Origin of the sequence: Psychrobacter sp. CLB018, assembly GCF_041222815.1 — a bacterium.
Lineage (GTDB): Bacteria > Pseudomonadota > Gammaproteobacteria > Pseudomonadales > Moraxellaceae > Psychrobacter > Psychrobacter faecalis.
In genome coordinates this window covers 2,076,173-2,306,858 of record NZ_CP166085.1, presented here as the reverse complement: position 1 = coordinate 2,306,858, position 230,686 = coordinate 2,076,173, and the positions used below count along the sequence as shown (strand labels likewise).

Genomic DNA, 230,686 nt, shown 5'->3' with positions numbered 1-230,686 from the left:
ATACGTCAAAATCCCATCAGCGCCCGCACGACGGAAACCAATCAAGGATTCCAAAATCACCGCATCGGTCAGCCAGCCGTTCTGAATAGCAGCCATATGCATGGCGTATTCACCAGACACTTGATACGCAAAGGTTGGTACGCCAAAGGTGTTTTTAACTTCACGAATCAGGTCTAAATATGGCTGACCCGGTTTAATCATCACCATATCAGCACCCTCATTGATATCCATGGCAACTTCGTGCAGCGCTTCGGCGCGGTTGCCAAAGTCCATTTGATACTGCTTTTTATGCCCACCTTTTAAGTTGCCGGCGCTACCAACGGCATCACGGAACGGACCGTAGTAAGCAGAAGCATATTTGGCAGAATAGGCCATGATAGCGGTGTTGACAAAGCCTTCAGCTTCAAAGGCATCACGCATAGCTTTGATACGGCCATCCATCATATCACTTGGCGAGATGATATCAGCGCCTGCGCGAGCGTGGACGAGTGCTTGCTTGACCAAGACTTCGACGGTTTCATCATTGACCACATAGCCGCTGTCATCGAGCAGACCGTCTTGACCGTGAGAGGTATAAGGGTCTAGCGCCACATCAGTCATTACCACCATTTCTGGCACGGCATCTTTGACCGCTTTGACGGCGCGCGCGCTTAAGCCATTTTCATCATAAGCCGATTTGCCATCAGGCGTTTTTAATGAATTATCAATGACAGGAAAGATATCGATAGTGGTGACGCCCTCTGCTAATAATTCTTTGGCATAATTAATCAACAGATCAATCGATAGGCGCTCAACGCCTGGCATGCTAGCGATTGCTTCACGCTTGTTTTCGCCCTCTAAGACAAAAACAGGGGCGATAAAATGCTTAGGATGCAGCTCAACTTCACGAATCATCGCGCGGACATTATCGTTATAACGCAAGCGACGCAAGCGGGTTTCAGGGAATTGACGGTTAAAAGTATAAGTCATGAGGTTTCCTTATTTGTTTTTAAGCATGGTTATTTATCAGCTTCATGGAAACAGCTGTTTTAAAGACTGGTTTTTATAAGATTGGTATCATTAAGAGAATAAAAAGGTTGTTAGTATAATTTTGCGCGATAACTGGCACTACTATAACCAATAGTGACTATCGAAAGCAAAAAGCCCTACCAAGTCGGTAGGGCTGATTGTAGATATCGACTATCAAGGTGAGGAAAATTTTCCCACAACCTTTAGAGCTACTTAACGCTCATTAATCTGCGTGACCGGTACTTGCTCAACATTGGCCTCTTTCGTAGTGGTCTTTTCAGTGACCACGCCGACAGCAGCGTCTGTCTTGCCATCATTATTGACATCGACAACAGCCGTTGGGTTAAAAGTTGCTTTCTCTATTGGCTGTGCCTGCTTAATCGCTTGCGCTTCTTGTGCAGAAGCCACGCGAGCTGAGCTGGCAGCTTCGATAGCATCGACCGCTTTGGCTTTATTGCTATTGGCCGGTAGATTGACCAATTGCACTAAGTTTTTATGCGGTACAGGAATGACAGTTGGTACATCAAGGTTGGCACCGCCACCTAGCACTTGATAAAGCTCGATTTGGCTGATGATTTTTTGTAGCTCTAAGTCCAAGATACCTTGTTGCGTTGAAAATAGCGAACGCTGCGCATCGAGTACATCTAGGTAGTTGGCAATACCCGCTTTAAAGCGCGCATCGGCAATCTGATACGTTTGTTCAAAGTTATCTTGCAGACGGTACTGCGCGGCCAACTGGTCGCCCAATGTCGCGCGTGTCGCTAGGACGTCCGATACTTCACGGAACGCGGTTTGAATAGAGCGCTCGTAGTTTGCTAGCGTCTGTTCGCGCTCAATTTTCGCCACATCATAATTGGCATCTAAGCGGCCGGCATCAAAAATAGGTACGCTAATGCTTGGACCAAATGACCAGCCAACCGAACCACTCTTAAATAAATCATCTAAACTGCCACTACTCAAGCCCACGCTACTGGCTAAGCTGATAGATGGGAAGTAAGAGGCGCGTGCTACTTCGATATTGGCACCCGCCGCTTTTAGATTGTACTCTGCTTCCAATACATCAGGGCGATAGCGCAGCAATTCACTTGGTAAGCCGGCGCTAAATATCTGCTGGCTTGTAATATTGCTAACTGCAGGCGCTGGAATAAGATTGGTTGGAATGGGGCCACCGACCAAAAACTGCAGCGCATTACGCGATCTTAAAATACTGCTTTGCGCCTGTAAAACGGCAAGTCTGGCATTCTCTAGTGATGCACTGGCTTGCAAAGACGGCAGTTTGGGATCTATACCCGCTTCAAAGCGTTTATCAGCGATAAATAGAGACTTCTCACGGCTTTCGACCGTCGCTTCAGCCAGTTTTAACTGCGCAAGGCTATAGCTCAAATTGGCATAGCTTTGAGCAATATTACTAATCAAGCTGATTTGGGTGGTGTCTTTCGCTGCCGTAGTCGCTAAGAAGTTCTGTAACGCCTGCTCTTTTAAGCTGGCGATTTTACCCCAAAAATCTAACTCATAGTTGGCCAAGCCAAGATTGACATTATATGAGCTGTTAGGGTTTTTATCCGTTCTGTTTTGCGCTTGACGCGTATAACCACCGCTACCATCAATTCTAGGCAGGTCATTGATATCGGTAATTTGATATTGCGCGCGTGCTTTCTCAATGGCTAGACGTGCACTTTCAAAGTCTTTGTTGTTCTCTAAGCCTAAGGCAATCAGACCTTTTAAGCGCTCGTCGCTATAAAACTCCTGCCAGCGCTGCGCGGCAATACTGGCTTGATTGGCGCTGCTGACGGTTTCTTTGTCGAACGCGCCATAGGTTTGTTCGATAGGCACGTTTGGTTCAGCAAGCACAGGACGCATATCTGCTTTTGGAATGGTGTTACAAGCAGCCATGCTCAGTGCTAAGGCGGTGAGGCCAATGAGGCGACCGCCATTTTTACGCAGTACTGCTAGCGCTGGTTGGGCAGTGGTAGCTATAGTAGCTACCGCTGCTGAGTTTAAGGTAAAGTTTTTTTGAGCACTCATTGTATATTATCTCCAAAGCTTGCAGGCTGATAACTATCAGAAGGCATTGGGTCAGAAGGCGTTGGGTTTTGCGGGCCAGGTGTGCCGTCGTCACCGTCATCTTTATTGTTGGGTTTATTATTCTCATATTTGTAAGGGAATAAACTACGTACCCAAATAAAGAACATTGGAATAAAGAAGATACCTAATAACGTCGCGGTGACAACACCACCTACCACGCTGGTACCAATGGCGTTTTGACTGCCTGAGCCCGGACCTGTGGCGATGAATAATGGCACAACACCAAGTCCAAACGCAAGTGAGGTCATGATAATTGGACGCAGACGTTGACGCGCCGCTATCATAACCGCTTCTTTTAGCGTATTACCTTCTTCTTGATGCTCTTTTGCAAACTCAATAATCAAGATAGCGTTTTTGGCTGATAGACCAACGACTGTTAGTAGACCAACTTGCAAGTAGATATCGTTATTAAAGCCGCGTAGCCAGGTAAATATCACCGCACCTAGCACCCCAAGCGGAATAACCAATAGTACAGAGAAGGGGATAGACCAGCTTTCATATAGAGCGGCGAGACATAAGAATACCACTAAGATCGACAGGGCATAAAGCATCGGCGCTTGGGCACCTGACTTTTGCTCTTCAAGTGACATACCCGTCCACTCATAGCCGATACCTTCAGGTAGCTTTTGCATCATCGCTTCCATCGAGCTCATCGCTTCACCCGTACTAAGACCAGGGGCGGCGCTACCTTGGATATTCATTGACGGTAAGCTGTTATAACGGGTTAGACGCGGCGAGCCTGACTGCCATTCGCTGCTTGAGAACGCATCAAAAGGAATCATTTCACCGGAATCATTACGTACATACCATTTGCCGATATCATCAGGATTGGTACGACTGCTTGGCTCGCCTTGGACAAACACGCGCTTAATACGACCACGGTCGACGAAGTCATTGATATAGCTTGAACCCCAAGCAGTAGAAATGACGCTATTAATATTAGCCAATGACAGCCCATAAGCAGCGGCTTGTTCTTGATTGATATTAATTTTTAACTGTGGCGCATCTTCTTGGCCGTTTGGACGCACGCCTGTTACTTGATCGTTTTGAGCAGCCATACCGAGCAGCATATTACGCGCTTCAAGTAAGCCTTCATGGCCGACGTTACCCGTATCTTGAATCATCAAGTCAAAACCACTGGCGTTACCTAGTTCGGTAATAGCTGGCGGTACAATCGCAAAGACTTGTGCTTCATTTAACTGGGTAAAGAAATAACCCATTGCTCGACCAGCGACCGCTTGTGCGGTATTTTCATCGCCGCTTCGCTCCGCCCAGTCTGTCAAACGTACGAAAGCCAGACCCATGTTTTGACCTTGACCGGCGAAACTAAAGCCTGCCACAGAAAACACAGACGCCACGTTGTCTTTTTCTTGGGTTTCGTAATAGTTAGTGACTTTTTCTAGTACTGCTTCCGTTTCATCAAGCGTCGCCCCAGCAGGAAGCTGTACTAAGGTAAACATAATACCTTGGTCTTCCTCGGGTAAAAACGAGCCCGGAATACGTAAGAATACCACGGCCATGACGCCGATAATGGCGGCATAACCGATTAAGTATAGCCATTTAAATTTAAAGCTTTTACCGACAGAGTTTTCATACTTACGGCTGACTTTATAAAAAGAGCGGTTAAACCAACCGAAGAAACCTTTTTGCTCTTCAGTAGTTCCTTTCTCGTGGCTCTTACTACGTTTCAGCAAGGTCACACATAGGGCAGGGGTAAAGATAAGCGCCACTAATGCTGACAGTACCATCGCGGTAATCAGGGTAATGGAGAACTGACGATAAATGACGCCGGTTGAGCCACCAAAGAAGGCCATCGGTACGAAAACAGCCGATAGAATCAAGGCGATACCGACAACGATTTTACTAATCTCGCCCATCGATTGTATCGTCGCGTCTTTAATGGAAATATGAGGGTCTTCTTCCAAGATACGCTCAACGTTTTCGACGACAACGATGGCGTCATCGACCAGTAGACCGATGGACAATACCAAGGCAAACATGGTCAATACGTTGATACTAAAGCCAGCGATATATAAGACGGCAAAAGTACCCAGTAATACCACGGGTACAGCAAGCGTTGGAATAATGGTCGCGCGCCAGTTCTGTAAGAAAATGAACATGACGATAAAGACTAAAACAATCGCTTCGATTAGTGTTTTGACCACTTGCTCAATAGACAAACGTACAAATGGCGTGGTGTCATAAGGAACAACGGTCGTCAGATTTTTTGGGAAGTTCTGTTCAAGCTCCGCCATACGAACGCCAACGGCTTCACGAGTTTCAAGCGCGTTTGCACCACCCGCCAAAGAAATACCGAGACCAGCGGAACTCTGCCCATTATAAAGCGCAGTCACACTGTAGTTTTCACTGCCGATTTCAACTTTTGCAACATCACCTAGGCGAACCTTTGCCCCAGAGGTATCGGTTTTTAATAAGATGTTTTTAAATTCTTCAGGGGTTTGTAAATAGCTTTGCACGGTAACCGTGGCGTTAATAACCTGTCGATCCGTATCCGCAGGTGCTTGTCCTAATTGGCCGGCAGACACCTGCGCGTTTTGTGCACGTACGGCATTGACCACATCAGCTGGCACCAAGTTATAACTACGTAGCAGCGAAGGGTCAAGCCAGATACGCATGGCATAGGCTGAACCAAACACCTGCACTTCACCAACACCTTCAACACGGCTGAGCTGGTCAACGACGTTAGAGTTGATATAGTCAGCAATATCGCTGTTATCCATACTGCCGTCTTCAGAGATAAACCCTTGTACCATTAAAAAGCTACTAGAGGATTTATTGACGTTGACACCTTGACGCTGTACGGACTCAGGGAGTGAACTCATCGCGGCTTGCAGTTTGTTCTGTACCTGTACCTGTGCGGTATCAGGATCGGTACCGTTTTCAAAGGTAAGCGTTACAGATGCGCCACCATTTGACGAGCTCGATGATGACATATACATCAAGCCATCAAGCCCTTTCATACGTTGTTCGATAATCTGAACCACTGAATCTTCAACGGTCTGCGCGTTCGCACCAGGATAGCTTGCGCTCACCGAGATGGTCGGCGGTGCGATGCGTGGATACTGCTCAATCGGTAGGTTAATAACCGATATTACCCCGATGAGCATGACCAAAATAGCCATCACCCAAGCAAAAATAGGGCGATCAATAAAAAAACGTGACATAGTATATTCCTAGTCTTCCTATCTTTGAATGGAATTAGTTAGCGGTAGATTCTGCTGGTTTTTTAGCAGAGGCATCTTTACTAGCTGGCTTATCCATCGCTTTTGCAGCTTGCTGCGGCGTTTGAGCAGTAGGCGCGCCTGGCTTAGCAGGAGCAGCATTTGGATTTTCTAAAGGTTTGGCGACGACTTCTTGCTCAGGTTTGACTTTTGAGCCACCGATCACCACCACTTTATCCCCTGCTTTTAAGCCATCAGTGACGACCCACTGATCTTTGTAGGTGCCATTAATAGTGACAGGACGTACTTGGATTTTGTTATTTTCATCAACGATATAAACTTGCGTTTCGCTTTTCGGTGTCCGCATAACGGCACTTTGTGGCACTAAAGCGGCGTTAGTGATGACGCTTTGAGTCAAGCGCGCACTGACATACATACCCGGCAACAAGATATTATTCTTATTAGGGAAGACTGCACGTAAGGTCACAGCACCCGTTGATTCATCAACTTTTGCTTCTGATAAGGCAAGCTCGCCACGTACCGGATACGTTGAGCCGTCCTCTAATACCAACTCAACCGAATTCATACCCGCTTGCGCTTTACCAGCAGAAATTTGCTGGCGTAGTTTAAGCAGCTCAGAGGATGACTGGCTGATATCGACATAGATAGGATCTAAGCGCGAGATGGTCACTAAAGGATCTGGTTGTCCGGCGCTAACCAAGGTACCAGCAGTAACGCTAGAGCGGTCAGTACGACCTGCGAGCGGCGCTCGTACGATAGTACGGTTAAGATCTAGTGTACTGGCTTGTAAGTTTGCTTTTGCCGTTTGGATACCGGCTCTAGCGCTCTCAATACCAGCTTCGGTTTGTCCAATCGCCGCACGCGCGCTTTCGACTGCTGCTTGTGCAGTGCGAACTTGGGTAACCGCTTGGTCGTATTGCTGCTTTGAGATGGCATCAATTTCGATCAAACCTTGCAAGCGATTTAAGTCATTTTGTGCTTGCGATAAAGACGCTTGGCGACTGACCAGCTCAGCTTTGGCATTGGCATTATTTGCCAACGCCGTCTGATAATTGGCTTCAGCTTGTTGAATGGCCGCCTGCCCACTGGTGATAGACGTCGCGTAGTTATCGGTATTGATACGGTATAAAGGTTGGTCTTTTTTAACGTTGCTGCCTTCGCGGAACAACACCTCGTCAATAATTCCGTTTACCTGTGGGCGAACGTCGGCGGTTTGGTAAGAGGCGGTACGTCCAGCAAAGGTTTGTACTTGCGGTACGGTATCTAGAGTGACAGTCTGAACGTTGACGACGGCAGGTGGCATCTGCTGCTGCGCCGCTGCCCCAGCTGCGTCCTCATTTTTATCACAGCCGACCAATACAGCGCCAGATAGTACAGATGCTATTACAAGCGCAAGAGTAGAGTGCTTCATCAATGTCCTCGGCAATATAAATATCATATAATAATTACAGTTTAAAAAGTTTATGGATAAATCTTAACGAAGTAAATATGAAACGTAATATGCCTTTACCGCTGTTAGAGTTCATTACTAAATAGATAATATAATAACTAAACACAGAACAATCGGCTAAGCAGATTTAAAGTAATGCATGATTATAAACTATAGGGTATACCCCACAGTCAAGATGCAAAAAAACCTTCATCTACCTTGTGATAAGCTCATTTTTCAATAAAGGTCTAACAACCATTGATAATACAAGCGTAACCTTCTAAATACTTTGTAAGATTGGTAATGAATACAGCGCCAAAATATTGTTAAATTTTGTTTTTTTAAATACGATTCAGAGATAGTAGCAAGAAAACCATATAAAAATACAGTAGAAAATGGCATGTACAGAAAAACGGTGTCTTAGCAATACTTAAGTGTGAACGCTAAAATTTCAGGGAAAAATAAGAACAATTGAACGAAGAAAGCGATGGGTAATGAAAAAGCTGCGTGTATAGCAACCTTATTCTCTCATCTTATTTATTTTATTATTATAAAGTAGAACTTAACTAAAAATTAAATAGTCACATACTTTTTGTTATTGATGCTTAAACATTTTAAGCATCAATAATATTTTTAAGCATAAATAATATATTGGCTAGTAATACTTACACTAACCGCGCGCTGGCAAGCTCAGTCAGCTGATATAGCCCTTGACGGTAGCGGTTATCAGGTAAGCTGCTTAGCGCTTGCTGAGCCAGTTTGGTTTCTTCTAAAGCACGCTGCTTACAATACTCAAGTGAGCCTGATTGACGGACGAGCTCGATAAGCTGCTCAGCGTTTGGCGTTTTACCCGTTTGCACCGCAAGACGTAATTGCTCATAGCCTGCTTTATCGCTGTCTTTTAATAGTTCAAGTGCCTTAATGGTTGGCAGCGTAGGTTTGCCTTCTGCCAAATCATCGCCCAAATTCTTGCCCATCACTTCACTATCGCCACTGTAGTCGAGTACATCATCGACGATTTGAAAAGCGTTACCGAAGTGTTGACCAAAATCAGCCAGTGCTTGCAGATGCTCCGTTCTATTTTGCAAGATAGCCGCGCCTTGGGTCGCCATCATAAATAAGCGCGAGGTTTTGCCATCAATGATATTTAGGTAGTCTTGTTCAGTGGCTGCAGGGTTATGCTGATGCTGTAGCTGTAAGACTTCGCCCTCGGCGATATCACAAGTACCATCGGAGAATACCTGCAATAACGGCAAGCTTTGAAAACCAACTAACAAGTTAAAAGCGCGGGCGATTAAATAGTCACCGACCAGCACGGCAGTGGCGTTGTCCCAAGTAGCATTAGCCGTTGGTTTGCCTCGGCGTTGACCTGACTCGTCAATCACATCATCATGTACCAAGGTTGCCGTATGCAGCATCTCAGTAATCGCCGCAAGATGCATCGCTTGCTGCGATGGCTCGTCGTTAAACATACGCGCGCACAATAAGGTAATCAGCGGGCGCATACGTTTGCCGCCAGCATTAATCACATGCTGCGAAACGCTCATCACCAGTTGGACTTTAGAATTCAAGCTGCCAAAGACTTGCTTATCCATAATTTCAAAATCATCAGCAACGATACTTTGGATATCAGCATAGCTTAGCGTATCGGCAGAGCTTGGCGTACTGGTTAGAACGTTTAATGGCGTGGTCGAGGTTGCGGCGGCGTTCGATAAAGAATTACTGGTCATAATGAGTCGTCATACCAATGAAAAAAATGAAAAATGGGTTTAGATAGCGGTCTATTTATAATAATGCTTGCAGCAAATAATAGTTAGGCTAGCGTTTGACGCATAATAGCATAGCTGTTTAGGTCAATGGTTGATTTAAGTATAGCAGAAAGTAAGTTAGGACTTTTAATTTAGCGACGTGTTGTCCTTTTGATTTCTATCATTTTTAAAAATTAACTGGTTATATTTTCTTAATAAGACACTTATGTTAGCAATATTTTATTAATAATAGTCGTTAATAAAGTTTATATTTACAAAAAACTGTAAGTCACTGATTATATAAGCTATAATAGCGGCTGTTGGATTTTAACCCATTCGCGTTTGATATAGTATATCTACATAGAGCGGTTTATCTTAACATCGGTAGTCACTACCTTTGTCAGTGAAATCTATCGCTTTTTTAGAGACTTATATCAATCGCTATGATTGTTATTACCACCTTGCAAAAACAAGAGGCGCGGCTTGCTTTTATGAGCAAAAAGCCGTAAAATCTTGCCTTTAATTTTTCCCTGTCGTGTTCGTTATTGAAGCGTTGATATAACATCAGCCACGGCACACGGGTTAAACGGAGTCAGACAATGTACGCAGTAATCAAAACTGGTGGTAAACAGCACCGTGTTGTGGTCGATGAGCTTTTAAAAGTTGAATTACTAAAAGCAGAAAAAGGCGAAACAATCAAATTTGAAGACGTATTGATGGTTGTTGACGGTGAAACTGTCAAAATCGGTCAGCCTGTCGTTGAAGGCGCTAGCGTAGAAGTTGAAGTGGTTGAGCATGGTCGCGGCGAAAAAATCCGTATCATTAAGCACAACCGTCGTAAGCATTATCACAAAGAGCAAGGTCACCGCCAATGGTATACCTTGTTAAAAATCAAAGCCATTAATGCCTAATTATTCACTTAGCAATTACTGCTAAATAGCGCACTAAATGCTTAAGAGTTGTCGCATTAGCGATAAGTCACATTAACAAGGAGATTTTCTCATGGCACATAAAAAAGCTGCCGGTTCGAGCCGTAACGGTCGTGATTCAAACCCAAAAATGCTAGGCGTTAAGATCTTTGGTGGCCAAGCTATCACAGCTGGTAACATCATCGTTCGTCAACGTGGTACAGAATTTCACGCAGGCGAAGGCGTTGGCATGGGTCGTGACCATACTTTATTTGCACTAAATGACGGTGTGGTAAAGTTTGCGACCAAAGGTAAATTCAACCGTCGTTATGTTATGGTTGAAAGCGCATAGTTGCCCATCTAGGTTATGTAGTTATTAACTAACATAATCCGATGACTAAAAAGCCCTTATTACCCTTTGGTAGTAAGGGCTTTTTTATGGCGCTCATTTATACGAAAAGTAAAGAATAAACAGCGCCATATGCCGTGTAACGCTATCGGTTACAAGCGTGTATGGCAGCGGTAGTAATGATTGCAAATCATGACTAGGCGTGCAATAAAAAAACTGGCACACTGTCTGCATTGTTTACTGACGTCGATTTTTTGGCGCGAGATAAGCACTTATTGAAAACAAAAATTTTAATTAACACGTATTATTTTTATGCAACTTTGCATTTAAAAGAGGATTTATAATGACTGTATTACCAAAAAAAACCACTTTAAAACAGAAAATAATGGGCGGCGCTTTAACGGGCGTATTGATGACTGCACTTGGGGTGGCAACGCCGATGGTAGCATTGACCCAAACAGCAAGCGCTGCTCCTGCGGATAATTTAACGGCCGCTAAACGCTTAAATAAGCTACTAAGCAACACCAAAAGCATGACTGCTAATTTTAGCCAAACCACCAAAGGTGCGAATAGCGGTACTTTTAGTGGCACCATGAGTGTTCAGCGTCCAAATAACTTCCGCTGGGAAACCAAATCACCGTCAGAGCAGCTTATTGTAGCGAATGGCAGCTCAATGTGGGTTTATGACAAAGACTTGGAACAAGCGACCAAGCAAAATGTCGATAGCCAAGTAGGTAACACGCCAGCGTTATTGTTATCAGGTGACCCAAGTAAGATTGATAAAAACTTTAAAATCACCCAGCCTTATGCCAATAAAAACTACTATGTGCTCTATCCAAAATCAGATAGCGCCAGCTTTAAGAGCTTATCGATGAGCTTTAGTGGTGGCAAACCTGTGATGATGGTGCTGAATGATACGCTAGGACAAACCACGACAATTAAGTTTAGCGGTATTAAAATGAACCCAAGTATCAATAGCAGTCAGTTTAAATTCACGCCGCCAAAGGGCGTTGATATTATTAATCAATAATTCTTTTACTGATTGAGCCTATAAAAAAAGGACACGCTTATAAAGCCTGTCCTTTTTTATTGCTATAAGTCCAAGATATACAGATTTTACTTTAATCGATAAGAAATAACGACTTGGTACTAAGACAAAGCTTTGATGGCTTCCATATCGGGCAGTGGCGGTAGCTCATCTAAATTGGTCAATCCAAACGCATCTAAAAATTGCGCTGTGGTATGTAGCAATGCAGGGCGCCCCAAGGTTTCTTTATAACCTTTCTCTTCAATCCAGCCTTTATCAAACAGTTGACGCAAGATATTACTTGATAGCGTCACACCGCGCACATGCTCGATATCACTACGGGTCACCGGCTGCTTATAGGCGATGACACTCAAGGTTTCAAGCAGGGCTTGGCTCAGGCGCTCTTGACGCTGAGGAAAGACACGCTGGATTAATGCGCTATAGTCGTCGGCAACTTGCAGTCGATAGCCGCTAGCCGTTTCATGTAAGGTCAGCACACCAGTATCTAAACGTTGTTGTACTAGCGCTAACGCTTGCGTAAGCTCTTTAGTGTTTAATGACAGATATTTTTTTAAAATACTGGCAGTCAGGGGCGCTTCTGAAGCGTGCAGGAGTACTTCGATATGCTTGCTGATTTCTTCTAAATCTTGATTTTGCTTATCTGTCATTGCACGTATTCTCTGTTAAAACCATTAAGCTAGCCACTGTAACGTTAATTGTCCTATATGGCGGTCTGCTGCGGTTTCATTATGGGCAGCTGATTGGCTTTCTGGCTTATTATTCACGACACCAACCAACTGCCGTTTCATTAGCTCAAGTACCGCGACAAAACTGACTACGACGCCTATCTTACCTTGGGATTTATCCAGTAGCTCATAAAACGAGCGCGCACCATCCGTGCTTAGTTGTCTGCTAATACTAGCGATGCGATCAGAAAGAGGCACGGCATCAACTTTGATATTATGCATTTGATAGTCGGGCTGTAGCTGCATTTTAAATAAGCTATCAATCAAAAGGTTTGGCGAATAATTGGGTAACTCGGCATTCATAACGTCTTGACTGGGCATACTGACCAGCGCTAAAAATACATCGCGCTCAAGACGCACAAGATTGTCCAAACGCTGACTGGCCACTTTGATTTGCGCATACTCTTCAAGGCGTTCAATCAGCTCAGCTTTTGGGTCGCGCTCATCGCTTGGCGTTTCAGGCTTTGGTAGCAGCAGCTCGGTTTTAATGGCAATCAAGGTCGACGCCATCAGCAGATAGTCACCGGCCAATTCAAAATGCTCGGTATCTAGCTCACTAATATAAGCCAAATACTGCTCAGTAATCGGCAATATCGGCATTTGGGTGAGATCGACATTGTTCTTTTTGACCAGATATAATAAAAAATCTAAGGGTCCAGCAAATTGCTCAAGCCAAATGGCAAAGGCTTGCGGCGGTACATAGAGATCTTCTGGTAGATGCTGCACCGGCGTCTGATAAATACGCAGCGCCATATCATTATTGATTGAAATACGATGTTTGCCATTGTTATTCATAGGCTTAGCGTTTTCATCCACGCTTACGGAAAATGCGGCCTTTGGTAAAGCCGCTGTTTTATTTTTCAATACCGTCTGCACCTTTAGCATCCGTCCTGATTACTGTGAGTAAAAGCAATCAAAGACTTACTTAAGCTTAGCAAGGGGGCGAATGCCAATAGCACGGCGAGTTTTATCGAGCTGTTTACGGCTATGGCGACGAGCTTTTTCTGCGCCCATTTGTAAGATTTCTTCTAGCTCTTTTGGATTAGCCATTAGCTCTTCGTAACGAGCACGGAATGGGGCAATCTCGCTATTGATTTTATCAAACAATGCTTGCTTGGCATCACCCCAGCCAATACCTGCGGCATACTGCGACCGCATATCGGCAATCTCTGTAGGCGTCGCAAAAGCTTTATAAATCTCAAAGAGGGCAGAATCATCAGGGTCTTTTGGTTCAGCAGGCAACTGCGAGTTGGTGACAATTTTCATGATGGCTTTATGCATCTGCTTTTCAGGGCTGACTTGCGGATTAGGCTCACCAAATAAAGGAATGGTATTGCTATAGCTCTTACTCATTTTACGACCATCAAGACCTGTTAATAGTGGGATGTCTTCATCAACAACCGCTGACGGTAACGTAAAGAGAGGTTTATAACGATGGTTAAATGTAACAGCGATATCACGGGCCATCTCAATATGCTGTACTTGGTCACGTCCGACAGGCACATGGGTAGCATTAAACATCAAGATATCGGCCGCCATCAGCACTGGATAGCCAAATAGACCCATATTGATACCTTGGTCAGGATCAACGTCGGCTTTTTCAGTATTGATATCAACTGCCGCCTTATAAGCGTGCGCGCGGTTCATCAGCCCTTTGGCGCATGAGCAATTTAAAATCCACGCCAGTTCTGGAATCTCTGGCACATCAGATTGACGATAAAAAGTCACACGTTCAGGGTCAAGACCGCAAGCAATCCATGTCGCGGCAATAATTTTGGTCGATTCATGAATGACAGCAGGGTCATAACAGCCGATAATGCCATGATAATCTGCCAAAAAGAAAAACGCTTCATCATTACTGTCTTGAATAGATTGAATGGCTGGGCGAATAGCACCAACGTAATTACCTAAATGAGGAATGCCCGTCGGTTTGATGCCGGTTAGGATACGTTTACTTTCTTGTTTAGAACTGTCTACAGCTGCGTCAGTTTGAGTGCTCATGAAAAATCCGTTATTTTATTTCTCACATCGTTATTTATGCAGGTGAGTTATTGATATGAGTAAGTTATTAAAATAGATAAGTTATCGAGGTAAATAATAGGGCTGATAAAATACCAGCTGCAAAGTATAGCAAATTTCGCAGCTGTTTTTTAGCGAATCAAAACCTACTTATAAATATCGGTACGACCGTTAGGGCCGTTTTTAAAGCGACGATGGAACCACATCCATTGGGTAGGATCGATACGAATCAAGCCTTCTAGCACCTCATTAACGCGGGTCGCGTCGGCAACCTCATCATCGCTTGGATAATTGTCTAGCTCTGGTGTGATGGTCAGATGATAATGCGGACGTTTGCCTTTGGGCAGGTTATCAGGTGTTTGCCGATAAGTATGCAGCGCCATGAGTACGGGTGGGTTTTGCTTGTCACCCAATTTTGCCATCCGCCGAGATGCGGTAATAGTAGCAGCGGGCACACCAAAGAACGGCGCCATGACACCTTGTTTTAAACCATAATCTTGGTCAGGTGAGTACCAAATCACGTGCTTAGCTTTAATAGAATTAACAAGGCTACGCATGTCACGGCTAGAAATCTGCTTGCCAAAAATCTTAGTACGTCCGTTATAAATAAACCAGTCAAGAAGCGGATTGTTTTGCGGGCGGTACATACAATCGGTGGCAAAAAACTGCGTACAGAGCATGCCGCCAAGATCGAGCATTGTATAATGCGCACCAAGTAAAATCACTGGACGACCTTGGTTTTGGGCATTCACTAGGTGCTGTAAGCCCGAGATAGAAACCGTACGGGTAAAAATATTAGGACGATACCATGCACATAAGGTTTCAAACACCCCAATACCTTGATTGACAAACACTTGCTTTGCCATCAACTCGCGCTCAGCTTCGGGCTTTTCTGGAAAAGCCAATCTTAAATTAATTAAGGTATCACGTCTGCGCGAGCCGGCCAGTTTATAGATTGAAATACCCAGTTTACGACCCAACCAAAACTGCCAACGCAGCGGCAGATATATCATCGGCATGATAATTGCTAATAACAGCCAGATGCCCCAATATTGCGGCAATAAAAACTGCCACTGAAAGGGTTTTTTTTCTGCTTGCGCTGTTTGCTTATGCGTTTGCGTAATTGTAGGCATGCCAGCAGGAATGGCGGGCGACTTAGCCATTTCACTCTGTTTATTATGCCTACCTGTAGGCGGCGGCATATCCGTTTTTGATGGGTTACTAGGATCGTATTGTTCGGGGGCTTTCATAATGAGCACAGGGTAATAAAAGTTATTATTATGATGGGGGAGCGCGTCCAAGTTTGCAAGCAAGTTTTAATAAACTAACGACAACGAGAGCTAAGGACTTTTAAACTATTAGGCATTTAAATAATATAGTCAAAATATCCTAAAAACACTACGGTACTGCTGATATCAATTTTTTGTAGCCTCTGTCTGCGCAGGCACAGCAAGCAAGAAAAATTGATATCAGCAGTGCGTGATGTATCGATATTACTTTTCACTCACTATAGAATTAAAACAGCAGCGCTAAAAAACAGCCATAAAAAAACCTTATAAACTGTGACCAGCTTATAAGGTTTTGCAAATCTACTCTTTTGCTTAATACGGCTGCAGCGACTCTGAGAAAAAGACGCCAGCAGTAAAAGCCAAAGAGATAGCTTTGATTAACGTTTTGAGAATTGTGGACGTTTACGTGCTTTACGTAGACCCAATTTCTTACGTTCAACTTGACGTGAGTCACGAGTAACAAAGCCAGCTGCTTTTAGAGCAGGTTTGTTGGCTTCGTCAAGCTCAATCAATGCACGCGTGATGCCGTGACGGATTGCGCCCGCTTGACCACTGATACCGCCACCTTTTACAGTGATGTATAGGTCATAAGCAGTAGGTGATTCAAGGAGTTCTAAAGGCTGACGAACAACCATGCGCGATGTTTCGCGGCTGAAGTACTCATCAAGTGGTTTGCCGTTAACAACGATAGCACCAGTACCTTTCGCTAAAAAGACACGAGCGGTAGAAGTTTTGCGACGACCAGTTCCGTAATTGCGTTCCATAAGTATATCCTTAGATGTCTAGTTCTTTAGGTTGCTGAGCTTCATGTGGATGTTCTGTACCCGCATATAGTTTCAGCTTTTTGATCATCGCGTAGCCAAGAGGACCTTTTGGAAGCATACCCTTAACCGCTTTATGTAGAACATCTTCAGGCTTATGTGCAATCAGCTTGGTGAAGTTGGTTTCTTTAATACCACCTGGGTAACCACTGTGACGATAGTACTTTTTGTCTTGCGCTTTTTTGCCCGTTACCGCGATTTTTTCTGCGTTGATAACAACGATAAAATCACCAGTATCTACGTGCGGCGTATAACAAGTCTTGTGCTTGCCACGTAAGCGACTAGCGATTTCAGTAGCTAAGCGACCAAGGGTTTTGCCGTCAGCATCTACGACATACCAGTCATGGGTCACTTCAGCTGGTTTTGCACTAAGTGTTTTCATGATAAAACCTTAAAATTAGAATTCGTTGAGAGTTTAGCTGGGAACGGGGCTCTCAAAAAACAGACTGCACATTATAAGCAGTAGCGCCTACGCTTGCAAGCTGCATTGGGGTTTATTTTCGCCTTATATACATTAAACTGCAGCGTCGGCCAGTTTTTTAGCGGTTTTAAACATTTTCAAAATTTGTTAATGGCTTTCGTTAACCCGACAATTATGACGCTGAAAGCTGATAAAGTCCAGCGACAACTTGCCCAACTTTGGTTTGTTTTAGGCACTCAAAACGTATCAAGCCTTGCGCTATCTCTATTTGCGGCTCAGCGCTTTCGTTGATACTTGCTACCAATTGATCCAGTTGCAGGGTCAAATCTTTATCCGCCTCTAAATAAATCAGCGTTTCTGTGCTGATTAGAGACTGATTAATGAGCGCTGTCAAAATCGGCTGCCACAAATCTTGCGCATAAGGCGGATCGATAAAAACAATATCGAAATGTCGCTGTATTGTTTGGTTTTGGGACAGAGCGTTCTCAGCTGTTCCTTGAATAATATGATAGTTACTGGCATCTAAGCGTAATTGCTCGGCGCTTTGGCGCAGCATAGTGACTTGCGCCGGATTTACTTCGATAAAGGTGGTATGAGCCGCGCCACGTGATAAGGCTTCAAAGCCTAAAACGCCGCTACCAGCGCAGCTATCAAGTACTTTAGCGTCATGAATATCGGCAATTAACCAATTAAACAAGGTCTCGCGCAGGCGGTCAGGAGTCGGGCGCAAGCCTTCGGCATCGATAAAACTCACAATACGGCGTTTATACTGCCCGCCGATGATACGTACGTCGCCCGCTACTGCGTTTTTTGCTTTATGATTTTTCTTTTGTTCGCGACCATTTGAGAGTTTCTTCATAGTGTCTCTTATCTTCAGCTTTTTATTCGGTGCATTTTGTTTTATATATTTTATTCAGATGTGGCTGCGTTCTCGGCAGCTTGCGCCTCGGCTTTTTCCGCTAGCGCTTGCTTTTTATCACGTAAGGCGTCGCGCATGGCCTTTTCAAAGGTCTTTTGGCGCTTGATAGCTCTTAACTCATCGGCGGTTGGCGGCAAAATAGGGTCGGTTTTACGCTGTAGCATCCAATAATCAAATAAGGCGCGACCAATAGGCGCGGCGACAGCACTACCGCCGCCACCATTTTCGACCAGTACCGACAGGGCGATTTCTGGCTCTTCTACAGGCGCAAAACCATTAAACCAAGCATGATCCCAATGACGTTTATCGAGTGCCGCTTTATTATAGCTTTTACCTTGGGCAATTGATTTGACCTGTGCGGTACCGGTTTTACCAGCGATGCGATAGCGCGGGGTATAAATGCCACGCCCTGTACCCGCCTTGATCGTTTGTTCCATCGCATCGTGCATACGCGTCCAGTCAGAAGGTTTGCCATTGTAGTCAATTTTGCCATCAGGCTTGCTAATCACGTTAATGGCCGCCGCGCCATCGCTGCTTTTTAATAAATGCGGGGTAATGTGATAGCCTTTATTGGCGGTCATGGCGGTGGCATTAGCAATCTGTAATGGCGTCGCTAAAAAATACCCTTGGCCGATACTGACAGAGATGGTTTCACCCGGTAACCAGCCTTTATCATAGGTGTCTTTTTTCCATTTCGGTGACGGCATAACGCCTGATTTTTCATTGGGTAAGTCAATACCGGTCTGCTCACCAAACCCAAAGCGCACCATCCAGTCATGAAGGCGCTGAATGCCCATCTCATACGCCAACTTATAATAATAGGTATCGACCGACATCATGATGGATTTCTTTAAATCTACCGTACCGTGGCCACCGCGTTTCCAATCGCGAAAACGGTGCGAATCGCCGGGTAGACTGAAATAACCCGGGTCATAAATGGTCGTTTCCCAATCTCGTAGGCCGTAATGAATACCGCCCAAACCCTCAAAAGGTTTAATGGTCGAGCCGGGCGGATACGTCCCTTGTAGCGCGCGGTTGTAAAGAGGCTGATCAAGGTCATCTCGCAGGGCGCCGTAGTCCTTAAAAGAGATACCTGAGATAAAAGGGTTTGGGTCATAGCTTGGGTTACTGACAAAAGCCAAAACATCACCGTTCTTTGGATCGATAGCGACGATCGCGCCGCGGCGACCATCAAGCTGCTGCTGCGCAATGGTTTGTAAGCCATAATCTAGACTAAGCGTGATGTCATTGCCCGCAATGGGCGCTTTGGTATCAAGTTGACGTAGGATATTGCCATGAGCATCGGTTTCTACCGACTGATAACCGGGCTGTCCGAGCAAGATATCTTCATAAAAATCTTCAATACCAATTTTACCAATAAGATCAGTACCTGCGTAGCGATCCTTATTAATTTGCTTGGATTCTTTATCGTTAATACGTCCGACATAGCCAATCACATGGGCAAAAAGCTCATCATAAGGGTACGAGCGCGTGAGTTTACTCTGAATACTGATACCACGAAAAAAAGGCTGACGTTCACTAAACTGCGCCAATTGCGCTTCGGTCAAATCAATTTTGATGGTCACCGGGTCATTTTTGGTTTTGCTAACGCGGGCCAAAATATCGGTAATGTCTTTTTCGGTAAGATCAAAAATGGGCGCGAGCAGTTTTAGCGTGCGCTCTGGGTCTTCGACTTCGTCCGGGCTGAGCATAGCAGTAAATACCGGCTGATTATCAGCGAGAATAATGCCGTTACGGTCGTAAATATAACCGCGACTGGGCGGCGCAGAGATGAGCTTGATGCGATTGTTATCGGCTTGGGTAGTGTACTTATCATGAGCAAACACTTGCAGATAACCGTACCGCGCGATCAATCCCAACAAGCCCACAAACATGAACAGCCCAAGGATAATAATGCGGCTGGTAAAAATACGATTGACCTGTTCAGTATCGGACGCGAGCGGTTTGTTCATATAAAGTCAGTACCCAGACGATCAGTAAAATGGTCGTTGATAAAGTGATGATTGATTAAGCACAGATAAATAAAGCAAAGAGAGATAAAGCCGTTTGCTCGTTTATCTAAAGCGGGGTGAGCATAAAGGATAAGACAAAGTATTTCAATAACATAGCGCGATGATTTATCAATAAAAAGTCAAAAAATTTACTTGCCGTCTTCAGCTAACCAGTAGCATTAAGCAACCGCAAATTATAACAGAACAAACACTTGCGCGCAGTAGGCAGTCGTCTATTTTGTGAGGATCGTTATTGCCATGATCGACATTGTTCTTTAGCCATTTTTAACATCATTAAATGATAGTAAAGGTTTAGGGTGGTGAGTAGGGCGCAAAACGTGTCATCGCTAGTCACAACTTGCCAAGGCTTGATATGTGCTAATAAATAGCAAGTATGCTAAAATCAGGCGATTTATTTTAGCCACTTATCGCATCTATAGCGTTATTTAATTTAGTGGTTATTGAGGATAGAGCGTTTTTATTGAGCGTTCTTAATCGACTAAGGATATTTGCTTAACAACGACCATCATCACCTCAAGGATAATTAGAGTCATGGATGCAAATTCATTGTGGCAAACGATAGCGGAACACCCCGAGTTTTTTGCTATGTTGACCATTCCACCAGTGACTGCATTTGTCACTTGGATACACGTGTGGATGGCACTCAAGATGCTATTTTATCCGATTAAATTTTGGGGTATTCGGATTCCAAACTTTCCATTCTTTGGTTTGCCGGGATTGGGTTGGCAAGGAATTGTGCCACGTAAGGCAGGCAAGATATCGGGCGTGATTGTTGATCAGACGCTCTCAAAGCTGGGTTCGCTCGATGAGTTTTTTCAGGCGATGGAGCCAGAACAGATGGCGGTATTTATCACCGATACGGTCGATGAAAACCTTGAGAGTTTGATTGATGAGATTATGCTTGACCATTCGCCAGCGCTGTGGGGCAATCTGCCTTATGCGTTAAAGCGCCGCGTCTATGCCCAAGCGCATCAAGAGTTACCAAATATCATGCAATCCTTGGTGACCGATTTGACCTATCACGTCGAAGATTTGGTCGATATGCGCAAAATGATTGTCAATAAAATGGAAAGTGACCGGCGTTTGATGGTCAATATGTTTTTAAAAGTTGGGCAAAAAGAGATTGATTTTATCTGGCATATCAGTGCTTTGATTGGCCTTGTATTCGGTATTATCCAAATGTTTATATTTTTGGTGGTACCGCAGCATTGGACGGTACCGTTTTTTGCCGCTATTTGGGGATTTTTGACCAACTGGATTGCGATTTGGATGGTGTTTAACCCAGTTGAGCCACGTTTTATTCCGTATGTGAAGTTTTTTGTGCTACAAAGCCGTTTCCCATTTATTAAGCCGCAACTGCCGCATATCGCGCAGTACCGTTTCCAAGGCGGTTTTATGAAGCGCCAAGAGGAAGTGTCTGAGGTTTTTGCTGAGATTGTGGTCAAAGATTTGGTCACTTTAGAAAACATCATGAATGAGATGATGTATGGTGACCGCGCCGCCGAAACGCGTGAGTTGATGAAATCGCATTTGTATAAAGTGTTAGAATCGCCGGTCATTAGTACCACATTGCGGGTTGGACTGGGTCGCCGCGAGTTTGGGCAATTGAAAAATACCATTATCGACAAATCCATCGTCGCGACTATGGTGCCACTGCGAGACCCTGAACTTAATGAAAGCCGTGCCAGTAAAATATTTGGGCTATTTCGCGATCGTATTCGCGCGCTATCCCCTGATGAGTTTCAAAACCTATTGCGTCCCGCTTTTCGCGAAGATGAGATGACGCTGATTATACTCGGCGGTTTGACAGGTTTCTTGGCAGGTTGGTTGCATCTGGTCTTGGTGTTTTTCCCTGCCATGCAGTGAGAAAGGGTTTTTATGTTCTTTACACATATCGCCTACAGAGTGGATACAGAAACGTGACAAGTTGACGCTAATGTACCATGCTGTAAGTCTTCTAAGCTACAATGGCTGATAGCTACAGATGCAGAAAAAAGCATGACAATGACGGCGTAATGTCTAAAAGTAACGACTATTGACTATTCTCAGACGCATTAAAAATACTGCTTTCTAAAATAAACAATGACCGTATTAAGGTAAACAAGGTTAGACCGTATGTTAATCACAGAATTGGGTTATTTTGCCTTGCTGGCCGCCTTTGTATTGGCGATTTTGCAGGTGGTATTACCAACCATGGGTGTCATGAACGACCACGTTGCCTGGCAGCGCCTTGCTCCGAGTTTAGCGTGGGCGCAGTTTGCGGCCATGATTGTCTCGTTTGGGTCATTGATGGCAGGCTTTTATTTTAATGATTTTAGCTTGGTTTATGTCACCCAGCACTCTAATACCTTGTTACCTTGGTATTATAAATTGTCGGCGACGTGGGGCGGACATGAAGGTTCGCTGCTACTATGGATGACCATTATGGCCACTTGGTGTGCGCTGGTCTCCTACTTTAGCCGTGGCTTACCATTGACCATGCGCGCCCGCGTACTGGTAATATTGGCTGGCGTGCAAGTGATGATGCTGGCGATGTTAATCTTTACCTCATCACCGTTTGATCGCACTTTACCAAATTTACCCGTCGATGGCGCCGATTTAAACCCTCTGCTACAGGATTTTGGTTTGGTTATCCACCCGCCGATGCTGTATATGGGCTATGTGGGTATGGCTGTGCCATTTGCATTTTGTATGGCAGCATTATGGGAAGGACGTTTGGACGCTGTCTGGACCCGCTGGTCGCGTCCATGGGCACTGGCTGCATGGGGCTTTTTGACCGTTGGTATCGCACTTGGTTCTTGGTGGGCTTATTATGAGCTTGGCTGGGGCGGTTGGTGGTTTTGGGATCCAGTAGAGAACGCCTCATTGATGCCTTGGTTAGCTGGCTTAGCTTTACTGCATTCATTAGCCGTGACCGAAAAGCGCGGGGTCTTTAAAGCGTGGACCATTATGCTGGCCATTTTTGCTTTTGCCTTGAGTCTTTTGGGCACCTTCCTTGTGCGCTCAGGCGTCATTACTTCGGTGCATTCGTTCGCTGCCGACCCAACGCGCGGTCTGGTTATTTTAGTCATTCTGGGTATTATCGTCGGTGGCGGGCTGTTGATGTTTGCCGTACGCGGTTGGCGTCTGACGGTTGAAAGTCAGTATCAGCTGATATCGCGTGAATCATTTTTAGTCATTAATAACGTGATTATTTTAATCTCAACCTTAGTCGTACTGCTTGGTACGCTATATCCTATCATCGCTGACTCCTTTAATTTAGGTCAGGTCTCTGTTGGTCCTCCGTACTTTAATGCGCTATTTGTACCTTTGGCTTGGCTGTTATTAGTAGCGATGGGCATGGGTTCTAATATTCGCTGGAAAAAAGACAGCCGTCCGCTCTTAGGCGCCGGTATGGTCATTGCGGTCAGCAGTTTATTATTAGCAGCGATTATTGCCTACTTTGTTAGCCCGTCTGATATGTTAAATATTGGCGTGACGCTGGCGGTTAGCTTTTGGGTTTTACTTTGGATGGCAGTCGATTTTAAAGACAAAACCAAAAACGCCCCAAGTTTCTTTAAAGGACTACGTCAGCTACGTTTGAGCTACTGGGGGCAGCAAACTGCTCATATTGGCGTAATCGTCGCCGTCATCGGGGTGGCGTTTACCAGCACCTTGAGTGTCGAGCGCGATGTGGCATTGGGTGAAAATGAAACTGTGCACGTACAAGGCTACGACTTTGAGGTCAAAGATTTTCATGAAGTCAGGGGCAGCAATTTTGATGGTATGCAAGCACAGGTTGAGGTGACCAAAGAAGGTCGCGCGGTGACAACTTTGTATCCGGAAAAACGTACTTATATTATTAGTGGTATGCCAATGACCGAGGCGGCAATTGATGCCAGTCTCATGCGTGATGTCTATGTAGCGCTGGGCGAGCCTATCGCAGAAGACAGTAATAAGTGGGCGGTACGTATTTATGTCAAGCCGCTGGTGCGCTGGATATGGCTTGGGGCGATTATCATGGCCTTAGGCGGTCTGCTAAGTATGCTCGATAGCCGTTATCGTTTTAAAAAGGCTAAGGCATCAACGCAAACGGCAGCCAACAAAGCAGGATTTATTACCGAAGCTCACGTAGGGGAGAAGTAACATGAGTCAGTCAAATAATTCTTCCCAAAAAGCGCCTGACAATAAAGGTGATGCAAACCACAAAACGACCAAGACCATGAAAAAAAGCCAAATAAAGATATGGTTTTTGATTCCGCTGATTGTGTTTGTTGGTTTTATTATTATGCTGTACCTGCGTTTGGGTCAGCCGACGGATATCGTCACCAATACTGCGCTTGAGCGGCCGGTACCGTCATTTGAGTTGCCATTATTGTCCGATACTAGCCGTATGATGACCAATGACAATTTGCCCGAACAACCATTTTTGATGAATATTTGGGGCTCGTGGTGTCCAACTTGTATCATTGAGCATCCTTTTTTAATGCAATTAGAGGAACGCGGGGTCAATTTGGTTGGCGTTAATTACAAAGATGACATCGGTGATGCGCTAGGATATTTAAATCGTGGCGGCGATCCATTCTCCATGTCTATTCAGGATTTATCTGGGCAATTTGCTTTAGATTTAGGCTTAACTGGCGCGCCTGAAACCTTTGTGGTTGATGGGCAAGGTATTATTCGTCAGCATATTGTTGGTGAGATTAATGAAAGCAACTGGCAAAGCCGCATCATGCCCTGTCTGATGGTGCTCAATGAAGCGGATAAGAAAAATGTCAGTCCCGATCCTAGTCAGGTTCAGGAGGTGTGTAAATGAACGCCATACCTTTAACAGTGATGTCATCAAAAAGCCTGTCAGCACAAAGCATAAAACCAGCAAATTTTATAATAAAGTTAGCCGGCTTAATGCTTGCGTGCTTGCTTAGTTTTATCCTCAGTTTCAGTGCGCATGCTGCCATTGACGTTTATGACTTCGATTCGCCGCAGCAAGAAGCGCAGTATCGCGGACTTATCGAGGAGCTGCGTTGCCCCAAATGCCAAAACCAAAATTTGGCAGGTTCTGATGCGCCCATCGCACAAGATTTAAAGCAAAAAACGTACGACATGATCAAAGAGGGTCGTAGTGATGCTGAGATACGCGCTTATATGCAAGAGCGTTATGGCGACTTTATTACTTACAAGCCGCCTGTGCGCCCATCGACTTGGATACTGTGGTTTTTTCCGCCATTATTATTGATTGTGCTAATCATTGGCTGGTTTTGGCAAAGTAAACGTAGCCAGCGCGTGGCGCGCGGTGAAAGTGCGATTAATATAGACAGCGCCGCAGCGTTATCGGCGGCAGAAAAAGCGGAGCTTGATCGTTTATTGTCGCGTAGCAATAGCAATAGCAATAGCAATAGCAATAGCAATAGCAATAGCAATGCTAAAAGCGAAGCTGTTATCACCAGTACAGAGGACAAAAAATGACCCTATCTTCTACTTTTGGCTTATTTATTGCCCTAAGCTTATTTATTGCGCTGCTACTGGCCGTTATCGCTATCATGCCATGGCTACGCGCCTCACGCTTGCGCGACAAGCCCGTTGACAACCAACTGCTAGACATCAACGTTGCCGTATTCCGTGAGCGTCTAACAGAGCTGCAAACCGATAAAGACAGCGGCACCATCGATGACGTCCATTACCGCAATCAAAAGCTCGAGCTTGAGCGCCAATTACTGGACGCGCAGCGCACAGTCACGCCCATGGTAGCGCCAAGTTACAAAAGTCGTTTGATTATCATGATATGGGTGCCGGTATTGGCAGGATTGGCTTATTTTTTAATCAGTGACCGTACGTCAGTATTTGACTTATGGGTGGCTGAAGATAAAGTCGGACAAGTGGCAGATGACTTATTGACTGGTAAAATCGATCAGCCGCCTGCTTGGGCGATTGAAGACGGTACGCAGCTTATCAGTGCCATGCAGACCAACGTCTATCGTCATGCTGATGATCCTGATCGCTGGATGCGTCTGTCTGAGCTGTTTTTATCATTAGAAGCAACCGACTCAGCGCTTGAAGCCTTATCGCGTGCTTATCGTTTGTCGCCAGGCAATGAAGAGATCGCCACCACTTATGCGCAAATCAGCTTTTTTGCCAATAAAGGCCAGCTCGATGCCAATAGCCGCCGCGTCTTACAAGACGTACTGGCAAAAAATCCACAGCATGAAGGCGCCCAAATGCTGATGGCAATGGGTGAGGCGCGTGGCAATAACTTTGAGCAAGCACAAGGATGGATTAAGCGTTTGCGCGCCAGTATTGCCGCCAAACCGGGCGACCATAGCCAAGCGCTGGCAAGCCTTGATGAATTGAGCGCCAATGTCAGCGCTCAGCAGCAGCAGGCATCTGAGGGCGTTGAGGTTACGGTCTCTATTAATGCAAGTTTGCTACCATTAGTAAAAGCAGACGATGTGTTATTTGTCGCTATTCGTGATGTCAAAGGTGGGCCACCGTTCGCTGCCAAGCGTTTACCGATTAGCGTCATTAAACAGGGAGAGGCGACTATTAGCCTAAGTGATTTAGACGCCATGATGCCTGAACGTACGCTTGCGTCTGCTCGAGGCGATAAAGTCCAGCTTGCTGTCATTGCGCGTATTAGCCATAGCGGCACCGCCGATGCTGAATCCGGTGATTTAACCGGTAATCCTGTTGTCATTAGCGCTGACCAAAATCAGGTCAATGTGGCGATTAATCAACAAGTTCCTTGATAGATATATTGTAAAAATTGAATACTTAGTAAATGTGCGCCGTCATACTTTTGGCGGCGCACAACCCGCACAATCCTATCTGATGAACAGATAAGTCATCGTAACTTGCCGCATCAAGACTAAAAATACTTGAGCTTTTGAAAGCCACAAGGTAAGGTAAGCTCTGCAACCCACCAATCCCTAAGTTTTATTAGTCCCAAAATCCTATCTATTAAGGAGAGTCGTATAATGATGCGTATTATTTTGCTAGGTCCACCAGGCGCCGGTAAAGGTACCCAAGCCCAGTTCATCTCTAAAGAGTATGATATCCCGCAAATCTCAACAGGTGATATGCTACGTGCCGCCATCAAAGAAGGTACTGAACTTGGCAAACAAGCAAAAGATGTGATGAACGCTGGTGGTTTGGTTTCTGATGATCTTATCATTAACCTCGTGCAAGAACGCATCGCCAAGCCTGATTGTGTCAACGGCTGTATTTTAGATGGTTTTCCGCGTACCATTCCACAAGCCCAAGCGCTTGCTGATGCCAACGTAGCGATTGACCATGTGATTGAAATCAGCGTGCCTGATGATGAAATCGTTAAGCGCCTATCAGGCCGTCGTCAGCATGCTGGTTCTGGTCGTGTTTATCATATCGACCACAATCCACCTAAGGTCGAAGGTATCGATGATGTGACGGGCGAGCCGTTGATTCAACGCGAGGACGATAAAGAAGCGACCATTCGTGATCGTTTAGCGACCTATCAACAGCAGACCTCTGCTTTGGTTGGTTACTATCAAGAAAAAGCAGCTGAGGGCGGCGATGCTCCTAAATATGACAAATTCGATGGCACCCAAGGCATTGATGATGTTAAGCAGCAAATATTATCGGCACTAAAAGGCTAAAGTTTTTTAAACGTCGCCGATAGACGTGTTGATTAACCGTTATATTCAAAACCCTGCCGCTTGTTATTAATAGCAGCAGGGTTTTTTAGTGCGTAAAAGCAAATACTAAAAAACGTCCATAAAAAAGCCGCTTACTTAAATTCAGTAAACGGCTTTTAGATACTATTGTTTAAATGCAGCTTAGCTCATACTTTAGCAGATTAAAACTTACGCGTTACCTTGGGCATCAACTTGCGCTTGCTGCTGGCTTTGCGCGTATGCTTGGTCAAAGTTGACTGGTGCAAGCAATAACTGCGGGAAGCTACCACGCGTAACGATGTCGCTAATCACTTCGCGTGCATATGGGAACAATACATTCGGGCAATAAGCACCCAAGATTTGACCGATTTGGTCTTCTGGAATGTCTTTTAATAAGAAAATGCCCGCTTGATGCACTTCGGCGATAAATGCCGCTTCTTCAGCGTTTTTGGCGTTGACACTGACCGTCAATACTACTTGATAATGATCGTCATCAAGCTTTTCAGCGTTGCTTGATAGATTGATATCAAGCTCAGGGTTCCATTCTTTAGTAAATACAGCGGCGCCTGGGACTTCAAGTGACATGTCTTTTACATAAATGCGTTCTAGTGCCAATTGTGGTTGTGCTTGTTCTTCAGCCATGGTCATTCCTCTAAAAGTTAATCAAATAATGGGGCAGATTGTCATTGTAACAACATATCATTGTAATATAAATGCAGACTAAGGTTTGAGATTTATCTCAAGGTCTTTTACGCAGTTTTTTTAAATGTTTTTTATCACAACGCTTTATTCTTAACGCTGTCTATTTTTACACAATAAAAATAGACAGAAAAGGACAATAGCAAATTAACCGGCTAATAGCTCGTCAAGCTTGCCTTGTTGGTTCATTTGGTTAAGCTCGTCAAAACCACCGACAAAGGTATCACCGATGAAAATTTGCGGCACAGTGCGATAGTTATTGGTCTTTTGCATCAAAGCTTGGCGCTCTTCGCGGCTGATGTCATGCATGCCGATTTCTTCGTAATCAACGCCTTTAGATTGTAATAATTGCTTAGCGTTTGAGCAGTATGGGCACATTGGAGTGGTATAAACTTGCACAGAAACAGTCATGGTCATTCCTTATTTATAAATTTATGGGGGAGCAATTTTGTTATAAGTAATAGGATAAATAGTAAGATAAAAAAATTATAGGGTAGTCATTAATATAATCCGTTATCAATACGTAAATAACCCCTATATTTGCTGCTGCTCCGTATAAAATGGGGATGGCTATGGCAAATTCAAGCAGTGTTAGTTAAAAAGTGCTGACGGTAGCATAGTTAGCGTATAAAAAAAGACACCTGATAAAGAGGTGTCTTTTTAATTGGTACTGCTGGTCAATAAGACCAGCTATTAATATTGTCTTACTTATGCAAACTTGGCTTGGCTTTGCCTTTGTTTTTAGACTTAGTATCTTTTAACCCAACCAATGGCATACCAGCGCCTTGCCAGCCGCCGATACCGCCCTCTAGGCGATAGACATTGTCTTTGCCAATCATTTGGACAGCAGCACCTGCTTGGATACCCATATCACAGACGATGATGACTGGCTGCTCAATCGCACGAATTTCCTCAATGCGGTCTTTGAGTTCAGTAAAAGGTATGTTGCGGCTGCCTTGGATATAACCAGTTTCAAATTTCTTTTTGGCGCGAATATCGATCAGCTGCGCATTTTGCGAGTTGACCATCATACCCAAGGTGTTGGGCGATATTTTTCTGCCACTACGTTTGTTTTCAATAGCAAAAAACAGCACGGCAAGCACGGCTAATATACCAAATAAAAACGGGTGGTTGCCCACAAATTCCAGCGCACGATCCAAACCATACCTCCAAAAATATAAGTGTTCGGTCAAACTGAGATAACAGCCCAACGATGGTGAACAAGGCGCTATTATACCGATAAGGTCATCTATAGTAAACGGGCGATGGCTTCGTCGTTACTTTATCTCGTCGTTCCTTTATCAGTAACCTTTAGACATATCTGCTAATAAGGCTTAGTATCCGCCTCTTCTGTTAGCGTGACAAGGTTTTCGACCCGGCGCTGCAACACTTCGCCGTACGCAACCGCTTGCCACAAGGCGCAGCCTTTACTGTTATGGGTATGGCGACAATCGCGGAACTGGCAATCACCTGCCAGTGGCGCAAGCTCGATAAAGCCTGAGATAATATCATCAGGCGTTAAATGCCAAATACCGTACTCACGAATACCAGGGGTGTCGACAATGCCGCCTTGGGTTAAGTCATCTGGATTAAATGGTAATAAGCGACTGGTGGTGGTGGTATGTTGACCGAGCTTTGAGTTTTCAGAGATAATATTGACGCTTTGTGCTGATTCAGGTAATAAGGCATTAATTAAGCTGCTTTTACCGACGCCTGACTGACCAGCAAAAATAACCAGTTTTTTATCGATATAGCGCTTTAGCTCATCAAGCCCTTTTTGCTCGTCACTATCAGCGATGTTTTCAGGGCATGCAACCGAGGTCAGTACGCTCTCGTAACCAAGCGCCGCGTATTGTGCCAATAATTCACTGGTATCGACGCCGTTTTCTTGCGCCAGTAGATCAGCTTTATTAAGTACCAATAGTGGCTTTACGCCCGCATGATGACAAACGACCAAATAGCGATCAATCAATGTCGGCGCAGCGGCAGGCAAGGGTGCAAATACAATGGCCAAAATATCAACATTGGCGGCGACAGGTTTGAGCTTATGATAACGGTCAGGACGCGAAACGAGCGAGGTGCGGGGCTTGACGGATTCGATACGTCCAAAGCCGGTATTAGGGTCTGCAGTCCAGCGTACTTGGTCGCCCGCTGCTAGCATGGGCAGATTGGTACGCACATGACAGCGCCAAATATCGCCTAACGTTAATTCCTGCCAAAACGGCTCAGGATCATCAGGCGCAATCTCCGGCTGCACAGGAATTACTGCCGGCAAGCTGGTCACTTGTACTTCTAGCTGCTTACCATAATGCGCCATGACCACGCCATCCATCAAACTGTCATCGATGCTGTCTTGGCTATCAAGCTGTTGTTTGTCGATGCGACGAATCTGTTGTTTAGTCAGTTTGCGTTGCCGGATTAATGCCATGGGTTGTGACCTATTAGAAAAATATTGCTAAGTGTAGCGTGAAAATTTGCTAACATACAGCCTAAAGCGCCGCTAGCAGATAGTGGTTTTGTAATGTTTTCGTTTTATTAGGCATTATAGCCAACCAAGTGCAAAGCATATGATTTTAGCCTGACCATTTAGAGTCAGTTTAATTGATTAACAAGGCTCACAAGTTGTGCCAAAGTTTATTGACCATAGGATATTTTATGAGTACCGACGACCATCCCAATAAAATTAAAATCAAAAACCAAGGTAAAAAAGGGTTGGTGTGGATTGACCTAGAAATGACCGGACTTGATACCTTAAATGATGAGATTATCGAGATTGCGACCGTAGTGACCGATGAGGATTTAAACGTCCTTGCCGAAGGACCTGTTTTCGCAATCAAGGTATCCGATCAAGTGTTAAATAAAATGGATGACTGGAATACCAAGCAGCATGGCCAGTCAGGCTTGGTCGACCGCGTGCGCCGTAGTACCGTGACCTTAGCAGAAGCAGAAGCGGAAACCATTAAGTTTTTGAATAAATGGGTCGATAGTGGCAAGTCGCCGATGTGTGGTAACTCAATCTGCCAAGATCGCCGCTTTTTAGCCCGCCAAATGCCCGAGCTTGAGCGCTTCTTCCATTATCGCAACCTTGATGTGTCGTCGATTAAAGAGCTGTGTTTCCGCTGGCGTCCAGATATTTTAAGGAACTTTGAAAAAGGCGGCAGCCATTTAGCCTTAGATGATATTCGCGATTCTATTCGCGAACTAAAACATTATCGTCAGCATTTCTTTAAGTTGATGCCTTAACGTCATGTTTAAAGATTGGTGCCTTAAAAATCAATCTTTAGAAATAACCATTTAAGAACAAGTAAAAAGCCCGTTAACGAAACGAAAGCCGAAATATGGCTCGTTTCTTTGCGGGCTTTTTGTTTCAATGATACTTTGAATGAAAGCTTATTGGGATAATCCTTTAAGAGTATATTAGCGACTCTCATCAGGTCGCTTAATGCTATCAGGGCTGGCTTCATAAACCGCATCTAATTCTGCTTCCGACAAATATTTTTCTACCGTCGGGTATAACTCGCGCTCTTCAAAGCGAATATGGTCGTATAATAGGGTGCCAAGCTCATGAACTTGTGCCACGCTGACCTCTTTATTGCCAGATTTTTGCGATTGTTCGACCATATTTATCAGTTGATGTAATTGCTTATGCTGTCCATCAAGGGTATTGAGTACTGACGCCACATCGGATTCAGTAGCGCGGTACGGCTCTAGCGCATTAGCAATTAAATTGTCTTCAATTTGGAAGTGATAAGCCATATCGTTAATATAAGAGGTGAGATTGTCCCAATGTTTGGCAATTTCTTTGGGTTCATCCAAGCTTTCTTTGGCATGGCGAGACAGATTAAGCCCAAGATGGTGTTGGCGTGACAGCGGCTGCAATTGATTGGCGCGTTTCATAATTAAATACCTTAATGCTTCGAGAAGTCATGATTGATTAATTATTTGGAGTAATACTCTATGTTCAACTATCTTTTAATTTTGCATTTACTCGGGGCTGCAATTTGGACAGGTGGTCATTTAATACTAGCATTAGTGGTGTTGCCAAAAGTGCTATCTTCACGTAATTTAGACGCATTGTTACAATTTGAGGGGCAGTTTGAAAAAATTGGTATGCCGGCATTAGCCATTCAAATCATCACTGGATTATGGATGGTATATAAGATATTACCTAACATAGAGATGTGGTTTGCCTTTGATAATGACATCAGTGTCTTGATTGGTATAAAGCTGAGTTTGTTATTACTGACGGCACTAGTCGCGATGCATGCGCGCTTTTGGGTCATACCACGCTTATCCGCTAATAATTTGAATGGGTTTGCCATCAATATTATTCTGGTGACGTTATTTTCAGTGGCGTTCGTCGTGGTTGGTACGCTGTTCCGTACGGGATTTTAAAGAGAAGTTTTTAGATAAAATGATATAGGCTAAGTAGCAATTAATAGCTAATACAAATCAACAAACGCAAAAAAACCTCAAGTAAATGAATACTTGAGGTTGAAACTTTGTACTTAATAATGCAATTAAAAACCAAGTTTTAAATATGGCGCAGCGGACGGGACTCGAACCCGCGACCCCCGGCGTGACAGGCCGGTATTCTAACCAACTGAACTACCGCTGCTTAGGTCGTCTTTAGCATTTCGTCTTCTAAAAGACCCACTCGCTAAATGAGTGGTGGGTGATGACGGATTCGAACCGCCGACATTCTGCGTGTAAGGCAGACGCTCTACCAACTGAGCTAATCACCCTTGCTGTGGGTGTGTATTATATACATTTACACATGGCTGTCAAATATTATTTTAAGTATTTTTAAAATTATGGCTAATAAACTTACTTACCGCTCAAACTAAGCCGTAAGTAGGGTGATGATAGACTATATAGCCGCTGTATTGCTGGCTATTGCGTGCTTGCTAAAAGTCACTATACTGATAAAGCTTTTTGCATCTAACGAACAAGACGTCTACTTATAGGGCGTCTACTTAATAAAACAGCGGGCTAATAACTAATAACTAATAAATAGATGAATGATTAGAGTGATATAGGGTCATGGAGGTGAGCATAAATAATTTTAATATAGAAGCTCTGTCTATTGAAGACTACTTTACGACATGGTCGGTAGGAGATTTTGCTGGATTGGGTCTGATATTGCACGTGATTTTGATGATCGTCATGACCCTGCGTATCGTCTCGGTACAGCGCAATATCGGGGTATCGATTGCTTGGGTTGCCGTGCTTTATACTTTGCCTTTGGTTGGCTTTATTGCTTATATCTTATTGGGTGAGCCGATGATTGGGCGGCGTTATCGTGCGCGTATGAATCAGGCGCGGCTACTAATGAATGATATGGCTAAGCGTGAGCAAATGGTGTTTGATGAAGGTCAAGAGCTGCTACCCGATAATTATCGTGGGGTCAGTAAAATCGGTACGCGCTGGACAGGTTTTGGGGTGTTTCCCGGCCATCAAATGCAATTATTGACCACACCGAGTGCGATCTTTGGGCGCTTGATTGAAGATATTAATGCCGCTCAGCGCATTATCCTGATGGAGTTTTATATTATTTATCCAAAAGGTCAGATACTCGACGTCATGGATGCGCTGATGGCAGCGGCGCGGCGCGGCATAGAGTGCCATATTTTGGCGGATAGTGTGGGCAGTTTTAGCTTTTTTAATAGTAAACAGCATCGCATGTTAGAAGAAGCCGGGGTTTTTGTGCATCAGTCGCTACCGGTTGGTTTGTTTAAAACCCTATTTAAACGCTCAGATTTGCGTAATCATCGCAAAATTATCGTCATTGACGAACATATAGGCTATATCGGTAGCTTTAACTTGGTAGATCCAAAGTTTTTTAAACAAAATAAAAATGTCGGTCAATGGATTGATGTGGCGATACGCAGCGTCAGTCAAGAGCCGATAAATATTGCCACAGCGATGGCAAAAGTAGTGGTCACCGATATTGGCGCAGAAAATAAAGACAATCTCGATGCGCTCAATCACCGCGTGAATAACTATACGCGTAAGCTTTATGTCATGAGTCCGACTATTAATGATATCAATAGCCGCGTTAAAGTATTAGACGAGATTAGCGATACAGATGAGCTACCCGAGATTGGGTCGACATCGATTGTGATACCGCGTATGCCAGTCGTTGAGAATGTGTTAGCGCAGCTGATACCTTCGGCGCCGCAAGTGACGGCGCACGTGATTTATAATACCTTGGTGACGGTGATTCATCGCGCCAATAAACGCATTCGCATTACCACGCCGTATTTTGTCCCCGATGAAGCCTTGTCAGGGGCGTTGACTACGGCGGCTAAACGTGGGGTTGAGGTGACGATTATTGTGCCCGAAAAGGTAGATTCATTTTTGGTGCAGCATGCCTCGCAAGCGTATTATCAAGAGCTACTCGAAGCCGGGGTAACCATTGCTTTATTTAAAGGTGGACTGCTGCATGCTAAAACCGTGGTTATTGACGATGATTATTGTCTGTTTGGTACGGTAAATATTGATATGCGCAGTTTTTATTTAAATATGGAGGTCAGCTTAGCGATTTATACGCCAGAAATGGTAGCGCAGGTTGCTGATTGCCAAGAAGTTTACTTGCAGAGTTGTCGGTTTTTAAGCTTAGAAGAATGGCAAGAGCGCCACGGGGCAGAGCGCTTATTTGATAATGTGGTGCGCTTATTTAGTCCTTTATTGTAGCGCTTTTGATTTTAGGTTAAGGTAAACTACTTATTTTTATTACCATCTTATTTTTATTATGATTTGAAATGTTGGTTTTCAAAACGCTCAACTTTAAAAGATAGGCTCGCCTTATGTCTGCATCGCCCTTAACACCGCTTGATTACATCGCAGCAGGCTATTGGCAAGATTTTTTAGCTGGCCGTTTTGTTGCCGGCGGCATGGCTTATGAAACGGAATTGCATCGATGCACACTCGATGAGTCGCTGGCAAGTTTACAGCGCGTAGATACTTTGCTGTCGCAGATACGCCGCGATATGGTTAGGTCGGGCAGCTGGGATGAAGCGGCGCTATTAATAGATGAGCGCTATCGTAATTTTATGGTATTTTTGGCATTTTATGCCGGGCGCGTATTGGCACAGCAATGGCAAAATACGCCGCATTGGTTCGGTGAGTTTGAGCTACGTAAGCGCTATCCGGCCTTACCGCTACTGACCGATGATTTTTATCAGCATATGGCCGTGGTTTATCGCGATGATGGTGAGGTTAATAATCAGTTTAATATGACTGACTCGCTATTTTTTGCTTTAGAGCCGATAGGACTGCGGCTGTTTGGTCATATTGATAGAGCGTTTCAAGCAGTGCAAGGTGGTCAAGTGGCAAGCGGGCTATATCAAGCAGTGAGTGCAAGACTACCAAACGCCATTGATAATACCCATATATTACCCGTAGACAGCGCACCACCTGCTGATAAAAACGTGACTGAAGTAGGAACGACTCAGCATAACAGACAAGACATTTATACAAATCGTGTTAATAGTAATGCTGATAACGGGCTGCAAACAATACCTGAAGTTGTCCAAACAGAGGCGGTATCAGCAAAGCCTAATTTATCGACCGCTTCATTAGAAAGCTCCACTGTACAAACTATAACGGCAGAAACTGCGTCAGTAGCATCTTCACAAGCAGCGTTAAAAGAAGTTGCAGTAAAACCAACAGTAAAACCCGCACCAACTCCAGAACTTTTTACTCAATTGCTGATAGAGCTTGATGAAATAGACGTCGCCCAAAGCGCTGGCAAGACAGAGTATGAGCAAGCCCGTAAAGTTTTAGATCAATTTGAGCAGCATATTGCTAAGCAAGAGAAACCGCGCGCGCAAGTTATGTTTTCAGCAAAGCATTTGGTAGCAAAGCAGCAAGCCCTAACAAGATTGCAAGACGCTGCCCATGCAGGTAATAGCGCGGCGATGCTACGTTTGGCGATGTATGAGCTGCTTAGTGAAGGAATAAATACGGATAAAGTGGCTGGTATGGAAGTAGGCGTAGAATGGGTTCAGAAAGCCGCGAGCAAAAACGACAGCCGTGCCCAGCGCCTATTAAGTAAGCTCTACTATCAAGGATTTGGCGTGCCGCAAGATATGACTAATGGGAAATACTGGCTTGAGCAAGTGGCCAAAAATGGTCATCCAGAAGCGGCCAGTTTGATGAGCCAATGGCGGCAAGCGCAAACGTTAATCAGCACACAAAAACAAGAGCAGCATAGCCTCAAACGTTATCAGCTATTGTTTGCGGTAATCATTGTTATTGCTATATTAATCTTCATTATTGTCTAAATACTTATTTTAAATTCTAGCTCTTAAATCCTCGTTTTTAAATCTTTGTTTCTGATAGCAAGTGCTTTAAAACTATTGTTTAGCATTAAATTCAGGTAGAATTGGCGCGTTTTTTATTGGCATTTTTTATTGTCATTTTATAACGTCACCTCCTATCGTCCGATCCATTACTAATCTGGGCTTCTTCATGCCATCTTCTGATAATTCCTTACCCTCTTTTGATAAGTCGACTCAGCCGATACAAAGCCGAGCTGTTTATAAGCCGCCTGTTTATTACCAAGTAACGATTGGGTTGCTAAAACCGCTCTATCGTCTGCAAGTATGGCGCCGCTCGCATAAGCGTGATAATTATCAGCAAGAAGTCGAGCAGCGTTTTGGTAAGCGCTATCCTGCGCCGCCTGTACCTAATGCCAAAGTTAAACCTAATGCGACTGCCAACGAAAATGGCAATCTTAAAGAGAGCAATGGCAAAAAAGTCATTTGGTGCCATGCGGTCTCTTTAGGCGAGACCAATACTGTCGCGCCTTTGCTGGATGCGCTATTGGCAAAAGGCTATCAGATATGGTTGACCAATACCACGCAGACTGGATATGCGCGCGGTGCCAGCCGCTTTGCCGATGATATTGCCCAAGGTCGCTTAAGCCATAGCTATGTTCCTGTCGATAGCCCTGCGGTGATTGAGACATTTTTAGGACATGTACAACCCGTCGCCGCCCTGTTTGTAGAAACCGAGCTTTGGGCCAATATCTTAACCAAACTGTCCGAGCATCATATTCCAAGTGTTTTGGTCAATGGACGGCTGTCGGCGTCTTCTTTTAAAAGCTATCAAAAAATTGGCGCTGTCAGTGCCAGTATGATGAAGAATTTGAGTTTGATTATTGCGCAGGATAATGAATCGGCAAAACGCTTTCGGCAATTGGGCGCTCATAGCGCGCAAATTCGGGTGGCAGGTTCGCTAAAATGGGTAATCAATACGCCAAAGCCAAAAAATGACAATAACAATGACGATAATATAAAAACAGCTGAAATAATAAACGATGGCGCAGACTTGGACTTAGATTTAGGCATAGCAGATCGTCCGATTTGGGTGGCAGCAAGCACCCATAGCGGTGAGGAAGAGATCGTATTATCATGGCAGCAGCAAATCCTATCTAACCCTTTATTAGCTAATAGTTTGCTGATTATCGTGCCAAGACATCCAGAGCGTTTTGATGAAGTGGCAGAGCTGATTGAAAAATCAGGATTGGCGATGGCGCGGCGTAGTGCTGAAGATGCCATTAGCGCAAATACTCAAGTCTATCTCGCTGATAGTATGGGTGAGTTGATGCGCTGGTATGCGCTTGCCGATGTGGCATTGGTAGGCGGCTCATTAGTCGATATTGGCGGACATAATCCCGTTGAGCCGGCAAGCGTAGCAACGCCAGTATTGATGGGTGCTTATACACAATCTTGTCAAAGTGTGGTTGATAAGCTTGCTAGCGTTGGAGCGTTATATCAACCAAATAATGTGTTTTATAGCGCGATTAGTGCGAATGGCCAAGTATCTCAGCCGCTATTACAGCCGCATCGCTCTGAGAGTAAACAATCTTCTTCAGATGATGATGTCAATCTTCTTTATCAGCAGCTAAAGTATTGGCTCAGTCATCTATCCTTAGCAAAACAGGCAGGGCGAGCGGGTGCAGCAATGACCGAGCAGCAGCAAGCAGTCTTGCATCGGCAGCTATCGATGATTGAAGGTGTTATTGAACAATACGCTCAACCATCTTTTGAGCAAGACCTGAGCCAAGACGTGAATTAACAGCGGATATAAGTGACGCTATGAACTGTATATTATTACCAGCGACCAACTTTCAACATGATAACGCGTCTGCGTATATCAATGATTTGGCGCAAATTGCTCATGTGAATAAAGTGCTAAATGCCCAAGTAGGCGATAGGTTGAAAATTGGTCAGCTTGGTGGTCAGCTTGGTAGCGCTATCATTAAAAATATTACGCCTGACAGTATTCAGCTAAGTGATATAAAGCTGATCATCAATCCGCCACCAAAGCTTAATCTTACGGTGGTGTTGGCATTGCCACGGCCAAAGGTGTTACGCCGCCTAATCATGGATATGACCGCGCTCGGCGTTAACGATATTATTCTTATCAATAGCTACCGTACGCAAAAAAGCTATTGGCAAAGTCCAATGCTAGCTCGCCTTGACGAGTTTGTGTTAGAAGGGTTGCAACAAGGCGTGGACACAATTGCGCCGCGCATTAGCCTGCAAAAACGCTTTAAACCCTTTGTCGAAGATAAGCTTGCAAGTTTAATCACCAATCGCGCTATCGTTGCTCATCCTTATAGCGCGCTGTCATTTGCGCAATATGTCCAGCAACCACTGGCAAAACCTAAGACAGCTCATGAATCGGTTTTACCAAGTATGGTATTTATCGGTGCTGAAGGTGGCTGGAATGATTATGAGATTGAGTTGCTTGCTGAGCAAGGATGTACGCTAGTTAATATCGGGCCACGCATCTTACGTACCGAAGCGGCGGTCAATGTCATTTTGGGACAATGGCTGCTACAAGGTCGAGATTAAGCTCAGGCAGATACATAAATCATTGATATCTTGTTAAAAATTAGACCAGTTTATCGGCACAGCAGGGCCAGATAAATGTATTGATAATTAATCTCATTTCTATTAGTATAATGTGTCTTAGATATTAAGGTCTTATTAATCCCGCTGTTTAATCATTTTCTAATGATTTTAATGTCGTCTTATCTCACTTATCCGTAGCACCATTATGGGGAATGCCATGTCATTAACTGCTATCAGTGCAAATCTATCTTCTAGTAAGCTTACTTTACCTATTGCTGTATTTAGCATGATGTTGGGTCTTGCGGGCTGTAGTAACTCATCGACGCCAGAAGAAAACGTAGATGCTGACACTACAACCACTGCTGAACAATCTGGCACTGAGCAAGAAGTGGCGAAAAATGATGACGCAACGGCCGCTGGTGGGCAAACCGTTACTATTTACTCATCACGTAATGAGCAGTTGATTAAACCGTTATTGGATAAATATACCGAAAAAACAGGCGTTAAAATTGAGCTGGTCACCGATAAAACCGGCCCATTGATGGCGCGTCTGCAAGCGGAAGGTAAAAACACGCCTGCGGATATGTTATTAACCGTTGACGCGGGTAATTTATGGCAAGCAGCGGAGCAGGGCTTATTGCAACCTGTGTCTTCTACTATTTTAGAAACCAATGTTCCTGCTAAATACCGTGATCCAAAAGGTCAGTGGACAGGTCTGTCTTTGCGCGCGCGTACAATTTTTTATGATCCAAGCAAAGTTAGCGCCGACCAACTATCTACTTATGCAGATTTGGCCGATCCAAAATGGAAAGGCAAACTTTGTCTGCGTTCATCAAAAGCTGTTTATAACCAATCATTGGTTGCAAGCATGATGGAAAATCTGGGCGAAGAAAAAACAGAAGAAATTATTCGTGGTTGGGTAGCTAACTTAGCAACAGACGTCTTTAGTGATGATACCAGTATGTTAGAGGCGATTGCCGCTGGTCAGTGTGAAGTGGGTATTGCTAACAGCTATTATTATGGTCGCCTGCTTGATGAAAAACCAAATTTCCCTGTAAAAATATTTTGGGCGAACCAAGGTACGACTGGTACTCATGTCAACATCTCTGGCGCTGGGGTTATCGCTAACTCAGACAATCCAAATGGTGCGCTTAAATTGATGGAGTGGTTATCTTCTGATGAGGCGCAAGGTCTTTATGCCAGTTCTGATAAAGAGTATCCTGTAAAAGTAGGTATCGATGAGTCAGAGCTACTCAGATCTTGGGGTCCGTTTAAACAAGACAGTATCAGCGTGCAGAAGTTTGGTGAGCTACAAACCCAAGCCATTCAAATGATGGATAAAGCGGGTTATAAATAACAGGCTACAAGTCGCTGAGCGGTTGGTTTTTAGCGATTAGATGTTTAGTCATCTAGCATCTAATCGCGTCATTATGCGTATGACTCGGTAACAATTTATGATAACAATGCCAGAAGCGTCTGCTAAACAAGACAATACTGTCAATGAAGCTAATAACGACAATAATAGCCCGTCTATCAGTCAAGACCATGTCGTCCGCAAACGTATTATCTCGAAATCAGTCTTAGGACTGATTTCGTTGTTTATGCTAGTACCGATTTTAATCGTACTATTATCGTGGACGCAGCCGGTCGCTGATATTTGGACCCACATGCGTCAATATGTGTTGCCGCAAGTGTTAAAAAATACCGTCATTTTATTGCTGATGGTGACACTGATTTCTGGCATTATCGGCACGGCACTTGCGTGGGTGACCAGTATGTACCGCTTCCCGGGACAGCGGTTTTTTGCGTGGGCGCTGATGCTGCCATTAGCGATGCCCGCTTATGTCTTAGCATTTGTCACTGTCGGTATCGTTGACTTTAGTGGACCGCTGCAAACGGCGTTAAGGGAGTTTGGTTTTACCACCGCTATTCCCTCGGTACGTAATGTTTGGGGCGCAGGTTTGGTATTGTCGTTGGCATTTTATCCTTATGTCTATTTGCTGGCACGCCAAGCGTTTTTATCGCAAGGCAGGCGCGCGATTGAAGCGGGGCAGATGCTTGGCTTAACTCGTAGTAAGGTGTTTTTTCGGCTGGCATTACCACAGGCGCTGCCTTGGGTCATTGGTGGTTTGCTGCTTGCTAGCATGGAAACGCTGGCAGATTTTGGTGCGGTATCGGTCTTTAATGTCGATACTTTTACCACGGCGATTTATAAAGCATGGTTTGGATTTTTTAGTCTAACCACTGCCGCGCAGTTGGCCGCATTATTAATCGGCGTGGTTTTTATCGTTGTCTTGTTTGAGCAGTATTGGCAAACCAAGCGTGGTAATACGGTGACGCAAGGTAGTAGCCAGCGTTTTGAAGCCAGTAAACCTGCGAAGTGGGGCATGGCGCTACTTTGTACGCTGGTATTTTTAATAGCGTTTTTGATTCCATTTTTGCAGCTGCTTTATTGGACCGCTTTAAACTTCCAGCAAGACTTTGACGCGCGTTATATTGATTTTGTTAGCAATAGTCTTATGGTTGCCAGTATGACGACGATATTTATCGCATTTTTGGCGATTATTATTGCGTGGGTCAAGCGTCAATATCCGGATAAATCGACCAAACTCATGACTACTTTAGCCAATTTGGGCTATGTGGTGCCGGGTACGGTCTTGGCGGTTGGGATATTTATTCCGATTGCGTGGCTTGATAATCAGCTGATAGCTTTTGGTATTACCTCAACGCAGTTTTTTTCTGGCAGCGTGATTGTGATGCTGCTCGCCTTGTCGACACGCTTTATGACAGTAAGCTTTCAGCCGGTCGACCGTCAGCTACAACGCTTGACCGTCAATCAAGAAGCGGCAGCGAAATTACTCAGTGATAGCCCATATCAGCGCTGGCGGCAAGTGATGCTACCCGTACTTAGCCCTGGGGTGTTAACTGGGTTATTAATGGGTTTTGTCGAAGTTATGAAAGAGATGCCGATTACTTTGATGACGCGGCGACAAGGCTGGGATACACTGGCAGTACGAGTGTTTGAGATGACCAGTGAAGGCATGTGGGGACGCGCCGCCTTGCCAAGTTTGTTGATTGTACTGGTTGGTCTTATTCCTGTTTGGATATTGCTGCGTCAAAGTGATAAACAAGGTTAAACGCCTTTATCATTAAGCAACCATAATCGAAGCGCTATAATCAAAGAGCCTTAATCAAAAAGCCCTAGTTAAAAAAGAAGTATTTTAAAAAAGCCATACCAAATACCGCGTCAATGATGGGTTTTATTCACTAATAGCTTACTGGTACCGTCTATGTATACTAACTTGATGAACGATTCAACCAATCCAGCAGCGCCTAAATCCGTCAAGGTGGGCGGCAAGCCAAGACCGGAGCATGTGAAAAAACCACCGACGACTTTATTAACCAAAGCTCAAGTAGCAAAGCTGCAAGCAGATAGAAGCTTGCCTAAAAATACAGCAAAACAAAATATATTAAAACAAAGCATATCAAAACAAGGTACTTTAAATCAAAGCGTTATAAATCAGACTGTCTCAAATCAAGAAGCAGCAGAACAGAGCCAATCGCAAGATAACCAAGCTATTAAAGCATCGACTAACAACACCAGCGCTGATGACGCTTACTTTAGCGTCCAAGATTTAATCGTTGGCTATAACGATACGATTATCGTTAATGGTTTGACGCTCGATTTACAGCAAGGTGAAATAGGCTGTTTTTTAGGTTATAGCGGCTGCGGTAAAACCACGGCGTTAAGGGCAATTGCTGGTTTAGAGCAAAGCCGCGGTGGCAAAATTCGCTTAAGTAATCAACGTCTGACCGAGCAGACAGCGCGCACCACCTTTGCGGTCGCGCCAGCCAAGCGCGGTATGGGCATGGTCTTTCAAGATTATGCGTTATTTGGCCATTTAAGCGTGGCAAAGAATATCGCTTTCGGTCTTAATAAATGGTCGGCTGCTGACAAAAAAGCGCGTGTTAAAGAAATGCTAGCACTTGTCGAATTGACGGAACATGCCGATAAACGTCCTAATGAGCTATCGGGTGGTCAGCAGCAGCGGGTGGCATTAGCACGTGCGTTGGCACCAAAGCCTAAACTCTTGCTACTTGATGAACCGTTTTCTAATTTAGATGTGGTACTACGTGAATCACTGGCGATGAGCGTGCGTGATATCCTTAAACGTACCAATACCACCGCTATTTTGGTCACCCATGATCAAAACGAAGCCTTTGCTTTAGCGGATAAAGTCGGGGTCATGGATAAAGGTAAATTGGTCCAGTGGGCCACGCCAAGTGAGCTATATCATGAGCCAATCAGCCCATTTGTCGCTGAGTTTGTCGGCGAAGGGGCAATGATAGACGGCATCATCAAAGAAGGTCATGTCGAAACCGCACTTGGTGATATTTATCGGCGCATGGAAGTCTATGACGAGTTAGGGCAGCCACTATATTGCGAGTACGACTATCCGAACGGCACACCGATTAAAGTATTGGTACGTCCTGATGATATCGTCCATGACGATGAAAGTGCGCAGACGGCTTTAGTCGTCGGACGCGTATTCCGCGGGGCAAACTATCTATATCGCTTACAGCTTGCTGACGGTCAAACCGTATTGTCCTTAGTTGCCAGTCATCATAACCATGAGATTGGCTCGCAAATTGGTATCTTGCCTATCTTAGAGCATGTAGTAGTGTTTGATGAAAAAGACATCAATGCCACCACCTGGTCAGAGTATGATAGATCCGAGCGCGTGGAAGAAATCAGATAGTTATCAGTTTTAAAGTTAACGCTGCTCTTTAAGCGTAGCGAGAGCCTTAAACTTGGCGCGTTGCCAATATATGCAGATAACGTCCCAGCCATTTATACGGCTCGAGTTGTGAGTAGCGTAGCTCCATACGTATTACCGCATCAGAGTCATTATGACCGCCACGTTTGAGCGGCGCATAATCGTGAAATACGCGCAAGCCACTGGCAAGTATGGTTTGATACTCATGCGTCTTTAGCCACGATTCTACTTCTTCTTTAGCGACCGGATGATTGGGTGTGAGGCTTTTTTTATTGTCCGCTTTATACTCTGTATTATCTAATAAGTTAAAATTACCCATAATAAGATTGCGATAATCAAAACTTGCCGGATTATAAAAGCACAGCGATAGCGCGCCATGTTCAGTTAAGTGCTTATCAAAAAAATCCATCACAGCGGCCGGTTCTGCCAACCATTCAAGCAGCGCATGACACATAATCAAATCAAACTTTTCCGTGTTACTCGCGAGCTTTTCTTCAAGCGCTTGATACGGACAAATATACCACCTAATATCTAAATCCTTTTCGACGCTTTCAGCGTTTGCTTGCGCTTTCTCCAGCATATTGGCTGAAATATCATTGATCACCAACTTATGTCCCTGAGCCGCAAGCTCAATGGCGATTTGCGCCAGACCTGCGCCGACATCTAGAATACGTAACGGTCGCCCAAGCATTTGGCTCATCTGCGTACAATAGATAAAAATATCACGGCGCAATACGGCCAAACGAATGTCGCCCTTTAAGCCGCCATAAACCTTTTTTTCAAAATGATCGGCAATCGCGTCAAAGCTGCGGTCTGTGCGCGTATCAGATTGTGCAATGGGCGGTATGATAGCTTGTTTGCTTGGCTGGCTAGTTGCGTGATGAATGGATGGACTGCTTGCTTGGCTCTCTTTTTGTTTCATAAAGTGCTCTGTTTTATCTAAAGTATTTGCAAGGGTTGTTTATAACTTTTATTGGATTTTAATAGGGTTTTAGCGTATAAATAGTACGGTTGAAGTATAGTTTTTTATTAAAGTATCTAAACTAAACTACACTTGTCCATTGCCTAGGATTTCAGGCAATTTTCTGTTTATCACTGCTAAGGATAGCAATCATGGTCTTACCCAATTCATCCATTATAAACAAACCCGCCATGACGCGTGGTCTATTATCGATCGCCATTGCCAGTAGCTTATTGCTCGTTGGTTGTAATGACGATAATGATAAGATTGGTTTTAATAATACGCCCCAACATATCGCCTCTTTTACTGCTGCTCAAATAGATCAAGAGTTGGAAGAAGCCTCAGAAATAGGTAAAGCAGTAACACCAGATGCTATTTGCGGTGTAACCGTAGAAAAAATTAGCTACCAAACTAAAGGGTCAGCAGGTGAGGCAACCAATGCAACGGCTGCTTTGATGCTACCCAGTGGTAGTGCTGATAAGTGTCAAGGTGACCGTCCTGTATTATTACATGCCCACGGTACAGCGACTGAAAAAAACTATGATTTCACGCAAGTGGGTAATACTGATAATCCAGCAGGTGTTAGAGCCACGCTGATGGCCGCGAACTTCGCAGCGCAAGGTTATATTGTAGTCGTACCAAACTATGCAGGGTACGATACCTCTACTTTAGATTATCATCCCTACTTAAATGCAAAGCAGCAATCAGAGGAGATGGTCACTGCACTAGATACGGCGCGTGCGCTTATTAAACAACAGCAAACTGCCAATAATGCTAACTATGTCAAGGTCAAAGATTCTGGTAAGTTATTCATAACCGGCTATTCACAAGGCGGGCACGTAGCTATGGCGACGGCTCGTTTATTACAGGATCAAAATAGAGTTGTTACCGCCATTGCACCATCATCAGGGCCTTATGCCCTAGCTGCTTTTGGTGATGCTATAGTTTCAGGTAATGTGAATGCTGGCGCCACTGCCTTCGTTCCGTTATTAGCTGTGAGTTTGCAAAAAGTAGATAATAAAATTTATCGCAATCCAACGGAAATTTTTTCCAAACAGTATGCGGATACTAAGCTACCAACAACATCAAGTTTTGAAGACTTGATAAAGACTGGTAAATTACCAAAGACCGCTTTATTTCAGTCAGCACCGACAGAAATACCTCAGCTTGACCCTGTTTCACCCAGTGATAAATTTGGTTTTGCAGAAGAAAACTATTTGATTCAAACCAGTTTTCGTGCCGCTTACCTAGCAGATGTTCGGTCAAATCCTGATGGTTTAGTGGGAGGGAATGGTTTACTACCAGCGGCTAGCCCGCAAAATGAATTGCGTAAAGCTCTAAAAGATAATGATTTGCGTGACTTCATTCCTCAAATGCCTACGCTTATCTGTGGTGGTAATCAAGATCCAACTGTATTTTTTGATCTGAATAGTGGCTCAATGGCTGCCATATTACAACAAGCAAACGCTGATTCTGCGAATAAACTTAACGTTACAGTTCTAGATGTTGATACTACTAACAATGATGATCGTGTACAAAATCCAATAACCCCGATCGGTTCAGCACTAGATAACCCATGGATGCTCACCTCAGCAATAACTGATGTCCAAACTAAATTTACAGGTACGGTTGATCAAGTCTCTACAACGGCTTATACAAAAGCTTACACCAATGCTTATCAAAAAGCGCTTGCCGACGGTAAAACAGCCGCTCAGGCTGATCTATTGGCTGTTAAAGTGGGCGAAGATGCTGCGCAATTTACTGTAGCTAGTACTTACCACGCTGGTCTGGTCAGCACTGCTTGTACACAAGCCACCCGTAAGTTCTTTGAGCAAAATTTTAATCAATCGTAAGATTGTTTAAGTTTGAGTCTAATATTCATACTAATAAAAAAAACTGTATCCTTTGGATGCAGTTTTTTTATGAAATAGCCTTTAAAAACAGCAAAGGCAATGCCCAATTATTAAAGTCGTTTTTATCCTTATCGCTAAAGATAAAAACGAGCGCTAATCAGCTGTTTTGCTTGATTTTAATAGCATCTACAATCCCCTAAATAGACAAAAATGTGTTAAAATAGCTTCTTCAATTAAACGTTATTTCTAACAAAAACCGTATCGCCATTTTCGTATTGTTTAGCCTGTTTGATAACGCTTTTTATAGTCTGTATATCATGGATAATGACGCTTTTTAGCGCCTTTATTTTTGTACAACTATCAGCATTTTTAACCGAGCCAAATACTAGAAAAAGAATGTGAATAAAGGAGTGTATATGAGCGACTCGATCAGTCCTATTGCCATCGTGGATGAATTAAAGCAGTCCTATCTGGATTATGCGATGAGCGTGATCGTCTCGCGCGCGCTGCCTGATGTGCGTGATGGGTTTAAGCCAGTGCACCGCCGTGTGATGTACGCGATGCATGTGTTGTCCAATGATTATAACAAACCTTATAAGAAATCAGCACGTGTGGTCGGTGATGTCATCGGTAAATATCACCCGCATGGTGATAGTGCGGTCTATGATGCAATTGTACGGATGGCACAGGACTTTAGCTTGCGTTATCCGATGGTTGATGGGCAAGGAAACTTTGGTTCGATTGACGATGATCCACCGGCGGCGATGCGTTATACCGAAGTGCGTATGACCAAGCTGACTCACCAAATGCTAGCGGATTTGGATAAAGATACGGTCGATTGGGAAGACAACTACGATGGCTCTGAGCGTATGCCAAGCGTCTTGCCTGCGCGTATTCCAAACTTATTGGTCAATGGCGCAACCGGTATTGCGGTTGGTATGGCGACCAATATGGCACCGCACAACCTGACTGAGGTGATTAATGCCTGCTTAGCGTATGCCGAAAACCCGCAAATATCAGCCGAAGAGTTGATGTCGCATATATCAGGGCCTGACTTTCCTACCGGCGGTGTGATTTATGGTCGGGCGGGTATTTTAGACGCTTATCGCACGGGTAAAGGCCGCTTGCATGTACGCGGTCGCTATATCATTGAGCCAATGAGCGATACGGGCGTCAACCGTGACCGTGAGCGCATTGTCTTTACCGAAGTACCTTATCAAACCAATAAAGCCAAACTGATTGAGCGTATTGCTGAGCTGGTACGCGACAAAAAAATCGAAGGCATTACGGAGATTCGTGACGAGTCTGATAAAGACGGTATGCGTATCGCCATCGATTTGCGCCGCGGTGAAACGGCAGAAGTGATTGTCAATAACTTGTTCTTGCAAACGCCGCTCGAATCTAGCTTTAGTATCAATATGGTGGCGCTTGATAACGGTCAGCCAAAGCTGTTGACTTTGCGTCAGCTAATTGCCGCCTTTGTCCGCCATCGTCAAGAAGTGGTGACGCGTCGTACTATTTTTGAGCTTAATAAAGCCCGCGTTCGTGGTCACTTATTAGAAGGCTTAACTGTTGCCTTAGCCAATATTGACGAGATTATTGCGACGATTAAAGCCTCTGCAAACCGCGGCCTTGCTCGTGAAAACCTACTCAATAATACGTGGGGTTCAGGCAGCGTCGTTGCGATGCTAACTGCGGCAGGTAGCCAGTCGGTACGTCCAGACTTCATCGAAGGTGAAGACCCAAAAGCGCCGTTTGGTCTGATTGACAATCAAGAAAGCTATCGCTTATCCCTTGAGCAGGTCAATGCCATTTTAGACATGCAGCTGCATCGTCTGACGGGGCTTGAGCAAGACAAATTGACCGAAGAATACCAAGATTTATTACGTGAAATCGCTCATTTAGAGTCAATTCTTGGTGATTTTGATAAATTAATGACCATTATCTCAAACGAGATGATTGAGATTCGTGAAAACTTCGGTGATGAGCGTCGTACCGATATCATTGATTCCCGTATGGACTTTAATCGTGAAGATCTGATCCCAGAGCAAACCGTTGTGATGACGGTATCGCGTACGGGCTATGCAAAAACGCAGCCGATTGACGATTATGTGGCGCAAAAGCGTGGCGGTAAAGGCAAATCTGCAACCGCGATGAAAGAAGACGATGTGATTGATCACTTAGTTGTGACCTCAACGCACGCAACGGTATTGTGTTTCACCGACACAGGCCGTGTATTTAGCTTACGTGGTTTTGAAGTGCCGATTGCCAGCCGCGGTTCGCGTGGTCGTCCGCTAGTGAATTTGATTGGTTTAAATGCTGATGAAACGGTCACCACGATATTGCCAATACCGCAAAATACCGCGGATGTGAGCGGGCATTTTGTCTTCTTTGCCACGGCAAATGGTACGGTTAAGCGTGTTGAGCTTGAACAGTTTGCCAATATTCGCTCGAACGGTTTGATTGCTGTTGGCCTAGAAGATGATGATAAATTGGTCAGCGCCCGTATTACCAATGGCAGTCAAGAAGTGATGTTATTTGCTTCGAGCGGTAAAGCCATTCGTTTTGATGAAAATGATGCGCGCGTGATGGGCCGTACTGCTAAAGGTGTGCGCGGTATGCGTCTGGCAGCCGATGAATTTATCAAATCGCTGGTGGTTATCGAAGATGATGTGCGCGAAATCCTTATCGCTTGTGAAAATGGCTTTGGTAAACGTACCTTTGTCGAAGAATTTAATACTCAAAATCGCGGCGGTGGCGGTGTTATTGCTATCAAAACCAGCGCCCGTAATGGCGCCTTGGTTCGGGCGACCAAGGTTGAGCCTGAAGACGATATTATCTTAATCTCTGATAAAGGCACGCTGGTTCGTACGCCCGTTGAACAAGTGGCAAGCTCGGGTCGTAATACCCAAGGCGTTACCTTGATTCGTCTGTCAAAAGATGAAAAACTGGTGGCCATGGCGTGCGTTGAGAACGAAGAGGGCGACGACGAGTTGGTCGAGGCGATGAAAGAAGATGGTACTTTTGGCGTAGAGGGTCAAGAACAAATCGATATTGATGCCGAAACTGGCAACAGCGCGACGACCGACGTCAACGATGTTATCGATATTGCCAATGACTATACGTTAGATGATGAAACGTCAAATGATGTAGCTGATGAAACGTCAAATGATGTAGCTGATGAAAACACCGACGATGACGAGTAACCATATCAGTTGTTAGCTTTTTAGTTTAGTGAGTAATACTGCTCTAGAATAAGCCTCTGACGTCATCGTTGGAGGCTTTTTTCTGAGCGCTGTTTATTCTTACAGCGTGTTTTTTAGCTTTTAACTTTGTATGCTTAGCTTCTATAAAATTATGATAAATAATATCTATTAAGCGCTATTTTTTAAGGCCGTTGTTATGCTTACGACCAATCAAACTTTTCAAGGAACGTTAGCCGCAATATCATCGAGTTTTTTATTCTCGATGATGTTTTTGTTTGGGTTATTTATGCTGCCCTTGACAGGAACACAGGTAGCATCATGGCGCATATTGATGATGCTGTTGAGTTTGCTTATATTGGTCAGCTTTACTAAGCAGTGGCAACATGTCTTTGACTATTTAAAAACCTTAAAAACGCCAAAAGAATGGCTGATATTTATCTTGCCGACGCCGATTTTGGGTGGGCAAATTTGGCTATTTATGTGGGCGCCGGTCAATGGCTTTGGGCTTGACGTCACTTTGGGCTATTTTTTATTGCCGCTGGTGATGATCATATTGGGGCGCTTTTTTTACTATGAGCATATGAGCGCGCTACAGTGGTTAGCGGCACTGTTGGCCGCTTTAGGTATCGGTCATGATATTTGGCAATATGGCACCATCTCTTGGGTTACGTTGTTTGTCTGCTTGGGTTATCCGCCTTACTATCTGCTGCGGCGTAAGCTTGCCGTACCGCCGATTACTGGTTTGTTGTCAGATTTGACCTTGCTGACGCCAGTGGTACTTATTATGTTATACAGCAGTGGCGGCTTTAGCGTGGCGGCACAAAACATGAAGTTTTGGTATTTATTACCGCTGCTTGGCGCGTTTAGTGCGCTTGCGATGTCATTGACCATGATTGCGAGTAGTAAATTACCCGTCTCGTTATTTGGTGCCCTAAGTTATGTAGAACCAATGCTATTGTTTGTGTTATCTATCACCGTGTTAAACCAGAGCATTGAGGAAGGCGGCTCGTTATTTATGTACGGCATGATTACGCTGGCGCTATTTATTATGATTGCTGATAGTGTGATGGGTTATCTTCGTCGCCGCCGCGACAACCATTTGCATGGCTACCGCGAGCCACAAGTGGGCGGTTTTCCGCCGCGTCGCCGCTTGATAAATTACCGTATCGATGGGGTGTTAGCCGCACATCGTTTCCGTAAGATGCGTCGTTATCAAAGGAAACTCGATAGCATACAGCGTAAAATCGAGCAGCTTGATAGCAAATAAATCTTTACATGTATGGCAAATGAATAAGCCTGATTTTTAAATGAACAGACGGGTTAAGCCGATGTATTGCGTATCTATGCCGACTTTGACATAATGCTGAGCATGAGATACACAAGCGTTTATCTTAATTTTATTTAGTTGGATAAAAGGTTTTATCAACGACAGCGCTCATAGACAAAAGGCCTCCGACGTTCGCGTCTGAGGCTTTTGTTTTTTTTCAAAATTGCCAAGGACGTGCGCTTATTTTTAAAGGCAATTGTTATGCTCCTCACCAATCAGACGTCGCAAGGCACCATCGTTGCAGTCGCCGCAAACTTTTTATATGCAGGGTTGTTTTTATTTGGTCTATTGATGCAGCCGTTATCAGGGACGCAAGTCGCTGCTTGGCGCGTGCTGATGATGCTACTCAGTTTGGTGCTACTGGTCAGTGCGCTGAAACAATGGCAGCATATTTTTGATTATTTAAAAACCTTAAAGACGGCCAAAGAGTGGTTTTTATTTATCATTCCTACGCCGATTTTGGGTGCGCAAATCTGGATATTTATGTGGGCGCCGGTCAATGATTTAGGTTTAGAGGTGACCTTGGGTTACTTTTTATACCCGATGATTATGATTGTCGTGGGGCGCTTTTTTTATAATGAAGACATGAGCTTGCTGCAATGGCTTGCGACTATTTGTGCGGCGCTCGGTATTGGCTATGATGTGTGGCAATATGGCGCTATTTCTTGGGCGACTTTATTTGTCTGTTTGGGTTATCCGCCTTACTATTTGCTGCGGCGTAAGCTTGCCGTACCGCCCATCACCGGACTTATCTCGGATTTGGTGTTATTAACGCCGGTGGTGTTGGTGATATTATACTTAAGCGGCGGTTTTAAGCTGGCGTTCGCGACCGATAAGTTGTGGTATCTATTGCCGCTACTCGGTATTATTAGTACGGCGGCGATGGCGCTGACCATGGTTGCTAGCCAAAAGCTACCCGTGTCGCTATTTGGCACTTTATGCTACCTTGAGCCGATATTTTTATTTATATTTTCCATCACCATTTTGCACCAAAGTATCAATGACGGCGGCTCGCTGTTTATGTATGGCATGATTGTTGTTGCGCTGCTGATTATGATTGCTGATAGTGCGCTTGGTTACTTGACACGTAAGCGTCATGACCGCCTGCAAGCGTACAATGAGCCACAAGTCGGCAGTTTCCCGCCGCGCCGCCGCCTAAAAAATCGCCGTATCAAAGGGGTTTTGATTGCGCATCGGTTTCGTAAAATCAGAAAGTACCAGCAAAAAATTGACAAGATAACGCGCAAAATCGAAGAGCTACATGCTAAGTAAGCTTTGCTATAAAGGCGCTCAATTAGACTCAGCAAGCATTGTTTTTCATTATATTTTTCGTTATTGCTCTACATAGTTTCTGTATTAAAGGGCGATTAATTGCGCTATTATCGACAATAAGGGCGCCTTGCTCAATCATGTTTCGTAACGTTCAATTGTGCTCAATAAGAGTCAATAGTGAAGGGCGGGCGTAGCCTATTAATATATGTCTTATTTAAGATTATCGCTTATTCACATTATAACTAGGATGGTTTATGTTACATCTTCATCATTTAGCAAATTCACGCTCGTTTCGTATTTTATGGCTATTAGAAGAGCTTGGACTCGATTATAAATTGACCTGTTACGAGCGCAACAAGGCTTACCGCGCCCCAGACAGTTTAAAACAAGTACATCCGCTTGGTCATGCGCCCATATTAGAGGTAAACGACCGTGCGCTCGTCGAGTCGGGATTTATCATTGAGTACTTGATTAAGCATTATGATAAAGAACATCAATTTAAGCCTGCTGATGACAATGAAGCGGCATGGGATGCTTATACGTTTTGGCTACATTTTGTAGAAGCGTCACTCATGCCGCCATTGGTCATGCGTCTGGTCTTTACCAAAGTGGTTGAGCAATCGCCGATGCTGATCAAACCTGTGAGCAAAAGCATTCGCAATCAGGTCGAAAAAAGCATGATTAGCAAAAGTTTGGATACAATGCTGGCCATGATGGAGCAACATCTGCAAGATAATCATTGGTTTGCAGGCGCAGAGTTCAGTGCCGCGGATATTCAGATGCATCTTGCGGTCGTCGGTGCCAATGCGGGAGCAGGTTTAGATAGCAGTAAATACGCCAATATCTTAAACTGGCTAAAACGCTGTGAAGAGCGCGACGCTTTTAAACGTGCAGAAGAAAAAGGTGGGCGTTTAAAGTTTTAGATGCAGCACACTTCATCATTAATAAATGACTGAATTCATATTAAAATAAAGGTTTTGTTTATTTATAGACAAAACCTTTTTTAGGATAAAAAATGACAGACTTAAATAAAACAAACAACCAGACGACGGATGTTGGTGCGGTTACCGAACAACCCATTAATATGGCTGAAGGTCATAGCAATAACCAGCAGGTTTCTATCAAAGCTTGGTCACAAAAGCTACTGGTAGTACTCCTATGCCTTGCGAGCTTTTATGGTGGCTGGAAATCCTATGAATCCAATATGGTCAATGAATGTACGGCCAATGGTGGGCAAATGATTGAGGGTCAAAGAACCATGCTATGCCAGTCTTTATAAAGTCGTCTTTATAAAAACATCACTATAAGAACGTCGCTATAAAAAGTATTTAGATAAAGAGTTTGCCTATGTTAAAGCTTACCTTTTTGGGCACCTCAGCGGGCGTGCCAACCAAGCAGCGTAATGTTACCGCATTAGCTGTTGAGTCTCTTAATCCCTATGCCTCAAACACCCAAAACACGACTCAATCTAAAAAATCACGGCCTTGGGTGTTGGTTGACTGCGGCGAAGGCACACAGCAGCAGCTCTTACATACTAAGTTATCTTTACATCAGCTCCAAGCCATTTGCATCACTCATGTGCATGGCGACCATTGTTATGGTCTGCCAGGGCTACTAGCGAGTGCAGCAATGTCAGGTCGCCGTGAGCCGTTAATCATCGTTGCGCCAAAAGCAATCGCCACGTTGCTTGAAGCGATAACTTTGACGACAGAGCTATATTTTCCATTTGTTATTAACTTTATGGCGATAGAAGATTTGTTGTCTGAGCCAAATGATAAGCATAAAGGTAAAGTAACGATCAATTTAGACCACCAGCATCAGCTGGTTATAGATATTCATCCTTTATCACATCGCGTGGCCTCTTATGGCTTTGCCATTACCCAAACTATCAGCCGCCGTACGCTGAATACCGATAAATTGACAGCCGATGGTATTCCAGCGGGCGCGCTGTGGGGCAAGCTGCAGCAAGGCAAAGATGTCACAGCCGAGGATGGTCGCACACTTTATTCAGCCGATTACGTCGATAATAATAGTCAGTGCACAAAGGTTGTGGTGGCGGGCGATAACGATACGCCAGAGTGCCTAAGTGCTGCGGTAGTCGATGCCGATTTATTGGTACACGAAGCCACTTATACCCATGAGGTGTTAAATAAGATTCAGGCAAAAAACCCAGACTTTGATCCGATGCACAGTAGCGCGCAATCGGTCGGTCAATTTGCCCAAGAAAACAGCGTTAAAAATTTAATTTTGACCCATTTTAGCGCGCGTTATCAAAGCTTTGATAATCCTCATAGTGATACGCCCAATATGGCGCATATCCGCTTGGATGCCCAAAGTGCTTATCAAGGCAATCTATGGTTAGCCGCTGACTTTGATCAATATATGGTAAATGGCGCAGCTGACTTAGTAAGCGCAGAAGAGGGGAGCCGCGTACAGTATCTAGGCTCTGCACGCGACCATCATTCATGACTTATAGTCATATTTAAGATTGATTGTCCTCAGCTGCTAATTGCATTTGTCCTATCCAGTAACGGCTAAATTGATAGGCCACGCGCCCCGAGCGGCCACCGCGCTCTGATGCCCAGCGTAATGCTGCTGCTCTAATGTCGTCAGGTAGCGTATTATTTTCCTCTGCATGATGATTACTTTCTTTAACGTCACTCGCATTATCTAGCTTGCGGTTTGGCGAAAGTGATAAATAATGGCGCACGATGTGTAAATACGTGTTTTGATCCATCGGATGAAAGGACAGCCAAAGTCCAAAGCGATCAGACAAGGAGACCGTTTCATCAATGGTTTCATAAGGGTTGACCTCGTCAGTCTGACCGTTATAAATATTGACATTGTCTTTCATCAACTGCGGCAAAAGATGGCGACGATTACTGGTGGCATAGACGAGTAGCTTGTCTTGCTCGGAATCCAGTGCGCCGTCCAACACACTTTTTAGCGTTCGGTAACTCTCATCTTGACCGTTAAATGCCAAATCATCACAGTACACCACATAACGGCAACCACAGTCCGCTGGTAGCGCATTAATCGCAGCGCGTATCTTATCAAGCATCCGCAGGTCATCGCGAGCGATTTCGATGATACGTAGCCCTTCGCTATGATAGGCTTGTAGCAGTGCCCGAATCAGCGATGACTTGCCAGCGCCGCGTGTGCCTGTCATCAGGACGTGATTGGCAGGATAGCCCTTTAAAAACTGGCGCGTGTTTTGTACCAGTTTTGCCTTTTGCGTATCGATACCATGCAAGTCATCTAAACTTAAAAACAAATTCACTGCCAACGGCTCCAGGTGCCCTTGTTGACCGCCAACCCAACGATAAGCAAGCTGGGCAGGATCAATCTCGATAGTTGGCGTGACCTGCTCTTGCAAATACTGCTCAAGTAAATTTAATACATGGTCGGGTAGGGCGTAATTCATAACAGGCGTAGTAGATTGGGGCATAATACATAGTCGCTTATAATTTAGTTACTTATAATCATAAAAATGGCAGATTGCCTATTACATCTATCAAGTACATACATCAAGGCAGCACTTATCATGAAAAATAGTGCCAGTAATCAAGCTGCAATTCAAGCAAAGCCCAAGCAAGACTTGGCAAAACAAACGTTGCAAACGGATGCGCAGCAAATTCTGCCTATATTGAGCATAGCATTCTTGGACTTGCAGTATAATAAGATAACACATCAGCGTATCAGTCAGCAGAATGTCACTAATGCGCTTGAATATCAAGGTTTAACACGCGCCAAGCATCCCCAGTTTGGTGAGGTCATGATGAAATGGCAATTAAGTACAGATGCTCATCGAAACGGATCTGATGTATCTTATGAGGCCGACGTTCTAAAATTTATCAATCAGCTCTCGAACCATCAGGGTAGATTTTCTTCTATCGCGCCGCCGCTATTAGCCAGTCATCATTTACAGCTACAAGTATTAAATAACAGTCAAACACTCACCATTGTTGTTATGCCAAATTATGCCAACGGCAGTGTGGCGCATTATTTAAGGCAAAGCCTGACTACCGAGCAAAAGCAGCAATTAATCATTCAAGCAGCAAAACTTATTGCCGATTTACATCGCATAGGCTGGCTGCATAATGATATTAAGCCGAGTAATATTTTGCTAGATGCTTTCGTGCCAAGTCATACGGCTATTGGCGGTATCGTACCTAATTTATTATTGACTGACTTTGCTTTGGCAGAACCCATTAATAATGGTATTACTCAAATAAATAAGAAAAATAGTACGGAAAATAATGCTGGCACGCCCGCTTACCTTGCCCCTGAACGCTGGCAAGGGCAAGGCGCAACGCTGCAAAGCGATATTTATGCGTTTGGGATAATGCTATATGAAATATTAACGGGCATGCGACCGTTTAAGATTGATAATCCGAGTGGTGCGCCGTTAAGAGAATGGGCGACTCAGCATTGCCAACAGCCAATCGCAACATTGCCGTTAGAGTATAGTCGCTATCAACGTATTATCAATAAAGCGTTGGCGAAGAGAATTGAAAAACGTTATCCAAGTATGGAAGAAATCGTGATGGATTTGAAAAGGTTATAATCATGAACGCTAAATGCTAGACACAAAAAAACCTGCTAAAAAGCAGGCTTTAATATTTGGTCTAAGATGTACTATCCGAAAATGGTGGGGCTGGAGAGACTCGAACTCTCACACCTTGCGGCGCCAGAACCTAAATCTGGTGCGTCTACCAATTCCGCCACAGCCCCATTTTCGTTACTCTATCATCAAAGGCAGTTAAATTCAAATGCCATCGAGATAGTTAACTGATTCGGTAGTGCGTCTCAGTGGTTGGCTATTATATAGAGTTTGAATCGTTTGGCAACCCCTATTTGCGATTTTTTTTAATTATTTGGCCATTATTTTTGCTAAATTTCATAAATATTTGATATTTATAGGAATTTTTTATAATGATTTCTGGTTTTAATTTCAATTATTTTGCTCTGATGCGGTAATCTCTAATTGCTGTAATTTGCGCGTCAAAGTATTGCGCCCCCAACCCAGTAAGTTGGCGGCAGCTATTTTTTTACCGCCGCTATGATTGAGAGCAGCTTGCAGCAACACACGCTCAAACTCGGGCGTTGCGGTTTGTAAAATATCGGTTTCACCCGTTTGCAAAGACTGCTTCGCCCATATAGCCAACGCTTGCTGCCAGCTTTGCTTATCATTCGTTTGGGTCAGTTGACTGTTCTGGCTGTTTTGCATGTTTTGATGCACGTGATATGCCGCATTGCTTTGTTGCTCTACATTAGGGTCAGCATTGTCTAGCAGCTCTGGCGGCAAATCCTCAATCATAACGATGTCGCCCGTGGTCATTACCGTCAACCAAAGGCAAACGTTTTCAAGTTGACGAACATTACCGCGCCACGCAAAAGATTGCATCATCTGAAGCGTGGTAGGATGCAGCTGCTTTTCGGCGCTATTTAATTGTTTGGCGGCGCGCTGCATAAAGTAGGTAGCTAATGCAGGAATATCTTCAGGGCGCGTGCGTAAGGGCGGCAAGGGCATACGAATCACATTAAGGCGATAAAATAAATCTTCACGAAATTTGCCTTGTTTGACCAATTCTTCTAAGTTTTGGTGGGTAGCGGCAATGATGCGTACATTGACTTTGACCGGCTGCTGTCCGCCGACGCGAAAAAACTCACCGTTGGCCAGTACGCGCAGCAGTCGCGTCTGGGTACTGTATGGCATATCGCCGATTTCATCTAAAAATAGCGTGCCGCCGTCCGCTTGCTCAAAACGACCTTGCCGCGTCGTCGTCGCCCCAGTAAAAGCGCCTTTTTCGTGACCAAACAATTCTGACTCAATCAAGTCATGCGGAATAGCGGCCATATTCAGAGCGATAAAAGGTTGCTGCGCCCTTGGAGAATGGGCATGAAGCGCGCCTGCCACCAGCTCTTTACCTGTGCCTGATTCACCAGTAATCAAAACGGTAATAGGAGAATGCGCTAAGCGTCCAATCGCGCGAAATACCGTTTGCATCGCTTGTGATTGACCAATGATACCGCTCGGATTGTTATTGATATCGCTACCTGTTGGGTTTTTAGGTTTAGATTTAAGTTCGGTGGTCGTTTTGGTTTTCTTGCTGTCTTTCTGGTTAATTTTCTTGTTGTCTTTGTGGGCAGGATCATCTGCATGACTTGCTATTACTAAATTCGGCTGATAATTAATGGCTTTATAAATTGTAGCAACCGCTTCATCTAAATCAAAGGGTTTGGGCAGATATTCAAACGCGCCAGTTTGATAGCTATTAATAGCAGAGCTCAGGTCGGAATGCGCGGTCATAATCACAATCGGTAGCGTAGCAAAATGCTGATGTACCCAATCACTAAATGACAGACCGTCCATCATTGGCATACGAATATCGGTCAATATCACATCTGGTAGCTGGTCGGCTGCTTCATGCTGTTGCAAGATATCGTTCAGGCGCGTCCACGCTGCTTGCGCTTGGGTAAAGCTAATAACCGTTAAGCCTGCCTCTTCAAAGGTATCTGCCAAGATCAAGCGCAGCGCCGCATCATCATCGATAAGCCATAACGTCGCGGGAGTGGCAGCAGGATTATTATCCACGGTGACCATAGAGATTTGCTCATTGCTCGTAAGGTATTTCGCGTCATTATACTGAGTCATGGGTTTCGCCTAATAAGCAGTGAGAAATGGAAAATGAATATAAAATCTTAGCCTTAACGGTCAGCGCTTGGCTGAGAAAAAGGCAGGTAGAGGGTAAAGCGGGTTTGATTGTGCTGATAATGACTTTTAAAACTGCCGCTAAAACCTTGTGCTTGCTTTGAGCTGACGTCAATCATACCATGATGGCGGCTGATGATATCTTGGACGATGGATAAACCTAGACCTGTACCAGCTGCGCGGTTGGTCACCATCGGGAAAAATATCTGACCGATTAATGCGTCGTTTATCCCCGAGCCGTTATCGGTAATGGTGATTTGCAAGACTTGTCTGTGCTGCAAGCTACCGATGGTATGCTGAAAAACAACCCGAGTTTGGATATGCAGCTTAGGTTGATAGTTATCATTAATATCAGAGTGTTTCTGCGCAATAGCTGATGGAAAGTTGCCAAACGTGGCTGGCGTATTTTGCTGCAGCGTTTGCTCAAACTCAGTCATCGATTCGCAAGCATTATTCATCAGGTTTAAAAGCACTTGGATTAATTGATCTTTATCCGCGCATAACTCAGGTAACGATAAATCATAATCACGTTGTAGCACCACGTCTGGATATTGATGAATGATTAAAGCCAAAACGTGCTCTAGCGGTTCATGGATATTGAGCATTTGCCAGTTTGGCAATTGATGAGAGCCAAGAAGCTGACCAATCAACTGGGTCAAACGATCGGTTTCTGAAATGATAATATCAGTATAACTCCGCAGCTTTGCCGCATTCTTTTTCAGGTTATTTTCATCCGTTACATTCAAATTTTCATTCACAATAGCAGAAAATTCATTAAACTTAATAAATTGCCGCTGTAATAATTGCGCCGCCCCGCGAATACCTGCCAATGGATTTTTAATTTCATGGGCGACCGAGCGTAACATATGACGGGCGACGCTATATTGCTGCTGCTGGCGCTGTTCTTCTGAAATACGACTTTGCCGGTCTTTGCCCCATATCTCTATAATAAAATAAGACTGCTGCTCATCGCTAACGGGCGTCACGCTATAATCCACAGATAACGTCAGTCCGCCGTTTAGCTGGGTGTGTATAAGGTGATCATGATCAATAAACGGCTGTTGATAGTGTTTTGCTTGACTAAAACGCTCCGTCAAAGAGTAAGTTTTGTCTTCTCGATTATTATTCCTAATAAGACTGTCTTTCAACGTCAACTCATCGGGCGCAAGCAGGGTCAAGATTGATTGACCTCGCAAACGTCCGCTGCTAATGGCAAGCAGCTGCTCGGCTTGCGCATTTAGCCACCTAATGGTCAGCGCTTCATCAACGCATAAAATAGCGGTAAATAAATGCTGTAATATAAACGTCGAATCTGGGTTCGGTTTGGCAATGGACAAATCAGCCGTCATGGATAATGCCTAAAATTAAGCGATACTGGGGATAATATTTAACCATAAATCAACACACTAGCGCGGCAAAACTGGCGATTATCACAAAAAAAACGTACAATGCGCACAGCCAATTTATCTCTAGCAAGGTCAGCCATGCCCAACACTTCTACCGAGTCGCTTAATACGACTGTTACCACCTCATCAATTTCTACATCGTCAGCTTCTGCCTCATCAGCTTCTATGCCAAAAAACACTGCCACTATTTTTAATCCTGCAAAGCCAAATATAGCGCAAGAAAGCAGTCAGGCAGATGTCAGTCAAGCAAACACTAACCAGCCTTACCACCATAAAGCCAATCACAATCAAAACCGTAGTATTGAGCAAAGTAGCGATGTGACGTTAGCCAATTCAGCGACGATTGATGCGCCCGTGAACGCTGCGCCAAAGATTGGCTTTGTATCGCTTGGTTGTCCAAAGGCGCTGGTCGATAGTGAGCGCATTATCACCGAGCTTAGTCGTGACGGTTATCAAGTTGCCAGCGACTATGAAGGCGCAGACTTGGTTGTGGTTAATACTTGCGGTTTTATTGAGTCAGCCGTGCAAGAATCCTTGGACGCCATCGGTGAAGCGATTAGCAAAAACGGTAAAGTGATTGTCACCGGCTGCTTGGGTAAAGAGGCCGATAAAATCCGTGCCATGCACCCAGCTGTGCTATCGGTTACCGGTGCGCATGCTTATGATGAGGTAATTACTGCCGTCTCGCAGCATGTGCCCAAACCCAAGCGCGATATAGATAGCAACTATGATCCAAAGATAGATTTGATTAATGAGGCGGGGATTAAATTGACCCCCAGTCATTATGCGTACCTTAAAATATCAGAAGGCTGCAACCATCGCTGTACTTTTTGCATCATTCCAAGTTTGCGTGGCGATTTGGTTTCGCGGCCGATTGATAGCGTGATGAATGAAGCAATGGCGCTGAAAAACGCTGGCGTGAAAGAGCTGCTGATTATCTCACAAGATACGTCTGCTTATGGGCTGGATTTAAAATATAAAACCAGCTTTTGGAATGGCATGCCGCTAAAGTCGAAATTTTATGACTTATGCCAAGCGTTAAATGATTTGGGTATTTGGGTACGCCTGCACTATGTTTATCCTTATCCGCATGTCGATAAAGTGGTTGAGCTGATGGGCGAGAAAAAACTACTGCCTTATCTTGATATTCCATTCCAACATGCTAGCCACAGTATTTTAAAAGCGATGAAACGTCCGGCGCATAGCGAAAATACTTTGGCGCGTATCAAAGCGTGGCGTGAGATTTGCCCTGATATTGTTATTCGTTCAACCTTCGTCGTTGGTTTCCCAGGCGAGACCGAAGAAGATTTTCAGTGCTTGCTTGATTGGCTGGTCGAGGCGCGCCTTGATCGCGTCGGTGCTTTTACGTATTCAGAAGTCGAAGGTGCGGTCGCCAATGATTTGCCAAATCATGTACCTGAAGACGTTAAGCAAGAACGCTATGAGCGTTTGATGACACTACAGCAAGAGATTTCGGCACAAAAGCTGCAAGAAAAAGTCGGTAAAACCTTGATGGTATTGGTCGATGAGATTGATGATGAAGAAGGCATCGCGATTTGTCGTAGTTATGCTGATGCACCTGAGATTGACGGTCACGTCTATGTCGATGATATCACCGCGCAAGTCAAAGTTGGACAGTTCCTAACCGTCACGATCGATGACGCCAGCGAATATGATTTGTTTGCCAGTTATAAAGGTTAGAGAGCCACAACGATAACCGAGTGAAAGTTGCCCAATCGTGGGCAGTTTTTGCTACAATTAGCGCAATTTGGCTTTTTACCTATTTGACATCGTTTTTGGCGCTTATTATGCCATTTAGGATAATTTGAAAGGGTAAGCTAAAGTCCAATGCAATTTGTGTTTTACCGCTTATTTTCATTATAATTTCATGCTAACAAGGTGACCTCATGTCTGACAAAAACCCGCGTTACTCTCGTATCTTGCTAAAACTTTCTGGTGAAGCCTTAGCTGGTGGCAAAGAGATGGGGATTGATACCGAAGTGCTCGATAAGATGAGCTTGTCTATCGCCCACTTACGCGGACTTGGAGTACAAGTCGGTATCGTCGTCGGCGGTGGTAACTTGTATCGCGGTGCCCAGTTGCAACAAGAAGGCTTGGTCGGCCGTGTCACTGGTGACCAAATGGGTATGCTAGCCACTGTGATGAATGGTCTGGCCATGCGTGATGCCCTCGAGCGCCGTAATATTAAAACGCGTTTGATGTCAGCATTGCCAATTGGCGAAGTCACTGAAAGCTATAGTAGCCGTAATGCCATTCGTTATCTTAAAAATGGCGAAGTGTGTATTTTTGTCGCGGGCACGGGCAATCCGTTCTTTACCACTGATACCGCCGCTTGCCTACGTGGTATCGAAATCGAGGCGGGCTTAATTTTAAAAGCCACCAAAGTAGATGGCGTTTACGATAAAGACCCAAGCCTCCATGCGGATGCCAAAAAATATGACGGTTTAACCTTTGATGAAGTGCTCGAGCAAAAACTTGGCGTCATGGATTTAACAGCGATTGCTTTATGCCGCGAGCATAACGTCCCACTACAAGTATTTGATATGACCAAGCCTAATGCGCTATTAAACGTCATTATGGGCGAAAATGAAGGCACGCGCGTTTATCATTAAGCGCTCGCTTATTTTATAGATGACTAAATGATTATATGAATAAAGATCATTGATGTTGTAAGCATCAATCGTTGCATAAGATTTATACCTAACAACTTTATACCTAACAATAATGAGTGATTTATCGATAGCGATAAATAAGGATACATGATGATTAAAGAGATTAAGCAAGACGGCGAAGCACGCATGCAAAAAACCTTAGAAGCGCTTGAGACGACTTTTAGCAAAGTACGTACTGGTCGCGCGCACCCAGGTATGCTATCTGGCGTGATGGTTAGCTACTACGGCGCCGATACGCCATTGAATCAAGTTGCCAGCGTCAACGTCGAAGACTCACGCACCTTACTGGTACAGCCATTTGAGCGTAGCATGGTGCAAGCGATTGATAAAGCCATTCGCGAAGCAGATTTGGGCTTAAACCCGATGACTGCTGACGTTATTCGTGTACCGATGCCAGCGTTGACCGAAGACACACGCCGCGATATGCAAAAACTTGCGCGCAGTGAAGCGGAAAACAGCCGCGTTTCTATCCGTAATATCCGCCGCGATATGATGAATGATATTAAAGAGTTAGCAAAAGAGAAAGAGATTTCAGAAGATGACGAGCGCCGCGCCAGTGATGATATCCAAAAAATCACTGACAAATATATTGAAACCATTGATAGCCGCTTGAGCAAAAAAGAAAGCGATTTGATGGAAGTATAGGCGATAGGCGACAGTCTTTTCTCTTTGATTAAAGACGACGCTTTAGCATTATTTTTTCTCTACAAACAGTCAGTGTTAAATAAATATTGGCTGTTTATTGCTGTATAAGAAATTAAGCCATTTTTAAGTAATTGTTTTGTTAAAAACCCTTTATGAAAGCGTTTTTTGCTAAGTTTAGGTTTTTTAATAAGTCATTTACTAAATATGCAATATTTTTCTTAACAGGCGATAATTCGCGTCACCTTACTTTATCCAAACCACAAGCAAGTCAGCCTATGTCTATTTCAGATACTTCATCTCCCGCGCTTCTCCCGCGGCATATCGCCGTCATCATGGATGGCAATAACCGCTACGGTAAAATCAATCAGTTAGGCAAAGGTCAGGGGCATATCGCTGGCAAAGATGCGCTAGACCCTATTGTCGAATATTGCGTTAGCACGGGCATTGAAGTCTTAACCGTCTTTGCCTTCTCTAGTGAGAATTGGCAACGTCCACCGAGCGAGGTGGCTTTGCTGATGCATTTGTTGAGCTTAACCATCAATGAGCAATTACCGCGCATGCAAAAATATCGCATTCGCTTGCGTTTTATTGGTGATCGCAGTCAGCTTAGTGAAGAGTTACAAGCATTGATGTTAGATGCCGAGGCAAAAACTGCTGACTTTGAAGCGATGACCTTGGTAATCGCTATTAGCTACGGTGGTCAGTGGGATATTGCCCATGCTGCTAAGCAGTTGGCGCAGCAAGTCGAAGCGGGCAAGTTGCGCGCAGAAGACATCGATAAAGAGATGCTTGGCGGATATGTGCAATTAGCAGATGCGCCTGCGGTTGATATGTTGATACGCACGGGCGGCGAATACCGTTTGTCAAACTTCCTATTATGGCAATCTGCTTATGCGGAGCTGTTTTTTACTCAAACCCTGTGGCCCGATTTTAAAGTAGCCGAACTTGCTGCGATGATAACAGAGTTTGCTCAGCGCCAACGCCGCTTTGGCAAAACCAGCGAACAAGTAGTAATAGAGCAGCAGACTTCTTAAAATAATTTTAGCAAATAAGCGCTGTAGAAATAATTGCTTAAGTCGTCCGCGAGGTTTGAATTACACTTGTTTGGTCTATGATAAGCTGCTTTAATTGGCGTTAATCCTGTTTAATGGGCTATTATAGAGTGCTGTTATGCTAGATTTTGACCAAACATTTTTCGTTATATAAGGCTCGATAAGTATGTGGCAACGAATTAAGACGGCAATTGTTCTCGTTATTATCGTTGGTATTGCAATGTTTGCGAGCCAAACGCCTATTTTATTTGCACCGCTGCTAGCGATTGGTGTCATTATCGCTGCCCACGAGTGGACCAAGCTGATGCCAAAATGGCAGCAGCCTGCGTTGTTTGTGTTGTTGGTTTTGGCGCTGACCATCGTCTCGCTGATGTTTAAAGTCACCTGGCTGTTTTGGTGGGTGGCATCACTAGTTATCTGGCTGATGGCCCTGTCTTGGGTTCGAGTCTTTCCTAGTCATACCAACTGGTACGGTAAAAAACTGGCTTGGATGGGCGCTATTATATTAACCGCTGCCATTACCGCTATGTTCTATTTATGGCAACTGTCTGCATGGTGGCTGCTGTATGTATTTTTATTGGTTTGGTGTGCCGATAGTGGCGCTTACTTTGTTGGGCGTAAGCTCGGTCGCCGTAAGATGGCGCCAAACGTCTCCCCCAATAAAAGCATGGAAGGCCTAGCAGGCGGCTTGGTCACAGGTTTGCTTGTGGTCATCGTCATTAGTGTCTTTAAACTACAGTTGACTGGTCTACCGTTAGTCGCCTTTGTAGCATTGTCAGCACTGACGATTTTGGGTTCTGTACTCGGCGATTTATTTGAGTCGATGCTCAAGCGCCGCGCTGACGTCAAAGACTCTGGCACCATTTTGCCAGGGCATGGCGGGGTACTTGACCGCATTGATTCGTTATTATCTGCTACTCCGATATTTGCGCTTGGCTTTTGGGCGCTACAGCAGCTTGGTCTAATTGTCGTATAACAATAAGTAGTCCAAAAATAAAAAGCTATCAGGCTAAAGATATAAAATAGGTAGGGCTTACGTATTTGGTAGCGACTAGGCTGCCTCTTATTAGGTTTTATACCTTATATTTATTGTCTTTATTTCTCATTTAATTTCACCGTATTATAGGCATAGATGGTTATGACCCAACGCATCGCCGTACTAGGCGCGACAGGCTCGATAGGCGATAGCACGTTAGCAATTTTGGCGGCACAACCACAGAACTACGACGTTTATGCCTTATCAGGCTACCACCGTTTAGATAAATTATTCGCGCTTTGCCAACAGTTTTTGCCAAAACGCGTCAGTGTGCCGACAGCAGCGGTCGATGATTTCGCTCAGCGTCTTAGTGCCGCTGGTTTAAATATCGACGTGGTCGGCGGTGCTTCAGGGTTGGTCGATATTGCGACTGATCCGCAAACCGATACCGTCGTCGCTGCTATCGTAGGCGCAGCCGGTCTGCCTTCTACTTTGGCAGCAGCGCGTGCAGGCAAGCGTATTTTATTGGCGAATAAAGAAGCATTGGTCATGGCAGGGAAGGTGATGATTAATGCGGTTAAAACGCATCACGCGACTTTGTTGCCTTTAGATTCAGAACACAATGCGATTTTCCAGTGTTTACCCTTTGCGATTCAACAAGACAGTAGCCAAATTCATCAGCCAAACCATGGCGTTCGTAAGCTATGGTTGACCGCGTCTGGCGGGCCTTTTTTACAGAAATCGTTTGCGCAAATGCAGCAAGCAAGCATTGCTGAAGCGGTTAAACATCCCAATTGGTCAATGGGACAAAAGATATCGGTTGACTCAGCAACGATGATGAATAAAGGGCTTGAGCTCATCGAAGCTTGTCATTTATTTGATTTGAGTGAGGATAAGATAAATGTGGTGATTCATCCACAAAGTATCATTCACTCAATGGTAGAATATAGTGATGGTAGCTTTTTGGCGCAGCTTGGCAGCCCTGATATGAAAACGCCTATTGCCCATGCACTTAGTTACCCTGACCGTATCGATAGCGGCTCGCAGCCATTAGATTTATTTGCGTTAAGCGGTTTAGAGTTTATTGAACCTGATTTGCAAAAATTTGCCTGTTTGCGCTTGGCAAGGCAAGCGATGCAAGCGGGTACGCAGGCCACGATTGTACTAAATGCGGCCAATGAGATTGCAGTTGCCGCATTTTTAAATGGGCAGATTCGTCTGACTGATATTGCCGATATTAATGCGCAAGCACTAGATGAGATACAAGTAGCGGTATTAAATGAGACTGCCGATATCGAAGATATTTTAGCGATTGATCAAATAGCGCGTCAGCATACTGATACGTTAGTAGCAAAGTTGGCATGAATCTATAGAAGTTCAGTCATTTGATAAACGATGTTAAAAGAGCATATTGAGAAAAGATCATGACGTTTTTATTAACGCTACTTGCGGCAATATTTGTCTTAGGTCCACTCATCGCCTTACATGAGTGGGGTCATTACATCGTGGCGCGGCTTTGCGGCGTTAAAGTACTGACTTATTCTATCGGCTTTGGTCCCAAACTCTTTGGTTGGACCAGTAAAAAAAGCGGCATTGATTATCGTATCTCGGCACTGCCGCTTGGTGGTTACGTCAAAATGCTTGATGAGCGTGAAGGTGAGGTAGCAGCAGACGAGCTACATCTAGCGTTTAATCGCCAACATCCGCTCAAAAAGATTGCAGTGGTTGCCGCCGGTCCTATTATGAACTTTGTCATCGCTATTGCGCTATTTTGGGTGTTATTTATGACCCCGTCTGAGCAATTGGCAACAAAGATAGGGCAAGTCCTGCCCGATACCCCAGCAGCGATGGCACAGTTGCCTGTGGGTGATAAAATTGTCGCTATTGACGGTCATGACGTCCAAACGTGGGAAGGTATTAACTATCGCCTTGCGGGACGTATGGGTGAAACCGATCATGTCAGTGTCACCTTACAATCTGAGGCGAAAGGTAGTAACGCCACCAAAACCTATCAAGCACCGATTAAAGAATTTATGCAAGGCGACGCGCAAGGCAAAGATGCGTTATCAAGCTTTGGTATGATACCGTGGCAACCAAACATCGCACCAATCGTTGGCAATTTAACGCCCGATGGCGCTGCCAGCCGTCAAGGCTTGCAGGTTGGTGACCGCATTACGGCTATTAACGGTAAAGAGATTACCGACTGGATTAGCGCCACACGTATCATTCGCGACAATCCTGAAACTTTGCTTAATTTCACTGTATTGCGTGATGGTAAACAAGTTCAGTTATCCATCATGCCGCAAGGTAAAAAAGACAATTTAGGTAACGATTACGGGCAAATTGGTGCTATGGTGGCAGAGTCTGAAATTGTCATTCCTGACGCCTACAAAACCACGGTCGTTTATGGTCCTGGGGAATCTTTAATCAAGTCATTTGAAAAGACGGAACAGTTAGCCGTTATGACAGTCAGCTCAATGGGTAAGATGCTGTCAGGTATGATAGGTTTGGAGAATTTATCAGGTCCGATTACCATTGCGAAAGTCGCCAAACAAAGCTTTGATATTAGCTGGCAGATGGTATTATCGACAGCAGCGTTGATCAGTTTGAGCCTTGCGGTCTTGAATCTTTTGCCCATTCCAGTATTAGATGGTGGACATATTGTCTACTACCTTATTGAGCTGATACGCGGTAAACCGCTGTCTGAGGGCGTGCAAATGGTCGGTCTAAATATCGGTTTACTCTTGCTGGCAGGTTTCATGGTGTTAGCAATTGGTAATGATATCAGTCGGCTATTTTGATAAATGATGCGGCGGTTTATTCACTAAAGCATGATGGTTTAATGCTTGCATGCTGCTACAGCGCAGGCAGTTCATGTAATACGGCGATCATTTTCTATTACCGCTACTGTACTAATTTTATTTTTTAGTTTATTTTATGATGCGTTTTATATAAAGTGTCCTGAGTCTGCCGTGCTGAAGTTTTTCGACTTTATGCGAAATGGGCTAGACAACACGTGCTTTTTACCTTAACTTAAGCAAGTTTTTTATTGACGGATAGTGTTTATGCGTACGCCTTTATTTATGAGCGCGGCTGGGTTGCCGTTAGTTGTAGCAATGATGAGTATGCCGGTGCAGGCTGCAGAATTTGTGGTCACTGATATCGGCTTTAATGGTCTACAACGCCTAACTCCTGATAGTCTCTATCCAGTTTTGCCGATTTCGGTGGGTGATACGGTTAATGATAGTCGTTTGGCCGCCAGTATTAAGGCACTATATGCGACTGAAAACTTCGCTGATATTCAAAGTCGTGTCGAAGGCGGCAAGCTGCGCTTTGATGTCGTCGAACGTCCTATCATTGCTGAAGTCAACTTTGAAGGCAATAAACTTATCCCAAAAGAAGGGCTTGAGCAAGGGCTTGGTAACGCCGGTTTGTCTGTCGGTGATGTGCTAAAGCAAGCGACGCTGCAAGGTGTCGCCAACGAGCTACAACAGCAATATATCAGTCAAGGTTATTACAATAGCAATATTGAAGTCGATCAGACACTATTAGATGGTAATCGCGTCAAGCTTGACGTGCGCTTTATCGAAGGTAAACCCGCCAAAGTCGTCGATATCAATATCATTGGTAATAAGCACTTTAGTGATGAGCAGATTAAAGACGTCTTTGCGGTAAAAGAGTCGTCGTGGACGCGCCTGTTATCTAAGTCTGATCGCTATGCCAAAGAAAAGCTGGCAGCAAGTTTAGAAAATCTAAAAGCACTTTATCAAAACGATGGCTATGTACGTTTTTCTGTCGACAATGCGGTTCTTAATATTAGCGAAGATAAAAGCAATGTGTTTATCGAAGTCAGTCTTAGCGAAGGCGAGCAGTATCAGTTTGGCGAGGTGAACTTCTTAGGTAAACCAACCTTTGATAACGCTGAGCTAAAAGAGCTGGTCACGTTTGCGCCCGATGAAAAATATTCACAAGCCAAACTTGATGCGACCACTGCTGCACTGAAGAGCCGTTATGGTAATGAAGGTTATTATTTAGCGCAAATCAGACCAGTACCGCGTATCAATGATGAGACCAAAGTGGTCGATATCGACTATTATATTGATCCTGCGCGTCCTATTTATGTGCGCCGTATCAACTTTACGGGTAACTTAAAAACTCAAGATGAAGTATTGCGCCGTGAAATGCGTCAGTTAGAAGGTACACTGGCCTCTAATGATAAAATTCAGCTGTCGCGTACTCGTTTGATGCGTACCGGTTTCTTTAAGGCGGTCAACGTTGATGTAAAGCCTGTGCCAAACCAGCCAGATCAAGTTGATGTCAACTATACGGTCGAAGAGCAGCCTTCTGGCAGCTCAACGATTGCTGCTGGTTACTCGCAAAGTGGCGGCGTGACTTTCCAGTTAGACTTAACCCAAAATAACTTTATGGGTACGGGTAACCGCGTGAAAGCTGCGCTATCACGTTCAGAAACGCGCGATTCTTACAGCTTAGGTTATACCGATCCGTACTTTACCGAAAACGGTGTGTCGCAAGGTGTCAGCGCATATTATCGCGAAACCAAATACGACGACAGAAACGTTAGTAACTATGTCACCGACGCTTACGGTGCCACGCTGAACTACAGCTATCCTGTTGATGAAACCAAACGTGTGAGTGCAGGTTTAAACGTTGATAAGACCACCGTACGTGCTGGTAGCCGTCTTGGTGTGTCCAACGTGCAGCAGATTATTGATGGTGGTGGTTCATTCGAAAAATTTATCAATGATGATAATGAATTCTCGGGTCGCACCGGCTTTAAAAACGATTATCAGACCTATAACTTATTATTAGGCTGGGATTACAGTACGCTAGATCGCCCCGTATTCCCAAACAAAGGCATGAGCCATACTGTCGATGCAACCATTGGCTTTGGCGATGAAAGTTATCAAAAACTTGTTTATCGTGGCAATATCTACTATCCGATTTATAAAGATTGGGTTGCCCGCGGTTATACCAAGCTTGGCTACGGTAATGACTTGCCATTTTATGAAAACTTCTACGCCGGTGGCTATGGCTCAGTACGTGGTTACGAAGCTTCAACGCTAGGACCTAAATCGCAAAGCTACTATGATGCGGTCAGTGATAAACCAGGCTCGTTGAAACCAGAAGAGATCGGTGGTAATGCGTTGGTTAGCTTTGGTACTGAACTAATTCTACCGATGCCATTTAAAGGCGATTGGGCGGATCAAGTACGTCCAGTACTATTTGCCGAAGGTGGTCAAGTATTTGATACCACAGATAAAGAGGACCGCACTTTTATTGATCCTGTTAGTGGTGACGACACGGGTGTTCCATTATTAACCCAAGACAATAATTTCCGCTTTAGTGCGGGTTTAGGGGTAACCTGGTATACACCAATTGGTCCGATTTCGCTCAGTTATGCTGTGCCTATCGGTGATAAAGAAGGCGATGAGACTGAAAAAGTTCAGTTCCAAATTGGTAATACTTTTTAGTCCGATAAAGTTAAATGCAGCGGTTTAATTGCTTTTGTTTATTTATGCAGCTAAGTAAACTAGTCCGCAGTTAAAATTTAATAGGTCGCCAAGCTGATATCTCAACTTGGCGACTCACTTATTGATACCCATACTAATTTTAATTATACCAATAGCAACTATGATAACGATTGAGCAACTTATCACTCGCATTGAGCAGCGTCAGCCGGTTCTTAACAAGGATGACCTTAGCGCTGAACAGTTGTGTCTAAAATTAGAGGGTATCGGTAATTTAACCACCGCCAATCCGCAGCAGTTAAGCTTTTTGGCCAACCCACATTATCTGCCTAGTCTGGCAAACAGTCAGGCTGGAGCTGTGCTGACCACCTCAGACCATCAAAGCAAAGTTGCACAGAATACGGTTGCCTTAATCGTTGCGGCACCTTATTTGGCTTATGCCAGTGCCAGTCAGCTTTTTTCCCGTACATCTTTATTTGAGGGTATTCATCCGAGTGCCGTGATAGCGGAAAGTGCAGTTATTGGCAATGAGGTGACTGTTGGGCCTTTTTGTATGATTGGCGAAGGGGTACAAATTGGTGATCGCAGTGTGCTCGATGCGCATGTGGTCATTGAAGAGAACAGCAATATTGGTACCGATTGTGTGCTCAAGTCACAAGTGGTCATCGGGCATGATTGTGTGCTTGGTAATCGTGTAAGATTGCATGCTGGCGTTAGCATAGGGTCAGAAGGCTTCGGCTTTGCGCCTACGAGTAATCCTAGTGTTACCGGCTGGGAGCGTATTGCTCAATTAGGACGCGTAGTGATTGGCGATGATGTACGTATAGGTAGCCAAACCTGTATCGATCGCGGAGCAATTGACGATACGGTGATTGGCAATCATGTTATTATTGACAATCTTGTACAAGTTGCCCATAACGTCCGTATCGGTGATGGTACTGCCATCGCAGCGCAAACTGGCATTGCCGGTAGTACCACTATTGGCAAGCGCTGTATTATCGGCGGCGCTGTTGGCATTACTGGCCATATTGAGATTGCTGATGACGTCACCTTATCTGGCATGACCATGGTGACCAAATCCATTACCAAGGCTGGTTCATACTCCTCTGGTACAGCGGCCATGCCAACCGCCAATTGGCGCCGTGCGGCGGTACGCTTTCGCCAGCTTGGTCGCGATTAGTCTAGCGCGGTTAATACATAACTTAACAACATATCCAATTTATTCATAAAATTTAAAAACACAGCAATGCTTAAACATAAAGCACTGCTTAGTATATAGCAAGGAAGCGCCATTATGAGCACAACTGATATTGATAGCCCGAGCGATGAAGACATCAAAAGCTTAGCAGAACAAGGCTTAACACTGCCATTAACCTATCATACATTGAAGCACTATCTGCCGCATCGTTATCCGTTTTTGCTGGTAGATAAAGTCATATCGTGCAGCCCTGGCGAATGCATTACAGCGATCAAAAACGTGACCATTAATGAAGAGTTTTTTAATGGACACTTTCCCGATCAGCCCATCATGCCGGGTGTATTGATGGTGGAGTCGATGGCGCAAGTATCGGGCGTCCTTGGGTTTATCAGCGCTGGATTGACGGCAGAAGATGGTTATTTGTATTTGTTTGCAGGGGTGGATAAAGTGCGCTTTAAACGCCGTGTTATCCCTGGTGACCAGCTGATTATCCGTGCAAAAACCGTGATGCAAAAGCAGGGTATTTATAAGTTTGATTGTACCGTCCATGTCGAAGATGAGCTTGCTGCTAGTGCTCAAATTATGATTGCCCGTCAGGGACAATAAAATACGATGAACGCTAACGTATGGCAAGTTTATAAGATTGGCTAAATCTTTCGCCTTTAGATAATTGTTAGTAGAAATCTAGAAATTTATCTCGGTATTTTACCTAGATTGCCATTTTTAAACACCACTGTGCTTTTGGGCGTCGTTGTCTTTTTAACCAGTTTTAACCAGAACCAGTATCAGGTTGATTATTTACCCTAAGCTTGCTTTACTTGTTTTACCATTTATTCGCATCAGATGATACAAAGGTCCATATTATGAGTCAGATTCATCCAACAGCACTCATCTCACCGTCCGCTAACATTGATGAGACTGCCATCATTGGTCCTTATTGTATTGTCGGTGATGAAGTTTCTATTGGTGCCCATACGGTTTTGCATCGGCACGTGGTCGTAGCAAGACTGACGCGTATTGGGCAGTACAACCAGTTTTATCAATTCGCCAGTATTGGGGAAGACCCGCAGGATTTGAAATACGCTGGTGAGCGCACGTGGCTTGAGATTGGCGATCATAATACCATTCGCGAGGCGTGTAGCTTGCACCGTGGCACTGAGCAAGACGGCGGCTTAACGAAGATTGGCAGTCACAATCTTTTGATGGTCAATACCCATGTGGCCCATGATTGCTTAATCGGTGACCACAATGTATTGGCTAATAATGTTGGGGTGGCAGGGCATGTGACTATCGGTAATCATACGATTATTGGCGGCAACTCAGGTATTCATCAGTTTTGTACCATTGATGATTACAGTTTGGTTGGCGGCGCCAGCCTAATTTTAAAAGACGTCGCTGCTTTTACCATGGTTTCAGGTAATCCTGCTAAAGCCCACGGGCTAAATGTCGAAGGTATGCGCCGTAAAGACTGGTCTAAAGAGACGATTGATGTATTGCGCCAAGCGTATCGTGTTATCTACCGATCAGGTCTAACAACGGCTCAAGCGCTTGAGATTTTAAAAACAGAGCTATTACCAACAGAGCCAAAAATCGCCCTGCTAATAGATTCGCTACAAAAAAGCCGCCGAGGCGTGGTACGGTAAACATAGTTTTAGTAATTATAAAAGTAGCATAATAGCAAGATTTTGCATCTAGCATAGTTTGACAAATTATCTCGATAAATATAAAAAGCCATAACTAATAGTTATGGCTTTTTATATTTATCGCTACTTGACTTTTTTGGTCGCTTAGCAGAAACTGGGCGTTTACGATATTGTAAACAATTCTTTCATAATGTTGCTAAGCGCGTCACATTGACAAGCTGGTTAAATGAGTCTCAGTCATTAAGAGCGATTTATGATAATCAAGGAAGATTATAAGCAACAGTAATTGAAGCACGAGGAAGGCAAAATGGCTATTCATAAACAAGAACATGCTCAGTGGAGCTCAAGTTTTGGCTTCGTACTAGCAGCAGTAGGATCGGCAGTTGGTTTAGGAAATATTTGGAAGTTCCCTTATATGGTTGGGGAGAGTGGTGGTTCCGCTTTTGTTATCGCCTATTTATTTTGTCTTGCTCTGATTGGTTTTCCAATTTTGGTTGCAGAATGGCTGATTGGTCGCCGTGGGCAAAAAAACCCTATCAATACGTTTTCTGATGTCGCCGCAAGCGAAGGTAAATCACGCAGTTGGGGTATTGTCGGTGCGACTGGTATTTTAGGTGGCTTTTTAATCTTATCGTTTTATAGTGTCATCGGTGGCTGGGCGCTTAACTACATCACCAAAGTTGGCTCAGGCAGCTTTGCCGGACAAGACAGTGACTCTGTAGCGGCAACCTTTGACGCGATGTTAGCGTCAGCTGGCACCTTGACAATTTGGCATACGGTTTTCATGGCAATCACCGCTTTAATCGTCGGTGTTGGTGTCACGAAAGGTATTGAAAACACTGCCAAAGTGCTTATGCCTTTACTGGGTTTGATTTTATTCGTGATTGTTGGTTACAACGTCATGAATGGCGGTTTTGGCCAAGCGGTGAACTACCTGTTTGCGCCAGACCTTAGTAAGTTAAATGGCGATGTGATGCTAGCGGCGCTTGGTCATGCTTTCTTTACCTTATCTATCGGTATGGGCATCATGGTGGCTTATGGCTCTTATTTGGGTCGTGATGTCAATCTATTAAGCACGGCGCGTACCGTTGTTATTCTAGACACTGTCATTGCTTTAGCGGCTGGTTTGGCTATTTTCCCAATTATCTTTAACAACGGTCTTGATCCTGCTTCAGGTCCTGGTCTTATCTTTGTCAGTTTGCCAATTGCTTTTGGTAGCATGGGCGCCGGTGCCATCATTGGTACGTTGTTCTTCTTATTGATTACCTTTGCCGCTGTGACTTCTTCAATCTCATTACTTGAGCCAACGGTTGAGCTGTTAGAAGAGCGTACGCCAATGAGCCGTACCGTATCGACCATCGTCGCTAGTATCGCGGTTTGGTTATTAGGTATCGCAGCTTTGTTGTCATTCAATCTATGGAGCGACTTTACCATCATGGGTAATGGTATTTTTGATGCTCTGGACAAATTAACCAGTAAATTCATGTTACCTTTAACCGGTCTTGCCGCGATTATCTTTGTCGGTTGGAAAATGGATCAACGTAGCATTCAGCAAGAGCTTGGATTGTCTAATGGTACCTGGCAATTATGGCAAATCATTGCTAAATTCGTCGCGCCGATTGCTGTACTGATTGTTTTTGTGACCACATTAATGAGCTAATAGATTGCCTATTACCTATTAATAGTATTAATATTTTAGGTAATAAAGACTCTAGCTAAACAAAAAGGGCTTAAGATTAATCTTAAGCCCTTTTCCATTTTAATGTCTCTCGCTTAAAGCAGCTTCAAGCATCTTACGCAGATAAAATAACTCTAGAAATGGTTAACGTAAATTGAGTTCAGGAACGCTTTGTCCGCGTTTACTATAAAACTCATTTACAAACTCATCAAACTTATCTTGTTCAATCGCGTCTCTGATACCTTGCATCAAACGCTGATAGTAACGCAGGTTATGAATAGTCGCTAGCTGCGCCCCTAGCATCTCTTTACATTTATTTAGATGTGATAAGTAAGCACGGCTAAAGTTTTGGCAGGTATAGCAGTCACATTCAGGGTCTAATGGCCCTTCATCAGTGCGATACTGGCTATTACGTATGCGTATAATGCCGGCATTCTCAGCGTCACCGGTGACAAAGTAATGACCATTACGGGCGTTGCGAGTCGGCATCACGCAGTCAAACATATCGACGCCGCGGCGTACCCCTTCAACGAGGTCTTCAGGCTTACCAACGCCCATCAAATAGCGCGGCTTGTCAGCGGGCATATCGTCGGCGATATAATCTAGGACGTCTATCATCTCTTCTTTTGGTTCGCCAACCGATAAACCGCCGATGGCATAACCATCAAAGCCAATCTCAAGCAGACCTTCGAGTGATTGCTGACGCAAATCGGCATACATACTGCCTTGGATAATGCCAAATAAGGCATTGGTGCTGCCAAGCTTCTTATGCTCATCGACACAGCGCTGGCCCCAGCGTAGTGACAACTCTAAAGATTTTTTGGCTTCTTCATGAGTGGCAGGATAGGGCGTGCACTCATCGAACTGCATCACGATGTCTGAGTTTAAGCTATATTGAATTTGCATCGATTTTTCTGGCGATAAAAATACTTTTGCGCCATCGATAGGCGATTTAAAAGTCACGCCTTCTTCGGTGATTTTACGCATGGCCCCAAGACTGAATACTTGGAAACCACCCGAATCGGTAAGGATTGGCTTATCCCAATGCATGAATTTATGCAGACCACCAAATTTATCAATGATATCAGTGCCCGGACGCAGCCATAAATGGAAAGTATTGCCCAAGATAATATCGGCGCCAATCGCTTCGATATCCCGTGGCAGCATGCCTTTTACGGTACCATAAGTACCCACTGGCATAAAAGCAGGCGTTTGCACATCGCCATGATTGAGATGAACCGTACCACGGCGTGCGCGCGTGATACCGCTGGCCGTTTTGTGTAAAACAAATTGCATAAGATAACCGCTATTTAAGCTATGAAAATGGCGCTAATTATAACATTGTTAAGCATTTTTTTGGACATGGATATTTAAGCGGCTGACAATTGGTTTAGAGAAGGAGAGCGTTTATAAAATAGCCTAAGCATGCTAACAATTAAACGGGACATTAATCGCTTATTAATTGGCATGCTATAACCGAAAAATACAGACATTCTTGCCAAGTCATTGCTAAAGTAGAAGAGTGGCTACTATAAATCAAATAAATGTTAAGGTCTAAATGTATATAGCGGAGAGATAATATGGCTAAAACACGCTATTTGTCATCGATTCGCTTGCTATTGAATAATGACTTATCAAATAAAGCCCTATTAGATGGACTGTTTTTAACGAGCGCATTATTACTATCAGGAGCAGCTATGGCAACCGAAGAGCCAAAATATACTGTACTAAAACAGACTGAAGACTTTGAGCTGCGTCGTTACGATGAGCAATTAGTAGCACAGACTTGGGTAACGGGCGACCAAGATACCGCTAGCCGTGCAGGATTCAAGATTCTAGCAGATTATATCTTTGGCAATAATAGCGCCGCAAATGGCGAGAGTCGTAAAATTAGCATGACGGCTCCCGTCACGATGCAACCTGAAACTAAGAAAGGGAGCGGTGAGTCACAGAAAATTGCCATGACTGCGCCAGTCAGCATTCAACAAACTAAAGATAAATGGCGCGTGCAATTTACCATGCCAAGCCAATATACGCTGCAAACGCTGCCAAAACCCAATAATCCGAATATCGAAATTGTAGAAGTTCCAGCGCAAACTTATGGCGTTATTAAATTTTCAGGATTGGCGGGTACTGAAAAGGTCGCGGCAAAAACTAAAGAGCTACAATCTTGGATGCAAGGGCAAAATTTAACCATCACAGGTAAGCCTGAGCTGGCGCGTTATAATCCACCTTGGACGCTGCCATTTATGCGCCGCAATGAAATAATGATTGCTTATCAGCCTAAATGATTCATTATTAAAAAAATAACGCCAAAAATGATGCTAAAAAAAGACAGCAAGCGCTGTCTTTTTTATTGGCGATTAAATAAGATTAGCTGTTTTGCTCACGGATAATATTCAGCATACGGCGTAATGGCTCTGCTGCGCCCCATAATAGCTGGTCGCCGACAGTGAACGCACCCAAATATTCAGGGCTCATATTGAGCTTGCGTAGGCGTCCTAGCGCCACTGTTAAAGTGCCAGTTACTGCTACCGGTGTTAAGCGATTTATAGCAGCTTCTTTGGTATCTTCAACCACATCTAACCACTGATTATCGCTGTTTTTCAATGCCGCTTCGATTTCTTCTAGCGGGATGTCTTTTTTAAGTTTAATCGTTAAGCCTTGAGCGTGACAACGCATGGCGCCAACGCGGACACACATACCGTCAATGGCAATTTTATCGGCTTCAGAATTGCCAAGGATTTTATTGGTTTCAACGCCACCTTTCCATTCTTCGCGCGATTGTTTGTTTTCTAACTGCGAATCGATATAAGGAATCAAACTGCCTGCTAGTGGTACGCCAAAGTATTGCTTTGGAAAGTCGTCTGAGCGCTGTGTCTGAGCGATTTTTTTATCAATCTCAAGGATGGCGCTGGCAGGGTCGGCAAGCTCGTCTTTGACTGCTTCATGGAGTACGCCCATACCTTCGATTAGCTCGCGCATGTTGTTGGCGCCAGAGCCACTCGCTGCTTGATAAGTCATGGCGCTGACCCATTCAACCCAGCCTTTATTAAACAGCTCACCGATTGCCATCAGCATCAGTGACACGGTACAGTTACCACCGATGAAGTCTTTTTTGCCATTTGCCAGTGCTTTATCAATCACACTGCGGTTAACAGGATCAAGAATGATGATGCTGTCGTCTTCCATACGTAAGGTGCTTGCTGCATCAATCCAGTAGCCAGTCCAACCGCTATCACGTAGGGGCTGATGTACCTTTGAGGTATAATCGCCGCCTTGGCAGGTGATAATTACGTCACAGGCAGCAAGTGCTTCAATATCATGAGCATCTTTTAGTTTGCTGGTCTTGATACCGTCAAAGCTTGGGGCGTCGCCGCCAGCGTTACTGGTCGAAAAAAACACTGGTGTGATACCATCGAAGTCTTTTTCTTGACGCATACGCTCTATCAATACTGACCCGACCATACCGCGCCAGCCTACCAAGCCTACTGTTAAATTACTCATAAAACTCAATCCTTTTCACCATAAATTGTTGCACTGCCAACCGATAACAATGCCGTGAATAGCAGCAAAAAGCAAGGTTTTTTAGAGAATATACCGCATTTTTTAGATATGACTTATTCACTTTTCTACTTATCAATGCTACTACCCATAAAGCCTGCTATTTATTAAGCTTGCTGATTATTTATCGTGTCAACTTCTCTTAAATTCAAGCCCCTCTAAATAAGGCTTAAATTGTAATTTTTTATAGCCGCTAACGTCTAATGAATGTTCAATAGTAGGCGCAGGCGTGATGAGGTGCTAAAGTAAGCAGGCTATTTATCTTGTGACAAAGGTTTAGAGTTCAGCCGCTCAATCATTTTTAGCTTAAATAAATTTAGCCCAAACAATTATTATATAAAGAATATTCACTATTATTGGCTTTGCCATTCATTTAATAAACGGTCGACACACATTATGGATCTCTCCCTCTTATATTATGGCGCTCAGTGGTTGGCAGGATTCATCGCCTTTGTCACTATTTGGGGCTTGTTGCCTCTTGATAATTGGTGGGTGCGAGGTGTTGAGTTTCCCCGTATTCAAATTATGTTCCTCGGGCTCGCCGCTTGGCTTGGCATGGTTATATTTTGGTCGGACTGGCAGTTTGGTCAGTGGCTGTTATTTATCGTTTTAAGTAGCGCGCTCGCCTTTCAATTGCGTATGGTGTTGCCCTATACCATACTTTGGAAAAAAGAAGTGCTCACTGCCAAGGATATGCCAAATGGACATGCGCACCAGCTTAAAATCATGGTTTCAAACGTATTGACACCCAATGATGAGTCCCAAAAACTGGTTGAACTGGTAAAAGATAAGCGCCCCGATATTTTAATTACTTTAGAGACTGATAAAAAATGGGAGAAAGCCCTTAATCAAATAGAAGCAAATTATCCTTATACTGTCAAAGTGCCTTTGGATAATCTATACGGTATGCATCTGTATTCTAAGCTTGAGCTCATAGACCCTGAAGTTAAGTATTTGATGATTGATGATATTCCATCTATCCATACGCAGCTACGTTTGCAGGGTGGACAAGTGATTTGGCTCTATTGTTTGCACCCGATGCCGCCCAGTCCGACAGAGGCAGATAAGTCTACGACCCGCGATGCTGAGCTGCTGATGGTTGGAAAACATATCAAAGAAAATAAGCAAACGGCGATATTGGCAGGAGATTTAAACGATGTCGCTTGGTCAAAGACTACCCGCCGCTTTCAACGTATCTCAGGCTTGCTAGATCCTCGTATCGGGCGCCATTTTATCAATACCTTTCATGTTAAATATCCGTTTTTACGTTGGGCGTTAGATCATATTTTCCATAGTGCCTGCTTCACCTTAGTCGATATTCAGCGCATGCCGTCTATCGGCTCCGACCATTTTCCGGTGCTGACAACGCTACAATACGAGCCCGAAAAAGTCAGCACCCAAGAAACTAATGCGCCAATTGAGAAGGCAGAAGATGTCAAAGAGGCAAAAAATACCATTGAAGCGGGTAAGGAAGAGGGCTGTAAAGTATCAAAAGAACATGCAGAGGCTGAAAAGGAAAGTGATTGCTAAAAAGGTTTTATCATCTGTATAAAACCCTCGCCACAAACAATGGCGACGTAAGCAAATGCTTACGCTAAATAAGGTCTTTAGCCTCTAGTCGTTCCGCGTCAATTCACCTAGAATACAACCATCAACACAAGGATACGTAAGGATGCAGTGTTGAGGCAGTAACAATAAAAGCACAGGTCAGCCCGCTGTCTTATAGGTTACTGTTTATGACTTAGGACGAGTCAACACGGAAGAGATAATAACAACAATATGAAACGCCATAGCCCTGAACCCAACGCCCTAGGTTCGGGGCTTTTCTTTGTGCATTATTTTTATTTGAAAAATATTTTCGACCGTTAATAAAAGCGTTAATAAAAGCGTTAATAAAAGCGTTAATGAATGTATAGTTAAAATATCCTAAAAACGCGACGGTATTGCTGATATCAATTTTTTGTAGCCTCTGTCTGCGCAGGCACAGCTAGCAAGAAAAATTGATATCAGCAGTGCGTGATGTATTGTTATTACTTTTCACTCACTATAGAGCTCTGAGCTAAAGCTTATCCCATCATTTATGGAGTTTTTAATAAATGACCTAAATTAAAAAAGGGTACATGCATTAGCATATACTACCCTTCTTTTATAAAATTTTTTCGATATTATTAAATACTAATTAGCCGAGTATCTGAATATAAGCGCCGGCTTGTAGTTCTTGTAGCCAGTCTTCTTTGGCTTGCGGAGCAAGGCGCTGATATAGCGCTTGACGTGCCATATTGCGACGGTATTCATCGCTGACATCTTGCTCGCGTTTGCCTTCAACTTTTAGAATGTGCCAGCCAAATTGCGTTTTGAATGGTGCAGAGTAATCACCGACGGCGGTATTCTTCATCATTGTTTCAAACGGACCAATCATTTGCTCTTCACCAACCCAATCCAAATCGCCACCGCGTCCTGCTGAACCGGGATCATCTGAATAAGTTGAAGCTAGGCTCGCAAAGTCGGCTCCTTTACGTAATTGCTCGTAGAGGTCATTGATTTTTTGCTCAGCCAAAGCATCGGTTTGTAGCTCATCGACTTTGACTAAAATGTGACGCGTATGCCACTGCGGCACTAGCATGGTATCACTGGATTTTTTATCAGCCAGTTTGATGATATCAATACCTTCGGGAGTTACTAACGGCGCACTGACGGCGCCAACTTCAAGTTTGGTGATTTCGCTAGCAAGCTCGGTTGGTAGTGCAGCCGCTTTATGAAAGCCCATATCGCCGCCTTGCAACTGAATAGGGTAGCTGCCTTGACTTGCGGCAATGGCTTCTGTGACATCGACATTTGGCGCTTGCAGTCGTGTGCGTAGACGCTGCGCGACTTTTAATGCTTCTTCACGCTGGGCGTCCGACAGACGGCTGTAATCGTCCATATAGGGGATACGTACGTGAATGGTTTGATATTCGCTTTGACTCAAACGCTTGGCTTCAGGAGAGGCCAAAAAGGCATCGATATCTTGTTCGCTGATGCGCACGCGGCTTGCGATTTGGCGCTGCTGCAAGGCTTGAATCGCGGCATCTTCAATCAATTGCGCGCGTAGGGTAGCATAACTGCCTGGTTTTGCGGCGTCCAAACGTTGTTGCAACTCGCCAAGGCTGCTGAGTCCTTCTGCTTGGGCGATTTGAGCCAGCCGCTGATTGATGGCAGCTTCATCAGGATTGAGACCAACTCGTTTGACCATTGAGAGTTGTAATTCACGCATGATGAGGGCGTTTAACACTTCAGACTGCAGCTGGGCTGAAGTGGCAATCGGTTCACCAGCCGCCTGCGCCCTTGCTTGGGTTTGCGCCATGGCAGCGATGAGATCACTTTTTAAGATAGCGTTTTCATTGACCAAGGCAATGATACCGTCCGTACTATTGGCAGGCGTCAAACGTGCGGCGCTATTTTTCTGAGTGCCAGCATCAACGTTTGCAGCTGAAGTTTTTGCAGGCTTAACGGTGGCTGCTTGCGCACTTAGGCTCAGAGCAATAGCGCCCGTCATACCCATAGAAAGCAATACAACTCGGCTTGTCTGACGTAAAGAAAAAAATCTCATGATGCTCCTCATCAATGTCATTGCATCGGATGGTAATCGGTTAAGCCTTAGCCGTTACTCTTCATTTAAGTAGCGGCTAAGGCTGTTTATAATAGGGTGTAAACACTGCTATATGCTGTTATAGCACAAAAGTTACTTGATACATAAACCATCAATCATACGTGAGTCTAAGGATATAGACGACGTTTTATTCATCTTTCCATGCGCTTTGAACCGGCTCAAAGCCCAACACTTTATCAGAAAGTAAGCGTGTTAAGCGGCTGCTACCGCTACCAAGACCGTTGAGTCTGATTTCTGCCATAATCGCTTGTGTTGGTTTGTCTTTGATATTCAAATCATTATAGTAACGACGACCATAAACTGCAAAACCAAAACAGCAATCCTCATAATCAACACCGATTAACGAGTCGAGCATTTTATCACGATTATAATCGTATTGACCTTGCGCCAATACGCGCCAGTTATTATTAATTGGGAAAACCGCTGATGCGGTAAACGCCGATAAAGGTAACTGGTCGGTGTTTTCATCGCGCATACGCTTCACAAAGCCGACGTTAAATAAACTGTTGTCAGATGGCTGATAACGCAGCTCAGTGGTGATATAGTTTAAATCATAGCTATGAGTAAGCGCGCCGCTTACATCGACCCAGACGTTATTATAAGGCTGGGTACTGGTATCCCAAACCAATCCTGAGGAAGAATTCGTCAGCACGGGTTTTTGGTCTTCAAGGGTCACGCGCCCATCATCGATATAAAACTGCTCTGCGATACTACCATCAAAACGTGTCACACCCGTTGCATCGATGTAACGATAATTAATACCGGGTGTAAAGGCATGCAAATCTTGCAAGCGGTCATGACCTAAAAACCAGCTGTCCGAAAACAGTTGCTCGTAGTTGATAGAGGCAATACGGGTATTAAAGTTAGGAATATCGTTTTGGTCTTTATAGGGCGAGTAGGTATATTTTAAGCGCGGACTGAGCAAGCGATAACCGCCTAAAGTATCGTCAAAGGCGCCAAAGGGTGAGCCCGCTTGAGAAAAGTGCAGGCCAGCATCGACACTGACTTGAGGCACAAATACCGATTGGTTGCCGTCATCTTTGCTCAAATCATTGTCCGCCAAGCTGTCTTCATCATAAGAAGTATATAAATGCTGTAAGCTAAGTTTAGGTTTGATATAGCCCCAAGATTTTTCCATCGGATAAACGGCGCTTAATTTATTATAAAAACGCGTGCCACTTTTTTCATTTTCAGAGCCATCATCGATGGATTTTTTAAAATAAGCCGAGTCACTTACGCCTGTGATATCAAAGCTTTTTGCCCATGGTAGACGATAGTCAAGTTTAAGCTGTGGCAAGCGCGAGTACGGCTTGTCTTTATCTTGTAATGGCTGTCCATTATTGTTAAATGCATCGAGCGTTTGGAAAGTCTCGACTTTTAATTCACCATTGACATAATCGTTATAATAATTCACCCGCGCACGGCGTGGTAGGTTTAAGGTATTGTCTGACAAACCCAAGGTATCGAAGTCATTGAGATAATCGGCATCTGACACATAGCTATATTTTGCGTCGCCACTTAAGCGTGGAATACTGGTAGATGACCAGTAATGATCGTAAAAAAAGCTGCTGCGATCTTCGCCGTCATATTTTTTATCGTTGGGCAAATAAGAGCCGTTAAAAATCCCTTCGCCGTACTCCTCAGTTAGATAACGAAACTCACCGGAGAGCATGGGGTTACGGTTGGTATAAACGCGAGTATTAAGGGTGGCGTCGTAGTATGGCGCTAAATTAAAATAATAAGGTACGTCAACTTCAAGTCCGCTTTCACTACCGACACTCGCGCTCGGTAATAAAAAGCCGCTGCTGCGTCTATTGTCTATAGGGAAATTAAAATAGGGTAAATAAAATACCGGTACATCAGCAATTTTAAACGTTGTGTTGTAAGCTTCGCCGCGGCCTGTTTCGGTATCTAAATCGATGCTTTTAGCATCAAACTGCCATTTACGGTTGGTCGGCGGGCAGGTGCTAAACATCACCTCATCAAGCTCATACTGCGTCTCGTTAGGGCGGTTTAAGCGCTTGGCATAGCCGTGTGCTTGCAGCTCTACGCTAGCAAAAGCCACGTCCTTAGCTGTTGATTGTCCAGTTTCGGTATTGTAGTTTAAGCTGTCGGCGACACCGATAAGACCGCCAGTGGAGGCTTTTTCAGTGAGGCTAGACTTAGCGTTTTGACCATTGATATTTTGTCCGTTGCTGTTTTGAAAACGGTTAGCTTCGGCCAAGCCAGCAGCGTTTTTGTTTTGTCCAGTCGCTTGGTCGGTAAACATCACTTTACCCTGTGCGGCTGCGACATTGTTGTTCAAATCGAGTACGATTTTTTCCGCTTCGATATGCTGCGTTCCTTGGTCAACGATGACATTACCAGAAAGCTCGGCGTAGTCGACATTGTCGTAATAGCCATAATCCGACTCTGCAAACAGTGGCGCTTGATTATTAGGAATGCCGTTTAAGTTGGGCGCTGGCTGGCCGTTAGGTGCGCCCGTTTCATTGATCGCACGTTGGTAATTAGGATTTTTTTTAGGATAAACCCATTGACCTTCACAGCGCTGGGCGCTATCGACGCTATTTGGTAGCAGTTTTAAGTCGTTGCCTACAGGTTCAATGGTTTGCGCGGCAAAAGAGTTTTGAATATCGCTGTTATTGCTATCTGCTACGTCATCATTGCTATTATTATGTAACGTAGCGGGATCTGTATCAGGCGTTAATTCATAAAATTCTGCTAAACGTATCAGGCTGTCTTGAATACTTTCGTCATTGACATCAATGCTGCGCTTATTGGATTTGGCTGTGCTGCTGTTATTAACGGGCGCAGTGGTATTGTTTGTTTTAGTAGCGTTGTTGACGGCATTATTATTAACATCAATCCTGTCACTGCTGTCATTAATTGCCGTGATATTTACGTTGTCACTGGTAAATACGTCATCATTGTTGAAAACAGGCGCAGTTGTTAATTGACTGTTTAACGCTTTATTATTAGCATCAGCAGTGCCACTTTGGGTTTGATTGCCCTTTTCAGTAGAGAGGGTATACAAGGTGGCGTCACTACTATTTTCAGTGATTAGTGGCTCAGTCGTCTGTGCATCAACATTGTTATCGACAGGATTAAGAGCCGCACTGACCGTCAAGCTGGTTAAGCCCAAGGCGCCAAATAAAATCAAACGGATGCTTTGGTAAAGCGGAGAATATAACAAGGGCACACCTATGATTGTAGAGCCTATTGGATTGCGATCGTTAAATGACAGGCTATATTTTAACGTTATTTAAAGGCGAATAAACCTATCATTAAGACGATAATCTCGAAAATCGGAACGTTTTACATATAATGACGACTAATCATAGTCAAAAAAAACCAAATCAGCTACACTATTTACCAAAATTTATACGATAGCGGATGATACAGACCTTTTTACGGCTACATAGCCAGTAGATTTTGTCTGCTTAAAGCGGCTGCACTGTTTAGGCGCACGCTCATTATTTTAACAACTATTTGCCCTACATATCACTTATTTATGACTGATATTTAATTTGCGATACTTTTTATGACGGATAAAACCATGACAGTACCTAACGTAACCGCTACGCGCCAGCAGCAGTTAGAGCAATGGTTGCAAGACGTGTTTGCCAACCAAAAATTTATTCTTGATAGTCTGCCGGGTGATGCCAGCGCGCGCCAATATCACCGTATCCAGTTACTTGATAATGATGCTGTCGAAACTGAGCGCTATATTGTCATGGATTCGGCTGACGAACAAGACGCGTTGCAGCAGTTTATTAATGTCGCAAAACTGATGGCGCCAGCAATCAATGTTCCGACGCTCGTCGCTCAAGACGTGGCAAAAGGCTTTTTGATATTGCAAGATTTTGGTACGGTAGAATTTGCTCATCTGCTGGTCGATGCGCCAGCCGCTCAGGTGAATGATTACTATCAATTAGCGCTGCGCACTTTGGTTGCCTTACAAGTGGTGCCAGTGGCGACCGCAAAGACGGATCATCAATTACCAGATTATGATACTGCCCTACTAAACCGTGAGATGAATTTGTTTAGCGAGTGGTTTATTCCTTATATTGGTATAGAGCTTGAGCAAACGCTTTGGGAAAATCTTAAATCGGCTTTAATCGCTGAGATTTTGGTGCAGCCGCAGGTCATCGTCCATCGTGATTATCACAGTCGCAACCTTATGCAAGACCAAGCAGATCATACGCGCTTGGGCGTGATTGATTTTCAAGATGCGGTGATAGGCGCGTATAGCTATGATTTGGTATCATTGGTACGCGATGCTTATGTAGAATGGCCAGAGACTCAGGTATCAAGCTGGATACAGGACTGCTGGCAATTGCAAAAACAGGCAGGGCTGGTAACGGCTGATAATGCAGCGCAGTTTGAAAATGATGTCAATGTCATGGGCGTACAACGGCATTTAAAAGTGCTGGGTATTTTTATCCGCCTGTTTGAGCGTGATGGCAAAAGCCGCTATTTGGCCGATATTCCAAAAGTCATGCGTGACCTGATTTTTGAGCTAGAATGGCTGGCAGAATACGGCAATTCCGATATGCAGCAAGCGGTTACTCCTTTTAATGAGTGGCTGCGAGAGTCTATCTTGCCTGCTTATCAACATAAATTTGTACAACAGTATATTTAAACAGCATGAGCAAAATAAAAACGATGACAGTATTCATCGCTTTTACTTTGTTCAAAACAGTCGATAATGAATAATAGGCAATCATACAGCCAACAACAAGGAGCGTGTATGTCGGTAATAACGCAAGCGATGATTTTGGCGGCTGGCAAGGGTACGCGCCTGCGTCCGCTCACACTCGAGACGCCAAAGCCTTTGGTGGAAGTAGGCGGGCAGCCGCTTATTGTCTGGCATATCAAGGCGCTACAAGCTGCTGGCATTACTGATATCACTATCAATGCCTCGTGGCTTGCAGACAAACTGATGCAGACACTGGGTGATGGTGCAGAGTATGGCGTGACGCTGCATTGGTCGATTGAGGGCGATGAGCCGCTTGAGACTGCTGGTGGGATTTTTAACGCGCTGCAAAACCATAAGCTGCGCGATGAGCCTTTTATCTTAGTCAACTCTGATATTTGGACGACCTATGATTTTGCGCCGTTGCGAGACTATCAGTTAGGCGCTGACCAGCGAGCACATTTATTATTGATTGACAATCCTGAGCATAATAATGGCGGCGACTTTGCTATCAATAATGGACTGGCAAGCGAGCAGCCGATTGCCGATGCGGACAAATATACCTTTGCTGGCATCAGTGTCATCTCACCAAGACTGGTTGATGGGCTGGTAACAGGACAACCGGCAGCCCTTGCGCCACTGCTAAAACAAGCAATGCTAAAGTTCCAAATTACCGCTGAGGTGATTAAAGACAATTGGATAGACGTCGGTACGCCCGAGCGTCTAACACAAATTAATGACTATATAGAAAATAGTGGTGTCGATAATCATCGCGGTGCATAAACGGTTTTACGACAGTTAAAGTTAAAACAAAAAAGCAGCGCTGAATATTTACTATTCAGCGCTGCTTTTTTATGGCGCTAGGTTTTGATAAAAGAGATTTTATACACCCATTGCCAATTTTATTAATTGGGCAATGGTAAAAACAACCAAAAAACCCGCCAAATATAAGCCTATAAACCAAGCCCATTGCGATTGTTTTTTACTGAGTTTTTTCATCACTATCTCCAAACTGCCTTTTAACTCCATGCTATTTTCTAACTTAAAACTACCTTTCTAATCTAAGCCATTTTCTAATAATCAGTCATCACATATTCATGAGCGGATTAAGCTAAGCGCGGCTACTATTCTTACTAGATAGATAATAGCCGCAGCTTATTTAATACATGTGCTCGTGGTCGGTTTTACCTTTAAAAGTATAATACGCGAAAGCCGTGTAACTTAAGATAATAGGTAACATAATACCGGCGCCGATGAGCATAAAGGAGAGCGAAGTATCAGCCGCGGCTGCCTCATAAATCGTCATTTGATACGGTACGATATATGGGAATATCGCCATACAAACGCCGATATAACCCATCAAGAATAATGCAACGGTCAATAAAAATGGACGATACTCGCGCTCAGTGGTTAAATCTTTACGCATAAAGAAGAATAAGAGCAAGACGATAATTGGCATCGGCGCTAGATACAACAGCCCTGGTAAACTAAACCAGCCTTCAAGCGCTTCGATATCTGAAAAATACATGAATATCGTCACCGCAATCATTGCGACGATTAAGGCGGTGAGCAGCCAACCTGATACTTTGCGTGCCCAGACTTGCAGCGTATGTTCGGTTTTGATAATCAGCCATGTAGAACCCAGTAGCGCATAACCGATCAATAGCGCAAAACCGCACATGATAGAGAAAGGTGAGAACCAATCAAAAGGGCCGCCCGTATACAGACGATTGCTGGCCTCTAAACCTTGGACCAGCGCCCCAAGCATAATACCTTGGGCAAACGTCGCAACGACAGAGCCGATAAAAAAGAAACCATCCCAAACGTAGCGATGGGCGGTGGCTTTAAAACGGAACTCAAACGCCACGCCGCGCATAATTAAGCCAAACAGCATAAAGATAACCGGCAGATAAAGACCGCTCATAATGATGCCGTAAGCGACAGGGAATGCGGCGAATAAACCACCGCCGCCCAGTACCAGCCAAGTCTCGTTACCATCCCAAAAAGGCGCGATAGAGTTCATCATGCGGCTACGGTTTTTATCAGAGCCTGCAAACGGAAATAGAATGCCGCAGCCCAAATCAAAACCATCCAGTAAGACGTAGATAAAGACTGATAGCGCAATCAAGCCACCCCAGATTAAGGGTAAATCTAATACATCACCATAGTTAAACATTAGCGTAACCCTCCATCATCGACGTCGTCAGCAGGTTCATCCAAACCTTCTTCAGGCCCTTTGGTTTTATCAGCAGCGCGCTTATCACCGCTTAGCGTGCGACCTTGGGCTTCGGTGACAGAGTGATCATAGAAATGATCATCCGACGGATCCTCGTACGGTTTGGGTCCTTGTGCAATGAGGCGCAAAATATAAAAGCTGCCCGCGCCAAACACAAAGGCATATAGCACAATAAAGCCAATCAAGGTTGTCGCCACTTGCTGCGCTGCGATAGGTGACATACTCTCAGCAGTACGAATAACCCCATATATCGTATAAGGTTGACGACCTGTTTCGGTCACAAACCAGCCGGCAAGTAGCGCTATAAAGCCAAGCGGCGTCATCATCATCCACGCACGGTGGAAGAGCTTACTCTCAGGATCGAACTGCTGCTTTTTAAAGTACTTATAAACACTAAATAAACCGATGAGCACCATCAACATACCAATACCAACCATGATACGAAATGCCCAAAATACAATCATAACGGGCGGCTGATCTTCTGGTGCCCAATTTTTAAGACCTTTAACTTCGCCATCTAGTGAATGGGTGAGAATCAAACCGGAGACATAAGGAATGCTAAGCTCATAGTTATTGGTTTGGTTTTTTTGGTCGGGTATCGCAAATAGCCGCAATGCCGCACCACTCTCATCTTCCCAAATCCCCTCCATCGCCGCGACCTTAGCTGGCTGATGCTCAAGAGTGTTTAAGCCATGCTCATCACCGATGAGGACCTGCGCTGGCGCCACAAATATCGCCATAATCATCGCCATGCCGAGCATGACTCGACCATGCTGCCGATGCTCAACGTGCTTTTTGGACTGTAAATAATAAGCGCCAATACCGCCAACCACAAAGGCGGTGGTTAAAAAGGCTGCCGTCATCATATGGGCATAGCGATAAGGGAACGAAGGATTAAAGATAATTTCAATCCAGTTGGTGGGGTATAACAGACCATCAGCGCCCAGCATAAAACCTTGCGGCGTTTGCATAAAGCTGTTGGCGGCCAAAATCCAAAATCCTGAAATCATGGTACCAATGGCAACGATAGCGGTGGAGGCAAAATGCATACGTTTGCTCACCCGTCCCCAACCAAAGAGCATAATTCCTAAAAAGGAGGCTTCTAAGAAAAACGCCGTTAAGACTTCAAACGCCAATAATGGCCCTAAGATATTACCAGCTCTGTCGGAAAACACGGCCCAGTTGGTTCCGAACTGATAGGACATGACCACACCCGATACCACACCCAGTCCAAATACCACAGCGAAAATCTTAACCCAATGTTTGTATACTTCAACATAAATTGGCTCGCCAGTTCTCAGCCAGCGAAATTCAAGCACGGTCAACCAGCTGGCAAGACCGATAGAAAAAGCGGGGAAGATAATATGCCAGGAAATAACGAAGGCAAACTGAATGCGCGCGAGCATCAACGCATCCATTTGATCAATCATAAATGTAGCGAACATAAACGGTTACCCTTATCTGTTAGCTGAATAGCGTTGGCTTCCATGATACGCGCAAGTCACTGTCCGTAACCGTCCATCAATCAGGGCGCTTATTATTACGGGCAATCGCTAAGTATTAGTTAGCGGCAAATGTAATTAAGATAAAAATTTAACTAAAATAGCGTTCATTACCCTTATGTTTTATTCATTACCGTATGGTAAGACTCAAAAATTTTAGGGCTGACTATTTAGCCAAAGTAAATAATTTATATCCTTATAAACTATTAAATATTCATCAAACGATCGTTTTATTCATAGTAAACGTCTTAGTATTATGCGCTTCACCTTACGCACACGCAAGTTGCACAAGTGTGCTATCACACACCTATGCGTTCATAAACCACTTACAATATTAGCCAATAATCTTTGAAATAATAGTCATTGTTTAACTATTGTTATCAATAGATACCAAACAGTAATATAAAAAAACAAATTTTAATAATAAGAATTTAAAGCTTTTTATATAGGTGAAATTTAGTTTGTATCTTGCTGCTGTAATTGTTGATGTAAAATACGGCGTAAGGTCAAAATAGTTTGTGGGTTTTCTTGGATGCTATGACCGCCGTTGATGACTGTCTCTGACGCCGCACCATCGAGGTGAGCGCTGGTGTAGGGCACGATACCATCTGACAGCTGCTCGGTGAGTGCTTGCCCAATCTCGCCATCGACTGTCACGGCGGCGACCAGGGGTTGACGTGGTAACTCATCACTATCCGTTAACAGCGCATTGCTGTCATCGACATCGATAACGTCCTCTGCATGGTCATTTTCTGCTATCTCCTCAGACAAATCGAGCTTTGCCCCAGCAGGCTGCATTTCTGCCAAACCTCGGGTAATATCAGCATCGTTATTGGCGATGATTGAATGATAGGTGATACGGTCGTTGATACGGATATCTTTGGTTAATTGAATAAAAGACGATTTGTCACTCAATTGACTGGCGCCATTTTGTAAATATAGCGCGCCGAGCGGGTTTTGGGCCAAATCGCCTTGGATGGCCAAGGCTGCTAAGTTATCGGTCACCGTTTTTACCAAACCAACGGGTAGATACACGATGCGGCGTAGCGCGCGCGTGAACCAGCGGTCGGCATAATCGGTACCGCGAAACGGCGACGATAAAAATACCGCCGTATCTACTTGTGGCAAAGTTTTAAGCTCAAAACGCTCTTTTAGCTGCTCTTTGCCCGCAGACTGCTTGATCGCCTCACGTATTTGACGTTTCTCATTCATCGACAGCGCATTTTGGTCGTCAAGTCGGTCCAAATCATCGAGCAAATTTTCGTCAGACAACATCATACGCGCAATGATACCGCCCATACTATGACTGATAATGACGCTGTTTTTGCTGGCGATATTTTGCCCCGTAGGGTCGGTTTTCTCATAAGCGGTATTGATGAGCTTTTGGATTTGATAGCGATTTTCTAAAATAGGCAAGTTGGTTGGATAAAAAATCTGCCAAACTTGATAGTTATTGCGCAGTTTGTCGTCATTAAAAATATCGTTGGTTAAGTTGACCCATGTCGCTGGGCTTGAGGCCAAACCGTGCAGCATGATGATGACGCGCTTATCAGCATCATAAGGTTCGAGCATAAAGAGCTTGGGTAAACTGGTTTCTTTTTTACGGGTAATCAGGTTTAGATAACCGACGCCATCGAGCTGGTTTTCTGCCAACCATAAGCCGTAACCTGCTGAAAAGTTTGCTGCCAGTGGATAATCGTCACCTAAGATATTGGCGCTCTCGCTGCGGTAAGGGTTGTATAAATGAATATCAAGCTGTTTGCTGCTCAGGGTATCAAGCACGCTATTGCCCGTCGGCTTAATCAGCCCGGTCATCAGTAAATGACCGGTCGGATAAATACGCGTACTGGCATCATCACTGTCCAAGCTATCCTTTGAGGGCTCTTTCGAGCTTTCGTTTATATCGCTGGCTGTTAAACGAGGGCTTTCTTGATGCAGTCTGCCCGTCCTATCTGCTAACGACGAGATTAATAATTGACGAATGGTAGTGGTATAGCGGTCGTCCAATGAAGCTACCAAGCTGATACCCAGACCTGGGCGCTTACTAATAGAGTTTAGTCCAGAGAGGCGTAGCTCATAGGTCGAGACCAAATCGGTTAGGGCAGCGGTTTGTTGGTTGGCATTTTTGAGGTAGTTATTTTCGTTGGGCAAATAGACATTGAGATTGTAGTCGTCTATGTGCATTTTCATGACTTTAATTTGGTCAGTTGGTTGCCCCTTGACGGCCGTAAGATTGGCAATTACTGCTTGCTCGCTGCTAGTGGCAGTACTTGCGGACGTCGGTAAATATTCTACCTTGGTATTACCCATCATTTTACCGCCACCATCAGCCGTTTGATAGAGCTGGGTAATCACATCGTTACTGGCAGCGTTATAGATGTCTTGGGTTTGGATATCCATCTCATTTGGAATACGACTTTGCGCGTGTGAGCGTCTGGTTTCTTTATCCGCACCTTCAAAATCATGCTCTAAGCTGTCATAAAATAAATAGGTATAACTGGTTTTAATGGCATCAAATAAACGTTCTTGATAGCCAATCAAGCAGCTATCGGTTCTTTTTTGCTGCGCCTTGGCATCAGTGTCGCTTAAAGGCGCGTTGGCATAATAAGGGTCAATTGGCGGGCGGGCGAGGGCATTGCGGCAGTCTTTAGATTCGCCAAGCTGGCGCGCTTTAGCGTAGTGTAATTCAGCAAATACTGCCAAAGCTGGGCGATAATGTTCATTGAGCATGCTGTCGGTAAGCTGCGTTAGGCAGAGGTTAAACTGCTGCATACACGCTTGCTCATTAAGCCCTGCTGACAATAGGACTGAGGCGGTATCGCTACTCAGTTTGTTATCGGTGATGATATTGCCGCGCTGGGCGGCGATGGTCTTTGCTGAGGGCTCTTTATTGACGGAGACGGTGCTACAGGCAGGCAATATTGCCATGGCGGCGACCACTGCGAGTAGAGCAAAAGGCGTCTTGTTTTTATGCTTATACTTATACTCTAGCGACGGCATATCGTTGGCAGGGTCAGCAAATATCATAGGTCATTCCAGTAATAAGTATCAGCAACGCATCATAAATAAGTGATAAATGTCACATTTATATAGCAGCATGAGTGTAACGTAAGTCGAGCTGTTCGACTATTGTAGTTGTTGTCTTATAGTCAGCTATCTTATATTCATATAGCATGAAATACTATCGAAAATATGGATAGGCAATGCTTAACAAAGCCCACTTAGATATCTCTAAATTAAGCACAAAAAAGCGCGCTCACATTATTAATCATAATTGTAGCGCGCTTTTTTACAGCTCTTTAGAAAACAGTGTGAGCTATCATTTTACCAAATAGCTAACACTTTACGTTTCCATCACAAAGAATTAAGTGCTTGGTTTGATATTAATATCTGGGGCAGGGATATCCCAAATATAGAATTTACCGTCCTCGATGAGCTTGATTTGTTGACGAATAATAGCGTTGTCAGGGTTTTGTTGCGCCAAGCGGCGTAAACGCTCTAGTGCCTTATCACGGCGATCACTTAATAAGTCAGATTGCGCAAGACTCTGCTCAGCTTCGGTATAACCAAGAGTGACGGCTTGATCAAGGTATTTTTGACCTTCTTTAAAGCCGCCACCTTCTGAGAGCATCATGCCATAGATAAAGTTGGCTTCGCCGCTATTTGGTTTAAGTTTGATGGCGCGATCGATATATTGTCCGCCACGTACCGTATATTCTGAGCCTAAATCTAAGTTGCGTCCCATGCCATTGAGTTTGGCGGCACGAACTAAGACATCGTACGAGGCATTTGGCGCTTTAGCATACGGCTCAATCCATTCAGTCAAGACTTTGATTTTTTCACGGGCGTTGTGGCGTTGGGTACGGTTCGGGAAGTTTGGTGGATAATGGCGCGCATTTGGTGAGACTTCTTTGATAAAGTCATCGAGTAAGCTGACGTCCAGTTTATCAGTGCCAAGTCCTTGCTGCTGCGGTATGAGCACGGTAGGGACAAAGCTGATATCTGAAATACTCACTTGCGGGGCTGGGATGTTTGGCAGCTGACCACTGCGTAAATCAATCCCCGTCGCAGTGATAGGACCACGCTCATAAACGCGCGTCGTACCGGTCAACTCGGACGTGTCTGGTGTTGGTACGGCTGGTGGCTGGGCAGCATTTTGCGCAGTGTTTAAAGGCGCACGGTTTGGTTGGGCAATAGCCTGCTGGACATTGCTTTGCTGCGTATTAGGGGCTTGATTATTAGCTGATTGCGCGACGTTAGTTGGTTGAGCGGTACTCTGCTGAACGTTATTTTGAGCGCCAGTCTCAACTCCAACATTGGCTTGAGCGTCAGCTTGCGCCGTGCTGATCGTTGCATTTGGCTTGGCTAGGCGAATGATACGTTTACTAGAATCGATAGCGCTAGGTACTGCTGTGCTGCTCGTAGCGGACGCTGCGGCGGTATTCGCTTCTTCAGCTGCATTTGCCGGCGCTGATAGCAGCATGGTACAAGCGGCAGCGAGTGCCGTTAGGGTCGCAAGCCTAGGCGCTTTACTAGAGTGGGGCGCTTTATTAGAAATAGGGGTTTGGCTGATGGGTTTCATAAAAATAATTACCTTTTAATCGTTGTCGTTTATCAGTTATTGTAGTTACTGACTTGTTATCTATTCATCCATTGATTGATCGTTAGGTTTTGGCATTCCGTAAAATCGTACAAATTTTTCATACCCTAGCAAATTAATCTGACTGCTAACAGTAGTAGGATTGTTAAAAGCACAGAATAATGCCGTCTGTAGCCACTAAAAAAGGATGCAGATTAGTAGCGCCTGCGTATTATAGATGATAAACGCTTATAAATGATAAGCAGTGGCTTTCATGCGATTGGCCATCCAGCGCATCGTGTGGCGCACCAGTGGCGACAATGCCGCGCCGCCATTGGCCAGCGCCAACTCGCGGTGATGTAATTCTTCAATATCCATTTGCGCCAGTATTTCTCTTGAGCGTCGATCTTGCGGTGGCAATTGACCGATATGGTCTTGCAAATGCTCACTAACTTGCGCTTCGGTTTCGGCAACAAAGCCCAAGCTAAACTCGTTAGAAATCGCCCCTGCTACCGCGCCAAGCCCAAATGACATGCCGTACCATAAAGGCGTAAAAATACTAGGATGGCTACCAAGCTCATCTAATCGTACCTCGCACCACACCAAATGATCGACTTCTTCTTCAGCCGACTGTTGCATGGCTTGCTTGACGTCATCGTTTTTTGCGGCAAACGCTTGCCCGTGATACAGCCCTTGGGCGCAGACCTCGCCCGTATGATTGATACGCATCAAGCCTGCGACATGACGGGCTTCGTTGATACTTAGCTCAGGAATCTCATCACTGCTAACAGGCAGCGGGCGAGTGCTAGGATTTGAATGCGGTACAACCGCTCGCAATGCTTTATCTACGCCAAGTAATAGCTGGTCAATTTTTGATAAGGAACGCTGCGCCATGATTCACTCCTGATGGCTGTATGAATTATAAATAGAACTTATGATGAATAGGTTTAAGCTATTTAATAGGCCACTAAACCTATCAGACAACACTTATCGAACCACTATAACAAACAATAGACAATCTCGGCAGCGAAATTATTGGCTTGCCGATTCATATTGCGTTTGGCGCTAGTCGTATCGATTCTGCTCGTCATCATGGGTTTGGATAACGGCGTGTTTGACATGTTTATTAAGCTTGAAATATAAAAATATACCAAAAATAATATTTAATATACCGGTGACTAAAAACAGTTGCGGCAAATTTAGACCCAGCGCATTTAATACCACAATCGAGAAAATCGCCGAACACACCATAAAAATGGCATTAAAGATATTATTGGCACCGACGATACGCGCGCGATGGCTTTTTGGCGCATAAGCCTGCATAGAGGCATATAAAGGCACGATATATAAACCGCCGCTAAAGCCCAAAAAGAATAAGTCGGCAAATACGCGCCAGCTACCGCTCATACCCCATAAATCACTGATACCAAATAAGGTAGCCGAGCTGACACTGAGTTTGAGCCCTGACAAAGAAAAATATAAATCAATGGCAAAAATGCTCAAACCTGCAATGCCAAAGGGCAGTAAGCGCAAGCTGACTTGGTTTTTGGTCAAGGATTTGCACAGTAGTGAGCCAATCGACACCCCAACTGAAAATAGCGTTAATAAGAAAATCACCACGGACTCATCGCCATGCAAAATGACTTTGCTAAATTCTGGCGTTTGGGTCAAAAACGTCGCGCCATAAAACCAAAACCAGCTATTACCAAGAATGACAAAGAATAAAAAAGGCAACGAGTATAAATAACGCACCGTCGCCATACTGGTGGTAAAGATATTCCAATTAATCTTCAAATCAGGCTGCATCGCTGGCATGGTGGGAATAAAACGGGCGGCAAAATAGCCTATCGCCGCAACAAAAAGCACCGTCACACTTATCCAAAATAGCGGCTGGGTAATTTGGGTCAATACCCCAGCGATAATCATACCAAGCAAAATGGCAAGCGAGGTGCCCATTTGAAACAGACCATTGGCACCGACCAGCTCATTTTCCCTCATCGCTTGTGGCAAGTACGCATACTTAATCGGCCCAAAAAACGTCGATTGCGTGCCCATCAAAAACAGCGCCACAAATAACAGCGCGTACCATTCAAAGACAAAGCCGACAGCAGCGATAATCATAATACCTATCTCAAGCAATTTAATTAAGCGCGTCAGTTTTGATTTTTCAAACTTATCAGCAATTTGCCCTGCCAATGCCGAAAATAAAAAGTACGGCAAAATAAACAACATCGCCGCCAAGTTATTTAAAATACTGACTTCCATGCCCAATTGGCTGGCAGCAGTATAGGTCAGCACCAGTATCAGTGCTTGCTTAAAGATATTGTCATTAAAAGCACCCAAAAATTGGGTAAAAAACATGGCATTAAACCGGCGATGTTTAAAGAGTTGAAACTGATTGGCCATGAAGATTCCTACAGATGGGTCGCGGCTAATAAAGGAGAAAACAAACTTTTACGCAGTGATTGGCAGATAAACAATTATCAATACTATCAAAAACTTATCGAAATATAGCATAGGTTTTATCGATGTTACGCCGTATAATAGCAAGGCTTTGGTAAAAATACATGCGCACAGTGCTATGATTTGAGAATTAACTAAGTTATGATTTGTAAATTTTAGCCGTCCAAACCTTTAATGTCAGCGAACTGTTCTACGTTTATTCACCGGTAAGACGAGGCGATTGCCATCGACCGTCACTTGTGCCGCGTGAGGTGATAGGAAATAAATATGAAACATCAGCCTTCAACTCTAGCGCGCCACTCATCGGGGATACCGCCTGCTGCTGCGTCAAATGCGCCGCTGTGTTCGGCTAAAACTGCTCATCCTACTCATATAAATCCTATGGATAACCCTCGTCTTTATTTTACGCGTACGGCGCTATTTCGGGCATTGACCACCAGTTTGGTTGGCTTTGGGGTCAGTATTGCTATCGCGCCTAGTGCTCTTGCCGCCACTGATTTAAATAATAATACGGCCAATAATGCAAGCAGCAGCCAACTTATCAAAAATAGTGGCAATGATGCGACCACTGCACAGCCGCAACGACAATCGCAGCCACCAACGCCAAAACCGCCTTCCAATTCTTCGGCTCAGTCCTCGTCTAAACGAGCACTTTCTAAAGATGCCTATGAGGACAGCCAGCTTGATATTGCTTTGGACGCCTTACGTCTAAAAAAAGCCGTTGAAGAAGGTATTATCGATCAATCGGTATTGGATGATTATAGCGAGCAGAACTTAGGTATTAAAAATCCTAACAAAAACGCCACCGCGCAAGCAAATAACACGGATAAGTCCCAGTTATCAAATAATGATATCGATAGTATTAATGACTTTGCTAGTGCTATCGGTAATGGCATAGATAGTCTAGGCAACAACCAAGCATTTGACAGCAATGAAAACTTAGAGCAGCAAGTTAATAGCGTGCAGCAACAAGGCTATCAGATGATGACGGCTGACGAGATTGATCGCGAGCTGGCGGCGATGGATAAGCAAAACGCTCAAGATATCGGCAATATCACTCAAAGTAATGCCGTTAATAATATCGATGGTATGCGTTATGACGACAATGACTTTCAAGCTTTAGATGGCGCATTTGATGCGCCTGTTGCAAGGTTAGACGATAGCACGCCGCCAATTGGGCTCGATGTGAGTTTAGATGCTACCAATTTACCAGCACCGAGCAATCTTGAAACCTTGGGTAGAAATGAGGCCGCTGCTAAGCAGGCGGAGACAGATGATGTGATGTCGCGTCCTATTGACGTCAGCGATTCGGTTGCTAGTGGCACTGGCGATAGCGCGACTAGTGTGGACATGGATAGTGGGATAGAAAATGCCCAGTCAGACAGCATCAATCCTGATGATTATTTGCCTATTTATGAAAACGATGTCAATGCGGTAAAAGAAAGTATCGAACAAGCGGCGAAACCCAAACCGATAGCACGTAATAAAAAAGGCAATATTGTTAAGCGTCTGTATAATCGCTTTTTTAAAGGTGGCGTCGTCACCCTACCGCATGTTGAGACGACCATTTATTTGCAACAAGCCGCAGCAGATAATTTAAACGATAATAGCAAAAACAACGCTCAAAACAGTACAAGGAATGCTAAACCAAAATTAACCAAAGCTGACGATGATATTCAGCCCTTTAAGAATATCAAAGCCGCTATTGATGACACCACTGTGCAGTCTGTGGTTGATTACACTGCTGCGCTGCCGCGTCTACGCCAGAGCGCCTTAGATGCTGCCAAAGCCGTCGGCTACTATGATGTGACCCTACGTTTGCGCCAACCAAATACCGATACCATTGATGTCATTATTGAAAAGTTGGGTGAGCCGGTACGCGTTGATAGCCGCATTGTTGACATTCGCGGCGAGGGCAGCGAGCAAGAAGAGTTTGCCAAGTTAGAAGAAGATTTGCCGCCACAAGAGGGCGATATTTTTAATCACCGCGTTTATAAAGACAGTAAGGCGGCGCTTGAGTCCCTCAGTGATACCTATGGTTACTTTGATCAATATTGGCTCAACAAATCGGTCGATATTATCTTGCCCGACAATACCGCCGATGTGTCGCTGGTTTACAATACGGGTGATCGTTACAAGTTTGATGAAGTGGTGTTTTTTACTTATGATCAAGAGTCGGGTACGCTGACCCGCGATCCTGAAAAGCTACCGGTTGAGTTGTCGTTATTAAAGCAGCTGGTCGGCTTTGAAGAAGGCGAGCCATTTTATCGTCCGGCCGTGACCAAGTTTAGTAACGATTTATCGGCAACCCGCTATTTTAATACTGTCAACGTCGAGACGATTTTGCCGCCAGATGAGCGCACAGAAAGCAGTACTTTAGCCTTTGATAATACGCCTAATAGCAGTAGTACTGATACTACCGATGACGACTTCGATAGCAATAATATCGAGCAAAATGAGACAGTCATTAACGAAAATGACGCTGAGCGTTACGCCACTAGCGGTGAGACGGTCAATCCAGCCGATATCGCTGCCATCGAGTTTGAAGCCGATGAAGAAACCTTGAGTAAACTGCAAGCCATTAGACAAAAAGCTGAGCGTTTAAGCCGTCTGCCGGATGATCGCGTCTTGGATGAAAAAGACCAAAAAGCCACTAGTATTTTGGGTAAAATCAGCGACTCTATCAGTAATGTCGCACAAAAAATCTTCCCTGATGAAGAAAATATCCTTGCCGATGAAAACTTCGTCCCGCCAACGCTTGCTGGACGCAAAACCCCGCAGGACGTGTTAGAAAACAAAAAAGTGCCGCTGTACGTCTTTGTTTCGGCAAACAAACCACGTGATGCCCAAGTTGGTCTCGGTTATGGTACCGATACTGGGGTGCGCGCCACTGCCAAGATAGATTATAATTTGATCAATCGTAAAGGCTATCAAGCAGGGGTGGAAACCGAAGTTTCGCGCATTACCAAAAATGTCGCCGTGTATGGCAGTCGACCATGGAAGCATCCGCTAAACGATAAATTGGATGCCCGTTTGACCTACGAAGAAGAGGTTATCGATCAAGGCGAAGGTAATTTTGACTTATCTACCCGAACCTTAAAAGCAGCATTGGCGCGTAATATCCGCCGTGAAAATGGCTGGGATCGTAGCTACTCTGTACGCTACCGTTTAGATGAGTTAGAAACTGGCGTCGATGAGGAAGAATTAGACAATCTGCCAGTGCGCTTTACTTCCTCGAAACCGACGCAGCACGCTTTGTTATTTGGTTATGGTATGAGCAAAACAGACGTCGATAATGCTGCCAATCCTACCCGCGGGTTCCGTCAGTATTATGCGCTTGAAGCAGGTTCAGAAAGTCTGCTAAGTGATACCGATATGGCAATTTTACGCGCGGGTGTGAGCGGTCTTTATAGCTTCGGGGCTGACGATAAACACCAAGTGCTGGGCAGTTTAAATACCGGTTATATTTGGGCGGATGATTTTTACGAAGTGCCTTATAAACTGCGCTTCTTTGCTGGCGGCGATCAAAGTATTCGCGGTTATGATTACGAAAGCCTATCACCGATTGAGAAAGGCTATCTCACCGGCGGACAAATCCTCGCAGTCGGCAGTGCTGAATATAACTATGAGTTTAGACCAGGTTTCCGCGGCGCAGTCTTTACCGATGTCGGTAATGCCTATGACAAAGATTTTGAAACCGATACCAAAGTTGGCGTCGGCGTCGGTATCCGCTGGGCGTCGCCGGTTGGTGTGGTACGTGTCGATGTTGCTGCTGGCGTGACGGAAGATAGCATCCCTGTTAGACTGCATCTGTTTATCGGGTCGCCTTTATAAATGGCTGCTATAAGTACGCCTAACACGAGTGCTTATAGCAGTCTTGATAAAAACGCAAAAACCGCCTTATTTTTCATTCTAGCGCTTGCTGGTAAACCTTCTTTAACATAGCTGAGTGTCATGTTGACCAAAAATACCCCGCCAAATAAGCCCTCGGATGAAGATCCAGCACAGCGCGATGCCCGCGCTGTTAGACGTTGGTTTCCCCTGTCTTTTTTGCTCAAATTAACGGTTCTTATTTTGATTGTACTGGCGATTATGTTCGCCATATTTTTATATGCGGTCGGTACTGAGTCGGGCACAAAGTTCATTTTAGAAAAAATCAGTGCTGAAACGGGAGTTAAGTTTAAATACGGTCGGGGTAATCTGCGCGATGGTATTTGGGTCAGCGATATCGATATCAACGCCACCGAAGACCTTGAGATATTGGTCGATAAAGCTTATGTCAAAATAGGCTGGCGCGCAGTATTTGCCAAAGAAGTGCATCTGCGTGATGCCGACATTCAAACCATTGAGATTATCAATAATAAGCCACCTACGGGCGAGCCGTTTGATTATCGAACGCTTAGCTTGCCAGTCAATTTGCGCTTTGATCAAGCAAAAATAAAAACCATTATTTATAAACAAGTCACCAAAGACCCTATCGTCGTGCATGATATCGAAGCGCGAGATTTGACTTGGGTTGGTAGCGTGGTGAACGTCGGGCGCGGCAAATTGCAGTATGCGGATATTGTAAAAGTCAGCGCTTTAAAAGGTCAGGCAGATTTACAAGGCGACTATCCTTTAGATTTGAGCGGAATTGTCGAGGTAAGTGCGTTAGAAAAAGCCTATATCGACCCGTTAAATATCACCGCAACCGGTACGCTAAAACGTACCGTTGGTAAAGTCCGTAGCCGTTATAACGACAGCGATGTCAGCGGTGATTTTGTGGTGCAGGGCCTAGATGAAGGTTCGCCGTTTCAAGCGAAACTTAAATGGGACGATATTTTAATTCCTTATGCCGATAGCCAAAATATCCACCTAAAAAGCGGCATGGCGACCGCGTCGGGCGTCATCTCGGAGATACGTCTGCGTATCAATACCGAGCTGACCGCCAAAGATATCCCATCGGGTCACTATCAAGGTCGCGGTATTATCGCCAACAGTCAGCTGCGCGTTGATCGTTTGGATGCGCAAGTACCAGCAGGCAATTTGACATTGCAAGGTATTTTGGACTGGAAAGAGAGTTTTGATGCGGTAGTCCGCGCCACGGGCAGTAATTTTGATATTCGTCAGGCGATTCCAGATGAATATGCCGACTTTAAACCCTATGCGCCGCAAAAGCTCAATGGTCGCTTATCGGTACATTATCAGCATAAAAATAAAAATGGCAATCTAGAGATGGATGCAGATTTGCGTCAGCGCGATGGCGAGCATCTCAATGCCAACATCGTGCGCGGCAAAACGCCTGCTCGTGGTCGCAGCGCCAATGCTAAGCAAGTCACGCCTTGGTATATCGACGCCAAGTGGCAAAATTTGGTACGCCGCAATTTGCCTAATATCGGTAATGTCGACAGTCCAAGCGGACAAGCCAATGTTATTATCCGCGGCTCGAATTTATCGGTCGATGGCAAAGCGGTAATTAATGAGTTAAATGTCGCCCCTAAAGGCAACTACGATGTGCGCGTGCGTAAAGCCGGCGACGTGATTAATATCAACCGTCTTAATTACAAAGGTATAGTAGGCGACCTATCTGGTACAGGGCAGATTCAACTGGCCAGTAAAAAACGCCCGCTAACGTGGCAAATTGATGCGCGTACCAATGGCTTATTACCCAAAAAATATCGTAGTGACTTACCGCTTGAGCGCTTAACAGGGCATATCAATGCGCGCGGGCGCATGCTCAATATCAGTAAAAACCGTGTCAAAGGTCAGCGCCATATTATTAGCTTTACTAATACCGATTTAAAAGCAAACCTCGATGCCAGCCAAGATAGCCGCGCTATTGGTATCACGGGCAGCGGTGATGCTAGCGTTGATATTATCGGCGGCGAGCTGTCTGTTTTTGATGCTCGTTTTGATGGTCACATTGATACCGCTGACGTACCAAAGGGCAGCTTATCGATTGATGCTGCTGGTACGCCAAAGCTGATTCGTATTCGTAAACTCAACTATAACGGTGAAGCCGGCGCAGTAAAAGCGAACGGTGTCATTGACTTACGTCAAAACATTGGCTGGACAGTCGATGGCCGCTTTGACAAATTTAACCTTGGCTATTTTTTACCCAATAATGCCGCCATTATCACTGGTGATTTAAAAACCAGCGGTGTGTGGCAAACGCCGCCAAAGAACCAAGCTAATGCTAACGCAAAGGGTAAGCTGAAAAACTTTGCGGTGAAATTTGATGGTGTATTAGATGCTGAGCAACTGCCAGCCGGTAAACTTAGCATTGACGCCAGTGGTGACGCACAGCTGATTCGTATCAAGCGTTTCCGCCATGTCGGCGCCGCAGGTAGTATCGATGCCAATGGTACGGTCGATGTGCGTAAAGGTATCGCTTGGGATGTTAAGGCGGTGATGAATCGCTTTAACTTGGGTTATTTCTTTAAAGATATCCCAAGTACCATCACTGGCACTATTGATACCGATGGGCGCTGGGGTGACAATCAGCAAATCGTTAATATCAAACAAGTTAACCTAAGTGGCGTGCTAAAAGGCCAGCCGCTCAGTGCCAAAGGTAGTCTGGCGGCGAAGCTGCGCCTACCAAAAGACTTGGGCAGTTATTTTAAACGCTTACAAGCACAGGATGCACAGGCACAGTATCAGCAAGTTAATGCGCTAATCGATAGCTTAAATGCCAATAATTTGGTGCTACGTTGGGGCGACAATTATCTTACTGCTAATGGCAATGCTAAGCAGCTACAAGCTAAGATTAATATCACCAGTCTTGACCAGCTATCAGATAAGCTTGCTGGTAAAGTGACGGGAGGCGCAACCTTGTCGCAGCCGGAAGGACAGGCGCTGCCCACGATTTATATCGACTTGGTTGGTGAGCGACTAGCGCTACCGGGCTTTATTTTGCGTCAAGGTCGTATCCGCGGTAAGCTGGTCAATTTGGCCAATAGCCCAAGCCAGCTTATTATTAGCGCCGAAGGTTTGGATGCGGCAGGTCAGAGCTTTAAAAAGGTCAATGCCACTTTTAATGGCACTGAGCAGGCGCATGTGGTCATTCTTGAAGTGGCAAATGATGAACTTGCTATCGGCGCTCGACTTAAGGGTGGCTTTAATCGCGATAAGCTCAGCTGGTCAGGGGTGATTGGTAAAGGGCGTATCAAATCAAAATATGCGACGTTAAACCAACTACAACCTGCGCAGTTGATTGTCAATTTACCCAAAAAGCAGGGTAATAATTCTACCGACTTAAAAGTGCAGCTTGCCGCCCACTGTTGGCAGGCGACCGACCAAACGGGCAAGCTGTGTTTACGTGAGAATCTCATTGCTTCACCAGCGGCAGGTCAAGTCAATGTAGCGGTACAAAACTTGGATACTTCACTATTCTCGGTCTTTTTACCCAAAGATATCGATTGGCAAGCGAAAATTAATGGTAAAGCTATCGTCGGTTGGCAACGTGGTCGTCCGCCGACGATCAATACCACGCTGTATTCTGACAACGGCAAAATCGGCTTGATGCAAGATGGCGATAGTCAGCCGGTTACCTTGCCTTATAAGCGCGTGTCGGTCATTGCTTTGTCGGTCCCTGAAGGCATCAAACTGCGCACGGACATCAATACTGGTCGCGGTGCGCGTGGCTATGCTGAGGTTATCGTTGACCCTTATAAAACACCGAAACCTATCTCGGGTGCGCTGGTGCTCAATGAGCTGAATTTGGCAGTGTTTAAGCCTTTCTTCCCCGGTATGCGCGTGCTCGAAGGTAATATCACTATGGCAGGTGGTTTGGGTGGGACGCTCGATAAACCACAGTTTTATGGCGATGTGAAATTGGCAGATGGCCGTATTGCGATGCTTGATTTACCTATCAACTTAAGAAAAGTCAATGTCGATGCCAAAATTCGTGGTACGCAGGCGAATATCGACGGCACTTTTAATAGTGGTACCGGTACGGGCAAGCTGACTGGTACGGTAAATTGGCAACAAAAACTGCAAGCTAAGCTCAGCATCATTGGCGAGCGTTTGGTATTGACCCAGCCGCCATTATTGTTGGCTGAGATTAACCCTGATATCGACATTATTGTGCGTCCAGGTGACCGTTATGTCAATATTACTGGCGCGGTCAGTGTGCCGTCAGCGACCATTCGTCCACCAGAAGCTAGTGAAGATATCATTACCCAAACCGAAGATGCGGTGGTGCTTGATCGCCGTTTGATTGGTAATATTGATGAGGTTTTAGCGATTTCAAAACCTTGGTCAATCAATGCCGACATCGGTATTGACTTGGGCGATGACATCAATTTCCGCGGCTTTGGTGCGGTGATTCCGTTAGCAGGGGCGATTAATGTCACCCAAAATGGCACAGGCGTTATGCGCGCCAAAGGCGTCGTGCAGGTTTCTCGTCGTACCAATGTCAATATTTTTGGTCAGAGCTTAGAGCTGAATTACGGTCAAGTGCGTTTTAATGGCGATGTGATGAAACCAAATCTGAGCATTGAGGCGGTGAAAACCATCAGCGGTAAGACCGTCGGCGTACGCGTTAAAGGCAATACAGAAAATCCAAATATTATCGTCTTTAACAATGCTGGCTTAACCCAGCAGCAAGCGATGAATGCCTTGATAACGGGTCGTATTAATAATAAGAGCGCGACGCAAATCAGTGAGCAAGGCTTTAAATCGCAGGTGACCAATAACCTTGCGGCGGCGGGACTAAGCTTTGGGCTGAGTGGCACGCGCAATCTGACCAACCAGATAGGCCAAGCGTTTGGCTTCCAAAGCTTAACCGTTGATGCGTCAGGCAGCAGTGATGACACCAACGTCAACGTCACCGGTTATGTAACCCCTGATTTGTATATTCGCTACGGAGTCGGAGTGTTTAATGCACAAAATAGCCTATCTATCCGTTATCAGCTAACGCGCCGCATTTATGTCGAAGCAACTTCAGCGGCGGAAAACGCGGTCGATGTGGTTTATAGTTGGCAGTTCTAAGCACTTAAGCTTTTAATAGCCTTACTATACTGTCGATTTTTAAGTCGCTTGTTAGTAGTTCATTTAATGCAATAAAAAACGCCTTTATTAAAAGGCGTTTTTTTATGCGGTGAGCAGTTGATTTATTTGGTTAAAATTAAGCGGTTATTGCGCGTTAAGCGTAAGCGATATTCTTCGCCTTCGTGCTCGATACGCACTTCTTTGGTTAGCGCAAATAGGTGCTGCGACTGTAGCGTAGGCAAACGGTTTTCGCGGCAGTTTAAATAACGAGAGATGACCATGCTCATAGTAAATTCCTTTTGATAAAATAATTAAAAATAAGGCAGTGGGGTAAAGTAAGTCATTAACGATAATAATTATCATTTACATTGAAAGCTTTTGCAAGCTATTTGATAAAATAAATCACAGTTATTATGTAAACTTATATAAAGCAGCATTTACAAAAGCTATAAATCAAAACAGTCGTACCATTATAAAGGGCAATAGAATGAGCAGTTATTTAGAGAATTCAAGCAAAAATTCGTTCGCTAAAAATGAGGCAAGGGCCCATAAACCACTAAAAATCGTCAATGTTGCGGTGGCGGTCATTTATTATCAGCATCAGTATTTGCTCGGCTTCAGAAATGCATCGCAGCATCAAGGTAATCGTTATGAGTTTGTAGGCGGCAAGATAGATGCTAATGAAACCGCTCAGCAAGCGCTGATACGCGAAGTGGCTGAAGAGACGGGCATTGATATCGCAAATAATACTGCGGTGAAACTCGGTCGGCTGCATCATGACTATGGTGATAAGCAGGTATGTTTGCAGGTTTACAAGGTAGCACTAAGTGCGCAGCAGTATGAACAGCATAGACATTGCCAGCAGGGATTGGAGGGTCAAGCATTAACTTGGGTGGATAAATCGAAGTTATTGGCAGGAGATTATCAACTGCCAGCCGCTAATAAAACCATTCTTGCATGGTTGCGCTTACCACAACAGATAGCAATTACTTATCCATTGGCACACTTTAACGACGCGGCTGATCCAGCAGCAGCTTGGCTACAGTTTCATGCAGCGCATTTGGCGCATGATGCTTGGGTTTATGTCCGTCCAAAAGCCATGGATGCAGATAATAATATAGCGCAGTTATTACGCTTGCGTGCAGATATACAGGCGATTGTACCAGCTGAATTTGAAAGCGACCAAGCACATAAGCAAGCTATAAACCATCAAATCGTCGCAAAGCAGTTAACCCAGACGCAGCTTATACGCGGCTTAAGCGATATTAATAACGATGTTCACCAAAGCAAAAATGCAATTCACGACGGTTTATTAAACTATCCACTGATTGTAAGTTGTCATGACGTCGAAAGTGTCGCTGCCGCTAATAAGTTGGCGCATAGACGTTTAGAGCAACAATTATCACCCGTTATCGGTATTTTTCTATCGCCAGTTTTAGCAACCCAAACCCATCCTGATGTCGAGCCACTTGGCTGGCAAGCGTGGTCGATATTAGCAGAATTAGCCGATATACCAGTGATTGGCTTAGGTGGTTTATCGCCAGCAATGAGGGCTCAAGCAGAGCAGTATGGCGGCATTGCTGTTGCTGGCATTCGTCAGTTTTTACGGTAATTTTTAACATGGTCTTTATAGTATTTGAGAGTATATTTTAGGCCAATAATTAACCAAAATATGAAAGGTAAATCAAAAACTGAAAGCAAATGTAAGGCCATACAAGAGTGAGGTTTAATGGGGGCAAACCACTGATTTTAAATCTATTTTTACACAAGGTAACCATGTATTGCTTGTATGGCGTAAATACAGAATTACTTACAAACCGTTGCGTTTTCCTACATTGCTACACTGTTTTGCTTAGCCCTTTGCCATTACTATAAACCTGCAAATTACCAAAGGGCGCAGAATCAGTTTGTTAAGGGCAATTCATCTAGCAACTTTTTATCCAATCACTTGCTATTTAACCAATTGCTATCCACCCACTTCTTATCTATCGTGATTTTATTCATCACAGCGCCACTGAAAGGTATAGTAAATATAAGTAATCCAGTATTTAATTTTCACTCATCTGTCTTTTGTATTTAAAGTGATTGTTGAGCATTATTTATACTGAGTTAATCGCTATAAAATTTGATAAATGAAAAATTTTAACTAACACTATTAATAAATGGTACTCCTATGAAAACCAATAAGTTACCTAAGTCAGCATGGCCTGATTCGCAGGCAGCTGGTTCTCAATCACAGCAGACTAAATCAAGTCAGCATTATCTTGATAAAAACTATTTAAAAAAAGGTTATCGCAAGACAGATAATACGTCACAATCGAGTGATGCCAGCAATGATGCTAGCTATCACAATGATAGCGCGAACGATATGCCAGTAGGCGATGTCACCCTAAAGGCATCAGCAACAGATAATGAATTTGTCTATAAAAAGAGTGGACAAAACGCGCCTAAAGCCGCAAAGTCTGTATTGATTGATAGCAGCAATCACGATCAAAATAACCATAATACAAGTTTTAAAAGCACTCAAGATTTGCAAAGCAATAGTTTTCAAAATGGCGGCGGATACAAAAAAGCGCCTGCTTATAAGAAAGTGCAAAAAACTACTGATATCAATACTACCGATATCAATATTGATGCTGCTGTAGACATCTCAGCGAAAAGCTTAAATGGTAATACTAAATCCAATAAGTCTATTACTGCTGAAACTGTTGATACAGACGACGGCAATGAAGATATGGGTTTACCAACAATACCAGAGCGTATATTTATGAATGGACTTATCAAGCATACAGGTATTGCTCTAGCAATTATTATCCCATTGGCTGCGTTCTCAGCCTATGCGGCAACACCGCCTGTCAATACCGCGGCTAAAGCTGGGGTGACAGCGAACGCAACAACGGCTAAAACCGTCACAGAGACGTTATCCATTAAGCCAAATGCAATTATCTATAAATCTGCTAGCGTACCAACCACAGTTGATAGCGTTGATCTCAAAAAATATGCCGGCACTTGGTATGAGATAGGTCGTTTACCGATGTATTTCCAGCGCAACTGTGCCAGTGATGTGACGGCGACTTATATTGAAAAAACTGACGGTTCAGGCATTAAGGTGTTTAATCAATGTAAAGCGCAAGATGGTTCAGCCATTACCGCAGAAGGCTTAGCTAAACCTGCTGATGCTTCGGGTAGTAAATTAAAAGTTACTTTTTTACCGTCGTGGATTCGCTGGTTGCCTGTTGGCCGCGCCGATTATTGGGTACTTGCTCGTGATGCAGATTACAAAACGGCATTGGTTGGCACGCCAGATAAAGATTATCTGTGGTTACTGGCTCGTTCGCCGAATGTTAGCCAAGAGACCTATGCAAAATATCGCCAAATTGCCCAAAAGCAGGGCTACGATTTAAAAGAATTTAAACTTACCCTGCAGACCAATCAGACGGTAAAGTTGGTTCCTTAAGTTTTTCATAACCATACATGGCATAACCATATAAGTATTTTATAATTATCATATTTTTGTTTGATTTATCGTTAATTGATAATAGAGCAGCAGCGCAAGCTGCCTTTATTTTTATGCAGTAACTTATAAAGCTATGAAAAACGCGATAAGTACGTCAAATTCGGTTATCACTAGCAAAATAGGGCGTTTTAGGCTAGAATCTACCTTATCTAAAGACGGTTACGATAAAGACTGTAACGCTAGTTAGTGATAGTTACTATTGCCAATCACTACCGCCAAAGTCGAGCATGACCGTTTTAATATCGTTATTTAAACAATGATGACCTATCTATTTATATTTCTTCCTACTTTTCTGCTACCTAATTACTGACCAAAAGGATGTTTCTCGTGAGCAACGCTGATACCTTACGCCAATTACATCAAGACCATTTGAGCAATTATAACCAACAAGAGCAACAAGCCATCGAGCTTATGGGCTTATTAAATAAGCTTTATAATGAGCAAGATGTGCAAGTGACATTGTTTGGTGATACGCTAGATACAACCTCTGTGGGTCAAATACTGGCATTGCATCAAAAAGTCGCGCTGCGTGATAAAGGTGCTAAACCTATCGCTGTCGCGGATACTTTAGCGATGGTTAAAACGCTTGCAGAGAATAAAGACATCCAAGCGGCGCGTATCGATGTTGGTCAATTGATTGCTAATGACAGTGATTTACAAGCGGCATTAGAGTCTGTTAACAACAATAACGCTGCAAGCAATGGCGCAACGGATGTGGTGCTATACGGTTTTGGCCGTATTGGTCGTATCTTAACGCGTCTTTTATTGTCACAAGCGTCAAGCGCTAAAGGCTTACAGCTAAAAGCCATTGTGGTGCGTCCAGCAGCAGCGGGCGATCTGGCTAAGCGTGCTTCATTGCTTGAGCGTGATTCAATCCATGGTAGCTTCGCTGGTGGCGTCGTTGTCGATGATGAAAACAATGGTTTGATTATCAATGGCCGCTTTGTACAAGTCATTTATGCCAAAGACCCAAGCGAGATTGACTATACGGCTTATGGTATCAACGATGCATTGGTCATCGATAATACTGGCATCTGGAAAGATGAAGACGGTCTTGGCAAGCATTTGCAATCGACTGGCGTGAAAAAAGTATTGCTAACGGCTCCTGCTGGCGGTGAGATTAAAAACGTCGTTTATGGCGTCAATAACGATACGGTCGGCGATGACACTATCGTCAGTGCAGCGAGCTGTACGACCAACGCGATTACCCCAACGCTCAAAGTTTTAAATGATGAGTACGGTATTGAGAATGGTCACGTAGAAACTATTCACTCGTTCACCAACGATCAAAACTTAATTGATAACTATCATAAAGCTGATCGCCGTGGCCGCAGCGCGGTATTGAATATGGTTATCACCAGTACTGGTGCAGCAAAAGCGGTCGGTAAAGCCCTACCAGAGCTTAGCGGTAAATTGACGGGTAATGCGATTCGTGTACCAACGCCAAACGTTAGCTTAGCGATTTTGAACTTAAACCTTAAAACGGCGCCAGCCAGTGCCGATGCGTTAAATGAGTTCATGCGTAAGGTGTCTAATAGCAGTCAGTGGCAAACTCAGATCGCTTATACAGATTCTACCGAAGCGGTATCAACTGATTTTGTTGGTGATACGCATGTCGGTATCGTCGATGCGCAAGCGACTATTTTGACAGACAATCATGCTATCGTTTATATTTGGTACGATAACGAAGTCGGCTATAGCACGCAGGTATTACGTTTGGCCACGCAAATGGCTGGCATCAGCTATGCGCAAATTCCAGCGTAAAAATTTGCACAGCTGCTATCTTAGCCGTTTGTATTTAGATAAAATGCTAAGGCAAAATAGCGGGACGAAAGTAAGTTTTATCCTAGATAAATCGGTGTAAATTATTAACGGCAGTATTCAAACACCCGATAGTCCGAATGGTTATCGGGTGTTGTTGTCATGCTAAATGCTAAGCGTGGTATGACATTTTAGTAAATGCCGTTTTAAAGAAGATTTTATATTTTTTTAAGTTATTCATAACTACCAAACATATAGCTACCACCTAAAATACAGTCGCTGACTGTAAGTTGATAAACGAGATGGTAAATAAAGGAACGAAAGATGCGATTTATTGATGAAGCCGTCGTAACGGTAAAAGCAGGTGACGGTGGTAACGGAATCGCCAGTTTTCGCCGAGAAAAGTATGTCCCACGTGGTGGCCCTGACGGTGGTGATGGCGGTAAGGGCGGCGATGTCTATGTCATTGCCGATGACAATACCAACACCTTAGTTGACTACCGTTATACCCGTCGTTATGACGCCATGCGCGGTGAAAACGGTCATAGTAAGAACTGTTCGGGTAAAGGCTCTGACGATATTTATTTGCCGGTTCCTATTGGTACGACCGTGGTTGATACCGAAACCGACGAAGTATTAGGCGATTTGATTGAAATTGGTCAAACGTTACTGATTGCCAAAGGCGGCGACGGTGGTCTGGGTAATACCCATTTTAAAAGCTCGACCAACCAAGCACCGCGCAAAGCCACTTCAGGTTTTGAAGGCGAGTTAAAGGTGCTGAAGTTTGAGCTAAAAGTAGTCGCTGATGTTGGTCTGATTGGTTTACCTAACGCGGGCAAATCAACCTTTATCCGTCAGGTATCTGCCGCCAAACCTAAGGTTGCCGATTATCCCTTTACCACCTTAGTACCAAACTTAGGCGTGGTTGATATCGGTCGTCACCGCTCATTTGTGATGGCAGATATTCCGGGTTTAATTGAAGGCGCCTCAGAAGGCGCAGGACTTGGCATTCGTTTTTTAAAGCATGTCGCTCGCACGCGCCGTCTGTTACACTTGGTCGATGTAAAACCGATCGATGGCAGCGACCCAGTAGAAAACGCGCGCGTGATTTTAAATGAGCTTGAGCGTTTCTCACCTGAATTGGCCAATTTGCCACAGATTTTGGTGCTAAATAAAATTGATCAGGTTGCCGAAGAAGACTTAAACGAGCTTTGTACCCATATCGTGGCTGAGCTTGGTTGGACGGGTATGGTATTTCGTACCGCAACCTTGACCGGTGAAGGCGTTGATGCGATTAAGTACCATTTGATGAATGAGATCGAGCGCGAGCGTGAGCGTGAACTCGAAGATCCGATTTTTGCTGAAGCCCAAAAAGAGCGTTTTGAGCGCTTAGAAGCAGAAGTTCGTTTGAATACCGAAGCGCAGCGTGAAGCCTATCGTGCGGCTCGTAAAGCAGCGCGTGAAGGTACCAATTTAGACGACGATGACGATTTCGATGATGGCGTCGAAGTGGTATACGTTCCTTAATATACCTGCGCTTAAATGTATTTAAGGTTAAATTGGCAAAAGCTAATGTTTCGTTTTTTAAATAGGTGTGCGTACAGTTCTAATATTATCCACGTAATTCATTTACCCTAGCAACAGGAGTTTATATGGCAGTTGACATAGAGAACACGACAGAAGAAGCAAGGTTTGTTAAGCAAGCTCGCAACTTTGATATTCGGCGCGTTATTGTCAAGATTGGCTCATCGCTATTAACCAATAATGGACGAGGGCTTGATCGAACTGCCATTTACGAATGGGCAAAGCAGATTGCCAAATTGCATAAGCAAGGTGTGGAAGTATTGCTAGTGTCGTCAGGTGCGGTTGCTGAAGGCGTGGTGCGGATGAATCTGGACGAGCGCCCAAGGAAACTGGCGGCGCTACAAGCTTGTGCGTCCATCGGACAGATGGGCTTGATTGAAACCTGGTGGTCAGCATTGATTCAGCATGGTATTCAAAGCTCGCAGCTGTTATTGACTCATGATGATTTGTCTAATCGTAGTCGCTATTTAAATACCACGGGCGCATTGACGCAGTTATTAGAATGGCGCGTGCTGCCCGTAATCAATGAAAACGATACCATTACCATTGATGAGATTAAGTTCGGCGATAATGACACCTTAGGCGCGATGGCAGCGGCGATGGTCAATGCCGATTTATACATTATTTTGACCGATCAAGAAGGCGTCTTTACCGATAATCCGCGTAACAATCCGAATGCCAAGATGATTCGCCAAGAGCGCGCGATGGCCGATTATTTATTTGATATCGCTGGCGATGGCGGTAAACTTGGTCGCGGCGGTATGCTGACGAAAATTCGTGCTGGACGCTTGGCTGCTATGGGCGGCTGTCCAACGGTTATTGTCAGTGGCGCTATCGACGATGTGATTACGCGCGTGGTATCTGGCGAAGCCGTTGGTACGTTATTGACTACTAATGATGCCGATAAAATCATTGCTCGTAAACAGTGGCTAGCGGCGCATTTGCGCATGTCAGGTACGCTCATTGTAGACGCTGGGGCTGCAAAAGCGGTTGTCGAACATCACAAGAGCTTATTGCCAGTTGGCGTCGTCGAGGTCCGCGGTGATTTTGATGAAGGTGATGTGGTAGAGATTGTCAATCAAGACACGGGCGAGCGTATCGCTGTTGGTCAAGTAAACTTCTCATCGCGTGACGCTTGCCGCGTGGCTCGCGAGCGTACAGAGCAGTTTGATAGAATCCTTGGTAACAAGGAAGAGCGTGTGGTCATGGTACATCGCGACAATTTAGCGTTAACCGTGTAGTTATACCCCTTTAATCGGTAGGTGTTCTCAAAGCTTAATAGTAAATGGTATTTAATATAAAGAAGCTGATATCAAATAATTATGAAGCTTTTTAGGATTAAATGCCGCTATCTATGCATTATAAGCGTTTATTAATCTTTTCTTTCACTTATTTTATCTTGCCCTGTTATTTATTTTATTGAATATAGGGCTGTTTTGGAGAGTTGTACATGAGTGCTTCAGACAGTAACCATGCGCTTGAGCAGAACTTTGCGCCTTTAAAAAACGATAGATTGCTACGAGCACTCCGCTTTGAGCCCATAGATACCACGCCAGTATGGATGATGCGTCAAGCCGGTCGTTATTTACCAGAATATAAAGCCACTCGCGCTGAAGCCGGTGACTTTATGAGCCTATGTAAAGATACGGCGCGTGCGACCGAAGTCACTTTGCAGCCGCTGCGCCGTTATGACTTGGACGCCGCAATTTTATTTAGTGATATTTTGACCATTCCTGATGCCATGGGGCTAGGACTGTATTTTGAAACGGGCGAGGGTCCGAAGTTTAAGCATCCGATTCGTACGCAAGCGGATTTAGACAGATTGCCGGTACTCGATATGAATGACTCGCTTGATTATGTCATGCGCGCGGTGACGAGCATTCGTAAAGCACTAAACGGACAAGTGCCGTTATTCGGCTTTTCGGGTAGCCCTTGGACGCTAGCGACTTATATGATTGAAGGCGGCAGCTCGAAAGATTACCGCTATACTAAAGGTTTCTTATATAGCAATCCGGAGTTTTTACATCAATTATTAGATAAATTGGCAACGTCAGTGATTGATTATTTGGATGCGCAAGTGGTTGCTGGCGCACAAATTTTGCAGATATTTGACAGCTGGGGCGGGGCGCTTGGTCATCGTCAGTTTGTGAATTTCTCGCATGCCTATAACAAGCGTATTGTCGCTGAGCTAAAGGTACGTCATCCAGAAATCCCAGTCGTACTATTTACCAAAGGCGGTGGATTGTGGCTTGATGTGCAAGCGGATAGTGAGGCCGATGCGCTAGGTCTAGACTGGACGATGCCTATTGATCGCGCCCGTCAAGTATTGACAGAAAGTCAGCGCCAATTGACCAAGCAACATAAAAAGCTACAAAGCAGCAAAGCCATTCAGGGTAATTTAGACCCCGCAACCTTGTACGGCTCGCCTGCAACTATCCGTGCTGAAGTCAATGCGATGCTCGATAGCGCTTACGCCAGTGGCGAAAAAACCGGCTATGTGGCAAACTTAGGTCACGGTATTACCCAGTGGGTCAATCCTGATAATGCCAAAGTCTTTATCGATGCGGTACATGATTACAAAATTTAAGTTATAAAATTTAATATCGTTAATTATTAAAAAATCAACGTTTAAAAGCGCTAGTAATAGCGCTTATATTTAGAAGCGACAAGGTTTAACTTTGATGTAGAGCTTATCTCTATCTAAATATTTACGCATTAAAAGAAAAAGGAATATCTTATGATTTCAGCAGCGATTGTCGGCGGCACAGGCTATACAGGTATTGAGCTGATTCGCTTATTGTCTGCCCACCCTGAAGTGTCTATTGATTTGCTAACCTCGCGTAGCGAAGCTGGCACCCGCGCTGATGAGATATTCCCAAGTTTACGCGGTATCTCAGATATCATCTTTAGCGACTTGGGCGATGAGACACTTGCTACCTTACAAAAATGCGACGTGGTGTTTTTTGCCACCCCGCATGGCGTGGCGATGAAGCAAGCTGAGGCGTTAACGGCAGCGGGCGTTAAAGTTATTGATTTGGCGGCGGATTTTCGCTTGCAATCATTAGCAGATTTTGAGCATTGGTATCAGCAAGCGCATGCCTGTCCTGAATTGTTAAAGACAGCCGTTTATGGCTTACCTGAAATCAATCGAGAAAAATTGGCCGATGCATTAGTTGTCGGTAACCCTGGCTGCTATCCAACTACCGCTATTTTGGGCTTAAAACCTATTATCGATGCGCAAAACCAGCAAGCCGAAAGGCTGGTTGAGTCGCGTATCGTTATCGATGCAAAATCTGGCGTTTCGGGCGCGGGTCGGCAAGCGAAGCTTGCGCTTAACTATGCGGAAACCACCGATAATTTTAAAGCGTATAGCGTCGAGGGTCATCGGCATTTACCAGAGATTGAGCAGGGTGTTGCTCAATTATTAGAAAGTCAGTTTGGCCATCGTATTCGTTTTTTACCGCATCTAGTGCCAATGATACGCGGCATGCTGAGCTCTATTCATTTAGAGCTTACCGAAGCAGGCGCTGCTATCGATTGGCAGCAAATGTTTGAGACAAGCTATGCGGCAGAGCCGTTTGTCGATGTGATGCCAAAGGGGCTTTATCCCGATACGCGCAGCGTGCGAGCCAGTAATCGTTTGCGTATTGGTATTCACCAAGACAATGCGCGTGCTGAGCTGACGGTGATTGTTGTTCAGGACAATTTGGTGAAAGGTGCCGCTGGGCAAGCAGTACAAAATATGAATGTGATGTTTGGTTTCGATGAATCGATGGGCTTAGACTTTGCCCCTATCGTTCCTTAAAGATGTCTAGCCATTAACAAATCCCTCATATTTATGGTGCTAGGTATTGATTATAAATTCCGCTATAATAACCTGCCTTTACTGTTAAGAGATATCGTCTAAATGCGTTTGAAGAGTGCACCACGCCTTTGCCAACAGCCTGCACGAGTATTGTGCCAAGACTCTGTTTCCTATGATGTGGGGCACGATGCGCATCTCTCTTATTCTCATTACCAACAGAGTCATGCACTGATAAATAGCCCTATTATTAGCAGCCCGCTTATTAGTAATAAGCAACGAGGCGCTTCTACCTTAGTATTGGCATTATTCGTGGTGACGGTATTGGTGACCGCTGGAGTTGGACTGGCATTTGGTCATAAACTTGGCTATCAGCGCGGCTATTATTCGATGCAGGCAGAAACTCAGCAAGCGGTGATTACCAGTAAAGAAGCCACGCAAGAGCTAAAAGATTTACGCCTTAGCAGCAAAATTGCCACCAATGAAGCAGCTACTGCTAAGCAAGAGTTAGAAATAAGTTTGGCAAATTTAAAAGAGCTACGTGAAAACCAACAGGAATTGACGGTTGAAAATAAACAATTAGCCCAACTTAAAGAGATATATGCCGAGCTTGTTAGTGAAAATGGCGGCATGCCTTTACAAATACTTGGGGCAAAAATTAAACCTTTGCCTGAAAACGCTTTTGAGTATGGCTTTGATGTGGCAATGCTGGCCAGCGACGGCAAAGCTAAGCGCTTAAAACCTACTTTAACCTTGCTAAATGATAATGACTTTGTAGAAGTGCCGCTTGAGCCTGCAAGTTATACCATCGATGGCATAACGCGAATCCGCGGCCGCTTTATGATGCCAACAGGCTTTAAACCTTTGCAAGTGAAATTAAGCTTAAGCGCAGGCGGACAAGAATTGGAGCAATTATACGACTGGAAGCTTGGTGATAAGGTTGATAGCATGCCGTTGTCACTTCTAGATTTGCCAGAAGTTGATGAAAGCCCCATTGAACCTTAAGTTTTTGATATTTTATTGAATTTTATTTTATTGAATTTTAGATTTTTAATGTATTAATACTTTCTTGTCATATGCTAAGTGATAGCTAGACAGGTCTGCTACTCTTTTTAATCCTCTTTATGCTGATACAGCATCGCTATTAATTTGTACGCTAATTATGATAAAACAACCGATATTACATTCAACGCCAACCGTTGCCGATTGGCATTTCCCAAATACGCCGCTGCGTCTAGCGCAAGATGGTGATACCGAGGGCGAAACTTCACCGCAAGCCGATGTATTGGTCGCTGAGCCAGAAGTAGCAAAACCGCCGATGTATGCAGTGGTCATGTATAACGATAACTACACGCCGATGGAGTTTGTCGTCTATGTGCTGCAATCAGAGTTTCGTCATAGTATGGATAGGGCGGTTGAAATTATGCTGACCATTCATAATAGTAGCAAGGGTATTGCGGGCATTTATCCAAAAGACATTGCTGAAACCAAAGCCAAAAAAGTCAATAGCTTGGCGCACCGTGAAGGCTATCCTTTATTGACTCAAATCGAGCCGCATCAGGGTGAGTAATTTTTTAGCCTATTTTGTCTTAAGTTTTCTCTAATTTCGGTTGATTCTACTCACCTTTTTATTTCTTACCTTTTTATTTATGACAAGAACTCTGCCGTAGAGCAAACCTGCTGTATTAGCCAATGGTTTGCGCTAGCCTGTTGATTGACTTGATTCCTGCCTTTTTAAATTTATTGTCACTCCTTTAATTCTCTTTTATCAATCTTCCTAGCTTTGCATTTTCTGCTTGATTTTTTTTTCATATCACCCATATATTAAAGTATACCCTTGTACACTTAATCGTATTAAACCCCACATTTTTTCATATCGTTTTAGCACCTTTTATCTCTATTCTATTCAACCGTTACTTTCGAAAACTTACGCTCGAAGTGTTTTTTGCCTATTTGTCGCTTTAATACTGCACAATAAAGGTTTATTGGACACTTCGATACATTTTAGTCAGCGTTAAAAGATTGACTATGGTTAAGTATCATGTTGAGATAAAGGTAAGACGCAAATAGTACTCAAGCCATGGAAGACATCATTCAATAATATGCAGTAATGTCTGTTAATAATCCCAACATTGCCCTTGAACAATCCATCTATCGCCCTGATTTAGTTACTAACTCATTCATAAAGCTATCAATAATAAGATAGGTACAACCGTAGGAAGTCCTTATGTTAAGTCGTCATCTTGAAGTTTCTTTGCGTTTAGCAATGACACTTGCGCGCCAAAAATCGCATGAGTATCTCACTGTTGAACATCTGCTATTGGCGTTATTGGAAAATACCAATGCTGCCAATACGTTGACTGCTTGCAATGCCAATGTCTCAACGTTGCGTAGTGAGCTAGAAGCTTATATCAATAAGCATACGCCAACCGTGGACGCAGATTCTGAACAATCACCACAACCCACCCAGAGCTTTGACCGCATTTTGCAGCGTGCTATTTTCCACGTGCAGTCTATTGGTGGCGGGCGTTTAGTTGAAGGTTCTGATATTTTGGTATCGATGTTTTCAGAGCATGATACTTATGCCGTTTATTTGCTTAAAAAGCAGGGCATCAGCCGCCTTGAGCTGACCCAGTATTTATCACATGGTCAAGACAAAGACGAGCCATCTGAGCCACGTGCTTCAATGACTGGTGAGCGCCGTAGTGCATCAGAAAAAACCAGTAAAGATCCTTTGGTTGAATTTGCAACCAACTTAAACCAGCGCGCCGCTGAAGGTAAAACTGACCCACTAATCGGTCGTGGTCCTGAGATTGAGCGCGCCGCTCAAGTATTATGCCGTCGCCGTAAAAATAACCCGCTATTGGTGGGTGAGCCAGGTGTGGGTAAAACCTCGATTGCTGAAGGTTTGGCGTGGTTGATTATTAATGATAAAGCACCAAAACCGCTTAATGGTTGTGTGATTTATAGCCTAGATATCGGCTCATTAATCGCTGGTACTAAGTATCGCGGGGATTTTGAAAAACGGATGAAATCACTACTTGATGCGTTAAAGAAAAAACCCAATGCGATTTTGTTTATCGATGAGATTCATATGATTATTGGCGCAGGCTCGTCAATGAGTAGCAATATGGACGTCTCAAACTTAATCAAACCAGCACTTGCCAATGGTGAGCTGCGCTGTATTGGTTCAACAACCTTTACTGAATATCGTCAGGTGTTTGAAAAAGACCATGCCTTGTCACGCCGTTTCCAAAAGATTGATGTGAAAGAACCAAGTGTCGATGACAGTATCGATATTTTACGTGGGTTGAAACCGCGTTATGAAGAGTTCCATAACGTCGAATATACCGATGAAGCTTTGGTAACTGCTGTACAATTATCAGCAAAACACATTCACGAGCGCTTTTTACCCGATAAAGCCATCGATGTCATCGATGAAGCGGGTGCTTATAAGCGTTTGGGTATCGTCGCGGATTTGGACGATATTGATGCTGAAGAAAGCTTTATTGCCAATTTAGAACAAGACTTTGATGCGCAAATCGATGCCGATGAAGAAGGTCTTGGGGGTGATGCTGACGATGACAGCTTTGATACAACAAGCACTTCCAATGAAATGCAAGAGGAAGCAGATACGGCAAAAGCCAATGATCGTGCGAGTGGGTCTAAAAAATCTAAAGGCAAACGCGCACCGATAAAAATCGATGTTGCTGATATCGAAGCCATCATTGCTAAGCTTGCGCGTATTCCGCCCAAATCCGTATCAAGTGATGATAAGAGCATTCTTGAGCATTTAGATCGTGATCTTAAGCACTTGGTCTTTGGCCAAGATGAAGCGATTGAAACCTTGGCGGATGCGATTAAACTGTCGCGTGCCGGTCTAAAAGCGCCGGATAAACCAATTGGCTCATTTATGTTTGCTGGTCCAACCGGGGTTGGTAAAACAGAAGTATCGCGTCAATTAGCAAACTTATTAGGTGTTGAGTTGGTTCGCTTTGATATGTCGGAGTACATGGAAGCGCATACGGCGTCACGTCTGATTGGTGCGCCTCCCGGTTATGTTGGTTATGACCAAGGCGGTTTGCTGACTGAAAAAATCAATCAGCATCCACATTGCGTATTGTTACTTGATGAAATCGAAAAAGCACACCCTGATGTCTTTAACTTGTTATTACAAGTCATGGATCATGGTACTTTGACCGATAACAACGGCCGCGTGGCTATCTTTAAGCAAGTGATCGTCATTATGACGACCAACGTTGGCGCTGAAAGTATTAGCCGCTCTTCGATGGGCTTCACGCAGCAAGACCACAGCCGCGACAATACAGAAGCGCTCAAACGCGTCTTTACCCCTGAATTCCGTAACCGTTTGGATGCGATTATTCAGTTCAACGCCTTAGATACGTCGGTCGTCGTCTCTGTGGTCGATAAGTTCTTGGTTGAGCTACAAGTACAGCTCGATGACAAGCAAGTGACGCTCGAGATTGACGATGAAGTCCGTGATTACTTGGCGGAGAAAGGCTATGATCGCCTCATGGGTGCGCGTCCTATGCAGCGCCTTATTCAAGACGAGATCAAAAAGCCACTCGCAAGTATGATTTTGTTTGGCGACTTGGTAAACGGCGGGGTAGTCCATCTAAGCTTAGAACCAAAAGAAGCCAATGAGCAAGACGGTGATACGGTTAAGCTTGATAAAACTAGCGGTAAATCTTCGGATAAAGGTTCAGCCGACAGTCGTATTATCTTAACGGTCGTTGAAACCCATGAGCCGCATCCAGATTCTGAGTCACTAGCTAGCTAAGTTTTTGCTATTGATATAATAAAAACGGTTACGGTGTTATAAAAACGGTTACAATGGTAGCCGTTTTTTTTATTGCTATAATTTATTGAATGACCGTATTTCTTATCCTCCTATAAAAAATAAAAAAGGACCTATCATGGAATTGTTTGATGAAAAATCTACGAAAACCGAGGCCCAAAAACAAGCGATTTTGGACAATGTGCGCTTACCGGACGACTGGAAACAAGCCTTAGCAGAAGAATTGACCTCTGATAATATGGATAACTTGCGCGCTTTTTTAAAAGAAGTCTATCAATCAGATGATAGTATTTATCCGCCAGCGCCCTTAATGTTTAATGCGTTAAATCTAACGCCATTATCACAGGTGAAGGTGGTGATACTGGGTCAAGACCCTTATCATGGACCAGGGCAAGCGATGGGTTTATCGTTTTCAGTACCAAAAGCGATGCCAAAACCGCCGTCTTTAAATAATGTGCTAAAAGAGATGGCGAGTGACATCGGAATCGCTCCTTCAAAACATGGCGATCTGACTTATTGGGCGCAGCAAGGCGTTTTATTGTTAAACAGCTCGCTTACGGTACAAGAAGGCACGCCAAACAGCCATCAAAATAAAGGTTGGGAGCAGTTTACTGACGCCGTGATTGACGTGGTCAATGAACAAACAGAGCATACGGTATTTATTTTGTGGGGCAGTAAAGCGCAGAAAAAAGGCAAATATATCAATACCGATAAACATCTGATTCTGACCGCTGTCCATCCATCGCCGTTGGCTGCCAACCGCGGCGGGTTTTTTGGTTCTAAGCCGTTTTCTAAAACCAATGATTATCTAATACAACATGGCCAAAAACCGATTGACTGGCAACTGCCACAGTAAATGAAAAATATACAAAATATAAGCTTGCAGCCTTATCAATTAACAAGCAGTCCGCTAGCGACACATGCATTTTGGTTAATTGACGATGTTAAGTGGATGCAACAAGCCCTTAACCTTGCTAAGCAAGGCGCTGCACGTGAAGAAGTGCCCGTAGGAGCGATACTGGTACATAATCAGCAGATGATAGGTCAAGGTTTTAATGAGCCAATTGGACGCCATGATGCGACGGCGCATGCAGAGATTATCGCGTTAAGGGATGCCTGCATGCGTTTAAACAATTATCGCTTGCCGCTTCAGACAACGTTATATGTGACTTTAGAGCCGTGTACTATGTGTATTGGCGCGCTGATTCATGCTCGCGTCGATAGACTTATCTATGCAGCAAGCGAGCCGAGGGCTGGTATGGTTGGTAGTCAAATGAACTTGGCTGCCGAGTCTTTTTATAATCATTGTATTCAAGTGTATAAAGGTCTGTGCCGTGAGCATAGCAGTCAAATGCTAAAGGCTTTTTTTCGTGAGCGTCGGCAAGCGTCCAAACGAAAAAAAAGATAAAAAAACCGTTCAAATGATTAACAAGATATTAGTCTCACTGCTAGTGATAGGGAGCTATGTTTGCTATACTATCGCCCTATTTGCTTACGAATCTGTCTATTACCGTGCAAGCGTTTGATAGCGCAGGGAAATTCTTTGTTTACCACGATGTCAGCTTTGCCGACGATTAGGTGAGTGTTATGTCTGCTTTTACACCTGATACTAATGACAATAGTGAGACGCCGTCATTGCGCTATCCAGTTATCTGTATTGATGGTCCAAGTGGGGCAGGTAAAGGCACGGTTACGTGGCGCTTAGCGCAAACCTTGGGCTATCAGCTGCTTGATTCAGGGGCATTATATCGCATTGTTGGTCTAAAGGCGTTTGAAGCAGGTCTGATTACAGCAGATGCCAGCCAAGCGATTGATGAGACTGCGTTATTAGAATTGACCCAAAGCTTACAGATCGTTTTTGAGCCCAATAGCGATTCAGGGCGCGTGGATATCATTGTCAATGACACTAAGATTGGCGAGCAAGTACGCAATGAAACCGTTGGCGGTTATGCTTCACAAGTTGCAGTTTATCCAAAGGTGCGTCAAGCGCTGCTTAAATTGCAGCAAGACATGGCTACCCAATCAGGATTGGTCGCTGATGGTCGCGACATGGGCACGGTAGTTTTCCCCGATGCCGATGTAAAGGTCTATCTGACTGCAAGCGCTACCGCTCGTGCAGAGCGCCGCGTGGCACAGCTATTAAAAGCTGGGCAGGCGGCTGATTTCGATGCGATTCTGGCAACGATTAAAGCGCGAGATGAGCGTGATGAAAACCGAGCAACGGCACCGTCAAAACCGGCTGAAGATGCACTGGTTTTAGATAGCTCAAACCTAGACGCTGACGCGGTTTATGAGTTGGTAAAAAAACATTGTCAAGATAAGGGTGTTTGTTTTAATCGTTAATAAAAACAACATATTAAGTACTAAAAGGTTTCCTATGGCTTCCGTTTTAGTATAAAATTGTATAAATATAAGTAAGACAGTCGTTGCTAGTGAGTTCGCTGAAAATTGCTTATTAGCAACAACCGTTTTTTTATATGACTGCATAAGATATAAAACCAGTATTCTCGTTTTATACAGTCATACATTTGATCCGTACTGTGCTGGACAGGATACGGCTATACAAAGGTAGACATAATGGAATCATTTGCTGAACTATTTGAAGCGAGCATCGAAGAAACAGGTCTTGATATCGAGCGTGGCTCGGTTATCACTGGTACTGTTGTAGCCATCGATAGCGATTGGATCACAGTAGATACTGGTCTTAAATCTGAAGGTATCGTCGCTCGTGAAGAGTTTTTAAGCGAAGAAGGCGAACTTGAAGTTGAAGTTGGCGACACAGTCGACGTCGTGGTTGAAGCGGTTGATAACGGTATGGGTCAAACCTTACTGTCACGCGAAAAAGCCAAACGCGTTGAGACTTGGAATTTCCTTGAGAAAATCTCTGATAACGATGAGATCGTTAAAGGTATTATTTCTAGCAAAGTAAAAGGCGGCTTTACCGTTGATATCGGTTCAGTTCGCGCGTTCCTACCAGGTTCATTGGTAGACGTCCGTCCGATTCGTGATACCACGCATCTAGAAGGCAAAGAGCTAGAATTTAAAGTTATCAAACTTGATCAAAAACGTAACAACGTTGTGGTAAGTCGCCGCGCTGTTATGGAAGCTGAAAACTCAGCTGAGCGTGAAGAGCTATTGAACAAGCTTGAAGAAGGTATCGAGATCGAAGGTATCGTGAAGAACCTAACTGATTACGGTGCATTCGTTGATCTTGGTGGTATTGATGGTCTACTACACATCACTGACATGGCGTGGCGCCGTATTAAGCACCCATCTGAGGTAGTTGAAGTTGGTCAAGATCTAAAAGTTAAAGTACTTAAGTTTGACCGTGAGCGCAATCGCGTAAGCCTAGGTCTAAAACAACTTGGTACAGATCCTTGGGATAACGTTGGCGGCACTTACCCAGTAGGTAGTGTGGTTAAAGCACGCGTTACCAACCTAACTGACTATGGTTGCTTCGCTGAAATCTCTGAAGGCATCGAAGGTCTAGTCCATGTATCAGAGATGGATCACACCAACAAAAACATCCACCCATCAAAAGTTGTACAAGTGGGTGACGAAGTTGAAGTGATGATCCTTGATATCGATGAAGAACGTCGTCGTATCAGCTTAGGTATCAAACAAACTCTTGCTAACCCATGGGATGAGTTTGATAAGAAACACGAGCGCGGTGATAAAATCACTGGTACGATCAAATCTATCACTGATTTCGGTATCTTTATCGGTCTAGACGGTGGTATCGATGGTCTTGTTCATCTATCTGATATCTCTTGGAACGAAACTGGCGAAGAAGCTATCCGTAACTACAACAAAGGCGACACCGTTGAAGCAATGGTATTGTCTGTAGATTCAGAAGCCAACCGTATCAGCTTAGGCATCAAACAATTAAGCTCTGATCCATTCAACGAATACCTAGTCAACAATGACCGCGGTGCTATCGTTAATGGTAAAGTAAAAGAAGTAGACGCGAAAGGTGCGACTATCGAACTTGCTGACGAAGTAGAAGCTTATTTACGTGCTTCTGAGATTCAACGCGATCGCGTTGAAGATGCAACCAAGCATCTATCTGTTGGTGATGATGTTGAAGCGAAAATCATCAGTGTTGATCGCAAAACTCGTAACATCAACTTGTCAATCAAAGCTAAAGACGAAGCTGAAGAGCGTCAAGCGATTAAAGAATTGGGAAGCACTGGTACGACTGCTGCTGCCGGTTCTGATGCACAGCCAAAAACCATTGGTGACTTGATCAAAGAACAAATGCAGTAAGCGGTAGTTTGTTGATATAGTTATACTATAAAAAGAAAGCGACTCTGGTCGCTTTTTTTTGTGATTAAATTTGAGTATGGGGCAAGTTGGTAAGGTTTTATGGTAAAAAAGGAAACTCTTATTCCTATTTATGCCAATATCCGCTATCATTTGCAACATTGAGTAACGAGATGTGAATGTTAAATTAAACAGACCTAAACGGTTCATTTACTTCATATCATCTTATCCATTAATCAATAAGGTCCACGTGATAATGCAGCAAGCAATTAACAAGTCCGAATTTATTAGTAATCTGAGTGCGAATTGTGACAACATGACAGACACTGTCGTCGATGATGCAGTACGCGAAATATTAAATTTGATGACCGATACCTTAGCCAATGACGGCCGAGTAGAGGTGCGTGGCTTTGGTAGTTTTTGTCTTCATCATCGCCGTGCCCGTATGGGGCGCAACCCTAAAACAGGCGAAAGCGTACCCGTACCTGCAAAAGCCATTCCGCACTTTAAGCCGGGCAAAGCACTACGTGAAGCTGTCAATGCCAAGGTAGCAAACGGTTAGGTAAGCAGAGCCGTCAGAATGTCGCGTTCTTTGTTAAACAGTTCATACGATTCAACATAAAAGGATATCTCTGATGCGTATTTTACTGCTGGTATTACTGTTTTTAAGCTTCGCTTATTCGCTTGGTTTGGTATTGGCCAATAATACTGAAGTTGGGGTGAACCTACTTTTTTCCCAAGCGCCGACGATGAATTTGGGCTTATTACTGATTCTGTGCTTAATACTAGGCATTGTGATTGGCATGCTACTCGCGCTGCTTATCTTCCGTGTGCTACAAAATAAATGGGAAATCTCACGGCTACAAAAGCTAAATGCCAATCTGCAAGAGCAGGTGACGCAGGCTAATATCGTCATTGACCGTCAGGCAAACGCACCATCAGTACAAGAAGCGGTTTACGGCGCGACAGCGACCAAGGTACAAGACGGCAGCGTTATCGATGTAGACGATGGTGCTACTTTAACCAAGCAAAAGCGTGAGCATTGAGTGCTAACTAAGCATTCTTATATTGAGACGTTTATATAATAATTTAATAATAATCATTTAATAAACTGATAGAACGTGGCACAACTATGAATAACACCATCCATTCTCCAGTCGTCGTTGCACTGGATAATATGACTAAAGATGCCTCTTTAGCACTAGCTGACCAATTAGACCCAGCGTTATGTCGCTTAAAAGTAGGCAAAGAGCTGTTTACCCGCTGTGGTCCTGAAATTGTTAAAGCGCTACATCAGCGTGATTTTGACGTGTTTTTGGACTTGAAATTTCACGATATTCCTAATACTACGGCGCAAGCGGTACTTGCAGCAGCCGAGCTTGGTATATGGATGGTCAACGTGCATGCAAGTGCGGGCTTAGAAGCCATGTCATTAGCCAAGCAGCGCTTGTCAGACGGTAATTTTGAAACCCTGCTAATCGCCGTAACCGTGCTGACTTCTATGGACAATCAGGCACTGACGCAAACCGGTATCACCGACGGCCTAGATGCCCAAGTGAGCCGTTTGGCACAATTGACCAAGCAAGCGGGTCTTGATGGGGTAGTATGCTCAGCACAAGAAGCAAAAACACTTAAAGCATTATGTGGTGAAGATTTTAAATTGATTACTCCTGGCATTCGCTTGCCAGACGACAATGCTGATGATCAAAAACGTATCTGTACACCGAAACAAGCATTAGCAGATGGTTCTGATTATTTGGTGATTGGTCGCTCAATCACCCAAGCTGTTGATCCTTTGGCTAAATTACAATTGATATTGAACAGTATCTAGCGCTATAGATCGACGGTATAATAAAAAAAGACAGCCTAATTTGCTGTCTTTTTTACTTTTTGCTCGTTAACGAAAAGCTGCTACACTGGTTAAATTCACGCTACTCGTAAGCTGAGGAAAAAGCTAACGTTCGCAAATAGTCTGATTGGATAATAGTAAAACCTATGAAATTACAGATTTTAAGTGACTTACATATTGACAGTTATGCGCGGCAGTCGTATCCACTAGGGCGTATCCCTAAAACGGACGCAGACGTGCTGCTCGTAGCGGGAGATACTGCCAATAGTGATGATGGTATGGCATGGCTACAAGAGCAGGCCGCGCATTTGCAAGTACCTTTGATTACCATCGCGGGCAATCATGAATACTTCGGCGAAGATGTGCTGCATTTCGATAAAAAGCTAGCCACTTGGGATAATTATGATAGTGAATTAGAGCAGGGCGTGCGCTTTTTACAGTGTCAGTATATTGATATTGGTGAAGTGCGGATTCTGGGTTGTACGTTATGGACGGACTATCAATATCAAGCCGATGTCGATACGATGGCAGCAGCTAGGCGTTTTATGCGCGATTATAAGCAAATTTATGCGGGTGGCGAGCTGTTCTCTCCTGAAGTATCGATACAAATCCATACTGCGCATCGTCAGTGGCTACAGCAAGCGCTGATAACGGCGCAAGCATTGGGTAAAAAAACGGTGGTCATGAGTCATCATAGTATTAGCCCGTTATCGGTGTCTGAGAAGTTTGCTAACTTGCCGAGTAATGCCGCCTTTGTTAGTGATTTATCGAGCTGGATGCATGAGGACTGGGCGCCTGTACTATGGGTACATGGCCATACTCATGAAGCCTTTGATTATCAAATTAATAAAACGCGGGTGATAGTCAATCCGCGTGCTTATCCCAATGAGGTGAGCAGTACCGAATTGGCGTTCATCTGGAACAAAGTAGTAGATATTGGCTAAATCCTGTTAACCAAGCGCTTATATCGATATATAGCTGAATAAGCTATAGTGCAACTGAGCTTATATTTTGTTCATTCTCATCAAGAAATCTGCTACGCTTACTATCATGAGTAAATTGCCTAATAATACCCCATCGGGACGATCGACGCCGACTGAAAAGCCTACGAACCTCAGGCCGAACGCACCTGCACCTTCTCACTTACCTGACAGTATGATGTCTTCGGTAGGTTTGTTGCCGGTAGATAAAAGACTGATTTTATTTACCAGACATTCTCTGCGCGAGCGCTCTGATGGTAATGGTTTTGCCAGTTACCAATTGCCGCTAACGCCAAAAGGTCGCGTGTTGGCAAAGTCTTGGGGGCGCTGGCTAGCAGAACATCTGCCGTATTCGCTCGATGTTGATAGTATCTCAAGTCCGATTGGTCGCTGTATTGATACCGCGCAGCTGATGCAAGAGGGTGCGGGACTACGACGTGATATTGCCCATCAATCGCTACTGGTTGAACCTGGCAGTCTGGTGACCGAACCTGAGATTGCCAACCCGATTTTTAAAGAAATTGGTGTGCTAAACTTTATCAATCGCTTCTTACAAGGCAATCTTGAAGGCACGAAAAATGCTTATCAAGGCGGACTCGATCTTTTATCGCTTTTTTATCAAAACCAGCCGCAACATGGGCATTTAATGCTGGCGGTCAGTCATGATACTCTGCTATCAGCTTTTTTAGCAGTGATGCTAGACGTGGTTGAGATTGATTGGAATGATTGGCCAAAGATGATGGAAGGGGTGTTTTTGTGGTTTGATGATAAGCCTTTTGAGCAAGCCAATGCCTATTTCGTTTGGCGCGGGCAAGTATATATTCGTCCAATAAGCGATTTATTACAAGGCTACCGTGCCGCTGGTTTTCATCCAAGCAAGTTGCTATTGCCACCAGAAGTAAAATGGACATAGGCTTTATTTTTGAAGCATTTAATTAAGCCGCTAACGTTTTTAAATACCAGCTTTTAACTATTAAATAGGCATAAAAAAACCTTGCCCCAGTATGAAAACCAGTAGCAAGGTTTTGATCATCACACCATCAAGTGCGATGCGGTCTAAACGCAACCAATCTTAAGCTTGTAAGCCTTTGATAGTTTTGTTTAGGCGGCTCTTACGACGAGCAGCTTTATTCTTATGAATAATACCTTTGTCAGCCATACGATCAAGAACCGGTACCGCTTTTTTGTAAGCTTCGGTAGCCGCGTCATAATCTTTAGCAGCGATAGCCGCATCAACACGTTTTAGATAAGTACGAACCATAGAGCGTTGTGACGCAGAGTTCTGACGACGTTTGGTGTTTTGACGGGCGCGTTTACGAGCTTGTGCAGTATTAGCCACGCGTATCTCCTTGATAAAGACAGATAAAAATATGAATGTTGATTGCAATAATAATGGGTTTAACAATCATCGGTGACGAGCAGCCTCTCGCCAAACATGATGTCGATGTCTACTATGAGGGCACTTATCTGTTATTAAAGTACCTAATAGTAATAGAGCATCGCTCGCGCCAGAACTGTTTGGAATAATTAAACAGCGTTGACGTGTAAAGCCGGTTATCTTAGCAAATTATTGCGCTTAGAACAATATATTTGATGATTAATGATAAAAGAAGTTATGCTAGCCGATCTTAAAGGTTTAATTAAAGGGTTTATCGCGCTAACAAGTAAATTATATAACAAAAGTTCGACTTAAAAGTCTGAATGATTCCCATAAACCGAGTCGTTGATAAAATCTCTTACAATAAATTGTGTAGAATAGCGCTAGCGAGTTGTTAATTTAGGTATGATACCAAAGCAAACAATTTCTACAAGACATCATTTTTAGCATTATAAACACCCCAACATGATATAAATGGATAGGCTATGCAGCGAAAAGCAATTGTAATTGGCGCAACAGGACTGGTCGGACAGCATCTTGTTAAGCAGCTTAGTGAGCTTTATGACACGTTGATTGTGATTGCACGGCGGCCGCCTCGCTACATCAATGCCAGCATGCGCTTTTATCAGGTCAATGATTTTGATAACTTGGCTGAAATATTTGCCAGTGTCGGCGCTGATAGTAAGACCGATGCCTTTAGCTGCCTTGGTACCACCAAAAAACAAGCGGGTAGTGATGAAGCGTTTCGAAAAGTTGACCACGACTATAATGTCAATTTTGCCACATTGTGCCGTGCGAAAGGCGTGGAAAACTTCTTTTTATTGTCCTCAATGAATGCCGATATCGACAGCCGTTTTTTATACAATCGGGTCAAAGCGGAAACAGAGCAGTCTATTATGGCGCTAGGTTTTACCCAGTTGGTGATTTTTCGACCATCGTTATTACTTGGCAAGCATAAAGGCCGTCCGCTTGAAAGCTTTGGTCAAAAAGCCTTTAAACTGATCTCGCCAATCGTGCCCGAGTCATTATCCTTGCATCCTATTTCTGCCAAGCGCGTTGCCAGTGCGATGGCGATGAGTGCGCATGAGGTGTATCAGCGTAATAAATATCGTAGTGAGCCTATCGCTACAGACACGGAAATTATCGAAAATAAACAGCTACTAGCAATGACCAAAGTCAAAAAATAGCCTAAGCATAAATTAATAAAAACTCAGATTTTATGATAGATAATTCAACTATTTAACTTAACAAGGAGCATCACGATGTCAGACACAGCAGAAACAACCACGATGAATAAAGACAACTTTGTCACTTGTGATTTATTAGATGCCAATCCTGAGTCGCAGGTATGTTTGCCCAATATCGAAGGCAAATCATTTTATAGCTTTGGCGGTAAAGACAGATTTTGCGGTGAAATCGTGACGGTAAAATGCTTTGAAGACAATAGCCGTGTAAAATCCTTATTAAACAGCGATGGCAAAGATAAAGACGGCAATGGCAAAGTCTTGGTCGTTGACGGTGGCGGTTCAATGCGCTGCGCGTTGCTCGGCGATATGATTGCGCAATCAGCGATTGATAATGGCTGGGCAGGGGTGGTGGTATATGGCTGCGTGCGTGATGTAGATGATATGGCGCAAATGGATATCGGTGTCATGGCGCTTGGTTGCATCCCGCGCAAATCAAATCGCCGCGATGAAGGTCAAACCGATATTGAAATCCGCTTTGGTGATTTAACGTTAAACTCAGGTATGTTTGTTTATGCCGACAATAACGGCATTATCGCGAGCGAAAAACCATTAATTTAAAAACAGCTTATACTTTAACAGTAGCTTAATGGTTATAACTCCGAGACCTCAGCTTAATCGTTGAGGTTTTTGTATTTAAGTAGCTTGTCGTTATAGATGAATATGCGTTTTATCAATTGTTTAGTTTTTGGTTTTTTCATAACAAGGCTAAGTGACAAACCGTTACGGCATAAATTTTGGTAATTGCGCAAATATTCGTATAATAGCTTTCTGACTCTTAACTTCGACCCTATTCTTTATGTCTATCACTGCTTTGACCGACGCCTTTGACCCTATTAACCAGCAGTTATTTCCTATCCAGAATGCCGAGCGGCGCTGGCTGGCGCCTGTGCATGGAGCAGTCAGTAGCTTGTGGCTCGCAAGTCTGGTACAAACGCCGCTATGGAATGTGGCTGACCGTCTAAAGGTTGTGGTGACGCGTGACCAAAATCAGCTTAACCAGATAGAGACGGAGTTGGCATTCTGCGGCGTCGATGCTTATGTGTTCCCTGATTGGGAAACGCTGACCTATGATGAGCTGTCACCGCATCAAGATATCGTCAGCGAGCGTATCAACCTATTAACCGATATGCCTACCAAAGGCGTACTGTTAATTTCGGTACAGGCATTGATGCATCGGGTCGCACCGCCAAGCTGGTTGATAGGGCAGCATTTTGATTTGAGCGTCGGTGATCGATTCGATATCAATACTCAGCGTGAACTATTGGCAAAGGCGGGTTACCGCGCGGTTGAGAACGTCTTTGAGCCGGGTGAATTTGCCGTACGTGGTAGTATCATTGATATCTTTGCCATGGGTCAGCCATTTCCGCTACGCCTAGATTTATTCGATGATGAAATTGAGACCATTCGCTTTTTTAATCCGCAGACCCAGCGCACATTGACCGTTGATGACCTCAAAACCATGATAAGCGGCAACGATAGCAGCATGGGCAAAGAATCGCTATCGCTGCTGCATAAACTGCCAGATATCTCAAAGCCCATTAAGCAATTTCAAATACTACCAGCCAAAGAGTTTCCGCTTGATGAAGGGCGGGAGACGTTCCGCACCAATTTTGCTGCTATGTTCCCCAATGCCAGTAGCCGCAAATCTGAGCTGCATAAAGATGTCATGGCAGGTATTGCCAGTAGTGGGCTTGAATACTATCAACCGCTCTTTTTTGATTTAAAAGATTGGCAGGCAGAGAGCAGTTTGTTTTCTTACTTGCCAAGCGATGCGTTATTTATCACTGATGAGCTAATAAATGAAAAACAAGCAGATTATTGGTCACAAATTCAGCGCCGTTATGAAGAGCGCCGTCACGATATTGACAAGCCTATCGTCGCGCCTGAATGGTTGTATTTATTATCAAATAGTCTAAACGAACATCTTAATCATTATCCGCGGGTGATACTGAGTGCGCGCAATGAGCTTGCGACCATGACTGATGTTGCTGCGATCGACAGCATTGATAACGATGACGCAACCTTAGCGTCTGAGCAACTATCGCCGACGCCAAAAAAACAAGGGCTAGTGACACTAAGTGCGCAAGAGCCGCCACAACTACCAGTCAATCATCAAAAAGCCGAACCCCTTAGCGAACTGTTAGCGTTTTTAGAGTTGCAAGCGCAAACAGCAACACCTGTATTAATTGTGGCAGAAACGGCGGGTCGGCGTGAGATTTTGATTGAACTGTTTAAAGGCAAAATAGATGTCAAAGCTTACGATAGCTTTGAGGCGTTTTTAGCAGCGGACAAATCGAAGAATAATAATAATAAGTTACCGCAAGTCGGATTGACCATTGCGCCTATTGAACGCGGCGTTTACGTGCCTGAGCGCTTGGTCGTGATTAGTGAGACGCAATTATTTGGCCGGCAAGTGCTGCAAACGCGTCGTCGCCGGCAAAGTGGGGTATCAGAAGAGTTCTTGGTTAAAAGCGTCACCGAAATCACCGAAGGCAGTCCAGTGGTGCATATCGAGCATGGTATTGGGCGTTACAATGGCCTGATTACGCTCGATGTTGGTGACGGCGAGCAAGAGTTTATCCACCTAAAGTACGCTGATGACGCCAGTATCTATGTACCGGTTGCCAATTTACAAATGATTAACCGTTATAGTGGCGGTGACCCTGCACTTGCGCCATTACATAAAATTGGTAGCGGTAAATGGGATAAAGCCAAGCAAAAGGCGCTTGAGCAAATCCATGACGTGGCGGCCGAGCTGCTTAATATGCAAGCACGGCGCGAAGCGAAAGTCGGTATTCATTTTAAAATCGACCCATCGCAATATGAGCTATTTGCCAGTCAATTTGCCTTTGAAGAAACGCCTGATCAAGCCAATGCCATTCATGCGGTGATGGAAGACATGCGACAGAACCAGCCGATGGATCGTCTTATTTGCGGTGATGTTGGTTTTGGTAAAACAGAAGTCGCTATGCGTGCGGCATTCATTGCGGTCAGCGCAGGCTATCAAGTGGCAGTATTGGTGCCGACAACCTTGCTCGCAGGTCAGCATGAAGACAATTTCCGTGACCGTTTCGCTGATTGGCCGGTACGTATTGAAACCTTGTCGCGCTTTGGTGGTAAAAAACATCAAGATACGGTGTTAACAGACCTCGCAGCGGGTAAGGTCGATATTGTTATCGGTACGCATAAACTTCTGCAACCTGATGTGAAGTTCTCTAATTTGGGTTTAATGATTGTCGATGAAGAACATCGTTTTGGCGTACGCCATAAAGAGCGTATCAAGGCGATTCAGACCGACGTCGATAGTATGTCGATGACCGCGACGCCAATCCCTAGAACGCTTAATATGGCGCTCTCAGGGATGCGTGATATGTCGATTATTGCCACCCCGCCTGCACGTCGTCTGGCGATTAAAACCTTTGTTATGCAAAAGACCGATGCTTTATTAAAAGAAGCCATCTTGCGTGAGCTACTACGCGGCGGACAGGTTTATCTATTGCACAATGATGTCGCCAGTATTGAGCGTATGGCAGAGACCGTCCGTGAACTGGTGCCTGAAGCACGAGTAGGGGTTGCGCATGGGCAAATGCAAGAGCGCCAACTTGAGCAAGTGATGCAGCAGTTTTATCATAAAAAGTTCAACGTGCTAGTCTGTTCGACCATTATCGAAACCGGTATCGATGTGCCCAATGCCAATACGATTATCATTGAGCGCGCCGATAAGTTTGGCTTGGCGCAATTGCATCAGCTGCGAGGTCGTGTTGGCCGTAGTCATCACCAGGCTTATTGTTATCTGCTAGTGCCTTCTATCAAAGGTCTTAAAGGCGATGCTAAGCGCCGCTTACATGCGATTGAGCGCGCTAATACACTGGGCGCAGGCTTTATGCTGGCAAGTGAGGATTTAGAGATTCGCGGTGCTGGCGAGATACTTGGTAAGCAGCAAAGTGGTAATATGCAAGCGATTGGCTTTAGCTTATATATGGATATGCTTGAGCGGGCGACAAAAGCGATTAAAGCTGGTAAAGAGCCGGATTTGAGTACGCCATTGTCGCTGACCAGCGAGATTAACTTGCATAGTTCGGCGTTGATACCAGAGGATTATTTACACGATGTGCATCAGCGTTTGTTGTTTTATAAACGCATCAGTAATGCCGATGATAAAGAAGCCCTGACCGATATCCGTACCGAAATGATTGACCGTTTTGGCATATTACCCGATCAAACCAAGCAGTTATTCGCCATTCACGGACTGCGTATACAAGCTGAGCCGCTAAAGATTAATAAGATTGATGCCAATAGTAATAGCATGACATTAGAGTTTGCACCTGATACGCCGGTCGATGCCTTAGCGATTATTAAGTTGATTCAGAGCAATGGGCAGCGCTATCGTATGAATGGTGCCTCTGGCATTCGTTATCAGGATGCCGATAAGCTGGCAACCCCGCAGCAGCGCGTCAGCGCAATTCAAGAGCTATTGCGCTATTTTAGCGAACATATGGTGACGGATGCTGTTTAGCTTTGTTTATTTGTATCGGCAAACCAAGCACATTTACGAAATCGTTTAAGTACAGCAAATACCATACGCTAAGACAATCGGTCACGGCGCTATTTTATCGCTTGGATAACTGATAAAATAGCGGCATCTTATATTTAGCCTGCTGTTTCTTTAAGCATAATGTTTTAAGCGTATTTTAGTTTAGTAAATTCAGTTCTGCTTTTCGGTATTTTAATTCCTTTTATTTGAGCGTCATAACAAGAGAACCGTCATTATGTTCCAACTTCATCATAAACTTGCAGCCGACAGTTTTTTAGTGGGTGATTTCCCATTATCAACCTGTCGTTTAATCAATGATTGTCAGTTTCCATGGTTAATATTGGTACCGCGGGTATCAGGTATCAAAGAATTGTACGAGCTATCTGAGGCAGACCAAACGCAGTTTTTGCGTGAGTCGAGCTGGTTATCAAGCCAACTTGCCAAGACTTTCCAAGCAGATAAAATGAATGTCGCCGCCCTCGGTAATCAAGTACCACAGCTACATTTTCATCATATCGTCCGCTATCAAAACGACATGCAATGGCCAAATCCAGTATGGGGTATTCCTGCTGTCCCTTATACCAAAGAAGTGTTGGCGCAAATGCAGCAAACGCTGATGATGGCGCTGCGTGGTCATCATCAAATGCCGTTCGATTGGCAAATGTAGTTAAGCTTTAGATAATGGTTGATAAATGTGACTTTAGTACTTTTTATTTAAGTCGTTTTATTCGAGTCATTTTATTTAAGTAGGCATGCTTAAAGTAAAATCATAGTGAAGTGGTTTTTAAGGGTAATGGAAGGTTTTGTTACCATTAGATATTACACATTTGTTTGTTAATCGTTATATTAGAGAGGGGGTTGGTTAAATGGATATAGCCAACTTATCTACTCGCAGCCATTTTAGTGGATTGATGTGTATTGGTAGTTATCAATAGTTATCATTGATTGAGCGCGCACATAGGTTGCGAGATATTTAATCTTAGACTGAGATTTTTAAGTTGAAGATTTTACTCTATGTTAAGGATAACAAATGGCTACTTCTTCTGCTTCTCCAGCGTTATTACGACCTTCTATGTTACTCATCTCTATTTGTACCACTGTATTGAGCCTAACGGCATGTGAGACGGATTCAACGGAAGCTGTGTCAGTACAGTCGGCATCCGTGCAATCTGCTGCAGCCTTGTCCGATTCGGGGCCAACGATTCGTGAAAACGCTACTGACGCAGCGGACAGCTCTGTCACGTTTAATCACAGTGCTTCTGCCATGTCTATGCGAGCGATGCCGACAAGCCAGTATTTAGTAGGTAGCGGTAAGGCGGATATCACTGGTGCTGCTGCCGAAACTGGCATGTTTGGTTATGCGGCGGGGCAGGTGGTACAAGGTATCAACGACCGTTTGTACTCTCATGCTTTTATTATCGGCGAAGCGGATAAAAATGCGGGCAAACGTGTCGTCTATGTATCAGCAGATATGGGCGCGATGTTTACCGCAGTAAAACTTGAGGTCATTAAACGTCTAAAAGCGGATTATGGTGACTTATATAACGATGACGATGTCATGCTCACCGCCACGCATACCCATGTGGGTAACGCCGGTTACTCACATCAGCAGCTGTATCAAATTGCCAGTACCGATGACACGCTAGCAGGCTATAGCAGCCAAAACTTCAATGCTATCGTCAATGGTATTGTCACCTCAATTAAACGCGCTCACGCTACCTTGACGCCAGGGACACTATCTTTGGCGCAAGGCGAGCTAAAGGGCGCGACAGTCAATCGCTCAGAGTTTGCCTATAACAATAATAACGACGCCAAAGATTTTGATAGTAATGTCAATGAAACCATGACCCAGCTACGTCTTGATGCTGCCGATGGCACACCAGTCGGTCTGATTAATTGGTTTGCGCTGCATCCAACCAGTTTTAGTAATAAATTTATGCATCTAAGTGCTGATAATAAGGGCTTTGCTCAGCGCGGTGCGGAAAAGATTTTTGGCGGAGAATCAGACAAGCCGTTTGTCGCAGCTTTTGCCAATGCTGACGAGGGTGATGTGTTAGCCATAGGTGGTAATGCCAACTCAAAACCCGGCTTTCAAGGTAGTAGTAACGAGTGGGAAAACGTCAGACGTGATGGGCAGATGCAGCTGGATAAAGCGGTTGAGCTTTGGCATCAAGGCGTGCCGGTTACTGGACCCGTGGATGTACGCGCGCGCTGGATTGATTTAAAGGGCTATCAGGTCGATGGTAAATTCACCAATGGCGCGGGTAATAAAGTCTTATGTATGCCAGCTCGTGGTTACTCGTTTGCCGCTGGCGGGGAGAATGGCCCCTCGAACATACCTGGTATGTATGAGGGCATGACCCGAGAAAATTTCCGTATCAATGACGATATCAATAAAGTCGATCAATCATTTTTGGGCAGTTTAACGCGCGGCGCGTTTGGTATAGTGTCGACCGTTAGCCAAGATGATTGTCAGGCGGAAAAACAAGTCTTATTGCCAACGGGAAGTTGGGGCTGGATTAATACTCAGCAGCCGGTGCAACTGATGCGTATCGGTAATATTGCTCTCGTTGCTATCCCTGCCGAGCCGACGACCATGGTCGGACGCCGGATGCGCGCTGCCGTGCTTGCTCAACTACAAGACTCGGGGGTTGATACCGTTATTATTAATGGTTTGGCGAATAACTATAGCGGCTATTTGACCACGCGCGAAGAATTTGCTACTCAGCATTACGAAGGCGCGTCTACTGAGTATGGTCCATATCAAACCGCTGCTTATATCCAAGAATATACTCAACTAGCGGCAGCGCTACGTGATGGTATAGAAGTCTATGACAGAACCACACCGCCTGATCGCTCAGGCAAATCCTTTAACGAGCGTCCAGGCGTGGTCTTCGACGATAAGCCTTTAAAGCAAACTTGGGGACAAACCCTCACTCAGCCCAAAGCCAGCTATCAAAAGGGTGACATTGCTACGGCAGTATTCCGCGGCGCTCATCCTAAAAACAATCTACGTACCGAAGACAGCTTCTTAAAAGTGCAGCGTCTTGACAATGGTAAATGGGTCGATTATTTAAGTGACAGTGATTTTGATACCACTTATACGTGGCAGCTCGAAGGAGCGGCGTATAGTAAAGCCATCATTGATTGGCGAATAGCTAAGGACACCCCAGCAGGCACTTATCGCTTGACCCATCAAGGCGACTGGAAGAACGGTTGGACGCATAAGATTAAGCCTTATTCAGGCGTTTCTAATAGTTTTAGCGTGCAATAATTGCCTTATTCAAATAGTCGTTGAGTATGGACTTATATTTATTTTTCACTTCGCAAAAGTCAGATAGATATTATCTGGCTTTTTTGTCTTTGTCATGGTTATTAACTCAAGTCGTTTTTAACTAGGATTGTTTTCGTTGACCATGAGCTTCACACTGCTTTTTATGGCTAATAAGCGACAAGTGGTATGCTTTTACTTACCAGTGTCCTAGGTAAGTCAGCATTAAAGCCGTATAATAGATAGATTTCCTATCTACTTATATTATCAAATGTTGATAAAGCGATTTACTTATTAACGCATTTACTTGTTAACTTAAGGGCTTAGCAACCTGAATGCTTATTAACCTAAATACTTATTAATCTAAAGACTGCACAAAAACATATGTTAATAGAAGATCCGCTTTAATTTTTATTCAAACCTTCGACAGTTTTCCTTTAAGCGAACCTTGACCATGGCATTTTTTGAAACCACAAGCCCAAAGATTCCTGTACAGGGTGGTAGTAATAGCAATGCCTATCGATTTGATTATCCAGAAATTTTTGTTTTAATACTAACGGTCGTATTGCTCGCAATACATTACAACTTTAGTCCGACGTCGATGGCGCTCGCTGTCGTGGTTTGTCTGCCGAGTTTGCTGATTTTAATCTATAACTATCGCCGGCCAGCCAGTTTTTGGACGTCTAACATTGTTATTATTTTATCTTCAGCGGTCATAGGTTCGATACAGTTTTGTGCAGTGATTTCGCTCAGTCTAGCAGCGCTCATCGGTCTGCGGATTATTCTTAGTAGCCCTGAAAACCATCTTAAACTTCTCGCTGCATCAGTAGTGACGGTCATTGTCTTTTATTACGTCAGTGTGACTTTAAATAGTACTGAGATGGACTGTCACGACAGCTTTGTTACCCCTGCGGTGTTATTGGCCAGTATGATTGTGATACTGTGCCATTTTCGCCATGTTTATCGTGATTATGTAGATTATGAAGCGCGAGCGCGGCAAGCGGCTGGACGTTTAAATACCATGGTTTCTGTCATTAATAAACTGACGCGCTTTGTACCGCCGCAAGTTTGGGAACCAATCGTTAAATCTGACAGTCCCGTTAGTGTCGAAAATAAACGCGCCAAACTGACGATGATGTTTTCAGATATTGTTGGCTTTACAGAATTGTCCGATAGTTTGAGCGCTGACAATTTGGCGGACATTCTAAATACCTATATGCACTGTATGACGTTAATCGCCAATAAGCACGGCGCGGTGTTGGATAAGTTTATCGGCGATGGGATGGTGTGCTTTTTTGGCGAGCCGAACAGTCGAGGGCCGCGCCAAGATGCGCTCGATTGTGTGGCAATGGCGATAGATATGCGCCGTGAAATGCGCACTTTACGGCAAAAATGGCGGCTGCTCGGTTTCGAGGGACTATATATCCGTATCGGCATTACCACCGGCTACTGTCACGTCGGCAATTTTGGCAGTAACAACCGTTTGAGCTATACGCTGATTGGGAAAGAGGCCAACCTTGCTTCACGGCTTGAGGCAGTCGCGGGTAAAGGCCAGATATTTATTAGCGAAAGTACCCATGATTATATTTCGCATGATTATGACTGTGAATATGTCGGTGCTTTTCAGCTCAAAGGTTTTGATAATAAGGTAAGCGCGTGGCAAGTACTCGACCCTGATGAAAATAAAGGTCAGTTGTCAAAATGGGTAGATCATACGCTACCTGGTTTTAATTTGCATTTGAACTTTAAAGACATGCAAAATAATGACTATCAAGATATCAGAAATCGCTTGAATCTAGCGCTTGCCCGTATCGAACAAGAAGAGCAGGCGGCGCTGCTTGAGATAGTCACAGCAAGTAAGCAGGAAAATATCAGTCATAATTAGGTACAGATTGATTGCGACTTGAAAGTATTTATAAAAAGAAAAATCCAGTTATTTATCATAACTGGATTTTTTAGTTTCATTTCATGCTTCAGCTTTATTATTTAATGATTTTCTTTCGCATGGTTTAACGTGTATTTAGGAATCTCAATCGTTAAATCATCATCTTCAAGCATCACTTGGCACGATAGGCGTGAATCAGGCTCCAGACCCCACGCGCGGTCTAATAAATCCGCTTCGATATCGTCCATCTCATCTAAGGTGTTAAATCCTTTACGCACCACGACATGACAAGTAGTACAGGCTTTTGACATCTCGCAGGCATGTTCAATCTTGATGCCTTTTTCAAGTAGCGCTTTACATAAGTTTGTGCCCGATTCTAGCTCGACTTCGGTGCCTTCTGGGCAGATTTCATGGTGAGGTAATATTGTAATTTTTGGCATAAGTTATTCGTCCGCTGCTAATCAATTAAAAATAAAAAAGGTCAATCTAGTAAGGTTGCTAAGTGAGTGTCTTAAGCGCCTATCATATGAGTGGTATAAATGCTATCTACTACCAATCTTGCGCACTGGTACCCGACATACTTGCTTTGACGCTTTGATTCATAATACGCGCGGCAAAAGCATCACTGTGTGGCTTTAATTTGCCTTGCGCGCTTTCAATAACGGTTAAGTCGTCGGTGCTAAGCGCGGTTTGCAAGGCTTGCATGCTCTCGGTCAATGACTGCTGCTCTTCAGGTGAGATTAACGCCGCAAACTCGCTAAGCGCCGACTGTAGCGCCAATAATTCACGTTCCGCTTCTACTTTGGTCTCAATTAGCGAGCGCGCATTCTTGTCTTCTTCCGCATACTTAAAGCCTGCGATTAATAATTGCTCTTTTTGCTCATCAGACAGACCATAAGATGGCACAATCTCAATTTTACTTTCAGTCTTGGTCGTTGTTTCTTGCGCACTGACGGTCAGCTGACCATTGGCATCAATACTAAAGGTCACTTCAATACGCGCAAAGCCCGCTTTCATCGGCGGAATACCATATAGCTCAAAGCGTCCAAGTGAGCGGCAGTTATCCACTGTTTCACGCTCGCCTTGCACTACATGAATGACCATGCCGGTTTGACCATCTTGGTAAGTGGTAAAGACTTGTCGTTTTTTGACGGGAATAGGGGTGTTGCGCGGAATCAGCACTTCAACCAAGCCGCCCATGGTCTCAAGACCGAGCGATAAAGGCGTCACATCGAGCAATAATAAGCCATTATCACTATCGCCATTGACCAATTGATGCGCCGTTTGTGCCGCACCTAAAGCTACAACTTCATCTGGATTAAGACGGCAAAGCGGTTCTTTAGCAAAGAAATCTGCCACCACCTGCTGCACCGCAGGCATACGGGTAGAACCACCGACCAAAATGACTTCATCTAAGTCAGCGGCAGATAATTTGGCATCACGCAGGACTTGCTCGCAGACACTTAACGTGCGGCGGCTGACAGGCTCTGCAATTGTTATCAAATCGTCGCGGCGTAACACACCTTGAAAAGAGCGCTCATTGACAACAATGTCGATATCGACTTGCTCAGCATCGGTCAATGCTTGTTTATAGCTTTTTGCTTGTTGGGCGAGTATGGATTTGTCGTGCAGGCTCACGTCTTTAGGGTCAATATTTAACTGCTTAATCAGCCAATTGGTCAGTAAGCGGTCGATATCATCACCGCCAAGCGCACTATTGCCGCCTGTCGCTAAGACTTCAAACACGCCATCGCTGAGCTTTAAAATAGATACATCAAAAGTACCACCACCCAAATCATAGATTAAGTAGTAGTTTTCACTATTGTCATCAGTAGGCTGATCAAGACCGTAGGCAACGGCGGCCGCGGTAGGCTCATTTAATAAACGTAAAACGTTAATACCAGCAGCTTGCGCCGCATCTTTAGTGGCTTGACGCTGCGCTTCATCAAAATAGGCGGGCACAGTAATCACTGCGCCTTGTATACTATCATCAGGTAAAGCGCTTGCGGCACGTTGTTCAAGCGCGGCTAAAATACGTGCTGAAACTTCAACAGGAGACACTTCCCCTTGCGCCGTTACAAAGGCTGGCATGGCGTCTTTGCTGCCACTTAACTCATAAGGATGGGAAAATTTAATATCGGCTTGGCTACGGCCCATAAAGCGCTTAGCCGAGACGATGGTATTTTTTGGATCATCTACTAAGTGGGCGAGGGCATCATAGCCGACTAAGGGCTTGCCAGCACTTGGATAGTAGACCACCGACGGCAATAAGGTGTCGGTCGTTGTATCAGCTTGCAAAACTTGCGCCTTGCCTGAGCGTACCACAGCGACCAATGAGCGCGTCGTACCAAGGTCAATTCCTAGGCCAAAACGATGCTGGTGAGGTTGGGCACTTTGATTGGGTTCGGCAATTTGCAATAAAGACATAAGAAAACTCAAAGATAAAATGAATTAAGAGAAATGGTACAAATATAATATATAGTTGACTAGTATTTAATGTTTACAATTATACGGCATAGTAGTGGTTATTTTAACCTTAGCTACATATAGGCTTGTTACCCGCGAAGTTAAACAATTTAAATGAATTAGTATGACGTTAAACGTATAAATCGTCGTCATCTAAATGCTCAGCAGACGCGACTTCATCAAGCCCTGTAGTAACATCGGCATCTAATTTCACCAAAAATTTTAATTTTTGCGTGGCATCAATCGCCGTTTGCCAATCTTGGCTCTGATAAGCACTATCAAAACGCTCAGATTGTTTATTTAGACGCTCGGTAATCTGCGGATGTAGTTGCTTTAGCGCGGCAAGCTCTTTGCCTTCAATCGCATCGTCCAAATCCATACGCATTTGCATCGCATCTTCTAAGAAGTCCAAATCGGCAATCGAATGCTCTAAGTTCTGCGCCTGCCCAGCGATATCCAACAAGTAGCTGGCACGACTGTCAGGGTCTCTTAACGTTTGATAAGCTTGGTTAATTAGCGCTGAGGCTTGCTCTGATTGCTGCTTAGCTTGTGCACTATCCGCTACATTTTTGCTATCAGCGACAAGGTTGTCCGGATGATAGCGTTTTTGTAGCAGACGCAGCTGCTGATCAAGGCGCTCTTGGTTGACCGCAAACTGTACAGGTTGCTCAAATAGGGCAAAGAAGTTATCAAACTGTGCGTCTGGCGTGATGTCTGTCATAGCGTCTGCCTTTGTTTTTATTTATTCTTGTGAAGACTTGCTTTTACTTATGCGCTGTTTTATTTACTGTCTGTTTTAAATACTGGTCTTTTAAAGTTCAGTACTTACTTAGTATCTAAGCGCTAACTCAGGTTTTAGGTGCTAAGCGCTCGTATATCAATCGTTTAGCGCGCTCTGGTTTAGAGCTTTAGACGGTAAACGATTCACCGCAGCCACATTCACCTTTTTGATTGGGATTGGTGAATTTAAAGCCTTCATTGAGACCTTCTTTTTCATAATCCATCACTAAGCCATCTAAATAAACCAAGCTTTTAGGATCAATAAAAATATTGACGCCACGGCTTTCATAACGGGTGTCGTTTTCGTCAGGCGTGTCAACAAACTCTAGCACGTAAGCCAAGCCTGAGCAGCCTGCTGTACGGATACCTACTCGGATGCCTTCACCTTTACCGCGATTGTCCAAAAAGTCTTGAACATGCTGAGCGGCGCGTTCTGTCATTTCAATCATGCCAACTCCCATTGACTATCAATAATTGAGATAATAATTGCGGCAAAAGCGTTTTTATCAACACCACTGCCAGTAAAGCGTTAAAAATAAATAAAAGGTGACAATTACATGAGCGTTATTGTCACCTTATGGGCGTTAGTAGCTTCTAACGTCGTATTACTCATGTTTGTTTTCAAATTCGCTACTTGCGCCTATTATATAAATAAGCGCAAGGCTTTATATAATTTAGCTGGTTGCTTCTTCTGTTACTGCCGCAGCTGTACCATGCTTACCTTTATAGTCGCTAATGGCGGCTTTAATGGCGTCTTCTGCAAGGACTGAGCAATGCACTTTTACCGGTGGTAATGCCAATTCTTCAGCGATATCCATATTTTTGATCTCGCCAGCTTGGTCTAAGCTTTTGCCTTTTAGCCACTCGGTGACAAGCGAGCTTGAAGCAATTGCTGAACCGCAGCCATAGGTTTTAAAGCGTGCATCTTCGATGATACCGTTATCATCGACTTGGATTTGTAGGCGCATCACATCGCCACAGGCTGGGGCGCCAACCATACCCGTACCAACGTTTTTGGCATTTTTGTCAAGATTGCCGACGTTGCGTGGGTTTTCGTAATGATCAATAACTTGGTCACTATAGGCCATGGGGTTTTCTCCTAGTTAGATGATGAGTAGCCACTTAAATGTTAAGTTATATAAGTAACTTTCCAAATAACTCACTTATTAAGTTTAAATGTCTGTCTACTCATCGATAATTGGGGTCAAACACATATTATAAAAATGGTATTTATAATTGTCTGATGAACTATTTGGTTTAATGCTTATACCTGATAACCATTAAACCTTTTTACTATTAAAGTTTTATGAATAAATATTAATGCTCAGACCATTCTACCGAGTCTAAATCAACGCCTTCTTGATACATATCCCAAAGTGGCGATAGGGCGCGTAATTTGTCTACCGCTTCATGCATCTGTTTTACGACGGTATCAATATCTTCTTCGGTGGTATAACGACCAAAGCTAAAGCGGATTGAGCTATGGGCCAACTCATCTGGGCGACCGATGGCGCGCAATACATACGATGGCTCAAGCGTCGCTGAAGTACAGGCTGAACCTGATGAAACCGCCAAGTCTTTTAACGACATCATCAGTGACTCGCCTTCAACAAAGTTAAAGCTGATGTTAATGATGTTAGGCACGCTGTTTTCTAAATCACCGTTTAGATAAATCTCTTCGATATCTTGTAGACCGTCCCACAGCTTTTGGCGTAATTTTGCCACGTGAGCATGGTCTTCTTCATAACGCTCATTGGCCAATGCAAATGCAGCACCTAGCCCAACAATTTGGTGCGTCGGCAAGGTACCTGAACGCATACCGCGCTCATGGCCACCGCCATGCTGCTCAGCTTTTAGGCGAATACGAGGTTTACGGCGAACAAATAGCGCACCGATACCTTTAGGGCCATACGCTTTATGACCTGAAAAACTCATCAAGTCAATTTTCATCTCTTCAAGATTAACAGGTATTTTACCAACAGACTGCGCACCATCGACATGGAATACAACGCCCGCTTTGCGAGTAATCTCACCAATCGCGGCGACATCGGTAATGGTACCAAGCTCATTATTAACCATCATTAGTGATACTAAAATCGTATCGTCACGTAGGGCTTCTTGTACTTGCTCTGGCAAAATCAAACCCGTACCAGCTTGCGGCTCAAGATAAGTAATCTCAAAACCTTCTTGCTCAAGCTCACGGCAAGTATCTAAAACCGCTTTGTGCTCAATTTTACTGGTAATGATGTGCTTGCCGCGCGACTGATAAAAATGTGCCGCGCCTTTAATAGCTAGGTTATCTGATTCTGTCGCGCCCGAGGTAAAGACGATTTCGCGTGGATCCGCATGAATCACTTCAGCGACTTGCTGACGAGCCGTTTCTACCGCTTCTTCTGCTTGCCAGCCATAGCCATGTGAGCGTGATGCTGGGTTACCAAAGATGCCGTCTACCGTCAGATATTCGCTCATTTTAGCAGCGACTGACTTAGCAACTGGCGTCGTGGCGGCATAATCTAAGTATATAAGGTTGTTATGTTGGCTCATGCTGGGTTTGCCTCGCTGGTCGATAGAGTAATAGTGTTGATGTCTTTTGTGGACATATCTTTTGTAGCAATGTCGTTTGGAAACGTGAGGTGCTGACGGTCTGAGACTGACTGCACATGTTCCATGTCTAATAATTGCGCTAATGTTATATTTTTCAAGTATTGTTCGACATGATTTGATAAAGCGCACCATAAATCATGCGTTAGGCACATTGTACCACTTTGACAATCGCCGCGTCCGCCGCACTGCATCGCATCGACAGATTCATCGACGGCAGAAATGATGCTCATCACATCAATCTCATCAAGGGGCTTGGCTAAGTGATAGCCGCCAGCCGCGCCGCGGATACTGGTGACCAAACCGCGCTTACGAAGCTTGGAAAATAACTGTTCAAGATAAGAGATAGATATCGATTGCCGCTTAGCAATGTCAGATAAAGAGACGGCGCTGTCTTGTTGGCTGGTTTGCAAAGCCAAATCAAGTAAAGCGGTCACGGCGTATCTGCCTCGAGTAGTCAAACGCATGTGTTATCTCCAATCCTTTTTATAAAAAGTTTATTTAACAACGAACTTAGTCTTGTCGTATTCCAAAAGAGCAGGGTTATCAATAGGTTCTTTATAGATTTAATAGATTTATAATCGACTTATTGCTAAAAGCTAGTTAGTAGCTAGCCGTACTTGCGCTTCTATTTAGGAAAATCATCTATCGACTAAGTGGTGTCTTGTCGCTATTAAACAGCAGATGGTTTACCCGATGTGTGCAACGATAGGGTAATTATACTCAATCCCGAGTAATTTAGTCAAGATTAAAGTGTGGTTGAATGGTGAGTGCGACTTATTCCTATCATTGATAAAAACAATGATAGGTAATATTAAGGCTTAAAAGAGAATAAATACGCGAACGCGCAGGCTGTGAACTGCAGAAAGGAAGCAAGAGCGCTTAATAAGTCTACATCCTATTAAACGCGATACAAGGTTAGAAGAATAACTTTAAAAACACGTTACACTGCAGTTAGTAAGGCATTAGGTCATGATAAATAAAGCAATAATGGCAGCGATAGCGATAACTGCAAAAATAATTGCGGTAATGATAAAGGTCTTCTGCTTGCTTTGCAGTTCTTTAACCGTGGTTTCAAGCTCACGGTTTTTAATGGTCAGCGTGTTGATTTGAGTTTGCTGCTCCTTAATACGCAGCTTATAACTCTCCTTTTTTTCTGCCATTTCGGCTTCAGTAGGTTTGGTCTTACCTTTGCCGCCCTTAATCTTTTTGATCAGCCCTTGAATTAAGCTACCAAAACCAAGCTGCATAATAAACTGCTTGACCAGCTGTACTTGCACCGCCTCACCGCGCATTTGCAGCTTTTCAGTCGACTCAGTATCGTGGGTGATGATGGCGTTAATCACCTGAACGCTATAAGCGTTGATAATAACGTCAGGCTCACTACGGCCGATAGGCAATCTATCATCTAATAATACCCCTTTGGTAGTAAAGGTGGCGAAAACCTCTACATGAGGCAAGTATAACCTAAGCGCGACGACCGTCTCTTGCTTGGCGAGTGGATAAGCAGCTTTACGGAGTTCTGGGTCTAAACGTAACAACAGGGTCAGCGCCGACTCGATAAACACCAATATGATATTAAGAAAAGAGTGAGACAACGTAGAACGCTTCATGTAAATAATCCGTTTTTATTGTGTAAGTTAAAGATAAAAGGACAAACAAAGGTCAAAATCAACCCAAAATGTACAATGCAATCGCGCTTATAGTAACGCCTTTAGCATAAAAAGTAACGCACGTTTCTGTCAGTTGGTCAGTCACTACCTTATAATTTGCTCATCTATAAAGACACCAAAATTTATGACTGGTAATGCATTAGTCGGGCTTGGCAGCTATTTTTCGATCCAAGTTTATGCTTTAGTTTTTAATTTTGCTTGTTAGTATAAAAACTGAGTTTAAGCACCTGCATCATATTTGAGTATTTAGGTTATCAAGGCAAAATGCATAAGAGAGCCAATACAAAGATAGGTGCTTTGACGATAGGTGCTTTATTTCGTTAAATCCTATAAGCTAAAGTAGCGATTTAATAGAAAATTTGCAGCAGTTTTAAGTAACATTGAGTGTCAAATACGTAGTAGAGTGCACAAAAATATGTAAAATCGCTTGCGCTCCTTATGCTGCCTTGATATAAAGGCGTTAACAAAGCGAAACCTGTTTATGCGTGAGGCCAGTGGTTTTTATTGCTTAAGTACTCTGAGAGCGATACAATACTTGGCGTGAGCGTTTTTTACCCCCTAAAACTTGAAGGAAATTTTATGAATAAGTCAGAATTAATTGATAGCATCGCCGAAAAAAGTGGTCTAAATAAAACTCAAGCTGGCGAAGCTTTGAATGCAGTAATGGAAAGTGTTGGTGAAGCGCTAGAAGCTGGCGACAGCATCTCATTGGTTGGTTTTGGTACTTTTAGCGTAAAAGACCGTAAAGCGCGTACTGGCCGTAACCCTAAGACTGGTGAAGAACTTAGCATTCCAGCAAGCAAAGTACCAAGCTTTAAAGCCGGTAAAAACCTAAAAGAGCGTTTAAACTAAGCCGCTTTGTTTAAGCTGTACTCTTTTTAGCTATTCTATAATAAAATAATCAAATGCTCGTTGACGACGTGATACACGAATAAAAACAGCGTTGGTTGGCAGTAAAACAATAGATAGCAACTCATGACTTAACGATTCATTAAGTCATGAGCGAATGACCAAAAAAGCACCTAAAGATTAGGTGCTTTTTTTAGTGCTGAAATTTGTAGCTTTAAGTAGCAATAGTCGCCTGAATATTTTGAGTATATATCAAAAATCACGTATCATAGGGCGCGCGATAGCGGTGTTGTATAAACAAGAATTTTTATTAAATCTTGTTATAAACTTCGTCAATCCGCCTTATTTTATAGCGATAAAATGCACACGTTCTTCTTCTTACCATTGCCTGCTTATACAGCGTTGATATTATTAATAGTATTACAATGGTCTTTCATCAATATAGGTTAATAAAGCAGAGATAACTATGGATAAATTGCGCGATTTCTTAAAAAGCTGGCCGGGTCGCATTTTATTGATTTTGTGCCTATCGCCGCTCGCTCTATTGGGTGTCGAAAGCTACTTTGGCGGCGGTGTCGATCCCAACCAAATCGCTCAAGTAGGTGACAAAAGCGTGGGACTGTCCGAGTATCAAACTGCCGTCAATAACCGCCGTACTGAGCTTTTAGACCAAGTTGATGATGCCAGTTTATTGAATGAAGACGTGCTGCACGAGCAAGTCCTAAAAGGGCTGATTGATCGTACCTTGCTAGAGCAGCAGGCTGGCAAGCTGGGCATGACGGTTTCTGATGACACCATCAATCGCTTGCTGCGCCAAGAAGAAATCTTTAAAGATGCAGAGGGCAATTTTTCTAACGAGCAGTTTGCAAACTTTTTACGTCAGCGCAATATGACAAAAAACCAGCTGTTTGCTGAGTTTCGCAACCAGTTGAGCCTAGATCAGCTCAATGCCAGCATCGTCGGTACCGCAGTTTATCCGATGCAAGCGGTCAGTCAGTTGATTGATTTGCAGCTAGAGTCGCGCAATATTTGGCTGCATCGTTTTAAATGGCAGGACTATGCTGAGCAGGTAAAGTTGAGCAAGGGTGATATACAAGCTTACTATGACGCCAATAAAGACAAACTCAAAAGTGCGGCCATGGTCGACTTGGCTTACTTGCAGCTAAATCCGCAAGCGATTGAAGTTAATGAAGTCACCCAAGAAGATTTGCAGCAGCAATATGAAGCCTATAAGCAAAATCTTGCTGTGGTTGATGAGCGTAAAATTAGCCAAATCCTACTAACCGGTAAAGATGCCAAAGCACGCGCGGATAAAATTAAAGCCCGCCTTGCGACAGGTGAGTCATTTGCCAAGGTTGCCAAAGCCGAGTCTGATGATCCATCAGGTGAAACAGGCGGCGATATCGGGCGTTTTAATCCAGCGGTATTTGGTAATGATGCGCCAGCTGTCGAAAAAGCGCTGGCAGGCTTGAGCGTTGGTGATGTCAGTGCTCCTGTAAAGACCAGCTTTGGCTATCAGATATTTACCGTGACTGAGGACAATGGTAGCAAGATACCAAGTCTAGAGAGTATGCGTGCAGAGCTAACCGCTAAAGCCAAAGAATATAAACGCCAGGAAATGTATGCCGATAAAGTCACAGCGATTAATGACTTGGCAGCAGATGGCTTTAGTATTGAAGATATCGCTCAGCAAGAAAATGTGCCATTAAAACATATCAAAGATTATCGTAAAGAAAACAACCAATCTGCTTTGGCGCAGCCGGCGGTAATTAAGCAAGCGTTTGATGAGTTTACTATTCAAGACCAAGCGGTGACTGCGGGTATTGAGGTTGGTAATGGTACGGTATGGGTACAGCCAAGTAATTATCGTCCAACTAAGACGTTGTCTTTAACAGCGGCGACGCCAAGAATCACGCAGATATTGCGTCAACAAAAAGCAACGGCACTGGCATTACAAGAAGCGAAGAAATTGGCGGCCACTATTAAAACGCCTGCTGATATTGTAAAGCAGCCTGTTAAGCTGCAAGCATTGGGCGAGATAAACCGTCAGACTACGCAATTGAGCGAAAAAGAGCGCGGCTTAGCCTTTAGTCAGCAAGCGGCAGCCAATGGCGTCGTGGCGGTAGCGAGTGAGACTGAAACGGGTGCGACGTTATTGGTCGGTGATCGCATCAAAACAGAGCAGCAATCGCCGCTATCTGATGCCCAAAGAGCACAAACTGCCGCCATTATTCGTGATAATTTGGGTCAAGATCAGCTGCAAGATTATCTAGATTATCTACGTATGGTCTATAAAGTTGAGATTAATGAAGCCAATATGGCCAATGCGCAAGGACGTTAAGCGACCTATAAGGCATTTGTTAAACCCTTTTTTTAACGAGCTTTATTAAGCCTTAAATATGAAAAAGCCACTATTAATAGTGGCTTTTTTTATGCATTACAATTTTTATTTACTCTCAACGCTGTTTTCTTAATAGCATTATCTTAACCGCTGATTAATGGCGGAAGTGGCGCATACCAGTGAAGACCATGGCAATACCATGCTCATTGGCGGCAGCAATCGTTTCGTCATCACGCATAGAGCCGCCTGGTTGGATGATAGCAGCAATGCCGACTTCGGCCGCGTTATCAATACCATCACGGAATGGGAAGAAAGCATCTGATGCCATTACCGCGCCTTCGGTAGCAAGACCAGCGTGCTCGGCTTTGATAGCGGCGATACGCGCTGAATTGACGCGGCTCATTTGACCGGCGCCAACACCGATAGTGCGTTGATTCTTGGCATAAACGATGGCGTTAGATTTGACATATTTAGCGACATTCCAGCTAAATAATAAATCAGCAATCTGTGCTTCGGTTGGCTGGACGTCGGTAACGATTTTTAAATCGTTGGCGGTAATAAGGCCCAAATCTTGCTCTTGCACCAACAAACCACCATTGACGCGTTTATAATCAAGCTGGCTGTCGCGCTGCTCAGGCGTTGGCAACTCGCCACAAACTAAGACACGGACGTTTTTCTTAGCAGCGGTCGCCTCCAAAACGCCATCTTCGATACTTGGGGCAATGATGACTTCGACAAATTGATTGTCAATAATCGCTTTGGCTGCAGCAAGCGTAAGTTCGCGGTTAAAGGCAATAATACCACCAAAAGATGACTCAGGGTCGGTACTAAAAGCCGTGCGGTAAGCCGTGACTTGATCGCTATCTACGGCGACTCCGCAAGGATTGGCGTGTTTTACAATCACGCAAGCGGGCGCACTAAAGGCTTTAACACATTCAAGTGCGGCATCGGTATCAGCAATATTGTTATAAGAGAGCTCTTTACCTTGTAGCTGCTGCGCGGTTGCAATAGAGGCTTGCTGGCTTTTTAGGGCATGGTTTTCGACATAAAAAGCCGCTTTTTGATGCGGGTTTTCGCCGTAGCGTAGGTCTTGCACTTTTTCTAATTGGACGTTAAAGGTACGAGAGAAATTCTCTGCCTCTTGGTTTTCATTCACGCGGCTGCCCAAGAAATTGGCAATCATTCCGTCGTATTGTGCGGTATGCTCAAAGGCTTTGACCGCTAAATCGTAACGTAGGGCAGCGGTTAAAGTCGTTCCATTGCCTAATGCTTCAAGCACGCGCGTATAATCAGCAGGGTCAGTCACAATACCGACGTGAGCGTGGTTTTTTGCTGCTGAACGAACCATAGTAGGGCCGCCAATATCGATGTTTTCGATCGCATCGTTCATGGTGACGTCGCTACGTGCAATCGTCTCTGCAAACGGATAAAGATTGACGACGACCAAATCAATGCGCTCAATAGCGTGCTCATTCATGACGCTGTCATCAGTACCGCGGCGTCCTAAAATACCGCCATGAATCTTTGGATGTAGCGTTTTAACGCGGCCGTCCATCATTTCAGGAAAACCGGTATAGTCTGAAACTTCGGTCACAGCGACGTTATTTTCTGTCAGCAAGCGGTAAGTACCGCCAGTCGATAATAAACCAAAGCCAGCTTTAAGCAAGCCTTGGGCGAATTCTACGATATTTGACTTATCGGAAACCGATAGTAGGGCAAGGGGAGTTGTACTCATAAGAAAATTTCCATAAAAAAAGCCTGACGTAAACGTCTGGCAAGGTAATAATGGCAAGCAGTGCAGAGCATATCGGGTTTGATAAGATCATAAACTATAAACGTGCCATACAATTGAATGTCGGTTAGCAGGGCTAATAAGGGCGGTGAGTGTAGTATTTGGTCGTCGTAAATAACAGCGACTGGCATACAGCCATAGATTACATTAAGCCATAAGTTTTGAGCTTTTTGCGTAGCGTACCGCGATTGAGACCTAAGATTTGCGCACACTTGGTCTGATTGCCGCGGCACTTCTCAAGCACGACTGACAATAGTGGCTGCTCTATCTCTTTTAAAATAAGCTCATATAAGTCGGTTGGCATCTCATCATCGAGCATCGCAAAATACTGCCGCACCACGCGCTCTACATGCACACGTAACGGTTGGTGCGCATGAAGGCTATTGTCTAAGGAAGCTTCTACCTTATGGATAGAGCGATGATAGCCGTCTTTATAATCAGCAGAGCTCTCAATATCCTGGTCAAAATGAGTGGCATTATACGGTGCATGTGGTGGCATAAGATAATGTCCTTAAGCGTAAGCGTAAACCATAAGGCGTTTAAGCGCTATTATAACAAAGTCAAAGCCTATCAGAACAATAGATTGGGTATTACCCTATTATTACTCTAGGCTTGACGCTATTTATTATCATTTATGATGACAGATTTAAAACATTTAAGACAAATTTGATAAAAGAGCAAAACTTTTGAATAAATTTTATTGCTTATAAATGGCATTTTACCAAGCCTGATGTTAATAAATAGGCTCGGCGTTTACTTTGTCGATTTGAGTATTGGCGACTGGGATGGTAAATAACAGCTGCTTGCGACTTGTCGCGCCCAATTGGCTCTGTGTACTGAGTAGATAATCTTGCGGTGCTGAAATAAATTCGCCGATAAGTGCATCACTATCATAAACACTGACTTTCACATGCGGCAGGAGTTGTGCTTGGGTGCTTTGATTGTTTAAGGTGATGCTGATATCACTAATGGTGTTGGCAGTTTCGGTGCGGCTAGGTCGATGAGTGATATCGCTTGTACTCAAAGCCGCTAGATTGGCGCTAGGTAAGCTACAAGCGGCGATAGCACATACTTTTTGCAAGCGCTCAGCATGGGCAGGATTTTTAACCAAGTTATCCAAATTAAAAATGACATACTGCGCAAAAAGTAGCAGCGCTAATACCAAACAACCAAATGTCCAGAGTAATGAAGCAAGCGAGCGCTTAGCAGGTGTTGGTGAAAACTTGGCTTGTGCTTGCTGCCTTTTAAGGCGTGCGGCCTGCGTGTTGTCTTCGTCTTTGATAGAAACGCCCATGCTTGCGAGCAGCGCTGATAAATCTGTGTCTTTTCTTGGACTATGACCGTCTTCGTTTTCATTTTGTTCTTTGAGCAATTTTTCAAGCCAAGACTCATCGCTATTATCATCGATACTGGCATGGATGTCATTAGCTGCCGCTGAGCTAAGGGCTACTTGTGCAGCTGATGCTGGCTCTTTTATAAGAGCGTTTGCTAAAGAGGGTTTTTCTATGGGACTAACAGAGGCGTGAGCGCTTTTATCTAGCTTTGTCGCTGAGCTTTTCGTCGACTTATCACTACTGTTCGTGGTTGAGGTAGGGGTGCTATCTGCTGCTTGCGTTAGCCAAGCGTCCATACTGTCGAGCGAACCGTATTCTAAATCTTCCTCTTCAAAATCTGCAATATCCATATCATCGTGAATCAACTGATCCTCTATCAAATCTTCTTCAGCCATATCATCATGGATAAGAATATCTGCATCTTCTGGTTCAGAGGTGACGTTTAGCTTGGTTGTGGCTTTTGCTTCTGGCGTAACGGTAGACGTTTGCTTAATAGAAGTATTGGCGGTAGTGGATGCATCATATTGAGGTTCATGCCCCATAGTGTCAGCAGTCGGCTCTGTATCATTCGTGACAATAAGGTTGTTATTGACCAAAAAACTGTGTTGACAATGTTCACAGCAAACATTGGCTGTTTTTTGGTTTAACTGTGTTTTTTTAATATTAAAAATAGCATGACAATGAGGGCACTGGGTTTTGATTGGCGTAGTCATAAGGTCGAATCCAAAAAGGTATCAGTATTAATACCGCATGTTAATACTGCTTAATCACTTACCAACCGCTGCCAGTTTTTTATGTCTTTTTTTATAGAGTAATCATCATAATTTGCAGGCAACGATAGAGCAGCGTTAAATACACAACATTATTTAACTGCTCCTCTATCGTAACAGATGTAATTAAATGTTGCTAGCCTGTAAATGTACCAGATAAACGCTGCCAATGTTGATCTTCTTGCGCGGTAAAAGCATGCTTAGGATCGAGCGAAAAGTAAGGCTGATACGCTTCGCTGACCTGCTCGGTTTGCGATTCAATCAAGCCTGCTAACACGATACGGCTTTTGGGTGCCATCAGGGTCGCAAAATAAGGCGCTAAACCAATGAGTGGCTTGGCTAAAATATTAGCAACCATGATTTCTACGGGTTTCATATCGTTTTGTTGCCAGTAATTATTGAAGTCTTCTGGCAAAAATGCTTGCAAGCGATCATCAACGTGATTGCGTGCTGCATTTTGATTGGTCGCAAGCACCGCTTGTGGGTCAATATCCACCGCATAAACTTGACGCGCGCCCAATAACAGCGCCGCAATCCCTAAAATACCAGAGCCGCAGCCATAATCGATCACAACTTTATCGGTCAGGTCTTGCTCGGTCAGCCAATCAAGACAGAGGCGAGTAGTGGCATGGTAGCCAGTACCAAAAGCCAAACCTGGATCCATAATAATATTGGTAGCGTCAGGGTTCGGCGGTGTCAGCCAATTAGGCACAATCCATAAGTTATTGGCGCACTCGATTGGCTTATAATTGGACATCCATTCGCGCTCCCAATCCTTATCATCGACAGCGTTGACCCACGTTCGGCTGGCCTGTACTTGTGCGCCGATTTCATGGCTTAATTCCTCAAGTAATTGACGATTGCCAGCATCTGTATTGGCGTCAAACAAGCCTGTGATTATGACCTCATCCCATAACGGTGATTCACCGGGAAGGGGTTCAAATAAAGGCTGGTCGCCTGCGTCATCTAAAGCGATTGATAGCGCGCCAGCTTCTAATAACAGCGCCTCAGCGAGATCGACATTGTCTTTTTCACATTGTAAATGCAGTTGTTGCCATGCCATAAAGGTAACCTTAGTTTAAAATAAAAGTGAAGAATTAAAGGAGTAAAAGAAAACAGTCATTAAACCCAATAAAAAACGGGATAAAAAAATTAACGACTAAATCTATAAGCCTATTTTAGCGCTTATAGATTCAGTCGTCATGGTAAATACGAGAGTGTGTCCTATTAGCGCAGCGCCTGTCTGGCCTCATTTATCACGCGAGCGTTACCCTGTGCTTGTCCTGATTGCAAGATGATTTGCCAAAGGTTGCGGCGGCGAGTGCTGTCTTGAGCAACGGTCAAACCTCGGCGCGCCATCGCTTCAGCCTTACGTGGTTGATTCTTTTTAAGAGCGACTTGCGCCAAATAAAAATAGACGGCTGATGATTTGGGCGCGAGGCGCTGCGCGCGCGTAAAGCTGCTCTCAGCGCCATTTATATTGCCTGATTTTAATTGCTCTGTACCTGTTTGCATGAGATTACGAAAGGCTGGCAAGTTGCTGTTATTGGCTGTGCTTTGCTGACTGCGCTGCTGTGAGTTTTGCCGCGCCCGCTCCAATAGCTCATTATGCGAAGGAATTGATGGTTCGGATAGGATGTAATCTTCACGAGAAGGCGTAAGGATGATGGCATCTTGGCTATCAGGCTGTGTGATGATTGGACTTTGTGTTGCTGGCGTATAGACCTGTTCTGCTTCGGATGACTGCATTGTCGAAGTCGGTTGTGTAGGCACTGTATTGGGCACGGTAGAGTACTTATTATCATCGCCTTTAACAATCGGTGCTTGGGTTACCGTTACTGGCTGTTTTGCTGTAGGCTGCTGTTTTTGAGGCGCAGACGTTTGCGCAGGAGACGTTTTTATTGCTATCGGCGCCGTTTGGCAAGCACTTAAACTTAATGCGCTAATAAGGGCGCTAGTAGCAAGTATCGTATTAATCAGCTTAGTTTGCCCTTTAGAAGGAGCAGTGATAGCCTGCTTAGCGGCGACAGTTTGCTGTATCAATAAAGCCATGTTAAAACCCTTTTTTAAGTCTTAAAAACCCTAGAACCATTCAACGGCGCGGTCATACCAAGTATCGGCACGATTGCTCGACCCGCCTTCTTGCTCAGCGTTGCCGGCATTGTTAGCGTCGTCACCTTCGTTATCCGTATCAACGGCTTCGCCATTAGGAATATCTAAGCCTTCACGGCGGCGCTGTTGATTAATCGAGCCTTGCTGGTTTTGCCATTGTATCTGCTCGCGGGCACGCTCTTGTTGATATAAGCTAATAGCACAACTGCTGGCTTCTTCGGGTAGATACGCTGACATCACTGGCAGATAGCGCGCATCAGCACAGCGTTCATTAGACAACTTGCCAGAGTTGTTCTCAAGCCACAACCACTCAATTCCCTCAGGCTCTGGCAGCGCGACAGGGGTCAGCTTGAGACGATTCATATAATCGACCCAAACTGGCAAAGCGCCACTACCACCGCTTAGACCGATAGGTTTATTGTCATCACGACCGACCCAAACCACGCTAACATAGTTGCCACTGTAGCCGGCAAACCAAGCATCACGGTAATCGTTGGTCGTACCCGTTTTACCAGCAAGGTTTAAGTTGCTGCCAAGCGATTGTATGCGTCTGGCCGTGCCGTTTTTGACCACGTCTTGCAAGGCATAGTTAATCAAAAAGTTGGTCTCAGGCGGAATACTACGCTGGGTATTTAAACCGGTACGCTGCAAAATATGTCCGCGATCATCAATAACACTACGAATACTATGAATAGGCGTGCGGAAACCACCGGTAGCGAATACTTGGTAAACGCCCAGCATATCCATTGGGCTAAGATTGACCGAGCCTAATAAAGCCGAAGGATAAGGCGGGATTTTCTCTTTTACGCCCATGCGCTGTAGCTGTTTGGCAAAGGTATTAACGCCAAACTCCATACCCAAACGTACCGCGCTGTGATTATACGATTGCGACAAAGCGGTGGTAAACGGCACGTAACCATGGTCACGATTGTCATAGTTCTTTGGATTCCACTCAGTACCGTCACTCAAATTGACCGTAATCGGTGAATCATCGACCGAGCTTGCCAAATTATAGCGCCCGCTTTCAAGCGCCGTCATATAGATAATTGGCTTTAATAACGAGCCAACTTGACGCTTGGCATCGACAGCACGGTTAAAACCAGTAAATTCACTGCCACTACCGACCACTGCCACCAGCTCACCAGTTTCAGGATTGGCACTGACCAATGCGCCTTGTAAGTCTTTGGTCTTGCTACCGCGACGACGTAGCTCACCAAGTTTTCTCTCGACCGCTTTGTCCGCTGCCAATTGGGCAATAGGATCTAAGGTACTGATGATAATCAGACCTTCGTTTTTCAGATCATCAGAATAATAGACTTTGTTCAATTCACGCTTGACGATATCTAAAAAATCAGGGAACTGGCTTTTGCCTTCGACGGGTTTGTCCGCCACATCGAGTGGTTTTTCTATCGCTTTTTCGTACTCTTCTTGGCTAATTTTACCGACTGCTAGCATATTATTCAGTACGGTATTACGGCGCTCTGTCGAATCGTTTGGATGACGGCGCGGGTTATAAACGCTCGGGCCTTTTGCCATACCAACAAGTAGCGCCTGTTGGTCTAAACGCAGCTCTTTGAGGGGTTTATCAAAATAAAATTGCGAGGCAAGGCCAAAGCCATTGATAGAGCGATTGCCGTTTTGACCCAAGTAAATCTCGTTTAGATAGGTTTGTAGAATCTCATCTTTACTATAATGCAGCTCAAGTAACACCGCCATCAATGCCTCATTGGCTTTACGTTTCATCGTCCGATCGGAGTTCAGATAAAAGTTTTTAATCAGCTGCTGAGTGATGGTCGAGCCGCCCTGTCTAGGGCCACCGGTAAAGTTGTTTAATACCGCACGCGCGATACCGCGTATCGAGACGCCTTTGTGCTCATAAAACCCGCGATCCTCGGTAGCGATAAGCGCGTCAATCAGCGGCTGCGGTACTTGATCGAGCGTCACCACCATGCGATCTTCGTTACTGTCTGGATAAATACCGCCGATGTTTACTGGCTCCAGACGAATAATGCCAGTTTTGGCAGGCTGGGTGCTTTGTACCGACTCAATCTTATTGCCAGCAATGGTCATTTTGATGACTTGCTCTTTATCGACGTCGTTGGCGCTATACGTAAAGCCGCGCGTATGGATAAAGTAGGTATTGCCAGATTTATGGTAGGTACCGGTGCGATCATAAGCCTTGTTGCTTTGATAATTGAGCAGCTTAAGCCAAGTTTTCATGGTGTCTGTATCGACATTGGCGCCTTGATACAGCTCTAGGGGCTGCGAGTAAACCTTAGCAGGAATGTCCCAGCGCTTGCCCTCAAACTTGTGGGTAATGGTGCGATCAAGTTTGACCAAATATAGCGCCAATAGCACCATAGCTGCGATAATGACGATTAATAAAATACCACTAAACACCACGCCGCGCTGCTGTGAGGGTAGCGTATTGATAGCAGGCTTAGACGACTGTGGTCGCTTAGAATTAGACTTTTGCACTGATGACACACCATTTTGGGATAAAAAACTGCCTCATAATGACGCAAATTGACAAATTTTTCAATCTATCATCATCAACGCCTGCATTCATTAAGCAGGCGTTAGACTTTCGTAGTAGGTGTTTTGGAGGTATTAATGTTTTGGGATAAAGGGCTAGGCTGCTTACGCCGCGCGCTTGTAGTATAATGTTTATATTAATAATTAGGTTGATACCAACAGTTTTATCGACCCCTTTTATTAATAGTTTTTACCAATTTTTTAGTCTCATTTATGCCAATATCATTGTGCCAATAACGTTGTGCCAATATCTATGTAAAGTAGCTGTGTTAAAGGCAGATAATTCAATCGCTTTTTTACATAGGGATTGACTCTCGTTAATCAGAGCAAGTTTATTAAAAGCCGGTCGGCTGCAAGTAAACTTGTCGAAAGGAAATAGCGCGATTATGTCTAGTATTCCCTCATCTATGCCAGCAAATAACAACCGCCACTATCAAGACCACTCGATTACTGAGGGTCTGGTGTTGCCGCTTGCCGGTCATTGTTTTCATTGCGGTGATCCGGTACCAGAGCCGCCGTTTCATACCGATATTTTAGGTCAGTCGCGCGAGATGTGCTGTATGGGCTGTCAGTTAGCGTCGCAAAGTATTGTCGAGGCAGGGCTTGAGCAATACTATCTTGACCGCTCGGAGATTAACCGTACGGCAAGTTTACCAACCCAGCTGACGCGCCTTGAAGCTTATGATCACGATGAAATAAAATCTCAATTTGTCTACGCCCAAGACGGCATGTCGGTAGCAGAACTATCGGTCAATAATCTGCGCTGTGCGGCCTGTACGTGGCTGATTGAGTCGCGGCTAGATGAGTTAGATGGCATCAGCCAATGTCAGGTTAATTTAACCAATCAGCGCATGCGGGTGATTTGGGACGAAGATAAGCTGCCGATTAGTCGTATTTTGGGCGTTATCAATGAGATTGGCTACGAAGCCAAGCCTTATCGTCAAGATACCCATGAGGCCATGCTGGCACGTCATAACAGTCAGATGCTATTACGGCTTGGTATCGCGGCGCTCGGCTCGATGCAAGCAATGATGTATGCGGTAGCGATTTATTTTGGCGAATATAGCGACATGCTTATTTTTCAGCGTGATTTTCTACGTTGGGTGTCGCTATTTGTGAGTACGCCGGTGTTCTTTTATGCCGGTGTGCCGTTTTTTACCTCAGCATGGTCAGCGATTCGTGCCCGCCAAGTCAATATGGATGTGCCGGTTAGTATCGCCTTAGTGGTGACCTTCTTTGCCAGTCTTTATGCGACCATTACCGGGCAAGGGGAAACGTACTTTGATTCGGTCAGTATGTTCATTTTCTTCTTATTGGCTGGGCGTTATATTGAGCATAATGCACGCTTAAAAGCCGCCACTATGGCCAATGACTTGGTGGTGGTCGAGCCCGTCTTGGTACAAAAAATTGCTGAAGATAAAGACGCGGCGGCGCGTATCTTGCAGCTCATAGAGCAAAATACGCTTAATAATACTATCTTTGATAATGACGCTCTTTCTGATAATAGTGCTGAACAGGTGCTTAATCCAAATAATAATTTAGCGACAAAGGGCACAACCACTAGCGCAAAAACGATGCCCAACTTTAAGCAAAGCATGGATGCCAATATTCAGCAATTGACGTCACGTATCGCTCAAGACTGGCAGCGAGCAAATCATAAACCATCAAATATAGCGCAGACAGAAGCCGTGCCAGAAAAAAGGCAGATGGTGACCGCTCATAGCTTGCAAGTGGGCGATATTATTATGGTGGAAGCAGGCTCTGAGATTATCAGCGATGGTATCTTGCTTAGCTCTACAGCGACCGTCTCGCAAAGCCTGCTAACTGGTGAGGGCGATTTAATCATCAAAACCCAAGGCGATTATATCGTTGGCGGCGCCCAAAACGACAGTCAGCCGTTTGAGATGTTAGTGACGGCATTGCCAGAAGACAGCCAGATAGGGTTGATTGATAGGCTGATGAATCGGGCGATGAGTGAGAAACCAAAACTCGCTCAGCAAGCGGATAAGCTGGCGCGTTGGTTTGTAGCGCGGATTTTAGTATTATCAGCTTTGGTGTTCATTGGTTGGTATATCGTCGACCCAAGCCAAGCAATTTGGGCAACGGTGGCGGTATTGGTGGCGACCTGTCCGTGTGCGCTCTCCTTAGCGACACCGATTGCGCTGACGGTAGCGACCAATCGATTGGCGAGTTATGGCTTTTTAACCACACGAGGCCATACGCTGCAAACCCTTGCTGAGATTACCCATGTGGCGTTTGATAAAACAGGCACGCTGACTTATGGTAAGCCCAATTTATTAAATATCGAGCGATTGGCAACTAATGATACGACAGCTGCTAGCAATGAAGAAAAAGACAAGCTATTAGCGATTGCCGCCGCGCTTGAAGTGGGCAGCCGCCATCCGATTGCTCACGCTTTGCTCACCGCCGCTTATCAATTACATCTGCCTGCGACGCAGTCGTTGCAATACTATCCTGCAGGCGGGGTAGAGGCAATGATTGATGGCGTCCTATATCGCATCGGTCATGTCGATTTTGCCATGGATAAAGCGAATACTGATTCTCAACAAAATAATGCGTTAACCATTGATTTAGCCACTCATCGTGCCAGCTCGGCGGTGGTATTGTCTTGTCAAAATAGTCCGTCAAATGCATGGCAAGCGCTGGCAGGTTTTTACTTTAACGATAAGGTACGTGATAGTGCGCCGTCTATGCTCGCCGCTCTCAAAAAATTAGGTATTGAGCCGGTCATGCTAACCGGTGACCCAAGTCCACAAGCACTGGTAATGGCGGAAGAGTTAGGCATGAAAGCCGCTTATAACGGCCTGTCGCCAACCGATAAAGTCAATCATATTCAAGCGCTGCAAGCAAAAGGCGCCGTCGTACTCATGGTTGGTGACGGTATTAATGATGCGCCTGTTTTAGCAGCGGCAGATGTCTCAACCTCGATTGCGGGCGCAGCAGATTTGGCGCAAGTCTCGAGTGACAGTATCATTCTAAATGGTCAAATCGAAGCTATCACGGCGGCGAAGCGTATCGCTGATAAGACCAAACGTATTATTAAGCAAAACTTACGTTGGGCGCTAATTTATAATAGTAGCGTCTTGATACCCGCAGCTTTAGGCTATGTGCCGCCTTGGCTTGCGGCGATTGGTATGTCGTTAAGCTCATTATTTGTGGTATTAAACGCGCTGCGTCTAAAGCGTGCTTAATGTAAAGCAGCTTAAACTTATTTATATAAACCTCAAAAATTACCCACAAAAAAACCGTCTTTATAAAGACGGTTTTTTTTATTTTAATTATTTTAAATAACGGCTAAACAGGGTTTAGATTAGTCTTGCAGGTAACTTAGCAGACGCATAAATTCGATATACATCCACACTAGCGTCGCAAGAATACCGATACTAAATAACCATTCGTAGTCTTCTGATACGCCCATCGCCACACCGCGATCGATATTATCAAAGTCCAATAGCAGCGTAAAAGAGGCGATAACAATCACAAATAAGCTAAAGCCGATAGCGATAGCGCCACCTTCGAATAAGAAAGGTAAGCTCGAGCCGAACGCTAAAGATAGCACCCACTGCGCCACATAAACCAACATGATAGCAATCAATGCTGAGGTGACGATTGAGCGGAATTTCTCAGTAACTTTAACCAAACCTGAGCGATACAGCCCTAGCATGACCGCTGCGGTGACAAAGGTCGCACACATCGCAGTGACAGGCACGCTTGGGTACATGCGCATAAAAAATAGCGAGATACCACCTAAAAAGATACCTTCCAATAACGCATAAGGTACGGCAAAAGTTTTGGCTTTTTGCGGCTTAAAGGTAATAAAAATAGCAAGACCAAAGGCGGCAAACATACTACCAAAAGCGGCCATGGTGATAAAGCCTTGTGATAGGCCTGCCATTAACGCATAAAAGAAAAATCCAATACCCGTAATCGCCGATAGTCCAAGCAATAAACTGGTCTTTTGAATCACACCCTTTACCGTCATCGGCGCGCCGCCAACGGCAAGCTCTGCGCGACTGACAATAGGATTTGCCATAAAGTTGTCCTTTTTAAAATATAAATAACTAAGATGCCAGCTACTTTAGCAAAACCGCCATTATTGTCAACTGTGTTTACGTGAGCGCATGCAAGGCATCACATGGCTATCGAGCCTTAATTAACTAGGGAATATCGACATATAAAGCGGTAATGAGTAGCAAAACAAATACGCTTAAAAGTGGCGTATGATAGAGGATATATGGGGCCAATTACGACAGTTAACAACGAAACTTCATAAACATGCTAGTCTAAGCGCTGATTTCTCGTTATCATTGCACTGTATTTTATCGTTATGCCGAGTCGTTTTATGGAAAACTCAGCGCAGTCCGCCCGATTGCCGCACTTACATGAATCAGAGCTGTTTCATGCCATCAAAAACCCAGCGTTTAGGCGCATTGGTTTGATGGGCCGCGCCGGAAAACGCAGCGTGACCCAAAGTCTGGTACAGATTGCCAATACCATCAATGAGATGAATCTGACATTGATTATGGATGTGCAGACGGCCAATTTGCCTACTTTGAACCTCACCGAAATTGAAAAAGTTAAAATCGTCAAACGTAGCTTGATTGGTGAGATTTGCGATTTAGTTATCGTAGTAGGCGGCGATGGTTCGATTTTGCATGCCGCCGAAGCATTGGCGCGTTATCGGGTGCCAGTTCTAGGGGTCAACCGTGGTCGTTTGGGGTTTTTGGCCGATGTTAAGCCCAATGAAGCGGCCTTTAAACTACGCCAAGTATTGATGGGCGATTATCAGTTAGACCACAGGTTTTTGCTGACCATGGAGATTCGCGAAGGGCGAAAAATCATTCACGAAGATATGGCGCTCAACGATGTGGTGCTACATGCGGGTAAATCGGTGCACATGATTGATTTTCAGATGAAAATTGACGGGCACGATGTCTATCGTCAGCATAGCGATGGTCTCATTGTGGCGACGCCGACAGGTTCCACTGCTTATGCACTTTCAGGTGGTGGTCCGATTATTCATCCGAGTATGGATGCCATTTGTTTGGTGCCGATGCATCCACATACCTTATCCAGTCGTCCGATTGTGGTTAGCGGCACCAGCGAGATTTGTATTCGTATTCATGAGGACAACCGCACCCAGCCACAAGTCAGTGCCGATGGTAAGCCGAGTATCGCGCTCGACCAAGAGCAGCGCCTTTATATTCGTAAGCATCCTGATAAGCTGACCTTGCTCCATCCGCCAGGGTTTGATTTTTATGAAGCCTGCCGCACCAAATTACACTGGAACGTCCATGCCGAAGAATTCAGTATGGACATCGATGATGATATTATAGAAGAATGAATGCAGTGCTAGATTTCTCAAAACAGTACTGGATTATAAAATAGTCGCGGAGAGTAGGTACGATGGACAAACAAACGATATTAGCAAGTGTCACACCAGAAGTGGTAGAGAAGTTTCGCCAAGCCATTGAGCTGGGTAAATGGCCGGATGGTCGTAAGCTCACGCCTGAGCAGCGCGAAACTTGTATGCAAGCGGTGATGGTATGGGAGCATGAGCACCTGCCGCCAGCCGAGCGTACTGGCTATATTCATAAACCCGTGCGAGACGATGGCTCTGTCGTGGGCGCGGAATGTGATGTCGAGCACGAGCATCATTATCCCAATATGCCCAATCCTAAAGGGGCAGTACAACCCGTTAAATTCCACAATAAATAAGCAATAGCTTTGTCGCAATTAATTGAGATAAATAAGCGGCTAAGCGGCATTAAGCCAAAAGCACCAAATTGAAGGTAGGAAACAGCAAAAAGCCACGCTAATTGCATAGCGTGGCTTTTTTAATACTTTTAAAATAGATAGTTAGCGAAAATAGAAAACTACAGCGCGCTAGTATCAACACTTGGACGCGGCGTTAATGGATTTTTTTCCATCAAAAATCCTTGCCAGCCCCAATGTAAAAAGTTACGAATATTGGCATGGTCGGTACCCTTTGGCGTCGCTTGTACCTTGGCATAATGTTCACCAAACAGCTTTAGCGTGTCCAATTGGTTTAGACCATGGTGCTTAGCGAAACCAAAAATCTTGGCGCTGCCTTCGTTTTCGCCCGCTGCATTGTGCAGCATACCATTAACAAAAGGCGCTGGCGCATAGCGATAAAAATCATCAATAAAGCTGATGACATCATTGAATCCAATGGCTTTTTTATTCAAACCATTAAGTAGAGCCGATACATCTGATTGACGGATACTCATAAATACATGACCTCAGAGCAGATTAGAAAGCAAAAATAGGGTGCTTAATTTATGCCCAATAATTATTGATAGTTAGTTAACGAACAAGCGATCAACTTAGCGATTAAAATAGTCTTCATCATCGAATGAAGGTGCAAAGCTGCCTTGCTCAAGATGTTGCATTTGCGATTGTACCGTGCGTTCATGCTGAATACGCTGATAAATCTCTTCACGGTGTACCGCAATATCTTTTGGCGCATTGACGCCGATTCGTACTTGATTGCCTTTAACGCCTAGGACAGTCACACTGACCTCATCGCCAATCATTAGCGTTTCGCCCACGCGGCGTGTCAAAATTAACATGCGTCACACTCCTTATGTCGCATCAACAGATTATTACTCATCAGATTGCGTCTCAATTACAGGACATTACTCTAGTACTAAATAGGCAGAGCAGTCATTATAAAAACTCTGCGTCACCTAATACTCATAGCGGTAATGATAGATAAATTCATTTAGCCCAAATGAAAGCCCCATTATAGGGGGCATAACAGATACTGTCACGGATTTTCACAAAACTATTAGGTATATACTTACCTGAGCAATAGTAATAAAAGAAAATAGAGCCTAAAAAGACTCTATTTAATCAAAGTTTTACTAAAAAATAATCGCTATTTAGCCAATCGTTATTAAACCAGAAGTATCTTACAGCGATATAATGTATAGCCTTTACACATTATAACCCAGCGATTGTGCTGTCGCCGTCTTCACGGTCAAGACCAAAGGCGGTGTGTAACGATTTCACGGCCTTTTCTAAATGCTGCTCTTGGATAAGTACCGAAACTTTTATTTCACTGGTCGATATCATTTGGATATTGATGTTGTTTTCGGCCAAAGTCTGGAACATAAGGCTGGCAACTCCTGCATGCGAGCGCATACCAACCCCGACCAATGACACTTTTACCACTTCGTTATTGGCCAAGATCTCTTTGGCACCAATTTCATCTTTGACTTCGTTTTCTAGCACTTTCATGGTTTTATCCATGTCCGTACGGTTGACGGTAAAAGTAAAGTCAGTAGTGCCATTGGTCGATAAGTTTTGCACGATCATATCGATTTCGATATTGGCGCGACCGATAGGGCTTAGGATGGCAGAGGCGATACCAGGATGATCGGGTACACCGCGCACGACTATTTTTGCTTCGTCGCGATTAAAAGCGATACCTGAGATGATTGCCTGTTCCATGTTGTCTCCTTCGTCTATCGTAATTAGGGTGCCGACATTGTCTTGAAAGTCTTGGTCGAAGCTACCATCGTTGTTTTCATCAAAGCTAGATAATACGCGTAGAGGCACGCCGTATTTGCCAGCAAACTCTACTGAGCGAATCTGTAAAATCTTAGAGCCAAGGCTTGCCATCTCAAGCATTTCTTCAAAGGTAATCTTTTCAAGTTTTTTGGCTTTTGAGGTCACGCGTGGGTCAGTGGTATAAACGCCATCGACATCGGTATAGATTTGGCATTCATCAGCGCCTAAGGCTGCGGCAATGGCCACACCTGTGGTATCCGAGCCGCCGCGACCTAAGGTTGTGGCGTTACCTTCTTCATCGATACCTTGGAAACCTGCCACGATGACAATGTTGCCTGCATCTAGTTGCTCACGGATGTTTTTGTCATCAATGCTTTCGATACGCGCTTTGGTGTGGGCACTATCGGTTTTAATGGCGACCTGACGACCGGTGAATGAACGGGCGCCAATACCAAGCTCTTTAATCGCCATCGCCAGTAAAGAGATAGAAACCTGTTCGCCCGTTGAGACCATTTGGTCGTATTCGCGTGGATCAGGTTGGCTGCTGATTTGGCGTGCTAAATCAATCAAACGGTTGGTTTCACCGCTCATGGCAGACACAACTACGATCACTTGATGACCGTTGTCATGCCAACGTTTGACTCGTTTGGCGACATTTTTGATGCGGTCGATACTGCCCATCGAGGTGCCGCCGTATTTTTGTACTATTAACGCCATAAAAATCTACCTATTATTCACCAATGGCCATCTGTTACTTATCGACATCAATCCATCATGGCGCGGTCTGCCATGACAGTGCAAGATTCATTTTAATAACGATAAAGCCGAATTATAAAAATTGCGCCCTTTATTTGCTCTGCTATTTTACTGTTTATACCCATACACTTGATATGCTGACAGTCGTTAAGCGTGCTACTTTATACCATATTAGCGGTATAACTTTAAGTGCTAGCAAGCATTAGATATATGGCGATTGGTTATAACCGTTATAACCAATCGCCTATATTCCTACTATTTACGCAAGCTTTTCTGCAACCCAAGCGCTTAGTGCACTGATAACGGTATTGATATTGGCAGATTTTGGCGCACCGCCTTGGGCATAATCAGGCTTACCGCCGCCTTTACCGCCAAGCTCGCTTGCCAAATGACGAATAATATCGCCCGCTTTGACGCGATCGGTCAGCGATTTGTCAACGCTTGCTGCCAGTGCCAGCTGCTCATCTTTATCGCCAATCAGCACGATGATGCTGTACGGCAGTTTTGATTTCACATCGTCTATCAAGGTACGAATGGATTTGCCATCAACGCCACTTAAAGTGCTAATAAGTACCGATGTACCAGCGATGGTCTGCACGTCATCAAGCAAGTTTGCCGCTTGGGCGCTAGCAATTTTTTGCTCTAAGCGTTCTAGTTGTTTTTCCAAATCACGCTGCTTATCTGCCATGGTGCGCACACGCTGTGCAACCTCTGGACGTTTGACTTTTAGCTGAGCTGCAAGCTCGCTTAGTTGCTGCTCGCTTTGCTGCATGTTTTTAATGGCATTCATCCCAGTGACCGCTTCAATACGGCGAATACCCGCAGCAATACCTGATTCACTGGTGATTTTTAACACCCCAATATCACCCGTACGCTGGACATGAAGGCCACCGCATAGCTCGATAGAGAACGGCTTGCGTTGACCATCAACGATGCTATCGGTACCCATGGTCAAAACGCGTACATCATTACCATATTTTTCGCCAAATAACGCCATCGCACCTTGTTTCATCGCTTCATCGATAGACATATGCTCGATACGGGCAGGGGTGTTGGCTTGAATTTGCTCATTGACAAGACGTTCGATACGGCTAATTTCAGCAGCGCTAACCGGTTTGTCATAAGAAAAGTCAAAACGTAATACTTCGCTTGAGACTAATGAGCCTTTTTGTGTGACTGCATCGCCCAGTACTTCTCTTAATGCCGCATGCAATAAATGCGTCGCCGAATGGTTTTTGGCACTCGCCGCACGAATGCTGGACAATACCTGCGCATCAGCCGTTTGCTGAGCGTTAATTTCGCCCATAGTGACCACGCCATAATGGATAATGGCTTGACCAGATTTTTTGGTGTCTTGCACTTCAAAAACACCTGTCGCTGTGCGAATTTCACCCAGCTCACCCACCTGACCACCGCCTTCAGCATAAAACGGGGTACGGTCAAGGACAATAACGCCTTCCATGCCTTCGGCCAAGCTCTCGGCTGGATTGCCGTCTTGATAAAGCGCATGGATGGTAACGCCGTCTTCTTCAAGCTGTTTGTAGCCGACAAAGGTCGTTGGGTTGTCTACTTGAATGACGCTACTATAATCAACGTCGAATTTGCCCGCATCACGCGCACGTTCACGCTGTGCTTGCATGTGCTCATCGAATTCTGCTTCATCAATCACAATGCCGCGCTCACGGGTGATATCAGCGGTCAAATCAACGGGGAAACCATAAGTATCATAAAGTTTAAATGCTGCTTCACCAGAGAGGGTATCGCCGTCTTGCAAGCCTTCAAGCTCGCTGGCAAGCAAGCGTAACCCTTGTGCTAAGGTTTTGGCAAATTGGGCTTCTTCTTTTTGAATGGCATTTTCAATCGCGCTTTGTTTGTCTTTTAGCTCGGGATAGGCGTCGCCCATCTCAGCAACCAAAGGCGCGACCATTTTATAAAAGAATTCACTGTCCGCACCAAGTTTATTGCCATGACGTACGGCACGGCGAATGATACGGCGCAGTACATAACCACGCCCTTCGTTACTAGGGGTTACGCCATCAGCAATCAAAAAGGCCACGGCACGAATATGGTCGGCGATGACTTTTAATGAGGATTGTTGCTCGTTTTCAATATCTAAAATCTTAGCCGCCGCATCCATTAGATGGATAAATAAATCTATCTCATAGTTGCCATGCACGCCTTGCATGATGGCGCTAATACGCTCAAGCCCCATGCCAGTATCGACGCTCGGCGCAGGTAGCGGCAGCATGGTACCGTCTTTTTGACGGTTAAACTGCATAAAGACGCAGTTCCAAATCTCGATATAGCGGTCGCCATCTTCTTCTGGCGTACCCGGCAATCCGCCTTCGATATCAGAGCCATGGTCATAAAAAACTTCGGTACAAGGGCCACAAGGACCGGTATCACCCATGGTCCAAAAGTTATCAGAGGCGTACGGTGCGCCTTTATTATCACCAATACGGATGATGCGCTCACTAGGCAAGCCAATGTCTTTATGCCAAATATCAAAGGCTTCATCATCAGTTTCATAAATGGTCACATACAAGCGGTCTTTATCGATTGCCAACCATTTATCGGAAGTTAAAAATTCCCAAATATAAGCAATACCCGCTTGCTTAAAATAATCGCCAAACGAGAAGTTGCCGAGCATCTCAAAAAACGTATGATGGCGCGCCGTATAACCGACATTATCCAAATCGTTGTGTTTACCACCGGCACGGACGCATTTTTGTGAGCTCACCGCACGCGTATAGTCGCGCGGCTCCATACCCAAAAAAGTCTCTTTAAACTGATTCATACCGGCATTGGTAAATAGCAATGTCGGGTCATTGTAGGGAATCAAGCTCGACGAGGCGACGGGGGTGTGCTGCTTGCTTATGAAAAAATCGATAAAAGCTTGACGAATATCGGCTGAGCGAAATGGCTGGCTCACAGCGGCTCCTTACTGACGAATGGTTTTATTAAATAGAATAAGTAAAATAATTTTGCAAGCGATTTTAGCACAAACGTACCAAGCGTGTTGAAGATTCATCAGCAAACGCAGCGGAAATAAGGCTTAATTTTCTTTATTAAGCAAGCGCTTGTATTAAGTGACTAGGATAAATTAAACCGCCAAACACATCAGTTGGTTAAAATGGTCACATCGGTTTTATCGAGCTTATCTTGAATAAGTGGATGCGACTCAATCACCTGCACGGGCATATAGCGTAGCTGTAAGCGTATCGGTAAATAGTCGGGAAAATTATCTGCCATATCTTGGCTAATAATCGCCTCAATTTGGCGGACGTCATAAAAGGTAGGGGTGGTCTCGCCGCGAATCACCGCGCGCACGACTTGATTGGTAGTGTCTTTATCGAACTGGGTATTGGTCAGCACGTTGCCCTTGTCGCTAAAATAGCTATTAATCGTCTCTTTGACGCTACTTTCAAACCCTTGCTGCTTGGCGTTGGTTTGTAGGTTGATGGTTAAATAGGTCCCTAAAACGCCCAATAACAATAACGTCACCGCATTACGCCGTAAAAAGGTCCAATAAGTACTTGATTTATAATCATCATCGACCAAGCGGCGAAAACCTAGTAGCCATAGTACCAAAGCGTTGGTAAATTGAATGGCGATAATATTGGTCAAGGCCAATAGCAGCGCGCCAAGTCCCATTTGCATCTCACCATTGGCAAATAATATCCCACTGGCGGCAAGCGGTGGCACCAATGCCGTAGCCACTGCGACCCCAACCACAGCGACCGATAGGTGCGGCGAAACCATCGCATAAGCACCTGCCGTACCACCAGCTAAAGCAATCATCAAATCCATCGAAGTTGGCTGCGTACGCGATAATATCTCAACAGTAAGTGGTTGATCTTTATGTAGCCAGCCGACGATGAAACCGACCAACACCACCAAAGAGATGCCAAGAAATACTGTAATAAGTGATTTTCGTAATAGCGGCATACGGTGGTCAATAATCGCCAACGCCACGCCAGTGATAGGACCGAGCATCATTGCTACCAGCATCGCGCCGATAACCACCGCCGCCGAATTGGTCACCAAACCATAGCTTGCGATGATAGCCGAGAGGATATTCATCACAAAATACATTTTACTCGGCAAGGCGTTGGCCTCAATCCGGACCCGTACTTCTGGATAGTCTACTTTTTTATTACTGAATTGCTCGGCGACAAACTGCTTATAAGACTCAAGTTTGGCTTCTTTTTTCTCTTTTTTCTCTTTGATCTCTTTGATCTCTTTGATCTCTTCATCTTCGCTATCTTCTACAGTGTCGTCTGCGTTGTTTTCGTCTTTCACCGTTCTACTTTTCACCGTTCTATCGCTGGTTTGGCTGCTATCTTGAACTTGAGTAACGTCCTGCTCGTTTTGCTTGCTATCTTCTTTTTCGTCCGTGTTTTCTATATTTAAACTTGGTTTTGAATCTTCTTGTAGGCTCTGTTTAGTGAGTGACTTATCAGGTTGGATATTGTTTGAATTTGTCTGGCTAGAGTCAGTCTTATCTGCTGGGCTGACCTCAGCTTTATCCTTCTCCTGAAAAAACGCTTCCGCTGTATCGGTAAAGTCAATGTCTGCATTATCATTTGTAAATTCATCAACAGGTTGAGAGTCGTCAACTTCTTCTGGCGTTTCTAAGGAAGCAACCACCACATCGGGTGCCACCGTTTCCATTTTGATGGTTGCCTCAGGCACCTGCGCATCTTTTGACGCTTCTGCTAATGCATTATCACTATTACTTTCGCTATGCGCCTGTGCTTCGATAACAGCCTCGTTGTCGATATTGTCAATGTTGTCAGTCTTACGCGTGGCTGCAAGCTCGCTAGCGTTTTGAGGGGTATTTATTGGCAGTGAGTCTTTATCGGTATCAGATGAGGTCATAAAAGAATGCTTTATTAAAGAACAAGGTTAGAAACAAGTAGGTAACTAAAATAAGTTAAACGCAGCAGGTTAAAAACTCCAAAACTAAAAAGTAGGAAGTCTACTATTGTAATGATAAATGTCCAATATCGTGTAAATTTCTTGTGCCTAAATAGAGGGAGATAAAAGACAGATAAGAGGATAGTTTGGCTATATTTTCAAGAGAAAAATGCCAAGTACAAATCAATAATTATAATATGGCTTTTAATATGAATCACTTGCTATAAATGGGCTGTGGGTCTATAAGAAAAGGCTTACTATTTGTGTGGATTTGGTGTATAAAGGTGTTATACCCACACAAAAAATGAGGAATAAATCATGAACTGGCCACTATTTTCTGTCATCTATTCAATAGCTGCAACCGTGACCGTCGGTGTATTAATGATTGCTGCTTTGGTCACAGGATTTAACCAAATCCCGCACATCCAAATGGCGGTTGCCGCAGGTATCATTGTATCCATTCCAGCTGCCTTATTTTTTACCAAAAAAGTGGGAAGTATCACGGGTAAGGAAGGTCATAAGGCTTAGGGCTACAAAGCTACGAATTTAAGACTAAGCCATTTCAAAAGCTGGCTATTTCAAAAGCTAGCAGTTTCAAAAGCCCGCCACCATAAAAATTAAAAATAAAGAAAGGCAGCTTAGCTTTAGAATTTATATAAAATAAAAAACAGCCCCTAAAAAGGAGCTGTTTTTTTATTGCTTATAAGGCGTGGTTATGCGTTTTCATTAATAACAACTATTTTAGCTCAACGGTGGCGCCATTTTCGATATTGGCATATACCTCTAACACATCCCAGTTGGTCAAACGGACGCAACCAGCGGATGCTTGGCGGCTGATACCTTCAGGTTTCGGTGAACCGTGTAGACCATAAGATGGCTTAGACAAGCCCATCCATACCACACCGACAGGGCTGTTTGGACCTGGTGGTAGCATATGTACTTGTTTGTCTGACCCTTTACCAACGGTCGCTTTATACCACGGCATTTTTACTTTATTAATGATTTTAAACGTGCCTTGCGGTGATGGCGTCGCATCACTTCCGACTGTTGTTGGATAAGTGGCGACCAGTTTATCACCGTTATAAGCATAAAGGGTTTTGTCGGCTTTATTGGCAACGACGCGATTAATCCGCTGTTTGAGTGGATCGCGCGTATTTAAAACGGTGATGGTTTCGCCAGCTTTATACTGTTTGTTTTTATTCAACTTGTCTAAATAGCGCACGTCCATATGGAAACGCTCACCTAACATCTCTTTGATGTCCTGATAATATAAGCCTTTCATTTTCGACTTAGCCTCTGCGCCTGCAGGCGTGGTAGCAAAGTTGGTTTTTACATCATCTTCGGTGATGGTATAAGTCACTAGCACTGGCTTATTGGCTGGGATATTTTTATTCAAAGCGTCCCATGTTTTTTGATCCATTTTACCAGTTGCAGGCAAGCCTTTCATGGTTTGGAAGTTAATCAGTGCCTTTTTACTGTTCATACCCCAGCCGCCATCAATAGCGCCCGGTGAGGCATGATTCCAATCCAACAACGCCTGCATTTTGATGGTCATTGCGGAGTTGACCTTCATGTTCGGTGTCCAAGTGGCACCGTTGACTTGTTTGGCATAATTAGACAGGTTTAGCGTGGTATATTTTTTACCATCGACATCTTCGATACTTTTGATAGAAGTATCGGCTGGGCGGTTATTGGCTATTGCTGCACTAGGAGCGGCAACAGCTTGGCCATCACTGATGTCATCGGTGCTATCAGACTGTACATCTTTACGCGCTAGCTCTTCGACACTCATATTATCGGCGCTGACGCTTTGTTGCTCATCTGCTTGTTGCGCGTCATTGTCGTCTTCGTCAGCTTCCTGTTTTTCATCAATCAGCTGCGTCATACGATCAGGCGATTTAGGCTTTAAAGCAGACGTGGCTACGGCAGGCGCGCGACTATCGAGTGAACTGCTGCGGTTTTCTTGCACGTTAAGGCTGACTTTTTTCGCCAAACTAGGCATTGGCATTGAGTCAGCTTTACGTACTGGTAGAGTGCGCGTATTGTCGGCAGGGGCAGCAACAGCGCTGACACTGGCACTAACAATCGCAATAGATATAGCGGTGATAAGGGGCTTCATTTTCATCATATTGGCTTACTTATGGTTATAACTAATGCGGCTATTATGCGCATAATTTGGACGCTTCGCAAACTTTTGACACATCTTTTTTCGTTTAGGGCTTGCTAAACGTCAACAGTTGACGTATTCACTACAGTTGGGAAATAATTTAGTCATGCTAGTTATAAAGGAGCATTCACATTTGGTTAGAGTCTTGCTTATTTGCTTTATCGTTAAATGCTAGAGTGATAAGAGGTTAATGATACATTTACCTATCATAAAAGTTGCCTTATTTATTTGCAGTAGCTTTTTGCGCTAAAAAATACAGCCATTGGCGCAGCGCAAGGTTTACGTCTATAATGTATGACAAGTTTTTATTTAATAAATCGGCTGTTAAAAGTCAGCGATTTAATCCATCCGCATGTCGTCGATACGCGTGCAATCAGTAAGGTGTGATATGTCAGAAGACCAAACCATGAGCGCAGAAGAGTTTCAAAATCAGTACTTTGCTGATGAGTCGCAAGGCTTAGGTGATGAGATGACCTACAATTTGGAGTCAGAGCTGCTCGGTGAAGACGATGAGTTTGCCAATCTGCGTGCAGAGCTTGCAGAGGCGCGTGAGCAACTGGTCAGTATCCGTGATTTTATTCGTTTTGCGGTCACACAGCTGCGCAACTATGACGTGGTCGTCGCTCAAGGAACGACGGATGAATTTGCCGAAGCGTCGGCGATTGTGTTGCACACGCTGTCCTTAGATTGGGCAGCCAATGATCAGATTCTCGATTGCCGTTTAACCACTTCAGAAAAGCAGCAGGTACTGGGCTTATTAGAAGAGCGTATCGCTGAGCGTAAGCCGTTGAGTTATCTCATTAATTTATCGTATTTCTGTGACCTGCCTTTTTATGTCGATGAGCGCGTCCTAATTCCGCGCTCACCAATCGCCGAGCTGATTCGTCAGCAGTTCCATCCGTACTTCGATGTTAATGAGTTGGCAAAGCCGCTCGGTATGAGTATGAACAATCAAGCTGCCGCCTTCTTTGACCATGGTTTAGAGATTAAGCAGTTGGCGCAGCCTGAGCGTATTTTGGATTTGTGCACCGGTTCTGGTTGTATCGCTATTGCGCTTGCCACCCGCTTTGTTGATGCCTTAGTCGATGCGGTTGATATTGATAAAGGAGCGCTAGAAGTTGCGATGGTCAATGTCGATCATCATGACTTAGGTCATCAAGTTAATGTGATTGAGTCTGACTTATTTGCCAAGATTCCTGCTGAGCATCAATATGAGCTAATCGTTACCAATCCTCCTTATGTCGATGCCGCGATTATGGCCGATTTGCCACCAGAGTTTTTATATGAGCCAGAACATGCGCTCGCTGCTGGTCAGGACGGACTAGATTTGGTACATCGTATCTTGTTTGAAGCGCCAGATTATCTTAGCCCTGAAGGGTTGCTGGTCTGTGAAGTCGGCGATAGTGAATGGGCGTTAAAGCAAGCGTATCCTGAAATCCAATTTGATTGGTTGAAATTCGCTCACGGTGGTCATGGTATTTTTGCTATTACCTATGACGAGCTTATGACTCATCGTCAATTATTTACCGCTTATGTGCAATTATTAGATGGTAATCAATAAAGTAAAATTGACACTGACACTAAATTAAAAAACGGCAATTAAAAAGCAGCAATTAAAAAATCGACTTCATTTGTTTAAGGATAAATATGGCTGGCAATAGTATTGGACAGGTTTTCACCGTAACGACGTGCGGTGAGTCGCATGGTGCAGGCCTGATGGCTATCGTCGATGGCGTTCCGCCAGGTTTAGAATTGTGCGAAGCAGATTTGCAGATAGATTTGGATCGCCGTAAGCCTGGAACGTCTAAATACTCAACCCAGCGCCGCGAGTCTGATGAAGTCGAGATTATCTCTGGGGTATTTGAAGGTAAGACCACGGGCACCTCGATTGGGCTTTTAATTCGTAATACCAATCAAAAATCAAAAGACTATAGTGAAATAAAAGACACTTTTCGCCCCGGTCATGCCGATTATACCTATAGTATGAAATACGGCTTTCGCGATTATCGCGGCGGCGGGCGTTCATCAGCCCGTGAAACGGCTATGCGGGTGGCGGCAGGTGCCATCGCTAAAAAATATTTGCATGAGCGCTTAGGCGTACAAGTGCGCGGACATGTTACCCAAATTGGCTCGGAATACAGTCAAGTGCTAGACCCGAGTCAAATTGACTGGGATTTTGTCAATAGCAATCCGTTTTTTTGTGCGGATAAAGAAGCGGTCAGCCGCTTTGAAGTCTTGATAGACAGCTTGCGCCGTGAAGGCACGAGTTGCGGAGCACGTTTGGAGATTATCGCAAGCGGCGTGCCCGTCGGATTGGGTGAACCGGTATTTGACCGCCTAGACGCTGATATTGCCCACGCGATGATGAGTATTAATGCCGTCAAAGGCGTAGAGGTCGGTGATGGTATGGCGGTAGCTGGACAGTTTGGTCATCGCTCACGTGATGAGATGACCCCTGGTGGTTTTACGGCCAATCATGCGGGTGGCATCTTGGGTGGTATCTCATCAGGCCAAGACATCCGCGTTAGTATTGCCTTGAAGCCAACCTCTAGTATCACCACGGCTGGCAAGAGTATCAACACAGAGGGTGAAGCGATTGAGATGCTGACTAAAGGGCGCCATGACCCTTGCGTGGGTGTACGCGCGACCCCCATTGCTGAAGCGATGCTAGCGATTGTGTTACTCGATCACTATCTGCGCCATCGCGGTCAAAATGTCGATGTTAAGCTGCCAGTGCAGTCGATTACTTAAATTTTCTACCATCTATTTATTTGCCCTTTGCCGCATCTACTGCTGTTCTATTAGATACGTTAGAGGGTTTTTTTATGCATGCCTAAAAAGTTAAGTAGGTAAGTTATAAACTCTATTTAAATACGGTATGTCTTGCTTAATAAAACAAACAAATCTGGTTTTATTTATCAGTTGAAGGAACTTAAACACATGAGTAACTATTTAGATGCTGTTATTGTTGAACATAATCCTACAAACAAAGTGATTGACCGAGCCGTCATTTGGCTGCATGGCTTGGGTGCTAGCGGTCATGACTTTGAGCCAGTTGTACCACAGTTAGGTCTTGCGGATGACATGGCAGTACGTTTTATCTTTCCGCATGCGCCTAATCGTCCAGTGACGGTTAATGGTGGTATGGTCATGCCCGCATGGTATGACATCTTAGAAATGAGCCTTGAACGTAAAGTCGATATCGCTCAAATCGAAGAATCTTCTCAGCAAATCCATGACTTGATTGCTCGTGAAATCGAGCGCGGTGTTAAGCCTGAGCATATTGTCATTGCGGGATTTTCGCAGGGCGGGGCAGTGGCGTATCATGTGGCACTTGGCTATCCACAGCGCTTAGCAGGCTTGATGGCGCTGTCTACCTATCTGGCGACCAATGACCATATCAACTATAACGCCGCCAACAAAGACATGCCGATATTGATTGAACACGGTACGCATGACCCCGTCGTGCCTGTGGTTCTAGGCGAGCAAGCACAAAATTTGTTATCGGAGAAAGGCTATAGTGTCGTTTACCATACCTACCCGATGGCGCATCAAGTTTGTATGCCGCAAATTCAAAATATTGGCCAATGGATGAATAAAGTTTTGGCTTAGATAATTGAGCTGTAACTTAATGTAATACAGAAGGTTTTTAGGTTGAAAACTGATAGGCAGGTACTATATAATAGTCAGTCTTATTGGGGATGTTCTGGCTTCGACGCTGGTGATGAAACTCAATGATGCATGTCGAGAGTGTATGTCCTCTCGTTAATCAAACATATATTGTTATAGTCGCAAACGACGAAACTTACGCTCTAGCAGCTTAAACCCTGCTTACTTGGTTGCTGATCACCTACAGTTGGTCAACTAAGTTGAAGCGTCCGCATGTAGGCTCGCCACAAGTGATTGTCTCAATCGCTTGGGTTCAAAAGTAGAGAATCGTCCAATCCATCCTGACTGTCGGATCGGTGCGGATTAAAACTAAAGACAGAAACTAAACATGTAGATTCATGAGCGTAATGCTGGCGGACGCGGGTTCAACTCCCGCCATCTCCACCAAATATTTTAAATAAAGTCAGTCACTTAGGTGGCTGGCTTTTTTTATGACATCATTTTGACATCATTGGCTGGCAAGACGATGCACTATCTTTAATTGAACGGTGATTCCAAGTTTACTATTAAGTCAAAAGATTATTGACTAAGTAATAAAAAACCCACTGTGAGGTGGGTTTCTGGTTTTTACTATTAAAATTAGGCCATCTTCAATCTTTCATGTTCAAGGCTATCAAAGTGTGATGAGGTAATAAACAGCTCGTTACCAATTCTTTTCTTTGCGGCACTGTAGTTGATATCAAACTGATACTGCGCAAACTCTTTGTATAACTCACTAATTTCAGGGGTGTTGTCGTAAGTAAGCAACCACGGCAAGTTCGTTTTGGCCAATTTTTCAGAAACGGCCGCATGGTCTTCATGATTATAGAAATTAGTGTATAAAGATTGACCTTTATTATAGTACGGAGGGTCTACCATAAGCAGTGGCTTGGTTAGTCTAAGACTCTCTAGCCTCTCAATGAATTCGATTGCATCCATATTGTAAATATGAATCTTATCTTTAATCGCAGCAATCTGGTAAACTTTTTTTATTAAAGCTACCTTGTTGAAGCGGCAATCCATTCTATACGCACCATCTTGCTTTTTTCCGCCTATTACTCCAGCTTTAATGATACCAGATCGATTGGTACGGTTAAGGAAGAGGGTAGAGAATGCAAGCTCTAAAGGATCCACAGTACCTTTAATATCCTGTATGGCTTTTTGTTTATACCACTCGTCCATATCAATTTTGGCCAAACTAATAAGACTAGCAAGCTCTTCTGGTTGATTAACTATACAGTTCCATAATGAGGAGATTGATTGATCAATATCATTGAGGTGCAGCTCTTCAACCACATTGTTCGTTAATAGCCTTAGAGCAAGGCCACAGCCTCCAGCATAAGGCTCAGCATATTGGCACAAATCCATATCATGGCTCGCAATAACATCACGAGTCATATCGTAAATACTAGCTTTGCCACCTGGGTAGCGGAGCGGTGAAAGTGAGCGTTTCATAAAGAACCAGAGTTAGTTTCAGTCAATCTTAGCAGAAGGCTTTAAAATTGGCCAATTTTGTTTATTTTATTTCATTTAAGATATATTGAATGATTGGCTCGATATTCATCCAGTCTATTTTCAACTCACTTGCCTTAGGGTATGCTCCTGCATGGGCGTTCATACCTAGCGATGCTGGTGATAAAGCCGAGCTCTTATTCTCTTGCAAGAATTTCAGGGATTTCAATGAAGCTCGTTGTATTTGATTTAATTTTTCCATATTTTCTTCACTATTAAGATACTTATAAATTTCTAAAATTGCATAATCTAACTTTGCTCTACTAGTATCTTTGCCATTGATGCTACTTAAGTAAAATTTCAATATATATTCCATAAATAGACGCGTAACGATAGCGCAAGACATAGGGAATTCATTTACATCAATTTTCTTTAGTTCGTGAAATATAGTTACTAATATTTGATGAGATGTTTTGCAGTAAAAATCATTGGTGAATATGTACTTTCTATCGTTAGGGTTCTTTGAGGACCTCTGTCTAATGGAAGTGTTTAACTTCTCTTTTTGTTTTAATGCGTCTTGCCCGTTAATATTAGCATCGCTTGAATCATTACTATTTTGATGGGCTTCTATGTCAACCGCAGCTTCAGTATCATTCTTTTCGTAATCATCAACATTAACATCTTGTTCTAGTTTATTTAAAGTATAACTATCCACCCTCTCTACTTCTTTTAGATAGGTATTGTAAAGATAGTTTCCATATTTTATGTAATCATTCTTATTCGATCTAGAGCTGACGGCCTTGTTATTTTTGTCTGCCACATCGAAAATAAACTTCTCTAATACTAAGATAAAATCTTCTTTAGGTATGTCAATGACTATTGCCAAATCCTTAGTATTAGACCTAAGCCCTATAGAGTTCCTAAAAGCTGGATTAGCTAAAAATCTTGTAACCGTGGTTAGTATTCCTTCTATCTCAGCTTCTTTTATATCATTTTTCTTAGCAAAATCGATAATGCTCACAGCTAATGTATTGTTGTTCGAGCGCCCACCTTCGAACCTTGTTTTTTGTTCTGCGCTCCAATGCTTGGTGCCAATCCCATTTTGTTGGCCACTATGCTTTCTTTCTAACCATTTCCTTGCGTCTTCTCGCTTATCAAACACTTCGCACTCAACATCTAAAATCTTAGTGTTGTGTTCTTTTAAAATATCCTTAATTCTTTGTGAGTATAACGGTAATAAATCAGGGTTTTTTAGAAGCTTGAGAGCACTTACCCTTCTATTACCTTCAAGAACAATATACTCTGAGCCGTCTTTACAAACAGCAATATCCTCAATGGGGCTAAGCCAGTTTTTTGCTATATCTTCTAATAAAGCCATACTTTGCTGTTGGAGTATCATGTACTCTATGATTGATATCTCACTGTCCATTGAGTTGGGCAGCCTAGGGTTTTTATAGTCAAGCACTAAGCTTTCAATTTTAATTTTTCTTTTCATTGCAGTCCCTATGATAAATGATTTTATTTTTAAGATATAAAATAATAAATTTCCTGCCTAACTAACTTTAGTAAAACCTTGCTGCTCATCACACAAGCTCAACCCAACCTTCACAGCTTCACTCAAGTCAGCACCTTTCTTAATACTATAAGGCACATTCGGCTTCATACCATCGCGCTTCAAAGCCTTAGCAGCGGCCTTATTAAGCGGCGTACCAATAGACGAGTCTTTACTGTAGCCCGCAGGTTCAAAATACACCTCAATACCAAAATCAGGGTAGTAGACACACAATATCTCGCCTGATGTGGTGAAAGGGTAAGGCGTCTTATGATCAACGCCCCAAAACACCTCATGCACCACAGCATTACCAGAAACGAACTTACTAGCGTAACTTCTATCTTGGGAAGGGGTACAGGCAGTTACGGTCGAAAGTAAGACGGCACCAATTAACCACCTGGGCATATTGATTCGCATGGTACTCCGTCCTTATCTCGATCTAATCGAGTGTTGCCACACTTCAGAGCTTGCTTAGCCTGCTCACAGTTAGCCATTTGGCCGCAAGTACTAGGTAAGCCTTTACACTGCGAACCGCCAGCACCTTTGGTAAATAGTGGGTGATCAACTTCGACAGACTCTTTTAAAACTGTATTGCTTTGGAACGGATTATCTACTGTTTTAATTGCAGCGTTAGTTGAAAGTGCGAAGATAGATAGCACAGAGGCTAGCATTAGTTTTTTCATGCGGAAATTACCTTTCTATTAATTATACTGACAACTATGAGTTTTTCGTGATAATAAAGAAAAAAATATTAATCAACTTTAACTTATTAGTAATTATTGAGCAATGTAATAAACAACTATAGTTTACGATAAGCTAATAAATATAGTTGTGTAAATGCAGATGATAGGAAATTTCACGAACATCAGGATCGCATTTGAGATGCGATCCTATAAAACTCATGCAGTAGGATTAAAGGCTTTTTGGTAAAACGGTGGGATGGCGAGAGGATATTAATCAGTTGTGAGCTTCGATATCTCAATTTTGTTTTGATCACCATGCAGCCAACGGCCATAACGCTTAATAAGCATTTGCAAGCTATGACCCAATTGGTTGGCAACAAATACTGGATTAACATCAGACATGAGCAACATCGTGGCATAGGTGTGCCTGGCATTATATGCAGGGCGATGTCTTACTCTCGTAGACTTCATTGCTTCAATCAACCGCATGCGGGCAGGCTTCTCATTGTAGAAAGGCTCGTTAGTTTCTGGGCATATCATCACATAGTCATCACTGAGCTTCATAGCGTCCAGTGCTTCGAATGCACGCTTCGAGCGGTCATTCAAATATACTTCACGTGCTGTATGAGTTTTGGTGACTTGCTTCTCAACACCACGTACACGGCTTTTATTAATAATCACTGAGCCATTAAACCAGTCGATATCTTTCCATCTTAGAGCGTTCAGCTCACTAGGACGACATCCAGTCCAAAACGCTACTTCAAAATACCAATAATAAAAATGGTCTTTATCGGTCAAATTTTTATCCAACCAGTTTAATAGCGCATTCATTTCATCGCGGGTGAATGGGTCCGGTAGTCCTGATTGTACTTTTTTATTCTTGATCATCGCCATTGGGTTTTCTGCTGGCGTGATAAGACGCAGTTCAATTGCTTTTTCAAATACGCCGCGCAGTGGTACCAGGCAATTATTAAATGTCTTGTCGGACTTGAAGTCGATGTCAGAGATGATGTCACGTATTAGATCAGAGGTTATTTGATGTATTGGCATGAGCGCCATGTCTGGCATCCAGTGCTTATTTAGTGCACTGACATAATCCTTTTTAGAATCCATGTTGGCTTCGCAGTGCTTCAAATACTTTTGAGCGACTTCTTGGAACAAGGCGCCATCACCGACGATGACGCTATCATCATTAACCAATTCACCTTTTGCGCTGGCAAGGTCTGCTTCTGTGAGCACGCCCCATTCAGCTTTGGTGATTAGGTCACGTCTAATTTTAGCAGCTGCCTTGATGCCCTCCGCAGTGATGGGGTGTGGGAGCGTGACGTGATAGGACTTACCATCTCGTCTAAAGTAGATCTGGATACGCCCCGATCTAAGCCGGACGCCCTCCGGTAACGTTGCTCTGCTTGTTGAGTCATCCACTTGTTATATCCTCTTATTGAGTAATATAGGTTACCAGCTTCCTTCATCCAAACAACGTTTTCTGGCCACTCTCGCTTACGGTGAGTAAGCTTTTGCTCGTCTATGCCAGTTAGAGCAGCAAATTGTTTGGCATCTACCCAGTCGAGCGGGGTGAGGCCTAACTGGTGAAGAGTATTTAAGGTGTCGTTATCCATGACTATCTCCGTCCTTCAAAGTTATTTTGGCAATCAAAGCAGCGCTTAACACCACCAATGGCACGTCGCTTACTTGGTATTTCTTCGCCACATTCTTGGCACTCGATTAATGATGCAATGTCAAACGTTGGCAGTACGCGCAGGCGAGCTTGCATTTCAGCATCTATGCGTTCGCTTGCTAGGTCGATATCATCAGCCATATCTCAATCCTTAAGCTATTTCAAACAAATCAGGCTGAGCCATGATTGCTGGTTTAATTTTTGGCTTGGTACTTACAGCCGATAGGTCAGGGCAGAACGTCTTGCGGCAATACTCAAAAGTTTCTTCAAGCGATAGCTCATTACTTAGTAATTTTGCCAACTGTTCGCCATTAGGGTGAAGTATCCCGGTAGCATCTACGCCGTTTATATAAAGCGATATAAATACATTCGTTTCAGTTAAAGACATCAGCAGGCTCTCAACGCTGTACTTTGAGTTAAAACGCTTTAGCCATATCGTCTTGTCATGCTTGCTACCAAACAAACCGCGCTTGGTTCTGCTTGCATCCCATTTATAAACAACGCCGCTTGGCATCGTTACTGCATTCTCAAAAGAGCTTTTCATAATCTTAAGGTCCCTAAGCGTTTGATAGGTTTCTTAACCATCGAATTAAGCGCCTCTGTGAGCATGATGGCTTTGTTTAAATTTGGGTCGCTGGTATTGGCTTTATTGTTATGATTAATCACCAGGCTTATCGATTCAGGCACACAAACAAGGTTATCGATATCGACGTTATCTGAATTACCGTCAGCAAACGCAATCATAAAACCTTCAGGTACCTTCTTGCCGTGATGACGCTCCCAAGTAAACCGATGCAATGTCTGCCACTGGGTCGCGTTTATCTTTATTCTTAAAAACCTACCATGACGCTTAATCGTGCCAACAGGCTTACGGTTGCGGATAAGGTCGTCCATATAAAGCCCTTTACGCTGACAGTAGCCATTCATTTGCATAATAGAGATAGACTTACCAAATCGTTTATTAAACGTCGCAGTCAGCTCATTACGTGGCGTATCTAACTGATGCTTTGCTATCCAGTCATATTCAGGCCCATCAGTAATCATTGTGCGAATGACTCTATTCAAACCACTGCGCTTGGTGTAGCTGCGTACTTTTTCAACACTTAGGTTGTGACCGAACTTATCATTGAGCATGGCTGTCAGTTGGGCACGAGTGATATGAGCTTGATGCTTTACCATGAAGTCATGCTCCGCTGGCGTGACATTCCATCTTTTGCTACTCATTACGATCACCATTACTGCTTTGTAGCGCTTTACTTGACTTACCAACGCTCAGCATTTCAGCACTAACAATCACATCTGCGCCTGTTTGATGGGCAAACTTGCCAGCGTCAAGGCTCAAGCGGTAGATATCAACGACTTGCTTGCTTACCGCGGTTAGCTGGCGTGTCTGCTCATTGATGGCTTTTAATTCATCCTTAGAGGGATTGTCCGACATGATGTTATTCATCTGCAGCTCAAGGTTGCTTATAAGCTTGTGAAGGGTACTCATCATTCTCTCCCGTACGCTTTGGCTATGAAGCCATTGGCATAACTTGCCGTCTTGGCTTCAGTCGATGCTTCGTAAACATCTTCAACTTCATCATCAAAGCCGTTCATCGGGTCGGTGACATAGTTGCCATCGTCGTTAGGTAGTGACGCCTTATGTTCAGCAATCAGCGCGTCGTGTCCTGCTTGCGAGCGGTCAAAAGCATCTCCTATCACGCCAGCGACTGCCGAAACAGTATTAAGTGCAATAACAAGTAGCGCCATTAATCCAATTGCTGCGAGCATGTTCTTTGCAAGTTTCATAATAATTACTCTGTGTCGTTATGATGAATACTAATTTAGCATATGCTAAATAATTAGCAAGTGCTAAATGTAATATAATGTAAATTTTTATGAGATAGGCAGATTTTAGGCAATAAAAAACCGCCCAAAAGGGCGGCGTTATATATAAAGCAATCTTAGATTTAAGTTATTTTTTTAGTGATACAGTCTGAAGGCATTAAACCTCGTAAAGAAGCCATGCTTTTGATATCCGATAATAAAAAGGAGTCTCTTTTATTCGAGTTCAGCGAAGCAAAAAAACATCTGCCGTCTTTAGAGTATAAATACTCTTTTAGAAAATGAGTTCCATCTTCCAAGATAACATGAGTTAAATCACCGCTGTCATTTCCGTAAGCTGGATCGAACAATCCAACCCAACTGGGTCTTATAGCTGGGAAAAATTCATCAGTTTCAAAAAGGATAGCGTAGGCAGAAATGGAAACGTTACTACCAATAACAATCAAATCTTTTTTATAGCTATCTATAGTGGTTGTGCAGTCAGTCCATTGTCCCGTCTCTGAATCCGAGATATAGAGCACGTCAGCAATGAAGTACGTTGGAAATTCTGTTTCCATATCCTCCATGCCATCGTTTGTTTCTTCAATCATCTCACGGCTACTGAGCTTAGAGACTGCATCTAAATGACTAAGCCTGTTATTCGTTTGAGTTGCTTCGGCTAGCTGATCAAAGTATGGCTCAAAGTAAAAATCATCAAGACCCATTATCTTTTCTAAATTACGCGCGGCATCTTCACCAAACCCACGGTGCTTGTTTTTTAATTGTGAAATAAAACTAGGGTCAATTGGATATTCTTTTGCCAGCTTAGCAACGCTCTTACCCTGCTTCTTAAAATCTTCCAGTAATTCTATTAGTTTATTGCGCCTGTACTCTTGAATATCTATAGACATAACAGCCTCCTAGTCGTAGAGGTATCTTGACGGCATATTTTACTTTGTAAATTACCAGTTGCTAAATTACTGATTGCTTAAAAAGTTAGCATATGCTAAATTAATAACTTTATAAGGAGCAAATCAATGGCTAAGCATATTCCTAGTCTAAAAAACTTTATCAGTTCTCTGGGTGGCGAAAAAGAAAGAGCGGACTTCGCTGAAAAATGCGGCTCAACATTAGGTCATTTACGTCAAATATATTATGGAAATCGCACTTGTGACGCGGGCCTAGCTATTGAGATTGAAAAAAACACCAATCAAGCAGTTAAGTGCGAAGACCTAAGAAAAGATGTTGATTTTTCATACCTTCGAAGCTTGCCCGTCGAAACAACCGAAGAGTCTTAATTGCCTGTAGTAAATACTACAACCACCCACTCATCAACAAAACGTTTTTATAAATAGGTGAAACACGATGGACGTAATCGACGCAGCACACAAGACAGTACATAACCCAAAGCATGGTGGCTCAACTGCTATTGCCGCCCGTATGGGTATGTCGAGCACCGTATTAAACAACAAAGTCAATCCAAATACTGACACGCATCATCTACGTTTAGATGAAGCACTCACTATCATGGAATACACCAACGACACGAGCATCATTCAAGCGATGGCCCAGCGTCTTGGTGGTGTGTTTTGTAAGGTTGATGGTGAAGCGACGCAGGCAAGTATCATTATGACCGCATTATCTACGTCAGCATGCCAGGGCGACATCATGAGTGAGATGCAGCAAGCGCTAGAAGATGGCCGCATCGATTGCAAAGAGCATGACGCGCTACAGACAAAGATACAAGACGCCATGGTCGCGCTGCGCACACTCAGTGTCCAAATCACAAATCATTGTGAGGGGAAATGACATGCCAGCCAATAATTGCCATAACTGCTCATATTGCAAAAGCGTCGCTGCCGTAGAAGTTATCGGTGACGAATATGCAATTAAGCGTGAGTTTGAGCGCATAGAGCGTACCAGTCAGGCCAAAAATAAAAGTGACACACAAACAAAAACCCCATCAGCGGGAACTGATGGGGTTTAGGTGTTTCTGAAATACAAACAATGAATGAGGGAATCTTACAATGAATATTCAAACTTTGCAAATAAATAATCAAACGATGAGCAGTCGTGAAATCGCTCAATTGTGCAATAAAGATCATCGTCATGTACTACGCGATATTGACGACTTGAATGCAACATACGAAGTAATGGCACTGCCCAAAGTTGGGCAGTCAAATTATATCGCTGATAATGGTCAAAGCTATCGCCAATTTTTACTAAGCAAAGAACAGACGATTGATCTAATAACCGGTTATCGCGCTGATATCCGCATACGCATCAACAGACGCTGGCAAGAACTTGAAGCCAACGCCAATTCACCAGTAATACCTCAATCGTTTGCTGATGCCCTGCAATTGGCAGCAGACCAAGCGCGCCAGCTTGAACTAGCCAAGCCTAAAATCAGTCACTATGACAATGTAGTTGAGCGTGCTGGCTTGTTGAATGCCACGCCAGTCGCTCAAAAGGTGCGTCTATCAGCGGTTGCCATGAATAAAGTGCTTGATGAGCTTGGCGTCTATAACAAAGCTGTGAAGCGTTCACGTGTATTCCAGCAATGGTTTATCGATAAAGGCTTAGGCGAAGTTAAGCAGACCGACCAAGGTTACTCACAAGCTTTATTCACCAAGCGCGGTGAAGCATGGATCATTGAGCGTTTGATTAGTGAGGGGGTAGCATAATATGCATTTTTATATGTTTAACCCTGCTGACTTCAACAATAGCGCACGCCACCTATCATTAGTTGAGCGTGCTATCTATCGTGACTTAATAGATATGTACTATCACAGCGAGCAAGCCATCGATACATCAGATATGGATAAGCTGGCACGTCGTCTGCTATGCACCAGTGAAGATTATCGCGCATCGTTGGAATACGTGCTTGATGAGTTCTTTGTAAAACGTGGTAAGCGTCATCATCATCACCGTATCGATAAAGAAATAAAAGCCTATCGTTACAAGAACCGTAACGCAGTTAGTAACGTAAGCGGTAACGCTATAACGTTTGATGTAACGCAAGGTGTAACGCTCGGTAACGATGGTTGTAACGTTACGTGTAACGATGACGACACACCAATGACACCCGCAGAACGTACTCGTAAATCTCGCCAAGACCGTAAGGTAATGATTGATAGCCTTACTAATATAGGTGTAGCAGTAGATAAGAGTATTAAAGCTGCTGACCTAAAAGCATTATATGCAACTCACGCCGAAACTATTACAAGTAACGTTACAAGCGATGTAACGGACACTGTAACGAATGACGATGATACGTGTAACGGTGGTAACGCAAAAAACGCTGCTATAACCAGTAACCATGAACCAGTAACCAATAACCATAAACCAGTTAGTGAGAGCGCGCACACAAACACGGGTGAGGTAACTGTGGATAATTTCAATCATGGTTCTGTGGATAACTCTACAGCTAGCAATCAATCATCAGCCAACCAACCAGTACCAGTTGCACCAGTAGCAACTCAATCATCAGCTAACCAGCCAGCAACCAAAGCTGACCAGATACGTGGCCAACGTGCTGACGACATCGAAAATTGGGAAGCGCCAACCATTGACGAGATGCGCGGTGAGTTATTCAAAGCAGGCAAGATGATGCAACTCACTGAAGACCAGTACGCTTTGCACGTAGGGGATTTTAAGGCCCATTACGCTGAGCAGGCATTACTTGGTAAGCCGATCACCACTGAATCAAATCGTAAGGCTAAGTTGCGTAAATGGCTGGCGGGTGAAGTTGACAAGCAAGCAGCCAATCAAGCGCGTCAGGAAAAAGCCAAGGGCACGTTTAATATCGATAATGAGGATTGGGGCAACGGCGCTGGCACGTCGACTAGCAGTTACGACAGCGACTTACCGCCAGTATTTCACCCAAGCCATAGCCAACCAGTACAGTCTAAGCTAGATCCAAGCAAGTGCTGCATATTTAACGGTCTGCGCAAAGAGCCATTACCAAATATGGATATCACTGAAACTTATGAATATATCAAGCAGCAAAAGATGCCCGGTGAATCAGCCGATGAAACTTATGACAGAGTATTAACCCAAATGCAGGAGGCGGGGTGAAAACCACAAAGGACCTCAACGTCTCAGGACTGCAAAAATCGTTTGATACAAAAGCTTATTCCCATCAAGGTTGGTCAGGGAGAGTAAGAGTAGTTGAGGGTGATCCGTTCCATGATGACTATGCCAAGTGGGATAAGCAAGGCGCTGCTAAAGATCATGATTATGGTGATATTAATTTAAAGGATGGTAAGTGATGATTTTAATCGGTATCGATACAGGCGTTAAGACAGGCTTTGCTCATAGCATCGACGGTGTACTGCAAGAAGTGTCTACTCAAAGCATTCTAAGCGCCCAAGATAAGGTTTATAAAACGTTTGAAGAGGCGCAAGCGTCGGATATTAAATTCGTCGTCTGTATTGAGGATGTGCGTAAGCGTACGTGGGTAGATCCTCGAATTGGTAAAGAGCGCATGAAGGGAGTGGGTTCGGTTATACGTGATTGCTCAATCTGGCAGGAATTTTGCGAGCGCTACGATATTCCACACATCTTGGTTGCGCCGGCTAGCATTGATACTAAGCGCAGTGCCAAAGACTTTAAGATGATTACTGGCTGGCATGGACGTACGTCTGAGCATAGCCGTGATGCTGGCATGCTTATATATAAATATCATCGATTGATTGAAAAGGGTGTGGTCGACGTGCCAGCGCCAAAGCCAATTAAAAAGAAAGGGAAGTAAATCATGGATGAGGTCGAGATTAATAGTACATGGCGATGTAAACAAAGTGGTGAGGTGATAGTCGTAAAGTCGTTAATGCAACGTTGCATTTTCTACGACATGGATTGCAAAGAGTGCCATTCTGACATCGTTTATTTTTTGAATAATTTTGAGCCAGTAAGTGAGGTGAGCAAGTGACTAATTCTGAAGCAGTAAAGCTAATAAACCTAGTTAGAAAAAACACCTTTAAAGATTCAGTGTTAAAAGCATTCTGCAATGAAATGCTTGAATTACTAAAAGACAAGGCTGCCGCACCCATTATTTATAGTCGCCAAAAAAAGATTGTTACGCTAAGAGTTGCCGACCTCTCCTTTGGTTTGTTTCTGGATAATACACTGATGATGAGTAAAAGTGGCGATGAGCCAGAGATGACCATGGTACCTATTTACTTATTCAAAGAGGTGTGTAACCTCTTTGCAGACGTGGAGAACACAAAATGTCCGAATTGAGTATTGATATAACCCGCAAATGGCTAGATAAGAAAGGCGATGTAATCCACGTATTATCTGTAGATTATGAAGACAGTTTGGTGACAATTGAGTGGCCTAATCACAAGAAGCGCGGAACTAGGACTGTCAGCATTCAGAAGTTTCTTAGTCAGGTTAAATCAATTGATGCTAAGCCTGAGCCAGTAAAAGAGAAGTCTAAGCCAGGTCAGTTTGCCTATGCATTGGTAGACGAACTACATAACAGCTTTGGCCAATCACCAAATCTGCAACTGTCAAACCAAGACTGGCTTGAGCAAGGCATGCATGCCAAGACTGTTAAGTTTAATATTGGCGCTGGCGGGCTGCCACCAGAAGTCAATTGGGAGGACCACTGCGCCGCTATTGCAATGATTGAGGATAAGCCTGCCAAGGCGCTGGCAAGTATACTACTATGGGGCAGTGATACTAACTGGGATTGGTCACGTCACTTTGATGAAGTAGTAAAGCGCCTAGCAGCTAATATGATTGAGCGCTGCAAGAAAGATGGACGCGCTGCACCACAAGCATGTAGTCACACCTTGCCTGAGCTGGCACGGCTGATGGCGCGCATGGTATTACACTTTGAATTGTATGAGCTTTGGGATGACTACACAGTTAAAGGTCGCTTACGGTTCTCAGGGATAGAGGTAAAGGCTAGTTCTTACACTACATTGTGGGTTCGGTACCAGCGTCAGATAATGGATGATCTCATCGAAATGGTATGCGAAGCTGATCAGTGTATAGGCAGCTATCGTGCGCAGCTTAATAGAGTAGATGATAAAGCTTGACGCACCGTGCCAGATTGGGGTAGTATTTCTCATACTGCTAAATGGTAACAGATAAAGCAGAACATAAAAGACGAAAGCTTAATTGCTCTCGTCTTTTTTTATGCCTGACTGATTTAGCCACGGTCAGCACATGCCATAGAGACATCAGCTAGCAGGTGGCACTGCAACCCAAACCGAAGTCTTCACTGATTGATGCACGTTGCATGTGGCGTGTAGTCATCATGATGTGTTGGCACCTTCTTGCAATATTCCTTACCCACGTTAGAAATAGCGTGGGCTTTTTTATGCCTAACGTTTAGTGAGGTGTGATACCCATGAGATATGAATGCACAAGCGAGACGCTGTATATCAACTATCGCACAGGCGAAACGCTAGAGTATAGACATTCAAACCTAAGACTGCTTACTGCTAGAGCCAACAACGGCAACAGTGATGCTAAGAAGTATATGGCTTTGATTGAGCCAGACAATAAGAAATGGAAACCAAAGCCATGCCATCCACACCATGCCGCCAATACCGCTGCCCAAACATAGTTAAACGTAAAGACAAAGGATACTGTGATGACCATGCAGACCAACGCAGCAACTGGACCAAGCGACCAGACCGCAGCGGTAGCACAACCAAGCGCGGTTACGGCCATGCTTGGCGTAAGCTACGCGCGCAAGTACTTGAGCGTGATGGTCATCTTTGCGTGGCTTGTCAGCAGGCAGGCAGGTTCGTGCCAGCAACCGATGTCGATCACATAGTACCAAAGTCTAAAGGCGGTACGGACGAGCTCAGCAACCTACAGTCGCTATGCAATCCGCATCATAAAGCTAAGACAGCTAACGAGTAAAAACCATGCTTAAATTTATCAAAGTACGCAAGACGATTATCAATGCAGCAGATATTGAATCCGTACAGCCTGCAACATATCGAGATCATAATGGGTTGCAGCAGCATCGCATAGTAGTGACATTGCAAAACGGTAACCGCCATAACTTTAATGTTGATTCGAGCTCTGAGATTCAGACTGCAATTGACGATATATTTAATGAGATATCTCGCTTAAATAAATAGTTTTTCAGGGGGAGGGTGGGTTTTGACTTCAGCCGGAAGCCCCGAATGACCGCCCCCTAAAGTACATTTTTACGAGCGTTTAATTAAAAGTTTGCCCTATTGACCGGCTAAGGATTTTTTGATATGGGAGGAATTGCGGCGGTACCAGGACGCGGCCGCAAGGCTGATCCGAGAAAATCGAAAAATAAAAATATCAACGTTCCCGAATTTAGCGAAGTGGTCGATATCGAACCGCCAGAATATATGAGTGATTTAGAATTTGCGCCGATGATTTGGCGGTCCATCGTCCCTGAATTACTTGAAAACGAATTGCTCAGAATTACAGATATGCACAACGTCGAAGTGTTTTGCATGGCGTACGACACTTATCGCAAAAGCCAAAAGGAGCTTGCGACACAAGGCGTTACCGTTATGGGCGCGTCAGGCAGTCCAATTAAAAATCCAGCATTAACCGCACTCAACGAGGCAGCAAGACAGATGGCAACTTTTGGTAGCTTACTAGGATTAGATCCGTCATCTCGTCAACGCTTAACGGGTGCTGGCGATAAAAATCAAACCAACCCATTTGCAGGTGTTCTGAATATGTGACGGATGCTCAAGCGAGATAAATATGGCCGATTATCCTAATGTTGATATCGCCAATAAGTGGGCACGAGCAGTTGTAAAAGGCAAAGTTCCAGCGTGCAAATGGGTAGTTTTGGCGTGCCAACGCCACTTGGATGACTTAAAAGCGTCAAAAAAACGTGACTATCCATACAAATTTGACCCAAAAGCTGCCGAAAAAAAGATACTTTTTGTTGAATTGCTGCCGCATACAAAAGGCGAGTGGGCCCTAAAACGCTTAAAAATTCAGCTTGAGCCATGGCAAAAATTTGGCATCGCGGTCACGTTTGGTTGGATGCGTAAAAAAGACGGCTTCAGACGCTTTCGAGAATCATATTGGGAAGTACCGCGCAAGAATGGTAAGTCAGCAATCGCCGCGGGCGTCGCTCTTAATATGTTTGCCAACGATGGCGAGTTTGGTAGTGAGGTTTATTCAGGCGCGACAACTGAGAAGCAGGCATGGGAGGTTTTTAAGCCGGCACGTCTGATGGTGTTGCGTTCGCCCGCTTTGGTGCAGGCAACCGGCATACAGATTAACGCGGCCAGTCTTGAGCGACCTGATGACGGCTCTTTGTTTGAACCAATTATTGGTGACCCTCCAGATGGTCAGTCACCACATTGCGCCATCGTCGATGAATATCATGAGCATCCGGATAGTAGGCTTTACGACACGATGCAAACAGGTATGGGCGCACGCCGCCAACCGATGATGTTTGTCATCACCACAGCCGGTCACAATATTGAGGGCCCATGTTATGAGCTGCGCAGTCGTGTGCAAGACATGCTGCTTGGCAATGTACCAGATGATGAATTGTTTGGTTGGATTTGGAGTATTGACGACGGGGATGATTGGACCGACCCAAACGTACTGATCAAAGCCAACCCCAATTATGACGTGTCTGTATATGCTGACTTTCTAGCGTCGCAGCAAACCAAAGCCATCAATAACGCAAGCCGTCAAAACTCTTTTAAGACCAAGCATCTAAACGTTTGGGTTTCTGCAAAATCAGCGTTCTTTAATATGGAGCATTGGCGCGCGTGTGCTGATGACACGCTAAGTATTGATGATTTTTCAACCACGCCTTGTGTGATGCCGATAGATTTGGCATCAAAAATTGATATTGCAGCGCGCATAAATCTGTTTTATCGACATGAAGACGATGGCAAGCTTCACTACTACTGCTTGGCGCCATGGTTTTATTTGCCAGAAGACACGGTTTATAAGGGCGATGAGAAACAAGCGGTCGAGCGGTACCAGAAATGGATGAACCAAGGGCTGCTTGAAGTGCATGATGGCGCTGAAAACGACCTGAATGCCATCGCTGAAGACTTGGTTTCTGATGCGGGCAGCTTTCCATTAACCGAAGTGCCTTACGATGAATGGGGTGGCTTCCAAGTCGCTGCTACTATTGAAGCTGCTGGCTATGACGCCGTAAAGATTCCTAAGACGGTTAAGTCTTTCTCTCCTGCTATGCGTGAGTTAGAAGCAGCAATGAAAGGTGGGCGGTTTCATCATGACGGTCATCCGGTCCTATCTTGGATGATTGGCAATGTCGTGTCACGTGAGGACGCCAACAACAACGTGTTCCCGAGAAAAGAAACCAACTACAAAAAAATTGATGGTGCTGTTGCTCTATTAATGGGTATCAGTCGCGCCATGGTATTGGCTGGCGATGGTGGCGGCGATAATGGCTTCTACGATGACCCAATCATAATCGGCGTTTAATATTTAAGGGATTCAATGTGCGTAATCTAATCAAGCCCAAGCGTTTTGCAAAAGCTGCAAAAGCCGCCATTAGTTTTTTAGGCTTGGATGGACATCTGAGTCTAACGCCTAGTGATAATGTAACAACCAGAACAGCCAGTGGCAAAAATGTCACCGTTGATAGTGCCTTGCAGCTTAGTACTGTGTTTTCGTGCGTGCGCTTGGTATCTGAGACGGTTTCAACATTGCCATTAAAGGTTTATGAAACCAAAGCCGATGGCAGTCGTGTGGTGGCAAAGCAGCATCCTTTATATGATTTGTTGTGCCGGTCGCCTAATTATGAGATGACGCCTGCACGATTCATGCAAATGATTGTGGCAAGCCTACTGCTTTGGGGTAATGCTTACGTTGAGATTAAGCGCAATATTACGGGCAATCGAATTATCTCGCTTGAGCCGCTATTGCCGCAGCATGTCAGCGTGACCCGCAATAAAAACAACCAGCTGCTGCAGTATCACTACACAGATGAAGGTACACGCCGAGAAATAAATCACAAAGATGTCATGCATATTCGCGCGTTTGGCGTTGATGGCGTGATGGGTATCTTTACGATTAATAAGGGCCGTGAGACTTTTGCGACTGCTGCATCTGCTGAACATGCCGCAGGTAAGTTCTTTGAAAATGGATTGCAAACATCTGGGTTCTTGACCACTGACCAAAAGCTAACCACTGAGCAGCGTAACAAACTGCACACCCATATCAGTAAGTTTATGGGCAGCAGCAACGCTGGCAAGACCATGGTGCTTGAGCATGGCATGCAGTACAACGGCGTGACCATGAACCCAGAAGCTGCGCAAATGCTGGAGACGCGATCCTTTGAGATTGAGGAAATCTGTCGTTGGTTCCGCGTGTCGCCAATCATGATTGGTCATTTCGACAAGCAAAGCAGCTGGGCGGCGTCTGCTGAAGCGCAAGATTTGCACTTTTTGAAGTACACGTTTAGACCGCTGCTGGTCAATATTGAGCAAGAGATTTTACGTTGTCTTATCGGCAAAATTGATAGCGACAAGTATTACGTTGAGTTCAATGTTGAAGGCTTACTACGAGCAGACAGCAAAACACGCTCTGAATACTATTCGTCTGGCCTGAATAACGGTTGGATAAACCGCGATGAAGTCCGGTCAAAAGAAAATATGCCACCGATTGAAGGTGGTGATAAATACACAATCCAATCAGCATTAATCCCGCTTGATAAGGTGGGCACAAACTACAGTGGAGTTACCAAAGATGAGCAAGCGAACAATGATGCCAAAAGCTGATTTTGAAGCAGCGCATGATGTAAAGATGCCGCTTGCTTTGGATCGATGGAATCCAGACATTAAAGCGTCAGACGACGACTCTGAAAACGTTATCAATATCTTAGAAGTTATCGGCTATGACTGGTGGACCGATGGCGGTATCACTGGCAAGTCTATTAGCACACAACTCAAAAGATTTAACGGTGCCGATATTGTCGTTAATATTAACTCCCCTGGTGGTGATGTATTCGAAGGCTTGGCAATCTACAACATGCTGCGTGAATATGCTGGTCATGTGACTGTTCGCGTGCTGGGTATGGCAGCGAGCGCCGCATCATTTATCGCGATGGCTGCTGATGAAGTTAAGATTGCGCGTGCTGGCTTCTTCATGATTCATAATGCTTGGACTGGTGTTGGCGGAAATCGCAACGATATGCGCGAAGTTGCTGACTTCTTAGAGCAAATTGATGCGACCATCGCTGATATCTATCATGTCAAAAGCGGTATGGAAGCGACTGAGCTTTCATCGCAAATGGATAAAGAGACTTGGATTAATGGTAAGACAGCTGTTGAAACAGGTATGGCTGATAGCTTCTTGGATTCTGACGTGATTGCAGAGCAGACCAATAATACTGCTAAAGAGCGCATCGCAGCTCATAAACTAGATTTAATCATGGCGCAGGCGGGCATGTCTCGCAAAGAGCGTCGTGGTCTTGTAAAAGATTTAAAGAGTACGCCTAGCGCTACTCGAACAGATGCTACGCAAAACGCTGGCGTTGACTTAACGGGATTGATTGACGGTCTGCAAAATGCGATTGATTCAATCAAACTGCAATAAACACACTTAATCATTCACCTCGCTGCCTATATGGCGGCTTTTTTTGTGAGAAAAATTATGGATCCTGAAGACATCAAAAAAGACGACGTAGCTAATCAGCTAAAGCTGGTCAATGCTAGCGTCAAAGAGCTGACTGAAAAAGCGCTGCCAAAAGCTGAAAACGCTTTGAAAGAAGCGCAAAAAGCTGGCGAGCTATCAAATGAAACTAAAAAAGAAGTCGATAAATTGCTTACCGACTTAAATACTCAGCGTGACTTGCAGAACCAACTAGCAACCCAGTTGGGCGAAGCTGAGCAGATGTTCGCACGTATTGGTAATAATGGTGGTCAAGCGCCTGCACGCAATCGCGCTGGTGATTTGGTTATTGCAAATGACACTATCATCCAGTTTAGTAATTCAGTGGTCGCTGGTCGCCGCATCGCTATTGACGTCCCGCGCAATGCGCTGACTTCATTCGCTGTGAACCCAGTAGATGGTAGTACTAAGATTATCACCAATCCAAATCAGCGCTTAACGGTTCGTGATTTATTGGCCCCTGGTGATACTGAATCAAATGCCGTGGCATACCTGCGTGAATTGTTGTTTACGAACAACGCTGCACCGGTCGCTGAAAATACGACCAAGCCTTATTCAGAAATCACGTTTGAAGAAGTGTTGTCTGGTGTTAAGACGGTTGCTCACTTAATGAAGATTGCCAAGCAGACGCTTGATGATTTGCCACAGCTGCGTAGCATTATTAATGGCCGTTTGCTTAATGGCTTGAAGCGTGTGGAAGATACTCAGCTGCTATTCGGCAGTGGTGTGGGCAACAATTTGCACGGTATTTATACGCAAGCGACTGCTTTTGCTAATCCTAGTACTAAGACCACGCCTTCCAATAGTTTGGATGTGATGCGTTTGGCAATGCTGCAAGTCACATTAGCAGAGCTATCAGCAACTGGTCACGTCATGCATGATATTGACTGGACTGATATTGAGCTGATCAAAGATGCCAATACCAAAGGCTACTTGTTCAGCAATCCGTTTGGCACGTTAGAAGCGCGCCTATGGGGTCTGCCAGTTGCTCAGACTAATCAGGCTGGCATGCTTGGTAATTTCTTAACGGGCTCATTTGCAGATGCCGCGCAAATCTTTGACCGTGAAGATGCTAACGTCGTTATCTCTACTGAGAACGCCGATGACTTTGAAAAGAACATGGTCTCGGTCCGGGCTGAAGAAAGATTGGCACTGGCAGTTTATCGTCCCCAAGCGTTCGTTAAAGGTTCACTAACTGTCGAACCATAAGTTTAAAAACTATCGTTAATAGTACAAAACGCAACTTGTCTAACAGGTTGCGTTTTTTATTAAGCCAAAAGCAATTTATAAGTTGTTTTTGTCTTACTAAAAGGAGCAGGTCATGAAAGTTAAATTCAAAGATGTTATTTGCATGGGTAATCAGACATATAAAGCCGGTGAAGTCGGTGAGTTTACCGAAATCACAGGTCAGCAGCTGATTGATAAGGGCTATGTCGAAGCGGTTGCTGAGAAAAAAGCTGATGACGACGCTAAGGCTAAAGCGGCTGCTGAAAAAGCCGAGAAAGAAGCTGCTGCGAAAGCTGAAAAAGAGGCTAAGGCGAAAGAAGCCGCCGCCAATACAAAGAAATAAGCTGAGTAATCATTATGTCTATAGTCAGTATTGAAACCGCTATCCACCACTTGCGCGCGGATGCTGAAGATAGTATCGATATACAGCATAAGCTGAATGGCGCGCAAGAGATGGCCGAGCAGTATATGGGTCGCCGTATCTATGCCACTGATGTTGAGCTGGATGCTGCTATTGATGCCAATGCTATAGAGATGAATGCGCTCGATAGTTTACGAATTGGCGCTTTATCAGGTGATGTCAATAGTTATGCCGTCAAAACAAAGCTAGAACGCATTGAAAGTCAAATGTATGAAAAGCTGATGATAGCGCGGGGCATTGTGACTAATCCTGGTATCGAAGTGGCTATCTTGCTAATACTGGGTACGCTGTATGAACATCGGGAAGACGTGGTGATCGGTACCAGTATCGTGAGACTGCCGCAAGCGGCCGAACATCGACTGCAACCTTATCGACGAATAATGGGGCTATGATATGCGTGCAGGCAAGATAAGACACCGTATTACGGTATATAAGCAAACTAGCGGACGCTCACCAACGGGTGCAGTGCTATCACCAACTTGGACGGCTTGGATTGTACTTTGGGCATCATTTGAGGCGCTATCTGTCAAAGATATACTGACAGCGCAAGCCGCGGGCAGTAGCGTCGAGGCGCGGTGTATGCTCAGGTATAGAGATGATATTAAGAGTAATATGCAGATTGAGCATCGAGGTAAGCGGTATGATATCGACGGCGATCCAATGCCAGATAATCGCAGCGGGCGTGAATATATGACGCTGATGCTAAAAAGTGTTTGATTATTTCTAATTTGTTGCTGTGTTTAGTGGAATAATGTCGTTGCTCGTAATATACTTGGTTATTGATTTTACTACTATGGGCACGTTTGTTATGAAAAAGATAATTAAGTGGATAATTATTATTGTTGTAGCACTGTTTATCATTGGGCTTATCTTTGGCTCAGATGACGCAGAAAAAACAGTGGCACAAACGACGACATCGGCTGATGTCGCTGAGCCCATAATTTCTGAAACTGAGGTGGTCGCAGAAGACAATGGTATGACTAATCAGCAGAAAAACGCCGTTAGATCGGCTAAAAACTATATTAGTTTCGCAGGTTTTTCGCGAGACGGTTTGATTAATCAGTTATCGTCTGATGCTGGCGATGGCTACGATATTGATGACGCTACTATTGCGGTTGATAGTATGGATATCGACTTCAACGAGCAAGCAGGCAAGTCAGCTAAGAACTACGTATCAATTCAAGGTTTTTCATGTGATGGCTTGATAAACCAATTGTCATCGTCAGCAGGCGATAAATACACGAAAGAGCAAGCAGAATATGGCGCTAAACTAGCAGGCGCTTGTGATTAAAAACTTGCTCTCCCTATCAACCTTAAACTAGGCATAGTACGCGATATGCTGAGTCAGCCCATCGCCACATAATCTATAAACCAATCAAAAAAAGCCCTGTCATTTGATGGGGCTTTTTGTTATCTAGGATTCCATTATGAGCGTCGATTTTAGAATAGAAGGCTTGGATGAGCTAGAAAGTCAGTTTGACAGACTCGCGGATACATCCAAAAAAAAGGTGATGATGAAAGCCCTTAATGCTGGCATCCAACCTATCAAAAAAGAAGCAAAGGCCCGCGCCCCAGAGAGAACAGGTCTGCTCAAAAAGAATATACGCTCCAAGCAAATGAGATATACCGAAAAGCCCGCGGTCGGCATCTACATATCTGGCAAGGCATTCTATTGGTACTTTATAGAAAATGGCACTAGCAAGATGGCGGCAGCGCCCTTCCTGCGACCTGCCGTAGACAGCAAGCATGAAGAAGGTGTGAATAAGTTTAAAGAAAAATGGAAAGTTGAGATCGATAAGGTACTGATTGGCTAACAAGGATAAACAATGAAAGCTAGCGAGGTGATATACAGCCACCTAAGTGCGCTGTTTGAAAATAAGGTCTATCCACTGGTCAGGCCTGACTCTGAGAAAGGGTTGCCTTATCTGGTCTATACCGTACTAAACACCAATGCCACCAACGTCATCATGGGCTATACCGGTCGCGAGATGGCTTACTTGCAGTTGGATGTCTATCACAGCAATTATGATGGCTGTGAAGACACGACGAATCAGATGATTGAGATACTTAAAAATAACGTGCAGCCTTTTCACTATGACAGTCGCCGATATATGTATGAGGACGACGCCAAGCTATTTAGACAAAGTATCGAATGCCATATCTGGCAAACCAATTAAACAAACATAGCAACCGCTATTATGCAATCTCAGGCACTAGCCTCAGATATAACGCCCACAAATGAGAGAGTGACAAATATGGCTATTTCAACCGATAAGCTGGTAAACACGCAGTACACCTGGAGTATTGCAACCGATGATGTGCCCACTTTCAACCAAGTGCAGTTTTTGAACAGCATGGATATGCCTAATCTACCCAAAACAGTGGTGGATGTGACGCCTACTGATGCCACGTCTACTGTGAACGCAGTGGCCAACTTCCGCGAAACGTCAGAAATAGCGTTTACTTTGTACTACATGCCGACTGATCCTCAGCATATGGAGCTGAAAGCGGCTTTTAATAACAATACGACGCTGAAAAATAAGATTACCTTTATAGATGCTGCCGGTGAAGGCTTTATCTTTGACGGTATGATCAAAGAGTTTAACTTGGTCGCTGAGCAAAAGGACATGCTAAAAGTTGAAGGCGTATTGGTTATCAGCTCAGAAGTAACACCAACAGTCTAGTCGTTGGTTTTCGCGCAATAATTTTATAGGTGTAGTGATCTAACCGGCTCTACGCCTTTTTATTTTCCTTTTTTATTATCCCTAACTAATAAGTGAGCAGCAATATGAGCACAAAAGAATCAAGAAAAATCCTGAGCAAAGCAGACTTTATGCAGTTAAAAACCAGCGTCAAATCCATTGAGATTCCCGACCTTGGTGAAGTGTTTATTAAGGTGATGACTGCTGCTGAGCGTGAAGGCTTAGAGCGTCAAATGCAAAAAGAGCAAAAAAACAACGGCGTCCGCGCTGTGATATTTATCTACTCAGTGTGTGATGAAAATGGTGTTTTAGAGTTTAACGATGACGACTTGGAAATGGTCAAAGGCTTTCCATCTGCCATTGTGTCAAAAGTCTTCGACGCATCAAGCGACATCAACGCCCTGCAACCAGAGGCAAAAGAAGAAGCTGCAAAAAACTAATCGCCCACCCGCTACGTATATTTAAGTTTCGACTTGCCGCTCATTTGAGCAAGTCGGTGGCTTGGATTGATGACAACATCACATCAAAAGAGCTAACAGAGTGGCAAGCATTTTATGAGTACGTAGAGCCGTTCGGTGGGAAGTTTTTAGATATACAGTTTGCCACTTTGCGCAAGCAGAATTATGGCGGTGAGGAAAAGCTAAGCGTCGAAGACTTTATGCTGTTTGATTATAGCTTGCAAACGCCTGAACAAAAAGAACAGCAACGAATACAAGTCGCCAAACAGCAAGCACAAGCTCAAGCAGCCGCGCTAAAAGACTTCCTAAAATCAAAAGTCAATCCGCAAAACAATCACAATTAATCATAGGGTGGCGATATGGCGTCGGTATTGAGTAGAATCCAAATCATTATGGAGGCGAACACTGCCAGATATAATAATGAGCTCAGGCGCGCGCGGGAAAACTCAAGCACCAGTTTTGGGCAAATGGGTAAGAGCGCTACCAAGGCGGCAGCGGTTGTTGGTACAGCGCTTGCCGGTATGGGTGCATTATCATTAAAGACGGCGATGTCGTTTGAAAGCTCGATGGCTGAGATTGATAAAACCGTAGAGTTTACTTCAAGCAATGGCTTGGCAAATATGCGTAAAGAGCTACAAGCACTTACCACGCAGATACCGCAAACCTTTGAAGAGCTGGCTGCTGTCACCGCTACTGGCGGTCAGCTGGGTATTGCAGAAAAAGACTTGGTTCACTTCACCGAAGTCATGGCAAAGATGGGTGTTGCTTTTGATATACCGGCCCAGCAAGCCGCTGACAGTATGGCAAAAATCGCTAACGTGTTTCAGATACCTATTGAAAATATCGACCGTCTTGGTGATGCGATTAATACGCTATCAAATAATACCCCTGCTACTGCCGCGCAGCTCATTGACTCGCTGCAACGTGTCGGTGGTGTCGCTAAAGTCTTTGGCTTGTCAGAGGACGCAACGTTAGGCTTGACCGGTGCATTGATTGCCATGGGTAAGCCTGCCGAGGTTGCATCAACTGCAGTTAACTCATTATTGACTACATTTTCAACGCTCGACAATGCTACAAAATCTCAAATACTTGGTTTTGAGAAACTAGGCTTAGATATGGACGAGTTTAGCAAACTTGTTGCTACTGATGGTAAGCAAGCAATCATTACTTATCTTGAAGCTATCAATAAGCTAGACGAATCTAAGCGGATTGGTACAAACGCTATGATCATCGGTAAAGAGTTTGGCGATGATATAACCATGCTGGCAGGCAGTGTCGGCGTACTAGAAAATAACTGGGCAATGCTTGGTGAGACTGCTAACACAACCAAAGAGTATTTTGGCTCAATGGATATTGAGTTTAAGAAAATCAGTGCAACGACTGCCAATAAAATGAAGTTATTTAATAGTAACATCGATGGAGTGGTCGCTAGTATCGGCGAGGCATTTATACCCGCACTAAATGAATTGCTGCTAAATATGACCCCTATGGTCGCAATTGTCGGCACATGGGTGTCTGCAAATCCGGAACTGATTCAGCAAATCACTCTTATTGGCGGGTCATTAATTGGCACAGTTTTAGGTCTAAAGCTAGCAGTTGATGGATTTACGGCGGCAAAGACTACTATTGACGGTCTAAAGCTCGCCTATGCCGCCCTAGGTAGCACCATGGGATTAGCTGCCATCGCTATAGGGGTGCTGATATTAGGCGGATTATTGCTCTATCAGAATTGGGATAAAGTAAAGCAAGTCATTAAGGATAACGAACCTGCGTTTATTGCGCTAGGTATCGCAGTCGGGGCTATTACTACGGCTTTGATTGCAGCTAAAGCACCGTTAATATTTATGACAGCGCAATCATGGTTAGCAGCCGCAGGCACAACCGCTGCAAGTGTAGGCGCAGGTTTATGGTCGGCAGCGGCAGGCGTGGCGGCAGCGGCAACTTGGACATTCAACGCCGCACTAGCGGTATTAACCAGTCCTATCGTCTTAGTCGTTGCGGCTATTGCATTGATTGCAGCCGGTGGTTATCTAGTCGTTAAAAACTGGGCTGCTATAAGCGCCGGGCTTAACGCTGAGTTTAATAAGATAAAAAGCTATGTCTTAAACACGGTTGCAACCATGCAAGCGGCTTGGGATAGAGGTGTGGCTAACACTCGCGGCGCAATTATTAATATCAAAAACACCATCGTGAATACGCTCAGAGAATTGCCCGGTCGTATGCTGCAAGTCGGTAGAGATATCGTCAACGGTTTGATTAACGGTATCAAGCAAGGCGCAAGCGGTGTTGCTACAGCTATTGGCAGCATGGCATCAAGCGCAGTCGCTAAAGCTAAGAGTGTGCTGGATATTCGTTCGCCATCACGAGTCATGAAGAAAGTCGGTGAGCAAACCGCTGAAGGTATGGCGCTCGGCATCAAGAAAGGCAAAAAGGCAGTCGTTACTGAAGCGCAAAAGATGGCAGCCGATGCGGTCAAGGCTGTACAAGATGGTGTTGCAAATCTAAAGCGTGAGATTGCGCTATTCGGTACTGACAGTGCTTTAGCTGCACTTGATTACGATATTAGTGTAGGAAAATACCGAGGCGCTAATACAGACGAGCTACGCAATCTCACTCAAAAACTTGAGCTTACAAAAGAGCTAGCCAGTGCTAATAATTCAGTGCAAAGCAGTATCGATGCAATGATTAAAAAACGCGCACTGTTTAATAATAGTAGTGAAGTTGCGTCGCTTGAGTACGATATTTTATACACCGATAGATTTAAAAACGCTAGCGGTGAACGGGTACAGCAGCTGCTTGATGAAACGCGGGCAGTTGAAGGGCTAGCTAAGCAGTTAGCTGCTACCAATGCCATCAAGAAAAGGTTTGAGCAGTTTGAGGCTGATCAAAAAAGCGCGGCTAATGCGTTTAGTGGATTAGAGATTAATCAGCCGCAGACTGAAGCTGACAAGCTGCGTGTCGCTTATGAAAATAAGATGGCTATCGTCAATACGTTTGAGGATATGCACACCGCCAAAAAAGCACAGGCCAATGCTGCGCGTGTGAAGCTGACCGAAGAATACAATCAAAGTATTCAAGATATGGAGTTGCAAAAGCAAGCGCAAACGGTCGGCTCTATCGCGGCTATGTTTGGCATGGTGTTAGGCGAATCAAGCCGCGGCTATAAAGCAATGTTTGCCATCCAAAAAGCTTATGATTTTGTTTCGGCTCAATCAGCTAGCTTTACAGCTATTGCTAAAGCGTGGAGTTCAGCGCCATTTCCCGCTAACCTTGGCGCCGTAGCTACTACCACATTGCAAACAGGTATTATTCCTGCTGCTATTCAGGCACTAGCACCGCCGTCATTACGAGGCCAAGCCCACAATGGTATTGCAAGCGTGCCGCGGGAAGGCACCTGGTTCCTTGATAAAGACGAGCGCGTAGTGAAGCCTGATGATAATCGTAAGCTGAGTCGGTTTTTGGACAATACAGACAGCTACCATAGCAAAACCGCCCCAGTCATCAATATGACTATCGAAAACCATGCAGGTGTCCCTGTATCGCACCGCGTAGATGATGATGGCCGTATTCGTGTGATTGTTGGCGAGGAGCTTAATAAGCAGCTGCCACAGCACGTCAACAACGAGTATAGCCAATTTAATAAGGCCCTAAAAAACAACTATCACCTACAGCGTAATTTGGGATAACAAAATGACTGAAATGCCCAAGCTCATGCTAAAACCGCAGCGTGATGGCTATAACTTTAGCCTCGCGCGTAGCGTGACCAGCACTGAAACCATTGTCGGCTTACCTCGTGAGCGCAAAGACAGCGTGGGTAAAGTTCATCGCCCTAATGTCACTTATAAATGCACCCGTGCACAGTGGAGTTACTTCCTGAAGTTTATGCGCGCCTACGAAGGCTTGCCATTTTTGGCATACCTACTACTTGATGATATCGACCACCAATGGTACGAATGCCGTATCGTTGGTGATGCGCTACCCGTTCAAACGCTTGGCGACCAAATATTTACCGTGCAGTTATCACTGGTTGCCAAACCTATTAAGTACGATGTTGAAGCCGACCTTACTTTTTTAGAAATCTACAAAATGACAGACGGCCAGGTCGAGCGATATTTCAATCTACTCGCAAAACTGGTCAATGAAGATCTGCCAGCTGCTTTTGGAGGTTTGTAGTGGCCAATATAAAAGAAATGGAGTATTGGCTGCGCGGTCGCCATGATGACGTGCGCCTTGAGTGTATCGAAATCAAACACCCATCATTCAGCCGTGACTATCGTTTTGTACGCAATCACGCAGATGGCGTGCGTGTAAAGCATGAAGATGACCGTTACCGTGACTATGAACCATTGCCGTTGACCATCAAGGCCGCCAAAGCAGCTGACGACTTACAGCAAAGCTTTACTATTGGCATTGGCGATGTGGGTGAGGTTATGCCGTATGAGATTGACCGCTTACGACGCGGCGCTCATTCAACCGTCAGACCGACTTTAAATTACCGGGTGTATTTAACCAGTGATTTAACGGAGCCCATGACCAGCGTGCGCGGCTTAGAGATAACCGACAACCAACCTCAAAAGCGCGGTGCTGTTTTCTCCTGCCAAGCCAAGCAGCTCAATAAAACCAGTACTGGCATAATTTTTACCATCGATTTGTTTAAGTCACTGCGAGGATTTTAGCCCATGCTTGATTTATCTCAATACGACAGTAAACGTTATGACGACGATATTTATAACTGCCTACATTTTGCCGTTGATATTTACCGCGATATCACTGGACGTGACATGGGCGTCTATGTTGACGACCTCATGACAGGGCGTACCAAGCGCAAGGTGAATACCGCAAAGCTTAAAGAGTTTGCCCAGCTTGATAACCCTATCGACCCGTGCTTAGCCTTGATGCATGGCAAAGAGCTACACGCCGGTATTTACCACCAAGCCAAAATCATACACATGACTGAATCGGGACCGCAGTGTGTACCACCGCATATCGCCACGCTGAAACACGGACGGATAAAATATTATGCACTCTAATATCGAACTGATCGTTGTCCGCAATCCTATGGCTTATGCCTGCGACAACTCCGACTGCAAAATCGTGCGCGGTGATGATTTGTTTGAGCTTGTCACTGGCATCTACCCAAAAGGCATGCCACCAAATACTTACTGGTATCATGAAAAATGGGATACAGATTGCGATGTAACACCTGAAAAAGCCGAGGACATCATCGCTTTAAATGAGCAAGGCGGCTCGTTTTATATCGTCACTTATCCTGCGGGCCCTGAAACATGGATACCAATATTAGTATCGGCGTTTATCACCGTCGCCGCCGTCTTATTGATGCCGATGCCGGTTGTCCCTACCAGCGCCGCCAATGCCCCACCAAGCCCAAACAATGCTTTGGCACAGCGCACCAACCGTCAGCGCCAAGGCGGACGTATTGCTGATATTTATGGAGAGGTATGGTCGGTACCAGATTTGGTCGCCGTGCCTTATAGCGTTTATATCGACAATCGCGAAGTCGAGTTTAGCTATATGGTAATAGGTCGCGGGTGGTATTTGGTTAAAGAAGCGCTCGACGATACCACGCCTATCAGTCAGGTATTTGGCAGTAGCGTCATGGTGTTTGACCCTAACAAAACTCTGAATGATGAGCCAAGCTTTCTATTTGGTTCTGCATTCTCGCCCGATGAAGCAGCATTTAGCCGTTTGGCCGTAAAGCGTTATACATCGGTTAATGGCCAAGTGTTGATTGCACCAAATGCGTATTTAAAAGATACAAGCTTAGTCTTTAAAAATCCAAACATCATAGAAACTGACGATCAGATAAGCTTTATAGACCGCTATAAAGCAGGTGATTTGTTGTTGGTTGAAGGAGCAAACAATCTAAAATCAGGCAACAATATTACAGAAGGTATAGATCCTGATATTCAGGAAGTTACCTACAATCTCAGCGGGCAATATGTCATTGGCAGCGTGACCGAAAAACAGTTGTTTCTAACCAACCCATCAGCCACTAATGCAGACTGGGATAAATTAAGCGCAAACACTGACTTCACTGTCGCGACTGATGCCGTAACACTTTCAACCGAAGCCAAGCCTTTATGGCAGGGTTATCATTACACAAGCCTAAAAGACCATGACGGCGCTTATGTGAATATCGTTGCCCAGTCGCTCTACCAAACCGGCAAGAATGGCGATTGGGTGGGTCTACGTATTTACTGTGAGATTGAGAGTGAGATTGTCGATAATACTAACAATCCCGTGCCTGGCACCCTGCACTCACAGATATTCACTATATCCTCACCAGATGCTGATAAATATGGTTGGCGCGCGCAGCCTGGTGGCCATGATGAAAGCTCAAGGTACACCAAAGATGACAAAATAAGAGCAAGCGCCGCCGTTACCGTAAGAATTGAAAATCCAAATTTCTCGGTTGGCAAACGTATGCGCTTTCGAGTCGCCAGGAAATCGAACGTCATAACCAGTAATGTTGGCTCAGTCATCGATGAAATTAAGATTAAAGACTTTTATGGCACAAGGTTAATGACAGCCGATGATAGTCCGCTAGGGCTGACCAAGATATACAGTAAAACACTGGCCACCGAGGGCGCACTGTCAATTAAAGAGCGCAAACTTACGGTACTGGCGCAGCGCCTAGAGCGTGATTGGCAAAACAATGACGCCCTTATACCTTCTAAGCGTATCGATGATGTTATCTATGACATTGCCACCGACCCCGTGACTAGTAACATGACTGCCGCCGATTTGGATATGGTGCAAATCAAAGCGGAAGTGGATGCGCAAATCGCTTATTTTGGCACTGACTTGTGTGCTCAGTTTTGTGGAACCTTTGATAGTAAAGACATCACTACAGAAGAGATGATACAGACCGTCGCGATGGCGGGCTTTTTTACCGCTTATCGTATCAATAACAAAGTCTGTCTGCACTTTGAGCGACCTGAAGCTTACCCAGTTGCTACTTTTAACAGCCATAGCATCACGCCTGACAGCTTTGAATACAGTGAGTCGTTCGGTCCACGTAATGATTATGATGGCATTGAAGTTACCTACACTGACCCCGTCGATGATGCCAAAGTAACGCTGCGCTATCCAGAAGATGGCTCAGCCACCAATCCTGATACTAAAAACAAGGATTTGGTAGGCGTACGTAATAAAGTGCAGGCACACATGCACATGATGCGCCGGCACTGGAAAAACCAACATGCTTATAAGACTTGCTCATTCACCGCCGCTGATGAGTCCGGCATTGTGTTACCAACCAACCAAATCAATGTGGCCGACCAATACCGCGCTGATACCCAGCAAGGGGCTGTCGAAGCTTTGCAGGTGAATGGCGCCGGTCAAGTCGTTCTGACGCTAAGTGACAGTGTTGATTTTGGTGGTAAAGCGGAAGGCACTGTATTTGTGCAAACTGTTGCCGGTATTGTTGATAACATCCGCTGTACGCCAAGCGCTAATCCGTATGAGGTGATATTAACCCGTGCTCCATCACAACCCATCAGTACGTCTTGGGATGCAGTGGTTCGAGCCACGTATCAGTTGGTATTGCATGATGACCTAGATCGTAATAACTATATCGTGACGACCAAAGACCCTGGCGATAATCCTATGTCACATCGTTTGTCGTGTATCAATTATACCGATAAGTACTACCCGAACGACAAAGACTTTATCAACGGTTTAATCACCTAAATTCATACAAACAATCACTCAAAGCCTCGCATCTAGCGGGGCATTTTTATGGGGAAAAGAAATGTCGGAATTATTGACGATGCAAGATTTGGCTAATGGTCACTTAGATGTTAAGGCGCTGGGCGAAGCGGCGAACGGTGATGAAAATATGATAGTGACGACGCGCACTGGGAATACATATCCGTCTGCCGAAAGAGCCATTAATATAATGTTTCAAAATGGCGGGTTGCCTGCCACGCCTTTTGCCACTAAAGCCTTAATGACGGCAAGCGCATTGGCTAATGACAAGTACGCACAAGTGACTGACGATACAGTTAATAATGGCTTATATCTTAAGACGGCTGGCGCTTGGGTTAAATCGGCTTACGACCCAGTAGCGCAATCTAAATCCTATACTGATGAAGTGACGGAGGGTGTTTTAATTGATAGTAAGCCAGACACAATAAAAGGTGACACCATACAAGCATATATAACTAGCACTGGTGTTCTAAGCGCAGAAACTGAGGGTAGTACTGTTGTTATATACAAAGTAAAGGCGTCTACACAGTACACAGTTGAGAAAGAAATATCCAGTAGGTTTGTTATTTATGGCTATACCACCAAACCTGTAGCTTCTAGCACGCCAGTACAGGCTGTAAAAACCCTAGATGCGCCCACCGTACAACACGTAGACAGTAATGGCAGAATTGTAGAAGCACATACTTTTACAACGGAACCTAATGTCGAGTATATCGCTGTCTATACCAAGCGAGTAACAGATGTTAAAACTCCAGCGATTCAGATGAAAGAGGGTGGGTTGTTTGACTTTACGGCTAACTACTTTGAGCTATCAAAGGATGTTATTTTTGGTGGTAAAACGCTATCAGATATCCCAACTACAGCAACAGGTAAGAATATATTTAATGGTGAGTATGTTAATAGTTTCTTAGTTGGTAATACTACTAGCCCTAATGTGATTATGACTGGCTCTGCTGATGCTAAAAGTGCGGTAGTAAGGGTGAAGCCAAACACTACTTATACAGTGAGTAAAACAGCGTCAAATAGATTTAAGGTGGCTGTCACTGAAGTCTACCCATCTAACTTTTGGGAAAATGCTGGTCGTGTACTTATGGATGATAATAGGCGCTCTGACACAGAGTTTACGTTTACAACTAACGAAAATGAGATTTTTGTTATCGTTTTTGTTGCTTTTGAAGGCGCATTACCACCCGTATTTATGCAGATTGAAGAAGGTCCAGTTAAGACGCAATGGATGACTTATGGCAAGGTTTTAGTTGATACTCCTAAATATGTGGACGACGCGGGTAATGTTATTAATGCACCTGATGGGGGCAACACGCCTACTCCCGCAACTGGGTATTTATCATATCTAGATATTGGGGTAGGTGATGCAAAGTATACAGTCAGAGGGAATCCAGAGGTTTATACAGATAGTAGTATGACCACAGTAGCCACTGATGACACTGATGCTCTGCAAGCTGCTTTTGATAGGGGTGGTGTAATTTACCTAAACGGCAACAAATCATATAAAGTATCTAGACCTCTCGATATAGACCTAACAAAAGTAAAATATATTGACGGCAATGGCGCAACGCTAGTATCCACTCATGACGGCGTAACATTAAGAGCGATAGGGGAGCAGGTTGGAACAGCAGCACCGTTTAATACCACAGCTATGATGATGTTCTCTGTTAATAGACATATTAAAGGCTTAAGACTAACCTCTGCTAGTGGGTTTACTGGACAAGCTGCGACAATATCAAATACATTTATGCTTGAGTTTGATGTTGAGGTTTATTGGATGCGTGACGGTATTGAGTACATCAACCAAAATCGTAATATCCGACTTAGAGCAAAAATATACATGCTGCAAGAGGATGGTATCCGTTTCGACAAAACGTGCAACCTTCATCAAGGTCAGGTGTATGTGGGTGATGTATCATACTGCAAACGAGCAGTGTATTTTGATGACCCTGAAATTTACAACCTCCAGTTTATAGGTGGTGACTACGAAATGGGTACAGCTTCAAATTCAAGCTATAGCCCACTGATTCCAGACTGCTTAATTCACATGAGAGTGGAAAACGGAATTTTAGCAGATATTACATTTAGTGGTATCACGTTTGAGGACCATACATTAGCAAACGTACTATTTAAAATAGAAAGCCCTTTAAGCAGTGCTTGTCGCAACATTAGGTTTACAAACAACTTTTACGGTAACGCCCTTAAAAATATGTTTGAGGTAGGCAATGTATTTGGTCTAGTAATTACAGGCAGAGCCGAGGCTATTGCTGATAACTTTTTAAAAGTCACAGGCAGGTTAAAAGCAGCTCATGTTGACGTGTCGGTGTCTAGCGCCAAGACTCTGCTACACTCTGTCGGTGACTTTGCGCTAGAGCAATCTCACTTTAAATTTGTCGCAAGTGGTATTACTGGCAACCCAGTTATCCTTGATTGTGATATTAAAATGATGCACTTAACTGATTGTATTATGGAGTCGGCAGCCGCACTTGATTTTGATGCAACCAAAGGATTTATTGACGTAGTTGCTACTGGCAATAATGTCAGGCAGTTGAGAATTAGCAACAATACAATGTTTACTGTATCAGGAGATATTGATATTGTTAAGGTTTCAGGCAGTCCTAGCGCTAGAGTTAGAGTGCAAGGAAATGAGTCAAATTTAGGTGGTAGATACCCCGCAAGCGGCGGCAACATTGTAGCTAACGACAACTATTAACGCCAACCCCCTTAATCGGGGTTTTTTATTACCAAAATTTAGGAGAGACAATGCTAAAAATCAAATTTAAGCGGCTATGGTGGGCTTGTCTCATTGCTATAACCGCCAAAAACCAGCCACTCTTTTGAGTGGTTTTTTATCATCTAAAATTTGAGGAGGATGTATGCCGCAAAATCTAGCCGTGTTTACCACGGCAAAATTACTTGCGCTATCAGCGATGGGCGCCGCAGCCAGTGCAGCCAGCGCAGCTAATGCGGCAAGTCTTAGTATGCAGCTCAATGAGCCATATTTATTTTTTTATCTGCAATTACCGCTGTGGTTTCTTTTTATCACGATGATCGTCCTCACGTTTGTGGGCGCGTTTTTATCATTAACGACAGACTATATGCGCGCACGCGGTACCACCGCGAGCAAGCTCACAACAGCCATTGCGGTTGGTTTTGTCATTTCGTTTGTTGTGCTGCCTACAATCACGTCCGAGCCGAATCCGCCTCTTATGATGCTAACAGCAGTAACAGCCGCTTTTAGCGGTACGACCCTGGTGTATTTAGCAGGAAGATTGATTGGCAATAAACAGCTGCAAGATGCAGTCATCGATTTGATTGTGCAGCGTAGCATTAAATTCTTGGGCGCCGCTTTAGATTTACTTTCTGAGCATACATTAAAGCTCTTCGGCGCAATCTTAGTCGGTATTGTCGCGTCGTTTGTTATGCTGCCACAATTAAATGAAGGTCTTGATGCTCAAGTGACATTGAGAGCCGACTATATGGAGGTGGTCAATGTTTAATATAGTTAATCATGCAATACCGATCTGCGGATTGGTACTATGTATCATTGTCACTCTAATAAAGAAAATTAATACCCGAGACGCAATTTGCACCGCAAAATTGCATCTTTATGCGGTCGGATGGTTGGTATTGGTATGGGCAGATTGGGGTAGCGACTATGTGCCAACTTCTGCGATAACGCTGTTTAGTTTAATCATGCTGATTAATAATTTGCTTTATGTGAAGCAGCTTACAATCCCTCGGCCAATCAAGTTTAAAACACTTTGGCCGCCAAGATTTAGACATTAACAGGAGCAAATCATGCGATTTAATTTAATCAAAACTGCAAGTCAGCTGACAAACATCGCTATCAAAAATAGCGAGATTGTCCAGCCTTACGTTAAACCAAGTCACTACCGACGCGGGCTTATGGCGCTTAACGCACTGCACTATGCGCTACGCATTGCAGATAAAGACAAATAATAACTAACATTAATCACAGCCTCTATTTAGAGGCTTTTTTAATGTCTAAAATAAGGTAAACATTATGGCTAAAGTAGTAATCACCGCCGGTCATAGCAATACTGACCCAGGCGCGGTAAACGGCAATATCACCGAAGCTGAGATCACAACTGACATGCGCAACATCGTCGCTTATTGCCTAAAAGATTTGGGTATTGAAGTTGTCACAGATGGACGCGGCAACGACAATCAAACGTTACGTCAAGCGATTAAGCTTATCAAGCAAGGCGAAGTCGCTATTGAGTTTCACTGTAACGCTTTTCACCTACCTACTGCAGGTGGCGTCGAAGCACTGGCACAACCAAAGGACAAGGTAATCTGCCAAAAACTATGCGAAGCAGTCAGCGATGTGATGGGCATTCCCGTGCGTGGTCCTGCTGGTGGCTTTAAACCAGAAAACAGCGGTCAACATTCCCGGCTAGGCTATGTGCGTGAAGGTGGTATAATTTTAGAGCTATTCTTTATCTCTAATCCAAAAGAGCTTGCGACGTACCAGGCTAAGAAATGGCTGATTGCGCGTGAGATTGCAGACGTCATTGCTGAGCATGTTGGCGTTGGTTGTAAAGCCTAATTTGCTATGGTTTTGGGAAGTGATGTTTAAGCCGTGACATGATTCTTGACACACTCTTATCAAACGCTATCACATACAATCACATTGGGTATTCGTAAGTCATTGATATTATTAAGAGTGGATTTGATAGCGTGTGATAGTGTCTGATGTAATCGGGTTCAACTCCCGCCATCTCCACCAAATACTAAAAATCCGATCACATAATGTGGTCGGATTTTTTTTGATTTAAATTTATTACTAAGTTCGGAATGTAAAGTTTTAATGAGAGTAGAAGGTTGATTGATCTATTTGATAGAGTTCAAAGACAATAAAAGCACTGTTTTCTTAATGCGCTTATAAGAAAAAGGCCTCCAATCGCTTGGAAGCCTTTTAATATAATGGTACCCGGAGCCGGACTTGAACCGGCACGCTATTACTAGCGAGGGATTTTAAATCCCTTGTGTCTACCAATTTCACCACCCGGGCAAAACTTGTCTTATCTAAAAGTAAGCTTTCTACTTATTAGATAGTGGTCGCTATTATAAGCATTTCCATTAATAATGCAAGCTAAAATTAACGTCATACTTATATATTTATAGCTAAATAATTGGAGGCTGAGGTCGGAATCGAACCGGCGTTAACGGAGTTGCAGTCCGCTGCATGACCACTCTGCCACCCAGCCAATCAAGGATGCCTATATTAGCAAAAATAATTTAAATTACAAGTCATTTTTTAACGAAACAGCGCTTATTTGCTAAGTTGCCGCTATTTAACCATAAATGAGGCATTATTTGAGCCTTAATAAGGTAAAAGGACAGCAAAAGTGGTGCAAATGAAGTCATCGCCAAACCTAAATTCAGTGATGACTTGTTAAAAATAGTTATTCTAGTTTAGCGCTTGCTAGACAATATCTTGATTATTACGTTTTGCTTTTTTGAAATCGCGATAAGTTGCGGTACAGATTAATGTCAGCACCCCAAGGGTAATCGCCGGCCAGACGAGGATATAAAATCCATAGATAAAGACGTTTTCCATGATGTCTCCTTATAGTGTTTATATAAATTTTTTGCTTACTAGATTTTAGTAACAATGGCTAGCCAAGCATTGGTTAACCATCAATGACTAATGAGTTTTTGCTTAAGTTTTTGGTAACGTTTGTGCTTGCGGCTGTTTATCGTAGTTGCCCACCCGCTGTTTAATGAGGTCAAAATCAAAATGCTCGTCACCCATAAGGCTAACAATCACGCAGACGATGGTACTGGCACCGTAAGCGGTCAAGGAAGCCAGCAAGACCATATATTGGCGTAAAAAGCCGGTGGCAAAAATGAGCATCAGTACGAGCGTAATAGCGGCGGCGCCCACACCGATTTTGCGTCCTAAAAAGCCAAAGACCATGAGTCCAATGACGACAGCAGCACCAACACTGGCCAAAATTTCAAAAAATAGTGCGGTGAAGCCTTCAATGGGAATCAGCTCAAAGCGCGCGACGCAAAATAATAACAACCCGACGATGACGGCTGAGGTAAAGGCCACATTGGTGACGCGATTCCAGAACACACTAGCAATCACAGGGAATACAATGGTGCCCCACAATGCGCCAACGAAGACCAGCATGACCAATATATCAAGCTTAAAGCTGGCAAAAATCAATCCGGCAGCGGTGGCAATAATCATGGTTGAGCGTCCAACCAGCATCATGGTTTTTGGTTTTACGCGCCCTTTAGCGATATTTTTGCCATAAACGTCCGCCATCATAATCGTTGATAGCGCCGATAAATCTGAGTCAGCGGTTGAGGATAACGAGCCAATGACCAAAATAAAGAACAAGGCAATAAATACCGGATGCAAATAAGTACTAACCATTTGCGGGATTAAGTTATTCATATTGCCATCGAGCGGTTCAATACCAATGGTCAAAGCCATCAAGCCAATCATACCAAGTCCAATGACGATGCCCGCGTAGCCGACCGTTGCAGTGACAAAAGTGGCTTTGATTTTGCTTTTATCAATGGCAAATAATCGCTGGGTAATGGTTTGGTTGCCGATAGCATAAGCCAATACCGCGACAAAATAAGGCGCCCCTTGCTGAAAAAAGGCTTCGGAAGAAAACAGGTTTTGCTGCTCTAAGGTTAAGTTTGATAAGCCACTGACCATGACCGATGGCCCGCCCATGGCAAATAGCACCGCAGGGATGATGATGACTCCAATCGCCATCAAAGCAACTAATTGAGCAAAATCGGTAAATACGGACGCTCGAAATCCAGAGGTTAACGTATAGCTGAGCACTCCGACACCTGCGATAATGACGCCGGTCTGAAAAGATAACGGCGATAATACTGATACCAAAGCACCAGCAGCGGTGAAGTTGACCATCAAGCTAATTAAGCTGCCCATAAGATTAGATATTGCTAAAATTAATTGGCTTGATGATCCGTGGCGCGCGTGGATAAGTTCACCTAAGGTGTGTCCATTAGGAGCAAGTTCGCGAAAGCGCATGCCAAAAGGGTAGATGAATAAAATCATCAAGGCGCCCCAAAAACCATAATGTAGCGGTCCTGAAACGCCGTATTTATAACCGGAGGTTGCAGCCGCATAAAACGAGGCTGCCCAAATCCAAGTTGCAGTCATACTCGCCGCGCCCATGCCAAAACCGACACCATGACCGGCGACCATAAATCCAGAAGTGGTTTCCTTATCTTTTTTAATCAATAAAGACAGCAGGTAAGTACCGCCATAAAATCCTAATAAAAGTAAAAGAATGGTGATTGATGAAAATTGGAACAATGACTCAGTTTTCAAATTCATACCTCGCAATTGTTTGAAGAATAAAGGTTTGCAATAAAAGTCATGCCACAAACTGTTAGGAATGTAATAGGACGCATTGGTTCTATTCGCTGCTTGTATACAGCGCACAAGCACGCAATGAGGCAAGCCAAACGCTCACGTTAAATGTGATGCCGCTTTTTCATTTAGCACAGCCTGTTAGACAAATATTTGACAAAAAATATAGACTAAAAATTTGTCTTAGAAATAACGGCGGCAACTCTCAATAGGCGTCTGTTAATGGATTGACCATTACGCTGTCAAGTGATGCCTACTCGATAGTAACGAGACGCTAAAAGACGCTTATTGACTAAGCATCTCTAGCAAAAATACGGATAAGCACTGAGCCTAAACTGCTTGAGCGGTGCTAAATAGAGCTGTTTATAGTAGCTGCGTTAAGCAACAGTTAGGATGGATTTTCATCCCTTTATTGCTTGTGAGCGAACATCCGCTGTCGTGATAATAAGTAAATTTTTACGGCAGTTATTGCCAGTATTTACTTCTCATTGATAAATAAAACTACAGCGATGTTAAATTCTCGTAACATGTTTGTGCGGTAAGAGTAACCTATTCTGTCTGCTATCTCAAATTTTACCGCAGACTTTTTAGTCAGCCAGCATTAAGATAAACTAATAGGTCGTCATTAAAATGATCCTAATAAGCAGAAGAGGTTAGGAGAAACTATGAAGTTTAAACAAATTTTCTTGTATTAAGGAAAGGTAACGATAAAGGCTAGGGGCTCTTTTACGAACTTACAGGGAGAGTTAAGTTGAAGTAAAAATAAGTAGAAAATAGTTATTGCTTAGCGGTTTAGTGATAGAGTTAAATGGATATAATAAAAGAGTCGCCCCTAACTTGTTGTTTTAAGCGTCTTTATAATTGGTATAATAAGTAACTCGGTCATCGCGTAAAAACCCTGCCAGTCCCAAACCATAGTGTTCAGCGACGCGTACTGCAGTACTGGTCGGTGCCGACATACCAACGAGCCAAGGAATGTGGCTACGAATGGATTTTTGTACCAGCTCAATAGACAATCGCGAGGTCATCACCACGCATGTCAGCTTGGTCTTGTTGCGCAATTGCCAACCGATGAGTTTATCAAGTGCGTTATGACGCCCTACGTCTTCAAATAAATACAAATCCTTGCCTTGCATGGTGGCTGCAGCGTGTACCGCACCAGTGAGTTGATGGGTATGCTGGGCGGCGTTAATTTGCTGATGCATGTGCAGTAAATAATTAAGACTGGGCACGGAGGATTCTGACTGTTTTTGTTGCAAGCTGGATGATAAATAATGACTTAAATCGGGAAGCGCTTGCGAAAGCCCGGTGATACCGCACATACCGCAGCCTGTACGTCCTGCTAGCTGTCGCCTCTGCGCTTGAATACGCTGATGACAGCGCTGATTTAGTACCAGCTCTACTACATATACATCATAGTCTTGCAACTGCGCTGAAAATTGCTCAAATGCCGTCTTTTCATCAAGTAAGTCATCCGTTAAATCACTGGTGAATTTTCGGTAACTGGCAATATCGGTCAGTTGCGTTACCTCCCACTCTAATAATTCATGACTATGATGAATCAATCCTTCGCTATACAAAAAACCAATAGCAAGATACTCAAGCTGGTAGGGGCTTGCCATCAATATCGCATAGTGGATACCATTAATGACAATCGCAACCGCTGCCTCTACTGCCAGCAGCGCTGATTTGTCATCAACCTCTGTTTCTGCATTTTTAGAAGAGACATTTGCTGTAGATAAATAAGCATGTTTTTGTGTTAAATGTAGGCGCGATAAAGGCACGGTCTGCATATCCATTATTGGCGCAGCAGCATGATCAGCATTGGTTTCTAAATCGGCCGCTGAGCCATTTAACCAAGGTTCTACTGCAACTACGTTATGTTTACTGACCATCATATTTTAACCATTTCCTTTATCAAACTATCTTTGTTAAGCGCTGGCAGCTAGTGTGTTTTCAGTAACGCGCTGCAAAACAACGGTAACGGATTTATAAGAAGGCGTCCTTGAGTCTGGCGCGTGAGTGTCTAAGTCGATAAGGTCGTTACATTCAGGATAATAAGTCGCCACTGCATTGGCAGCGATATCCATCTCAGTCAGTATTAATGGACCTAAGGTGCGCTGTTCATCTTGACTGTCTTGACGCGATACCATAACACTATCGCCTTTTTGCCAACCTAAACGCTTGATTTCATCGGGATGCATAAATAACACGTCGCGGCGGTTGGTCTGGCGATAGCGGTCTTGATGACCAAAAATCATGGTGTTAAATTGATCATGACTGCGGACACTGGTTAGCTGCCATACTTTTTGCTCAGCGCTTTGGGTTGGATTGTGATCGCTATTGCTTGGATGAATCGCGGGTTCATTATTTTTGCTATGGTCACTTTTAGCATTGTTATTTTTAGCATGGCTATGATAGCTCGATGTGGTTTCTGCCATCTGTGCTGCGACATAAGTAATGGGATATTGTGGGACTTCAAACTGCGCTTTGCCGCTATCGGTATTCCAAACGCGATGACGGGCAGGGTGGTATAAATGAAAACCGCGCTCGTTTTCACGAATACGATCGTTAAAATTCTCAAAGCCTTCAATCGCTTGAGCGATATAATTACGGATGATATCAAAGTCGCTGCTCATTGTTTGCCATGGAATAGACGAATCAGCGTCAAGCGCGTGGGTTGCCATATCGGCCACAATTTGCGCTTCAGATTTTAAATTATCACTAATCGGCTCAATGCGACCGCGCGTAGGAACAATTTGGCACATAGAGTCTTCAATCGTCGCGAACTGCTCACCTTTTTCCGTTACTAAGCGTTCGGTACGACTGATACAAGGTAAGATAAGGTTATTTTTACCCGGATATAGCATAGTTTCATTAAGTTTGGTGCCGATGAAAACATTGAGTTCGGTAGTGGTTAAGACCGTTTGAATCGCACTTTTATCGGGCGCGGCAACGGCATAATTACCGCCCATGCTGATAAAAGCTTTGAGCTTACCTTGCATTAATGCTTTTGCGCCAGCGATGACATCAAGCCCATCTTCTTGTGGCATAGGGCGCTTGAACACGCGCTCAAGGCTATCAAGTAAGCTCTGTTTAGGGCGCTCATGGATACCCATGGTGCGATCGCCCTGCACATTGGAGTGACCACGCACCGGTGAGGCGCCTGCGCCATCGACCCCAATCATCCCCATGAGTAGCAACAAATTGGTAATCATGGCGACGTTATCTTCGCCTTGGACATGTTGGGTAATACCCATGCCCCAGGTACAAATGGTTGCTGGGCTATCAGCAACAAGTTTGGCAAGTTTGATAATGTCTGCTTTACTAATACCGCAGCCACGCTCTACCTCTGCCCAAGACTGCTGGCGTAACCAAGTATCGAGCGCCTCATAACCTGATGTGTGCTGCTCAATAAAATCATTATCAATTTTGCCATTTTTGGTCAGCCATTTGGCCAAGCCCGTCAATAAAGCGGTATCACCACCGATTTGAATTTGAATGACTTCATCAACCATTTCATCACTTTGCCCTGCGGCCATATGGGTAGGTTTTTGTGGATTTCTAAACTTGCTTAAACCTTGCTCCCGCATCGGATTGATAGAGATGATTTTGCAGCCTTGCTTATGAGCGTGTGCCAGCATCTCAAGCATACGCGGATGATTGGTGGCAGGATTTTGCCCAAACAGCATAATTAGCTTCGCCTGTTCAAAATCTTCCAAAACCACCGTGGCTTTACCGACGCCTAACTGTTTACCGAGCATCACTGACGTTGGCTCGTGACACATATTTGAGCAATCTGGCAAATTATTGGTGCCAAAACAGCGTACGAACAATTGATACATAAAAGCAGGCTCGTTAGTGACGCGTCCTGAGGTGTAAAATAACGCTTCATCTGGCGAATCGAGATTCTGTAATGTCTCGGCGATACGCTCATACGCTGCCTGCCAAGAAATCGCCACATAGCGGTCTTGCCCCGCATCATAATATAACGGCTCTGATAAGCGGCCGCTGTGCTCAAGCTCGTAGCCTGACCAGCCTTGTAGTTCTTTAACGCTATGTTTGGCAAAAAATGCGGCATCGGCGCGCCTACTCATCGTTTCACTAGCAATGACTTTAATACCCGTTTCACAGACATCAAGGCTTTTATGGGTCTTATGATCTGGCCATGCACAGCCCGGACAGTCAAAGCCGCCGTTGGGCTGGTTGCTATGCAAGATACTTATGCTGCCACGCAAAAAAGCCTTATAATCCATTAACTTACGAGTAGAAGCAACCAAAGCTGGCCAACCAGCTGCAGGGTGAGAGTAAATAGGAATTTTACGCATGATAGACCTCATAAGCGAATGGCGATAAGTAAGTATGACTGTAATAAAAGTCATTGCCTTAAGCACTACTATATAATGGCTGGTCAAAATTTTTTAGTCGCATTAACCATAGATAACAAAAAACCTCAAAGTCATTCAGGCGTTTGAGGTTTTTTTATTTTAAAAATCAGCATGACTGATATGTTGTCAGGTTAGTGCATTTAATAACGCGCATCTTTAGGTTTTTTGCCATTAGGCCAGTCGTTTACTTTGCCAGCAAAGTCAGGACGCGGTTGATGGGTAAAAAATTCAGCGACATCGATGGCGTCTTGATCACTGAGCACATTGCCATGACCCCATAGACCTTTGGTTTGAATGCCCATCGGCATATTGTATTTCACAAAAGCCGCCGCTTTATAAGTACGCGCCATGCCCGCACCGATATTAAAGGATTCATCGCCCCATAATGGTGGGAAGACAATATCACCGCGACTGTCTTTCATGCCTTCGCCGTTATCACCATGACAGGTGGCGCATTGTACTTGGTATATTTTTTTACCGCGTACAGGGTTACCGACCAAGGATTCATCCACTTTACCCGCGTTTTGGATATCGACCTTTTGTTCTTTCGGCGTATTTTGGGACAGCCATTTCATATAGGCCAACATTGCTAGCATTTCAGGGGATTCAGGTTTTAATGGTTTGCCATTCATCGAACGCTGAAAACAGCCATTGATGCGTTTGATTAAATCGATTTCTTTACCTGCGCGTGGCATCACACGCGGGTAGAAGTTGTAACTGTTGATATACGGGTCGCCAAGGGGGATTTTACCTTGCGAAATATGACAGCTATTACAGTTCATTTGCGCGCCAACGTGCTCGGGTAATAAGCGCTTGGTTTCGTTTAATAATCGCTTACCATAAAAGATTTCATCAGCGTTTGGCTCATCCAAGATAGAAGTATCTTGCGGCAGTACATAAGTACCGATGTCTTCGTTGGCATCATCAGCAGTAACTAAGCCATATTTAGGCGCGTTTTGCTCAGTAGGCTCGGGCTGTGAGCAGCCACTACTAATAGCGGCGATACTAAGCGCTGAAGCAGTCAGGGCAGCGGTGGTTAGTTTGCCCATTTTTATTTTCTGAGAGATTACGCTAACAATAGCAGGCAAGTTGAGTGGAGAGTTTTTCATTATTTTGCTCCTTTTGTTTGCGCATCAATACTTAAGTCTGGGGCGATATCGGTACTGGTCTTTGGTTTTTTGGCAAGAAAAGCGCGCATTTTTACCACATCATCGACATCGATTTCAGGTGCTTGGTTGGTCCAGCTATTACGGACATAGTTGACCACTTCCGCCACATCGGCATCACTCAGGTTAATAAATTCAGGCATGGTAAAGGCCATGCGGTCGTGCGGGGTTTCTGGCATGCGGCCACCGCTCAAGGTGATTTGGAGTACCGAGTCGGCATTTTTCGCATATACCGCACTATTGCCATCAAGGGCTGGGAAGATACGCGCCACGCCTTTACCATCAGCACGGTGACAAACTTGGCAATACTCGGCGTATAGAATCGAGCCGCGCGAATCACAATTGCCATCAAGCAGTTTTTGCGTGGTAATGTCTTTTTTCGCCGGCAAGGTTTTTTCTTTATTGGGCGCTGGCGTTAAGGTTTTTAGATAAGATGACATGGCGTTGATATCATAGTTTGTCATATATTGCGTGCTGTGCTCGACCACTTCGGCCATGGCGCCAAAAGCAGCCGTGGTGTCAGTACGACCGGTTTTAAAGAAATCATTTAATTCTGCGACGGTCCACGTAGCCAAACCGCGATGCTCACCGCGGATACTTTTGGCGCGCCAACCATCGATAACCGCCCCGCTCAAATATTCTTCTGAGTCGGCATTGTTTAAGGCGATTTCTTGGAAACCGATACCGCGCTCAGTATGACAAGAGCCGCAGTGTCCAGGACCTTCTATTAGATACTGGCCACGGGTCAATAGCGCATCATCAGTTTCTGGCACAAAGTCACGTTTTGGGTCAAACAGTGCTTGCCAATAAGCCAGCGGCCAGCGCCAATTGGCTATTGGCGGCAACTCACTTTTTAAGTTGGCTTGCTTGACCGGTTTGACGTCAGACATAAAATAGGCATACATCGCGGCCAAATCTTCCTCTGGCATAAGCTGATAAGACGGATAGGGCATGGCAGGATATAGCGCTTTATTATCACGGCGCACGCCATGCTTGACGGCATTTTTAAAGTCGCTAAAGGTATATTGACCAATACCGGTTTCTTTATCAGGGGTAATGTTGGTTGAATAAATGGCACCTAGCGGCGTCAGCATAGGCAGACCACCGGCATAGTTCTCCCCGTCAAGCGTCGTATGGCAGGCGACACAGTCAGCAGTACGCGCGATGTATTCGCCTTGTTTAATAAGCGCAGGGTCGGTGACATTAACCTCAATGTCACTGCTGGTTGTGCGCATATTAGGCAGTATTTGCCCAATAATAAACGCTAAAATCAGCCCGACAATGGCTGCCATAATAATGATTAATAGCCACTTTTTCATAAGCCTGCCCTCCATAAGATATTTTTACTAAGCTTCTCATTCGTCATATACATTCTATGAGGACTATTAGATAGTCCTATGAAACATTTAGGATTTAAGCTTAGTGAATGAAAAGTTACACGATTGTCATTCAGTATAGAGGAGCGTGTAACATTGTGATATTGTGGAAAACCACATTATAATTATGGTTTTAATTTATAATGAAGGTTTGATAGCTCAATTGTAAGGCTAGGTGTATGGATAAAAAGTCTAAAGTCTGGGCGAGCTTGAAGGCTTATTTTCTTGTCGTGGTAGCGTCCTTTACTTGGTTAATGCTAGCCAGTGCCAATGCACAAACCTACTATTTAGGCGTGCTGGCGCCGCAAGGGGAAACGGCTGCGCAAGAGCGTTGGCAACCTTGGCTTAATCAACTTAATGAGCAACTCCGAGAAGACACTGTGGTCTTGGTGCCGCTAGCGTTAGAAAATTGGCAGCAGGAAATCGAAGCGCAGCAGTTTGCCCTAGTGCTTGGACCACAAGTTCAACTGATTAAAATGAATACCACCCATTGGCGCTGGCTTGCGACCTTGCAAGCTGATACAGAGACCGCTCAATTGCATGCGCCTGCTGATATCAATGGTAAAAACTTTAAGGAAAAAGCTTTTCATGAAAAAGGTTTCAATAAAACCGTTGATAAGCCGCTTTCTACAACGGTTAATCTAGCTAATGAATTTAATAAACTGTCTCAAGATAGGCAGTTAAAAGAGCCCAGCGCCATGGAAGCCGTCGCTAGTGCTCTTTGGGTAAAGGCAGACAGCGGCATTTATCAGCTGCAAGATTTGCAGCAGCGTAAAATTGCTGCCGTCGACAGTGAGGCTTTTGGTGGTTATCTGCTCGTCGCGCATTTATTACAACAAAACGGTATGCCATCCAACCGTTATCAGACCCAGTTCGTCGGTTATCCTATTGAGCGTACCTTACATGCATTGGCGAGTGGCAGTGTAGATGCAGCGATTGCGCCACTTTGTTTGATGGAAGAGATGGCGCAGCAAGGGAAGATTAGCAAAAAACAATACCGACTTATTCACCCTGTGGCGACCGCTTCTAGCTGTCAGTCTTCAACAAAGATATATCCCAATTGGACATTGGCGGCGACCGAGCAAACGCCAGCTGCCTTGATTCGGCAAATCAATCAAAATTTATTTGGTTTGAGTCAATATGGAAAGAGTCAACCAGAGCAAGAGTCGTTAGGGATAGGACAGCACTGGCTACCAGCCGAATCGAGTAGCGATGCTGAACGTATCCTTTATGATATGAATCGTCATCCAGCACAAAAGCAGCTGGGCGCGCATATGGTCGATTGGGTAAAGGCGCATCGATTGTGGATGGCAGTTATCGTTTTAATTGTACTGATATCAACGGTGAATTATGCGTGGATGAGCTGGCTGGCATGGCGACGACGGCAAAAAATCATTCTGCAAAATCAACTGATTCGTGATTATGACCAGCAGCTACGTCAATCAGAACGCTTCGCTGTCATCGGTGAGATGAGTGGATCCATCGCCCATGAAATCAATCAGCCGCTGGCGACCATTCAAAATTATGCGCAAGGCTTACTTATTCGCAGTCAAAGCAGTGTCAGCCGCCAAGACGGTAAAGAAAGTACGGTGCTGGATAAAAACTCTGCCCATAGTTTGAATGCGCTAGAAAAGACCCTAACGGACAAGCAAGTGCTAGAAAAGCAAGCAATAGACAAACAAGCGACAGAAAGTGCGTTACAGCAAATTGTTAATGAAACCGAACGGGTCGCGGCTGTTATCAGTAATATTCGGCGCTGGGCAGGGCGCTCGCAGCCGAACAACGTTCAAGTGGACATCGTCACCACCTATGCGCAGTGTATATTGCTACTTGGTGAAAAAGCCTCAAGTATTGGCTTTTGGTTGGCGAGTGACTACCAGACTTTGCAGTTGCCAAGCTTGGTTCTTGACCAGTTATTGATGAATAGTATGCTCAATGCCGAGCAGCAAGGGGCAACGCAGATAATGTTACGTTGTCAGGCAAAAGATTATAATGGTAAATCTTATATCGTATTGCATATAACCGATGATGCAGGCGGTTTTGATGAGGCGCAGTTGCTTGACCATAAACCGTTAGAGGGTAATCAGCAGTTAGTTGAGGGTCAATCACAACAGCGTCTGACTAATAAATACGCCACCAAATCGACCAAAGAAAATGGTTTAGGCTTGGGGCTGATGATATGTCAGCGTTTGTGCAAGTCAATTGGCGGTATGATGCAGCTTGGCAATATCGAATTCCAGCAGGAGCTTAATACTATACAAGCGTTAGATGGTTATCAGCAACGCTTAAAGCGGTCGTTAAATGGTAAAGTGCGCTTGATAAAAATGGAAAACACTCATCCATTAGCAAACAGGGTAGGTGCGCAAGTGTCTTTTTATCTGCCGTTGCATTTGGCAGATGATGCGCAGAAATAAGATAATCAACAGAGACAGTAAGCAAAAGCGAAAGTGAGCAAGAGAGGGTTATCAACAACCAAGCATTTATAAATTTTACAAATTAACTTAATCATAAGGTTGCGTATGAATGCTCAGCATAATTCAGTTAAGCACTCAGAATGGCAAACGCCAGTTGATAGCAATAATGAACCTCTACTGGTTCATATCATCGACGATGAAGAAAGCGTGCGTCATTCCTGTAATTTTTTAATTAGCAGCTTAGGATTGCCGACCCAAGTGTGGTCAAGTGCCCTGACTTTTTTGCAGCAAGTTGATATCTATTATCCCGCGGTGATCGTCAGTGATTTAATGATGCCAGCCATGAGCGGTCAAGCACTACAAGCGCACCTTAATCAACAGGACAGTCCGATAGCGCTTATTGCATTAACTGGTCAAGGTGAGATTGCTGATGCTGTTAATATGCTCAAACAAGGCGCCGCTGATTATTTAGAGAAACCGATTAATAGTCACCGTCTCCAAGAAGCGCTTGAGCGTGCGCAAGTATTAACCCTCAAACGAGCTGAGCTTTATAGTATAAAAAAGCTCTATGCGCAGCTAACCGAGAAAGAAAAACAGGTCGCTCATGAGCTGATGCAAGGCAATCTAAATAAAAATATCGCCGACCATTTAGACATATCGGTACGAACGGTAGAGGTACATCGCTCACAGGTGATGAAGAAAATGCAAGCGCAGCATGTCAGTGAATTGATTCAAAAATTGGTCATGCTTGATTCTTAAAAACTAAAACAGCCATAAAAAAACGCCTAATGAGAAGGCGTTTTATTTTAAATTCAAAATATTTTGCAAAATGAGTTAGCTTAATATCAAACTGTCATCTTCGACCTTTTCACCGCGGGTTTGCTCAAACATATCCAGTAAATCATGCACATCCATGCCTTTACGGATATCGCCAGATACGTCTAATACCACCTGACCTTGATGAAGCATCACAGTACGCGTACCATGAGCTAGAGCCTGCTGCATCGAATGCGTCACCATCATCGTTGTTAGCTGATTGTCGGTGACGATTTTATCGGTTAATTCTAAAACAAACGCCGCTGTTTTAGGGTCAAGGGCCGCCGTATGCTCATCAAGCAGTAGAATCTTAGACGGTTGCAATGACGCCATCAGTAAGCTCACGGCTTGGCGTTGACCACCGGATAACAGGCCCATACGGTCGGTTAAACGATTTTCTAGACCCAATTTTAATACCGATAATTTCTCGCGAAATAAGTCACGGTTATTTTGATTAAGGGCAAAGTTCAAACCACGTTTGCCGCCGCGCTTATAGGCTAGCGCCATATTTTCTTCGATGGTTAGCGCCTCACAAGTTCCCGCCATCGGGTCTTGGAAAACGCGAGCAACCCAATGGGCACGTTGGTGCGCGGTCTTTTTGGTGACATCAATACCATTTAACAAGATTGAACCGCTATCCACGCGCGTGGTGCCACTGACAGCATTTAAAAAGGTCGATTTGCCTGCGCCATTGGTACCGATGACGGTGACAAATTCACCATCGGCGATATTTAAATTGATACCGCGTAGGGCAGGGTTTTCAATGGGCGTTCCAGGGTTAAAGGTCAACCGCAAATCTGTAGCTTGCATCATAATAATTATTCCTTATGGTTGCATATTGACATTAAGCCCG

The 230,686-nt window shown here is 44.3% G+C and carries 188 protein-coding genes, 5 tRNA genes, 1 other RNA gene and 3 pseudogenes (2 of these 197 cut by a window edge); 117 read left to right on the top strand and 80 right to left on the bottom strand.

Going from position 1 to position 230,686, the window contains the following annotated elements; translation table 11 throughout:
- From hemB to AB8P72_RS09700, 5 genes are all read right to left on the bottom strand, one after another.
- Positions 1–969, bottom strand: the 5' portion of a protein-coding gene (gene hemB / locus AB8P72_RS09720) for a porphobilinogen synthase (protein WP_102076928.1). 39 nt of this gene lie to the left of the window's left edge; the window shows 969 of its 1,008 coding nt (coding positions 1–969); it begins with the start codon at positions 967–969; its stop codon lies beyond the left edge, outside the window.
- Between the two features lie 252 nt (positions 970–1,221).
- Complete coding sequence (locus AB8P72_RS09715; RefSeq protein WP_306495211.1) at positions 1,222–3,033, bottom strand: efflux transporter outer membrane subunit; 1,812 nt, start codon at positions 3,031–3,033, stop codon at positions 1,222–1,224.
- The gene (locus tag AB8P72_RS09710) at positions 3,030–6,278 is read right to left on the bottom strand and encodes an efflux RND transporter permease subunit (protein WP_369957696.1); all 3,249 of its coding nucleotides are present in this window, start codon (positions 6,276–6,278) and stop codon (positions 3,030–3,032) included. Before AB8P72_RS09710 ends, AB8P72_RS09715 begins: the two co-directional genes overlap by 4 nt.
- Positions 6,279–6,312: 34 nt before the next feature.
- Positions 6,313–7,707, bottom strand: a complete 1,395-nt coding sequence (locus AB8P72_RS09705) for an efflux RND transporter periplasmic adaptor subunit (protein WP_369957695.1) — start codon at positions 7,705–7,707, stop codon at positions 6,313–6,315.
- Positions 7,708–8,390: 683 nt separating this feature from the next.
- On the bottom strand, positions 8,391–9,320 hold the full coding sequence (locus AB8P72_RS09700) for a polyprenyl synthetase family protein (RefSeq protein ID WP_238060800.1): 930 nt from the start codon (positions 9,318–9,320) through the stop codon (positions 8,391–8,393).
- A 752-nt stretch (positions 9,321–10,072) separates the two neighbouring features.
- On the opposite strand from AB8P72_RS09700, the gene rplU reads away from it, so the two are divergent.
- The 3 genes from rplU to lolA all read left to right on the top strand — a co-directional run bounded on the left by rplU (position 10,073) and on the right by lolA (position 11,760).
- Positions 10,073–10,384, top strand: coding sequence for a 50S ribosomal protein L21 (rplU, locus tag AB8P72_RS09695; protein ID WP_144297745.1), 312 nt, complete (start codon positions 10,073–10,075; stop codon positions 10,382–10,384).
- A gap of 91 nt (positions 10,385–10,475) precedes the next feature.
- Complete coding sequence (gene rpmA, locus AB8P72_RS09690; RefSeq protein ID WP_055123782.1) at positions 10,476–10,733, top strand: 50S ribosomal protein L27; 258 nt, start codon at positions 10,476–10,478, stop codon at positions 10,731–10,733.
- Positions 10,734–11,073: 340 nt separating this feature from the next.
- Entirely contained in the window at positions 11,074–11,760 is a 687-nt protein-coding gene (gene lolA / locus AB8P72_RS09685; RefSeq protein ID WP_369957693.1) for an outer membrane lipoprotein chaperone LolA, read from the top strand.
- Between the two features lie 119 nt (positions 11,761–11,879).
- Here lolA and scpB read toward each other — a convergent pair whose 3' ends face one another.
- The 8 genes from scpB to mrdA all read right to left on the bottom strand — a co-directional run bounded on the left by scpB (position 11,880) and on the right by mrdA (position 19,945).
- Positions 11,880–12,425, bottom strand: coding sequence for an SMC-Scp complex subunit ScpB (gene scpB, locus AB8P72_RS09680; RefSeq protein ID WP_238060593.1), 546 nt, complete (start codon positions 12,423–12,425; stop codon positions 11,880–11,882).
- 24 nt (positions 12,426–12,449) lie between these two features.
- The gene (locus AB8P72_RS09675; RefSeq protein WP_238060596.1) at positions 12,450–13,298 is read right to left on the bottom strand and encodes a ScpA family protein; all 849 of its coding nucleotides are present in this window, start codon (positions 13,296–13,298) and stop codon (positions 12,450–12,452) included.
- A 126-nt stretch (positions 13,299–13,424) separates the two neighbouring features.
- Positions 13,425–14,504: a tryptophan--tRNA ligase gene (locus AB8P72_RS09670; RefSeq protein WP_369957692.1), complete on the bottom strand. Its 1,080-nt coding sequence runs from the start codon at positions 14,502–14,504 to the stop codon at positions 13,425–13,427.
- Between the two features lie 164 nt (positions 14,505–14,668).
- Entirely contained in the window at positions 14,669–15,772 is a 1,104-nt protein-coding gene (locus AB8P72_RS09665) for a lipid A biosynthesis acyltransferase (protein WP_369957691.1), read from the bottom strand.
- Positions 15,773–16,188: 416 nt separating this feature from the next.
- Complete coding sequence (rpsI, locus tag AB8P72_RS09660; protein WP_193031305.1) at positions 16,189–16,575, bottom strand: 30S ribosomal protein S9; 387 nt, start codon at positions 16,573–16,575, stop codon at positions 16,189–16,191.
- A 10-nt stretch (positions 16,576–16,585) separates the two neighbouring features.
- Positions 16,586–17,014 (bottom strand): 50S ribosomal protein L13, encoded by a 429-nt coding sequence (gene rplM / locus AB8P72_RS09655; RefSeq protein WP_068407459.1) that lies wholly within the window; start codon positions 17,012–17,014, stop codon positions 16,586–16,588.
- Positions 17,015–17,225: 211 nt separating this feature from the next.
- Positions 17,226–17,912: a 16S rRNA (guanine(966)-N(2))-methyltransferase RsmD gene (gene rsmD, locus AB8P72_RS09650; protein ID WP_369957690.1), complete on the bottom strand. Its 687-nt coding sequence runs from the start codon at positions 17,910–17,912 to the stop codon at positions 17,226–17,228.
- Positions 17,913–17,962: 50 nt separating this feature from the next.
- Positions 17,963–19,945: a penicillin-binding protein 2 gene (mrdA, locus tag AB8P72_RS09645; RefSeq protein ID WP_369957689.1), complete on the bottom strand. Its 1,983-nt coding sequence runs from the start codon at positions 19,943–19,945 to the stop codon at positions 17,963–17,965.
- 591 nt (positions 19,946–20,536) lie between these two features.
- Here mrdA and AB8P72_RS09640 point away from each other — a divergent pair.
- The 6 genes from AB8P72_RS09640 (at position 20,537) to adk (ending at position 27,612) form a co-directional block, all read left to right on the top strand.
- Complete coding sequence (locus AB8P72_RS09640; protein WP_068407450.1) at positions 20,537–21,871, top strand: hypothetical protein; 1,335 nt, start codon at positions 20,537–20,539, stop codon at positions 21,869–21,871.
- A 249-nt stretch (positions 21,872–22,120) separates the two neighbouring features.
- Positions 22,121–24,130 (top strand): heme lyase CcmF/NrfE family subunit, encoded by a 2,010-nt coding sequence (locus AB8P72_RS09635; RefSeq protein ID WP_102077370.1) that lies wholly within the window; start codon positions 22,121–22,123, stop codon positions 24,128–24,130.
- Position 24,131: 1 nt separating this feature from the next.
- Positions 24,132–24,800, top strand: a complete 669-nt coding sequence (locus tag AB8P72_RS09630) for a DsbE family thiol:disulfide interchange protein (RefSeq protein ID WP_102077371.1) — start codon at positions 24,132–24,134, stop codon at positions 24,798–24,800.
- Between the two features lie 20 nt (positions 24,801–24,820).
- Positions 24,821–25,450 (top strand): cytochrome c-type biogenesis protein, encoded by a 630-nt coding sequence (locus AB8P72_RS09625; RefSeq protein WP_369958288.1) that lies wholly within the window; start codon positions 24,821–24,823, stop codon positions 25,448–25,450.
- A complete protein-coding gene (gene ccmI / locus AB8P72_RS09620; protein WP_068407443.1) occupies positions 25,447–26,727 on the top strand; it encodes a c-type cytochrome biogenesis protein CcmI in 1,281 nt (426 codons plus the stop codon). Before AB8P72_RS09625 ends, ccmI begins: the two co-directional genes overlap by 4 nt.
- 228 nt (positions 26,728–26,955) lie before the next feature.
- Complete coding sequence (adk, locus tag AB8P72_RS09615; protein WP_068407441.1) at positions 26,956–27,612, top strand: adenylate kinase; 657 nt, start codon at positions 26,956–26,958, stop codon at positions 27,610–27,612.
- A 207-nt stretch (positions 27,613–27,819) separates the two neighbouring features.
- On the opposite strand, the gene secB is transcribed toward adk, so the two are convergent.
- The 4 genes from secB to rsgA form a co-directional block, all read right to left on the bottom strand.
- A complete protein-coding gene (gene secB, locus AB8P72_RS09610; protein ID WP_068407439.1) occupies positions 27,820–28,272 on the bottom strand; it encodes a protein-export chaperone SecB in 453 nt (150 codons plus the stop codon).
- Positions 28,273–28,476: 204 nt separating this feature from the next.
- Positions 28,477–28,740 (bottom strand): glutaredoxin 3, encoded by a 264-nt coding sequence (gene grxC, locus AB8P72_RS09605; RefSeq protein ID WP_068407436.1) that lies wholly within the window; start codon positions 28,738–28,740, stop codon positions 28,477–28,479.
- Between the two features lie 293 nt (positions 28,741–29,033).
- Positions 29,034–29,489, bottom strand: coding sequence for a rhodanese-like domain-containing protein (locus AB8P72_RS09600; RefSeq protein WP_068407433.1), 456 nt, complete (start codon positions 29,487–29,489; stop codon positions 29,034–29,036).
- A gap of 164 nt (positions 29,490–29,653) precedes the next feature.
- On the bottom strand, positions 29,654–30,757 hold the full coding sequence (rsgA, locus tag AB8P72_RS09595) for a ribosome small subunit-dependent GTPase A (RefSeq protein ID WP_369957688.1): 1,104 nt from the start codon (positions 30,755–30,757) through the stop codon (positions 29,654–29,656).
- 227 nt (positions 30,758–30,984) lie between these two features.
- On the opposite strand from rsgA, the gene orn reads away from it, so the two are divergent.
- Positions 30,985–31,572, top strand: a complete 588-nt coding sequence (gene orn, locus AB8P72_RS09590) for an oligoribonuclease (RefSeq protein WP_068407427.1) — start codon at positions 30,985–30,987, stop codon at positions 31,570–31,572.
- Between the two features lie 174 nt (positions 31,573–31,746).
- Here orn and AB8P72_RS09585 read toward each other — a convergent pair whose 3' ends face one another.
- Positions 31,747–32,226 carry a hemerythrin domain-containing protein gene (locus AB8P72_RS09585; protein ID WP_068407424.1) on the bottom strand — a complete coding sequence of 160 codons (480 nt, stop codon included), beginning with the start codon at positions 32,224–32,226 and terminating at the stop codon, positions 31,747–31,749.
- Positions 32,227–32,286: 60 nt separating this feature from the next.
- Between AB8P72_RS09585 and AB8P72_RS09580 the strand changes: the two genes are divergently transcribed.
- On the top strand, positions 32,287–32,724 hold the full coding sequence (locus AB8P72_RS09580; protein ID WP_068407421.1) for a CopD family protein: 438 nt from the start codon (positions 32,287–32,289) through the stop codon (positions 32,722–32,724).
- A 146-nt stretch (positions 32,725–32,870) separates the two neighbouring features.
- Here the strand turns inward: AB8P72_RS09580 and AB8P72_RS09575 are convergent.
- Together AB8P72_RS09575 and AB8P72_RS09570 are read right to left on the bottom strand one after the other, a co-directional pair.
- Positions 32,871–32,947, bottom strand: a tRNA-Asp gene (locus tag AB8P72_RS09575).
- 51 nt (positions 32,948–32,998) lie between these two features.
- Positions 32,999–33,074, bottom strand: a tRNA-Val gene (locus AB8P72_RS09570).
- Between the two features lie 304 nt (positions 33,075–33,378).
- Here AB8P72_RS09570 and AB8P72_RS09565 point away from each other — a divergent pair.
- From AB8P72_RS09565 to AB8P72_RS09535, 7 genes are all read left to right on the top strand, one after another.
- Entirely contained in the window at positions 33,379–35,025 is a 1,647-nt protein-coding gene (locus AB8P72_RS09565) for a cardiolipin synthase (RefSeq protein WP_369957687.1), read from the top strand.
- A gap of 113 nt (positions 35,026–35,138) precedes the next feature.
- Positions 35,139–36,617: a tetratricopeptide repeat protein gene (locus AB8P72_RS09560; protein ID WP_369957686.1), complete on the top strand. Its 1,479-nt coding sequence runs from the start codon at positions 35,139–35,141 to the stop codon at positions 36,615–36,617.
- Positions 36,618–36,804: 187 nt separating this feature from the next.
- Positions 36,805–38,415, top strand: a complete 1,611-nt coding sequence (locus AB8P72_RS09555) for a 3-deoxy-D-manno-octulosonic acid transferase (RefSeq protein ID WP_369957685.1) — start codon at positions 36,805–36,807, stop codon at positions 38,413–38,415.
- Between the two features lie 20 nt (positions 38,416–38,435).
- Positions 38,436–39,197, top strand: a complete 762-nt coding sequence (locus AB8P72_RS09550) for a 16S rRNA (uracil(1498)-N(3))-methyltransferase (RefSeq protein WP_305936145.1) — start codon at positions 38,436–38,438, stop codon at positions 39,195–39,197.
- Between the two features lie 217 nt (positions 39,198–39,414).
- The gene (locus tag AB8P72_RS09545; protein WP_198328742.1) at positions 39,415–40,554 is read left to right on the top strand and encodes a Fe(3+) ABC transporter substrate-binding protein; all 1,140 of its coding nucleotides are present in this window, start codon (positions 39,415–39,417) and stop codon (positions 40,552–40,554) included.
- A 97-nt stretch (positions 40,555–40,651) separates the two neighbouring features.
- Complete coding sequence (locus tag AB8P72_RS09540) at positions 40,652–42,334, top strand: iron ABC transporter permease (protein ID WP_068404604.1); 1,683 nt, start codon at positions 40,652–40,654, stop codon at positions 42,332–42,334.
- Positions 42,335–42,487: 153 nt separating this feature from the next.
- Positions 42,488–43,957, top strand: a complete 1,470-nt coding sequence (locus AB8P72_RS09535) for an ABC transporter ATP-binding protein (RefSeq protein ID WP_305936144.1) — start codon at positions 42,488–42,490, stop codon at positions 43,955–43,957.
- 46 nt (positions 43,958–44,003) lie between these two features.
- Here AB8P72_RS09535 and AB8P72_RS09530 read toward each other — a convergent pair whose 3' ends face one another.
- Positions 44,004–44,897: a methyltransferase domain-containing protein gene (locus AB8P72_RS09530; protein WP_369957684.1), complete on the bottom strand. Its 894-nt coding sequence runs from the start codon at positions 44,895–44,897 to the stop codon at positions 44,004–44,006.
- A 191-nt stretch (positions 44,898–45,088) separates the two neighbouring features.
- Here AB8P72_RS09530 and AB8P72_RS09525 point away from each other — a divergent pair, with 191 nt between their 5' ends.
- The 7 genes from AB8P72_RS09525 (at position 45,089) to AB8P72_RS09495 (ending at position 55,063) form a co-directional block, all read left to right on the top strand.
- The gene (locus AB8P72_RS09525; RefSeq protein WP_198328745.1) at positions 45,089–46,789 is read left to right on the top strand and encodes a S9 family peptidase; all 1,701 of its coding nucleotides are present in this window, start codon (positions 45,089–45,091) and stop codon (positions 46,787–46,789) included.
- A gap of 416 nt (positions 46,790–47,205) precedes the next feature.
- Positions 47,206–49,995 carry a DNA gyrase subunit A gene (gyrA, locus tag AB8P72_RS09520; RefSeq protein ID WP_369957683.1) on the top strand — a complete coding sequence of 930 codons (2,790 nt, stop codon included), beginning with the start codon at positions 47,206–47,208 and terminating at the stop codon, positions 49,993–49,995.
- 196 nt (positions 49,996–50,191) lie between these two features.
- Positions 50,192–51,262: an EamA family transporter RarD gene (gene rarD, locus AB8P72_RS09515; RefSeq protein WP_198328094.1), complete on the top strand. Its 1,071-nt coding sequence runs from the start codon at positions 50,192–50,194 to the stop codon at positions 51,260–51,262.
- 261 nt (positions 51,263–51,523) lie between these two features.
- On the top strand, positions 51,524–52,594 hold the full coding sequence (rarD, locus tag AB8P72_RS09510) for an EamA family transporter RarD (protein WP_369957682.1): 1,071 nt from the start codon (positions 51,524–51,526) through the stop codon (positions 52,592–52,594).
- A 254-nt stretch (positions 52,595–52,848) separates the two neighbouring features.
- A complete protein-coding gene (locus AB8P72_RS09505; protein WP_369957681.1) occupies positions 52,849–53,517 on the top strand; it encodes a glutathione S-transferase in 669 nt (222 codons plus the stop codon).
- Between the two features lie 92 nt (positions 53,518–53,609).
- Positions 53,610–53,873 carry a hypothetical protein gene (locus tag AB8P72_RS09500; protein ID WP_369957680.1) on the top strand — a complete coding sequence of 88 codons (264 nt, stop codon included), beginning with the start codon at positions 53,610–53,612 and terminating at the stop codon, positions 53,871–53,873.
- A 68-nt stretch (positions 53,874–53,941) separates the two neighbouring features.
- Entirely contained in the window at positions 53,942–55,063 is a 1,122-nt protein-coding gene (locus AB8P72_RS09495) for an MBL fold metallo-hydrolase (RefSeq protein ID WP_369957679.1), read from the top strand.
- A 13-nt stretch (positions 55,064–55,076) separates the two neighbouring features.
- Here the strand turns inward: AB8P72_RS09495 and AB8P72_RS09490 are convergent, their stop codons facing one another.
- Complete coding sequence (locus AB8P72_RS09490; protein ID WP_369957678.1) at positions 55,077–56,042, bottom strand: ATP-binding protein; 966 nt, start codon at positions 56,040–56,042, stop codon at positions 55,077–55,079.
- 96 nt (positions 56,043–56,138) lie between these two features.
- Here AB8P72_RS09490 and AB8P72_RS09485 point away from each other — a divergent pair, with 96 nt between their 5' ends.
- Positions 56,139–57,161 carry a serine/threonine-protein kinase gene (locus AB8P72_RS09485; protein ID WP_369957677.1) on the top strand — a complete coding sequence of 341 codons (1,023 nt, stop codon included), beginning with the start codon at positions 56,139–56,141 and terminating at the stop codon, positions 57,159–57,161.
- Between the two features lie 82 nt (positions 57,162–57,243).
- On the opposite strand, the gene AB8P72_RS09480 is transcribed toward AB8P72_RS09485, so the two are convergent.
- From AB8P72_RS09480 to AB8P72_RS09470, 3 genes are all read right to left on the bottom strand, one after another.
- Positions 57,244–57,328: transfer RNA gene (locus AB8P72_RS09480), tRNA-Leu, on the bottom strand.
- A gap of 220 nt (positions 57,329–57,548) precedes the next feature.
- A complete protein-coding gene (ntrC, locus tag AB8P72_RS09475; protein WP_369957676.1) occupies positions 57,549–59,252 on the bottom strand; it encodes a nitrogen regulation protein NR(I) in 1,704 nt (567 codons plus the stop codon).
- 53 nt (positions 59,253–59,305) lie between these two features.
- Complete coding sequence (locus AB8P72_RS09470; RefSeq protein WP_369957675.1) at positions 59,306–60,658, bottom strand: nitrogen regulation protein NR(II); 1,353 nt, start codon at positions 60,656–60,658, stop codon at positions 59,306–59,308.
- 135 nt (positions 60,659–60,793) lie between these two features.
- On the opposite strand from AB8P72_RS09470, the gene rimO reads away from it, so the two are divergent.
- From rimO to AB8P72_RS09410, 12 genes are all read left to right on the top strand, one after another.
- Positions 60,794–62,416, top strand: a complete 1,623-nt coding sequence (gene rimO, locus AB8P72_RS09465; RefSeq protein ID WP_068404578.1) for a 30S ribosomal protein S12 methylthiotransferase RimO — start codon at positions 60,794–60,796, stop codon at positions 62,414–62,416.
- Between the two features lie 206 nt (positions 62,417–62,622).
- The gene (gene pyrH / locus AB8P72_RS09460) at positions 62,623–63,348 is read left to right on the top strand and encodes a UMP kinase (RefSeq protein ID WP_068404576.1); all 726 of its coding nucleotides are present in this window, start codon (positions 62,623–62,625) and stop codon (positions 63,346–63,348) included.
- Positions 63,349–63,498: 150 nt separating this feature from the next.
- Positions 63,499–64,053 (top strand): ribosome recycling factor, encoded by a 555-nt coding sequence (gene frr, locus AB8P72_RS09455; protein WP_068404574.1) that lies wholly within the window; start codon positions 63,499–63,501, stop codon positions 64,051–64,053.
- 275 nt (positions 64,054–64,328) lie between these two features.
- Positions 64,329–65,087, top strand: coding sequence for a polyprenyl diphosphate synthase (gene uppS, locus AB8P72_RS09450; protein WP_238060759.1), 759 nt, complete (start codon positions 64,329–64,331; stop codon positions 65,085–65,087).
- A gap of 184 nt (positions 65,088–65,271) precedes the next feature.
- Positions 65,272–66,081: a phosphatidate cytidylyltransferase gene (locus tag AB8P72_RS09445; RefSeq protein WP_068404570.1), complete on the top strand. Its 810-nt coding sequence runs from the start codon at positions 65,272–65,274 to the stop codon at positions 66,079–66,081.
- A 156-nt stretch (positions 66,082–66,237) separates the two neighbouring features.
- The gene (gene ispC / locus AB8P72_RS09440) at positions 66,238–67,446 is read left to right on the top strand and encodes a 1-deoxy-D-xylulose-5-phosphate reductoisomerase (protein ID WP_313492559.1); all 1,209 of its coding nucleotides are present in this window, start codon (positions 66,238–66,240) and stop codon (positions 67,444–67,446) included.
- A 59-nt stretch (positions 67,447–67,505) separates the two neighbouring features.
- The gene (gene rseP / locus AB8P72_RS09435) at positions 67,506–68,882 is read left to right on the top strand and encodes an RIP metalloprotease RseP (RefSeq protein WP_068404567.1); all 1,377 of its coding nucleotides are present in this window, start codon (positions 67,506–67,508) and stop codon (positions 68,880–68,882) included.
- A 264-nt stretch (positions 68,883–69,146) separates the two neighbouring features.
- Entirely contained in the window at positions 69,147–71,573 is a 2,427-nt protein-coding gene (gene bamA / locus AB8P72_RS09430) for an outer membrane protein assembly factor BamA (RefSeq protein ID WP_068404565.1), read from the top strand.
- Positions 71,574–71,733: 160 nt separating this feature from the next.
- On the top strand, positions 71,734–72,750 hold the full coding sequence (lpxD, locus tag AB8P72_RS09425) for a UDP-3-O-(3-hydroxymyristoyl)glucosamine N-acyltransferase (protein WP_068404563.1): 1,017 nt from the start codon (positions 71,734–71,736) through the stop codon (positions 72,748–72,750).
- 114 nt (positions 72,751–72,864) lie between these two features.
- Positions 72,865–73,374: a 3-hydroxyacyl-ACP dehydratase FabZ gene (gene fabZ / locus AB8P72_RS09420; protein ID WP_068404562.1), complete on the top strand. Its 510-nt coding sequence runs from the start codon at positions 72,865–72,867 to the stop codon at positions 73,372–73,374.
- A gap of 257 nt (positions 73,375–73,631) precedes the next feature.
- Positions 73,632–74,411: an acyl-ACP--UDP-N-acetylglucosamine O-acyltransferase gene (lpxA, locus tag AB8P72_RS09415; RefSeq protein WP_068404561.1), complete on the top strand. Its 780-nt coding sequence runs from the start codon at positions 73,632–73,634 to the stop codon at positions 74,409–74,411.
- Positions 74,412–74,718: 307 nt separating this feature from the next.
- A complete protein-coding gene (locus AB8P72_RS09410; RefSeq protein ID WP_369957674.1) occupies positions 74,719–76,071 on the top strand; it encodes a sodium-dependent transporter in 1,353 nt (450 codons plus the stop codon).
- A gap of 162 nt (positions 76,072–76,233) precedes the next feature.
- Here the strand turns inward: AB8P72_RS09410 and tgt are convergent, their stop codons facing one another.
- The gene (gene tgt, locus AB8P72_RS09405) at positions 76,234–77,385 is read right to left on the bottom strand and encodes a tRNA guanosine(34) transglycosylase Tgt (protein WP_102076366.1); all 1,152 of its coding nucleotides are present in this window, start codon (positions 77,383–77,385) and stop codon (positions 76,234–76,236) included.
- 284 nt (positions 77,386–77,669) lie between these two features.
- On the opposite strand from tgt, the gene AB8P72_RS09400 reads away from it, so the two are divergent.
- The gene (locus AB8P72_RS09400; protein ID WP_369957673.1) at positions 77,670–78,380 is read left to right on the top strand and encodes a heme-binding protein; all 711 of its coding nucleotides are present in this window, start codon (positions 77,670–77,672) and stop codon (positions 78,378–78,380) included.
- Positions 78,381–78,462: 82 nt separating this feature from the next.
- Here AB8P72_RS09400 and asd read toward each other — a convergent pair whose 3' ends face one another.
- Positions 78,463–79,596 (bottom strand): aspartate-semialdehyde dehydrogenase, encoded by a 1,134-nt coding sequence (gene asd / locus AB8P72_RS09395; protein ID WP_369957672.1) that lies wholly within the window; start codon positions 79,594–79,596, stop codon positions 78,463–78,465.
- 453 nt (positions 79,597–80,049) lie between these two features.
- Between asd and AB8P72_RS09390 the strand changes: the two genes are divergently transcribed.
- Positions 80,050–81,183: an endonuclease/exonuclease/phosphatase family protein gene (locus AB8P72_RS09390; protein WP_369957671.1), complete on the top strand. Its 1,134-nt coding sequence runs from the start codon at positions 80,050–80,052 to the stop codon at positions 81,181–81,183.
- Between the two features lie 649 nt (positions 81,184–81,832).
- On the opposite strand, the gene AB8P72_RS09385 is transcribed toward AB8P72_RS09390, so the two are convergent.
- Positions 81,833–83,242, bottom strand: a complete 1,410-nt coding sequence (locus AB8P72_RS09385; RefSeq protein WP_369957670.1) for a peptidylprolyl isomerase — start codon at positions 83,240–83,242, stop codon at positions 81,833–81,835.
- Positions 83,243–83,429: 187 nt separating this feature from the next.
- The gene (locus tag AB8P72_RS09380; RefSeq protein WP_068404550.1) at positions 83,430–86,495 is read right to left on the bottom strand and encodes an LPS-assembly protein LptD; all 3,066 of its coding nucleotides are present in this window, start codon (positions 86,493–86,495) and stop codon (positions 83,430–83,432) included.
- Positions 86,496–86,858: 363 nt separating this feature from the next.
- Here AB8P72_RS09380 and AB8P72_RS09375 point away from each other — a divergent pair, with 363 nt between their 5' ends.
- Together AB8P72_RS09375 and murU are read left to right on the top strand one after the other, a co-directional pair.
- A complete protein-coding gene (locus AB8P72_RS09375; protein WP_305935468.1) occupies positions 86,859–87,944 on the top strand; it encodes an aminoglycoside phosphotransferase family protein in 1,086 nt (361 codons plus the stop codon).
- A gap of 108 nt (positions 87,945–88,052) precedes the next feature.
- Entirely contained in the window at positions 88,053–88,781 is a 729-nt protein-coding gene (murU, locus tag AB8P72_RS09370) for an N-acetylmuramate alpha-1-phosphate uridylyltransferase MurU (protein ID WP_068404546.1), read from the top strand.
- A 99-nt stretch (positions 88,782–88,880) separates the two neighbouring features.
- On the opposite strand, the gene AB8P72_RS09365 is transcribed toward murU, so the two are convergent.
- The 7 genes from AB8P72_RS09365 to AB8P72_RS09335 form a co-directional block, all read right to left on the bottom strand.
- Positions 88,881–88,997: a DUF2474 domain-containing protein gene (locus AB8P72_RS09365; RefSeq protein WP_102077207.1), complete on the bottom strand. Its 117-nt coding sequence runs from the start codon at positions 88,995–88,997 to the stop codon at positions 88,881–88,883.
- A 160-nt stretch (positions 88,998–89,157) separates the two neighbouring features.
- Entirely contained in the window at positions 89,158–90,174 is a 1,017-nt protein-coding gene (gene cydB / locus AB8P72_RS09360) for a cytochrome d ubiquinol oxidase subunit II (RefSeq protein ID WP_068404544.1), read from the bottom strand.
- Positions 90,174–91,679: a cytochrome ubiquinol oxidase subunit I gene (locus tag AB8P72_RS09355; RefSeq protein WP_068404542.1), complete on the bottom strand. Its 1,506-nt coding sequence runs from the start codon at positions 91,677–91,679 to the stop codon at positions 90,174–90,176. The genes cydB and AB8P72_RS09355 overlap by 1 nt, the downstream gene beginning before the upstream one ends.
- Positions 91,680–92,192: 513 nt before the next feature.
- Positions 92,193–94,763, bottom strand: a complete 2,571-nt coding sequence (locus AB8P72_RS09350; protein WP_369957669.1) for an esterase/lipase family protein — start codon at positions 94,761–94,763, stop codon at positions 92,193–92,195.
- A gap of 337 nt (positions 94,764–95,100) precedes the next feature.
- Positions 95,101–96,318: a hypothetical protein gene (locus AB8P72_RS09345; RefSeq protein ID WP_305935469.1), complete on the bottom strand. Its 1,218-nt coding sequence runs from the start codon at positions 96,316–96,318 to the stop codon at positions 95,101–95,103.
- Positions 96,319–96,564: 246 nt separating this feature from the next.
- Positions 96,565–97,209 carry a 2-polyprenyl-3-methyl-6-methoxy-1,4-benzoquinone monooxygenase gene (gene coq7 / locus AB8P72_RS09340; protein ID WP_068404536.1) on the bottom strand — a complete coding sequence of 215 codons (645 nt, stop codon included), beginning with the start codon at positions 97,207–97,209 and terminating at the stop codon, positions 96,565–96,567.
- Between the two features lie 171 nt (positions 97,210–97,380).
- Positions 97,381–98,721, bottom strand: coding sequence for an MFS transporter (locus tag AB8P72_RS09335; protein ID WP_068404534.1), 1,341 nt, complete (start codon positions 98,719–98,721; stop codon positions 97,381–97,383).
- 324 nt (positions 98,722–99,045) lie between these two features.
- Between AB8P72_RS09335 and AB8P72_RS09330 the strand changes: the two genes are divergently transcribed.
- The gene (locus tag AB8P72_RS09330; protein WP_068404532.1) at positions 99,046–102,612 is read left to right on the top strand and encodes an autotransporter assembly complex family protein; all 3,567 of its coding nucleotides are present in this window, start codon (positions 99,046–99,048) and stop codon (positions 102,610–102,612) included.
- Between the two features lie 120 nt (positions 102,613–102,732).
- Positions 102,733–107,748: a translocation/assembly module TamB domain-containing protein gene (locus AB8P72_RS09325; protein ID WP_305935470.1), complete on the top strand. Its 5,016-nt coding sequence runs from the start codon at positions 102,733–102,735 to the stop codon at positions 107,746–107,748.
- 122 nt (positions 107,749–107,870) lie between these two features.
- Here AB8P72_RS09325 and hemP read toward each other — a convergent pair whose 3' ends face one another.
- A complete protein-coding gene (gene hemP / locus AB8P72_RS09320; protein WP_227672156.1) occupies positions 107,871–108,029 on the bottom strand; it encodes a hemin uptake protein HemP in 159 nt (52 codons plus the stop codon).
- Positions 108,030–108,235: 206 nt separating this feature from the next.
- Between hemP and AB8P72_RS09315 the strand changes: the two genes are divergently transcribed.
- The 20 genes and pseudogenes from AB8P72_RS09315 to AB8P72_RS09220 all read left to right on the top strand — a co-directional run bounded on the left by AB8P72_RS09315 (position 108,236) and on the right by AB8P72_RS09220 (position 131,236).
- Positions 108,236–109,360: an NUDIX domain-containing protein gene (locus AB8P72_RS09315; RefSeq protein ID WP_369957668.1), complete on the top strand. Its 1,125-nt coding sequence runs from the start codon at positions 108,236–108,238 to the stop codon at positions 109,358–109,360.
- A 561-nt stretch (positions 109,361–109,921) separates the two neighbouring features.
- The gene (locus AB8P72_RS09310; protein WP_305935472.1) at positions 109,922–111,205 is read left to right on the top strand and encodes a lipocalin family protein; all 1,284 of its coding nucleotides are present in this window, start codon (positions 109,922–109,924) and stop codon (positions 111,203–111,205) included.
- Between the two features lie 378 nt (positions 111,206–111,583).
- Positions 111,584–113,029, top strand: a complete 1,446-nt coding sequence (locus tag AB8P72_RS09305; protein ID WP_201591664.1) for a glyceraldehyde-3-phosphate dehydrogenase — start codon at positions 111,584–111,586, stop codon at positions 113,027–113,029.
- 321 nt (positions 113,030–113,350) lie between these two features.
- Positions 113,351–114,553: an Obg family GTPase CgtA gene (gene cgtA, locus AB8P72_RS09300; protein WP_068404524.1), complete on the top strand. Its 1,203-nt coding sequence runs from the start codon at positions 113,351–113,353 to the stop codon at positions 114,551–114,553.
- A gap of 125 nt (positions 114,554–114,678) precedes the next feature.
- Positions 114,679–115,851 (top strand): glutamate 5-kinase, encoded by a 1,173-nt coding sequence (gene proB, locus AB8P72_RS09295; RefSeq protein ID WP_068404522.1) that lies wholly within the window; start codon positions 114,679–114,681, stop codon positions 115,849–115,851.
- Positions 115,852–116,060: 209 nt separating this feature from the next.
- Positions 116,061–117,197, top strand: a complete 1,137-nt coding sequence (gene hemE / locus AB8P72_RS09290) for a uroporphyrinogen decarboxylase (RefSeq protein WP_068404521.1) — start codon at positions 116,061–116,063, stop codon at positions 117,195–117,197.
- Between the two features lie 150 nt (positions 117,198–117,347).
- Entirely contained in the window at positions 117,348–118,415 is a 1,068-nt protein-coding gene (gene argC / locus AB8P72_RS09285; RefSeq protein WP_305935473.1) for an N-acetyl-gamma-glutamyl-phosphate reductase, read from the top strand.
- A 102-nt stretch (positions 118,416–118,517) separates the two neighbouring features.
- Positions 118,518–119,417 carry a hypothetical protein gene (locus AB8P72_RS09280; protein ID WP_305935474.1) on the top strand — a complete coding sequence of 300 codons (900 nt, stop codon included), beginning with the start codon at positions 118,518–118,520 and terminating at the stop codon, positions 119,415–119,417.
- A 157-nt stretch (positions 119,418–119,574) separates the two neighbouring features.
- On the top strand, positions 119,575–119,982 hold the full coding sequence (locus AB8P72_RS09275) for an ATP-dependent Clp protease adaptor ClpS (protein ID WP_305935475.1): 408 nt from the start codon (positions 119,575–119,577) through the stop codon (positions 119,980–119,982).
- A gap of 657 nt (positions 119,983–120,639) precedes the next feature.
- Positions 120,640–120,765: pseudogene (locus tag AB8P72_RS09270) on the top strand (Clp protease N-terminal domain-containing protein); the annotation flags it as partial.
- Positions 120,766–121,161: 396 nt separating this feature from the next.
- Positions 121,162–123,213, top strand: a pseudogene (locus tag AB8P72_RS09265) (AAA family ATPase); the annotation flags it as partial.
- Positions 123,214–123,349: 136 nt separating this feature from the next.
- Positions 123,350–124,087 (top strand): uracil-DNA glycosylase, encoded by a 738-nt coding sequence (locus tag AB8P72_RS09260; RefSeq protein ID WP_369957667.1) that lies wholly within the window; start codon positions 123,350–123,352, stop codon positions 124,085–124,087.
- Positions 124,088–124,639: a tRNA adenosine(34) deaminase TadA gene (gene tadA, locus AB8P72_RS09255; protein WP_369957666.1), complete on the top strand. Its 552-nt coding sequence runs from the start codon at positions 124,088–124,090 to the stop codon at positions 124,637–124,639.
- Positions 124,640–124,818: 179 nt separating this feature from the next.
- Entirely contained in the window at positions 124,819–125,574 is a 756-nt protein-coding gene (gene cmk / locus AB8P72_RS09250; RefSeq protein ID WP_369957665.1) for a (d)CMP kinase, read from the top strand.
- Between the two features lie 234 nt (positions 125,575–125,808).
- Positions 125,809–127,497, top strand: a complete 1,689-nt coding sequence (gene rpsA, locus AB8P72_RS09245) for a 30S ribosomal protein S1 (protein ID WP_068404509.1) — start codon at positions 125,809–125,811, stop codon at positions 127,495–127,497.
- A 253-nt stretch (positions 127,498–127,750) separates the two neighbouring features.
- Positions 127,751–128,056 (top strand): integration host factor subunit beta, encoded by a 306-nt coding sequence (locus tag AB8P72_RS09240; protein WP_068404507.1) that lies wholly within the window; start codon positions 127,751–127,753, stop codon positions 128,054–128,056.
- A 73-nt stretch (positions 128,057–128,129) separates the two neighbouring features.
- The gene (locus AB8P72_RS09235) at positions 128,130–128,540 is read left to right on the top strand and encodes a lipopolysaccharide assembly protein LapA domain-containing protein (protein WP_305935479.1); all 411 of its coding nucleotides are present in this window, start codon (positions 128,130–128,132) and stop codon (positions 128,538–128,540) included.
- Positions 128,541–128,626: 86 nt separating this feature from the next.
- Positions 128,627–129,325 (top strand): orotidine-5'-phosphate decarboxylase, encoded by a 699-nt coding sequence (pyrF, locus tag AB8P72_RS09230; protein WP_305935480.1) that lies wholly within the window; start codon positions 128,627–128,629, stop codon positions 129,323–129,325.
- Between the two features lie 164 nt (positions 129,326–129,489).
- Positions 129,490–130,287 (top strand): metallophosphoesterase, encoded by a 798-nt coding sequence (locus tag AB8P72_RS09225; protein ID WP_305935481.1) that lies wholly within the window; start codon positions 129,490–129,492, stop codon positions 130,285–130,287.
- A gap of 106 nt (positions 130,288–130,393) precedes the next feature.
- Positions 130,394–131,236 carry a histidine phosphatase family protein gene (locus AB8P72_RS09220; RefSeq protein WP_305935482.1) on the top strand — a complete coding sequence of 281 codons (843 nt, stop codon included), beginning with the start codon at positions 130,394–130,396 and terminating at the stop codon, positions 131,234–131,236.
- Positions 131,237–131,395: 159 nt separating this feature from the next.
- Here the strand turns inward: AB8P72_RS09220 and rpsT are convergent, their stop codons facing one another.
- Entirely contained in the window at positions 131,396–131,662 is a 267-nt protein-coding gene (gene rpsT / locus AB8P72_RS09215) for a 30S ribosomal protein S20 (protein WP_010200097.1), read from the bottom strand.
- A 524-nt stretch (positions 131,663–132,186) separates the two neighbouring features.
- Between rpsT and AB8P72_RS09210 the strand changes: the two genes are divergently transcribed.
- The 6 genes from AB8P72_RS09210 to AB8P72_RS09185 all read left to right on the top strand — a co-directional run bounded on the left by AB8P72_RS09210 (position 132,187) and on the right by AB8P72_RS09185 (position 142,638).
- Positions 132,187–132,888, top strand: a complete 702-nt coding sequence (locus AB8P72_RS09210) for an NAD-dependent epimerase/dehydratase family protein (RefSeq protein ID WP_305935483.1) — start codon at positions 132,187–132,189, stop codon at positions 132,886–132,888.
- 75 nt (positions 132,889–132,963) lie between these two features.
- Entirely contained in the window at positions 132,964–133,506 is a 543-nt protein-coding gene (gene rraA / locus AB8P72_RS09205; protein ID WP_082894266.1) for a ribonuclease E activity regulator RraA, read from the top strand.
- Between the two features lie 238 nt (positions 133,507–133,744).
- Positions 133,745–137,464, top strand: coding sequence for a transcription-repair coupling factor (gene mfd / locus AB8P72_RS09200; RefSeq protein ID WP_102077195.1), 3,720 nt, complete (start codon positions 133,745–133,747; stop codon positions 137,462–137,464).
- 253 nt (positions 137,465–137,717) lie between these two features.
- Positions 137,718–138,149, top strand: coding sequence for an HIT domain-containing protein (locus AB8P72_RS09195; RefSeq protein ID WP_068404494.1), 432 nt, complete (start codon positions 137,718–137,720; stop codon positions 138,147–138,149).
- Positions 138,150–138,512: 363 nt separating this feature from the next.
- On the top strand, positions 138,513–140,756 hold the full coding sequence (locus tag AB8P72_RS09190; protein WP_227514928.1) for a neutral/alkaline non-lysosomal ceramidase N-terminal domain-containing protein: 2,244 nt from the start codon (positions 138,513–138,515) through the stop codon (positions 140,754–140,756).
- 451 nt (positions 140,757–141,207) lie between these two features.
- Complete coding sequence (locus AB8P72_RS09185) at positions 141,208–142,638, top strand: adenylate/guanylate cyclase domain-containing protein (RefSeq protein ID WP_068404492.1); 1,431 nt, start codon at positions 141,208–141,210, stop codon at positions 142,636–142,638.
- A 101-nt stretch (positions 142,639–142,739) separates the two neighbouring features.
- Here AB8P72_RS09185 and fdx read toward each other — a convergent pair whose 3' ends face one another.
- From fdx to AB8P72_RS09145, 8 genes are all read right to left on the bottom strand, one after another.
- Positions 142,740–143,078, bottom strand: coding sequence for an ISC system 2Fe-2S type ferredoxin (gene fdx, locus AB8P72_RS09180; protein WP_068404490.1), 339 nt, complete (start codon positions 143,076–143,078; stop codon positions 142,740–142,742).
- 109 nt (positions 143,079–143,187) lie between these two features.
- Positions 143,188–145,065: a Fe-S protein assembly chaperone HscA gene (gene hscA / locus AB8P72_RS09175; RefSeq protein WP_068404488.1), complete on the bottom strand. Its 1,878-nt coding sequence runs from the start codon at positions 145,063–145,065 to the stop codon at positions 143,188–143,190.
- Positions 145,066–145,234: 169 nt separating this feature from the next.
- Entirely contained in the window at positions 145,235–145,825 is a 591-nt protein-coding gene (hscB, locus tag AB8P72_RS09170) for a Fe-S protein assembly co-chaperone HscB (protein ID WP_068404486.1), read from the bottom strand.
- A 187-nt stretch (positions 145,826–146,012) separates the two neighbouring features.
- Entirely contained in the window at positions 146,013–146,333 is a 321-nt protein-coding gene (iscA, locus tag AB8P72_RS09165; protein ID WP_068404485.1) for an iron-sulfur cluster assembly protein IscA, read from the bottom strand.
- A gap of 225 nt (positions 146,334–146,558) precedes the next feature.
- Positions 146,559–146,972 carry a Fe-S cluster assembly scaffold IscU gene (gene iscU, locus AB8P72_RS09160; RefSeq protein WP_068404483.1) on the bottom strand — a complete coding sequence of 138 codons (414 nt, stop codon included), beginning with the start codon at positions 146,970–146,972 and terminating at the stop codon, positions 146,559–146,561.
- A 229-nt stretch (positions 146,973–147,201) separates the two neighbouring features.
- Positions 147,202–148,428 (bottom strand): IscS subfamily cysteine desulfurase, encoded by a 1,227-nt coding sequence (locus AB8P72_RS09155; RefSeq protein WP_068404481.1) that lies wholly within the window; start codon positions 148,426–148,428, stop codon positions 147,202–147,204.
- Positions 148,425–148,952: an Rrf2 family transcriptional regulator gene (locus AB8P72_RS09150; protein ID WP_068404479.1), complete on the bottom strand. Its 528-nt coding sequence runs from the start codon at positions 148,950–148,952 to the stop codon at positions 148,425–148,427. The genes AB8P72_RS09155 and AB8P72_RS09150 overlap by 4 nt, the downstream gene beginning before the upstream one ends.
- Positions 148,953–149,450: 498 nt before the next feature.
- Positions 149,451–150,098 carry a hypothetical protein gene (locus AB8P72_RS09145; protein ID WP_068404477.1) on the bottom strand — a complete coding sequence of 216 codons (648 nt, stop codon included), beginning with the start codon at positions 150,096–150,098 and terminating at the stop codon, positions 149,451–149,453.
- Positions 150,099–150,737: 639 nt separating this feature from the next.
- On the opposite strand from AB8P72_RS09145, the gene AB8P72_RS09140 reads away from it, so the two are divergent.
- Positions 150,738–151,010 (top strand): HU family DNA-binding protein, encoded by a 273-nt coding sequence (locus AB8P72_RS09140; RefSeq protein WP_068404475.1) that lies wholly within the window; start codon positions 150,738–150,740, stop codon positions 151,008–151,010.
- Between the two features lie 463 nt (positions 151,011–151,473).
- A complete protein-coding gene (locus AB8P72_RS09135; protein ID WP_068404473.1) occupies positions 151,474–153,348 on the top strand; it encodes a SurA N-terminal domain-containing protein in 1,875 nt (624 codons plus the stop codon).
- Between the two features lie 154 nt (positions 153,349–153,502).
- On the opposite strand, the gene purH is transcribed toward AB8P72_RS09135, so the two are convergent.
- From purH to mrcB, 6 genes are all read right to left on the bottom strand, one after another.
- Positions 153,503–155,083, bottom strand: a complete 1,581-nt coding sequence (gene purH, locus AB8P72_RS09130; protein WP_068404472.1) for a bifunctional phosphoribosylaminoimidazolecarboxamide formyltransferase/IMP cyclohydrolase — start codon at positions 155,081–155,083, stop codon at positions 153,503–153,505.
- Positions 155,084–155,282: 199 nt separating this feature from the next.
- Complete coding sequence (gene fis / locus AB8P72_RS09125) at positions 155,283–155,552, bottom strand: DNA-binding transcriptional regulator Fis (protein WP_068404623.1); 270 nt, start codon at positions 155,550–155,552, stop codon at positions 155,283–155,285.
- 321 nt (positions 155,553–155,873) lie between these two features.
- Positions 155,874–157,187 (bottom strand): zinc-ribbon and DUF3426 domain-containing protein, encoded by a 1,314-nt coding sequence (locus AB8P72_RS09120; RefSeq protein ID WP_369957664.1) that lies wholly within the window; start codon positions 157,185–157,187, stop codon positions 155,874–155,876.
- A gap of 193 nt (positions 157,188–157,380) precedes the next feature.
- Positions 157,381–158,307: a 50S ribosomal protein L11 methyltransferase gene (gene prmA / locus AB8P72_RS09115; protein WP_193030475.1), complete on the bottom strand. Its 927-nt coding sequence runs from the start codon at positions 158,305–158,307 to the stop codon at positions 157,381–157,383.
- Between the two features lie 164 nt (positions 158,308–158,471).
- Positions 158,472–159,296 carry a tetratricopeptide repeat protein gene (locus AB8P72_RS09110; protein ID WP_102076835.1) on the bottom strand — a complete coding sequence of 275 codons (825 nt, stop codon included), beginning with the start codon at positions 159,294–159,296 and terminating at the stop codon, positions 158,472–158,474.
- A gap of 30 nt (positions 159,297–159,326) precedes the next feature.
- On the bottom strand, positions 159,327–161,834 hold the full coding sequence (gene mrcB / locus AB8P72_RS09105; RefSeq protein WP_102076836.1) for a penicillin-binding protein 1B: 2,508 nt from the start codon (positions 161,832–161,834) through the stop codon (positions 159,327–159,329).
- A gap of 443 nt (positions 161,835–162,277) precedes the next feature.
- On the opposite strand from mrcB, the gene AB8P72_RS09100 reads away from it, so the two are divergent.
- Positions 162,278–165,103 (top strand): heavy metal translocating P-type ATPase, encoded by a 2,826-nt coding sequence (locus tag AB8P72_RS09100; RefSeq protein WP_193030477.1) that lies wholly within the window; start codon positions 162,278–162,280, stop codon positions 165,101–165,103.
- Positions 165,104–165,222: 119 nt separating this feature from the next.
- Here AB8P72_RS09100 and AB8P72_RS09095 read toward each other — a convergent pair whose 3' ends face one another.
- Positions 165,223–165,945, bottom strand: a complete 723-nt coding sequence (locus tag AB8P72_RS09095; RefSeq protein ID WP_011280732.1) for a Bax inhibitor-1/YccA family protein — start codon at positions 165,943–165,945, stop codon at positions 165,223–165,225.
- A 405-nt stretch (positions 165,946–166,350) separates the two neighbouring features.
- On the opposite strand from AB8P72_RS09095, the gene AB8P72_RS09090 reads away from it, so the two are divergent.
- A complete protein-coding gene (locus AB8P72_RS09090; protein ID WP_238060151.1) occupies positions 166,351–167,256 on the top strand; it encodes an NAD(+) kinase in 906 nt (301 codons plus the stop codon).
- 62 nt (positions 167,257–167,318) lie between these two features.
- Entirely contained in the window at positions 167,319–167,630 is a 312-nt protein-coding gene (locus AB8P72_RS09085) for a YeaC family protein (RefSeq protein ID WP_068404460.1), read from the top strand.
- Positions 167,631–167,788: 158 nt separating this feature from the next.
- On the opposite strand, the gene AB8P72_RS09080 is transcribed toward AB8P72_RS09085, so the two are convergent.
- The 5 genes and pseudogenes from AB8P72_RS09080 to AB8P72_RS09060 form a co-directional block, all read right to left on the bottom strand.
- Positions 167,789–168,163 carry a HopJ type III effector protein gene (locus AB8P72_RS09080; protein WP_068404458.1) on the bottom strand — a complete coding sequence of 125 codons (375 nt, stop codon included), beginning with the start codon at positions 168,161–168,163 and terminating at the stop codon, positions 167,789–167,791.
- 174 nt (positions 168,164–168,337) lie between these two features.
- A pseudogene (gene csrA / locus AB8P72_RS09075) lies at positions 168,338–168,505 on the bottom strand (carbon storage regulator CsrA); the annotation flags it as partial.
- Between the two features lie 373 nt (positions 168,506–168,878).
- Positions 168,879–170,165: an aspartate kinase gene (locus AB8P72_RS09070; RefSeq protein ID WP_068404454.1), complete on the bottom strand. Its 1,287-nt coding sequence runs from the start codon at positions 170,163–170,165 to the stop codon at positions 168,879–168,881.
- A 298-nt stretch (positions 170,166–170,463) separates the two neighbouring features.
- Positions 170,464–173,136 carry an alanine--tRNA ligase gene (alaS, locus tag AB8P72_RS09065; RefSeq protein ID WP_198329136.1) on the bottom strand — a complete coding sequence of 891 codons (2,673 nt, stop codon included), beginning with the start codon at positions 173,134–173,136 and terminating at the stop codon, positions 170,464–170,466.
- A gap of 188 nt (positions 173,137–173,324) precedes the next feature.
- Complete coding sequence (locus AB8P72_RS09060) at positions 173,325–175,085, bottom strand: TIGR00341 family protein (RefSeq protein ID WP_369957663.1); 1,761 nt, start codon at positions 175,083–175,085, stop codon at positions 173,325–173,327.
- A gap of 357 nt (positions 175,086–175,442) precedes the next feature.
- On the opposite strand from AB8P72_RS09060, the gene AB8P72_RS09055 reads away from it, so the two are divergent.
- The gene (locus AB8P72_RS09055; RefSeq protein WP_068404450.1) at positions 175,443–175,652 is read left to right on the top strand and encodes a hypothetical protein; all 210 of its coding nucleotides are present in this window, start codon (positions 175,443–175,445) and stop codon (positions 175,650–175,652) included.
- A 208-nt stretch (positions 175,653–175,860) separates the two neighbouring features.
- On the opposite strand, the gene AB8P72_RS09050 is transcribed toward AB8P72_RS09055, so the two are convergent.
- The gene (locus AB8P72_RS09050; protein WP_369957662.1) at positions 175,861–177,252 is read right to left on the bottom strand and encodes a L,D-transpeptidase family protein; all 1,392 of its coding nucleotides are present in this window, start codon (positions 177,250–177,252) and stop codon (positions 175,861–175,863) included.
- A gap of 427 nt (positions 177,253–177,679) precedes the next feature.
- On the opposite strand from AB8P72_RS09050, the gene prmB reads away from it, so the two are divergent.
- The 4 genes from prmB to ssrA all read left to right on the top strand — a co-directional run bounded on the left by prmB (position 177,680) and on the right by ssrA (position 181,347).
- On the top strand, positions 177,680–178,852 hold the full coding sequence (prmB, locus tag AB8P72_RS09045; RefSeq protein WP_198329134.1) for a 50S ribosomal protein L3 N(5)-glutamine methyltransferase: 1,173 nt from the start codon (positions 177,680–177,682) through the stop codon (positions 178,850–178,852).
- 86 nt (positions 178,853–178,938) lie between these two features.
- Positions 178,939–180,042 carry a chorismate synthase gene (gene aroC, locus AB8P72_RS09040; RefSeq protein ID WP_068404446.1) on the top strand — a complete coding sequence of 368 codons (1,104 nt, stop codon included), beginning with the start codon at positions 178,939–178,941 and terminating at the stop codon, positions 180,040–180,042.
- A 189-nt stretch (positions 180,043–180,231) separates the two neighbouring features.
- On the top strand, positions 180,232–180,903 hold the full coding sequence (locus AB8P72_RS09035) for an alpha/beta hydrolase (protein ID WP_068404444.1): 672 nt from the start codon (positions 180,232–180,234) through the stop codon (positions 180,901–180,903).
- An 85-nt stretch (positions 180,904–180,988) separates the two neighbouring features.
- Positions 180,989–181,347: a transfer-messenger RNA gene (ssrA, locus tag AB8P72_RS09030) on the top strand.
- Between the two features lie 192 nt (positions 181,348–181,539).
- On the opposite strand, the gene AB8P72_RS09025 is transcribed toward ssrA, so the two are convergent.
- The 11 genes from AB8P72_RS09025 to AB8P72_RS08975 all read right to left on the bottom strand — a co-directional run bounded on the left by AB8P72_RS09025 (position 181,540) and on the right by AB8P72_RS08975 (position 189,021).
- A complete protein-coding gene (locus AB8P72_RS09025; RefSeq protein ID WP_369957661.1) occupies positions 181,540–182,394 on the bottom strand; it encodes a DNA adenine methylase in 855 nt (284 codons plus the stop codon).
- Positions 182,395–182,455: 61 nt separating this feature from the next.
- Positions 182,456–183,886: a hypothetical protein gene (locus AB8P72_RS09020; RefSeq protein WP_369957660.1), complete on the bottom strand. Its 1,431-nt coding sequence runs from the start codon at positions 183,884–183,886 to the stop codon at positions 182,456–182,458.
- Between the two features lie 57 nt (positions 183,887–183,943).
- Entirely contained in the window at positions 183,944–184,360 is a 417-nt protein-coding gene (locus tag AB8P72_RS09015) for a hypothetical protein (RefSeq protein WP_369957659.1), read from the bottom strand.
- A complete protein-coding gene (locus tag AB8P72_RS09010; RefSeq protein ID WP_201627429.1) occupies positions 184,333–184,437 on the bottom strand; it encodes an excalibur calcium-binding domain-containing protein in 105 nt (34 codons plus the stop codon). Before AB8P72_RS09010 ends, AB8P72_RS09015 begins: the two co-directional genes overlap by 28 nt.
- Before the next feature lie 459 nt (positions 184,438–184,896).
- Positions 184,897–186,051: a tyrosine-type recombinase/integrase gene (locus tag AB8P72_RS09005; protein WP_369957658.1), complete on the bottom strand. Its 1,155-nt coding sequence runs from the start codon at positions 186,049–186,051 to the stop codon at positions 184,897–184,899.
- 196 nt (positions 186,052–186,247) lie between these two features.
- Positions 186,248–186,445 (bottom strand): TraR/DksA C4-type zinc finger protein, encoded by a 198-nt coding sequence (locus tag AB8P72_RS09000; RefSeq protein ID WP_298908394.1) that lies wholly within the window; start codon positions 186,443–186,445, stop codon positions 186,248–186,250.
- Between the two features lie 10 nt (positions 186,446–186,455).
- Positions 186,456–186,848: a hypothetical protein gene (locus AB8P72_RS08995; protein WP_369957657.1), complete on the bottom strand. Its 393-nt coding sequence runs from the start codon at positions 186,846–186,848 to the stop codon at positions 186,456–186,458.
- Entirely contained in the window at positions 186,845–187,528 is a 684-nt protein-coding gene (locus AB8P72_RS08990; RefSeq protein ID WP_369957656.1) for an HNH endonuclease signature motif containing protein, read from the bottom strand. The genes AB8P72_RS08995 and AB8P72_RS08990 overlap by 4 nt, the downstream gene beginning before the upstream one ends.
- Positions 187,521–187,796, bottom strand: a complete 276-nt coding sequence (locus AB8P72_RS08985) for a hypothetical protein (RefSeq protein WP_369957655.1) — start codon at positions 187,794–187,796, stop codon at positions 187,521–187,523. Before AB8P72_RS08985 ends, AB8P72_RS08990 begins: the two co-directional genes overlap by 8 nt.
- Positions 187,796–188,095, bottom strand: a complete 300-nt coding sequence (locus AB8P72_RS08980) for a hypothetical protein (protein ID WP_369957654.1) — start codon at positions 188,093–188,095, stop codon at positions 187,796–187,798. The genes AB8P72_RS08985 and AB8P72_RS08980 overlap by 1 nt, the downstream gene beginning before the upstream one ends.
- Before the next feature lie 161 nt (positions 188,096–188,256).
- Entirely contained in the window at positions 188,257–189,021 is a 765-nt protein-coding gene (locus AB8P72_RS08975; protein ID WP_369957653.1) for a hypothetical protein, read from the bottom strand.
- A gap of 126 nt (positions 189,022–189,147) precedes the next feature.
- On the opposite strand from AB8P72_RS08975, the gene AB8P72_RS08970 reads away from it, so the two are divergent.
- The 35 genes from AB8P72_RS08970 (at position 189,148) to AB8P72_RS08800 (ending at position 216,853) form a co-directional block, all read left to right on the top strand.
- On the top strand, positions 189,148–189,408 hold the full coding sequence (locus AB8P72_RS08970) for a YdaS family helix-turn-helix protein (protein ID WP_369957652.1): 261 nt from the start codon (positions 189,148–189,150) through the stop codon (positions 189,406–189,408).
- A 67-nt stretch (positions 189,409–189,475) separates the two neighbouring features.
- The gene (locus AB8P72_RS08965) at positions 189,476–189,919 is read left to right on the top strand and encodes a phage regulatory CII family protein (protein ID WP_369957651.1); all 444 of its coding nucleotides are present in this window, start codon (positions 189,476–189,478) and stop codon (positions 189,917–189,919) included.
- A gap of 1 nt (position 189,920) precedes the next feature.
- Entirely contained in the window at positions 189,921–190,097 is a 177-nt protein-coding gene (locus tag AB8P72_RS08960; protein ID WP_369957650.1) for a hypothetical protein, read from the top strand.
- Between the two features lie 40 nt (positions 190,098–190,137).
- Positions 190,138–190,794 carry a Rha family transcriptional regulator gene (locus AB8P72_RS08955; RefSeq protein WP_369957649.1) on the top strand — a complete coding sequence of 219 codons (657 nt, stop codon included), beginning with the start codon at positions 190,138–190,140 and terminating at the stop codon, positions 190,792–190,794.
- Positions 190,795–190,807: 13 nt separating this feature from the next.
- Positions 190,808–192,187 (top strand): YdaU family protein, encoded by a 1,380-nt coding sequence (locus AB8P72_RS08950; RefSeq protein WP_369957648.1) that lies wholly within the window; start codon positions 190,808–190,810, stop codon positions 192,185–192,187.
- Positions 192,184–192,381, top strand: coding sequence for a hypothetical protein (locus AB8P72_RS08945; RefSeq protein WP_369957647.1), 198 nt, complete (start codon positions 192,184–192,186; stop codon positions 192,379–192,381). The genes AB8P72_RS08950 and AB8P72_RS08945 overlap by 4 nt, the downstream gene beginning before the upstream one ends.
- Positions 192,381–192,863, top strand: a complete 483-nt coding sequence (locus tag AB8P72_RS08940) for a hypothetical protein (protein WP_369958287.1) — start codon at positions 192,381–192,383, stop codon at positions 192,861–192,863. The genes AB8P72_RS08945 and AB8P72_RS08940 overlap by 1 nt, the downstream gene beginning before the upstream one ends.
- Positions 192,864–193,036: 173 nt before the next feature.
- Positions 193,037–193,351: a hypothetical protein gene (locus AB8P72_RS08935; protein WP_369957646.1), complete on the top strand. Its 315-nt coding sequence runs from the start codon at positions 193,037–193,039 to the stop codon at positions 193,349–193,351.
- A complete protein-coding gene (locus AB8P72_RS08930; protein WP_369957645.1) occupies positions 193,339–194,157 on the top strand; it encodes a hypothetical protein in 819 nt (272 codons plus the stop codon). Before AB8P72_RS08935 ends, AB8P72_RS08930 begins: the two co-directional genes overlap by 13 nt.
- A gap of 314 nt (positions 194,158–194,471) precedes the next feature.
- Positions 194,472–194,690 (top strand): hypothetical protein, encoded by a 219-nt coding sequence (locus tag AB8P72_RS08925; RefSeq protein WP_369957644.1) that lies wholly within the window; start codon positions 194,472–194,474, stop codon positions 194,688–194,690.
- Complete coding sequence (locus tag AB8P72_RS08920) at positions 194,648–194,992, top strand: HNH endonuclease (protein ID WP_193030017.1); 345 nt, start codon at positions 194,648–194,650, stop codon at positions 194,990–194,992. The genes AB8P72_RS08925 and AB8P72_RS08920 overlap by 43 nt, the downstream gene beginning before the upstream one ends.
- Positions 194,993–194,997: 5 nt before the next feature.
- Complete coding sequence (locus tag AB8P72_RS08915; RefSeq protein ID WP_369957643.1) at positions 194,998–195,216, top strand: hypothetical protein; 219 nt, start codon at positions 194,998–195,000, stop codon at positions 195,214–195,216.
- 123 nt (positions 195,217–195,339) lie between these two features.
- Positions 195,340–195,804: a phage terminase small subunit P27 family gene (locus tag AB8P72_RS08910; protein ID WP_369957642.1), complete on the top strand. Its 465-nt coding sequence runs from the start codon at positions 195,340–195,342 to the stop codon at positions 195,802–195,804.
- Between the two features lie 22 nt (positions 195,805–195,826).
- Complete coding sequence (locus AB8P72_RS08905; protein ID WP_369957641.1) at positions 195,827–197,545, top strand: terminase large subunit; 1,719 nt, start codon at positions 195,827–195,829, stop codon at positions 197,543–197,545.
- Positions 197,546–197,562: 17 nt separating this feature from the next.
- Positions 197,563–198,843: a phage portal protein gene (locus AB8P72_RS08900; RefSeq protein WP_369957640.1), complete on the top strand. Its 1,281-nt coding sequence runs from the start codon at positions 197,563–197,565 to the stop codon at positions 198,841–198,843.
- Positions 198,812–199,660 (top strand): head maturation protease, ClpP-related, encoded by an 849-nt coding sequence (locus AB8P72_RS08895; RefSeq protein ID WP_369957639.1) that lies wholly within the window; start codon positions 198,812–198,814, stop codon positions 199,658–199,660. The genes AB8P72_RS08900 and AB8P72_RS08895 overlap by 32 nt, the downstream gene beginning before the upstream one ends.
- A 45-nt stretch (positions 199,661–199,705) precedes the next feature.
- A complete protein-coding gene (locus AB8P72_RS08890; RefSeq protein ID WP_369957638.1) occupies positions 199,706–200,944 on the top strand; it encodes a phage major capsid protein in 1,239 nt (412 codons plus the stop codon).
- A gap of 112 nt (positions 200,945–201,056) precedes the next feature.
- Positions 201,057–201,305 (top strand): hypothetical protein, encoded by a 249-nt coding sequence (locus AB8P72_RS08885; RefSeq protein ID WP_369957637.1) that lies wholly within the window; start codon positions 201,057–201,059, stop codon positions 201,303–201,305.
- A 14-nt stretch (positions 201,306–201,319) separates the two neighbouring features.
- A complete protein-coding gene (locus AB8P72_RS08880) occupies positions 201,320–201,775 on the top strand; it encodes a head-tail connector protein (RefSeq protein WP_369957636.1) in 456 nt (151 codons plus the stop codon).
- Position 201,776: 1 nt separating this feature from the next.
- The gene (locus AB8P72_RS08875; RefSeq protein ID WP_369957635.1) at positions 201,777–202,100 is read left to right on the top strand and encodes a phage head closure protein; all 324 of its coding nucleotides are present in this window, start codon (positions 201,777–201,779) and stop codon (positions 202,098–202,100) included.
- 91 nt (positions 202,101–202,191) lie between these two features.
- A complete protein-coding gene (locus AB8P72_RS08870; protein ID WP_369957634.1) occupies positions 202,192–202,674 on the top strand; it encodes an Ltp family lipoprotein in 483 nt (160 codons plus the stop codon).
- Between the two features lie 136 nt (positions 202,675–202,810).
- Positions 202,811–203,197, top strand: a complete 387-nt coding sequence (locus AB8P72_RS08865) for an HK97-gp10 family putative phage morphogenesis protein (RefSeq protein WP_369957633.1) — start codon at positions 202,811–202,813, stop codon at positions 203,195–203,197.
- A 12-nt stretch (positions 203,198–203,209) separates the two neighbouring features.
- Positions 203,210–203,560 carry a hypothetical protein gene (locus AB8P72_RS08860; protein ID WP_369957632.1) on the top strand — a complete coding sequence of 117 codons (351 nt, stop codon included), beginning with the start codon at positions 203,210–203,212 and terminating at the stop codon, positions 203,558–203,560.
- 78 nt (positions 203,561–203,638) lie between these two features.
- Complete coding sequence (locus AB8P72_RS08855) at positions 203,639–204,067, top strand: hypothetical protein (protein ID WP_369957631.1); 429 nt, start codon at positions 203,639–203,641, stop codon at positions 204,065–204,067.
- A 104-nt stretch (positions 204,068–204,171) separates the two neighbouring features.
- Complete coding sequence (locus tag AB8P72_RS08850; protein ID WP_369957630.1) at positions 204,172–204,525, top strand: hypothetical protein; 354 nt, start codon at positions 204,172–204,174, stop codon at positions 204,523–204,525.
- A gap of 44 nt (positions 204,526–204,569) precedes the next feature.
- Complete coding sequence (locus AB8P72_RS08845) at positions 204,570–204,887, top strand: hypothetical protein (RefSeq protein ID WP_369957629.1); 318 nt, start codon at positions 204,570–204,572, stop codon at positions 204,885–204,887.
- Positions 204,888–204,902: 15 nt separating this feature from the next.
- Positions 204,903–208,229: a phage tail tape measure protein gene (locus AB8P72_RS08840; RefSeq protein WP_369957628.1), complete on the top strand. Its 3,327-nt coding sequence runs from the start codon at positions 204,903–204,905 to the stop codon at positions 208,227–208,229.
- Between the two features lie 4 nt (positions 208,230–208,233).
- The gene (locus AB8P72_RS08835) at positions 208,234–208,716 is read left to right on the top strand and encodes a hypothetical protein (protein WP_369957627.1); all 483 of its coding nucleotides are present in this window, start codon (positions 208,234–208,236) and stop codon (positions 208,714–208,716) included.
- Positions 208,716–209,219, top strand: a complete 504-nt coding sequence (locus AB8P72_RS08830; RefSeq protein WP_369957626.1) for a DUF1833 family protein — start codon at positions 208,716–208,718, stop codon at positions 209,217–209,219. The genes AB8P72_RS08835 and AB8P72_RS08830 overlap by 1 nt, the downstream gene beginning before the upstream one ends.
- 3 nt (positions 209,220–209,222) lie before the next feature.
- Positions 209,223–209,573 carry a hypothetical protein gene (locus AB8P72_RS08825; RefSeq protein ID WP_369957625.1) on the top strand — a complete coding sequence of 117 codons (351 nt, stop codon included), beginning with the start codon at positions 209,223–209,225 and terminating at the stop codon, positions 209,571–209,573.
- Positions 209,563–212,256 carry a host specificity factor TipJ family phage tail protein gene (locus AB8P72_RS08820; protein WP_369957624.1) on the top strand — a complete coding sequence of 898 codons (2,694 nt, stop codon included), beginning with the start codon at positions 209,563–209,565 and terminating at the stop codon, positions 212,254–212,256. Before AB8P72_RS08825 ends, AB8P72_RS08820 begins: the two co-directional genes overlap by 11 nt.
- Before the next feature lie 61 nt (positions 212,257–212,317).
- Complete coding sequence (locus AB8P72_RS08815; RefSeq protein WP_369957623.1) at positions 212,318–214,993, top strand: hypothetical protein; 2,676 nt, start codon at positions 212,318–212,320, stop codon at positions 214,991–214,993.
- Positions 214,994–215,156: 163 nt separating this feature from the next.
- Entirely contained in the window at positions 215,157–215,780 is a 624-nt protein-coding gene (locus AB8P72_RS08810) for a hypothetical protein (protein ID WP_369957622.1), read from the top strand.
- A 301-nt stretch (positions 215,781–216,081) separates the two neighbouring features.
- The gene (locus tag AB8P72_RS08805) at positions 216,082–216,243 is read left to right on the top strand and encodes a hypothetical protein (protein ID WP_305936083.1); all 162 of its coding nucleotides are present in this window, start codon (positions 216,082–216,084) and stop codon (positions 216,241–216,243) included.
- A gap of 64 nt (positions 216,244–216,307) precedes the next feature.
- Complete coding sequence (locus AB8P72_RS08800) at positions 216,308–216,853, top strand: N-acetylmuramoyl-L-alanine amidase (protein WP_369957621.1); 546 nt, start codon at positions 216,308–216,310, stop codon at positions 216,851–216,853.
- Positions 216,854–217,231: 378 nt separating this feature from the next.
- Here AB8P72_RS08800 and AB8P72_RS08795 read toward each other — a convergent pair.
- From AB8P72_RS08795 to AB8P72_RS08760, 8 genes are all read right to left on the bottom strand, one after another.
- Positions 217,232–217,318, bottom strand: a tRNA-Leu gene (locus tag AB8P72_RS08795).
- A 122-nt stretch (positions 217,319–217,440) separates the two neighbouring features.
- Positions 217,441–217,514 (bottom strand) — tRNA-Cys (locus AB8P72_RS08790).
- Between the two features lie 218 nt (positions 217,515–217,732).
- Complete coding sequence (locus AB8P72_RS08785) at positions 217,733–217,867, bottom strand: putative transporter small subunit (protein ID WP_219621718.1); 135 nt, start codon at positions 217,865–217,867, stop codon at positions 217,733–217,735.
- Positions 217,868–217,969: 102 nt separating this feature from the next.
- A complete protein-coding gene (locus tag AB8P72_RS08780; RefSeq protein ID WP_198328706.1) occupies positions 217,970–219,616 on the bottom strand; it encodes a sodium:solute symporter family protein in 1,647 nt (548 codons plus the stop codon).
- A gap of 902 nt (positions 219,617–220,518) precedes the next feature.
- Positions 220,519–221,472 carry a formate dehydrogenase accessory sulfurtransferase FdhD gene (fdhD, locus tag AB8P72_RS08775; RefSeq protein WP_102076593.1) on the bottom strand — a complete coding sequence of 318 codons (954 nt, stop codon included), beginning with the start codon at positions 221,470–221,472 and terminating at the stop codon, positions 220,519–220,521.
- A 132-nt stretch (positions 221,473–221,604) separates the two neighbouring features.
- Entirely contained in the window at positions 221,605–224,001 is a 2,397-nt protein-coding gene (locus AB8P72_RS08770) for an FdhF/YdeP family oxidoreductase (protein WP_193029993.1), read from the bottom strand.
- A gap of 200 nt (positions 224,002–224,201) precedes the next feature.
- Positions 224,202–225,170 carry a c-type cytochrome gene (locus AB8P72_RS08765; RefSeq protein WP_198328685.1) on the bottom strand — a complete coding sequence of 323 codons (969 nt, stop codon included), beginning with the start codon at positions 225,168–225,170 and terminating at the stop codon, positions 224,202–224,204.
- Positions 225,170–226,546, bottom strand: coding sequence for a cytochrome c (locus AB8P72_RS08760; RefSeq protein WP_369957620.1), 1,377 nt, complete (start codon positions 226,544–226,546; stop codon positions 225,170–225,172). Before AB8P72_RS08760 ends, AB8P72_RS08765 begins: the two co-directional genes overlap by 1 nt.
- 236 nt (positions 226,547–226,782) lie before the next feature.
- On the opposite strand from AB8P72_RS08760, the gene AB8P72_RS08755 reads away from it, so the two are divergent.
- Both AB8P72_RS08755 and AB8P72_RS08750 read left to right on the top strand, forming a co-directional pair.
- The gene (locus tag AB8P72_RS08755; protein WP_193029991.1) at positions 226,783–229,017 is read left to right on the top strand and encodes a PhnD/SsuA/transferrin family substrate-binding protein; all 2,235 of its coding nucleotides are present in this window, start codon (positions 226,783–226,785) and stop codon (positions 229,015–229,017) included.
- 105 nt (positions 229,018–229,122) lie between these two features.
- Positions 229,123–229,776: a response regulator transcription factor gene (locus tag AB8P72_RS08750; RefSeq protein ID WP_082894261.1), complete on the top strand. Its 654-nt coding sequence runs from the start codon at positions 229,123–229,125 to the stop codon at positions 229,774–229,776.
- Positions 229,777–229,851: 75 nt separating this feature from the next.
- Here the strand turns inward: AB8P72_RS08750 and AB8P72_RS08745 are convergent, their stop codons facing one another.
- Both AB8P72_RS08745 and AB8P72_RS08740 read right to left on the bottom strand, forming a co-directional pair.
- Positions 229,852–230,646: an ABC transporter ATP-binding protein gene (locus AB8P72_RS08745; protein WP_068404438.1), complete on the bottom strand. Its 795-nt coding sequence runs from the start codon at positions 230,644–230,646 to the stop codon at positions 229,852–229,854.
- 31 nt (positions 230,647–230,677) lie between these two features.
- A protein-coding gene (locus AB8P72_RS08740; RefSeq protein ID WP_068404436.1) for an ABC transporter permease crosses the window boundary here: on the bottom strand, positions 230,678–230,686 show its 3' end. Its footprint extends 891 nt past the window's final position; the window shows 9 of its 900 coding nt (coding positions 892–900); its start codon lies beyond the right edge, outside the window; it ends in the stop codon at positions 230,678–230,680.

Excerpts from the sequence above, each read along its gene's own strand:
- AB8P72_RS09715 (WP_306495211.1), bottom strand. The coding sequence starts at position 3,033 with ATGAGTGCTCAAAAAAACTTTACCTTAAACTCAGCAGCGGTAGCTACT.
- AB8P72_RS09710 (WP_369957696.1), bottom strand. The coding sequence starts at position 6,278 with ATGTCACGTTTTTTTATTGATCGCCCTATTTTTGCTTGGGTGATGGCT.
- AB8P72_RS09705 (WP_369957695.1), bottom strand. The coding sequence starts at position 7,707 with ATGAAGCACTCTACTCTTGCGCTTGTAATAGCATCTGTACTATCTGGC.
- AB8P72_RS09700 (WP_238060800.1), bottom strand. The coding sequence starts at position 9,320 with ATGGATAAGCAAGTCTTTGGCAGCTTGAATTCTAAAGTCCAACTGGTG.
- rplU (WP_144297745.1), top strand. The coding sequence starts at position 10,073 with ATGTACGCAGTAATCAAAACTGGTGGTAAACAGCACCGTGTTGTGGTC.
- rpmA (WP_055123782.1), top strand. The coding sequence starts at position 10,476 with ATGGCACATAAAAAAGCTGCCGGTTCGAGCCGTAACGGTCGTGATTCA.
- lolA (WP_369957693.1), top strand. The coding sequence starts at position 11,074 with ATGACTGTATTACCAAAAAAAACCACTTTAAAACAGAAAATAATGGGC.
- scpB (WP_238060593.1), bottom strand. The coding sequence starts at position 12,425 with ATGACAGATAAGCAAAATCAAGATTTAGAAGAAATCAGCAAGCATATC.
- AB8P72_RS09675 (WP_238060596.1), bottom strand. The coding sequence starts at position 13,298 with ATGAATAACAATGGCAAACATCGTATTTCAATCAATAATGATATGGCG.
- AB8P72_RS09670 (WP_369957692.1), bottom strand. The coding sequence starts at position 14,504 with ATGAGCACTCAAACTGACGCAGCTGTAGACAGTTCTAAACAAGAAAGT.
- AB8P72_RS09665 (WP_369957691.1), bottom strand. The coding sequence starts at position 15,772 with ATGAAAGCCCCCGAACAATACGATCCTAGTAACCCATCAAAAACGGAT.
- rpsI (WP_193031305.1), bottom strand. The coding sequence starts at position 16,575 with ATGGAACGCAATTACGGAACTGGTCGTCGCAAAACTTCTACCGCTCGT.
- rplM (WP_068407459.1), bottom strand. The coding sequence starts at position 17,014 with ATGAAAACACTTAGTGCAAAACCAGCTGAAGTGACCCATGACTGGTAT.
- rsmD (WP_369957690.1), bottom strand. The coding sequence starts at position 17,912 with ATGAAGAAACTCTCAAATGGTCGCGAACAAAAGAAAAATCATAAAGCA.
- mrdA (WP_369957689.1), bottom strand. The coding sequence starts at position 19,945 with ATGAACAAACCGCTCGCGTCCGATACTGAACAGGTCAATCGTATTTTT.
- AB8P72_RS09640 (WP_068407450.1), top strand. The coding sequence starts at position 20,537 with ATGGATGCAAATTCATTGTGGCAAACGATAGCGGAACACCCCGAGTTT.
- AB8P72_RS09635 (WP_102077370.1), top strand. The coding sequence starts at position 22,121 with ATGTTAATCACAGAATTGGGTTATTTTGCCTTGCTGGCCGCCTTTGTA.
- AB8P72_RS09630 (WP_102077371.1), top strand. The coding sequence starts at position 24,132 with ATGAGTCAGTCAAATAATTCTTCCCAAAAAGCGCCTGACAATAAAGGT.
- AB8P72_RS09625 (WP_369958288.1), top strand. The coding sequence starts at position 24,821 with ATGTCATCAAAAAGCCTGTCAGCACAAAGCATAAAACCAGCAAATTTT.
- ccmI (WP_068407443.1), top strand. The coding sequence starts at position 25,447 with ATGACCCTATCTTCTACTTTTGGCTTATTTATTGCCCTAAGCTTATTT.
- adk (WP_068407441.1), top strand. The coding sequence starts at position 26,956 with ATGATGCGTATTATTTTGCTAGGTCCACCAGGCGCCGGTAAAGGTACC.
- secB (WP_068407439.1), bottom strand. The coding sequence starts at position 28,272 with ATGGCTGAAGAACAAGCACAACCACAATTGGCACTAGAACGCATTTAT.
- grxC (WP_068407436.1), bottom strand. The coding sequence starts at position 28,740 with ATGACTGTTTCTGTGCAAGTTTATACCACTCCAATGTGCCCATACTGC.
- rsgA (WP_369957688.1), bottom strand. The coding sequence starts at position 30,757 with ATGGCATTAATCCGGCAACGCAAACTGACTAAACAACAGATTCGTCGC.
- orn (WP_068407427.1), top strand. The coding sequence starts at position 30,985 with ATGAGTACCGACGACCATCCCAATAAAATTAAAATCAAAAACCAAGGT.
- AB8P72_RS09585 (WP_068407424.1), bottom strand. The coding sequence starts at position 32,226 with ATGAAACGCGCCAATCAATTGCAGCCGCTGTCACGCCAACACCATCTT.
- AB8P72_RS09580 (WP_068407421.1), top strand. The coding sequence starts at position 32,287 with ATGTTCAACTATCTTTTAATTTTGCATTTACTCGGGGCTGCAATTTGG.
- AB8P72_RS09560 (WP_369957686.1), top strand. The coding sequence starts at position 35,139 with ATGTCTGCATCGCCCTTAACACCGCTTGATTACATCGCAGCAGGCTAT.
- AB8P72_RS09555 (WP_369957685.1), top strand. The coding sequence starts at position 36,805 with ATGCCATCTTCTGATAATTCCTTACCCTCTTTTGATAAGTCGACTCAG.
- AB8P72_RS09550 (WP_305936145.1), top strand. The coding sequence starts at position 38,436 with ATGAACTGTATATTATTACCAGCGACCAACTTTCAACATGATAACGCG.
- AB8P72_RS09545 (WP_198328742.1), top strand. The coding sequence starts at position 39,415 with ATGTCATTAACTGCTATCAGTGCAAATCTATCTTCTAGTAAGCTTACT.
- AB8P72_RS09540 (WP_068404604.1), top strand. The coding sequence starts at position 40,652 with ATGATAACAATGCCAGAAGCGTCTGCTAAACAAGACAATACTGTCAAT.
- AB8P72_RS09535 (WP_305936144.1), top strand. The coding sequence starts at position 42,488 with ATGTATACTAACTTGATGAACGATTCAACCAATCCAGCAGCGCCTAAA.
- AB8P72_RS09530 (WP_369957684.1), bottom strand. The coding sequence starts at position 44,897 with ATGAAACAAAAAGAGAGCCAAGCAAGCAGTCCATCCATTCATCACGCA.
- AB8P72_RS09525 (WP_198328745.1), top strand. The coding sequence starts at position 45,089 with ATGGTCTTACCCAATTCATCCATTATAAACAAACCCGCCATGACGCGT.
- gyrA (WP_369957683.1), top strand. The coding sequence starts at position 47,206 with ATGAGCGACTCGATCAGTCCTATTGCCATCGTGGATGAATTAAAGCAG.
- rarD (WP_198328094.1), top strand. The coding sequence starts at position 50,192 with ATGCTTACGACCAATCAAACTTTTCAAGGAACGTTAGCCGCAATATCA.
- rarD (WP_369957682.1), top strand. The coding sequence starts at position 51,524 with ATGCTCCTCACCAATCAGACGTCGCAAGGCACCATCGTTGCAGTCGCC.
- AB8P72_RS09505 (WP_369957681.1), top strand. The coding sequence starts at position 52,849 with ATGTTACATCTTCATCATTTAGCAAATTCACGCTCGTTTCGTATTTTA.
- AB8P72_RS09500 (WP_369957680.1), top strand. The coding sequence starts at position 53,610 with ATGACAGACTTAAATAAAACAAACAACCAGACGACGGATGTTGGTGCG.
- AB8P72_RS09495 (WP_369957679.1), top strand. The coding sequence starts at position 53,942 with ATGTTAAAGCTTACCTTTTTGGGCACCTCAGCGGGCGTGCCAACCAAG.
- AB8P72_RS09490 (WP_369957678.1), bottom strand. The coding sequence starts at position 56,042 with ATGCCCCAATCTACTACGCCTGTTATGAATTACGCCCTACCCGACCAT.
- AB8P72_RS09485 (WP_369957677.1), top strand. The coding sequence starts at position 56,139 with ATGAAAAATAGTGCCAGTAATCAAGCTGCAATTCAAGCAAAGCCCAAG.
- ntrC (WP_369957676.1), bottom strand. The coding sequence starts at position 59,252 with ATGACTCAGTATAATGACGCGAAATACCTTACGAGCAATGAGCAAATC.
- AB8P72_RS09470 (WP_369957675.1), bottom strand. The coding sequence starts at position 60,658 with ATGACGGCTGATTTGTCCATTGCCAAACCGAACCCAGATTCGACGTTT.
- rimO (WP_068404578.1), top strand. The coding sequence starts at position 60,794 with ATGCCCAACACTTCTACCGAGTCGCTTAATACGACTGTTACCACCTCA.
- pyrH (WP_068404576.1), top strand. The coding sequence starts at position 62,623 with ATGTCTGACAAAAACCCGCGTTACTCTCGTATCTTGCTAAAACTTTCT.
- frr (WP_068404574.1), top strand. The coding sequence starts at position 63,499 with ATGATTAAAGAGATTAAGCAAGACGGCGAAGCACGCATGCAAAAAACC.
- uppS (WP_238060759.1), top strand. The coding sequence starts at position 64,329 with ATGTCTATTTCAGATACTTCATCTCCCGCGCTTCTCCCGCGGCATATC.
- AB8P72_RS09445 (WP_068404570.1), top strand. The coding sequence starts at position 65,272 with ATGTGGCAACGAATTAAGACGGCAATTGTTCTCGTTATTATCGTTGGT.
- ispC (WP_313492559.1), top strand. The coding sequence starts at position 66,238 with ATGGTTATGACCCAACGCATCGCCGTACTAGGCGCGACAGGCTCGATA.
- rseP (WP_068404567.1), top strand. The coding sequence starts at position 67,506 with ATGACGTTTTTATTAACGCTACTTGCGGCAATATTTGTCTTAGGTCCA.
- bamA (WP_068404565.1), top strand. The coding sequence starts at position 69,147 with ATGCGTACGCCTTTATTTATGAGCGCGGCTGGGTTGCCGTTAGTTGTA.
- lpxD (WP_068404563.1), top strand. The coding sequence starts at position 71,734 with ATGATAACGATTGAGCAACTTATCACTCGCATTGAGCAGCGTCAGCCG.
- fabZ (WP_068404562.1), top strand. The coding sequence starts at position 72,865 with ATGAGCACAACTGATATTGATAGCCCGAGCGATGAAGACATCAAAAGC.
- lpxA (WP_068404561.1), top strand. The coding sequence starts at position 73,632 with ATGAGTCAGATTCATCCAACAGCACTCATCTCACCGTCCGCTAACATT.
- AB8P72_RS09410 (WP_369957674.1), top strand. The coding sequence starts at position 74,719 with ATGGCTATTCATAAACAAGAACATGCTCAGTGGAGCTCAAGTTTTGGC.
- tgt (WP_102076366.1), bottom strand. The coding sequence starts at position 77,385 with ATGCAATTTGTTTTACACAAAACGGCCAGCGGTATCACGCGCGCACGC.
- AB8P72_RS09400 (WP_369957673.1), top strand. The coding sequence starts at position 77,670 with ATGGCTAAAACACGCTATTTGTCATCGATTCGCTTGCTATTGAATAAT.
- asd (WP_369957672.1), bottom strand. The coding sequence starts at position 79,596 with ATGAGTAATTTAACAGTAGGCTTGGTAGGCTGGCGCGGTATGGTCGGG.
- AB8P72_RS09390 (WP_369957671.1), top strand. The coding sequence starts at position 80,050 with ATGGATCTCTCCCTCTTATATTATGGCGCTCAGTGGTTGGCAGGATTC.
- AB8P72_RS09385 (WP_369957670.1), bottom strand. The coding sequence starts at position 83,242 with ATGAGATTTTTTTCTTTACGTCAGACAAGCCGAGTTGTATTGCTTTCT.
- AB8P72_RS09375 (WP_305935468.1), top strand. The coding sequence starts at position 86,859 with ATGACAGTACCTAACGTAACCGCTACGCGCCAGCAGCAGTTAGAGCAA.
- murU (WP_068404546.1), top strand. The coding sequence starts at position 88,053 with ATGTCGGTAATAACGCAAGCGATGATTTTGGCGGCTGGCAAGGGTACG.
- AB8P72_RS09365 (WP_102077207.1), bottom strand. The coding sequence starts at position 88,997 with ATGAAAAAACTCAGTAAAAAACAATCGCAATGGGCTTGGTTTATAGGC.
- cydB (WP_068404544.1), bottom strand. The coding sequence starts at position 90,174 with ATGTTTAACTATGGTGATGTATTAGATTTACCCTTAATCTGGGGTGGC.
- AB8P72_RS09355 (WP_068404542.1), bottom strand. The coding sequence starts at position 91,679 with ATGTTCGCTACATTTATGATTGATCAAATGGATGCGTTGATGCTCGCG.
- AB8P72_RS09350 (WP_369957669.1), bottom strand. The coding sequence starts at position 94,763 with ATGATATTTGCTGACCCTGCCAACGATATGCCGTCGCTAGAGTATAAG.
- AB8P72_RS09345 (WP_305935469.1), bottom strand. The coding sequence starts at position 96,318 with ATGAAACCCATCAGCCAAACCCCTATTTCTAATAAAGCGCCCCACTCT.
- coq7 (WP_068404536.1), bottom strand. The coding sequence starts at position 97,209 with ATGGCGCAGCGTTCCTTATCAAAAATTGACCAGCTATTACTTGGCGTA.
- AB8P72_RS09335 (WP_068404534.1), bottom strand. The coding sequence starts at position 98,721 with ATGGCCAATCAGTTTCAACTCTTTAAACATCGCCGGTTTAATGCCATG.
- AB8P72_RS09330 (WP_068404532.1), top strand. The coding sequence starts at position 99,046 with ATGAAACATCAGCCTTCAACTCTAGCGCGCCACTCATCGGGGATACCG.
- AB8P72_RS09325 (WP_305935470.1), top strand. The coding sequence starts at position 102,733 with ATGTTGACCAAAAATACCCCGCCAAATAAGCCCTCGGATGAAGATCCA.
- hemP (WP_227672156.1), bottom strand. The coding sequence starts at position 108,029 with ATGGTCATCTCTCGTTATTTAAACTGCCGCGAAAACCGTTTGCCTACG.
- AB8P72_RS09315 (WP_369957668.1), top strand. The coding sequence starts at position 108,236 with ATGAGCAGTTATTTAGAGAATTCAAGCAAAAATTCGTTCGCTAAAAAT.
- AB8P72_RS09310 (WP_305935472.1), top strand. The coding sequence starts at position 109,922 with ATGAAAACCAATAAGTTACCTAAGTCAGCATGGCCTGATTCGCAGGCA.
- AB8P72_RS09305 (WP_201591664.1), top strand. The coding sequence starts at position 111,584 with ATGTTTCTCGTGAGCAACGCTGATACCTTACGCCAATTACATCAAGAC.
- cgtA (WP_068404524.1), top strand. The coding sequence starts at position 113,351 with ATGCGATTTATTGATGAAGCCGTCGTAACGGTAAAAGCAGGTGACGGT.
- proB (WP_068404522.1), top strand. The coding sequence starts at position 114,679 with ATGGCAGTTGACATAGAGAACACGACAGAAGAAGCAAGGTTTGTTAAG.
- hemE (WP_068404521.1), top strand. The coding sequence starts at position 116,061 with ATGAGTGCTTCAGACAGTAACCATGCGCTTGAGCAGAACTTTGCGCCT.
- argC (WP_305935473.1), top strand. The coding sequence starts at position 117,348 with ATGATTTCAGCAGCGATTGTCGGCGGCACAGGCTATACAGGTATTGAG.
- AB8P72_RS09280 (WP_305935474.1), top strand. The coding sequence starts at position 118,518 with ATGCGTTTGAAGAGTGCACCACGCCTTTGCCAACAGCCTGCACGAGTA.
- AB8P72_RS09275 (WP_305935475.1), top strand. The coding sequence starts at position 119,575 with ATGATAAAACAACCGATATTACATTCAACGCCAACCGTTGCCGATTGG.
- AB8P72_RS09260 (WP_369957667.1), top strand. The coding sequence starts at position 123,350 with ATGGAATTGTTTGATGAAAAATCTACGAAAACCGAGGCCCAAAAACAA.
- tadA (WP_369957666.1), top strand. The coding sequence starts at position 124,088 with ATGAAAAATATACAAAATATAAGCTTGCAGCCTTATCAATTAACAAGC.
- cmk (WP_369957665.1), top strand. The coding sequence starts at position 124,819 with ATGTCTGCTTTTACACCTGATACTAATGACAATAGTGAGACGCCGTCA.
- rpsA (WP_068404509.1), top strand. The coding sequence starts at position 125,809 with ATGGAATCATTTGCTGAACTATTTGAAGCGAGCATCGAAGAAACAGGT.
- AB8P72_RS09240 (WP_068404507.1), top strand. The coding sequence starts at position 127,751 with ATGCAGCAAGCAATTAACAAGTCCGAATTTATTAGTAATCTGAGTGCG.
- AB8P72_RS09235 (WP_305935479.1), top strand. The coding sequence starts at position 128,130 with ATGCGTATTTTACTGCTGGTATTACTGTTTTTAAGCTTCGCTTATTCG.
- pyrF (WP_305935480.1), top strand. The coding sequence starts at position 128,627 with ATGAATAACACCATCCATTCTCCAGTCGTCGTTGCACTGGATAATATG.
- AB8P72_RS09225 (WP_305935481.1), top strand. The coding sequence starts at position 129,490 with ATGAAATTACAGATTTTAAGTGACTTACATATTGACAGTTATGCGCGG.
- AB8P72_RS09220 (WP_305935482.1), top strand. The coding sequence starts at position 130,394 with ATGAGTAAATTGCCTAATAATACCCCATCGGGACGATCGACGCCGACT.
- AB8P72_RS09210 (WP_305935483.1), top strand. The coding sequence starts at position 132,187 with ATGCAGCGAAAAGCAATTGTAATTGGCGCAACAGGACTGGTCGGACAG.
- rraA (WP_082894266.1), top strand. The coding sequence starts at position 132,964 with ATGTCAGACACAGCAGAAACAACCACGATGAATAAAGACAACTTTGTC.
- mfd (WP_102077195.1), top strand. The coding sequence starts at position 133,745 with ATGTCTATCACTGCTTTGACCGACGCCTTTGACCCTATTAACCAGCAG.
- AB8P72_RS09195 (WP_068404494.1), top strand. The coding sequence starts at position 137,718 with ATGTTCCAACTTCATCATAAACTTGCAGCCGACAGTTTTTTAGTGGGT.
- AB8P72_RS09190 (WP_227514928.1), top strand. The coding sequence starts at position 138,513 with ATGGCTACTTCTTCTGCTTCTCCAGCGTTATTACGACCTTCTATGTTA.
- AB8P72_RS09185 (WP_068404492.1), top strand. The coding sequence starts at position 141,208 with ATGGCATTTTTTGAAACCACAAGCCCAAAGATTCCTGTACAGGGTGGT.
- fdx (WP_068404490.1), bottom strand. The coding sequence starts at position 143,078 with ATGCCAAAAATTACAATATTACCTCACCATGAAATCTGCCCAGAAGGC.
- hscA (WP_068404488.1), bottom strand. The coding sequence starts at position 145,065 with ATGTCTTTATTGCAAATTGCCGAACCCAATCAAAGTGCCCAACCTCAC.
- hscB (WP_068404486.1), bottom strand. The coding sequence starts at position 145,825 with ATGACAGACATCACGCCAGACGCACAGTTTGATAACTTCTTTGCCCTA.
- iscA (WP_068404485.1), bottom strand. The coding sequence starts at position 146,333 with ATGATTGAAATGACAGAACGCGCCGCTCAGCATGTTCAAGACTTTTTG.
- iscU (WP_068404483.1), bottom strand. The coding sequence starts at position 146,972 with ATGGCCTATAGTGACCAAGTTATTGATCATTACGAAAACCCACGCAAC.
- AB8P72_RS09155 (WP_068404481.1), bottom strand. The coding sequence starts at position 148,428 with ATGAGCCAACATAACAACCTTATATACTTAGATTATGCCGCCACGACG.
- AB8P72_RS09150 (WP_068404479.1), bottom strand. The coding sequence starts at position 148,952 with ATGCGTTTGACTACTCGAGGCAGATACGCCGTGACCGCTTTACTTGAT.
- AB8P72_RS09145 (WP_068404477.1), bottom strand. The coding sequence starts at position 150,098 with ATGAAGCGTTCTACGTTGTCTCACTCTTTTCTTAATATCATATTGGTG.
- AB8P72_RS09140 (WP_068404475.1), top strand. The coding sequence starts at position 150,738 with ATGAATAAGTCAGAATTAATTGATAGCATCGCCGAAAAAAGTGGTCTA.
- AB8P72_RS09135 (WP_068404473.1), top strand. The coding sequence starts at position 151,474 with ATGGATAAATTGCGCGATTTCTTAAAAAGCTGGCCGGGTCGCATTTTA.
- purH (WP_068404472.1), bottom strand. The coding sequence starts at position 155,083 with ATGAGTACAACTCCCCTTGCCCTACTATCGGTTTCCGATAAGTCAAAT.
- AB8P72_RS09120 (WP_369957664.1), bottom strand. The coding sequence starts at position 157,187 with ATGACTACGCCAATCAAAACCCAGTGCCCTCATTGTCATGCTATTTTT.
- prmA (WP_193030475.1), bottom strand. The coding sequence starts at position 158,307 with ATGGCATGGCAACAACTGCATTTACAATGTGAAAAAGACAATGTCGAT.
- AB8P72_RS09110 (WP_102076835.1), bottom strand. The coding sequence starts at position 159,296 with ATGGCTTTATTGATACAGCAAACTGTCGCCGCTAAGCAGGCTATCACT.
- AB8P72_RS09100 (WP_193030477.1), top strand. The coding sequence starts at position 162,278 with ATGTCTAGTATTCCCTCATCTATGCCAGCAAATAACAACCGCCACTAT.
- AB8P72_RS09095 (WP_011280732.1), bottom strand. The coding sequence starts at position 165,945 with ATGGCAAATCCTATTGTCAGTCGCGCAGAGCTTGCCGTTGGCGGCGCG.
- AB8P72_RS09090 (WP_238060151.1), top strand. The coding sequence starts at position 166,351 with ATGGGCCGCGCCGGAAAACGCAGCGTGACCCAAAGTCTGGTACAGATT.
- AB8P72_RS09085 (WP_068404460.1), top strand. The coding sequence starts at position 167,319 with ATGGACAAACAAACGATATTAGCAAGTGTCACACCAGAAGTGGTAGAG.
- AB8P72_RS09080 (WP_068404458.1), bottom strand. The coding sequence starts at position 168,163 with ATGAGTATCCGTCAATCAGATGTATCGGCTCTACTTAATGGTTTGAAT.
- AB8P72_RS09070 (WP_068404454.1), bottom strand. The coding sequence starts at position 170,165 with ATGGCGTTAATAGTACAAAAATACGGCGGCACCTCGATGGGCAGTATC.
- AB8P72_RS09060 (WP_369957663.1), bottom strand. The coding sequence starts at position 175,085 with ATGACCTCATCTGATACCGATAAAGACTCACTGCCAATAAATACCCCT.
- AB8P72_RS09055 (WP_068404450.1), top strand. The coding sequence starts at position 175,443 with ATGAACTGGCCACTATTTTCTGTCATCTATTCAATAGCTGCAACCGTG.
- AB8P72_RS09050 (WP_369957662.1), bottom strand. The coding sequence starts at position 177,252 with ATGATGAAAATGAAGCCCCTTATCACCGCTATATCTATTGCGATTGTT.
- prmB (WP_198329134.1), top strand. The coding sequence starts at position 177,680 with ATGTCAGAAGACCAAACCATGAGCGCAGAAGAGTTTCAAAATCAGTAC.
- aroC (WP_068404446.1), top strand. The coding sequence starts at position 178,939 with ATGGCTGGCAATAGTATTGGACAGGTTTTCACCGTAACGACGTGCGGT.
- AB8P72_RS09035 (WP_068404444.1), top strand. The coding sequence starts at position 180,232 with ATGAGTAACTATTTAGATGCTGTTATTGTTGAACATAATCCTACAAAC.
- AB8P72_RS09025 (WP_369957661.1), bottom strand. The coding sequence starts at position 182,394 with ATGAAACGCTCACTTTCACCGCTCCGCTACCCAGGTGGCAAAGCTAGT.
- AB8P72_RS09020 (WP_369957660.1), bottom strand. The coding sequence starts at position 183,886 with ATGAAAAGAAAAATTAAAATTGAAAGCTTAGTGCTTGACTATAAAAAC.
- AB8P72_RS09015 (WP_369957659.1), bottom strand. The coding sequence starts at position 184,360 with ATGCGAATCAATATGCCCAGGTGGTTAATTGGTGCCGTCTTACTTTCG.
- AB8P72_RS09010 (WP_201627429.1), bottom strand. The coding sequence starts at position 184,437 with ATGGCTAACTGTGAGCAGGCTAAGCAAGCTCTGAAGTGTGGCAACACT.
- AB8P72_RS09000 (WP_298908394.1), bottom strand. The coding sequence starts at position 186,445 with ATGGCTGATGATATCGACCTAGCAAGCGAACGCATAGATGCTGAAATG.
- AB8P72_RS08995 (WP_369957657.1), bottom strand. The coding sequence starts at position 186,848 with ATGAAAAGCTCTTTTGAGAATGCAGTAACGATGCCAAGCGGCGTTGTT.
- AB8P72_RS08990 (WP_369957656.1), bottom strand. The coding sequence starts at position 187,528 with ATGAGTAGCAAAAGATGGAATGTCACGCCAGCGGAGCATGACTTCATG.
- AB8P72_RS08985 (WP_369957655.1), bottom strand. The coding sequence starts at position 187,796 with ATGAGTACCCTTCACAAGCTTATAAGCAACCTTGAGCTGCAGATGAAT.
- AB8P72_RS08980 (WP_369957654.1), bottom strand. The coding sequence starts at position 188,095 with ATGAAACTTGCAAAGAACATGCTCGCAGCAATTGGATTAATGGCGCTA.
- AB8P72_RS08975 (WP_369957653.1), bottom strand. The coding sequence starts at position 189,021 with ATGTCTATAGATATTCAAGAGTACAGGCGCAATAAACTAATAGAATTA.
- AB8P72_RS08970 (WP_369957652.1), top strand. The coding sequence starts at position 189,148 with ATGGCTAAGCATATTCCTAGTCTAAAAAACTTTATCAGTTCTCTGGGT.
- AB8P72_RS08965 (WP_369957651.1), top strand. The coding sequence starts at position 189,476 with ATGGACGTAATCGACGCAGCACACAAGACAGTACATAACCCAAAGCAT.
- AB8P72_RS08960 (WP_369957650.1), top strand. The coding sequence starts at position 189,921 with ATGCCAGCCAATAATTGCCATAACTGCTCATATTGCAAAAGCGTCGCT.
- AB8P72_RS08955 (WP_369957649.1), top strand. The coding sequence starts at position 190,138 with ATGAATATTCAAACTTTGCAAATAAATAATCAAACGATGAGCAGTCGT.
- AB8P72_RS08950 (WP_369957648.1), top strand. The coding sequence starts at position 190,808 with ATGTTTAACCCTGCTGACTTCAACAATAGCGCACGCCACCTATCATTA.
- AB8P72_RS08940 (WP_369958287.1), top strand. The coding sequence starts at position 192,381 with ATGATTTTAATCGGTATCGATACAGGCGTTAAGACAGGCTTTGCTCAT.
- AB8P72_RS08930 (WP_369957645.1), top strand. The coding sequence starts at position 193,339 with ATGTCCGAATTGAGTATTGATATAACCCGCAAATGGCTAGATAAGAAA.
- AB8P72_RS08925 (WP_369957644.1), top strand. The coding sequence starts at position 194,472 with ATGAGATATGAATGCACAAGCGAGACGCTGTATATCAACTATCGCACA.
- AB8P72_RS08920 (WP_193030017.1), top strand. The coding sequence starts at position 194,648 with ATGCCATCCACACCATGCCGCCAATACCGCTGCCCAAACATAGTTAAA.
- AB8P72_RS08915 (WP_369957643.1), top strand. The coding sequence starts at position 194,998 with ATGCTTAAATTTATCAAAGTACGCAAGACGATTATCAATGCAGCAGAT.
- AB8P72_RS08910 (WP_369957642.1), top strand. The coding sequence starts at position 195,340 with ATGGGAGGAATTGCGGCGGTACCAGGACGCGGCCGCAAGGCTGATCCG.
- AB8P72_RS08905 (WP_369957641.1), top strand. The coding sequence starts at position 195,827 with ATGGCCGATTATCCTAATGTTGATATCGCCAATAAGTGGGCACGAGCA.
- AB8P72_RS08895 (WP_369957639.1), top strand. The coding sequence starts at position 198,812 with ATGAGCAAGCGAACAATGATGCCAAAAGCTGATTTTGAAGCAGCGCAT.
- AB8P72_RS08885 (WP_369957637.1), top strand. The coding sequence starts at position 201,057 with ATGAAAGTTAAATTCAAAGATGTTATTTGCATGGGTAATCAGACATAT.
- AB8P72_RS08880 (WP_369957636.1), top strand. The coding sequence starts at position 201,320 with ATGTCTATAGTCAGTATTGAAACCGCTATCCACCACTTGCGCGCGGAT.
- AB8P72_RS08875 (WP_369957635.1), top strand. The coding sequence starts at position 201,777 with ATGCGTGCAGGCAAGATAAGACACCGTATTACGGTATATAAGCAAACT.
- AB8P72_RS08870 (WP_369957634.1), top strand. The coding sequence starts at position 202,192 with ATGAAAAAGATAATTAAGTGGATAATTATTATTGTTGTAGCACTGTTT.
- AB8P72_RS08865 (WP_369957633.1), top strand. The coding sequence starts at position 202,811 with ATGAGCGTCGATTTTAGAATAGAAGGCTTGGATGAGCTAGAAAGTCAG.
- AB8P72_RS08860 (WP_369957632.1), top strand. The coding sequence starts at position 203,210 with ATGAAAGCTAGCGAGGTGATATACAGCCACCTAAGTGCGCTGTTTGAA.
- AB8P72_RS08855 (WP_369957631.1), top strand. The coding sequence starts at position 203,639 with ATGGCTATTTCAACCGATAAGCTGGTAAACACGCAGTACACCTGGAGT.
- AB8P72_RS08850 (WP_369957630.1), top strand. The coding sequence starts at position 204,172 with ATGAGCACAAAAGAATCAAGAAAAATCCTGAGCAAAGCAGACTTTATG.
- AB8P72_RS08840 (WP_369957628.1), top strand. The coding sequence starts at position 204,903 with ATGGCGTCGGTATTGAGTAGAATCCAAATCATTATGGAGGCGAACACT.
- AB8P72_RS08835 (WP_369957627.1), top strand. The coding sequence starts at position 208,234 with ATGACTGAAATGCCCAAGCTCATGCTAAAACCGCAGCGTGATGGCTAT.
- AB8P72_RS08825 (WP_369957625.1), top strand. The coding sequence starts at position 209,223 with ATGCTTGATTTATCTCAATACGACAGTAAACGTTATGACGACGATATT.
- AB8P72_RS08820 (WP_369957624.1), top strand. The coding sequence starts at position 209,563 with ATGCACTCTAATATCGAACTGATCGTTGTCCGCAATCCTATGGCTTAT.
- AB8P72_RS08815 (WP_369957623.1), top strand. The coding sequence starts at position 212,318 with ATGTCGGAATTATTGACGATGCAAGATTTGGCTAATGGTCACTTAGAT.
- AB8P72_RS08810 (WP_369957622.1), top strand. The coding sequence starts at position 215,157 with ATGCCGCAAAATCTAGCCGTGTTTACCACGGCAAAATTACTTGCGCTA.
- AB8P72_RS08805 (WP_305936083.1), top strand. The coding sequence starts at position 216,082 with ATGCGATTTAATTTAATCAAAACTGCAAGTCAGCTGACAAACATCGCT.
- AB8P72_RS08800 (WP_369957621.1), top strand. The coding sequence starts at position 216,308 with ATGGCTAAAGTAGTAATCACCGCCGGTCATAGCAATACTGACCCAGGC.
- AB8P72_RS08785 (WP_219621718.1), bottom strand. The coding sequence starts at position 217,867 with ATGGAAAACGTCTTTATCTATGGATTTTATATCCTCGTCTGGCCGGCG.
- fdhD (WP_102076593.1), bottom strand. The coding sequence starts at position 221,472 with ATGGATATGCAGACCGTGCCTTTATCGCGCCTACATTTAACACAAAAA.
- AB8P72_RS08770 (WP_193029993.1), bottom strand. The coding sequence starts at position 224,001 with ATGCGTAAAATTCCTATTTACTCTCACCCTGCAGCTGGTTGGCCAGCT.
- AB8P72_RS08765 (WP_198328685.1), bottom strand. The coding sequence starts at position 225,170 with ATGAAAAACTCTCCACTCAACTTGCCTGCTATTGTTAGCGTAATCTCT.
- AB8P72_RS08760 (WP_369957620.1), bottom strand. The coding sequence starts at position 226,546 with ATGAAAAAGTGGCTATTAATCATTATTATGGCAGCCATTGTCGGGCTG.
- AB8P72_RS08755 (WP_193029991.1), top strand. The coding sequence starts at position 226,783 with ATGGATAAAAAGTCTAAAGTCTGGGCGAGCTTGAAGGCTTATTTTCTT.
- AB8P72_RS08750 (WP_082894261.1), top strand. The coding sequence starts at position 229,123 with ATGAATGCTCAGCATAATTCAGTTAAGCACTCAGAATGGCAAACGCCA.
- AB8P72_RS08745 (WP_068404438.1), bottom strand. The coding sequence starts at position 230,646 with ATGATGCAAGCTACAGATTTGCGGTTGACCTTTAACCCTGGAACGCCC.